Annotated in this window: 182 protein-coding genes, 1 tRNA gene and 7 pseudogenes; 102 read left to right on the top strand and 88 right to left on the bottom strand. The window is 64.9% G+C overall.

Annotated elements, in window-relative coordinates; genetic code table 11:
- Positions 1-86: 86 nt before the first annotated feature.
- Positions 87-1,778, bottom strand: a complete 1,692-nt coding sequence (locus AC5Y5O_RS20725) for a TniQ family protein (RefSeq protein WP_036473629.1) — start codon at positions 1,776-1,778, stop codon at positions 87-89.
- Between the two features lie 529 nt (positions 1,779-2,307).
- Here AC5Y5O_RS20725 and AC5Y5O_RS20720 point away from each other — a divergent pair.
- Both AC5Y5O_RS20720 and AC5Y5O_RS20715 read left to right on the top strand, forming a co-directional pair.
- The gene (locus AC5Y5O_RS20720; protein ID WP_036473630.1) at positions 2,308-2,568 is read left to right on the top strand and encodes a helix-turn-helix domain-containing protein; all 261 of its coding nucleotides are present in this window, start codon (positions 2,308-2,310) and stop codon (positions 2,566-2,568) included.
- A gap of 631 nt (positions 2,569-3,199) precedes the next feature.
- Entirely contained in the window at positions 3,200-3,424 is a 225-nt protein-coding gene (locus AC5Y5O_RS20715) for a hypothetical protein (protein WP_036473632.1), read from the top strand.
- An 89-nt stretch (positions 3,425-3,513) separates the two neighbouring features.
- Here AC5Y5O_RS20715 and AC5Y5O_RS20710 read toward each other — a convergent pair whose 3' ends face one another.
- A complete protein-coding gene (locus AC5Y5O_RS20710; RefSeq protein WP_232232248.1) occupies positions 3,514-3,897 on the bottom strand; it encodes a hypothetical protein in 384 nt (127 codons plus the stop codon).
- 306 nt (positions 3,898-4,203) lie between these two features.
- Entirely contained in the window at positions 4,204-4,365 is a 162-nt protein-coding gene (locus AC5Y5O_RS20705) for a hypothetical protein (protein WP_232232249.1), read from the bottom strand.
- A gap of 176 nt (positions 4,366-4,541) precedes the next feature.
- On the opposite strand from AC5Y5O_RS20705, the gene AC5Y5O_RS20700 reads away from it, so the two are divergent.
- The 3 genes from AC5Y5O_RS20700 (at position 4,542) to AC5Y5O_RS20690 (ending at position 6,754) form a co-directional block, all read left to right on the top strand.
- The gene (locus tag AC5Y5O_RS20700; RefSeq protein ID WP_036473634.1) at positions 4,542-5,939 is read left to right on the top strand and encodes an AAA family ATPase; all 1,398 of its coding nucleotides are present in this window, start codon (positions 4,542-4,544) and stop codon (positions 5,937-5,939) included.
- A gap of 89 nt (positions 5,940-6,028) precedes the next feature.
- Positions 6,029-6,274 (top strand): DUF2188 domain-containing protein, encoded by a 246-nt coding sequence (locus tag AC5Y5O_RS20695; protein ID WP_139813812.1) that lies wholly within the window; start codon positions 6,029-6,031, stop codon positions 6,272-6,274.
- 408 nt (positions 6,275-6,682) lie between these two features.
- Positions 6,683-6,754: transfer RNA gene (locus AC5Y5O_RS20690), tRNA-Lys, on the top strand.
- 265 nt (positions 6,755-7,019) lie between these two features.
- Here AC5Y5O_RS20690 and AC5Y5O_RS20685 read toward each other — a convergent pair.
- Positions 7,020-7,319, bottom strand: a complete 300-nt coding sequence (locus AC5Y5O_RS20685) for a hypothetical protein (RefSeq protein ID WP_176234839.1) — start codon at positions 7,317-7,319, stop codon at positions 7,020-7,022.
- Between the two features lie 6 nt (positions 7,320-7,325).
- Entirely contained in the window at positions 7,326-7,604 is a 279-nt protein-coding gene (locus AC5Y5O_RS20680; protein ID WP_500027121.1) for a hypothetical protein, read from the bottom strand.
- A 125-nt stretch (positions 7,605-7,729) separates the two neighbouring features.
- Between AC5Y5O_RS20680 and AC5Y5O_RS20675 the strand changes: the two genes are divergently transcribed.
- Positions 7,730-8,317 carry a helix-turn-helix domain-containing protein gene (locus AC5Y5O_RS20675; protein ID WP_036473638.1) on the top strand — a complete coding sequence of 196 codons (588 nt, stop codon included), beginning with the start codon at positions 7,730-7,732 and terminating at the stop codon, positions 8,315-8,317.
- A 357-nt stretch (positions 8,318-8,674) separates the two neighbouring features.
- On the opposite strand, the gene AC5Y5O_RS20670 is transcribed toward AC5Y5O_RS20675, so the two are convergent.
- Positions 8,675-8,938 carry a hypothetical protein gene (locus tag AC5Y5O_RS20670; protein ID WP_232232251.1) on the bottom strand — a complete coding sequence of 88 codons (264 nt, stop codon included), beginning with the start codon at positions 8,936-8,938 and terminating at the stop codon, positions 8,675-8,677.
- A complete protein-coding gene (locus tag AC5Y5O_RS20665) occupies positions 8,929-9,090 on the bottom strand; it encodes a hypothetical protein (protein ID WP_232232252.1) in 162 nt (53 codons plus the stop codon). The genes AC5Y5O_RS20670 and AC5Y5O_RS20665 overlap by 10 nt, the downstream gene beginning before the upstream one ends.
- Positions 9,091-9,358: 268 nt before the next feature.
- Between AC5Y5O_RS20665 and AC5Y5O_RS20660 the strand changes: the two are divergent.
- The 3 genes and pseudogenes from AC5Y5O_RS20660 to AC5Y5O_RS20650 all read left to right on the top strand — a co-directional run.
- Positions 9,359-10,253: pseudogene (locus AC5Y5O_RS20660) on the top strand (aldehyde dehydrogenase family protein); the annotation flags it as partial.
- A 21-nt stretch (positions 10,254-10,274) separates the two neighbouring features.
- Positions 10,275-10,523, top strand: a complete 249-nt coding sequence (locus tag AC5Y5O_RS20655; protein WP_407067540.1) for a 3-keto-5-aminohexanoate cleavage protein — start codon at positions 10,275-10,277, stop codon at positions 10,521-10,523.
- A gap of 338 nt (positions 10,524-10,861) precedes the next feature.
- Positions 10,862-11,533: a CAP domain-containing protein gene (locus tag AC5Y5O_RS20650; RefSeq protein WP_036474105.1), complete on the top strand. Its 672-nt coding sequence runs from the start codon at positions 10,862-10,864 to the stop codon at positions 11,531-11,533.
- Positions 11,534-11,613: 80 nt separating this feature from the next.
- On the opposite strand, the gene AC5Y5O_RS20645 is transcribed toward AC5Y5O_RS20650, so the two are convergent.
- From AC5Y5O_RS20645 to AC5Y5O_RS20635, 3 genes are all read right to left on the bottom strand, one after another.
- Positions 11,614-12,054, bottom strand: a complete 441-nt coding sequence (locus AC5Y5O_RS20645) for a lipoprotein LpqH (protein ID WP_036473641.1) — start codon at positions 12,052-12,054, stop codon at positions 11,614-11,616.
- A gap of 102 nt (positions 12,055-12,156) precedes the next feature.
- Positions 12,157-13,292, bottom strand: a protein-coding gene (locus AC5Y5O_RS20640) for an IS3 family transposase (RefSeq protein WP_096290763.1) whose coding sequence is annotated in 2 segments (ribosomal slippage) — positions 12,157-13,022 and positions 13,022-13,292 — 1,137 coding nt in all. Because the reading frame shifts where the segments join, the coding sequence is not laid out codon by codon here.
- Between the two features lie 224 nt (positions 13,293-13,516).
- Positions 13,517-14,143, bottom strand: coding sequence for a TetR/AcrR family transcriptional regulator (locus tag AC5Y5O_RS20635; RefSeq protein ID WP_036473643.1), 627 nt, complete (start codon positions 14,141-14,143; stop codon positions 13,517-13,519).
- Between the two features lie 1,398 nt (positions 14,144-15,541).
- On the opposite strand from AC5Y5O_RS20635, the gene AC5Y5O_RS20630 reads away from it, so the two are divergent.
- From AC5Y5O_RS20630 to AC5Y5O_RS20580, 11 genes are all read left to right on the top strand, one after another.
- Positions 15,542-16,342, top strand: a complete 801-nt coding sequence (locus AC5Y5O_RS20630; protein ID WP_051641700.1) for an MlaE family ABC transporter permease — start codon at positions 15,542-15,544, stop codon at positions 16,340-16,342.
- Positions 16,339-17,193 carry an ABC transporter permease gene (locus tag AC5Y5O_RS20625; RefSeq protein ID WP_036473646.1) on the top strand — a complete coding sequence of 285 codons (855 nt, stop codon included), beginning with the start codon at positions 16,339-16,341 and terminating at the stop codon, positions 17,191-17,193. Before AC5Y5O_RS20630 ends, AC5Y5O_RS20625 begins: the two co-directional genes overlap by 4 nt.
- A 5-nt stretch (positions 17,194-17,198) precedes the next feature.
- Positions 17,199-18,656 carry an MCE family protein gene (locus tag AC5Y5O_RS20620; protein WP_036473648.1) on the top strand — a complete coding sequence of 486 codons (1,458 nt, stop codon included), beginning with the start codon at positions 17,199-17,201 and terminating at the stop codon, positions 18,654-18,656.
- 52 nt (positions 18,657-18,708) lie between these two features.
- Positions 18,709-19,737, top strand: coding sequence for an MCE family protein (locus tag AC5Y5O_RS20615; protein WP_036473651.1), 1,029 nt, complete (start codon positions 18,709-18,711; stop codon positions 19,735-19,737).
- The gene (locus AC5Y5O_RS20610; protein ID WP_051641726.1) at positions 19,734-21,020 is read left to right on the top strand and encodes an MCE family protein; all 1,287 of its coding nucleotides are present in this window, start codon (positions 19,734-19,736) and stop codon (positions 21,018-21,020) included. The genes AC5Y5O_RS20615 and AC5Y5O_RS20610 overlap by 4 nt, the downstream gene beginning before the upstream one ends.
- Positions 21,017-22,363, top strand: coding sequence for a virulence factor Mce family protein (locus AC5Y5O_RS20605; RefSeq protein ID WP_139813813.1), 1,347 nt, complete (start codon positions 21,017-21,019; stop codon positions 22,361-22,363). Before AC5Y5O_RS20610 ends, AC5Y5O_RS20605 begins: the two co-directional genes overlap by 4 nt.
- A 14-nt stretch (positions 22,364-22,377) precedes the next feature.
- Positions 22,378-23,520: a virulence factor Mce family protein gene (locus AC5Y5O_RS20600; RefSeq protein ID WP_036473653.1), complete on the top strand. Its 1,143-nt coding sequence runs from the start codon at positions 22,378-22,380 to the stop codon at positions 23,518-23,520.
- A 1-nt stretch (position 23,521) separates the two neighbouring features.
- On the top strand, positions 23,522-24,994 hold the full coding sequence (locus AC5Y5O_RS20595) for an MCE family protein (RefSeq protein WP_036474118.1): 1,473 nt from the start codon (positions 23,522-23,524) through the stop codon (positions 24,992-24,994).
- A complete protein-coding gene (locus AC5Y5O_RS20590; protein ID WP_036474120.1) occupies positions 24,958-25,698 on the top strand; it encodes an Rv1363c family protein in 741 nt (246 codons plus the stop codon). Before AC5Y5O_RS20595 ends, AC5Y5O_RS20590 begins: the two co-directional genes overlap by 37 nt.
- Positions 25,699-25,760: 62 nt before the next feature.
- Entirely contained in the window at positions 25,761-26,468 is a 708-nt protein-coding gene (locus tag AC5Y5O_RS20585; protein WP_036473655.1) for an Rv1363c family protein, read from the top strand.
- A gap of 162 nt (positions 26,469-26,630) precedes the next feature.
- Positions 26,631-27,482, top strand: coding sequence for an acyl-CoA thioesterase (locus AC5Y5O_RS20580; RefSeq protein WP_036473658.1), 852 nt, complete (start codon positions 26,631-26,633; stop codon positions 27,480-27,482).
- A 32-nt stretch (positions 27,483-27,514) separates the two neighbouring features.
- Here AC5Y5O_RS20580 and AC5Y5O_RS20575 read toward each other — a convergent pair.
- The 3 genes and pseudogenes from AC5Y5O_RS20575 to AC5Y5O_RS20565 form a co-directional block, all read right to left on the bottom strand.
- A pseudogene (locus AC5Y5O_RS20575) lies at positions 27,515-28,404 on the bottom strand (CoA transferase).
- Positions 28,405-28,441: 37 nt separating this feature from the next.
- Positions 28,442-29,224, bottom strand: coding sequence for a FadR/GntR family transcriptional regulator (locus tag AC5Y5O_RS20570; protein ID WP_023862278.1), 783 nt, complete (start codon positions 29,222-29,224; stop codon positions 28,442-28,444).
- 75 nt (positions 29,225-29,299) lie between these two features.
- On the bottom strand, positions 29,300-30,295 hold the full coding sequence (locus tag AC5Y5O_RS20565; RefSeq protein WP_036473664.1) for an LLM class flavin-dependent oxidoreductase: 996 nt from the start codon (positions 30,293-30,295) through the stop codon (positions 29,300-29,302).
- Between the two features lie 179 nt (positions 30,296-30,474).
- Between AC5Y5O_RS20565 and AC5Y5O_RS20560 the strand changes: the two genes are divergently transcribed.
- Both AC5Y5O_RS20560 and AC5Y5O_RS20555 read left to right on the top strand, forming a co-directional pair.
- Positions 30,475-31,488, top strand: coding sequence for a Rieske 2Fe-2S domain-containing protein (locus tag AC5Y5O_RS20560; protein WP_036473666.1), 1,014 nt, complete (start codon positions 30,475-30,477; stop codon positions 31,486-31,488).
- The gene (locus AC5Y5O_RS20555; RefSeq protein WP_036473667.1) at positions 31,478-32,089 is read left to right on the top strand and encodes a TetR/AcrR family transcriptional regulator; all 612 of its coding nucleotides are present in this window, start codon (positions 31,478-31,480) and stop codon (positions 32,087-32,089) included. The genes AC5Y5O_RS20560 and AC5Y5O_RS20555 overlap by 11 nt, the downstream gene beginning before the upstream one ends.
- Here the strand turns inward: AC5Y5O_RS20555 and AC5Y5O_RS20550 are convergent.
- On the bottom strand, positions 32,073-32,690 hold the full coding sequence (locus AC5Y5O_RS20550) for an isochorismatase family protein (protein WP_036473669.1): 618 nt from the start codon (positions 32,688-32,690) through the stop codon (positions 32,073-32,075). The two genes, AC5Y5O_RS20555 and AC5Y5O_RS20550, sit on opposite strands and share 17 nt — an antisense overlap.
- 108 nt (positions 32,691-32,798) lie before the next feature.
- On the opposite strand from AC5Y5O_RS20550, the pseudogene fadD4 reads away from it, so the two are divergent.
- Positions 32,799-34,320 (top strand): annotated as a pseudogene (gene fadD4 / locus AC5Y5O_RS20545) (fatty-acid--CoA ligase FadD4).
- 4 nt (positions 34,321-34,324) lie between these two features.
- On the opposite strand, the gene AC5Y5O_RS20540 reads toward fadD4, so the two are convergent.
- Genes AC5Y5O_RS20540 through AC5Y5O_RS20530 form a run of 3 tightly spaced genes read right to left on the bottom strand, consistent with a single transcriptional unit; the run spans position 34,325 to position 37,138 of the window.
- Positions 34,325-35,437 carry a cytochrome P450 gene (locus AC5Y5O_RS20540; RefSeq protein WP_232232266.1) on the bottom strand — a complete coding sequence of 371 codons (1,113 nt, stop codon included), beginning with the start codon at positions 35,435-35,437 and terminating at the stop codon, positions 34,325-34,327.
- Between the two features lie 60 nt (positions 35,438-35,497).
- Positions 35,498-36,295, bottom strand: coding sequence for an SDR family oxidoreductase (locus tag AC5Y5O_RS20535; RefSeq protein WP_036473673.1), 798 nt, complete (start codon positions 36,293-36,295; stop codon positions 35,498-35,500).
- A gap of 12 nt (positions 36,296-36,307) precedes the next feature.
- Entirely contained in the window at positions 36,308-37,138 is an 831-nt protein-coding gene (locus AC5Y5O_RS20530) for a mycofactocin-coupled SDR family oxidoreductase (RefSeq protein WP_036473675.1), read from the bottom strand.
- A gap of 161 nt (positions 37,139-37,299) precedes the next feature.
- Between AC5Y5O_RS20530 and AC5Y5O_RS20525 the strand changes: the two genes are divergently transcribed.
- On the top strand, positions 37,300-38,127 hold the full coding sequence (locus tag AC5Y5O_RS20525) for an enoyl-CoA hydratase/isomerase family protein (protein ID WP_036473677.1): 828 nt from the start codon (positions 37,300-37,302) through the stop codon (positions 38,125-38,127).
- Between the two features lie 46 nt (positions 38,128-38,173).
- On the opposite strand, the gene AC5Y5O_RS20520 is transcribed toward AC5Y5O_RS20525, so the two are convergent.
- Genes AC5Y5O_RS20520 through AC5Y5O_RS20505 form a run of 4 tightly spaced genes read right to left on the bottom strand, consistent with a single transcriptional unit; the run spans position 38,174 to position 42,081 of the window.
- Complete coding sequence (locus AC5Y5O_RS20520; RefSeq protein ID WP_036473679.1) at positions 38,174-38,953, bottom strand: SDR family oxidoreductase; 780 nt, start codon at positions 38,951-38,953, stop codon at positions 38,174-38,176.
- 9 nt (positions 38,954-38,962) lie between these two features.
- The gene (locus AC5Y5O_RS20515) at positions 38,963-40,060 is read right to left on the bottom strand and encodes an acyl-CoA dehydrogenase family protein (RefSeq protein WP_036473681.1); all 1,098 of its coding nucleotides are present in this window, start codon (positions 40,058-40,060) and stop codon (positions 38,963-38,965) included.
- Positions 40,057-41,208, bottom strand: coding sequence for an acyl-CoA dehydrogenase family protein (locus AC5Y5O_RS20510; RefSeq protein WP_084163671.1), 1,152 nt, complete (start codon positions 41,206-41,208; stop codon positions 40,057-40,059). The genes AC5Y5O_RS20515 and AC5Y5O_RS20510 overlap by 4 nt, the downstream gene beginning before the upstream one ends.
- 9 nt (positions 41,209-41,217) lie before the next feature.
- Positions 41,218-42,081: an SDR family oxidoreductase gene (locus AC5Y5O_RS20505; RefSeq protein WP_096290766.1), complete on the bottom strand. Its 864-nt coding sequence runs from the start codon at positions 42,079-42,081 to the stop codon at positions 41,218-41,220.
- Between the two features lie 108 nt (positions 42,082-42,189).
- Here AC5Y5O_RS20505 and AC5Y5O_RS20500 point away from each other — a divergent pair, with 108 nt between their 5' ends.
- Genes AC5Y5O_RS20500 through AC5Y5O_RS20490 form a run of 3 tightly spaced genes read left to right on the top strand, consistent with a single transcriptional unit; the run spans position 42,190 to position 45,389 of the window.
- Positions 42,190-43,410 (top strand): Zn-ribbon domain-containing OB-fold protein, encoded by a 1,221-nt coding sequence (locus tag AC5Y5O_RS20500; protein ID WP_036473683.1) that lies wholly within the window; start codon positions 42,190-42,192, stop codon positions 43,408-43,410.
- Positions 43,407-44,567: a thiolase C-terminal domain-containing protein gene (locus AC5Y5O_RS20495; RefSeq protein WP_036473685.1), complete on the top strand. Its 1,161-nt coding sequence runs from the start codon at positions 43,407-43,409 to the stop codon at positions 44,565-44,567. Before AC5Y5O_RS20500 ends, AC5Y5O_RS20495 begins: the two co-directional genes overlap by 4 nt.
- Positions 44,568-44,579: 12 nt before the next feature.
- Complete coding sequence (locus AC5Y5O_RS20490; RefSeq protein WP_036473687.1) at positions 44,580-45,389, top strand: enoyl-CoA hydratase/isomerase family protein; 810 nt, start codon at positions 44,580-44,582, stop codon at positions 45,387-45,389.
- 25 nt (positions 45,390-45,414) lie between these two features.
- On the opposite strand, the gene AC5Y5O_RS20485 is transcribed toward AC5Y5O_RS20490, so the two are convergent.
- The 5 genes from AC5Y5O_RS20485 to AC5Y5O_RS20465 all read right to left on the bottom strand — a co-directional run bounded on the left by AC5Y5O_RS20485 (position 45,415) and on the right by AC5Y5O_RS20465 (position 50,446).
- Positions 45,415-46,239: a PaaI family thioesterase gene (locus AC5Y5O_RS20485; RefSeq protein WP_036473690.1), complete on the bottom strand. Its 825-nt coding sequence runs from the start codon at positions 46,237-46,239 to the stop codon at positions 45,415-45,417.
- Entirely contained in the window at positions 46,236-46,976 is a 741-nt protein-coding gene (locus AC5Y5O_RS20480) for a FadR/GntR family transcriptional regulator (protein ID WP_036473692.1), read from the bottom strand. The genes AC5Y5O_RS20485 and AC5Y5O_RS20480 overlap by 4 nt, the downstream gene beginning before the upstream one ends.
- Before the next feature lie 107 nt (positions 46,977-47,083).
- Positions 47,084-48,226 carry an acyl-CoA dehydrogenase family protein gene (locus tag AC5Y5O_RS20475; RefSeq protein ID WP_036473695.1) on the bottom strand — a complete coding sequence of 381 codons (1,143 nt, stop codon included), beginning with the start codon at positions 48,224-48,226 and terminating at the stop codon, positions 47,084-47,086.
- 10 nt (positions 48,227-48,236) lie between these two features.
- Complete coding sequence (locus tag AC5Y5O_RS20470; RefSeq protein WP_036473697.1) at positions 48,237-49,244, bottom strand: acyl-CoA dehydrogenase family protein; 1,008 nt, start codon at positions 49,242-49,244, stop codon at positions 48,237-48,239.
- Positions 49,241-50,446, bottom strand: a complete 1,206-nt coding sequence (locus AC5Y5O_RS20465; protein WP_036473699.1) for an acyl-CoA dehydrogenase family protein — start codon at positions 50,444-50,446, stop codon at positions 49,241-49,243. Before AC5Y5O_RS20465 ends, AC5Y5O_RS20470 begins: the two co-directional genes overlap by 4 nt.
- Positions 50,447-50,560: 114 nt before the next feature.
- On the opposite strand from AC5Y5O_RS20465, the gene AC5Y5O_RS20460 reads away from it, so the two are divergent.
- Genes AC5Y5O_RS20460 through AC5Y5O_RS20445 form a run of 4 tightly spaced genes read left to right on the top strand, consistent with a single transcriptional unit; the run spans position 50,561 to position 55,006 of the window.
- On the top strand, positions 50,561-52,054 hold the full coding sequence (locus tag AC5Y5O_RS20460) for an aldehyde dehydrogenase family protein (RefSeq protein ID WP_036473701.1): 1,494 nt from the start codon (positions 50,561-50,563) through the stop codon (positions 52,052-52,054).
- Complete coding sequence (locus AC5Y5O_RS20455) at positions 52,051-53,262, top strand: CaiB/BaiF CoA transferase family protein (protein WP_036473703.1); 1,212 nt, start codon at positions 52,051-52,053, stop codon at positions 53,260-53,262. The genes AC5Y5O_RS20460 and AC5Y5O_RS20455 overlap by 4 nt, the downstream gene beginning before the upstream one ends.
- Positions 53,262-54,206 (top strand): VOC family protein, encoded by a 945-nt coding sequence (locus tag AC5Y5O_RS20450; RefSeq protein ID WP_036473705.1) that lies wholly within the window; start codon positions 53,262-53,264, stop codon positions 54,204-54,206. The genes AC5Y5O_RS20455 and AC5Y5O_RS20450 overlap by 1 nt, the downstream gene beginning before the upstream one ends.
- Positions 54,207-54,229: 23 nt before the next feature.
- The gene (locus AC5Y5O_RS20445; protein ID WP_036474128.1) at positions 54,230-55,006 is read left to right on the top strand and encodes an SDR family NAD(P)-dependent oxidoreductase; all 777 of its coding nucleotides are present in this window, start codon (positions 54,230-54,232) and stop codon (positions 55,004-55,006) included.
- Here the strand turns inward: AC5Y5O_RS20445 and AC5Y5O_RS20440 are convergent, their stop codons facing one another.
- The 7 genes and pseudogenes from AC5Y5O_RS20440 to AC5Y5O_RS20410 form a co-directional block, all read right to left on the bottom strand.
- Entirely contained in the window at positions 55,007-55,918 is a 912-nt protein-coding gene (locus AC5Y5O_RS20440; protein ID WP_036473707.1) for an SDR family NAD(P)-dependent oxidoreductase, read from the bottom strand. It lies immediately after the preceding gene.
- 15 nt (positions 55,919-55,933) lie between these two features.
- Entirely contained in the window at positions 55,934-57,127 is a 1,194-nt protein-coding gene (locus AC5Y5O_RS20435) for an acetyl-CoA hydrolase/transferase C-terminal domain-containing protein (RefSeq protein ID WP_036473709.1), read from the bottom strand.
- Positions 57,124-58,260 carry an acyl-CoA dehydrogenase family protein gene (locus tag AC5Y5O_RS20430; protein ID WP_036474131.1) on the bottom strand — a complete coding sequence of 379 codons (1,137 nt, stop codon included), beginning with the start codon at positions 58,258-58,260 and terminating at the stop codon, positions 57,124-57,126. The genes AC5Y5O_RS20435 and AC5Y5O_RS20430 overlap by 4 nt, the downstream gene beginning before the upstream one ends.
- Positions 58,261-58,323: 63 nt before the next feature.
- A pseudogene (locus AC5Y5O_RS20425) lies at positions 58,324-59,442 on the bottom strand (acyl-CoA dehydrogenase family protein); the annotation flags it as partial.
- Positions 59,439-60,929: a class I adenylate-forming enzyme family protein gene (locus AC5Y5O_RS20420; RefSeq protein ID WP_036473711.1), complete on the bottom strand. Its 1,491-nt coding sequence runs from the start codon at positions 60,927-60,929 to the stop codon at positions 59,439-59,441. The gene AC5Y5O_RS20420 and the pseudogene AC5Y5O_RS20425, both read right to left, overlap by 4 nt.
- Before the next feature lie 25 nt (positions 60,930-60,954).
- A complete protein-coding gene (locus AC5Y5O_RS20415; RefSeq protein WP_036473713.1) occupies positions 60,955-62,175 on the bottom strand; it encodes a cytochrome P450 in 1,221 nt (406 codons plus the stop codon).
- Between the two features lie 26 nt (positions 62,176-62,201).
- Complete coding sequence (locus tag AC5Y5O_RS20410) at positions 62,202-63,356, bottom strand: thiolase family protein (protein WP_036473715.1); 1,155 nt, start codon at positions 63,354-63,356, stop codon at positions 62,202-62,204.
- Between the two features lie 173 nt (positions 63,357-63,529).
- Between AC5Y5O_RS20410 and AC5Y5O_RS20405 the strand changes: the two genes are divergently transcribed.
- On the top strand, positions 63,530-65,029 hold the full coding sequence (locus tag AC5Y5O_RS20405; RefSeq protein WP_036473717.1) for a class I adenylate-forming enzyme family protein: 1,500 nt from the start codon (positions 63,530-63,532) through the stop codon (positions 65,027-65,029).
- Positions 65,030-65,062: 33 nt separating this feature from the next.
- The gene (locus AC5Y5O_RS20400) at positions 65,063-65,365 is read left to right on the top strand and encodes a hypothetical protein (protein ID WP_036473719.1); all 303 of its coding nucleotides are present in this window, start codon (positions 65,063-65,065) and stop codon (positions 65,363-65,365) included.
- A gap of 66 nt (positions 65,366-65,431) precedes the next feature.
- Here the strand turns inward: AC5Y5O_RS20400 and AC5Y5O_RS20395 are convergent, their stop codons facing one another.
- Positions 65,432-66,373, bottom strand: a complete 942-nt coding sequence (locus tag AC5Y5O_RS20395) for a class I SAM-dependent methyltransferase (RefSeq protein ID WP_036473722.1) — start codon at positions 66,371-66,373, stop codon at positions 65,432-65,434.
- Between the two features lie 133 nt (positions 66,374-66,506).
- Entirely contained in the window at positions 66,507-67,736 is a 1,230-nt protein-coding gene (locus AC5Y5O_RS20390) for an amidohydrolase family protein (protein ID WP_036473724.1), read from the bottom strand.
- 147 nt (positions 67,737-67,883) lie between these two features.
- Between AC5Y5O_RS20390 and AC5Y5O_RS20385 the strand changes: the two genes are divergently transcribed.
- The 4 genes from AC5Y5O_RS20385 to AC5Y5O_RS20370 are packed head-to-tail and all read left to right on the top strand — an operon-like array spanning position 67,884 to position 69,467.
- Complete coding sequence (locus tag AC5Y5O_RS20385; protein WP_036473726.1) at positions 67,884-68,495, top strand: TetR/AcrR family transcriptional regulator; 612 nt, start codon at positions 67,884-67,886, stop codon at positions 68,493-68,495.
- Positions 68,492-68,932 (top strand): pyridoxamine 5'-phosphate oxidase family protein, encoded by a 441-nt coding sequence (locus tag AC5Y5O_RS20380; protein ID WP_036473728.1) that lies wholly within the window; start codon positions 68,492-68,494, stop codon positions 68,930-68,932. The genes AC5Y5O_RS20385 and AC5Y5O_RS20380 overlap by 4 nt, the downstream gene beginning before the upstream one ends.
- A gap of 25 nt (positions 68,933-68,957) precedes the next feature.
- Positions 68,958-69,284, top strand: a complete 327-nt coding sequence (locus AC5Y5O_RS20375; RefSeq protein ID WP_036473730.1) for a hypothetical protein — start codon at positions 68,958-68,960, stop codon at positions 69,282-69,284.
- A 36-nt stretch (positions 69,285-69,320) separates the two neighbouring features.
- Complete coding sequence (locus AC5Y5O_RS20370; RefSeq protein ID WP_165796519.1) at positions 69,321-69,467, top strand: hypothetical protein; 147 nt, start codon at positions 69,321-69,323, stop codon at positions 69,465-69,467.
- A gap of 5 nt (positions 69,468-69,472) precedes the next feature.
- Here AC5Y5O_RS20370 and AC5Y5O_RS20365 read toward each other — a convergent pair whose 3' ends face one another.
- The 3 genes from AC5Y5O_RS20365 to AC5Y5O_RS20355 are packed head-to-tail and all read right to left on the bottom strand — an operon-like array spanning position 69,473 to position 72,135.
- On the bottom strand, positions 69,473-70,501 hold the full coding sequence (locus AC5Y5O_RS20365; RefSeq protein WP_084163673.1) for a DUF2889 domain-containing protein: 1,029 nt from the start codon (positions 70,499-70,501) through the stop codon (positions 69,473-69,475).
- A 10-nt stretch (positions 70,502-70,511) separates the two neighbouring features.
- Positions 70,512-70,946, bottom strand: a complete 435-nt coding sequence (locus AC5Y5O_RS20360) for a Zn-ribbon domain-containing OB-fold protein (RefSeq protein WP_036473731.1) — start codon at positions 70,944-70,946, stop codon at positions 70,512-70,514.
- 1 nt (position 70,947) lies between these two features.
- The gene (locus AC5Y5O_RS20355) at positions 70,948-72,135 is read right to left on the bottom strand and encodes a thiolase family protein (RefSeq protein ID WP_036473734.1); all 1,188 of its coding nucleotides are present in this window, start codon (positions 72,133-72,135) and stop codon (positions 70,948-70,950) included.
- 109 nt (positions 72,136-72,244) lie between these two features.
- Here AC5Y5O_RS20355 and AC5Y5O_RS20350 point away from each other — a divergent pair, with 109 nt between their 5' ends.
- Genes AC5Y5O_RS20350 through AC5Y5O_RS20340 form a run of 3 tightly spaced genes read left to right on the top strand, consistent with a single transcriptional unit; the run spans position 72,245 to position 75,459 of the window.
- The gene (locus AC5Y5O_RS20350) at positions 72,245-72,703 is read left to right on the top strand and encodes a MaoC family dehydratase (protein ID WP_036473736.1); all 459 of its coding nucleotides are present in this window, start codon (positions 72,245-72,247) and stop codon (positions 72,701-72,703) included.
- Positions 72,700-73,893, top strand: a complete 1,194-nt coding sequence (locus AC5Y5O_RS20345) for a thiolase family protein (protein ID WP_036473738.1) — start codon at positions 72,700-72,702, stop codon at positions 73,891-73,893. Before AC5Y5O_RS20350 ends, AC5Y5O_RS20345 begins: the two co-directional genes overlap by 4 nt.
- 3 nt (positions 73,894-73,896) lie before the next feature.
- The gene (locus tag AC5Y5O_RS20340) at positions 73,897-75,459 is read left to right on the top strand and encodes a class I adenylate-forming enzyme family protein (protein WP_036473740.1); all 1,563 of its coding nucleotides are present in this window, start codon (positions 73,897-73,899) and stop codon (positions 75,457-75,459) included.
- A gap of 10 nt (positions 75,460-75,469) precedes the next feature.
- Here the strand turns inward: AC5Y5O_RS20340 and AC5Y5O_RS20335 are convergent, their stop codons facing one another.
- On the bottom strand, positions 75,470-76,768 hold the full coding sequence (locus tag AC5Y5O_RS20335; protein WP_051641701.1) for a TetR/AcrR family transcriptional regulator: 1,299 nt from the start codon (positions 76,766-76,768) through the stop codon (positions 75,470-75,472).
- Positions 76,769-76,797: 29 nt separating this feature from the next.
- Complete coding sequence (locus tag AC5Y5O_RS20330; protein WP_036473744.1) at positions 76,798-77,112, bottom strand: hypothetical protein; 315 nt, start codon at positions 77,110-77,112, stop codon at positions 76,798-76,800.
- Between the two features lie 121 nt (positions 77,113-77,233).
- On the opposite strand from AC5Y5O_RS20330, the gene AC5Y5O_RS20325 reads away from it, so the two are divergent.
- Positions 77,234-78,433, top strand: coding sequence for an amidohydrolase family protein (locus tag AC5Y5O_RS20325; RefSeq protein ID WP_036473746.1), 1,200 nt, complete (start codon positions 77,234-77,236; stop codon positions 78,431-78,433).
- Here the strand turns inward: AC5Y5O_RS20325 and AC5Y5O_RS20320 are convergent.
- Complete coding sequence (locus tag AC5Y5O_RS20320; protein ID WP_036473748.1) at positions 78,430-79,584, bottom strand: acyl-CoA dehydrogenase family protein; 1,155 nt, start codon at positions 79,582-79,584, stop codon at positions 78,430-78,432. The genes AC5Y5O_RS20325 and AC5Y5O_RS20320 overlap by 4 nt on opposite strands.
- A gap of 226 nt (positions 79,585-79,810) precedes the next feature.
- On the opposite strand from AC5Y5O_RS20320, the gene fdxE reads away from it, so the two are divergent.
- The 3 genes from fdxE (at position 79,811) to AC5Y5O_RS20305 (ending at position 83,580) form a co-directional block, all read left to right on the top strand.
- Positions 79,811-80,005, top strand: a complete 195-nt coding sequence (fdxE, locus tag AC5Y5O_RS20315; protein WP_036473750.1) for a ferredoxin FdxE — start codon at positions 79,811-79,813, stop codon at positions 80,003-80,005.
- A gap of 75 nt (positions 80,006-80,080) precedes the next feature.
- Positions 80,081-82,360 (top strand): acyl-CoA dehydrogenase family protein, encoded by a 2,280-nt coding sequence (locus AC5Y5O_RS20310; protein ID WP_036473752.1) that lies wholly within the window; start codon positions 80,081-80,083, stop codon positions 82,358-82,360.
- Between the two features lie 29 nt (positions 82,361-82,389).
- Positions 82,390-83,580, top strand: a complete 1,191-nt coding sequence (locus tag AC5Y5O_RS20305) for an acyl-CoA dehydrogenase family protein (RefSeq protein ID WP_036473754.1) — start codon at positions 82,390-82,392, stop codon at positions 83,578-83,580.
- Positions 83,581-83,583: 3 nt separating this feature from the next.
- Here AC5Y5O_RS20305 and AC5Y5O_RS20300 read toward each other — a convergent pair whose 3' ends face one another.
- Positions 83,584-84,591: an acyl-CoA dehydrogenase family protein gene (locus tag AC5Y5O_RS20300; protein WP_036473756.1), complete on the bottom strand. Its 1,008-nt coding sequence runs from the start codon at positions 84,589-84,591 to the stop codon at positions 83,584-83,586.
- A gap of 92 nt (positions 84,592-84,683) precedes the next feature.
- Between AC5Y5O_RS20300 and AC5Y5O_RS20295 the strand changes: the two genes are divergently transcribed.
- Genes AC5Y5O_RS20295 through AC5Y5O_RS20265 form a run of 7 tightly spaced genes read left to right on the top strand, consistent with a single transcriptional unit; the run spans position 84,684 to position 92,010 of the window.
- Positions 84,684-86,201, top strand: coding sequence for a class I adenylate-forming enzyme family protein (locus AC5Y5O_RS20295; protein ID WP_036473758.1), 1,518 nt, complete (start codon positions 84,684-84,686; stop codon positions 86,199-86,201).
- 40 nt (positions 86,202-86,241) lie between these two features.
- Positions 86,242-87,051, top strand: a complete 810-nt coding sequence (locus AC5Y5O_RS20290) for an enoyl-CoA hydratase-related protein (protein WP_036473760.1) — start codon at positions 86,242-86,244, stop codon at positions 87,049-87,051.
- 14 nt (positions 87,052-87,065) lie between these two features.
- The gene (locus AC5Y5O_RS20285) at positions 87,066-87,917 is read left to right on the top strand and encodes a mycofactocin-coupled SDR family oxidoreductase (RefSeq protein WP_036474138.1); all 852 of its coding nucleotides are present in this window, start codon (positions 87,066-87,068) and stop codon (positions 87,915-87,917) included.
- Positions 87,918-87,925: 8 nt separating this feature from the next.
- Positions 87,926-89,251: an FAS1-like dehydratase domain-containing protein gene (locus AC5Y5O_RS20280; protein WP_036473761.1), complete on the top strand. Its 1,326-nt coding sequence runs from the start codon at positions 87,926-87,928 to the stop codon at positions 89,249-89,251.
- Positions 89,252-89,260: 9 nt separating this feature from the next.
- Entirely contained in the window at positions 89,261-90,403 is a 1,143-nt protein-coding gene (locus AC5Y5O_RS20275) for an acyl-CoA dehydrogenase family protein (RefSeq protein WP_036473762.1), read from the top strand.
- A 10-nt stretch (positions 90,404-90,413) separates the two neighbouring features.
- Positions 90,414-91,166, top strand: coding sequence for an enoyl-CoA hydratase-related protein (locus tag AC5Y5O_RS20270; RefSeq protein ID WP_036473763.1), 753 nt, complete (start codon positions 90,414-90,416; stop codon positions 91,164-91,166).
- A gap of 46 nt (positions 91,167-91,212) precedes the next feature.
- The gene (locus AC5Y5O_RS20265) at positions 91,213-92,010 is read left to right on the top strand and encodes an alpha/beta fold hydrolase (RefSeq protein WP_084163691.1); all 798 of its coding nucleotides are present in this window, start codon (positions 91,213-91,215) and stop codon (positions 92,008-92,010) included.
- Between the two features lie 27 nt (positions 92,011-92,037).
- Here AC5Y5O_RS20265 and AC5Y5O_RS20260 read toward each other — a convergent pair whose 3' ends face one another.
- The 3 genes from AC5Y5O_RS20260 to AC5Y5O_RS20250 are packed head-to-tail and all read right to left on the bottom strand — an operon-like array spanning position 92,038 to position 95,142.
- On the bottom strand, positions 92,038-92,706 hold the full coding sequence (locus tag AC5Y5O_RS20260) for a TetR/AcrR family transcriptional regulator (protein ID WP_232232253.1): 669 nt from the start codon (positions 92,704-92,706) through the stop codon (positions 92,038-92,040).
- Between the two features lie 13 nt (positions 92,707-92,719).
- Positions 92,720-93,949, bottom strand: a complete 1,230-nt coding sequence (locus AC5Y5O_RS20255; protein WP_036473769.1) for a CaiB/BaiF CoA transferase family protein — start codon at positions 93,947-93,949, stop codon at positions 92,720-92,722.
- Positions 93,949-95,142: a cytochrome P450 gene (locus AC5Y5O_RS20250; RefSeq protein ID WP_036473771.1), complete on the bottom strand. Its 1,194-nt coding sequence runs from the start codon at positions 95,140-95,142 to the stop codon at positions 93,949-93,951. The genes AC5Y5O_RS20255 and AC5Y5O_RS20250 overlap by 1 nt, the downstream gene beginning before the upstream one ends.
- A 439-nt stretch (positions 95,143-95,581) precedes the next feature.
- Here AC5Y5O_RS20250 and AC5Y5O_RS20245 point away from each other — a divergent pair, with 439 nt between their 5' ends.
- Entirely contained in the window at positions 95,582-95,971 is a 390-nt protein-coding gene (locus AC5Y5O_RS20245) for a hypothetical protein (protein WP_133160897.1), read from the top strand.
- Positions 95,972-96,225: 254 nt separating this feature from the next.
- Here AC5Y5O_RS20245 and AC5Y5O_RS20240 read toward each other — a convergent pair whose 3' ends face one another.
- Complete coding sequence (locus tag AC5Y5O_RS20240) at positions 96,226-96,999, bottom strand: SDR family NAD(P)-dependent oxidoreductase (protein WP_330981754.1); 774 nt, start codon at positions 96,997-96,999, stop codon at positions 96,226-96,228.
- 174 nt (positions 97,000-97,173) lie between these two features.
- Between AC5Y5O_RS20240 and AC5Y5O_RS20235 the strand changes: the two genes are divergently transcribed.
- Both AC5Y5O_RS20235 and AC5Y5O_RS20230 read left to right on the top strand, forming a co-directional pair.
- A complete protein-coding gene (locus tag AC5Y5O_RS20235) occupies positions 97,174-97,641 on the top strand; it encodes a hypothetical protein (protein WP_036473775.1) in 468 nt (155 codons plus the stop codon).
- 96 nt (positions 97,642-97,737) lie between these two features.
- Positions 97,738-98,037 carry a hypothetical protein gene (locus AC5Y5O_RS20230; protein ID WP_036473777.1) on the top strand — a complete coding sequence of 100 codons (300 nt, stop codon included), beginning with the start codon at positions 97,738-97,740 and terminating at the stop codon, positions 98,035-98,037.
- A gap of 25 nt (positions 98,038-98,062) precedes the next feature.
- Here AC5Y5O_RS20230 and AC5Y5O_RS20225 read toward each other — a convergent pair whose 3' ends face one another.
- The 6 genes and pseudogenes from AC5Y5O_RS20225 to AC5Y5O_RS20200 form a co-directional block, all read right to left on the bottom strand.
- Entirely contained in the window at positions 98,063-98,965 is a 903-nt protein-coding gene (locus tag AC5Y5O_RS20225) for an alpha/beta fold hydrolase (RefSeq protein WP_232232267.1), read from the bottom strand.
- A 610-nt stretch (positions 98,966-99,575) separates the two neighbouring features.
- Complete coding sequence (locus AC5Y5O_RS20220) at positions 99,576-101,132, bottom strand: wax ester/triacylglycerol synthase family O-acyltransferase (RefSeq protein WP_232232268.1); 1,557 nt, start codon at positions 101,130-101,132, stop codon at positions 99,576-99,578.
- A 5-nt stretch (positions 101,133-101,137) separates the two neighbouring features.
- Positions 101,138-101,905: a hypothetical protein gene (locus AC5Y5O_RS20215; protein WP_232232254.1), complete on the bottom strand. Its 768-nt coding sequence runs from the start codon at positions 101,903-101,905 to the stop codon at positions 101,138-101,140.
- A gap of 46 nt (positions 101,906-101,951) precedes the next feature.
- Positions 101,952-102,371, bottom strand: a pseudogene (locus AC5Y5O_RS20210) (NAD-dependent epimerase/dehydratase family protein); the annotation flags it as partial.
- On the bottom strand, positions 102,372-103,940 hold the full coding sequence (locus AC5Y5O_RS20205) for an acetyl-CoA acetyltransferase (RefSeq protein ID WP_036473782.1): 1,569 nt from the start codon (positions 103,938-103,940) through the stop codon (positions 102,372-102,374).
- Positions 103,937-106,375, bottom strand: a complete 2,439-nt coding sequence (locus AC5Y5O_RS20200; RefSeq protein WP_036473784.1) for a CaiB/BaiF CoA transferase family protein — start codon at positions 106,373-106,375, stop codon at positions 103,937-103,939. The genes AC5Y5O_RS20205 and AC5Y5O_RS20200 overlap by 4 nt, the downstream gene beginning before the upstream one ends.
- A gap of 147 nt (positions 106,376-106,522) precedes the next feature.
- Between AC5Y5O_RS20200 and AC5Y5O_RS20195 the strand changes: the two genes are divergently transcribed.
- On the top strand, positions 106,523-107,752 hold the full coding sequence (locus AC5Y5O_RS20195; protein WP_036473786.1) for a CaiB/BaiF CoA transferase family protein: 1,230 nt from the start codon (positions 106,523-106,525) through the stop codon (positions 107,750-107,752).
- A 7-nt stretch (positions 107,753-107,759) separates the two neighbouring features.
- On the opposite strand, the gene AC5Y5O_RS20190 is transcribed toward AC5Y5O_RS20195, so the two are convergent.
- From AC5Y5O_RS20190 to AC5Y5O_RS20130, 13 genes are read right to left on the bottom strand one after another with little or no spacing between them, the layout of a single operon-like run.
- Positions 107,760-108,608, bottom strand: a complete 849-nt coding sequence (locus AC5Y5O_RS20190) for a thioesterase family protein (RefSeq protein ID WP_036473788.1) — start codon at positions 108,606-108,608, stop codon at positions 107,760-107,762.
- Between the two features lie 7 nt (positions 108,609-108,615).
- Positions 108,616-109,353, bottom strand: coding sequence for an alpha/beta fold hydrolase (locus AC5Y5O_RS20185; protein ID WP_036473789.1), 738 nt, complete (start codon positions 109,351-109,353; stop codon positions 108,616-108,618).
- A gap of 13 nt (positions 109,354-109,366) precedes the next feature.
- A complete protein-coding gene (locus tag AC5Y5O_RS20180) occupies positions 109,367-110,296 on the bottom strand; it encodes an LLM class F420-dependent oxidoreductase (RefSeq protein ID WP_084163676.1) in 930 nt (309 codons plus the stop codon).
- 11 nt (positions 110,297-110,307) lie between these two features.
- Positions 110,308-111,471 carry an acyl-CoA dehydrogenase family protein gene (locus AC5Y5O_RS20175; RefSeq protein WP_036473791.1) on the bottom strand — a complete coding sequence of 388 codons (1,164 nt, stop codon included), beginning with the start codon at positions 111,469-111,471 and terminating at the stop codon, positions 110,308-110,310.
- Positions 111,471-112,073 carry a flavin reductase family protein gene (locus AC5Y5O_RS20170; RefSeq protein ID WP_036473793.1) on the bottom strand — a complete coding sequence of 201 codons (603 nt, stop codon included), beginning with the start codon at positions 112,071-112,073 and terminating at the stop codon, positions 111,471-111,473. Before AC5Y5O_RS20170 ends, AC5Y5O_RS20175 begins: the two co-directional genes overlap by 1 nt.
- Before the next feature lie 22 nt (positions 112,074-112,095).
- Positions 112,096-113,586 (bottom strand): aldehyde dehydrogenase, encoded by a 1,491-nt coding sequence (locus AC5Y5O_RS20165; protein ID WP_036473795.1) that lies wholly within the window; start codon positions 113,584-113,586, stop codon positions 112,096-112,098.
- Positions 113,587-113,592: 6 nt separating this feature from the next.
- Positions 113,593-114,375, bottom strand: coding sequence for an enoyl-CoA hydratase/isomerase family protein (locus AC5Y5O_RS20160; protein WP_036473797.1), 783 nt, complete (start codon positions 114,373-114,375; stop codon positions 113,593-113,595).
- Entirely contained in the window at positions 114,372-115,979 is a 1,608-nt protein-coding gene (locus AC5Y5O_RS20155; protein ID WP_096290770.1) for a class I adenylate-forming enzyme family protein, read from the bottom strand. Before AC5Y5O_RS20155 ends, AC5Y5O_RS20160 begins: the two co-directional genes overlap by 4 nt.
- Positions 115,980-115,995: 16 nt before the next feature.
- The gene (locus AC5Y5O_RS20150; RefSeq protein WP_036473799.1) at positions 115,996-116,511 is read right to left on the bottom strand and encodes an aromatic-ring-hydroxylating dioxygenase subunit beta; all 516 of its coding nucleotides are present in this window, start codon (positions 116,509-116,511) and stop codon (positions 115,996-115,998) included.
- Positions 116,508-117,803, bottom strand: a complete 1,296-nt coding sequence (locus AC5Y5O_RS20145; protein WP_176234842.1) for an aromatic ring-hydroxylating oxygenase subunit alpha — start codon at positions 117,801-117,803, stop codon at positions 116,508-116,510. The genes AC5Y5O_RS20150 and AC5Y5O_RS20145 overlap by 4 nt, the downstream gene beginning before the upstream one ends.
- On the bottom strand, positions 117,800-118,240 hold the full coding sequence (locus AC5Y5O_RS20140; RefSeq protein WP_036473801.1) for a Zn-ribbon domain-containing OB-fold protein: 441 nt from the start codon (positions 118,238-118,240) through the stop codon (positions 117,800-117,802). The genes AC5Y5O_RS20145 and AC5Y5O_RS20140 overlap by 4 nt, the downstream gene beginning before the upstream one ends.
- A complete protein-coding gene (locus AC5Y5O_RS20135) occupies positions 118,237-119,355 on the bottom strand; it encodes a thiolase family protein (protein WP_036474152.1) in 1,119 nt (372 codons plus the stop codon). The genes AC5Y5O_RS20140 and AC5Y5O_RS20135 overlap by 4 nt, the downstream gene beginning before the upstream one ends.
- A gap of 32 nt (positions 119,356-119,387) precedes the next feature.
- Complete coding sequence (locus AC5Y5O_RS20130) at positions 119,388-119,633, bottom strand: hypothetical protein (RefSeq protein WP_036473804.1); 246 nt, start codon at positions 119,631-119,633, stop codon at positions 119,388-119,390.
- Between the two features lie 198 nt (positions 119,634-119,831).
- Here AC5Y5O_RS20130 and AC5Y5O_RS20125 point away from each other — a divergent pair, with 198 nt between their 5' ends.
- The 7 genes from AC5Y5O_RS20125 to AC5Y5O_RS20095 are packed head-to-tail and all read left to right on the top strand — an operon-like array spanning position 119,832 to position 127,266.
- Entirely contained in the window at positions 119,832-120,755 is a 924-nt protein-coding gene (locus AC5Y5O_RS20125) for an alpha/beta fold hydrolase (protein ID WP_036473806.1), read from the top strand.
- Positions 120,752-121,573 (top strand): 2-oxo-hept-4-ene-1,7-dioate hydratase, encoded by an 822-nt coding sequence (hpaH, locus tag AC5Y5O_RS20120; protein WP_036473808.1) that lies wholly within the window; start codon positions 120,752-120,754, stop codon positions 121,571-121,573. The genes AC5Y5O_RS20125 and hpaH overlap by 4 nt, the downstream gene beginning before the upstream one ends.
- The gene (locus tag AC5Y5O_RS20115; RefSeq protein ID WP_500027014.1) at positions 121,570-122,334 is read left to right on the top strand and encodes an aldolase/citrate lyase family protein; all 765 of its coding nucleotides are present in this window, start codon (positions 121,570-121,572) and stop codon (positions 122,332-122,334) included. The genes hpaH and AC5Y5O_RS20115 overlap by 4 nt, the downstream gene beginning before the upstream one ends.
- 45 nt (positions 122,335-122,379) lie before the next feature.
- A complete protein-coding gene (locus AC5Y5O_RS20110; protein WP_036473813.1) occupies positions 122,380-123,552 on the top strand; it encodes an acyl-CoA dehydrogenase family protein in 1,173 nt (390 codons plus the stop codon).
- Between the two features lie 19 nt (positions 123,553-123,571).
- Positions 123,572-124,603 carry an acyl-CoA dehydrogenase family protein gene (locus tag AC5Y5O_RS20105; RefSeq protein WP_036473815.1) on the top strand — a complete coding sequence of 344 codons (1,032 nt, stop codon included), beginning with the start codon at positions 123,572-123,574 and terminating at the stop codon, positions 124,601-124,603.
- Positions 124,600-125,751, top strand: a complete 1,152-nt coding sequence (locus AC5Y5O_RS20100) for an acetyl-CoA acetyltransferase (RefSeq protein WP_036473816.1) — start codon at positions 124,600-124,602, stop codon at positions 125,749-125,751. The genes AC5Y5O_RS20105 and AC5Y5O_RS20100 overlap by 4 nt, the downstream gene beginning before the upstream one ends.
- Positions 125,752-127,266: a class I adenylate-forming enzyme family protein gene (locus AC5Y5O_RS20095; protein ID WP_036473818.1), complete on the top strand. Its 1,515-nt coding sequence runs from the start codon at positions 125,752-125,754 to the stop codon at positions 127,264-127,266. It abuts the gene before it with no gap.
- On the opposite strand, the gene AC5Y5O_RS20090 is transcribed toward AC5Y5O_RS20095, so the two are convergent.
- On the bottom strand, positions 127,257-127,793 hold the full coding sequence (locus AC5Y5O_RS20090; protein ID WP_036474155.1) for a hotdog domain-containing protein: 537 nt from the start codon (positions 127,791-127,793) through the stop codon (positions 127,257-127,259). The two genes, AC5Y5O_RS20095 and AC5Y5O_RS20090, sit on opposite strands and share 10 nt — an antisense overlap.
- Positions 127,794-128,005: 212 nt before the next feature.
- On the opposite strand from AC5Y5O_RS20090, the gene AC5Y5O_RS20085 reads away from it, so the two are divergent.
- The gene (locus tag AC5Y5O_RS20085; protein WP_036473820.1) at positions 128,006-130,462 is read left to right on the top strand and encodes a CaiB/BaiF CoA-transferase family protein; all 2,457 of its coding nucleotides are present in this window, start codon (positions 128,006-128,008) and stop codon (positions 130,460-130,462) included.
- Positions 130,463-130,466: 4 nt separating this feature from the next.
- Here the strand turns inward: AC5Y5O_RS20085 and AC5Y5O_RS20080 are convergent, their stop codons facing one another.
- Positions 130,467-131,153: a TetR/AcrR family transcriptional regulator gene (locus AC5Y5O_RS20080; protein ID WP_036473822.1), complete on the bottom strand. Its 687-nt coding sequence runs from the start codon at positions 131,151-131,153 to the stop codon at positions 130,467-130,469.
- A 137-nt stretch (positions 131,154-131,290) separates the two neighbouring features.
- Between AC5Y5O_RS20080 and AC5Y5O_RS20075 the strand changes: the two genes are divergently transcribed.
- From AC5Y5O_RS20075 to AC5Y5O_RS20040, 8 genes are all read left to right on the top strand, one after another.
- On the top strand, positions 131,291-132,430 hold the full coding sequence (locus tag AC5Y5O_RS20075; RefSeq protein WP_036473823.1) for an amidohydrolase family protein: 1,140 nt from the start codon (positions 131,291-131,293) through the stop codon (positions 132,428-132,430).
- A gap of 4 nt (positions 132,431-132,434) precedes the next feature.
- Positions 132,435-133,634: a thiolase C-terminal domain-containing protein gene (locus AC5Y5O_RS20070; protein ID WP_036473825.1), complete on the top strand. Its 1,200-nt coding sequence runs from the start codon at positions 132,435-132,437 to the stop codon at positions 133,632-133,634.
- A complete protein-coding gene (locus AC5Y5O_RS20065) occupies positions 133,631-134,080 on the top strand; it encodes a Zn-ribbon domain-containing OB-fold protein (protein ID WP_036473827.1) in 450 nt (149 codons plus the stop codon). Before AC5Y5O_RS20070 ends, AC5Y5O_RS20065 begins: the two co-directional genes overlap by 4 nt.
- Before the next feature lie 4 nt (positions 134,081-134,084).
- Positions 134,085-134,294: a hypothetical protein gene (locus tag AC5Y5O_RS20060; protein ID WP_036473829.1), complete on the top strand. Its 210-nt coding sequence runs from the start codon at positions 134,085-134,087 to the stop codon at positions 134,292-134,294.
- Positions 134,295-134,314: 20 nt separating this feature from the next.
- Positions 134,315-135,130: a mycofactocin-coupled SDR family oxidoreductase gene (locus tag AC5Y5O_RS20055; RefSeq protein ID WP_036473831.1), complete on the top strand. Its 816-nt coding sequence runs from the start codon at positions 134,315-134,317 to the stop codon at positions 135,128-135,130.
- A gap of 208 nt (positions 135,131-135,338) precedes the next feature.
- The gene (locus tag AC5Y5O_RS20050) at positions 135,339-136,511 is read left to right on the top strand and encodes a cytochrome P450 (protein WP_051641732.1); all 1,173 of its coding nucleotides are present in this window, start codon (positions 135,339-135,341) and stop codon (positions 136,509-136,511) included.
- Between the two features lie 34 nt (positions 136,512-136,545).
- Positions 136,546-137,376: an NAD(P)-dependent oxidoreductase gene (locus AC5Y5O_RS20045; protein WP_036473833.1), complete on the top strand. Its 831-nt coding sequence runs from the start codon at positions 136,546-136,548 to the stop codon at positions 137,374-137,376.
- Positions 137,376-138,197 carry a mycofactocin-coupled SDR family oxidoreductase gene (locus AC5Y5O_RS20040; RefSeq protein WP_036473836.1) on the top strand — a complete coding sequence of 274 codons (822 nt, stop codon included), beginning with the start codon at positions 137,376-137,378 and terminating at the stop codon, positions 138,195-138,197. Before AC5Y5O_RS20045 ends, AC5Y5O_RS20040 begins: the two co-directional genes overlap by 1 nt.
- Before the next feature lie 32 nt (positions 138,198-138,229).
- Here AC5Y5O_RS20040 and AC5Y5O_RS20035 read toward each other — a convergent pair whose 3' ends face one another.
- A complete protein-coding gene (locus AC5Y5O_RS20035; RefSeq protein WP_036473838.1) occupies positions 138,230-139,315 on the bottom strand; it encodes a phosphotransferase family protein in 1,086 nt (361 codons plus the stop codon).
- A 50-nt stretch (positions 139,316-139,365) separates the two neighbouring features.
- On the opposite strand from AC5Y5O_RS20035, the gene AC5Y5O_RS20030 reads away from it, so the two are divergent.
- Positions 139,366-140,409, top strand: a complete 1,044-nt coding sequence (locus tag AC5Y5O_RS20030) for a TIGR03857 family LLM class F420-dependent oxidoreductase (RefSeq protein ID WP_036473840.1) — start codon at positions 139,366-139,368, stop codon at positions 140,407-140,409.
- Positions 140,410-140,444: 35 nt separating this feature from the next.
- Here AC5Y5O_RS20030 and AC5Y5O_RS20025 read toward each other — a convergent pair whose 3' ends face one another.
- From AC5Y5O_RS20025 to AC5Y5O_RS20005, 5 genes are read right to left on the bottom strand one after another with little or no spacing between them, the layout of a single operon-like run.
- Positions 140,445-141,026: a nuclear transport factor 2 family protein gene (locus tag AC5Y5O_RS20025; RefSeq protein WP_036473842.1), complete on the bottom strand. Its 582-nt coding sequence runs from the start codon at positions 141,024-141,026 to the stop codon at positions 140,445-140,447.
- A gap of 5 nt (positions 141,027-141,031) precedes the next feature.
- On the bottom strand, positions 141,032-141,955 hold the full coding sequence (locus AC5Y5O_RS20020) for an SDR family NAD(P)-dependent oxidoreductase (RefSeq protein ID WP_036473844.1): 924 nt from the start codon (positions 141,953-141,955) through the stop codon (positions 141,032-141,034).
- Positions 141,952-142,398: a Zn-ribbon domain-containing OB-fold protein gene (locus AC5Y5O_RS20015; protein ID WP_036473846.1), complete on the bottom strand. Its 447-nt coding sequence runs from the start codon at positions 142,396-142,398 to the stop codon at positions 141,952-141,954. The genes AC5Y5O_RS20020 and AC5Y5O_RS20015 overlap by 4 nt, the downstream gene beginning before the upstream one ends.
- Entirely contained in the window at positions 142,392-143,195 is an 804-nt protein-coding gene (locus AC5Y5O_RS20010; RefSeq protein WP_036473848.1) for an enoyl-CoA hydratase/isomerase family protein, read from the bottom strand. Before AC5Y5O_RS20010 ends, AC5Y5O_RS20015 begins: the two co-directional genes overlap by 7 nt.
- Positions 143,192-144,466, bottom strand: coding sequence for a cytochrome P450 (locus AC5Y5O_RS20005; protein ID WP_036473849.1), 1,275 nt, complete (start codon positions 144,464-144,466; stop codon positions 143,192-143,194). Before AC5Y5O_RS20005 ends, AC5Y5O_RS20010 begins: the two co-directional genes overlap by 4 nt.
- 143 nt (positions 144,467-144,609) lie before the next feature.
- Here AC5Y5O_RS20005 and AC5Y5O_RS20000 point away from each other — a divergent pair, with 143 nt between their 5' ends.
- On the top strand, positions 144,610-145,692 hold the full coding sequence (locus tag AC5Y5O_RS20000) for a Gfo/Idh/MocA family protein (protein WP_036473851.1): 1,083 nt from the start codon (positions 144,610-144,612) through the stop codon (positions 145,690-145,692).
- Positions 145,693-145,728: 36 nt separating this feature from the next.
- Positions 145,729-146,232, top strand: a complete 504-nt coding sequence (locus AC5Y5O_RS19995) for a cupin domain-containing protein (protein ID WP_036473853.1) — start codon at positions 145,729-145,731, stop codon at positions 146,230-146,232.
- A 30-nt stretch (positions 146,233-146,262) separates the two neighbouring features.
- Here the strand turns inward: AC5Y5O_RS19995 and AC5Y5O_RS19990 are convergent, their stop codons facing one another.
- The 3 genes from AC5Y5O_RS19990 to AC5Y5O_RS19980 are packed head-to-tail and all read right to left on the bottom strand — an operon-like array spanning position 146,263 to position 149,716.
- Positions 146,263-147,099: an SDR family oxidoreductase gene (locus AC5Y5O_RS19990; protein ID WP_330981755.1), complete on the bottom strand. Its 837-nt coding sequence runs from the start codon at positions 147,097-147,099 to the stop codon at positions 146,263-146,265.
- Positions 147,089-148,240 carry a Zn-dependent alcohol dehydrogenase gene (locus tag AC5Y5O_RS19985; protein ID WP_036473856.1) on the bottom strand — a complete coding sequence of 384 codons (1,152 nt, stop codon included), beginning with the start codon at positions 148,238-148,240 and terminating at the stop codon, positions 147,089-147,091. Before AC5Y5O_RS19985 ends, AC5Y5O_RS19990 begins: the two co-directional genes overlap by 11 nt.
- 33 nt (positions 148,241-148,273) lie before the next feature.
- On the bottom strand, positions 148,274-149,716 hold the full coding sequence (locus tag AC5Y5O_RS19980) for an aldehyde dehydrogenase (protein ID WP_036473857.1): 1,443 nt from the start codon (positions 149,714-149,716) through the stop codon (positions 148,274-148,276).
- Positions 149,717-149,821: 105 nt separating this feature from the next.
- Here AC5Y5O_RS19980 and AC5Y5O_RS19975 point away from each other — a divergent pair, with 105 nt between their 5' ends.
- The 3 genes from AC5Y5O_RS19975 to AC5Y5O_RS19965 are packed head-to-tail and all read left to right on the top strand — an operon-like array spanning position 149,822 to position 152,068.
- On the top strand, positions 149,822-150,259 hold the full coding sequence (locus AC5Y5O_RS19975; protein ID WP_176234843.1) for an FAS1-like dehydratase domain-containing protein: 438 nt from the start codon (positions 149,822-149,824) through the stop codon (positions 150,257-150,259).
- Positions 150,256-150,714, top strand: a complete 459-nt coding sequence (locus AC5Y5O_RS19970; RefSeq protein ID WP_036473858.1) for a MaoC/PaaZ C-terminal domain-containing protein — start codon at positions 150,256-150,258, stop codon at positions 150,712-150,714. The genes AC5Y5O_RS19975 and AC5Y5O_RS19970 overlap by 4 nt, the downstream gene beginning before the upstream one ends.
- Positions 150,715-150,727: 13 nt before the next feature.
- A complete protein-coding gene (locus AC5Y5O_RS19965) occupies positions 150,728-152,068 on the top strand; it encodes a TetR/AcrR family transcriptional regulator (protein ID WP_036473859.1) in 1,341 nt (446 codons plus the stop codon).
- Between the two features lie 14 nt (positions 152,069-152,082).
- On the opposite strand, the gene AC5Y5O_RS19960 is transcribed toward AC5Y5O_RS19965, so the two are convergent.
- From AC5Y5O_RS19960 to AC5Y5O_RS19945, 4 genes are all read right to left on the bottom strand, one after another.
- A complete protein-coding gene (locus AC5Y5O_RS19960) occupies positions 152,083-153,273 on the bottom strand; it encodes a CaiB/BaiF CoA transferase family protein (RefSeq protein WP_500026988.1) in 1,191 nt (396 codons plus the stop codon).
- A gap of 107 nt (positions 153,274-153,380) precedes the next feature.
- Entirely contained in the window at positions 153,381-154,265 is an 885-nt protein-coding gene (locus tag AC5Y5O_RS19955; RefSeq protein ID WP_084163677.1) for a 3-carboxyethylcatechol 2,3-dioxygenase, read from the bottom strand.
- Positions 154,266-154,321: 56 nt separating this feature from the next.
- Entirely contained in the window at positions 154,322-154,474 is a 153-nt protein-coding gene (locus tag AC5Y5O_RS19950) for a DUF7156 family protein (protein WP_420029214.1), read from the bottom strand.
- 31 nt (positions 154,475-154,505) lie between these two features.
- Positions 154,506-155,420 carry a spirocyclase AveC family protein gene (locus tag AC5Y5O_RS19945; RefSeq protein ID WP_156959197.1) on the bottom strand — a complete coding sequence of 305 codons (915 nt, stop codon included), beginning with the start codon at positions 155,418-155,420 and terminating at the stop codon, positions 154,506-154,508.
- Positions 155,421-155,895: 475 nt separating this feature from the next.
- On the opposite strand from AC5Y5O_RS19945, the pseudogene AC5Y5O_RS19940 reads away from it, so the two are divergent.
- Positions 155,896-156,567: pseudogene (locus AC5Y5O_RS19940) on the top strand (spirocyclase AveC family protein); the annotation flags it as partial.
- 166 nt (positions 156,568-156,733) lie between these two features.
- Here AC5Y5O_RS19940 and AC5Y5O_RS19935 read toward each other — a convergent pair.
- Positions 156,734-157,324 carry a TetR family transcriptional regulator gene (locus AC5Y5O_RS19935; protein ID WP_036473862.1) on the bottom strand — a complete coding sequence of 197 codons (591 nt, stop codon included), beginning with the start codon at positions 157,322-157,324 and terminating at the stop codon, positions 156,734-156,736.
- Between the two features lie 166 nt (positions 157,325-157,490).
- Between AC5Y5O_RS19935 and AC5Y5O_RS19930 the strand changes: the two genes are divergently transcribed.
- On the top strand, positions 157,491-158,681 hold the full coding sequence (locus AC5Y5O_RS19930) for a cytochrome P450 (protein WP_036473864.1): 1,191 nt from the start codon (positions 157,491-157,493) through the stop codon (positions 158,679-158,681).
- A gap of 23 nt (positions 158,682-158,704) precedes the next feature.
- Here the strand turns inward: AC5Y5O_RS19930 and AC5Y5O_RS19925 are convergent, their stop codons facing one another.
- Complete coding sequence (locus AC5Y5O_RS19925; protein ID WP_036473866.1) at positions 158,705-159,625, bottom strand: TIGR03619 family F420-dependent LLM class oxidoreductase; 921 nt, start codon at positions 159,623-159,625, stop codon at positions 158,705-158,707.
- Between the two features lie 220 nt (positions 159,626-159,845).
- Here AC5Y5O_RS19925 and AC5Y5O_RS19920 point away from each other — a divergent pair, with 220 nt between their 5' ends.
- The 8 genes from AC5Y5O_RS19920 to AC5Y5O_RS19885 are packed head-to-tail and all read left to right on the top strand — an operon-like array spanning position 159,846 to position 168,268.
- The gene (locus tag AC5Y5O_RS19920; RefSeq protein WP_036473868.1) at positions 159,846-161,468 is read left to right on the top strand and encodes a PEP-utilizing enzyme; all 1,623 of its coding nucleotides are present in this window, start codon (positions 159,846-159,848) and stop codon (positions 161,466-161,468) included.
- Positions 161,465-162,481 carry a DUF7064 domain-containing protein gene (locus AC5Y5O_RS19915; protein ID WP_036473869.1) on the top strand — a complete coding sequence of 339 codons (1,017 nt, stop codon included), beginning with the start codon at positions 161,465-161,467 and terminating at the stop codon, positions 162,479-162,481. The genes AC5Y5O_RS19920 and AC5Y5O_RS19915 overlap by 4 nt, the downstream gene beginning before the upstream one ends.
- Before the next feature lie 59 nt (positions 162,482-162,540).
- Positions 162,541-162,906 carry a DUF4286 family protein gene (locus tag AC5Y5O_RS19910; protein ID WP_036474172.1) on the top strand — a complete coding sequence of 122 codons (366 nt, stop codon included), beginning with the start codon at positions 162,541-162,543 and terminating at the stop codon, positions 162,904-162,906.
- Positions 162,906-163,514 (top strand): nitroreductase family protein, encoded by a 609-nt coding sequence (locus tag AC5Y5O_RS19905; protein ID WP_036473871.1) that lies wholly within the window; start codon positions 162,906-162,908, stop codon positions 163,512-163,514. The genes AC5Y5O_RS19910 and AC5Y5O_RS19905 overlap by 1 nt, the downstream gene beginning before the upstream one ends.
- Positions 163,515-163,533: 19 nt before the next feature.
- Positions 163,534-165,684 carry an acyl-CoA dehydrogenase family protein gene (locus AC5Y5O_RS19900; RefSeq protein ID WP_036473873.1) on the top strand — a complete coding sequence of 717 codons (2,151 nt, stop codon included), beginning with the start codon at positions 163,534-163,536 and terminating at the stop codon, positions 165,682-165,684.
- A 14-nt stretch (positions 165,685-165,698) separates the two neighbouring features.
- The gene (locus AC5Y5O_RS19895) at positions 165,699-166,835 is read left to right on the top strand and encodes a thiolase C-terminal domain-containing protein (protein ID WP_036473876.1); all 1,137 of its coding nucleotides are present in this window, start codon (positions 165,699-165,701) and stop codon (positions 166,833-166,835) included.
- Positions 166,832-167,242, top strand: coding sequence for a Zn-ribbon domain-containing OB-fold protein (locus AC5Y5O_RS19890; RefSeq protein ID WP_036473878.1), 411 nt, complete (start codon positions 166,832-166,834; stop codon positions 167,240-167,242). The genes AC5Y5O_RS19895 and AC5Y5O_RS19890 overlap by 4 nt, the downstream gene beginning before the upstream one ends.
- A gap of 9 nt (positions 167,243-167,251) precedes the next feature.
- Positions 167,252-168,268, top strand: coding sequence for a PEP/pyruvate-binding domain-containing protein (locus AC5Y5O_RS19885; RefSeq protein WP_051641705.1), 1,017 nt, complete (start codon positions 167,252-167,254; stop codon positions 168,266-168,268).
- A 38-nt stretch (positions 168,269-168,306) separates the two neighbouring features.
- Here AC5Y5O_RS19885 and AC5Y5O_RS19880 read toward each other — a convergent pair whose 3' ends face one another.
- The 4 genes from AC5Y5O_RS19880 to AC5Y5O_RS19865 form a co-directional block, all read right to left on the bottom strand.
- Entirely contained in the window at positions 168,307-169,425 is a 1,119-nt protein-coding gene (locus tag AC5Y5O_RS19880) for a phosphotransferase (protein WP_036473881.1), read from the bottom strand.
- A gap of 66 nt (positions 169,426-169,491) precedes the next feature.
- Positions 169,492-169,935, bottom strand: a complete 444-nt coding sequence (locus AC5Y5O_RS19875; RefSeq protein ID WP_036473883.1) for a Zn-ribbon domain-containing OB-fold protein — start codon at positions 169,933-169,935, stop codon at positions 169,492-169,494.
- Positions 169,932-171,074: an acyl-CoA dehydrogenase family protein gene (locus AC5Y5O_RS19870; RefSeq protein WP_036473885.1), complete on the bottom strand. Its 1,143-nt coding sequence runs from the start codon at positions 171,072-171,074 to the stop codon at positions 169,932-169,934. Before AC5Y5O_RS19870 ends, AC5Y5O_RS19875 begins: the two co-directional genes overlap by 4 nt.
- Positions 171,071-171,892 carry an SDR family NAD(P)-dependent oxidoreductase gene (locus AC5Y5O_RS19865; protein ID WP_036473887.1) on the bottom strand — a complete coding sequence of 274 codons (822 nt, stop codon included), beginning with the start codon at positions 171,890-171,892 and terminating at the stop codon, positions 171,071-171,073. Before AC5Y5O_RS19865 ends, AC5Y5O_RS19870 begins: the two co-directional genes overlap by 4 nt.
- 87 nt (positions 171,893-171,979) lie before the next feature.
- Here AC5Y5O_RS19865 and AC5Y5O_RS19860 point away from each other — a divergent pair, with 87 nt between their 5' ends.
- From AC5Y5O_RS19860 to AC5Y5O_RS19845, 4 genes are all read left to right on the top strand, one after another.
- Positions 171,980-173,419 (top strand): class I adenylate-forming enzyme family protein, encoded by a 1,440-nt coding sequence (locus tag AC5Y5O_RS19860; RefSeq protein ID WP_084953681.1) that lies wholly within the window; start codon positions 171,980-171,982, stop codon positions 173,417-173,419.
- A 212-nt stretch (positions 173,420-173,631) separates the two neighbouring features.
- The gene (locus AC5Y5O_RS19855) at positions 173,632-173,997 is read left to right on the top strand and encodes a DUF732 domain-containing protein (RefSeq protein ID WP_036473889.1); all 366 of its coding nucleotides are present in this window, start codon (positions 173,632-173,634) and stop codon (positions 173,995-173,997) included.
- A 572-nt stretch (positions 173,998-174,569) separates the two neighbouring features.
- Positions 174,570-175,334 carry an enoyl-CoA hydratase/isomerase family protein gene (locus tag AC5Y5O_RS19850; protein WP_036473891.1) on the top strand — a complete coding sequence of 255 codons (765 nt, stop codon included), beginning with the start codon at positions 174,570-174,572 and terminating at the stop codon, positions 175,332-175,334.
- Positions 175,335-175,383: 49 nt separating this feature from the next.
- Positions 175,384-176,259, top strand: coding sequence for a PaaX family transcriptional regulator (locus AC5Y5O_RS19845; protein WP_217809329.1), 876 nt, complete (start codon positions 175,384-175,386; stop codon positions 176,257-176,259).
- Between the two features lie 97 nt (positions 176,260-176,356).
- On the opposite strand, the gene AC5Y5O_RS19840 is transcribed toward AC5Y5O_RS19845, so the two are convergent.
- Positions 176,357-178,183 carry a feruloyl-CoA synthase gene (locus tag AC5Y5O_RS19840; RefSeq protein WP_084163679.1) on the bottom strand — a complete coding sequence of 609 codons (1,827 nt, stop codon included), beginning with the start codon at positions 178,181-178,183 and terminating at the stop codon, positions 176,357-176,359.
- A gap of 66 nt (positions 178,184-178,249) precedes the next feature.
- On the opposite strand from AC5Y5O_RS19840, the gene AC5Y5O_RS19835 reads away from it, so the two are divergent.
- The 11 genes and pseudogenes from AC5Y5O_RS19835 to AC5Y5O_RS19785 all read left to right on the top strand — a co-directional run bounded on the left by AC5Y5O_RS19835 (position 178,250) and on the right by AC5Y5O_RS19785 (position 191,729).
- The gene (locus tag AC5Y5O_RS19835) at positions 178,250-179,416 is read left to right on the top strand and encodes a thiolase family protein (protein ID WP_036473892.1); all 1,167 of its coding nucleotides are present in this window, start codon (positions 178,250-178,252) and stop codon (positions 179,414-179,416) included.
- 467 nt (positions 179,417-179,883) lie between these two features.
- Complete coding sequence (boxC, locus tag AC5Y5O_RS19830; protein WP_084163680.1) at positions 179,884-181,614, top strand: 2,3-epoxybenzoyl-CoA dihydrolase; 1,731 nt, start codon at positions 179,884-179,886, stop codon at positions 181,612-181,614.
- Between the two features lie 5 nt (positions 181,615-181,619).
- The gene (boxB, locus tag AC5Y5O_RS19825) at positions 181,620-183,041 is read left to right on the top strand and encodes a benzoyl-CoA 2,3-epoxidase subunit BoxB (RefSeq protein WP_036473893.1); all 1,422 of its coding nucleotides are present in this window, start codon (positions 181,620-181,622) and stop codon (positions 183,039-183,041) included.
- Between the two features lie 88 nt (positions 183,042-183,129).
- Positions 183,130-184,158 (top strand): NAD(P)/FAD-dependent oxidoreductase, encoded by a 1,029-nt coding sequence (locus AC5Y5O_RS19820; protein ID WP_036473896.1) that lies wholly within the window; start codon positions 183,130-183,132, stop codon positions 184,156-184,158.
- Positions 184,159-184,177: 19 nt separating this feature from the next.
- Entirely contained in the window at positions 184,178-184,519 is a 342-nt protein-coding gene (gene fdxA, locus AC5Y5O_RS19815; protein ID WP_036473902.1) for a ferredoxin, read from the top strand.
- 4 nt (positions 184,520-184,523) lie between these two features.
- Complete coding sequence (locus tag AC5Y5O_RS19810) at positions 184,524-185,366, top strand: amidohydrolase family protein (RefSeq protein WP_036473905.1); 843 nt, start codon at positions 184,524-184,526, stop codon at positions 185,364-185,366.
- A 34-nt stretch (positions 185,367-185,400) separates the two neighbouring features.
- Entirely contained in the window at positions 185,401-186,240 is an 840-nt protein-coding gene (locus tag AC5Y5O_RS19805; RefSeq protein ID WP_036473907.1) for a 3-hydroxyacyl-CoA dehydrogenase family protein, read from the top strand.
- Between the two features lie 82 nt (positions 186,241-186,322).
- Positions 186,323-187,855 (top strand): annotated as a pseudogene (gene paaZ / locus AC5Y5O_RS19800) (phenylacetic acid degradation bifunctional protein PaaZ); the annotation flags it as partial.
- Between the two features lie 117 nt (positions 187,856-187,972).
- On the top strand, positions 187,973-189,007 hold the full coding sequence (locus AC5Y5O_RS19795) for an aldo/keto reductase (protein ID WP_051641709.1): 1,035 nt from the start codon (positions 187,973-187,975) through the stop codon (positions 189,005-189,007).
- A 33-nt stretch (positions 189,008-189,040) separates the two neighbouring features.
- Complete coding sequence (locus AC5Y5O_RS19790; RefSeq protein WP_036473909.1) at positions 189,041-189,814, top strand: enoyl-CoA hydratase-related protein; 774 nt, start codon at positions 189,041-189,043, stop codon at positions 189,812-189,814.
- Between the two features lie 316 nt (positions 189,815-190,130).
- The gene (locus AC5Y5O_RS19785) at positions 190,131-191,729 is read left to right on the top strand and encodes a benzoate-CoA ligase family protein (protein WP_051641710.1); all 1,599 of its coding nucleotides are present in this window, start codon (positions 190,131-190,133) and stop codon (positions 191,727-191,729) included.
- A 487-nt stretch (positions 191,730-192,216) separates the two neighbouring features.
- Here AC5Y5O_RS19785 and AC5Y5O_RS19780 read toward each other — a convergent pair.
- Positions 192,217-192,786, bottom strand: a 570-nt coding sequence (locus tag AC5Y5O_RS19780; RefSeq protein ID WP_500026950.1) for a DUF732 domain-containing protein, incomplete at its 5' end; no start/stop codon positions are given.

Below are 192,786 nucleotides of genomic sequence, written 5' to 3'. Positions count from 1 at the left end.
CTGTCACGGCCATCGAACAGACGGGCAGCAGCCGCCCACTGAGGCCCGAAGGCGAAGACGCTTACGCCACAGCGAGATTAACCCCGTCATCCGACAAGCTGATCCAGTGCCGACTGGTCGAGCACAAGGGAGCGCAGTGCCGCACGCGCCGGCTCCGGAAGGCGATCGCGGAACACGCGGTAGGTCGCCTTAATCTCCCGGGCAGGCGGCGCTGGCCAGGCAGGGCTGACATCGAGTAAGCCTTGAGCCACCTCGCACCACATCCAGGTGATCGCGTAGGGCGACGAAGTGGGCCGCCGATGCGGTGTCATCGTCGTCCGCCAAGTTTCGAACCAACCGCCGGGATCTCGGGTCAATGCGCGGACCCGAGCCTCATGGTCGCGGAAATTGCGGCTGCACGAGAGCATGCCCATCGCGGTGTTGACGGCGTCGGCGAATACTTTTGGAGAGACCCGCAATCGGGCGCTGGATGCGCGGGCGGCGCGGACACCGACCACCGGGGCCAGACCGATGCTCACTGCGGCATCCGACCAATTGGCCACGTCGGCCACGAGTCTGACCATGCACAGTGACACATACAATCTGCCCGTCCATTCGTATCCACCGAGCATCTCGTCAAAACATGCGTGGTAGATGTCGGGGTCGATCAGCTGTGGAATGGCCGAGTCTTGAAGCAATTCACTGCGACGAACATTCTGAAGACGCCGCCCGACGTGGTGGCGTTGCCCAGCTGCGGTACTGATGAGCCGCTCCATCGTCGGTGTGCGTGTCGTGCGATTCACTAACCACGCGCACGGGCCGTTTTTCGCCTCGGCAATCAGACCCAGCCAGGGGCACAGTCGGGTAGCGGCGTCTTCAACGTGTATCTGCTGAAGGATGTCGGCAGCATCGGTGAGAACGTGCCCTCGGACCACCGCACTCTGGGGTGGGCTGATCCCCCAGCGTGGCCCGCGAAGGTTTGTTGTGCGATCACGGGCTTCGGCGTGGAGGACCTCGGCCCAGTTCCTTACCAGTGGCCCGTCTGGCCGCGACAGCAGGTGAAGCAACAAGGTTGCGAGATGCCGGATTTCAGCTAAGAAGAGTCGAGGGTCAACGCGCCTGCCTAGCATCGGCACGGTCTCGCCGGCCAGCGCTTCCGCCAAGATCGTTGCGGTGCTGAGCACTTGTGGTGGAGCTGACTCTGGAACGTGTCTAAGCAGCGATTGCCTGCATGGATTGCGTAGGCCGACAGGGTTCGCGCATAACTGTTGCGGACCGGCCAGGGGACGCAACGGCGAATAGCGGTGAGTGCGAAATCGATGACCGCAACCAATGCAGTGTGTCGTCAGGAAGACCCCGTGGCGAGGACACGTCGCGGCAAGAGGCAGTCGCCATTCCAACGCCCAGATGCCGTCCTCGGCCAGGCACAGGGGGCACAACTGCGAGCCGAACTGGGGAAACCAGCCCTGTGTCACCACGTGTCGGAAGGTGTGCCGACGAAGGGGATCCAGCCCGTCGAGATACAGCGGCAACCCGTCGTCGAACCGCAGGAGCGTGGCATCGGCAACGGAAGCCCCATCGACGCCAGTCAAACGGGCGATCCTGCTGATGATCAAAGGATCCGGTTTGATCATCATGAAAGCCGCACCGGGGGAGCCGGAATGCTCAGCCGCGGTAAGAAGCCGCAGCACCTGAGGTGGCGATAATCCGTTGGCGATGGCGAGCCGTTCCAGGAAGCTGTCAAGAGATTCTCGCTCGTCCAATGCTGGTCGACTCGGCAGCAGGCCTCGTGTAGCCACAGCAGGCCCCGCCTATGGTTCCAGCCATGCGGCACCGCGTCGGCACGAAGACCCACGACGGCACAGTTCAGCGCCCTCACCGACGACTGGTGCGGTCAAAACGACAGCTGGAGGTCGGCATCGAGGAGTACCAGCCACCAACGCAATGTACTACTAGTAGGGCATTAGGGGTGGATCGAGTGTGTAGTCAATCTACGAGGACGGCCGCTGGCGCACCGGGTCGATCACAAGCGCAAGGCCACGTCAACCGCAAGTTGTTCGCCACCGCTAGCCGCCCAGATAGGGGTCGAGGGCCTCCAGGGGCGCAATGGCAACCCGGCTCGGCAGCCGCCCCCGCGGCCCGTAAGGGTCTGTCATCGCTAAGTGCTGCCGGCCGCGATCGCATCGCACACCTGCCGTTGCGGAACAACTTCGCCGTGTTCAACGGGACGGTGCTGCGAGGGCGGGAAACAGCTGATCGCCACAAAACGCACAGAAAGCACTACTAGTAGGGCTGACATCTAGGGTTTGAGCGTGAGTACTGGATTGCGTGCCGACGCGCCCCAGTCAAAACGACCCCAAGCGCGTCGTCGCATGGGAGCGCCGACGTCGGATGGTCGGGACACGGATCCAAAGCTTGCGTATTGAACGCGGCTTAACTCAGGAACAACTGGCGCAGCTATCGGGGGTATCCCGCAACGTGTTGATGGATGTCGAGCACGGCCGCCGGGGAATACTGCATGAGCGGCTCTTCGACATCGCCACGGCATTGGGCGTACCAGCCGTCGATCTTCTCGAAGGCATTCGCTGAGAATCGGTCCGGAATACGACCCGCCAGGCTCGGCGAATGGCAATTCAACGTGAACCGTCGGCCACGGACCAATACCACTCCTTCTAAGTCGGTCAGGATGCCGTGTAGCTCAGCCCCGCTCACCCCGCCCTTTGCCGCCTGGTCGCATCGCTTCCCCGCTCCGATGTGCAACCCTGGCCGCGGATGCGGGGTAGGTGCGTGATTCCGCGAAACGGTGTCTCGGCCAAATGCGCTTAGCGAGCGGTGTGGTTCTTGGGCCGGCCAGAACGACGCCTTCTCTTTGGCCAACGACGTCACTTCCGTCCGGCCGGGTTAAGCGCGAAATCGTCCTTCCAATGGCTATAGTGCAGCTACGCTTACTAGCCCTACTAGTAGGGTTTTACGACGACGTGTGGAGGATCTTCCTGTTGCGGAGTGGGGCTCGACTCGGGGAAGACACAGAAGGCGACGGTATGGGGTCGGCGGCGGACAGTAGATTGTGAAAACAGCGAATCGCCGACGCAAAGCCGCGCGGCGCAGAGCGCGCCAGCTCGGGCGGAATGGGGCGGGTTGCCAGGCTCACCCAAGGACTTGCGACGATCGCCGGGCCGTCGATGCAAACCTTGACAAACTGTTGATTGACCGTGGCTGGATGCTGGTCGAACGTGGTTGGGCAGGCGACGTCTATGACTGGCCGGCTTCTGCGGCGAATCGTGGCCACGAGGTGACCTATCTGATTGCTGCAGCGGACGACAACCTGGACAGCGGCGCGCCGTACCGGGTGGCACTAATCGATGGAGAGTTAAGGGCTTACGACCATAAAGACCGCCTCGCCGCGGATCTCGAAGATATTGAGGCGCGGCGGTTCGGCTACTGATCCCGCGAATCTGCCAAATGTGACCTCATCGCGGCGGTTTCGGCGCAGCGACACGTAGTCGCTTGCGACCCTGTCCGGCGGCCGCGCAGTCACCGGTTGGAAAGGCGCTTTCCACAGGCGGGACACCACTTGATCTCGGCGCCGAACAGTGCCTCGATCGATGACAGATCGTCTTTGTGCAGCGTGCATTGCTTGCGGGCGAGGTGGATTCGGATGGTGTCGACGATGAACTGTGCCCGCTCAACAAGTGTGGTGCCATAGGCGTCGTCATCGATGGTGCCGTGGGCGATGATGTCTCCCTCGTCTAGCTCTTTTTGCCCGTATTGGGGTGTGCCGTCGCTGTTGGTGCCGGCGAGCGTGCGGGCGAAGCGGCCGCTGGGCCGAAGGTCGAGCTCGATGCGCCATTCGCCGTGGCGCTCGCGGAAGTAGAAGCTGTGCCCGTCGACTTCTCCATCCCACTGCTCAGGGACCAAGCCGACTGGCTACCCACGGTGACACCCTGTTGGACCGCCAGCCAGGCCTGCAGGTCGGCTTCAGCGGCTTGCTCGTCGGCCCGGATCTCTTGTCCCTCCGGCGATTCCCAAAACGCTTTGATGTCGTTGAGCCATTCGTGCCAGGAGCGGCGGCGATCCTCGCGGGTGCGGGCACAGGTGCAGGCGAATCCGTAGTCGTGCAGGTCAGATTCGGGTAGCCGCGCGCGTGACACCCGCACCGGCAGCGCTCGCCGCTATCGACGTAGCGCCAGACGGTGAGCGCATCGAGGGCCACGTTGGCGAGCACTACGGGTTGAGGGCACCGTGCAGGTCGAACACCGTCGTCAGGTGATCGCGGTAACGGCGGCGCGCCTCGGTGCGGGCACGCTCGAGCGCCTCCCGGTACTCGTCGGCGCCGGGAACGTTGGAGAAGTCGGTGACATAGAGCTCCGCGGGTTCCTCATCCACGCCCTCGAGGATGGCATGAGCGCACCGTGGTGTCGCCTCAATTCTCTTGGTCAGTGCAGCGGACCGACCATCGCGGCAAGCTGACTCAGCGCTTGCTGAAAAACAATGTTGACTACAGACCCGGCAGGGTGCGATTCTGTTCGGCTGCTCTTTTCCCGATGATGACAAATGAGGCAATGAACCGAACAGAGGACGAACTGAGCGACCTGACCGCCGACCCGGCCTACCGCGCGGGGGCTCATCGGCGACCCCTTACCGATGTCAACACGTGGCTGGAGAGCGTCGACGGTGGTGTGCGGCCCGCGCTGCGTGCCCTGGGCGAGCTGCTGGTCGGCGTCGCCGAGCACCATGGCGCCGAGAAACCGGAGAACGCCGACCAGTTCACCGCCCGATGCCTGGGAGTGGCGGGCTGCGGGCAACTGGTCGATGAGGAACGCAGCCTTAACCCGTTGTCGTGGTTCACCTTCGCGCTGGCGCTGGCCGAGTGGATCGATAAGTATGCGCAGGCTTGCGAGGTCGGCCCCGGTGAGTACGCCGACCCGCCGAAGTGGACGCAGACCCGGATCGGAGGTCAGGATTACCGCCACCCGCTATGTTTGCGGGTGTATTTTCCCGCCGGGACGCTGCTCGACGACGTCGGGTGTGTGATCGCCCTGCAGGGACGGCAAAGCATGCTGCGGTCGGTCGGTGTGAGCGCCTACGTGGCGCCGGGCCACCAGGACCGCGCCCGCGTGCTGCTGGACCGGCTCGCTGAACGCGCCAACGATCTCAACCCCTACCGAGGCCACGCGGTGCGCGCCACCCACACCGCCGGACTGACCTTGACCGTCATCGACTTGCCCTCGACCGCAACCCGAGAGAACGTCATTGTCGCCGACCAGGTCTGGACTGAGATTGATCTCGGCGTCCGCGCGGTGCGCGACCGCCACGACCTGCTCAACGCCCACAGGCTGGGTGCGCGCCGTGGTGTGCTGCTGTGCGGCCCGCCAGGCGCCGGGAAGTCGGCCGTGAGCGCCGTCGTGGCCCAAGAGGTCGTCGGGCAATTCACTGTCATCTACGTCGACGCCAAAGCTGGTACCCAGCTGCTCAGCGCCGTCGTGGAGGAAGCCCAGCGCCTCGGCGGCCCGGTGCTGCTCGTGCTCGAAGACATTGACCTGTGGTGCAAAGACCGCAGTACCGGCGGTGCCGGGTTGTCGGAATTGTTGCAGGCCATGGACATCCAGCCCGACGCCCGCATCCTGGCGCTGGCGTCCACCAACGACGCAGCCACCTTGGACCAGGCGGCCATCCGCACCGGGCGGTTCGACTCCATCGTCGAAGTCGGCTACCCCAACTCCACCGATGCTGCCCGGATTCTGGCGGCCCTGATCCGCGATCTACCTGGCGGCCACGCGGTCGACTGTGCGGGCGTGGTGGCGGCGCTTCCCGAGCGCACCAGCGGCAGCGACATCCGCGAGATCGTGCGCCGTGCCGTGCTCGCGGGCCGCGACGGACGCGTCAGCACCGCAACGCTTTTGGCGGAGGTAGGCAACGGACGCTACCGTGCCGCGATACCGGAAGGGATGTACCTCTAGGGAAGCGAAGACCACATGTTCGCCGGATTTATTGACCCGCAGAAGCCACTGCGGCGGGTCGCGGTACCCGACACCCGAGCGAATCTGCGATGGCACTGCGGCCAGCGAGAACATGTATGCCACTGTTAACGGCGCCCAGGCGGGAGGAGCACGACGCCGCGCGACGTCTTGCCGAACGCAGCGGGGGCGGCGAGGTGCGAGACCACCGCAAAGACAATAACCAGATTCGGAATGCGGATACCGTCGGAAAAACACCCGTACCCCCCGAAGGGCTGAGTCTGGCGCCGGGGCAGCACGCCGGGCGGCCAACCCGCGAGCTGCTGCCTCAGATCTAAAGAATCGGGGTCGATCAAATTCTGATTCGAAATCTCCTGCCGCCGTTGGTGTCACATGTCGTCCTTGGTGATCGCGCGCGTTATTCAAGCAGTTAGGAAAGAACCCTCAAGTCCGCGAATGGGACGAAGTGATTGCCACTCTGGGGACCGCCCGAAGGTGTCTTTCGGCCGCGCCGCTCACCGGCTGACATCAGCGATGGCGCTGGGCGGCTACTTCGCGCCTCATAAACCAGTTAGCCGCCAACCGTCCCGCGCTGCAGCGTGGTATCAGCCGCTGCCCTTACCCGACATAGGCCCGCGGCAGAACCAAATCGGGTAAAATATCGAAGGTGGACTCACCGAACAAGAGTCGGAAGGAGCCTGAGATGCGCCAGCGAAAATCGCGCTGCCGCATGCGTACTACTTCAGGCGTCCGTAGCTCAGTCGGCAGAGCAGCTTCCTTTTAAGTAGCGGGTCGGGGTTCGATTCCCTCCGGGCGCACCGGCCGGTAACCAGACCGGCGACGCGAGAGGGCTCCTGCCAATAGTGTTCAGCATGGGGCATGCCATTGAAGAGCTGTGGGCGATCTGTCATCGATCGAAGCGCTGCTCGGCGCCGAGATCAGCTGCTGTATGGCCTGTGGCACCCGCCAATCCACGGCGATGACCGAGGGAGCGCCGATGTGCGTTTCCCCTCAGGTTTCGTACCCTGTGGGCGGTGCGTCATCTTGAGGTTGTTCAACTGATTTGGACTGTACTGATGATTATTAACGACTGTGATCATCGACGTGGGCAAAAAGCGAACCCACGGTGGTCGCTTCGCGGAGACACGTCGAGGACGCACACAGACCGTTGGTTCGTAGGCGCAGGGCGATGATGTCGCCCTCGTCTAGCTCCTTTTCCCCGTATTGGGGTGTGCCGTCGCTGTTGGTGCCGGCGAGTGTGCGGGCGAAGTGGCCGCTGGGGCGAAGGTCAAGTTCGATGCGCCATTCGCCGTGGCGCTCGCGGAAGTAGAAGCTGTGCCCGTCTACTTCGCCGTCCCACTGTTCAGGGACCAAGCCGGCCATGGCTACTTACGATGGCACCCTGTTGGACCGCCAGCCAGGATTGCATAGGTCAGCTTCCGCGGCTTGCTCCTCGGCCCTGATTCGTTGGTCCTCCGGCGATTCCCAAAACGCTTTGATGTCGTTGTGCCATTCGTGCCAGGTGCGGCGGCGGTCCTCGCGGGTGCGGGCACAGGGGCAGGCGAATCCGTGGTCGTGCAGGTCGGTTTCGGGTAGCCGCGGGTGACATGCGCACCGGCAGCGCTCGCCGCTGTCGACGTAGCGCCAGACGGTGAGCAGCCTGGACATGTAAATCCCAACGCGGGATTACGTACGAGGCTGTGACGGCTCAGGTAGGACCCGGACATGCATCGTCCGATCGCATCAACGTACATCCACGCATATCCCCGCATCGCCGCGCTACCCTGTGCAGGATGGATGGGTCGACGGGTCGCGTGCTTGGTGCGCTGTTGGCTAAACATCAGATTGATCTGACCGTCGACGAGGTCCTGGACGAGCTGGACTCCGCGTTTGCGGCCATCCCCTGGGCAACCACCCTGTCGGCGACAGAAGTGGATTTCCTGCGCATGCGCGTCGAACCCCAGGCAGCATCCGTGATCGACGCCTGGTCGGCCGATGACGAACGTCGGACCCGCGCCCGCATTGCGGTGCGCCAACTCAGCAGCGCGCTCTCAGGATCGGTCAGCATCAAGGAAGCCGCCGCGATGCTCGGCGTCGACCGCTCCCGGGTGGCGCGGCGCATCACTGGAAATGCGTTATGGGCCTTCGATCTTCAAGGAAGCCGACGCATCCCGCGCTGGCAGTTCCTAGGTGACGAACTGCTGCCAGGCTTGGACGCGATCGTGCGCGCGATACCACGGGGCATCACCCCCGTGGTTCTGGATATATTCATGCACACCCCGCAGCCCGACTTCGACGACCGCACCGCGATCGAGCACCTAGCCGGCGGCGGCGACCCGGCATTAGTTGCCGGATTCATCGCCGACCTCGGGCGCTGGTGAACCTACGGCCCACTGAAGGCGCCACGAATGGCCCCCCGAACACCTCAGCAGGGAACCCACCAAATTGCCGACTACACCGGCGCGCTATGGCGGGTCCACCGCACCGAAGGTGAGCGCCTCAGCCGTGGAACAAGCTGCGCACCTATTTAGGGGCCGCGGCCGCCCGCGCGGTGGCACCGACACCCGGGTCCTGCTAGTCGGGAAGTAGCGAATGACGAGGTCCGGTCGGCGACGTAGTTGGTCATTATCGGAGCTTCTCCGACGCGGGATAATCCCCGAACCATGCGAAGTGAAGGCTCGGACTGCCGCGCTGAACGGCTGTGACGAGTCGAGGTTTTGACCGCATCCGGTCCATCGCTAATCACAGTTCGTTGCATTAGCCATCGGCGCCCCAGGGCACGATTGTGGTGGACAGGCTTCGTCAAGGCGACGTGCGGCGCTGCGCTCCGGGGAAGAGTCGAGTAGCCGACAAGCTCCGATTACGCTGATGTCTGGGGTGTCGAACATCTTGCCGAGGTCGAGTTGACCGCACTGCACCGCGCCGAAGAATCCGCCACCGGTAACCAATGCTTCGCCGTTGATGTAGCTCGATCGGGGGCTGTTAAGGAAGATCAGAGCCACGCCTGTTCCTCGGCGGTTGAGCGCCGACGGATCGGCCTGACGAAGGCGTCAATGATGTTCTGCCCGGCGAATTCCACGAAATAGGGCAGCGCCGCGGTGTCGGTGGGGCCGGGGTTGATGCAGTTGAGCGGGATGCCATCGGTGATCAGCATGGCGGCCCGGGACGCAACCCAGGGCCTTGATCGACTTCTTGGAAAATAGGTATGCACCGACCGCTCCCATCTCGTCATTGGCCAGGCACCACCGCTTGCCCTCATCGAACCCGTCGGTGGACACCAGTTCCATCAGCTGCTTCAGCTCCTTTTGCCACCCAATGGCGGCATTGGACGCGACCACCGCGATCGCACCGCCGGCATGAATCTTGGCAGGACCAGGTCGTCGCCGTGGGTGAGGATCTGATTTGCTTGGGCTACACCGAGCCCCAGCGAACGGGACCCGTCCATCGCCGTGAGGCTGGCCGAGCTCGGTCCGGAGCGGGACTGCCCAAGGGCGTCTTCCAGGTGCTACACGGCGATAAGGAGGCCGTCGACGCCATCGTGAACCACTCGAGCATTAAGGTAGTCGGGTTCGTCGGCAGCTCCGACATCGCCCAGACATCTACTCGACCGCCGCCGCCAAGGGTAAGCGTGCACAGTGCTTCGGCGGAGCCGAGAATCACATGATCGTGATGCCCGACGCCGACCTCAACCAGGCCGTCGACGCACTGATCGGTGCCGGGTACGGCAGCGCGGGTGAGCGGTGCATGGCCATTAGCGTCGCCGTCCCGGTCGGCGAACAGGCCGCGGATCGGTTGCGCGCCAGGCTAGTCGAACGGATCAACAATCTGCGCGTCGGCCATAGCCTCGACCCAAAGGCCGATTACGGGCCACTGATCACGTCGGCGGCGTTAGCGCGGGTGAAGGACTACATCGGTCAAGGCATTGCGGCAGGCGCCGAAGCCGTGGTCGATGGACGCGAACGCGTCAGCGATGACCTGACTTTCGATGATGTCAGCCTGGAAGGCGGCTTCTTCATCGGCCCCACCCTGTTCGACCACGTCACCCCGGACATGTCGATCTACACCGACGAGATCTTCGGGCCGGTGTTGTGCATCGTGCGCGCGCACGACTACGAGGAGGCCCTGCGGCTGCCGTCCGAGCACGAATACGGCAAAGGCGTCGCGGTTTTCACCCGCGACGGCGACGCGGCCCGCGACTTCGTCTCCCGCGTGCAGGTCGGCATGGTCGGTGTCAACACGAAGACCGAGACCATCACCCAGCGATGGCCGTCGGTCATCAAAGACGGCGACGAGTTCAGCATCCCCACCATGAAATAGCCTTGACAGGCAACCACTTTCATACCATTCCAGCAGATTTCACACTCCAACGCAGGAGCAGCAGCGAGCGAACCGGTCATCATCGAGGGTGCGATCAACGGTGCGACGTCGAACACCGTGCATCCGAACGTGCCGGTGACAGGAGACGAGATCGTTGCCGACGCACTGTCCTGCTTCGGGGTTGGGGCTGCGATCGTTTCTGCATACCCACTACGACGGCCCAGGCGATCTGGCCGGATCGGCTCAACGCGTCGTTTTCACATGGAGTGACCGCCACGGTAGTAGGTAACTGCGGGCTGGGGTTCGCGCCGTGCCGCCCGGGCCGATCATGACGCGCTCGTCGACGTAATGGCTACATCGTTGAGCCCGCCTCGCCAATCGGGATCGCGACAGGCCTGAACAGCCGCCTAAATATATATTCATTTAAGTAATAAAACCTCTAGACGACTTCGCGGCGCCGTGGGTAGCCTACATCCATGTCAGACTCATTTCGGCCTTGCATTGACTAGGTTCCAGTCGATCCAACCGGCCAGGCCAGCCCTGTGGCAGAGCGTCCGCCGCCCGGCACCGCCGACCACCGTTTGGTGGCTAACAAGGAGAAGTTGGATATGCAGCATTGGCCGCAGCGTCTGCCCGCCTTCGTGGCTGTGGCCGGCGCTCTATTGAGCATTCCCGTCGCGCATGCGGATAATGACAACAACACGCTCATACCGAACAACAAGCGACTCAATGACGGTGTCGTCGCCAACGTCTTCACCGTGCAGCATCAAGCTGGCTGCATTAACGACGTGAGAATCAGCCCCCAACTGCAAGCCGCTGCGCAGCGGCACGCCGAGGATCTGCTGAACAACCGCGCCCTCGATGGTGATATCGGTTCGGACGGGTCTAGCCCGCAAGACCGCGCCAATGCGGCTGGTTTCCATGGCCCGGTGGCAGAGACGGTGGCGATCAACCGGTCAATCGCGATCAGCGGCAATGACTTGATCAACCGGTGGTATCACAACCCCGACTATTTCAAGATCATGTCCAGCTGTGCGAACAGCCAGATGGGGGTGTGGTCGTTGAACAGTCCGGATCGGACCGTTGTGGTTGCGCTATACGGACAGCCACAAGGCGATCCCTCGGGGCGGGGAGCAACACCACTAAATACCGACGGACAGAATATTCCGCTGGATCCCAGTCCCGACTATGACGCCAGCGACGAACTCGAGTTCGGTCTCAACTGGTTCCCGTGGATCCTCAGGGGGGTGTACCCGCCGCCGGGCAATCCTCCGGAGTAGAGCGGGATTCGTCCATCGTTAGCGAACCCGCATCAAAGGCCGCGCAGTCAACGTAGTTCGGCCAAAGATAGCTGGTCGCGTTAACAGGCGACTTTGATGGTGAAAGCGTCGGTTGACCTCAAGCTGGGGTTATCGGTGTTAAAGCCCTCGGCCCGTCCGCGGATCGTGTAGGTGTATCCGTGCAGGGTTACCTCGGCGGCGCCCTGGAGGTGTTCGGCGTAGCTGCCGGTGAACCCATCCAGATTGTTGATGTTGATCGTTTTGGCGGTCAAAAGACCCTCGTTGGACACGAACATGCTGGTGCCTGCCGCAGTGTCACCGGTAGTAGCCGTAGTTAGCGATCCCATCGGTACGCACTTCACCGCGTGGCTCTCTGGAAGCACATGGCCGTTGATCGTTACCTGCGCGGTTCCCGGGAGCAATGTACCGGGCGCAGGTTCGGCCGCGCGAGACGGTGAGCATGCCCCCACACTGGCTGCCACCAAAACGATCGCGGACGCATTGCGGAACCGCTTCTTCACGAGCTCACCTTCATTTCATCTCGCTGTCTTCCCGACTCCGCATTAAGAGCAGCTCGACCCTCGGCGGCAGCTTTGAGAGGGCCCCGGTTGGTGGTCCAGTCGCTATGCGGCTTGGGGTTGATGGGTCGTGGTCCACTGTAGGGCGTATTCGCTCGGGGTGAGTTCGCCGTGGGTGTGGGGTCGGTTGGTGTTGTAGTCGATCCTCCAGCCTTCGATGATGACTTGGGCTTCCAATAGGGAGTCGAAGCGCCAGGCGTTGAGCAGTTCGTCACGCAGGCGGGCGTTGAACGATTCGACCCAGGCGTTCTGCCGCGGTGAGCCGGGATCGATGAAAAGCGATCCAGCACTGTTGAATCGGCACCAGTCGCTCACAGCGTGGGCGACGAACTCGGGCCCGTTGTCGAAACGGACATACGCCGGTACCCCGCGGGCACCTGCGAGCCGGTCAAGCACAGCGACGACATCATCGGTGTTGATGCTGCGGTCGACCTCGATGGCCAGGGCTTCGCGGGTGAACTCGTCGATGATGTTGAGCAGCTTGAGAGTGCGCCCGTCAGCGGTGGTATCGAATTGGAAGTCCATCGCCCAGATCACGTTCGGGCGGATCGGTGACATCGCGCCCACCGCGACGCCGATACCGGTCAACCGCTTCTTGCGGCGCCGCTGCGGGACTCGCAGGCCTTCTTCGCGCCACAGTCGGCGGACGCGCTTGTCGTTGGCATGCCAGCCAGCACGGCGGGCCATCTTCGCTGCTCGGCGCCAACCCCACCGCGGCCGGTCGGTGGAGAACCGGCGCAGCCACCCCCGCAACTCGACCTCTTCGGTCGTCATCGGCGGCGACGTCAGCCGCATCGTGGAGCGGTGAATGCCCACCACCGTGCAGGCGCGGCGCTCAGACACCCCGAACCGCTCGCGCAGCATTACTGCTGCGCGGCGTTTGCGGTTCGGCGTCAGAAGTTTCCCGACCCGATCTCCTTGAGCATGTCGATGTCCAGGGCCTGATTGGCGACCATCTTCTTGAGGCGAGCGTTCTCGGCCTCGAGCTCCTTGAGCCGCTTAGCGTCGTTGGCCTTCATACCGCCGTACTGGGCCAACCAGCGATGCCAAGTCGACTCCGCGACTTCCAGATGCCGGCACACCTCAGCCAGTTCCTGGCCCGCGGCCAACAGCTTGTTGCCCTCGGCGAGCTTGCGGATGATCTGATCCGGCGTATGCCGCCGGCGCTTGTTCGATGCCATGTCGTCGGTGATTCTTCCTACCCGAATCCTCGGGCAACAGAGTCCCACAAACAACTGGATCACTTCAGAGGGCTCACCTCAGCTTACTCAGCACGGCGAGCGGCCAGCTAGGTAAAGCAACCGTATCCGACTTTGGTGTGGTCATGGTCGCCGGGTTCGTCGTCTTAACGAGGACAACAATGTTGAAGGGTTAGCCGCATTCCGTGACTTGATATCACCGAGGGCTATCGCCGAGGGGTGAGCGAGGCGACGAGCAAGTTTCGCAGCACGCCCTCGTCACCACCGTCGTCGGGCTCGGCGGGTTCAGCGATGAGGCTGAAGTTGACGCGGACGATCCAGCGGGCGAGGGTGCCGGCCGGAACATCTCGGCGGATATCGCCAGCAGCGGCAGCAGCCTCGAGGCGCCGCACCAGCGCGTCGGCGAGTTTGGCTCGCCACAACTCGGAGCCTTCGGCGGCGTGATAGGCAGCACCGACGGCTTGGTGGTCGTCAACTAGTGATCGCATTACCGGTGAGTCACGGGCGATGTCGATTCCCCGCATGCATGCGGCGACGAGCTGAACCAGAAAGGGCTCGTCAGTCTGCCAACATTGTTCGACGGCGTGCAGGGTAACAGTGAGCACTCGCATGAAGGAGGCGGCCAGCAGAGCATCCTTGCTCGGGAAGTAGTAGTACACGGTCGACCGGTGCACGCCTGCGCGCCGGGCGATGTCGCCCATCCGGGTACGGACAGGCCCCTTATCCGAGTAGCAGGAGTCGGCCGCGGTCAGCAACCGTTCGCGCGCCTCATCGTCTGCCGGGGAGTCGGCTCCGGCCGGCCTCGCGCGACGGCCTCTGGAGTGGGCTCTCACACCAGCACACTACGGCCTCGGTGGTGTGCCGGTGACCCATGCGAACGGCCCGGCCAGGACTGGTGACGGATTAGCTGCGCCGCGAGAGGTCGGCGGTGACTCGCGGCGGCGCCGCCGCCGGTTCCTGGCAGGCGACGCTCACCGGCCTCGAGCGCCTGCCCGGGAATCCGGCGATGAGGGCAAGGCCGCATCAGCTGAGCGAGGCTATACCCGGTCAGTTAACCGGGTAGCAACTGTAGGCACCGCACCTGACTCACCGCGGCTCAGCAGTGCAGAGTCCGCTCGAGATTCTCCAGCAATGGCCTCTAAAATGCGTTAACGATACAAACCGATATATAGATAACTATTTAGCTTTACCCATCACTTCGGTCTGCCGCTTTTGTGCGCTGGCTCACCGTCCTCCGCGCGACAGAGTATTCCTCAGGCCTGAGGCCGCTTAGTCGTAATCAGCGATTAATTCTCACGGCTGCGGGGGGCGGTGTCGATCGATGGTGGTATGCCCCGCATGACCAGGTTTGGCGCACTAGGAGGAGTAAAGCTCGCGCTGTCGCTAGAAAGTCGTAGCCCACCGTTGTGCGTAAGCGCAGGTCAGGGCCCTGCCGATGGATCGGCGCACCCCGCGGGCGTCTCAGCGATAACGACGCTGGAGACGGGCCGGTGTGCACTCAATCCGGCTCAGCGGCGGGCTGTCACGGTGGAGATGCAAGGGATGCATCGCCGCTTCTCTGGCCTGATTTACGTCACGACCGCTATATTATTTCAACTATTTCGAGCTACGCGATAAGACCAGCGAGCGACGCATCTAGGCTCATTGCAAGAGCCCGTACTTAGCGTCCCGCTCATAAACCTGTGAGGGTGTTAATCACAAATATATTCGGGGATATCATAGTTCCACCTATGAAGCAGAATTTGTAATTAATACCGTAATTAGCCAGCCAATAGCAAACTTTCTGACGTCGGACTGGTCGCGATGCGCGTGCGCCTGGCACATCGGCCGCCCGGCCGGTTGGACGCGTACGATCAGCCATCTCGCACGATCACTACGGCATCTAGTAGGTACTATGCCGCTTGGCGAGGTGTGGCAACCCAGCCGGCGGCGGCGCTGCGAGCGCGGGTATTGCGACATCTCGGCAAAAATTGTCGGAAGTTGCAGCAAACCGCCACCGATGCACGGACGCCGCTAAGCGGGTTTGTCCGAAATGAATGTTTGTCGATGTTGCTTTGCCTTAATGTAATGGTGTAGCGTCCCGCTGTGCTCTGGGCCACACCGCTCGAAAGGCAAGCAGCACGTCATACCGCTGCGGGGAGGATTCATCGTCTAATGTCGGCTCTGACTGGTTACAAACGAGTGTGCTAGTGGTGGCGGCGGACACAGAACCTATTACTGCCTCTGTCGGCGTGCCGGCGCCAGCTGAGGCGTCCCCGGGCGCTCCTGCCTGGAAGGCCTCTGCTGGCAAGCCGTTGCGCGAGATCGGCAGCTTCTTCGCGTTGTCGCTCGAGATCTTGGCGCAGGTGGTCCGTCCACCCTTCGCCTGGCGTGAGTTCATCCATCAGGCGTGGTTCGTGGCCCGGGTGTCGAGCGCCCCCGCCGTCTTCTTGGCGATCCCGTTCAACACCCTCGCCGTGTTCATCATCAACGTCCTGCTCGTCGAAATCGGCGCTGCCGACGCCTCGGGAACTGGCTCTGCGCTGGCCGCCGTGGTCTACCTCGGTCCGATAACGGCGGTGTTGGTAGTCGCCGGTACCGGCGCTACCGCAATGTGTGCCGACCTAGGCGCTCGCACCATCCGCGAAGAAGTCGACGCCATGCGCGTGATGGGGATCAACCCGGTGCAACGGCTTCTGGTGCCCAGGGTGCTGGCGTTGGGGCTCAACGGGTTGGTATTGAACGCCATCATCACCATCGTGGGCTTGGTAACCGAATATTTGTTCTCGGTCTACTTTCAGCACATCAACCCGGGCTCTTACATGGCGAGTCTTACCCTGCTCGTTGGCCTGACCGACGTGGTCATCGCCTTCGCCAAGGCGCTGCTGTTCGGCCTAGTTGCCGGTTTCATTGCTTGCTACAAGGGCGTTAGCGTGGGCGGCGGTCCGCAAGGCGTCGGCAACGCGGTGAACGAAACCGTGGTGTACACCTTTATGGCGTTGTTCGTGATCAATGTGGTGCTGACCGCTGTTACAACGAAGGCGACGACGTGACCGCCATCCCAGCGGCACATCGGCTGCCGCGGCTGGCGAAGGGCGTGCGCGGTTTTGCTGACGGATGGAACCGGCTCGGAAGCCAGACCGCGTTCTACGTCAAAGCCCTCGGCTTGGTCTGGGAGGCTATGGCCCGCTACAAGGTGGAGACGCTGCGCCTGATCGCCAACATGAGTTTGGGCGTGGGCGCTCTGGCCATCATCGGCGGCACCGTGGTAATCGTCACCACCTTGACGATGTCAACTGGGGGACTCGTCGGCATCCAGCTATACCGATCGTTATCCGATGTCGGGGTGCAGGCATTGAGCGGTTTCGCGTCCGCCTACATCAACACCCGTATCAGCTCGCCGCTGATCGCCGATATCGGCTTGGCTGCCACAATTGGCGCCGGTGCCACCGCACAGCTGGGCGCCATGCGGATCAACGAGGAGATCGACGCGCTCGAGGTGATGGGCATCCGCACGATCGCCTACCTGGCCTCGACTCGGGTGTTGGCGGGCGTAGTTGTCGTCGTTCCGCTGTGGTGTATGGCGGCGCTGTCGGGATTTCTGGCCACGCGCATGCTAGTGATCTTAATCTACGGACAGCCTCCGGGCGTATATGACCACTATTTCCACACTTATCTGCAACCAACAGACCTCATTTGGTCGTTGATGCAAGTGATCGCCTCTGCGGTAACGATCATGCTGGTGCACACCTATTACGGTTTCAACGCCTCGGGCGGCCCGGCGGGCGTCGGTGAGGCGGTCGGTCGTGCTGTGCGCACGTCACTGATCGTGGCGGTGGCGGTGACGTTGGCGGTGGCGCTGGCCGCCTACGGTGTTTCCGGCAACTTCCACCTGTCCGGGTAGCGGCGATGAAGAGCAAACGGCGCGAGGCGGGCCTGCACCCGGCGATCTGGACATTTGTCCTCTTGGCGTCGATCGCCGCGCTGATCGCGCTGACGGTCGGCGCCTTCAACAGGGACTTCAGGCCCTACGCTCGGGTGACGCTGGCGTCTGACCGGGCGGGACTGGTGATGGAGCCCGGCGCCAAAGTGAAGATGCGTGGGGTCCAGGTCGGCCGGGTCGCGTCAATCCAGCCGGGCGATCCAGTGAAGTTGCAATTGGAGCTCTACCCGGAGCAACTCAAATACATTCCGGCCAACGTCACCGCCGAAATCACCGCCCCCACGGCGTTCGGCGCCAAGGACGTCGAACTGCTAGCGCCGGCCCAGCCGAGCGCGCGACGGCTGGCGGCCGGGGCAGTGGTGAAATCCGGAAATGTGAGTGTCGAGGTAAACACTGTGTTCCAGAACCTCGTTGCTGTGCTGAACCAGGTGGACGTCCCGAAATTGAACGCGGTGCTCACCGCGTTCGCCGACGGATTTCGCGGTAAGGGTGAAGCGATCGGCGAGGCCACCACCGATCTCAACCAGGTCCTGATGGCGATCAATCCGCGCAGTGAGACGATCCGTGCCGACTACCGCGCCCTCAAAGGCTTCAGTGACACTTACGGCGCGGCAGCAAGCAACATCGTGACGGTGCTGGGTGCCGTCAGCACCACCAGCACCACCATCACCGACAACGCAAAACAACTCGACTCATTGCTGCTCGACGTCAGCGGGCTCTCCCGCGCCGGGACCAATCTGATCGGGCCCAACAAAGACAACTTCGTGCATGGCATCAATCTGCTGGAGTCCACCACGCGCCTACTGATGAAGTACAACCCGGAGCTGACCTGCACGCTGGTCGGCGGGAAAAACGCCCTCGATTTCGGCGCACTGAATTCTTCCGGCGGCAGCAATGGATACTCGGAGATCCTGGATGTCGCGCTGCTGCTGGGCAAGGACGCATACCGCTATCCGGACAATCTGCCGGTCACCGACATCAAGGGCGGCCCCGGCGGCGAGCCGGGATGCGGCTCGCTGCCCGATGTTGCCAAGAACTGGCCGCAGCGCTACCTCGTCACGGATTCTGGGTGGGGCACCGGAGTAGATGTGCGACCCAACCCCGGTATCGGCTTCCCGGGTTACGTCGACTACTTCCCCGTCACCAGGGGAACCCCACAACCGCCCAGCATCCGCCATCCGGCGGGTCCGGCGCCTGGTCCCATCCCGTACCCGGGAGCACCCCCCTACGGTGCGCAGCTATACGCCCCGGACGGAACACCGCTGTATCCCGGTCTGCCGCCGGCGCCGCCGCCGGGCAGGCCGCGAGAACCCGGCCCTCCGCCGGCGGGTTCCGAACCGTTCGTGCCGCCAGTGCCGGCCGGCGTGCAAGCAACTTGCGGAGTACTCAATCAGCAATGCGTACCGCCGCCGCCAGCCCCCTGAGCCTTGACGGCCGAAGGCGAGAGGCAAGAGAAGCCATTAGAGGAAGGCAGATATGCGAGAGAATTTGGTAGGCGTCACGTGGCGCCTCGCCATCTACTTGGTCGTGTGCCTGGTCGGCGCGTTTGCGCTGGTCGCCGTCTTCGGCCAATTGCGCTTTCAGTCGGAACAGAGCTATCGGGCCGTTTTCGCGAACGTGTCCGGGCTAGAAGGTGGGAATTTCGTCCGCGTCGCCGGCGTCGAGGTCGGCAAGGTCAAAAACATCACCATCCAGCCCGATTCGACCGTGGTCGTGGAGTTCTCCGCCGCTAACTCGGTAATCCTCACCGAGGGCGCCAGGGCCGCCATCCGCTTCGCGGACCTCATCGGGGGCAGATACGTGGCACTTGAGGAGGGCGCCGGGGGAGTAAACAGACTTCATCCGGGAGGAACCATTCCACTGAGCCGCACCGAGCCGGCGCTGGACCTCGACGCGCTGATCGGTGGTTTCCGGCCGCTGTTCCGCGCGCTCGACCCTGACCAAGTGAACAAGCTGACCGGCCAACTGATCGCGGCCTTTCAGGGTCAGGGCGGCACGATTGGTTCATTTCTCACCCAGGCTGCGGCCCTCACAAACACGCTGGCCGACCGGGATCAACTGATCGGTCAAGTCGTCACCAACTTGAACTCCCTGCTCGGTTCGCTCAGCGGGCAGAGCAAGCAGTTCGCCAAGGCGGTCGACTCACTATCTGAACTGGTCGCAGGCCTCGAGGCCCGCAAGCAGGACATCAGCAACGGGGTGGCATACGCCAACGCGGCTGCAGGGTCGATCGCCGATCTGTTGTCGCAGGCCCGCCCGCCGCTGAAAAAGGTTGTGGCTGAGACGAATCGGACCGCCGAAACCGTGCTCGCCGATCGCGATTTCTTCGACAACTATCTCAACGCCTGGCCCGATGCATTCAAAATCCTCAATCGACAGGGCCTAACTGGTGACTGGTTCAGCTTCTATCTGTGCGATGTCGTGCTGAAGGTCAACGGCAAAGGGGGCCAACCGGTGTATATCAAGGTCGTCGGCCAGTCCACCGGGAGGTGCACGCCGCGATGAAATCCTTTTCCGAACGTAACCCGCTCCGCATTGGCGCCATCGGACTCGGCATCACCTTTGCTCTCATGCTGATATCGCTGAACTACGACAAGCTGCCGTTCTTCAACACAGGCAAGACCTACTCGGCGTATTTCGCCGAGGCCGGCGGCCTGGCGCCCGGCAACGCTGTTCAGGTGTCGGGTTTCCGGGTAGGTCAAGTCTCGAGCGTCGAGCTGGACGGACCGCGGGTGCTGGTTAAGTTCCATGTCGCCGGCGACGTGCGGCTCGGTGATCGCACCGAGGCAGCAATTAAATTGAAGACCTTACTCGGCAGCAAGGTCCTCGAGGTCACTCCACGCGGAGACGGAAAACTGACCGGTCCCATACCGCTCGACCGGACCAGGCCGGCCTATCAATTGCCTGACGCGCTGGGCGATCTCACGACAACCATCAGCGGGTTGAATACCGACCAACTATCCAACTCGCTGGCCGTGCTGTCCGACACCTTCGCCGATACCCCACCCGACCTGAAGGCGGCGGTGCAGGGGCTGGCGAGGTTCTCCCAGACACTGGACCAACGCGACGCCCAGCTGCGAAACCTGTTGAGTAACGCCAACAAAGCGACGAAGGTGCTCGCCGAACGCAGCGACGAAGTCGTCAACCTGGTCGCCAACACCAACGCCCTTTTGGCGCAACTGAAAAGCCAGAGCAGCGCACTGGACCAGATCTCCAGCAATCTCTCCGCGGTGGCCCGCCAGGTAAAGGGTTTCATCGCCGAGAACCGCGACACCCTCAAGCCGGCGCTGGACAGGCTCAACCAGGTATTAGGAATCGTCGACAACCGCAAAGAACGCGTGCAGAAGGCGCTCACGGGGCTGAACAGCTTTTCGTTGAGGCTTGGCGAAACGGTGTCGGCCGCCCCGTTCTACAAGGCTTACGTCGCTAACCTGTTGCCCGGGCAGTTCGTCCAACCGTTCATCGACGCGGCCTTCTCCGACCTGGGCCTGGATCCGAACGTGCTGCTGCCCACGCAGCGCGCCGACCCGGAGGTCGGCCAGCCGGGAACACCGCCGCTGCCGGTACCCTTCCCGCGGACCGGCCAGGGCGGGGAACCGCGCATGACCATCCCGGACGCCATCACGGGTAACCCCAGTGACCATCCGTGTGGTCTGCCCGGTGCGGCATTGCCCGGTCCCGGCTGCTACCCGTACCGGGAGCCACCACCGGCACCACCACCCGGCGGCCCGCCGCCAGGACCGCCCGCGCCTCCGAATCCGCAGCCGGTTCAGGGCGGTGGACAGTGAATTCACGCAACGCCAAGATCGGCTTGGCCTTCGCGCTGGTCCTGTTGCTGATCGGCGGCATCGTGACGGCGGTAAGGTCGGTCAGCGGTATTGGCCGCACCACTGTCACCGGCTACTTCGCGGATAGCACCGGGCTCTACAACGGGGATGACGTCGTTATTCTCGGCGTCCGCGTCGGCAAGATCGAGAAGATCGAACCACAGCCCAGCCGTGTCAAGATCACCTTCTGGTACCACGGCAAATACAAGGTGCCCGCCGACGCCAAGGCCGTGATCTTGTCACCGTCCCTGGTGACACCTCGATCCATCCAGTTGACACCCGCCTATACGGGTGGTCCGGTGATGGCCACCGGCGCGGTAATCCCGCAGGTTCGCACCGCTGTTCCGGTGGAATACGACGACTTGCGCCAGCAACTCGAGAAGCTGACGCAGACGCTGCAGCCCGCCGAACCGGGCGGCACCAGCACTTTGGGGGCATTTATCAACACCGCCGCCGACAACTTGCGTGGCCAAGGCCCAGATATCCGTGACACCCTCATCAAGCTGTCACAGGCGATATCGGCGATCGGCGACCACAGCAACGACCTGTTCTCCACCGTGAAGAACTTGTCGATCCTGGTCTCCGCGCTGCATGACAGCAGCGACCTGCTGCGTCACCTGAACCAGAATCTGGCCGCGGTGACCAACCTGTTCACCAACGACCCAAATGAGGTCGGAAATGCGGTTCGCGATCTCAACGAGGTGGCCGATGACGTCCGAAACTTTGTGGCCGATAACCGGGAGACCCTGGGTGACACCTCCGACAAGCTGGCGTCGGTGTCACAGGCGCTCAACGCGAGCCTCGACGACGTCAAACAAGTTCTGCATGTCGCGCCGACAGCCTTTCAAAACTTCCTTAACATCTATCAGCCCGCCCAGGGCGCGTTGACCGGTTCGCTGGCGGTGAACCAATTCGCCAACCCGATCCAATTCCTCTGCAGTGCGGTAGAGGCGGCCTCGCGGCGCGGTGGCAAAGAGTCAGCGAAACTCTGTGTGCAGTACCTGGCGCCGATCATCAAGAACCGTCAATACAACTTCCCGCCGCTGGCCGAGAACCTTTTCGTCGGAACCACCGCGCGCCCCAACGAAATAACTTATAGCGAGGACTGGCTGCGGCCCGATTATGTTCCCCCGCGGTCAGCAGAGCCCACCGGCCCCGCCAACCCCGCGCCGGCAAACACCCCACCGGGGTCCCCACCCTCGCCACCATCGCCGGCGGCACCGCCGGCGCCCGCCCAACCAGTAGCCACCAACCCGGCCGATGGCCTGCGCGGGATGATGGTGCCGTCCGGAGGTGGACAGTGATCCGATCAGGGCGCTTGTCGCGAGCAGCCGTAGGGCTGGCGGCGGCACTTGTGGTGGCGGCACTCTCCGGCTGCGGGTTCCGCGGGGCGAACTCGTTTCCGTTGCCGGGAACTCAGGGCGGTGGGCCGGGTTCGTACACCGTCCAAGCGCAGATGCCCGACGTGCAGAATCTGGAACGGAATTCCCGAGTCCGGGTCAACGATGTCACCGTCGGCAAGGTGACGAACATCGAGCTTCAGAACTGGCATGCACTGGTCACCATGACGATCAACGGTGATGTCAACCTGCCCGCCAACGCGACCGCCACGGTCGGGCAGACCAGCCTGCTGGGTTCGGTGCACGTCGAATTGGCGCCACCCGCTGGGGTCCCGCCTCAAGGCAAGCTCAAAAACGGGTCAATGATTCCGATGTCGTCAGCGGGCACCTATCCATCAACCGAAAGGACATTGGCCGCGGTTTCGTTGGTGCTCAACGGCGGCGGCCTAGGGCAGATCCAGGACATCACCAAGTCTTTAAGCACTGCTTTCACCGGCCGCGAGGCGGACCTGAGGAGCCTGCTCGGGCAACTCGATAAGTTCGTCGGGTACCTCAACGACCAAAAAGACGACATCATCGCCGCAACGGAAAGCTTGAACAACCTAACTGGTCAATTCGCCGACCAGAAGCCGGTGATCGACAAAGCGTTGAAGACCATACCGGGCGCATTGACCGTGCTGAAAGACGAGCGGACCGCCCTCGCCGATGCGCTCGGTGACGTCAGCAGATTCGGCGCACTTGCCGCTGACTCAGTCAACAAGACCAAGGAAAACCTGGTCAAGGAGCTGAGGGATCTCGGCCCGGTGCTGCAGTCACTGGCCGATGCCGGGCCGGCGCTGACCCGTGCGCTGGACTTCTACGGGACCTTCCCGTTCCCCACGAGCACACTCAGCAAATGGATGCGCGGCGACTATGCCAACCTGACAGCCGTCATCGACCTGACGCTGAGCCGGCTGGACGCGTCCTTTTTCACCGGTACCCGGTTCGAGTGCAATCTGACCGAGCTGGAACTGCAGTGGGGCCGCACCATCGGCCAGATGCCCAGCCCCTGTACTGGTGGCGGCCCATACAATCCCGGGAACCCACTGGTTGTTCCCTACCACTTCGACCAGGGGCGCTGACATCGTGCTCACTAGGCGAATCAAAATCCAGCTGATCGTTTTCGCGGTGGTCAGCCTGACCGCGGGCACCATCATGTTTTTCAACTACATGCAGATCCCGACGACGTTCTTTGGGGTCGACCGCTACACCGTGACGGTGCAGCTGCCCGAGGCTGGCGGCCTATATCCGGGCGGCAACGTCACCTACCGAGGCGTCGAAGTGGGCCGGGTGCGCGACGTGCGCCTAACCAGTAGCGGCGCCGAGGCGGAGCTCCAGTTGGACTCGGATGTCCACATCCCAGCCGACCTCAGCGCCCAGGTGCACAGCGTGTCCGCAGTCGGCGAGCAATATGTCGAACTGCTGCCACGCACCGGGAACGGCCCGTCGCTGAAAAACGGCGACGTGATCCCTGTGGACCGCACGTATGTTCCGCCGAACCTCAACTCGCTGCTGCAGGCGACCAATCGCGGGCTGAGCGTGATCCCGCGCGACAACCTCAAAACGGTGGTCGACGAATCCTATGCGGCGGTGGGCGGGCTCGGCCCCGAGCTTTCCCGGCTGGTGAATGGCACCTCGAAGCTCGCGATCGACAGCCGCAAGAACCTCGACGCACTCGTGACCTTGATTGACGGGTCAAAGCCACTGCTGGACAGCCAAATTCAGTCATCGGACGCCGTGCACGCCTGGGCCGCCCACCTGGCGACCATCACGTCGCAGCTTCGAGACAACGACTCCGCGGTCAGGGGCGTGCTTCACAAGGGCGGCCCAGCGGCCGCCGAGGCCCGGCAGCTGTTCGACCGGTTGAACCCCACGTTGCCGATCGTGCTGGCCAATCTGGTGAGTATCGGGCAGGTGGGGGTCACCTATCGGGACGACCTGGAAGCTGTCCTGGTGGAGCTGCCGCAGGGGGCGGCCGACGTCCAAGCGACCGGGGTTCCCAATAGGAACACCAAACAGCCTTACCTGGGTGGCTACCTCAGCTTCAATCTGAATCTCAACTGGCCGCCGCCGTGCACCACCGGGTTCCTGCCGCCCCAGCAGCAGCGGGCCGCCAGCTACGAGGACTACCCGGATCCGCCCAAAGGCGACCTATATTGCCGGGTACCGCAGGACTCGCTGCTCGACGTGCGCGGTGCGCGCAATCTGCCGTGCGAGACGCGTCCAGGCAAGCGCGCCCCGACCGTGAAGCTGTGCGAAAGCGACGAGACGTACGTTCCCCTGAACGACGGCTTCATTTGGAAGGGCGATCCCAACGCGACGTACACCGGTCAAGCTGTCCCCCAGCTTCGGCCGGGAGACGAGCCGCCCGGGCAGGCCCCGCCACCGTCGCCGCCCGGTCCGGCGCCACCGCCGATCGCGGCCGTCCAATACGACCCAGCCACCGGCATGTACGTTGGGCCAGACGGGCACATGTACAGCCAGACTGATCTGGCCCATGGGGCTACCAAGGAGAAAACATGGCAGAGCATGCTGATACCTCCCAAGAGGAACTGAGCGAAACGGGCCAGGCAGGGACAACCCCCGCATCCGTCCACACCGACGAGGGTTCATCGGATGTGCCTGACCGGGCCACCTCGAACGAGACGAGCGCCGAGTCGGCGCCTCCCTCGGTGGAGGCGGCGGAGGGTCTGACCGACGAGGCCGACGACTACGACGCCGCGGTTGATGACGGAGTCGCCGACGCCCCGGAAGACGCTGCACCGGAAAAGGAGCGGGCGTCGCCGTTAAGGCTGGCCGCCATATGGGGGTTGGTCACAGTTGCTTCTTTGGGGGGTTTGGCCGGTTGGTTCGGGTTTCGGCTGTATCAGTCGCACCAGGCCCAAGAACAACGTGCGCTATTGGTTCAGGTTGCAAGACAAGGGGCGCTGAACCTGACCACAATCGATTGGCAGCACGCCGACGGCGACATAAAGCGCATCCTGGACTCGGCGACAGGCACTTTCTACGACGATTTTTCCAATCGATCGAAACCCTTCATCGAGGTCGTCAAGAAAGCGCAATCGAAGTCGGTAGGAACAATCACCGAGTCGGGTTTGGAGTCGCAATCGGGCAGCGAAGCGCAAGTGCTGGTTGCCGTGTCCGTTAGAACATCGAACCTCGGTGCCGCCGATCAGGATCCGCGGCATTGGCGAATGCGAATCACCGTGCAAAAAGTTGGAAGCGATGCGAAAGTCTCCAACGTCTCATTCGTGCCATGAGGAATTTGCAGGTCGGCAAGCATCGAGTGCTAAGCCTACGAGCCAGAAGGGGAACCACCGCTGTGCCGGTCGAAATTGATTCCGCCACCGAGCAAGACGAAGCGATTGCCGCCGGCGAGACCACCGACCAGGCCGCAAGCGTAACAAGCGAACCTCAGGGGCTCGATGAGACCCACGACTCGGGCGAAACAGAAGACCTTCCTCAGTCAGGGGAAGCGTCGGTCAAGGATGAGGATACTGAAGCCGAAGACGCGAAAGACGTTGAGCTCCCAGTACGTAAGCGCAGAGTTAAATGGTCCCGAGTATTGGTATTCGGGGTGCTGCCCGTGTTGGCATTGCTGATCGCAGCGGCGGCCGGCTTCTTAAAGTGGCAGGATGCATGGGTCCGTAACTCTGGGGCCGCTGGCATCGAGTCCGTTGCAGCGGCAAAGGAATCCACCGTTGCGCTACTGTCCTACCAGCCCGACAGCGTCGAAAAGGACCTGGGGGCCGCCCGCGACCGGCTGACCGGAAAGTTCAAAGACTCCTACACACAATTGGTCCAGGACGTGGTGATACCGGGTGCCAAGAAAGACCACATCTCGGCGATTGCCACCGTTCCCGCCGCCGCCTCAGTGTCGGCGACACCAAACCACGCGGTCGCTCTGGTGTATGTAGACCAGACTGTGGCCGTCGGCAACGACGCGCCCACGGACACCTCATCGACCGTCCGGGTGACGATGGACAAGATCGGAAACCGGTGGCTGATTTCGTCATTCGACCCAGTTTGAGGCCGGTATGGGCCCAGGCAGATGTCTCCTGCGGGTCTGACTGGGTCATCCACCGTGACATGGTCGACGGATGACACTGCATAACAGTGGGTTTGAGCTGCGGCGGATCGATAAGTGCGGTGCCTCCGGAGCGGCGGGCGGCGGCGTGCTTAGCATGCCTACATGATCTCGACGCTCGAAGACGTGCTTCGTCTGCTGGACCTGCAACAGATCGATGACACAGCGTTCGTGGGCACTCAACCCGACACTCCCAACCACCACATCATCGGAAGCCAGGTCGCCGCACAGGCGTTGATGGCGGCCAGCCGGACGACACTCGGGCGACCGGCGCACAGTATGCACATGTACTTTCTGCGGCGAGGTGACGCAAGGCAGCCGATCCAGTTTGATGTGACCCCGCTACGTGACGGCGGCACCATCTCCTCACGTCGAGTGACCGCGAGCCAGTCGGGAGTCGTCCTCTTCGAGGCGCTCGCCTCGTTCACAATCATGGCCGACGACGTCGACTGGCAACAACGAATGCCGGACGTGGCGGGGCCGGACGCGGTCCATGGACTCGACGATCTATTGACGCCCTACGCCGAGGAATTCGGTGACTGGTGGCCGCAGCAAAGTCCCTTCACCATGCGGTACCTCGACGCACCGCCGCGGGTCGCCCTTGACCTCACCCACCCGCCGCCGCCGCGGCTTCGGATCTGGCTTCGTGCGAACGGCGAGGTCACCGACGATCCGTTGGTCAACAGTTGCGTGGCGGCCTATCTCAGCGCGCTCACACTGCTCGAGTGCGTGATGACGACGATGCGCACCACACCGATGGGGCCTCGACTCTCGGCGCTAGTCGACCACACCATCTGGTTTCACCGTGCTGCCGACTTTACTGACTGGCTGCTCTTCGACCAGTTCTCGCCGAGCATTGTGGGCCGCCGCGGTTTGGCGACCGGGACCCTGTACAACCGGTCGGGTGAGTTGGTGTGCAGCGCAACCCAGGAGGGTTACTTCGCTGAGCAGCGATAGTGACCGAATCAACGGCGTTGACAGCGCTGCGATTACGTGATCGCGCCGGCAATCTTGAGTTCAATAAGGCGGTCGTCGTCAATGCCCAGTTCGCGCAGTACTGCGTCGGTGTGCTCCGCGAATTGCGGCGCTCTGGTCAGGCTGGCTGGATCGTCGTCGAACTGCACCGGGCTGGCGACCAGCTTCTGCGAATGACCTTCGGCATCGACGATTTCGGCGATGCGACCGTTGGCGGTCAGTGCTTCGTCATTGGCGATTTCCCAGGCGTCCTGCACCGGGGGCCCACTGCCCTCTGCCCCTGCGTAGCAAGGCTTGGCATTCAGCGAAACTCAAGTTGCCGATCGGCGTCCGCAACGATTTGTTGAGCGGTTTCGCTGTGTTCGGTCATCGCCTCGAGCGTTGTGAACCGGGGATCTTCAGCGACATCGTGCAGATCCATCAGCCGGCAGAACTCCGGCCAGTACCGCGTCGGCTGCAACATTCACAAGGCCCCGGCATCCCGGTCGGGCCTTTTCAGTCCGAAGCCGCTGCCGACGAGATAGATGATGGCGGGGTTGATTCGGCGGACGTCGTCGACGTCGATCGACAGCTTCTTCCGCGTCGACGGCAGGTAGTTCGTCAGGAATACGTCGCTTCGCCGAATCAGTTCGTCGAGCAGGGGACGCGCCTCCGAATTGTCGAGGGCCAGCCCAACACTGCGCTTTCCGCGGTTGGGCGCCTCCATGATCGGTGCGAACGACGATCCGGGTACGGTTGCCGCGGCGCCCAACACTTTGACCAAGCCGCGCTGCGCGTCGCCGGTGACAGGATGCTCGATCTTCACCCCATCGGCGCCCTAGTCGGTGAGCACCGCGCCTGCCGAGGGAACAAAGGTGAACTGGGCGACCTCCAGCACGCGAACTCCGGTGAGCGGTTTACGCATCAGATGTCCTTCAAGTGAGGGTGGGCACGGGGCCCACTCAATGCATGATGTCTCGGACCTTCGTCTTCTCGTAGCCCTTGAGCAGCTCAGCGCTGGCGTTCTCCATGTGTCGCCGCCAATGCGCCTCGGCCTCGGCGCCGTCCCGGGCGGCCACCAAGTCGGCGAGTCGGGTGTAGGACCGCATCAGCTTGGTGTACTGAGCCTTGGGCACGACGTTCTCAACGCTGAGAAATGCGGCGGTCATATGCCTTTCGAAGATTTCGTGCAGCATGCCGACGATCACGGTCAGTGTCGCGTTGCCCGACAATTCGACCAGGCGGCGGTGCAATGCGGTGGACGCCGCGCCCAGCTTGCCCGTCTCCCACGCAGCGGGAACCTTCTCGATGAGTTCGCGTAACTCGCGGTGGGCCGCAGCGGTGCCGTCCTCTGCGAGCAGCCGGGCCGCATACGGTTCAATGCCCATCCGTGCCGTCATCACGTCGGCGAGCGTCGTTCCCGCCATCTCGAGCAGGAAGCCCGCCGGCCGCGCGACGATTTCGGGGCCCGGGACGCGAACCCGGGCGCCGGTGCGTGAGCCGCGCCGCACCTCCACGAGGCGGTCGGACTCCAAGACTCGCACCGCTTCTCGCAGTGACGGCCGGCTGACCTGAAAGTGATCCATGAGTTCGGCCTCGTAGGGGAGGAAGTCGCCGTCTTTGAGCTGTCCCTCGACGATCATCCGCCGCAACGTGTCCGCCACGATCTCGGCCGTCTTCGGCGACCGCACCGCGCCGTTATGTTGTGACGTGGTCATCGGCGCGAGCGGTTCCCGCTTGGCCATCGCGACCTCCTGAACTCGACATGTAGTACTCAGTACACCATGCAAGGCGCGCATCCGGTGCATTCGTGGCCGGCGTCAATGCAGTTGCGAAAGAACGCGCGTCGCGGCCGCACCATAGCCGGCACGTCGTTGGCGTCCGACCAGAAAGCTTGGCGGTGATGCGAATGCTAAGTCGGGCAGTCGTTTGCGAGTCGCCAGCATTTCGCGTGCCTGCGTGTCGTCGCCGCAGATCGCGATCGACCACAGCATATCGTCGGGGACGTGGTCGGCCATCGTCTCCGGATGGCCGCTGCGGAAGGCCGATCGGATCCGGGCGACCTCGTCCGTCCAGCCGTGCAGTTCGACGAGTGAGTCGTAGGTCTTCACGGTGACGTAGAAGGCGATCTGCAGCCGCGCGTCCCGGATGGCCCGGGCCGGGTCGTCGTTGTCGATCGCGGTGATCAGCCAGCCCCAGCGGCGTAGCTCGGCCGCGTCACGCCCACTTGATTCGGCGCCGCGGGCCAGTTCGGGCTCGACGAGTTCGGTCCACCAGCGATCGGTGAACAGGCCGTGCCCCAGCACACCGTCGGCGCTGCGACCTACTGTCTGCAACATGATCTTGTTGAAGGCGCCGATCAAAATGGGCACGTCCAACCGGCCGAGCACGGGTGCCCGGATGTCGGCGTCGATCGTGTAGAACCGGCCCTCGTATCGAACGCGTTCGCCGTTCTCGGCGTTCAGGAACGCCCTGATCGCCTCGATCAATTCGGCCATCCTAGGTGCGGGGTGGGTGGCGTCGACACCGAACCAGTCTTTGTTCATTCGCGAGGTGCCCGATCCAAGTCCCAAGAAGATCCTGCCCGGCGCGAGTGTCCAGAGCTGCCGCACGGCCGCGGCATGCACGAAGGGGGACCGGGCGAATGCATATGCGATTCCCGGGCCAATGTAGGCCTGCGAAGTGCCGAGGGCCATCTCGGTCGCTGTGATGTACGCGTTGAGGTCGGCGAACTCACCGGCACAAAACGCCTGCGCGCCGGCGGTCTCCGCTTGTGTTGCCAGCGCAGGCCCCGGCCAAGGCAGACCCCAGTCCATGCATCCTCACATCCATCCACAGCACATCATTAACCTAGTAAGACTAGTAATTGTACGTCCTGATTGGTCGCCGCGGGAAAATTCGCCGACCGGCACGCTCGTTTAGACAAAAGTGTCAAAAATGAGTAGCCTCGAAATAAATCTGTTCAGGTGTCCCGCGTGGAAAGGGCGTTCGGACAATGCAAACCCTGCCGAGCATGCTGCCCACCGGTTGGTTCCAGGTGGCCTGGAGCGCCGACATCGCCGTCGCCGAGGTCGTCCCACTGCACTACTTCGGCCGAGACCTGGTCGCCTTCCGGCAGCTGGACGGGGTGGTGAAGGTGCTTGACGCGCACTGCCAACATCTTGGCGCGAGCCTGGCCCACGGGGGGTGCGTCGTCGAAGAAGGCATCCAGTGCCCGTTTCACGGCTGGGTGTGGAACGGCGCCGGACGCAATGTCCACATCCCGTACCAGGATCGGCCGAATAAGGCCCGACGAGTACGTTCCTACCCGGTCGCGGAGCTCAACGACTCGATCTTGATCTGGCATGACAGCGCAGGCCGGGAGCCGCTATGGGTTGCGCCGGACGCTTTCGCGGTGCTCGGAGACCATGTCCGCTCGCGGCGGTTCCACCCCTTTGGCGCCGATTGCCGGACGCGGCATGAGCGGGTAAAGGTGCATCCCCAGGTGATCGCCGAGAACGCCGTCGATCCCCACCACTTCCAATTCGTCCATCGCACCCCGATCAGTCCCGTGGTACTGCGTGAAAGCACCGATAGCTCGACCTGGTCGGCCAAGGTCGGCTTTGGCCGGAGGTGGAGCGACGGCCTGGACCGCACCGGCGACACGATGAACACGATCGAAATCTATTGGTCAGGAATCGGGCTCAGCTACAACGGCGAACACGTCCGCGACGGAATCCGAGTCATCTCCATCTGCGCGACACCGGTGGACGACACCAGATCCGACATCTTCGCCGGCTACTGGATCAGCGAGGAACCGTCAGAAGGCCCGGATGATTTTGAGGCGCGTCTGGCCGCAGCGAAACTCGCCCTGCCCGACGACATCCGGATCTGGGAGCACCAGAAGTACCTCGAACCGCCGGGTCTGGCGACCTCGGAGGCCGCAGGCTTTCGCGCGCTGCGTCGGTGGGCGAGCGGGTTTTATCCCGAACCGGAGGCCGCCGCCGAGCCGGTCGCGCATGGTGTCTGAGGGCTCGCCCCCGCGGGTAACACGCAAGTCCGACCGCACCCGAGAGTCAATCCTGGACGCTGCGCGGACCGCGTTTGCGCGCAAGGGTTTTTCGGGCGTCACCATCAAGGACATCACTGACCTCGCGCCGGTCACCCGGGCGAACTTCTACTACTACTTCTCCGACAAGACCGAGCTTTTCATCGAGCTCGGCACCGACACCTACCGCGAAGCGCTGGCGGTTGTCGAGGCTTTCATGGAGCAGGAAAGCCCGCCCAGCCGAAAGGACGTCGAGGCCTGGGTTGCCGGCTACTTCGACTACCTCGACCGCAACGGTGCGTTCGTCATCCGCTCCACCGAGGACATGCCTCCCGATCGCAAATTCCGCGCCGCGGTCGCCCGCTCGCACCGCCGAACCGCCGCCGCGCTCGGTGAGGGCATCGCAAAGATGGCGCCGACACCGCCCGACCTTGACCCCGTGGCTACCGGGCTGGTGATTATGGCGATGCTCGAACGGTCATGGCTGATGGTTCGCCACAACGAGGTCCCGTCGACGACGCGCCAAGCGGTGCTCATGGCGGCCACCGAGATGCTGTGGCGAACGGTCAACGGTCAGACCTGACCGATGTCCATTCGTCGATGAGCTTATCGATTGTGGTCAGCCGACCGAGCACGGCAATAGTGTTGTCCAGCACCTGTTCTGCATAGTCCTTGGGGGTGCCGCCGACGGCGTCGCGCGGGACGACGAGTTCGAAACCCGCCTGCGTAACATGCCCGGCAGTGTGGGTGATCGCCAGGTTCAGCGAAACGCCGGCAAGGACGATGGTGCCCACGCCGAAGCCTTTGAGCACGGGCAGTAGTTCGGAATCGAGCGTTGGGAAAAGGCCGTGGTGGCGCGGTAACACCAGATCGGTGGGTGCCAGTAGCTCGGGAAGCACTGTAGTGGAGGCGGTTCCGGGTGCCCAGTGAGCGGTTGCGGGGCCCAGGGCCCGCCAGATGCGCGCTGTTCCGGTCGGCCGGCCGCCGAGGTTGCCCTCATAGGTCGCGTGCACAACCCGCGCGCCGAACTGGCGGGCGGAATCGAGAAGTCGGCGCACACTGGAGACGAGTTCAGAGCTGTCGGCGGCCAAAGCGGGCAAGACGGACTCGGGGCCCAGCACACCGTTCTGGCATTCCACACAGACAACGGCCGTGGTCTCGGGGTCCCATGGTGTCGGAGCCATCCCTGCACCCTAGTGCATTTTTTGACACCTATGACGAAAAATTCGGTAGATCCCTTACAAAGTATCGAGTTTCGCCTTCTTTACCACGGAAGACTCTAAGGTGAAATCGTGGAGATCCGCGATCACATCTCACCGGGTAAACCTGCCCTGGTACTCGCTCGGACCGGCACGGTGATCGACTTTGCCGAGCTGGAGAAGCGTGCCAATCGTCTGGCTCACTTCTGGTATGCAGCCGGACTTCGCGAGGGCGACACGGTTGCGGCATTACTCGAGAACAATGAACACGTCCATGCCGTGATGTGGGCGGCGCGCCGAAGCGGTCTGTACTACACGTTGATCAACACTCACCTGACGGCCGCCGAGGCCGCCTACATCGTCGACAACAGTTCAGCAAAGGCGCTGATCGGGTCACGCGCGACTCGCGACGTCTGCGAAGGCCTTGCCGAGCATTCCCCCAGGGGGTTACCTGAGCTGCTGCTGATCGCCGACGACGATCTGGACGGATGGTACCGCTACCCGGAATGTGTTGCCGACCAACCCGAGACGCCGATCCCCTACGAAAGCGAAGGCGATCTGCTGCAGTACTCGTCGGGAACCACTGGCAGACCCAAGGGGATCCGCCGTGAGCTTCCGCATCTACCACCAAGCGAAGCACCCAACATCCTGATGCCGTTGATGAATGCCGTCCGAATCACCAGCGAGTCGGTGTATCTGAGCCCGGCGCCGCTTTATCACACCGCGCCGTCGTTCTGGTCGATGGTGGTGCCGGGAGGGCACCACCATCGTGATGGAGAAGTTCGACCCGGAACATGCGCTCGAGTGCATCCAGCGCTACGGCATCACTCATGGCCAATTCGTCCCGGCGATGTTCGTGCGGATGCTCAAACTGCCTGAAGCGGTGCGCATGTCCTACGACGTTTCCAACCTGCTGCGGGTGGTGCCTGCGGCCGCGCCATGCCCGGTGGACATCAAGAAACAGATGATCGCGTGGTGGGGGCCGATCATCGACGAGTACTACGCCGCTTCGGAGGCGGTGGGAGCCTCGTTCATCCGCGCCGAGGACTGGCTGACCCACCCCGGCTCGGTCGGCCGACCCTTAGTTGGGGTCCCACACATCCTCGACGAGAGCGGCCATGAGCTACCGCCTGGTGTGCCCGGCGAGATCTATTACGAGGGAGGGCATTCGTTCCAGTACCTCAAAGACGATGCGAAGACGGCGGCGGCCCACGACGCGCACGGCTGGGTGACCGTCGGTGACATCGGCTATCTCGACGTGGACGGCTACCTCTATCTCACTGATCGCCGTCATCACATGATCATTTCGGGTGGGGTGAACATCTACCCGCAAGAAGCCGAAGACCTGCTGATCACCCATCCCAAGGTGCTCGACGCGGCAGTCTTCGGTATTCCGGATGACGAGATGGGTCAGGCTGTCAAAGGCGTGGTGCAGACGGTAGATCCGGCTGATGCCAACGACGGCTTCGCGGCAGAGTTATTGGAGTGGCTGCGAAACCGGTTGGCGCATTACAAGTGTCCGCGGTCTCTCTCGTTCGAGGCGCAGCTGCCCCGGACCGATGCCGGTAAGTTGTACAAGCAGCAGCTCGTCGGCAAGTATTCGGCGAAGGGATAGGCGATCAGCCCAGTTTCAGAGGCACGCGCTCAAGTGAAAAGGTGCTCGCGGGGAACACAATCTGCGGTTCCTCACCGACTTTCACCGAAAACTCGGGAATGCGCCGGAGCCATTCGGCCACGATCAATTTCAGCTCGAGGCGGGCCAGGTGCGACCCCAGGCAGCGGTGTGGCCCGCCACCGAAGCCCCAGTGCCGGTGCACCTTTCCATCCATCACCACGTCGTTGGTCGAGATCTCGTCGCTGTCGTCGCGATTGATGGCAGCGACACACAACCGCACCATGGTGTCGGCGGGCAGCGTGACGTCCCCGATGGTGACCTCGGTGGTGGTCACGCGGGGCAGCATCGGCGCCGGCGGCTCCAGCCGGACGATCTCCTCGACGAACACATCGATCTGGTCGGGATCGTCGCGGAGGGTGGTCCTCAGCTCCGGGTTGCGGGCGAGCTCCAGCAGTGCGGAACTCATCGCCGCGGTGACGGTGTCCAGCCCGGCCAGGACGAAAAGGAAGCTCAGGCCCATGATTTCGGCGTCGTCGAGTGGCTCCTCGCCATTGAGCAACTGAGACAAGATGTCCGGCCCGGGGTCGGCCCGCCGCGCGTTGATCGCCTCGGTGAGGTACTCGACCAATTCGAGTGCCGGCGTCAGGTCGGCATCCTCCAGTGACGGCGCTTCCGAGATCGCGATGACCGCGGTTTTCCATGCGACGAGCTTGTCGCGATCCTCCAGCGGCAGCCCGAACAAGGTCAGGAATACCTGTGAGGGGTACGGGATCGCCACGTCGGCCACGACTTCGCACTCGCCTTGTGCGGCTACCCGCTCGATGATCTCGATCGCCTGCTGCTGAAGCGAGGGCAGCATCTCTTTCAAGGTGTGCGGACTGAAGAAGGGCTGCAGGATCTTACGGAACCGGGTGTGCTCTGGCGGGTCGAACGAGATGGGCACCAACGGCAGCGGGCTGCCGAGCACGTCAAAAGCCTTCTTCGAGGAGAACAATTCAGGATCGCGCAGCGCGGCCAGCACGTCCTCGCGGTGGGTCAGATAGAAGATTCCGTCGACGGACACCACCCGCCCTGCGTCGCGAAGGACCTTCCACCCCGCCCCGCGGTCTGCCGCCATCGGCAGGCTGGCGAAGGAAAGTTCGGGTGCGCCAAGGGTTTCCACGTATGCTCCCAAAGGTTAGAACGCCGACCGGTGCAAGCCACCGTCGACTTCGATCCAACTACCGGTGAGGTAGCCGGCAGGTTCTGAGCACAGGTAGGCGATGAGCGAGGCGATCTCGCTCGGTTTGCCCATTCGCGCTGCCGGCACCCGAGCTTCGCGCAGCATGAACTCGCGTCGCTCCTGATCGGTGCTCGCGCCGAGGTGCTGCTCCAGGTAGGCCAGTGCGTTCTCAGTCTCAATCCAGCCGGGCGCGACGGTGTTGACCGTGATGCCGTACTGGGCGTACTCGTCGGAGACCGTCTTGAGCAGGCCGATCGTCGACGGCCGACTGGTGTTGGCCACTGCGTGGTGGATGTTGCCCGCCGGCTCCTTGGCGGTCGCCGACCCGATGTGCACGAATCGGCCCCAGCCCGCGGCCCGCATCGCCGGCAGAACCGCTCGCAAGAGCAGGATCTGGCTCATCGTGTGCATTTCGAAGGACTCGCGATAGACATTCACATCGGTGATGTCGGCGAAATCGCCGGGCCGCTGGTATTTAGCTTGGCCGACAACGATTAGCGGCGCCCCGTGCTGGGCCGCAATCTCGCGGACGGCGTCGGTCAGCTGCCCGTCGTCGGCCACGTCGGCAGTGACACCGATGGCAGTGCCCCCTTCGGTGCGGATTGCCTCGACCGCGGCGTCGACATCGGTCTTAGTCCGCGCCAGTATCGCAACCCGCGCACCTTCCGCGGCAAGCAGTTTGGCGACCTCGAAGCCGATTCCCTTGCTGCCGCCTACGACCAGCGCCGATCGGCCGTCGATACGGTAATGCATCCGGTGCGCCGACTAGCCTCGCCGCACGTCCATGCCGGCGTCCACCTTGAGCATGCTTCCGGTGAACGAACGGCCCGCGTCGCTGAGCAAGAAGAGGATCGTGTTGCTGACGTCGCGTGGCTCGATCAGCGGCAAGCCCGGCAGCGCGGTCTGGACCGCATTGACCATGCGAGGGTTGTCCTCAATCACCTTGAACAGAGCCGGGTTGTCAGTGATCATCGGGGTCGCGCAGTTGGTCGGCGCCACGGCATTGACGCGAATGCGGTCGGGGGCAAGCATGGCCGCATACGCGCGGACCAGGCCGACGACGGCGACCTTCGACATCAAGTAGGCATCGCTGCCGCCGCGGCCGTCGGTGAGGTCCAGCAGGGCGATCATCGAACTCGTCGCGATCAGATTGCCACCCTCACCGCGTTCCTTCATGTGGGGGATCGCCACCTGGAAAGCGTTCCACACCCCGATGAGCATGATGTCGAGCCCTAACCTCAGCGCCTCCGACGCGTCGCGCTCATCGGCGTTGGTCAGGACGACCCCGGCATTGGCGAGCACCGTGTCGACGTGGCCGAACTCGGTGACGCCCGCGTCGAATGCCTCCTGTAGCGCAGCCTTGTCGCGGACGTCGGCCTTGCGGGTCAGCATCTTCCTACCGGTCTTCTCCACCAGGCGGGCCGTCTCCTCGAGATCATCTTCGGTGCCAAGTGCATAGGGCACGATGTCGAGGTTCTCGCAGATGTCGACGCCGACGATGTCGGCACCTTGCTCGGCACACATCACCGCGTGCGAACGGCCTTGCCCGCGAGCGGCTCCGGTGATGAAGACAACCCTGCCGTCCAGTGAACCCATATCTGTAAGCCTCCAGTAGCTCGCGCTATCGGCCGCGCCCTGTGGTGGCGAGAGCGCGACGCAGTGACGTGCGCCACGTTACGCCGCGGAATTGGAATCATACAACTATTTGGCTAATTTGGTGGGCGACGGAACACTCCGAGCCTTGGAAGGGATATCACATGTCCGACAGCCCCAATGGCGGTCCACGCCCACCCGACGGTGACTGGTTGGGGAGCCCCTACCTGAGGTTCGAACGTGAAGGTGCGTTTGCTATCTGCACCCTGGACCGCCCCGAGGCGCGGAATGCGATGACGCCCGCAATGTACTTCGGGATCCGCTACGCGGTGAGTCGGGTCAATGCCGACCCCGACCTCGCGGGCCTGCTCATCACGGGCACCGGCGACGTCTTCGCGCCGGGAGGTGACCTGGGTCAGAAAGCAGCAGACAACTGGATGGACTTCGCGTCCACCCTGGGAACCGACGTCACCCCGTTCGACACGCTGCGGCAGTCGGCCAAGCCGGTCGTGTCCGCGGTCAACGGCATCTGTCAGGGTGGTGGCCTGCAGATCGCGATGTGCAGTGACCTCGCCGTGGTAAGTGATCGGGCCGTCTTCCGGGTGCCCGAATTGTTCCGTGGCATCGCCGACACGTACTACAGCCAGGTACTGGCCCGGCTCATCGGACCGGTCCGGACCAAGGACCTGATGTTCACCGGACGGACGCTGAACGCGCAGGAGGCGCTCGACTGGGGCATGGTGAGCAGGGTGGTCCCGCACGACGACCTGATGAGCGTCGCCAAGGAGTTGCTCGCGCAGTGTTGCCGGACCGCTCCGGGAGCGCGCGGGTTGGTCAAGGCGAGCCTGGACAACTACCTCGGGCTCTACGACCGGATCGGCATGACGACCAGTCTTTTCGGTCCCGAGGCAGCCGAAGGTTTCCGGGCGTTCAAGCAGAAGAACTCGCCGGACTGGGTGCACCCGAAACTTCGGGTGGAGGGCCGGTTGTAGCGCGTCGCTACAGCTGGCGCGAGGCCGGCCCGTCCGCCCATTCCGGTTACTTCGGAGTGAAGCGTTGCGCGCCGTCGAGGCGCATCACCTCGCCGTTGACGTAGCCGTTTGTCAGCAGGAACGTCGCCGCGTCGGCGAACTCGTCGGGGGAGCCGAGTCGTTTCGGGAACGGTACGTTGGCGGCGAACTTGGCGATCGCCTCTTCGCCGACCGACTCCATGATCGGCGTCTTCATCGTTCCAGGTGCAATGGTGTTGACTCGGATACCCGCCGAACTCAGGTCACGGGCGGCAGCGATGGTCAGCCCGATGACACCGGCTTTTGCGGCGGCATAGGCAGTCTGCCCGATCTGCCCTTCGTAGCCCGCAATCGAGGCGGTGAGCACCAGCGCGCCCCGCTCGCCGCCATCGCGGGGTTCTGCGGTGGCCACGGCTGCGGCCACGAGTCGGGCCATGTTGTAGGTGCCATTGAGATAGAGATCGATCGTCTTGGTGAAGCCGCCGAAGTCCGCGGGGCTGCCGTCGCGCTGGACGATCCGTTGCGCCACACCGAAACCGCCGTGCGCGACGACCGCGTAGCGCAGCTGGCCGAGCTGGTTGGCCTGCTCGATCGCGCCGAGAACGCTGTCCTCACTCGTCACGTCGGTGCTCACGAACAGCGCCCCACTGCCCAGCTCGTCGGCCAGCGCCTTACCCTTGTCGGCAGCGAGATCGGCGATCACCACGCCGAGTCCGTCGGCATGGAGCCGACGGACCGTCGCCTCGCCCAGGCCGCCCGCACCGCCGCTGACAATCGCCGACGCGCCTTCGAATTTCGCTACAGTCACCAATTCTCCTTAATTACCGTTGTTTTCCAGTTGAGCCGGATCGCCCGTCACCAAACTCCACGGATCGTCCGTCGCCAAGACCAGCCGACCGAGTCGCCGCGCGTAGTTCGCGGTCGTGCCGTAATCCCCGGTCCAGCTCTGAGCGCGCAGGGTGAACAGCCACAGCGGGTGCTCGCTGGTGACACCAATCGCACCGTGCAGCTGATGGGCGACGCTGGTGACCGGGTCGACGGCGCGGCCGACCGCGACCTTCGCGACGGTGACGGCGTAGTCGGTGTGGGGGGAAGCGAAGCCGTGCTCGGCAGCGGCGGCGACAGCCAACTCCGCAGCAGCACGGGCTCTTTCGATTTCCCCGGCCATCCCGGCCAGTGACTGTTGCACGGACTGGAAGGCGCTGAGCGGACGACCGAACTGGACGCGCTGGCGGGTGTGCTGCACCGACAGCGCTGCGGCCGCGTCCAGCACCCCGATGGTCTGCACACAGCGTGACCATGCGCCGCGCCGAGCCAGCTCGGCGCCGAGCGCCGGGTCCACGTCATGCAACTGGTCGGCCGGCACGTCGAACACGAGCGAATCGCGGGGTTCGCCCGCTAGGTTGTGACCTTCCCGCAGTTGGCCGGGGATCACGTCGATGACACCGATCCGCAGGCCGGCGGGTGTGGTGACGGCCAGCAGGGCGGCGGCGCACGCTCGCGCCCACGGCACCGCGTCCGCGGTGCCGGTGATCCGGTCGCCGTCGACTTCGCCATCGGCGACCGCAACGGTCAGCGGGCCGCTGGGTAGCTCGATTCCGACCTGCTGGCCGAGCCAGCCGGCAAGCGCGTCGGTTTCTGCCAACGGCACCGCACCAGCGTGGCGGGCCAGGCCGTAGAGCGCAATGGCCAGCTCGTGCGGGCCGGCTCCCATGTCCGGCGTGCTGGTCAGCCTGGCCAGCCCGGTTTCCTCGAGGTTGCGCCAGAGCTCGGTGTCGAACTGGTCGGGGATGCCGCGATGGCCCAGACCGGCGTCGTAGGAGCGCCGCCCAAGGTCGTCGACCAGCTGACGCAGCTGCGTGTCGTCGTCCTTAGACCCTGTCACGGCGAAAACCCCGCCAGCGAGCGCGCTCATCGCAGCCCCATTCCGCGGGCGATCACGCCGCGCAACACCTCGTTGGTACCGCCGCGCAGGGTGAACATGGGCTTGTGCAGCCACGCGGTGCTCAGCATCGTCTCCAGCTCGGAATTCGGTGGCACTGCCTCGAGCAGATCGGCGATCAATCCCACGGATTCGGCTTCGAAGCGGGTGCCGAGGTCCTTCACCAGCGCGGCCTGATTCGCCGCATCGCCGCCGTCGGTGAGCGTGCGGGCCACCGACAACGAGAGCTGCCGCAGCGAGATCAACCGCGCCATCAGGTCGCCGATGTCGGCCGCGGTGCGGTCATCGGGCACCGGCCCACGACCGAGTGCGCGAATGGCGGCGAACAGTAGAGGGCCGGTGGAGAGGATCCGCTCGGGCCCGCTGCGTTCGAACGACAGCTCGGAGGTGACCTGGTGCCAGCCGTTGCCGACCTCGCCGAGCACATCGGCATCGGCTACGAAGACCTGATCGAACAGCACCTCGTTGAAGTGATGTGCGCCCGACATCAAGATGATGGGTTCGATTCGGACGCCCTCGGCATCGCACGGCACCAGGAACTGGCTGAAACCGGCGTGGCGATGTTCGGGATCCGGCGGGCTGGTGCGGGCCAGCACGACGACCTGGTGCGCATGGTGGGCGCCGCTGGTCCACACCTTGCTGCCAGAGAGTAACCAGCCGCCGTCGGCGCGGATGGCTTTGGTTTGCACGGCGGCAAGGTCGGACCCGGCACCGTGCTCGCTCATGCCGATCGACGAATAGAGCTTGCCGGCAACAATTTTGGGCAACAACCGTTCGCGCTGCTCCTCATTGCCGTAGGTCAACAGACCCGGTGCGACCTGGCGATCGGCGGTCCAGTGCGCCGCCACGGGCGCACCCGCCGCGATCAGCTCCTCGGTCACCACATAGCGGTGCAAATACCCGAGACCGTGGCCGCCGTATTGCTTCGGGATGGTCAGGCCGACGAATCCGGCGGCGCCCAGCCGCGCTGAGAACTCCTGGTCCCACCCGGCCAGCCACGAGTCGACGCCGGGCTGCCACCCGAATTCAGCGCGGTCGGACTCCAAGAAGTCGCGCACGGCATGCCGCAGCTTGACCAACTCGGGCACACGGGCGCTCAACGCGTCGAACGAATTCACCACAGCCGCTTCCTAAACCGTAGGGGCCGGGGCCGACAGCAGGTAGAAGTTGGGCTTCAGGTCATCCTCGCTCGCGGCCAGTAGGTACTCCGAGAGGTCGGCGCGGCCCTCTTCGCGAAGGATGTCCTCGTCGGTGTAGAAGTGGCCGCTGCACGCCGCGGCGGGACGGGTGACCAGCGCGTGCACCGCCTCGGCCATGATCTGCGGGCTGCGGGCCTGCGCCCGCACCGCCTCCTCTCCCAACGCGACCATCATCCCCGTACTGGCGATCGTGGTGGCCGGCCACACCGAATTCACCGCGATCGGCACCGAGGCGAACTCTGCGGCCCACCCCAAGGTCAGCAGGCTCTGGGCGTACTTGCCCACCGTGTGCCCGACATGGGCGCCAACCCACCTGGGGTCCAGGTTCAGCGGGGGAGCGACGTTGACCACGTGCGCGTTGTCGGACCGGCGCAAGTGCGGAAGTGCGGCCTGCACAATCGCGAACGGCCCTTCGACATTGACCTCCAGCAGCCGGCGCAGGCTCTTGGGCGGTAGCTGCGCGGTCGGCCGCAGATCCAGGGCTCCGGCATTGTTGATGACGACGTCGATGCCGCCGAACGCGTCAGCTACCGCGTTGACGGCTGACGCGACCGCAACCGGGTCGCGCACATCGCAGGTCAGCGGGAGCGCCCGGCCGCCCGCGCGGTGCACGGCGTCCGCGGTCTCGCCAAGGGTGCCCGCGATCTTGGGATTCGGCGTGTCAGTCTTGGCCAGCAAAGCCACGGCGGCACCGTCTTCGGCGATCCGCTCGGCGATGGCGGCGCCGATGCCGCGGCTGGCACCTGTTACCAGCACGACGCGACCCTTCAGACTGCGAGGATGGTGATTGCCCACGTTTGGTTGACCTTCCGTCCGTCGCTAGGCCGTGCCGTCGAATGGTATAACTATATAGCTAGTTAGTTGCGCGATGTAACGGGCGCTCATCCACAAAAGCGGGGATCTATGACTCGGGTCTTTTCGGTCGGCACCTATTCGCCACCCTGGACTGTGCGCGACCGCCGGGTCAAGGGACCCGACGAGGACGCGCTGACCATGGCCGTCGCCGCCGGTCGCGCCGCCGATCCCGGCGCCACGGCGCAACGCGTGGTGCTGGTGTCACGTGACTTTCCGCTGCTGGAAGGCGGCAACGGCGCGGTGCTATTGGCCGCGTTGTCCCTACCGGCCGACACCCCCGTCGCCGAGGTCCTCGGCGGTGCGCCCGCGGTGCTGGACCAAATCAGCGGCGCCGGCGACAGCACCCTGGTGATCGCCGCCGACGACAACGACCTCGCGGCGGGGGCCGGCGCTGTCCTCACGGGCGACGGCGGCACCACGCTGACCCCGGCGGCGCGCCAGACGCGAAGTCTGCCGCTGACGGCCCGAGGGGAGGACGGCGCGCGCCATGCCTACGTCGACCCCCGGCTGCAACGCGAGGTGGGGGTGCGTGCCACCCTGACCCGACTGGGCCTGACCGGAACCCCGGCGCTCGCCGCCGTGGCAGGCGTGCCGCTGGCGCAAATCGCGAGCGACTTCGACACATCGCGGGCAGTTGCCGAGCCCACCGTCTCCGCCGCGGCGATCATCCGACTGCTGGCCGACGCGATCGAGGCCGGCACCTCGGGCCTGTTGCTCGCCGTCGAGCAGTCCAGCATCAGCGCGGCCGACCTCGCGGTAGCGGGCACCAACACCCGGATCGCCCGCGATGAGTTCCCGGCGCGGGAGCTACCCAAGACGCGGGTTGCCGACGGCATCGGCATCCCAATCTCGATGCCCGCGTACGCGCGGGCCTTCGAGCCGAAAATTCGCTGGGAGGCAGCGGTTTTCGACGAGAGCCCAGGAATCGATGCCGCGCCGCAGTTCCCACCCCGGTTGCGAGTCGACAATGCCGGACGGTTGGCGGCCGAATATCGGCTCGAGTCGCTGCCGCGCACCGGCACCGTCTACACCCACACCACGGTGCGGATTCCGGTACCCGACCTGCCCAGCCCGTACTCCCTGGCCGTCGTTCAGCTCGACGACAGCCCGGTGCGGGTGCTGCTGAAAGTCACCGGCGTGCCCGCGGGCGAGGCGACGATCGGTCAGCCGGGCTCCGTAGTGTTGCGCAGGATCGCCATTCGCGCGGGTATTCCCGATTACGGTTACGCATTCTGGCCCGGACGGACGCTGCAAGGAGCGGTTGCATGAGAAATGTCGCCATCGTCGGCGCGGGGATGACGCCCTTCGCCGAACACTTCGAGCTCGGCGTCAAGGATCTCATTCCGATGGCCTACGCCGAGGCGGTTGCCAAGGTTGACAAGGGTGTTCAGAAGTCGGAGATCCAGGCCGCGTGGTTCGGCGAGCTAGCGACCACCGACGGGTTCCCGTCCGGCATTTTGGCCGACACCTTGGACTTGACGGACATTCCAGTGACGCGCGTCGAAAATGCCTGTGCCACCGGTAATGATGCGATTCGCAACGGAACGTTGGCCATCGCCTCCGGCCTCTACGATGTGGTCCTAGTGGTCGGGGCCGACAAGGTTCGCGAAACCTCCTCGAACACCACGTTCTGGGACTGGGCCGCGATGACCCGCGACAACGCATGGGACTACCCGCTGGGGCTGGTTGCGCCGGCCAACTTCGCGCTGCACGTGATGCGATATCTGCACGAGTCGCCGGCGACCAAAGAGCACATGGCGATGGTGGCGGTGAAGAACCACTTCCACGCCGTCAAGAACCCGAAAGCTCAACTGCGCTACGAGATCACCGTCGAGCAGGCGCTGGCCGCGCCGATCGTGGTCGAACCCTTCGGGCTCTACGACTGCACCCCGCAGAGCGACGGCGCCGCCGCAGTGATCTTGGCCGCCGAGGACGTCGTCGACCACTACACCGACCGTCCCGTCTGGGTTCGCGGCGTCGGGCTGGGTATGGACCGGGTGATGCACCAGCACAAGACGGACATGACCACGTTTCCGCCGACGGTGCGTGCCGCCAAGGCCGCGATGGCGATGGCCGGTGTGACGCCGCGCGACATCGACGTCGCCGAGGTCCACGACTGCTTCACCGGCGTCGAGCTCATCAGCTACGAAGATCTGGGGTTCGCCAACCGCTTCGAGGCCTACAAGCTGGTGGAAGGCCGCGAACACTATGTGGGCGGATCGATTCCGATCAACCCAAGCGGCGGGCTGAAGGCCAAGGGGCATCCGCCGGGAGCTACCGGCGTGGCGCAGTGCTACGAACTGTTCAACCAGCTTCGCGGAGAAGCCGAGAATCAAGTCGACGGCGCACGAATCGCGTTAGCGCACAACATCGGCGGGCCGACCGCGGTCTCCGCGGTCACCGTCCTTTCCAACCAGAAGAACTGATAGGACCATCAGATGACCACTTCCGAGATCGCCACCCTACCCGGTTACGAAGAGTTTGCGCCGTGGCTGCTGGTGGAGAAGACCGGCAACGTGCACGTGATCAGCATCAACCGGCCGGAGGCGTTCAACGCCGTCAACGAGGAGGTGCACCACGCATTCGCGACGATCTGGCGGGTATTGGCCGCCGACGACGACGTGCGCGCGGTGGTGACAACCGGTGTCGGAAAAGCATTTTCGGCGGGCGGCGACATGGTGATGTTCGGGCGCCTCATCGAGGACCCGGTGGCACGTCAGTTTCAGATCACCGAGGCCCGCACGGTGTTTCTCGAGGTGATCAATTTCCCCAAGCCGCTGGTGTCGGCCGTCAACGGCCCGGCTGTGGGGCTTGGCTGCTCGATCGCTTTGTTGAGCGACTTCCTGGTGATGGGGGAGAACAGCTACCTGGCCGACCCGCATGTCGCGGTCGGCTTGGTTGCCGGCGACGGCGGTGCCGCGATGCTGCCGCTGCTGATCGGCCTGATGAAAGCCAAAGAGTATGTGCTGCTGGGGGATCGGATCACCCCGGCCATCGCGGACAAGCTGAACCTCGTCACCAAGGTGGCCACCGACGACACCGTGCTCGACGAGGCGCTCGCGATCGGCGAGCGACTCGCCGGTCTGCCGCCCCAGGCGCTGCGCGCCAGCAAGGTCGCGATGAACATGCACCTGTCGCGGGCCGCGCTCGGCGTGCTGGAGTACGCGCTGGCCGAGGAATACACGTCGTTCACAACTCCGGAGTTCCAGGAGCGGGTGGCCGCGTTTCGGGCGCGCTCGAAGAAGTAGCTTCCAGGGGCCGGCGCGGGAGCGGTCAGCGGTAGGCGGTCACTCGCGCGGTGATCGCCACCTTGCCGTCGTCGCCGATGGCCTGCGCATCGCTCACACCGGTGTTGCGGCCTATCCGCATCGCCGTGCCCTCATAGCGGGATTCGGCGCCGGCGAAAAACGGGCGAAGAAAGTTCACTCGCAGCGAGCCGGTCTGCAGCAGACCGTCGGCGGGGTCCCGGTTTAGCGCCGCCGATGCCGCGAGCTCCAGGCCGGCGGCGGCGACGCCCCCGTGCACGATGTCGATGTCGTTGTTCAGGTTGCGGTCCACACGCTGCGCCAGCACCGTCGCCGGACCATCCTGCGCAACGTGCACCGCCATCAAGTCGGCGAAAGTGGTCTCGCCCGACCGGCGCAGCGTCTCCGGCCGTTGCTGGGGGACGACGTCGCCGGCGTGGATGAAGAACGATCGCACGATGCCGGTGCCGATAACCGTGCCGCGATAGGTCAGTGTGCAGATTCCCAGCGACGTGGCACCCAGTGGACCCGGCGAGTGCGCGCTGGCCAGCACTGTGCCGTCGAGGTCACCGACATCGGGGCTGAGGTCCATCGACAGCTCGCTTGACACCGTCCACTGGCCTGGCCGTCTGCGGTAATGGTTGACGATCCCGGCGGCGGCGTCGACGAGGATCGCCAAGGGGCCCACAGTGGGAGCGCCGGTGTACGGATTGCGGAATCGGTGCATCGGCATCGACAGCACGGCGATGGCCTTGGCCGGGTGTGATTCGACGTATTCGATACCGAACCGGACCTGTATCGAGTCCGGTGTCTCGAGATCGTGCTGGTTTACCTGTTCGTCGACGCCGGTCATTCGAGAAGGTCTACGACAGTGGACAATTCGGCCCCGGTCAGGACGAACTCCTCTGCCTTTTGCAGATGGCGCTTCCAGAGCTCGCCGGCCTTCTCGGCGTCGCCGTCCTTGATCATGTCCAGCACCATCCGGTGAGTCTTGGCCGAGCGGCGGACCGCCTGCTCGGCTCGCGTCCCCTTGGTGGGCTGCAGCGACCGGTTGGCCTTCTCGATGATGTGATGCAGCATGTCGCTGACGATTTGCAGGGTGCTGTTGCCCGACAACCGCGCGATCGCGGCGTGGAAGTCGGTGAGCTGATCAACGGCTTCGCTGCCGGGATTCAGCTGCGATTCGCGTTCGACGATCTGCTCGAGTTCGGCGATCACCTTGGGATTGCGGTCCTTGGCCAACTGCTCGACCATCGGAACCTCGAGCGTCACTCGTGCGTCGTAGACGTCCTTCACCGTGACGCCTTCGTATTCGAGGATCAAGCCGGCGTAGCGGGCGAGCGTTTCGCGCCGGGGGCGCGTGACGCGGGCCCCACCGCGTACCCCACGCTGAACCTGAATCAGCGACTCCGATTCGAGCACGCGGAACGCTTCTCGCAGCGTTGGCCGGGACACGCCGAAACGCTCCATCAGCTCCGATTCCGGCGGCAACATGGTGCCTTCGGTGATCTCGCCGCGGATGAACATCCGCCGCAGCACCGTGGCCACCCGATCGGCCATCTTCGGTTCTCGAAGACTGGTGACCTCCATTGCAACCTCCGCCGCTGCGAATATGCGAATTAACTAACCATTTAGCAGGTTAGCCGAAATAGCCGGTTGAGCCGCCAATTCGCGACCGTCAGTTAGCAACGTCACCCTTAATACCCCATCGCCCGTCCCATGAGGTCCTTCATGATCTCGGTGGTGCCCGCGTAGAGCCGCTGCACCCGCGAGTCCCGCCAGAGCCTGGCCACTTCATACTCGTTGATATAGCCGTAGCCGCCGTGCAGCTGCAGGCATCGGTCGATGATCTCCCACTGAACTTCGGAGGTCCACCATTTCAAGCCTGCGGCATCTTGATCGGTCAGCGTGCCGTCGTTGACCGAGAGCACGCATTGATCGAGATACGTTTGTGCGGCGTCGAGTTTGGTCTGCATTTCGGCGAGGAAGTGCCTATTGACCTGAAACTTGCCGATCGGTTGCCCGAACGCGGTGCGCTCCGATGCGTAGGCCTTGGTCAGGTCGAGCGCACGGCGGGCGGCCGGCAACGCGTAGCAGGCCACGCCGACCCGCTCGCTCGGCAGGTTGGAGACCAGATGATAGAAGCCGCGGTTGAGCTCTCCCACAAGGTTCTCCTTGGGCACCTTGACATCCTCGAAGAACAATTCGGCAGTGTCGGCGGAGTACTGGCCGATTTTGTCGAGCTTGCGGCCACGGGTGAAACCCTCCATCCCGTCCTCGATCATCAGCAGGCTGATGCCCTTGTGCCGGGCGGAAGGATCGGTCTTCACAGCCGTCAGCACCAGCTTGGACAGCAGCCCGTTGCTGATGAACGTCTTCTGGCCGTTGACCACCCAGTGGTCGCCCTCGTCGCGGGCGGTGGTCTTGATGCCGGCCAGGTCGGATCCGGCCGCGGGCTCGGACATCGCGATGGAACCGATGTACTCGCCCGCGACGAACTTGGGCAGCCAGCGTTCCTTCTGCTCCTCGGTGGTCAGATCGTTGAGATACGGCACCAGGATGTCGTTCTGCACGCCCAGGCCGATGCCGACCGAGCCGGTCAGGAACATTTCCTCGGAGATGATCTGGTTGAACCGGAAGTCCTTGACTCCGAGCCCGCCGTACTTCTCGTCGAACTCCCAACCGATCAATCCGTGTTCGCCCGCTTCCAGCCAGGCCTCGCGGCTCACCTTGCCGTCGCGTTCCCACTTCTCGACGTTCGGCACGCATTCGCGTTCGAAAAAGCTCCTTGCGGTGGCGCGGAACTCGTCGTGAATCTCGTCGAAAATGTTGCGGCGCATACGCTTCCTTCTACTCGGCCCACGTGACGACGGCCGGCAGGGCGCGGCCGGGTGCCCAGTCCTCGCCGGAGTCCTCGAAGAGTCGCTCGGCGAGCAGCCCTTCGAGCTGATCGTGCGACCCACAGAGCGCGTCGACCTGGAATCCGCGAGTGACATAGCGGTGCAGGTCGTGCTCGGCGGTCAGTCCGATTGCCCCGCACACCTGCAGTGCCACGTCGCTGGCGGCGCGGTGTGCCCGGCCCGCGGCGGCCTTGGCGGCCAGGGCCAACAGCTCGCCGCCGTCTCGCCACGATTCGCCCAGCAACGCCCGCGCGCCCTCGAGCACCGCCGAGGCATCGGCCAGTGCATGACGCGGCGATTGAAATGACCCGATCGGTGAGCCGAACTGGACGCGCACGCTGACGTGCTCGACCGCGATGCGCAGCGCCTGCGCGGCCAGTTCGACCAGTTCGGTGGCCAGACCACGATGGGCCGCGGCGACGGCGTTCTTCCATTCGGTGGAGGCCTCGACCAGCGGGACGTCAAGTGATCCGCTCACCCGCGTCCAGTGCGTCGACACATCAAAGGTGTCCAGCCGCTGGCCGTCGAGCCGCGTTGCGTCGACCACGCCCGCCGACACCGCGCCCGTCGACCCGGACACCGGCACCACGATTCGACCCTCCAACGGCCCCAGGACGATGCCCGAGACCCGGTCAGTATCGGAAGCCACCACACCACCGGTGGACAGGTCGGGCAGCAGCACGTGATCCGCGGGACCGTCGAGCACTGCGGCCAGTTCGGCCAACATGATGCGGTCCAAGCAGTCCGTCAGGGCCAGCGATCTGCCTTGCGCGCGGAACAACAGGGCGGCCGCCTCGACGGGGTACTCGGCCTCGATCTCCGACCAGCCCAACTCGGCCAGCCGCCCACCGATTGCCAGGTGCTCACCGGCGTTCTTGCCCGCCAGCTCCTCGAAGAGGCGAAACACCGCCTCTTCGACCATCTGCCACGACTCGTCGGCCGCCGGCGCATTCCTCATCGTTTCTCCTTGGGCAGCCCGAGCAGGTGGTCGGCGATGATGCCACGCTGCACTTCGGCGGTGCCACCCATCACTGTGGCGGCGCGCGAGTACCACCACTCGGCCCGCGCGGTGTCCAGTTCCGCGCCGCCGCGGCCCGTACCGCCAATCAGGTGCGCCCGCTCGATTTCCAGGATGAGGTCGTTGACCTCCTTCTCGGCGCGGCCGAACAGCAGCTTGTCGATGCTGCTATCGGCGCCGACCGCCTCGCCCGCGGCCAATCGGCGCACGGTGGTGGCAGTGCGCGCCTGGGCGGCCGACACGTCGACGTACACCCTGGCAAAGCGCCGGCGCTGCGCGTCGGTAGCGCCGGCGGTCACCATGTGCTCACGCAATCGACCCAATTCGGTGAGCACCTTGTTCAGCACCGCGTAGCCGTACATGCCGCGTTCGTACTGCATGAGGTGCATCGCCACGGCCCAGCCGCCGTCGACGTCGCCAACGACGCGCTCACCCTCGACTCGGACGTCGTCGAAGAACACCTCGGCGAGTTCGCGGCGCCCGCTGGCCAGCGCGATGGGGCGAATGGTGACGCCCGGTGCGTCGGCGTCGACCATGATCATCGTCAGCCCGCGGTGCCGGCTCTCGGGGGTTCCGGTGCGGACCAACGCCAACAGGCGCGTGGCGGTGGGCCCTTGGCTGGTCCAGATCTTCTGGCCGTTGACGACGAATCCTCCGGCCCCGTCGTCGACCGCGCGGGTGCGCAGGCTGGCCAGGTCGCTGCCCGACTCGGGTTCGGAGAAACTCTGGCCCCACCACTCGGCGCCGCTGAGGTATCCCGGCAGGTACGCCGCGGCAAGGTCGGGGGCGAACTTCAACAGTGCGGGGCCGAGGGTCTCCAGCGTCCAGTGCTGGGCCGGAATGGGCAGCATCGCGTGGCCGAGTTCCTCGAAGTACACCGCACGGTGAATCTCGTTGCCGCCCAATCCGCCTGCGGCCTCCGGCCAGCCGTACCGGTTCCAGCCGTCGGCGTGCAGCCTGGCCATCACCTGTGCGTCGTGCGCAAGCCCATCCTCGGCACTGGTGAACGCGGCCGCGCGCCAGCCCTCGGCCGCCTCCACATCACGCAGGTAGCGCCGGAAGTCCTCGCGGTACGTTGCGACGCTGGACAGGTATTCGGGGTGGCGACCGCTATGTAGGGCACTATCGACAGGGGCGGACAACTGTTGCCCTTTCGTTGGTTCTCGCGTCTCGCCAGCCGGAGCTGAATCCGCTAAACAGTTATCTATAACAAGGTACACTAGCCCACGCCGACAATTCTGCGAGAGGGAGCGCCAATGACGGCTTCACCGGTCGCCGCAACAACTGTCCATTTCAATCCCGAGGCCAGGCTTTTCATCGACGGCCGGCTGCGGGATTCGTCGACCGGCAAGACCGTCGACAACATCAATCCGGCTAACGAGGAAGTGCTGGGGCTCGCCACCGACGCCAGCGCCGAAGACATGGAAGAGGCCATCGCCGCTGCCCGGCGCGCCTTCGACACCACCGACTGGTCGACCAACCACGAGTTCCGTCAACGCTGCCTGATGCAGTTGCACGACGCGCTACAGGAGGAAGCCGAAGATATCCGCGCCGAGCTGATCGCGGAGGTCGGCGCGACGGTGGGGATGACCCACATTGCGCAGCTGGGATGGCCGCTGGCCGACGCCATCCGGTGGCCGGCGCAGTACATCTCGGAGTTCACCTGGGAGCGGATGCTCGACCAGGACGCCAAGATGGGTGTGCCGTACAACCGCGTCGTGGTCAAGGAGCCGATGGGCGTCGTTGGCGCCATCACGCCGTGGAACTTTCCGTTCGAGATCATCAGCAACAAGGTGGGCCAGATCCTGGCCACCGGGAACACGATGGTGCTCAAGCCGGCCATCGAGACACCCTGGACTGCCCTGCGGTGGGGTCGGATCATCGCCGAGAAGACCGACATCCCGGCCGGCGTGGTCAACATCGTTCCGGCGTCGGACAACGACATCGCCCAGGTGCTGGCCACCGACCCGCGGATCGACATGGTCTCCTTCACCGGATCGACGGCGGTCGGCAAACTCATCCAGCGGCTCTCGGCCGACACCATGAAACGCAACATGCTCGAGCTCGGCGGCAAATCGGCGTACCTCGTGCTCGACGACGCCGACATGGCCACGGCGCTGCCCGGCTGTATCGGCGCCCTGATGCACTCGGGGCAGGGGTGCGCGCTGGCCACCCGGATGCTGGTGCCGCGCTCGCATTACGACCAGGCCGTCGAGGTCGCCTCCGCGACATTCGGCTCACTGGCCGTCGGTGACCCCGCGGACCCGAATACCTTCTGCGGACCGCTGATCTCGGCCAAGCAACAGGCCCGGGTGCTGAACTACATCGAGATTGCCAAGCGTGACGGAGGCCGCGTCACCACCGGCGGCGGGGTCCCCGACGGCCTGGACCGCGGATACTTCGTGGCACCGACCGTCGTTGCCGACGTCGCCCCGGACCACACGATCTTCCAGGAGGAAGTGTTCGGGCCGGTGCTGTCCATCACGCCGTACGACGGTGGTGACGACGGAGCCGTCGAGCTGGCTAACAACTCCAGCTACGGCCTGGCCGGCGGCATCATGGGCTCCAACGAGCGCGCCATGGCCGTCGCCCGCCGCATCCGCACCGGCTCGCTGATGATCAACAGCGGCATGTACTACGGCGCCGACGCCCCCTTCGGGGGCTACAAGATGAGCGGTATCGGCAGGCAGAACGGCATCGAGGGCTTCGAACAGCATCTGCAGACCAAGACGATCGGATACCCCCTATGAGCGACATCCTCAGCGGAATACGCGTCGTTGAGCTGGCGGCGTGGACGTTCGTTCCGGCCGCCGGCGCCGTGCTCGCCGACTGGGGCGCCGACGTCATCAAGATCGAACACCCCGAGACCGGCGACCCGCAGCGCGGCCTGATCAGCTCCGGGGTCGTCACCGGTGCAGGGGGAGTGAACCACTTCATCGAGCAGCCCAACCGCGGCAAGCGCAGCATTGGGCTGGACACCTCCACCCCGGAGGGGCTCGAGCTGCTGATGAAGCTGCTTGAAACCGCCGACGTCTTCGTCACGAATCTGCTGCCGGATTCGCGTCAGCGGATGGGGATCGACGTCGACCAGGTGCGGGCGCGCAACCCCAAGATCATCTATGCCCGCGGCCACGGCTACGGCACCCGTGGGGACCTCGCCTCGCAGGGCGGCTTCGACCTGGCGGCCTACTGGGCGCGCGGCGGCATCGGCGATGCCTATTCGGCCGGTGACGGCTCCTACCCGCCCATTCAGCGGCCGGCGTTCGGCGACTCCTACGGCGGGCTGGCGATCGCGGGCGGAATCGCCGCGGCCCTGGTGAAGCGCGAGCGCACGGGCGAGCCGTCGGTCGTCGACGTGTCGCTGCTCAACGCCGCGATCTGGCAGTTGGGTCCTGACATCGTCGGATCAGGTGTCACCGGTCAGGACATCCCGAAGTTCAACCTGGACGAGATGCCCAACCCGGTGGCCAGCATCTACAAGACCCGCGACAACCGGTTCATCGCCTTCGTGCTGCTGCAAGCCGACCGATTCTGGGCGGACTTCTGCACCCGGCTGGGCCGCACCGACCTGATCGAAGATGAGAGGTTCGCCACCGCGGCCGTGCGGTTCGGCAACCGGCAGGAGTGCATTCGCGAGTTGCGCAGCGCCTTTGAGTCCCAAGACCTTTCACACTGGGAGAAGGCATTCGCCGGTTTCGACGGGGTGTGGGACGTCATGCACACCGCGCACGAGGTGCACAGCGATCCACAGGTGATCGCCAATGGATATTTGCCCAAAGTCACCGATGCGAACGACAACAAGTTCGCGCTGGCGGCCAGTCCCGTGCAATTCGATGAGACACCCCTGGACCTCACATGTGCGCCGGGCCACGGTGAGCACACCGACGCGCTACTCGCCGAACTCGGGTTCAGCGAGGACGAAATCATCGAGTTCAAAATCAATTCGGTTGTGCTGTAGTGGGTTCCGAGGAACTTGCGCGGCGCTTCCTGCACGTCAACCTCAATTGTTCCTCGCTGGACGCCACCGAGGGCCTCTATGTCGGGCGGCTGGGGCTCTCGGCGCGAATGCGCACCGATCCCAAAGTTCCGACCGACGGCAGCATCCTCGGCATCGACGGCGACCAAACCTTCTGTGAGACCTCGTTTCTCTACGACTCACGAGGCGCCCGCGCCGGCTGTGCTTTGGAGGCCATCGAGTTTCACAGCCCGGCGCTAAAACCCGACCCGAACAGCGACCCGACCCGTCCCGGCATCCGGTCGACGCTGCTGACCGTGGCCGATCTTGATGCAACCGTCACAGCGTTGCGCGCGGCCGGCATCACCGTGAGCGAGCCGGTCGACGGCCTGATTTCGGGCGCCAAGTCGGTTCTCGCACTCGACCCCGACGGCGCGGTCATCGAGCTCGCCCAAGCCCCAAGCGACAAGCCGGGGGCGGTGTTCGCCGGAATCCGCGTCGCCGCCATCGACGCGGTGGCCACCGGAGAATTCCTCACCGCGATCGGTTTTATTCAGGTCCAAACGCCGGCGCACGTCGAGGTCGCCGGCGATCAACTCGCGCCGGGCGGGTCACCCACTCCCGTCAAGTGCGCGGTGTCTCGCTATGCACTCGCCGAGGACGCGCATCAGTTCACCCTGACCGTTGTGGAACATCCCGACACCCGTAACGCGGATCCGGTGCCGTGGGGCGGAAATCGCCAGGGGTTGTACCGGTGCGCGCTGCGGGTGGAAAACACCGAAGCCGCAATGTCTTTGGTTCCGGATTCCGTTGAGGTGATGGGTGATCCGGTGTGGTGTCCGTTGCCGGGGACGAAGATCGACGGGCTCTACATCTCGTTCCTGCGCTCACCCGACGGAGTGGTATTCGAATTCGTCGAGCGGCCGCTGAGCTTCTTTACACGATGAGTGGGTGACCGATGGATCTGCAGATGACGGGGAAGGGCTACGTCGTCGTCGGCGGCACAGCCGGCATGGGCCTGGCCGCAGCGCGCGCGCTGGCCCGCGAGGGCGCGGCCGTCGTGCTGGTCGGGCGCGACGCCGACCGCGGCAAGAACGCCGCCCAAGAAGTCGCCGCCGCGGGTGCGGAGTCGGCACACGGACTGTCGTTCGATGTCAGCCAGCCCGGAGCGGCGGCAGCCGCCGTCGACGAAGCGGCCCGGATACTCGGCAGGCTCGACGGCATCGCCATCACGATGGGGACCGCCGGGATGATGCCCATCGACGCCGACGACGACGCCTGGGACACCGCGTTTCACGACGTTCTACTGGCGACCACCCGCAGTGTGCAGGCCGCGCTGCCGCACCTCGCCGTCAACGGGGGCGCGATCGTGACCACGGCCGCGTACTCGGCACGCTCGCCTCACGAGCCGCGGCTGCCGTATGCGAGCCTCAAGGCGGCCGTTGCGACGTTCACCCGCGGCATCGCACGTACGCACGGGAAATCGGGTATCCGCGCGAACAGCGTCGCCCCCGGTGCAGTGGAAACCGATGCGCTGCATGCCATTCGCGGATACGTTGCCGAAAGCAAAGGCTATCCCTACGACGAGGCCCTCGAGCGGGCGCTGGTGGAGGACTTCGGGTTCGACGCCGCGCTCGGTCGCCCCGGCCAGCCGGACGAGATCGGCGCGCTGATCGCCTTCTTGCTCTCGGATATCTGCGCTTTCGTCACGGGACAGACTATCTACGCCGATGGCGGGGCGCCGTAATCAGGCCGTCGGGAGCGGGCCGGCCAGTCCGCGGGGTGAGGTCCCGTAGAGCCAGCTGACGGCCTGCCCGATCTCCGAAAAGACTAGACCTGCACCGTCTTTGGCGTGGTAGGCGGCCGGCGCTTCGGTGAAGCCCTCGATGCGGGTCAGCTTGTCGCCGTTGATGCGCAGGATCTGCCCGGTCAGCCAGGACGACTGCGCGGACTGCAGCCAGGCCACCACGGCGGAGCTGCGGGCGGGATCCAGCGCGGGGTCGTCGGCGCGGCCACCGAACACCTCGGCCGTCATCCGCGACCTCGCCAGCGGGGAAATCGCGTTGACCGCAACACCGTAACGCTGCGCCTCCATCGCGGTAACGACCGTCAGGTTGGCGATCGCGGCCTTGGCCGCGCCATAGGCACTCTGCCCGACATTGCCCCACAACCCCGCGCCGGAAACCGTGTTGACGATGTGGGCATCGATCGGGTTGCCTGCTTTAAACTGCGCACGCCAGTACTCGCAGGCATGTCGGGTGACCGCGAAGGTGCCTTTCAGATGTACCGCGATGACGGCGTCCCAATCGGCCTCGCTGGAGGCGGCGACCATGGAATCACGCAGGATGCCGGCATTGTTCACTACGCCGGTGAGGGTACCGAAGGTGTCGACGGCGGTGGAGATCATGTGGGCGACGTCATCCCACGCCGACACCGAACCCGTATGTGCGACGGCCTTGCCGCCGGCCGCCTCGATTTCGGCGACAACGTCGGCCGCGGGGCCTTCCCCGTTGCCGCTTGAGCCATCCCTGCCGACGCCTGGATCGTTCACAACGACGGCTGCGCCCTGCTTGGCCAACTCGAGGCAGTGGGCTCGGCCGATTCCCCGGCCGCCGCCCGTCACCAAAACGACCTTGCCGGTCAGCGGACCTTCAGGCATTGCTCGTTATCCCCTTCACTTCGAGAACAATTCGGTGATGAGTTGCCGGCGTTGCGACCAGTCTGCTGCGCGCAGGTCGACGTATCCGGACTCGGTGACGATCACGTCCACGTCGTGGGCGGGCGTGGAGGCGGGACGGCTGAGCTGCTCGACGAGCGGTGAGCGCCCGTTGTTCCTCGTAGGAACGGCAATGATCGACAGTCCGCCGCTGCTCATTCGGGCGGCCGCGCAATAGTCGGGATGCCCACCGATGCCACCGAACACCTTGTCGCCCAAGCCCTCGACGTTGATCTGCCCGTACGGGTCGATCTCGATGGCGGTGTTCACTGCGACCAGCGGTGACCCGCGGGACAGCCGGGTGAGGTCGTGGGTGTAGTCGAGCCCGCGCAGGATCCGGCGCCCGTCGGCCCAGTCGTAGAGCGCGTCGCTGCCCAGGAGATACGTCGCCGACGGTGTACCCACCAGCAGGCCGCGGTTGTCGAGGTCGACGACGGCGTCGGTGAGTAACCCGGTGTCGATGTGCAACGGCACCTGTGTCCGGCGCAGCAGCGCGGTGCCGAGCTGGCCTGGGCCGTACTGGATCCGGGCATCTTCGGGGAGCAACTGCAGTACCGCGTCGGCGAGCGCGTCGTGCATCGGCTCGGGGTCGCGGTGCGGTACTCGCAGCGGTCCGGCCGCGACCGTGCCGAGCACCTCGACGCTCGACGGATCGAGTGCAGGCCCGGCATCCGCTGCCGGGGCCGCGAAGTCGACCATCGCCAACGTCGTGGTGCCACGGTCAACCAGCGCCCGCTGCCAGGACACTTCGGTGCCGAACTGCAACGAACCATCGCGACGTACCAGCCGGGTCAGCAGCACATCGGGTTGCAGGACGTCGGTCAGCAGCGCGGGTATCGCGGCCAGCCGCGTCGGTGTGAATCGCCCCTTCGAGCTGCGCAATAGGTCGCGCACGCCCCAACCGGGCATCAACGCAACGACTTCGGCGAACGCGTCCGCGTCGAGGCCGTCGATCGGGGCGGGCAGCCAGCCCAGTATCAGGCGCACCGAGCCCACCTCGCCAGCGGCGGCGCTCAGCGCCGCCCCGACCGACCCGCCGTCGTCGAGGCAGCGCAGCGCGCCCACCCCGTCGCCGAGGGCCACTGTCATTCCGGGGCGCAGCGCGGCGCGCAGCGCTGCGGCGAACTCAGTTGTGGTTAAAGCTGTTGTCATCGAGGCTCTTTGGGAAGCCCGAGCACCCGCTCACCGAGGATGTTGCGCTGAATCTCGCTGGTGCCGCCCAGGATCGTCTGCGCCCGCCCGACCAGCATGTGATGCACCAGCCCGTCGTCCGCGGGGTCGGTGCACGCGTCGGTGCCCAGCACTTCGGTGGCCATGTCCCCGAGGTCCTGGTCGGTTTCCGAGGTCATCAACTTCAGCACCGAGAAGGCCGGCGACGTGAGGTCGCCGGAGTCGATGGCGCGCTGCCAGGTGTAGCGCAGCAGCCACATTCGGGCCCACAGCCGGGTCATCGACCTGGACACCACGGGGTCGAGCAAGTCGCGGTCGCGGGCGGCGTCGACCATGCGTTCGTGTAGGCGGAACATGGAGACCGCTTGCGAACCCAATGTCAGGCGCTCACGCCCCAGCGTCACCATCGCCACGGTCCAGCCCTGACCGACGTCACCGATCAGGGCGTCGTCGTCGAGCTCGGCGCCGTCGAAGAAGACTTCGTTGAACTTGCTCTCGCCGTCCATCTGGGTCAGCGGGCGGACCGTGACACCCGAGGTATCCATGGGTACGACGAACATCGACAAGTCACGGTGCTTTTCTGGACCCGTGCGGGCGAGCAGCAGCCCGAATCGGGCCGAGGCGGCCGCCGAACTCCACACCTTCTGGCCATCGATCCGCCAACCGGTCGTGGTGCGTTCGGCCCGGGTGCGAACGCCGGCGAGGTCTGATCCGGCGCCCGGTTCGGAGAACAACTGACACCAGACGTCGTCGCCCAACCGGATCGGCTCCAGGTAGCGGTCTTTCTGTTCCTGGCTGCCGAACTTGATCAGCACCGGACCGACCAGGTCGGCGCCGGTGATGTTGAGCTGGCGGGGCACGTCGGCGCGTGCGCACTCCTCGGCGAACACCGCCTGGTACGCCACCGTCGCTGCGGCACCGCCGAACTCGCGCGGCCAGTGCAGGCACGCGTAGCCGTGGTCGGCCAGGTAGCGGTGCCAGATTCGGCCGGGCCCGACATCATCCGCGGTGGGCGTGGGCCCGTAGTTCCGCAAACCGGCCGGCCTCGGTGCGCTGTGCAGAAACGAGCGGATCTCCGCGCGTAAGGCGTCGACGTCGTTGGGTTCTTTCGTCACTTGTGGCGAAGCCGGCAGCTGAGTCGACGGCTCCAGCGTCGATAACCTGTCCCAGTGCTGGGCCGGGGTGCCGAGTATCACCTCGTCCGTGCGGGCGCGCCGGAAGTACAGGTGTGCGGAATCCTCCCAGGTAAAGCCGATGCCGCCGTGAATCTGGACGTTTGCCTTGGTCGCGTTGCGCAGCGCCTCTGAGCAGACCGCCTTGGCCATGCTCGCCCGCCAGCCCGCTTCGGCGGCGGCAGCGGAGTCCGGATCGTCGAGAGCCTCCAGGGCCGCCTGTGATGCCGAGCGCGCCCACTCGAGATCGACGAGCATGTCGGCGCACTTGTGCTTGATGGCCTGAAAGCTGCCGATCTGCCGTCCGAACTGCTCACGCGTGCGGGCATAGTCGGTGGCGATCTCGAGCACCCGCTCGCAGGCGCCGATCTGTTCGGCCGACAGCACCGCCAGCGCGATGTCGACGTTGCGCTCGACGACGTCGCCCAGGGGTGCGTCGCCGGATAGCCGCAGTGCCGGCGCCGAGCTGAGCGTGATGGTGGCCATCGGCCTGGTGTGGTCAAGCACGCGTTCGGCCTTCGCGACGACGCTGTCGATAGTCGGGTCGAGCAGGAACACCGCCGGCTCGCCATCTTCGTCGATGGCGACCACGACGAGGTCGTCTGCAACGGAACCGCCCAGCACGTGGCGCACCGTGCCGTCGAGGTTCCAATCATCCCCGGCGCGCGTAGCGCTCAGCGTCACCGCGGACGGTCGCCACAACCCGCCGTCGCCGGTAAGGGCGGCGGCAGCGGTGCGGCGACCTTCGATGAGCCCGGTGAGTCGCTTATCGGCATCCGGGTCGCGCTCGGTCAAGTCGAGCAGCAGGCCGGTGGCCAGCACCGTGGAGCTGACGAATGGCACCGGGGCCAGCGCGCGACCGAGTTCGTGGGCGACCACGCCCAGCGCGGACGCGCCGTAACCGGCGCCGCCCAGGTGTTCAGGCAGCGCGATGGCGGCTATCCCCACCTGGTTGCACAGCACGTCCCACAGCACCGTGTCGAAGCCGGAACGTCCGGCTACGCCGCCCCGGTCGACCTCGCCGTATGCAACCGCGCGCACTCGTTCCTCGGATGCCAGTCGCTCACAGGCGGAACGCACCGACTGCGCGAGTTCCTGACGTTCGTCAGCGGACAACGTCGTCATCGGGTTCCTCCTGCGATCTGCCGGGCCAGCTCGGACTTGGCGACCTTGCCGAGCCCCGTCAGCGGGAACTCGTCGACGAGGACGAGCCGCTCGGGCCACTTCTGCTTCATCAGCCCGCGTTCGTCGAGGAACGTGCAGAGTTCGTCGAGGGTGACGTCGCGATGGCGTGGCGAACGACGCACGACCGCGCACACCAGCTCACCGCGCAGTTCGTCGGGCTGGCCGAGGACGGCGATTTCGTCGACCAGGGGGTGGGCCAGCAGTTCGTTCTCGATCTCGTCGGGGGCGACGTTCTCGCCCTTGCGAATGATCAAATCCTTGGTGCGACCGGTGACCACGATGCGGCCGTCCGGGCGAAGGTGGCCCCGGTCGCCGCTGCGGAACCACCCGTCCGCGGTGATCGCGTCGGCCCACTGGTCGTGCTGCAGATATCCCGGTGTCAGGTTGTCGCCGCGCAGCTCGATCTCGCCGTTCGCTGCGATCCGCACCTGCGATCCGGGGATGGGCCGACCCGCGCTGTTGGCCAGTTGTTCGTCGGTGTCGGTGGCCTCGCTGACGCAGATCATCGGCGCCTCGGTCATTCCGTAGGCATGCACGACCGGAACGCGTAGGTGTTCACGCACCTGTCTGTGCACCTCGGGCGGACACGCGGCACCCCCGCCGATCAGCATCCGCAGCGACGGCATCAACAATTCCGTTGTGGGCGCAGCCATTTGGGCGGCCAGCAGCATCTGGTAGAAGGCGGTGCTCGCTCCGGTCACCGTCACCTGGCGTTCCGCGAGCACCCGGGGCAGGTCGGCTGCGGAAACCTTGGGGATGAGCACCACCGGAAAGTCGCCGAACAAAGCGGTGGCGAGGTAGACCATGCCGCCGATGTGGGCGATGGGGAACGCGATGGTGCCGACTTCCCGCGGATGACTGCCCACACCGAGATGAGCGACATAACCGCGGGCCGCGCTGAGCAACGTGCCGTCGGTGTGGCGCACGGCTTTCGGGCGCCCGGTGGTACCCGACGTGAAGTACACCCAGCGCGGCTCCGCTGCGCCGTGGGGCGCTTCATACGCGGCGCTCGCGGCCGGCGACGTCTGGAGCCGGCGGACAAGGTCGGCAGGGACCGTGATTGTCGGTAGCCCGGGCGCCGCATTGGCGGCCGTCGACTCGTCGACCAGCAGGATGTCCGCGCGCGCGACGTCGACCGCCGCGCACACCTCGCGGCACCGGTATAGGTGCAATACCGGGGCCTGCGTAACGGGCATGCGGGCAAGGGCCAGCATCACCACCGCGGCGTTGACGTGTGAGGGCAGCTGCCAGGCGACCGTCATGCCGGGGCGCACACCGGCATCTGCCAACCATCCCGCGGCGGCCGACGCGAGCCCGGCTACCTGCGAGATGGTGAGTGTCTCGCCTTCGACGTCGCGCAGCAGCGGACGATCCGGTCGGCTGGCGGCGCACTCATCCAGCAGCCCGGCGATGGTGCCAGCCGTCACCGTGTTCTCCCGTCCCGGCCGGCCGTCAACCCACCCGCGGTCCGGGCGTGAAACGGACCGGCAGTTCGCGCACGGCGTACACCTCGCCCGCGTCCTCGAACAGTTTCGGATTACCGGCCAACTCGAAGTCGGGTAGCCGCTTGAGTACCTGGGTGATCATCACGTCGAACATCAGCTTGGCATAGTGCGAACCCAGGCAGCGGTGCATGCCCACACCGAAAGCCATGTGCTTCTTGGCATTTGGGCGATCGAGGTCGAGCTCGTCAGGGTTCTCGAACATTGCGGGGTCTCGGTTGGCCGCAGCCCACATCAGGATCGCCCGGTCGCCCTGGCATAGCCGTTGGCCGTGAAAGTCGGCGTCGCGCGAGACAGTGCGCGCCAAACCGAGCGTCGGCGTGTACAGGCGCAGCAGCTCATCGGTGGACTTCTTCACCAGGCTCGGATCGGCGGTGAACTTGGCCCGCAGCTCGGCGTCCTTGCACAGCCGCAACAGCACATTGCCGGTGAAGCCACTGGTGGTGTCCATGCCACCGAGCATCATCAGCACCGTGTACATGGTGACCTGACCGTCGTCCAGCGGTTCGCCGTTCAGCGTTCCGCGCAGGATGTCACTGAACAGGTCATCGCCGAGCCCTTCGGCGCGCCGCTGCTCCATGTGCTTGACGATCTCGCCGAACATCTCCATCCCCGCGATTCCGGCCTTCTCCGGGTCGTGAGCACGGTCGTGCACGGTGGTGTGCACCCAGCCGACCCAGTCCATGAACCGCGACTCGTCAAAGTTCAACAGCCGCAGGATCAACCGCGCCGGCAGCGGCGTCGTCAGCTCACCGACCAGGTCGCACTCACCGCGCTCGATGAAGGCATCGATCGCCTCATTGGTCATCTCGATGGCGGACTCACGGAATCGCTCCGCCGAACCCGGGGAGAATCGCTTGAGGGTGACCTCGCGCAACTCCTGCGTCTCGGGAGGATCCGACTCGATCGGCAGGATCGGCAATGGCAGCTCACTGGCCGGCACCCCCACCGACGGATAGGAGTTGAACAGGTCGTCGTCGCGGGCCGCTTCGAAGACCGATGCGTAGTCGACCAACGCCCAGAAGCCTTCGTAGTGATCGGAATATGCTACCGGACAGCCCGATTCGCGCATCTCACGGAACCGGCCATACGGGTCCTCGCGGAACTCGGGTGAGTGGTGGTCGAGGTCGACCTCGGCCCGCGGGCGCGACTCCGCCTGGGTGTCGGTCATCGGCAGTACTCCCTTCGGGATGGCGGCTACTTGGACAAGATGGCGACGGCTGCGGTTCCGGGGGCCCCATACAACTGGGCCAGCCCGACCTGCGGATCGTTCGGCACCTGACGGTCGCCCGCGGTACCGCGCAACTGCTGGACGAGCTCGTAGACCTGGCGAAGGCCGGACGCGCCGACCGGTTCGCCGTTCGCCAGCAGGCCACCGTCGGTGTTGATAGACAGCCGGCCACCGATCTTGGTGGCGCCGTCAGCGAGCAGCGCCTCCTGTTCGCCGTCCTTGCACAACCCCGTCTCGGCCATGTGGATGATCTCGGAACCCGAGTCGGTGTCCTGCAATTGCGCGACGTCGACGTCCTCAGGGCCTATCCCGGCCAACTCGTAGGCGGCGCGGGCGGCCTCCGCGGTGGTGCCGGGCACGATCGGCAGCTCGATCGAGGTACGCAGCAGTTCGTAGGCGCCTTCGCGGCGGCTGCGCAGCGCGGTCGAGCGCAGGTAGATCGGGGTATCGGTGTACTGCTTGGCTTTATCGGCCCGGCACACCACGACGGCGGCAGCGCCTTCGTTCGGGTTGCAGTACATGTATTGACGCAGCGGTGCGTTCACGACCGGAGAGCTCAGGATCGCGTCGACGCTCATCGGCTTGCGGCGCCATGCGTGCGGCGCCAGCGCTCCGTTGTCGAAGTTCTTGGCGGCAACGCGGGCCAGGGTCTCCTCGGTGATGCCGTGATCGTGCATGTAGCGCATGATCTTGGTGCCGAAGTAATGCGTGGTCAGGAACATGCCCTGATCGCCGTACCACTGCGGCAACCCCGATATCGACGGGTCGGCGCCGAAGGCGCCGCGCGGGTGCTTGTCCAGCCCGACGCCGACCGCAATGTCGGCTTCGCCGAGTTGGACGTCTCGCGCGGCCAGGGTCAACAGCGAGTTACCGGTCGCGCAGCCGCTCAACGTGGCCCGCGCCGGCAGGCCGGTCATCCCGGCCAACCCCGTCACCGCCTCGGGATTGGCCACCTCGAGGCTGCCCGCATACAGGCTGCCCACGTCGGACCACGCCACCCCGGCATCGCGCAGTGCCCTGCTGATCGCCACGGCGCCCATCTCCAGCGCCGACCGGTCCTCGTACCGCCCGAACGGGTGAAGTCCAACGCCGATGATGGCGATGTCGGGCGTGCTGCTCATCGTGTTCCTTCCAGCAGGCGTCACTGTCGAACCAGCCGTCGACGGGAGCGCGCGTTGACTCAGATACCACTAAGCCTATAACTATATATCTGATTAGTCGGTGCGGGTCTACAATCGGATCGCTGCGCACTGACGGCGTTAGGGCATCAACTCGCAGATGAGGGCTGAGGGCGTTGAGTATTTCTTTGTTGCTGGAGATGGCGGCGTCGGGTGATCCCGACCGGGTTGCCGTGGTGGACGGCGACATTCGGCTGACCACCGCCGACCTCAGCGAGCTCGCCGACGGCGGTGCAGGCGTTATCGTCGCATCCGGGGCATCCCATGTCGCTTACGTCGGCACCGGCGGAGTACTTCTCCCGCTGTTGTTATTCTCTTCGGCGCGCGCGAACACGGCGTTCACGCCACTGAATTATCGGCTGAGTCCAGAGGGGCTGCGCGAACTCATCGATCGGCTGCCCTCACCGTTGGTCGTGGTTGACGCCGAGTACCGCGAGATCGTGGCCGGTTTCGGCCAGCAGATGATGACGTCCGACGAGTTCATCGAGGCCGCGCGATCCACCGAGCCCGTCTCGGTCTTCGCCGACCCCGACGACGTGGCGGTCGTGTTGTTCACCTCGGGTACCACGTCGCGGCCCAAAGCCGTTGAGCTGACTCACAACAACCTGACCAGTTATGTCACCGGCACTGTCGAATTCGGTTCCGCCGATCCCGCCGATGCTGGGCTGGTGTGCGTCCCGCCATATCACATCGCGGGGGTCGGGGCCGCATTGTCAAACCTGTATGCCGGACGGGCAATCGTGTACCTGCGCCGGTTCGATCCGCACGAATGGGTTCGACTGGTCCGCGACGAGCGGGTGACCACCGCAACGGTGGTGCCGACCATGCTGTCCCGCATTGTGGCGGTCCTCGAGGAGCGGTCTGCCGAGCTTCCGACGCTGCGCAACTTCGCGTACGGCGGATCGAAGGTGGCGCGACCCCTGGTCCGAAGGGCGCTCGACCTGCTACCGCAGGTCGGCTTCGTCAACGCCTACGGGCTGACCGAGACCAGTTCGACCATTGCGGTGCTCACACCCGACGACCATCGCCTGGCCCACGAGGCGCGAGACGACGCCATCGCCCGTCGACTGACTTCGGTCGGTCGACCGGTCCCCGGCATCGAGGTGCAGATTCGCGCGGAGGACGGCACCGTGCTAGCGCCGGGCGAGACGGGTGAGCTGTTCGTTCGCGGCCCCCAGGTGTCGGGCCGTTACACCGAGATCGGTTCGGTGCTCGATGCGCAGGGCTGGTTCCCGACCAGGGACGTCGCGATGCTGGATGAGGATGGCTACCTGTTCATCGGAGGGCGGTCCGACGACACCATCATCCGGGGCGGCGAGAATATCGCCCCGTCGGAGGTCGAGGACGTGCTCATCGAGCACCCCGACGTCCGCGAGGTCGTCGTCGTCGGGCTGGATGACGCCGAGTGGGGGCAGGCAATCGTAGCGGTGATCGTGCCCGAGGCGGGTGCCGCGCCGGCACCCGAGCAGTTGCGCGAGTTCGCCCGCACCAAGCTGCGCGGGTCCCGCACGCCGGACCGCATCGTGTTCCGGGATGAGCTGCCGACCACGCCGACCGGCAAGGTGCTGCGCCGGGAGATCCTCGAAGGCCTCAAACCGGCGGCAGCCGAGCACTGAATCCGTCTCCCAGACAACGACAAGGAGTCCGACATGATCAAGAACGGCACGCGCCTGCAGAGCCAGGTGTGTGATACCCAGGTGATCGTCGTCAAAGCCGCTGAGAGCCTCGACGATCTGCGTTGCGGGGGCCGGCCGATGCTGCCACTGGACGCCGAGCGGCCCGCCGACGCCACGCTCGACCCGGCCTTCGCCGACGGCACCACGATGGGCAAGCGCTACGTCGACGACGGCGACGCCGAGGTGCTGGTCACCAAGGCGGGCGCCGGTTCACTCAGCATCGGGGGAAAGCCGTTGGCGCTCAAGGAAGCCAAGCCGCTGCCGGCCAGTGACTGACAGCGAGTGGGGAGTGGCCGCCGTCTCGAGGCCGGGCCGTTTAGCATATCGGGCGGGTCGGTGGGGTCAGCGCAGCCGGCCTTCGACGAACACGCTTTCCGGGACGGCGGCATCGAGGCCCGCCAGGACGGCTCGGTTGCTTGCGGCCATCAGATCCTCTGCGCTAGTCGCAGCGGTGACAGTCCAGCCGTGCGCTTGCAGCCAGTCGACGACCTCGGTTCGCTCTTCTTCATAGAGCAGGTTGCCAGACTCGGTGATGTCTTTGCCGCCCAGCTTGATTGCGGCCTGTCGGTAGCGTTCCATTTGCTCCTCGCGACGCGCGAAACTCTCTGGGCTGAAGAACTCGTTGGTGAACGCTTCGACCGCGACACGGCTCCCGGGAGCGCTGAGCGACTGGATTCGATCGAACAACAGGTCCTGGGCATCGGCTGTTAGATAAGGCAACAGCCCTTCCGCCGACCACGCCGTCGGGGCCGACGCGTCAAACCCGGCCTGCACCAGTGCCTTCGGCCAATCCAGACGGAGGTCGATGCCGACGCTGACATGAGAAGCGATCGAGTCGACCGCATGCGATTTCAAGGTGCCGGTCTTGAATTCCAGCACCTTCGGCTGATCGATCTCGTAGACCACACATCCTGCGGGCCAGGCGAGTCGCCAGGCGCGTGAGTCCAGACCGGCCGCCAGGATCACGATCTGCCGGATGCCTTCGCCGGCCGCCGCCAGAAAGTAGTCGTCGAAGAACTTCGTCCGGCACGCCGTATAGCCCAGCATCGCCTGCATCCGGTCCTCGAATTGTGGATCGGCACCGACCAATTCGGCCGGTAACTCATCGTCCAGATAAACCCGCCAGATGCCGTCGCCGGCAGCTTCGAGGAACAGTTTTGCGTAGGGATCGCTGATCAGCGGATCGGCGCTGTTGGTCTCCGCGGCCCGCCCGCCGGCAACCCCCAAGGCGGTGGCGCCGACGCTCTCGTTGATGTCCCACGTGTCATTGTCGGTTCTGGCCATCACGGTCCCTTTCGTGGCTCTCGGCGAAACGAGCTATTCCGAGCCTACCCGAAAAGTTAGGCGTGCTTACTAAATGGCTGTTAGCGCTGCGTGTGGCCTCCTGCGCTGTTGGCTGCTGCGGACTGTCGGTGACTCAGGCGTTCGCCATTTGCGGGGGCTTGACGGCGTCTGGGTCGGGGTTGGCGATCGGCAGCCCCATGAAGCGACGGGCGTTGTCACCCATGAAGTCATAGGTGCGACGCTCGTCCATACCCTCGGCGTACTGCCAATAGCGCTTTGGCTCCGCCAAGCCCTCGGGATGCGGCCAATCCGAGCCGAACATCACCTTGTCCCATCCGACGGTCTGTACGACGTCGGCCACGGAACCCTCCCAGAACGGGCTGACCCAGATGTTGCGTCGGAACACGTCGTGCGGATGCTCGGGGAAGTTCTGCGGCATCTTGCCGTATGTCGACTGCAGGTCGTCGAACAGCGGCTTGATCCATGCGCTGCCGTTCTCGACGCTGGCGATCCGCAACTTCGGGAATCGGGTCAACGTGCCGTGGCAGATCAGGCTGGTCAACATGTCGGCGATCTCTCGGTGGCCCAGCGCGGTCCACTTGAACGCCGACATCTCGAACGCGCTGCTGGTCGACGGCGGCTCCCACTTGTCGATGTACTCCTGCAGCGGAGGTTGGCTGGCGTGCAACACAATCGGTAGGCCTGCGTCCTCGACGTCGCGCCAGAACGGATCGAACTCGGGCAGCGCGGGGGACCGCCAGCCCTTATATCCATTGACTGGTGCCGGCTTGATGAGCGCGACCTTGGCGCCGTTGTCCAGGATGTACTCGAGCTCGCGTCGCGCTGCGTCGACCAGGCCGAGGTTGAGCACCGGCGTCGAGTACACCCGGTTGGCGTGGTTGAACCCCCAATGCTCCAGCATCCATTGGTTCAGCGCATGGATGATCGCCACGGTCAGGTCGGGATCCTCAGCCGATGAGTGCTCGACGAGGTTGGCCAGCGTCGGGTAGTTCAGGCACGCGTCGACGCCCTGGCGGTCGAGCTCGGCGATCCGGTCCTCGGGGTTGCGCGCGCCCGGCGGGGTGTCGATGCCACGACCGGACATCTCTCGCATCGACAGGCCCTCGGGGTTTTGGCCCGAGTAGAACTTCTCGTGCGCGCCGGGGGCTGCGACCCGTTCGAACGTCGGGTTCGGCATGTAGTCGGTGATCTTGTTCAGGATCGCGATGCGGGTGTGCCTGCCGATCTGGACGAACTGCACCTTGGACTGGAACTCCTTCGGCAGATATTTCGTCAGCGCGTCGGGGGTCTCATACATGTGCTGATCGGCATCGAAGATCGGTGCGTCGGTGAACTGCGTCATCGTGGTGCCTCTCGCTACTCGACTATGGGCTTGGCTATGAGCTTCGCCGAACTTGACACTTGTGTCAAGTTCGGATGATTCCGTGCCATGATTTGTCGAATAGGTGTATTGATTGCAGTTGACGACACTGTCATATAAGGTCGCCGCATGACGGTGACCTCGGCTTCGGCCACCGAACGGGAATCGGACCCCACCCGCGGTGAGCGCACCCGCGCGGCGATCCTGAACGCCAGTCGCCGTCTGTTTCTGGAACGCGGCTACGCGGGCACGCCGATCAATGCGATCACTGAGGCGTGTGGCATCTCTCGGGCCGGCTTCTACACCTACTTCAAAGACAAGCGCGAGATCTTCAACGTCCTCGGCAAAAACGCCTACCGCGAAGCCCTGGCCGTCATCGCGGAATGGGCCGAGGCCGACGCAGCGTTCGGCCCAGCCGACATCCGGGCCTGGGTCGGTCATTACTTCGACTACATGGATCACCACGGCGCATTCGTACTCGCTTCGGCGCAGTCGGCGCCCGACGACGACGATTTCCGAAACTCCCGCAACCGCATGGTGACTCGGGCGTCATGGAAACTTGGCCAGGCGATTGCCGGAAACGGCACACACTCGCCAGACGTCGTCGGCGTCGCGGTGATGGGGCTGCTAGACCGCGCCTGGCACACGGTGCACCGGCAGACCGTGGCCGTCGACCGCGACGAGATGATCGCGGTGGTCGCGGAGATGATCGTCGCGATGGCAGCGCCTCTCGCGTCGTGACTCCGCTGTCGCTCGACGCGCCGGACGTCATCGAGCTCATCCGTGCCCACCACCGCGTGTTTCTCTTCTGCCGCGACGGCGCCGGACGTCCGATCGGCTACGCCATGCGATCGGTCGCCTATCGCTCCGCCACCCGCTGTCTCTACTTCGCCACCTACGCCAAGAGCGCCAAGGTCCAACACCTGCGCTCGGCTCCCGAGGTCGCCTGCTTAGTCGGCGACGACGAGGGTTGGGTCTCTGTTTGTGGTCATGCGTCCGTCTACCAACCGTCCGCAGCCGAGGTCGACGAGCTCATCGGCGAAAGCTCACCGGATCAACGCGTGCCGGAGGCGGTCGTGACGAACGTCCGCGACCGCCTCCTCAGCGGCAAGCGGTGCTTCATCGTCCTGACGCTCAACCAGATCCGCGCCGCCGATCTCCCCGATCGACGTGCCTAATCCGTGCAGCTCCGGTCCGATTGAGATGGCCGAGGACGAACTAGCCGAGTTCTTGGCGCAAGGGCCGTCCGGCGCGATCTGTGTCGTCGACACCGACGGCCAGTTGCTGGCCCTACCGGCGCGGGTGGTCGACTTCGATTCCGCCACAATCGCCGTCGTCGTTGATGGTGTGAAGGGTGACGCCGCACAACGCGCTGAAATCCAGGCGTGTGTGGTGGCTGACACCTTCACCGCCTATCGGGACATTCGCGGTGTGATCTCGCAGGGAACAGTGATCTGGCCACCCGCAACGAATCACGTGACCACGCTGACGGTTAGCCGCACACGGACGTTCTCGTTCGCCAACGCTTAGAGGATTGAACGCCGGGATTCTGGCTATTCAGTAGCCATGTCAGGATTCGATACCAGCCAACCGATTACCGACGAGGCGTCCCTCGAGGACATCGACGAGACTGACGGCGCGACCAAGCCGAAGTCCGCCACACCTCCCGCTCAACCCGACGAGCTGGGCGACGCGACGCCCGGCCCGCGCTGACGCGCTCAGGCTTCCGTCACGAGGTGTATCAACGCCTCGGCGTCGGCGATGCTACGCAGCAGGTCGTTGAGATGGGTGCATGTGCTGGTGCCCTGTAATTCGCGGCGCACACGAAAGTGAAGTTCCTGCAACGTCATTCCGGTGATTCGCGCAGCACTGGCGACGGCTCCCGGGCATTCCTGCCACGGCAGCACTCGCGGTGTGGCCCGCGAATCGACGATGACGCCGGTCTGGGCGTCCACGACGGCGTCCAGGGTGTACTCATGGATGATCGTCTCCACCCCGTCGCTTCGCACGTAGGTGTCGCGGAACATCGCATCGATGCCGACTCGCCCGGTGCGTTCTTCGTAGACGTCGATGCGCCGCCTGCGGCGCATGGCGTGGCGCGGCAGCGCCCCCACTTCGTGCCAGGCCCAGGGGTCCCCAGGATCTGGGCCGTGGTCGAGGTCGGGAGCCTTTGGGCCGGTGACGATCACGGGATCGCCCGCCTCGAACGAAGTCATTAGCAGACCCCCGGTCGCGAAGCGGGCACACTGGTCTGCGACCGGCAGGTAGTATCCGGACTTCGCGACATCGCCGAGCAGGTTGGACGCCGACAGCGCGTGGCCGGAGATCAGCGTGGCGACGGGAACGTCATCGAGCAGGGTGTAGCGCAGGTCGCGGGCGTGCCGCAGCTCGGGAGCCACCACGTCGGCCGCGGCGCGGAACCCGCTCATCGCGGGTGCGCCCGCCAGTCGAGACATCGCGACGACGGCTGGCGTCACCTCGACGTGACGCACGACGCGGGCGACCAGCTCGATGGTGGCCGAGAGTGTCGCGGAGGCGAGTTCGGTCACCGTTTCGTCGCCGGCTGTCCACAGATCGCGCGCCCGCCCACTCAGATACACCGGGTCCAGCGAGCCCTCGTCGCGGGTCATGTCGATCGACGTGGTCTGGCGCGCGGATCGCGGCCGGCGCGGCGGATTGCCGGTCGTGGGGTCGTGCACGCCGTGCAGGGGATGAAGCCCGAATTGCGGAGAGCCCAGGTCCGTCACTGGATGGACTCTAACTCTCCTCGGCCGGTCGGAACGCGAACGTCACCAGCGACTGACCGTCGGCGGTCTCCAGGGTCGTGGTGGTCGAGACCAGGCGCTGACCGATCCGCAGTTCGTCGGCGGTCGCGTCGACGATCAGCGTCTCCACCAGAACGCCCTCGGCCAGCTCGACGAAGCCCACCACATACGGCTGGAACACCTTCAAATCCCGATTGCCCTTGTAGGGCAGCGGTGGCGGGAACTCCTGCGTCGTATAGGTGTACAACGTTCCGGCGGTGGACAATTCGATCGACTCGATGTCCTGCTGAATTTCAGGGTCACCGTCGAACAGCTCGGGCCGCTCTGCAGGGAACTTCACCGCACCCGACGAACGCCTGCGCGACGCGAACAGCACCGCACGGCCGCCGTCGACCCGGAACAGTCCCTCAGTGATCAGTGCGGTCATCTCAGGCCACCTCAATGACCATCGCGGCACCCATACCACCGCCGGCGCACATCGAGAGCACGCCGATACCCCCACCGCGCCTGCGCAATTCGTAGATCGCCGAGGTGACCATGCGGGCGCCGGTTGCGGCGATCGGGTGGCCCAGGCTGATGCCCGAGCCGTAGACGTTGACGATCTCCTCGTCGAGACCGAGTTCGCGCGCACACGCCACCGCCTGAGCGGCGAACGCCTCGTTGATTTCGAATAGTGCGACATCCTCGAGCTTGCGGCCCGCCAACTCGAGCGCCTTCGGGATAGCTTTGATCGGCCCGCTGCCGGTCCGCGTCGGGTCCAGTCCGACCTGCGTCCAGGAAAGCACGCTTGCCAGCACCTCCCGCTGGGTGTCCGGGCTGGCCAGCGCGACCGCTGCCGCTGCGTCGTTGATCCCGGAGGAGTTTCCTGCCGTCACGGTGAAGCCTTCGATCTCAGGATGCAGCACCTTCAGCCCGGCAAGCGACTCCATCGAACTCCCGCGCCGTGGATGCTCGTCCTCGGCGAAGGTAATCACGCTGCCGCCGGCCTGGGGCACCTGGAGCGGGATGATCTCGTCGGTGAACGCCCCAGCGTCGATGGCCTTGATCGCACGCTGGTGGCTGCGCAGCGCCCACTTGTCCTGGTCCTCGCGGGTGATCCCGTACTGAAGGTTGCAGTTGTGCGCGACGGTGATGGACATGTCCATAGCGGGCGCTTCCGCAGTCGGCGGATGCGACTCGGGGAACCACTGCGCATAGTCCTCGGGCGACTTGCCTGTGGTGAAGAGCTTGCGCTTCTGCATGATTGGGCCGGTCGACAGCGACTCCATACCGCCGGCCAGGATGGCGCGGCTCATCCCGGACGCGATCTGCCCGGCGCCCACGGCGATGGCCGAAAGACTCGATGCGCACTGGCGGTTCACGGCGAGCCCGGGAATGTCGAGCATGCCGAGGGCCACCGCGATGTAGCGGGCACTGTCGCCGCCGCCCTGCATGCTCTCGGCCAGCACCAGGTCGTCGAAGTCCGCCGCGTCCAGTCCGGAGCGTTCGACGACGGCCTGCACGACGGGTTTGGCGAGCTCGATCGCGGGCATGTTGGCCAGCGTGCCCTTGCGCGCCGTTCCGATCGGTGTGCGGGCAGCGGCCACGATCGCTGCGCGGGACGTGGTGGTGGCCATGTGTCTCCCAAGTCGTCAGAGTTGACGGGCTGCTTGCCCGACGAGCGAGGCCAGTCTATACCGTTAAATAGATATCGGTATATCGGCGCAGGCGACGTTGGGAGCAGCGATGAAGTTGATCAGGTCCGTGGACGATGCACTCGCGACGATCGGTGAGGAACTGGGCGTCAGCCGGTGGGTGGAAATCGACCAGAGCCGGATCGACGCCTTCGCCGACGTCACGATGGATCATCAGTGGATCCACGTCGACGTCGAGAAGGCCAAGGCCGAAAGTCCTTACGGCGCAACGATCGCGCACGGCTTTCTCACGCTCTCGCTCATCCCCGGTGTGAGCAAGGACAACTACCGCGTCGAGAACGCCAAGATGGGTATCAACTACGGCCTGAACAAGGTGCGATTCCTGTCCGCGGTCACCGCCGGTAGCCGCATCCGAGTCCGGTCCGAGCTCGCCGACGCCACCAAGGTCGCCGACGACACCGTGAACCTGACCGTGCGACACACCGTCGAGATCGACGGAGTCGACAAACCGGCCGCCGTGGCCGAACTGATCGCTAGGTTCGTCTGGTGACCAGTGGCCCGTTCGACGGCAAAGCCGTCCTGACCGGAGCGGGTAAGTCGCAGGTCGGCCGCAGGCTGGGCCGGACGGGATTGGACCTCACCCTCGAGGCGGTGCTGCGGGCGATCGCCGACGCCGGGCTGAGCGTCGACGACGTAGACGGGATCGCCAGCTACCCGGGACCGGGTGTGCCGGACGCGGGATTCTCCGGTGCCACCGTCCAGGAGGTCCGCAACGCACTCGGACTGCGCTCCCGCTGGTACGTCTCGGCGATGGAGACAGCGGGGCAGATCGGGCCGGCAATCGAGGCCTGTATGGCGGTCACGCTCGGGCTGGCCAACCATGTCGTGGTGTATCGGTCGGTGTGGGAGTCCACCGCCGCGCAGCAGGCCGGCGGCGGCCGCGCCTCGGTGCTGTTCGGCGGCGGGGAATTGCCCCCGCACCTTGAGTGGATGGCGCCCTTTGGCGCACTGTCGGCGGCGAACTGGCTGGCGATGCCCGCTCAGCGCTATATGCACGACTTCGGTCTGACCCGCGAGCACCTCGGCCGCATCGCGATCAACGCCCGCACCAACGCCGGACTCAATCCCGATGCGATCTATCGCGAGCCGATGACGATGGACGACTACCTTGAAGCGCGGATGATCTCCGAGCCGCTGTGCCTCTACGACTGCGATGTGCCCTGCGACGGCGCCACCGCCGTGATCGTGTCGCGCCGTGACGCCGCCAATGGCCTGCCGCGACACCCGCTGACGGTGGAGTCCGTCGGGTCCGGGATGTTCGAGCGGGCGACCTGGGATCAGCGCTGCGACATCACCACGATGGCCGCGCACGATTCGGCGGCCACGCTGTGGGAGCACACCACCCTGACCCCCGCCGATGTCGACATGGCCCAGCTCTACGACGGCTTCTCCTTCCTGACCGTGATGTGGCTGGAAGCGATGGGCTTCTGCGAGCACGGCAAGGTCGGCGAGTTCGTCGGCGACGGTTCGGCTATCGCACTGGACGGTTCGCTGCCGATCAACACCAGTGGCGGGCAACTCTCCGGCGGTCGCCTGCACGGAATGGGCTTCCTGTGTGAGGCGTGTGTCCAGCTGTGGGGCGAGGGCGGCGACCGGCAGGCGCCCCGCACCCCCGAGGTGGTGGCCGTCGGTGTGGGCGGCGGGCCGGTGGCCGGATCGATGCTGCTGAGTAGCCGGTAACTCATGTCGAGGGCCGAAGTCGACGACATGACGCTCGGTGACATCGTGACCGACAACGCGGTCCGCTTCCCCGACGTCGTCGCCTACCGGTACGGCCAGCGCTCCGTGACCCACGCACAATTACGGGACCGGGCAGTCCGATTGGTGTCGGCCATGGCCGCGAACAGGGTAAAGCGCCAGGACCGCATCGCGGTGTTGAGCCGCAACAGCATCGAGTTCGGCGAACTGAACGCGGCCGCCCAACTTGGCGGAATCATCATGGCCACCATCAACTTTCGGCTTTCGCCACCCGAGATGGATGATGCGCTGCGGCGCGTCGCCCCGTCGATCGTGTTCTGCGCCGCCGAGTTCGTGCCGGTGATCGGCGATCTCATCGCGGGTGTGCCGTCGCCACCGATGTTGGTGGTCATCGGCGGACAGGCTCCGCCGGGGATCACGGGTTACGAACGATTTGTGGAGGAAGGCCGCAGTGGAGAGCCCGACTTCGTAGCCCGGCCGGACGACACCGCGTATCTGCTGTTCACCAGCGGCACGACCGGCGCATCCAAGTGCTGCATCCTCGGGCAGCGAGAGATGCGCCGGGTCGCATTCACCATGAACAACGAGATGCGTTGCGGCAGCGCCGATCGCGGGCTAATCAACATGCCAATGTTCCACTTCGGTGCGCTCGGGATTATCGGTGGACTGCATGCTCGCGGCGGAACCGTGGTGCTGCAGCAACAGTTCGACGCGGCCGATGCGGTGAGGCTGATCGCCGACGAGCGGATCACGGTGCTGCATCTGGCGCCGGTCATGCTCAGGGCGCTCCTTGATGAGGTGAGTGATCGCTTGGCGGTGGAATCGGTTCGCACGGTGGTCTATTCGGCTGCGCCGATGACCGCGGCCATTCTGCGGCGGGCACTCGCCGTGCTGCCGGACGCGGGCTTCCTCAACCTTTACGGACAGACGGAAGCCATTGTCTCTGGACTGCCCCGCGAACTGCACATCCTCGACGACCCCAACGCTGCCGAGCGGCTGAGCTCGGTTGGCTTCCCATTTCCCGACACCCGGGTACGTGTGGTCGATGCGGACGGTGGCGTCCTGCCCGTGGGGCAGGCAGGTGAGATCGTCGTGCGGTCCGACTCGATGTTCCGCGGCTACTGGCAGGACGAGGCGGCAACGCAGGCGACGCTGCGGGACGGGTGGTGTCGCACCGGCGACATGGGTCGACTGGACGGGCGCGGTCTGCTCTATCTGATGGACCGCAAGAAGGACGTGATCATCAGCGGCGGCGAGAACATTTATTCGCCCGAGGTCGAGGATGCGGTCAGTGCGGTTGTCGGAGTAGTCGCCTGCGCTGTCGTCGGGGTGCCCGACGACAAGTGGGGCGAGGCGGTCTGCGCGGTCGTGGTGCCGCGCAGCGGTGCGTCGCCGACGCTGGAAATGGTGCAAGAGGGGGTCCGGCAACGACTGGCGCGCTACAAGGTGCCTCGTCGACTGGTGCTGGTCGCCGAACTGCCTGTACTGGCCAGCGGCAAGGTGGACAAGAAGCGACTGCGCGCCGAGCTGAAGGCCGCCGCCGGCTGAGCTCCTATGCTCACGCTTCGCGCAAGAGCGAACGGCGCAACAGCTTGACCATCAACTCAGCGGCCTGCTCGTCGCTGTCCGGTCCGCTAGCCCCCGTCGGCTCGGACATCCGGCCCAGGACCGCCGCGAAGACCGCGCCTGCGACGTCGGCGTCGATCCCGGGCGGCAGGTCGACGGTGGACAACAACGCGGCAACCGCCTGGAAAATCGCGCCAATACCGTGGTCCACATCGGCGTTGGAGAGCTGTTCTGCGACCGTGCCGTCGAACCACGCCCGGATCACGCCGCGGTAGGTGCGATGGAATTGGACGTAGCCAAGCATCCATTCGGTCAGAGAATCCGCGGCCATGGCAGGCAGGGCGGCGGCGTGCTTCTCGATCTCGGCGACCGCTCGGCGGGTCAGCTCGGCCAGGATCTTGTCCTTGGTGCTGAAGTACCGGTACAAGGTCGCGCGGCTGACGTCGGCGGCGGCCGCGATCTCCGCCATGCCGATGGCGTAGTAGCCGCGTTCGGCGAACAACGTCGAACTGACCGACAGCACATCCTGCGGAATCGGCGATGCCGACGCCTCGACAGCCGCAGGTGTCGCCGCCGCATAGCCGAGGGCGCGGGGCGTGGTTCGTGCGCATCCGTCTCTTGCCGGTGCTAGCACCTGCAACATGTCGGCTGGGGTCTCGGGGAACAGCATCAGCTGCAATGCACCGGTCAACGACCACGTCACGGTCGCGCGAGCGGGCAAAGGGAACATGTTTCGGTACCTGTAGAGGTGAACCATGTGGGGGATCCGCCCGAGTGCTGCGGCCGCGTCGTCGGCTTCCAGATCCCGCAGGGGTGTCCGCCGCAGCCGATCGGTGACGGTCTGATGAAACTGGGCGGCGGCCGAACTGGCGTCGACGACGGCCAACCCGGTGGCCGTGCCGATGCCCGGAAACTCGGCGAACACCGCAGCGTGGGCGTCGTAGATATCCGCCCATTCGACGAGCCAGCGGTGCAGCGCGTTAATCCCGTCGGCCGTCGGGCCGAGTCCACCGAGGTGTTCGCCGTGTGCCAGCACATCACGCCCGGCCAGCGCGCTCAGTTCACCGAAGATCTCCTCCTTGCCGGCGAAGTATTGATAAACGGTGGCGCGGGAGGCGCGGGCCGCCTTGGCGATGGCGTCAAGCGAGGTGGCATGAAATCCATTGGCCAGGAAGACCTTCGCGGCGCACCCGAGTATCCGGTCGCGGGTGTGCAGACCACGGCGCCCCACGCCGGCATTGGTGGCGGGGGCGTAGCCGGGGCGCCGTAGCTTGTCGGGAGTGCGGGCCATGGGAGAAGTATTCCGCGCCGGCGCGGTCGTCATGGTGCCGACGGCGCTCCGGGCAGGTTGCGCTTGGCTTTGCCGGGATAGCCGAAGAACTTCTCGAAGTTGGCGTCGTTGATGGGTTGCGCGCTGTTGCGAGCAGCAGCAGACCGCAGCGCATCCAGGCGGGCCTGAGCCTTCTCGAGTGCTTCGACCGGGCCGGATTGTTGTAGGTCCTGGACGTTTCGCGCCGCCGCGGCGATCTCGATGCGCAGCCGTTCGCCCGCTTCGCCGAAGGTCAACAGGTCGTGGTCGTCTTCATCGACCTTGTCCCGGCCTGCGTCTTCGGCGGGTCGGTCCGTGGTTTCCATGTCGGCCCTCTCAACTGCTGGACGAATGTGGCGTGTGTCATATAGTCTGTGAGACGAACCGTCAGAAAACAAGACGATATGTCAGAAAAATATGGCCGATCGTCAGATGCGAAGGAGCATCATGCCGCTTCAGGATGACCACCAGATCGTGTCCGTTGATGACCACTTGGTCGAGCACCCACGCGTGTGGCAGGACCGGTTGCCGCAGAAATACCTCGAACAGGGCCCGCGCATCGTCGAGGACAACGGCATGCATCTGTGGCACTACGACGGGCAGGTCTTCCCGACCATCGGCCTGAACGCTGTGGCCGGTAAACCGCCCGAGGAGTGGGGCATGGACCCCGTCCGCTACGAGGACATGATTCCGGGCTGCTATGACCCGGTCGCCCGGGTCGCCGACATGGATCTCGACGGTGTGCAGTCAGCGTTGTGCTTCCCGTCGTTCCCCGGATTCGGCGGCGGCACGTTCCAGCGCGCGGACGACAAAGAGCTAGCCCTGCTGTGCGTCAAGGCGTGGAACGACTTCTACATCGACGAGTGGTGTGCGACCGCACCTGATCGCTACATCCCGCTGGCGATTCTGCCGACCTGGGACATCGATGCCTGCATCGCGGAGGCCGAGCGGGTGGCTGCCAAGGGCGCCAGGACCATTTCGTTCCCCGATAGTCCTGTGCCCCTTGGTCTCCCGTCGTTCCACTCAGACCACTGGGACGGACTGTGGCGGGTCTGCTCCGAGGCCAAGATGCCGGTCTCGCTGCACTTCGGCTCCGGCTCCTACGTGCCGGGCTTCTCGTTCTCGTCGGTCAAGCCGATCGCGGGTCAGATCACCGTGCCGGACGCCCCCTTTGCCGTGGCGACGGCGCTGTTCTCGACCAACCTGATGTGGAGCACCGTCGATCTGCTGTTCTCTGGCAAGCTCCAACAATTCCCCGAGCTGCAGATCTCGCTGGCCGAAGGCGGCATCGGTTGGGTGCCCTACATCCTGGAGCGCACCGACTATGTGTGGGAGCGGCACCGCTACTACCAGAAGATCGACTTCGACACCCGTCCGTCGGAGTTGTTCCGCAAGCACTTCTGGGGCTGCTTCATCGACGACGAGCACGGCCTGAAGAACCGGCACAGCATCGGCATCGACCGCATCATGCTCGAGATCGACTTCCCGCACAGCGACTCCAACTGGCCGAACTCGCGCAAGCGGGCCGCCGAGGTGCTCGCGGAGGTGCCCGACGACGAGTGCAAGCTGATCGTCGAGGAGAACGCCCGCCGGATGCTCAACTTCCCGCGGGTGAAAGCGGACGATCGGCAACTCGCCGGCGTCTAAAGTTTGCCTCGCGAGACCAGCTGTGCGGCAATGACATTGCGCTGGATCTCATTGGTGCCTTCGCCGACGATCATCAAAGGTGCGTCGCGGAAGTAGCGCTCGACGTCGTATTCGGTGGAATAGCCGTAGCCACCGTGGATTCGGACGGCGTTGAGCGCGATTTCCATGGCAGCCTCCGACGCGAAGAGCTTGGCCATCCCGGCCTCCATGTCGCAGCGTTCGCCGCTGTCGTAGCGTTCGGCGGCGTAGCGGGTGAGTTGGCGGGCGGCGGTCAGTTTGGTGGCCATGTCAGCCAGGTAGTTTCCGACTGATTGGTGCTTCCAGATCGGTTGGCCAAAGCTCTCCCGCTCCTGTGCGTATTTCAGCGCGTCCTCGAGTGCTGCGCTTGCCACCCCCAGTGCCCGCGAGGCCACCTGAATACGGCCCGTTTCAAGGCCTTTCATCATCTGGGCGAATCCTTTGCCCGGCTCGTCGCCGAGGACTGCCGAAGTCGGTACCCGGCAGTCGTCGAACGACAATTCGCAACTCTCCACGCCCTTGTAGCCCAGCTTGGGCAGGTCGCGTGAGACGGTCAGACCCTGACCGTGTTCGACCAGGACTATCGAGATGCCCCTATGGCGTGGCTCGGCTTGTGGATCGGTCTTGCACAACAGTGCGATGAGGCCGGACCTACGCGCGTTACTGATCCAGGTCTTCGCGCCGTTGATCACCAGCTCGTTGCCCTCGGCTCGTGCGGTGGTCGTCATCGCCTGCAGGTCGGAGCCGCCACCGGGTTCGGTGAGCGCCATCGTGGCACGCATCTCCCCGCTCGCCATGCGTGGCAAGTACTTCTGTTTCTGCTGCTCGGTGCCGTACAACGAGATCAGCGTCGCGACCACGGTGTGTCCGCCCATCGCGCCGGCCAGGCTCATCCAGCCGCGGGCCAGTTCCTCGGTCACTTGCACATAGCAGGGCATCGACACCGGCGAACCGCCGTATTCCTCTGGCACCGCAAGCCCAAAAATCCCGATGCGTTTCATCTGCTCGATCCACGCTTCCGGGTACTCATTCGCGTGCTCGACTGCGCGGACCGTGGGCCTGACGTCGCGGTCGATAAAGGTTCGTACCGTTTCGACCAGCATGGTCTCTTCCTCAGTGAGCGAAGATGTCATCGCAGTGTCCCTTTGCTGGATACGACCGTCAGAATAGGGGGAACGCGCCGTGATGGATAGTCCTCAATCCGCACGAACCGAGCATATATGCCCGCCCTTATAGATTGACACTACTGTTAGAAGCGGCATCGGGCGTCCGGTCGTTCGAAAATAGTTAAAGCTTTAGTCTTATGCTGACAGCTGGACGAACCGTCCGGCTGAGAACGGTCGAGCAAAGGGAGGTCCTATGAAAGTCCGCCTCGAACAGTCGAAGTGCGTGGGTCATGCCCAGTGCTACGCCGTCGACCCGGAGTTGTTCCCGATCGACGACTCCGGCTACTCCATCCTCCGGGAGCGCGAGGTGCGGCCGGAAGACGAGCAGGCCACAAAGGACGGGGTTGCCGCATGCCCCGAACTCGCACTCATCCTTGAAGACGGCTGATCGGCGTGCTTGCCAATCGGCCACGCTAACCGGCACACTCAGACATAGTTAACCAAGTTCACTTTGTGGAGTGTCATGCATACAGCTGATTGGCGTAGCCGGCTCGAATTGCTTCTCGCCGACTTCCGTCGTCGCCGGGCGGACGCCGCGCGGTCAGGTACCAAGCCTGACCGCATCGAGGTGGCCCGGGCCTGGCACGCCGAACTCGTCGATCACGGGCTGGCCGCCCCGGGGTGGCCGCGCGAGGTCGGTGGGCTGGACCTGCCGCTGGCCGATCAGCTGGATTACTACCGGATGACCACGGAAGCGGGTGCACCGCCGCATCCGTGTCCGCTGTCATTCATCCTGGCCCCGACGCTGATCGCGCACGGCACGCAGCAGCAAAAGGATCGATTCCTGACGCCGTTGCTTCGCGCGGATGAGTTCTGGTGCCAAGGGTTTTCCGAGCCCGGAGCCGGCAGTGACCTGTCGTCACTGTCCACCCGGGCGGTCCGCGACGGCGATGTGTATCGGGTGACGGGCCAGAAGGTCTGGACCACGATGGCCGACCGCGCCGACTGGATGTTCGCCCTGGTGCGGACGGGTTCGGGGGACAAGCCCTCCGACGGCATCACCTATCTGCTGATCCCGATGAACAGCCCGGGGATTACGGTGCGTCCGCTGCGCGACATCAGCGGCGCCGCGCACTTCGCCGAGGTCTTCTTCGACGACGTGGCGGTGCCGGTCGAGAACGTCGTCGGCGAGGAGGGTGCCGGCTGGTCGATCATGCGAACGTCGCTGGGCCACGAGCGGGCGACTGCGTTTCTGGCCGACGAGTTCAAGTACCGCCGCACGGTCGACCGGGTGATCGATCTCGTTGTCTCCCAAGGGCTCGACACCAACCCAATGGTTCGCCAGGACGTCGCGCGGCTGGAATCTGGGGTTCGCACCATCGCCGCCAACAGCGCCCGCGCATTGGCCGCGGTGCTGCGCGGCGAGGATCCGGGCGGTGTGGCTTCGGTGAACCGGTTGGTGAAATCGGAGTTCGAGCAGCATATGCACGCGCTCGCCCTGCGCGCAGCGGGTCCTTATGCAGCGCTGGGCAGCCGGGCATCCGACGCCGTCGATAACGGGCGCTGGACGTTCGGCTACCTGATGAGCCGGGCGACCACGATCGGCGCGGGTACCGCCGAGATTCAGCGCAATACCATCGCCGAGGGTGTCCTCGGGCTGCCGTCGCACCGAGGCGAGGGCAGCCGCGCAGCCGCCATTGCGCCTGGCGCACCACTGGCCACGCCCGAGGAGGATGAACGCGAGCTTCGCGAGGTGTTGGCGGCCGCACTGCAGGCCACGGTGGACGAAGCGGCATTGCTCGACCGCAAGCGTCCCATCGATACAGCAGAGCCCGAAGTGTGGTCGGCGCTCACCGAATTCGGTCTACCAGGTCTCTCAGTCGAGGAATCCCTTGGCGGAGCGGGCGCCCGACCACGTCTGCTGTACGCCGCCATCGAGGAGGCCGCGAGGGCGTTGGCACCTGCGCCGCTCGTTCCGACGGTCATCGCACTCGGCGTCGCGTTCCAGTGTGGCGCAAAGGCTTTGGTGCAGCGAATCACCGCCGGCGCGGCGGCGGCATTCGCCGTGCCCGTCGACGACAGTGGCTGGGTGACCAGCGGTCCCGTTTTACCCGAGTGGGATGGGTCGGGTCTTTCCGGTGTGATCCCGATCGTGGCAGGGGCGCCGAACGTCGAGGTTCTGGTGGTGCTGGCTCGCGTCGCCGACGGCGTCGGTGAGCTTCTCGTGGCGGTCGACGCCACGGCAGAAGGCGTCGACGTGACGGCTCAGCAACCGCTCGATATGACCGCGACCATCGGCTCGGTGACCTTCACCGCGGCCGCGGGTGAGGTGGTCGCCGACGGAAACGACGTGGCTCGAGTGCTGAGCACGGCTCGCCGTCAGGCGGTGTTAGCCGTGGCGGCGGATTCCATTGGTGTTGCTTCGCGCGCGCTAGCGATGGCCGTTCAGTGGGCAGGCGAACGGCAACAGTTCGGCCGCGCCATCGGCAGCTTTCAGGCGGTGTCGCACCGATGCGCGGACATGTTGGTCGCCCTCGAAGGCGCCCGCAGCCAAGTGCTCGCGGCCGCCGAAGTTGACCTCGAGAAGTCGGGGTACATCGCGGATTTGGCCGCCGCGGCCGCGCTCGACGCCGGGGTGATGGCCACCGAGGGTGCGTTGCAGATCCACGGCGGCATCGGGTTCACCTGGGAGCATCCCAGTCATCTGCTGCTACGCCGCGCCAAGGCTAACGCCGTGTTGGTCGGCCGTGCCGACGCGCTGCGAGACCACGCCGCCGGCGAACTGCTGGCGCTGAGCCGCTAATACGTCACATCGAACAGGAAGACGGCAACGTGGAATACGGAATGGGTGCCGAAATGGAGGCCTTCCGCGCCGAAGTACGGGCGTTCATTGCCGAGCATGCACCGCCCATCCCACCACGAGCGGGCGTGCGGAGCGCCGAGAATAAAGCTGAACTCAAGGCACTTCAAGAATGGACGGCGCGCCTGTTCGAAGCCGGTTACGTCGGCGCGGACTGGCCGGTCGAGTTCGGTGGTCGCGACGATCGCTCCGCTGAACACGCCATCGTGGTGAGCGAGGAATTGGCCCGGGCCGCGGTGCCGGGCGTGCCGAGCGGCAACGCGCTGGCATCGCATGCGCTGATCCACTACGGCACCGATGAGCAGCGGCGCAGGCACTTGCCCGAGATTCGCGCGGGTCGACAGCTGTGGTGTCAGTTGTTCAGCGAACCGGGCGCGGGAAGCGACCTGGCGTCGTTGCGCACCCGGGCGGTGCTCGACGGTGATACCTACACCGTCAACGGGCAGAAGGTGTGGACCACCGACGGGCACTGGGCCGATTACGGATATCTGTTGGCGCGCACCGATTCCGACGCCCCCAAGCACAAAGGCATCAGTGCGTTCATCCTCGACATGTCGAGCCCCGGCGTCACGGTTCGGCCATTGCGCGAGTTGACCGGCACTTCTGACTTCAACGAAGTCTTCTTCGATTCCGTCGAGGTACCTGCCGAGGCGATGATCGGAGAACCAGGACAGGGCTGGGCCATCGCGAACGCCACGTTGGGGCACGAACGCACCAGCGTCGGCGCCGCGGTCGTCAAATTGAGGTTGGCGATCGACAGACTTGTCACACTCGCCTCGCAGGTCAACCTCGACGGTCGTCCAGCGATCGATAGCGATCGGGTACGTGATCGCATCGGCGAGTTCAGCGCTGAGGTGGAGGCGCTGTCGGCGCTGACGTACGCCAACCTCACGCGGTGGCTGCGTGGCACCGAACGCATGCACGACGGCGCGATGGCCAAGTTGATGTTCAGCGAGCTGAATCTCGAGATGGCCAGCTTCGCAGTCGAACTCGGCGGTGAGGCAGGCATGTTGGTGGAGGGCGACCCGGGCGCGCTCGACGGCGGCCGTTGGCAGGACGAGTGGCTGTACGCCCGGGCTTACACGATCGCAGGCGGCAGTTCGGAGATCATGCGCAACCTGATCGCCGAGCGGGGCTTGGCACTGCCGCGGGATCGGCGCTGAATGTCAGGCGCCGAGCAGTGCCGCGCGGTGTTCTGCGACGCTCCCGTTGAAGGCCTCGTCGACCTTGATCCGGCGCAGGAAGAGATGCAGATCGTGTTCCCAGGTGAATCCGATGCCGCCGTGCACTTGCAGCGCCGTTCCGGCCACCTTCGCGGCAGCGGACTTGGTGTATGCCGCCGCCGCGGACGCGGCCCGGGACCGCGCAGCGACGGGTGCGGTGTCCAGCGCGAGAGCCCCGGCCCACAAGGTGGCCCGGCCGGCCTCCACCGCGACGGCCATGTCGGCGCAGTGATGCTTGACGGCCTGGAACGAGCCGATCGGCGCGCCGAACTGTTCCCGCTGGCCGGCGTAAGACACCGTCATATCGAGCAGCCGGGCTGCCGCGCCCAACGCGTCGAACGCCCGGTGCACCGCGAGAGCGTCGCGCAGCAAGGCCAGCGTGCCGGGTGGCAGCGGCTTCCATTCCGCGATCGTCGCGTCGAGGTCCAGCCGCGCCCACGAACGGCTCAGGTCGAGGGTCGACATCACCGACAACGTCGGGGCACTGAGGACCGTCACGTATTCGCCATCGCCCACCTGCCCTGCCACCGCGATGGAGTCCATGTCGGCGGCCATCGGCACCGGACGGGTGACGCCTGTCAGCCGCAGCGCATCGCCATCGAGAGCGGCGTCAGGACCGAGCGCCACTCCTGTCAGCTCGCAGTCTTCGGTGGGGCAGTCGACGCAGTCGAGCAGCCACGCCGCAATGTTCAGATCCGCGACCGGCAGCGAGCTCCCCGCGTATCCATGCTGCTCCGTCACGACGGCGAGATCTACATGCGTGCCGCCTATTTCGTGAGTGAGCAGCTCCAGAAGACCCGATTCTGCCGCGTGCGCGACGACCGCGGAATCTACCGTGACCGCAGCCGAGTCCAGCGTTTCGCGGACCCTGGCGATGGGGTCGTGCTTGGTAAGCCAGGCGCGCTCCGCCGCGGCGAGTTGGTCCTGTTCGTCGGTCAAGCCGAAGTCCATCGATGGCCCTTCTACTAAGTTGACCTAGTAAACCATGTCCTCTAGGTTCAGATGACGGGCTTTCGCCGCGAGGGCCGATTTGGAAAGTGACGATGACGAGCATCGACAACGCGCTGGGACGGCTTTGGGACGCCAACGACCACGACCGCATGCTGGAGTGCGACGGACGCTGGACGTCGTGGGGTTCCGTTAGGTCGCTCACCGAGCGGATCGACCAGGAACTGACTGCCGCGGGATGTCAAGCCGGCGGGCGGGTAGCCGTCGTGCTCTCCAATCGGATGGAGTCCGTCGCGGCGCTCATCGCGATCTTCCGCGGGAGACGCACGCTGGTGACCATCAGTCCGCTGCAGCCGCCGGACCGGCTGAGTGACGATCTTGCGGCGTCCGGCGTCGCGTATGTCCTTGCGCCGGCCGCATTATGGTCCGAAGACGTCTTCAGCCGTGCCGTCACCGATCTGGGGGCGACCGGTTGGCGTCTCGACGACGGCGAACTGGCTCTCCAGGTAAAGGGCACGACGCAGGCCGTCAGCGGCGACGCGGCGATCGCAATCGAGATGCTGACCTCGGGCACGACGGGCGCTCCCAAGCGCATCCCCCTGACCCGTGCGCAACTGGAGGCCTCGATCGCGTCGGCGCTGCAGCACAACGACCGCGCCGATGCCAAGCCCAAACCTCCGCTGTCGGGCACCGTGGGCCTGGTGACGTTGCCCATCGTGCACATCGGCGGGCTGTGGTCGTTGTTGCAGTCGCTGGTCGCGGCACGCCCGATCGCGATGCTCGATCGATTCACGGTGCCGGGCTGGCACGCCGTGGTGAAGCAGTATCGGCCCGCGGTGGCAGGACTGCCCCCGGCGGCCATGCGATCGGTGCTCGACTCCGACATCCCCCGCCAAGATTTGGCGAGCATCCGCGCCATCAATGCGGGGACAGCCGCCGTCGACCCGGCATTGGTTGATGCGTTTTTCGAGCGGTACGGCATCCCGATCCTCGTCGTCTACGGCGCGACGGAGTTCTCCGGCGCGGTGGCCGGGTGGACCGTCAAGGACTTCCACGCGCGATGGGCCGACAAAAAAGGCAGCGTCGGGCGTGCCTTTCCCGGCGTGCGGTTGCGAGTCGTAGACGAGGACGGCGCCGTCCTTGGCGCCAACGAGGGCGGCAGGCTGCAGGTCGCCACGCCGCAGGCCGGTCAAGCCGGTGACTGGGTCACCACCAGTGACCTGGCGCATCTCGACGAAGACGGTTTCCTCTACATCGACGGTCGCGCGGACGACGTGATCGTGCGGGGCGGTTTCAAGGTGTCACCCGAGACCGTGGTCCGGGCGCTGCGTGCGCACCCGGCCGTCGCAGATGCCGCCATCGCGCCCGTGCCCGATCAGCGGTTGGGCCAGATTCCGGTTGCCGCAGTCGAATTGCGTCCCGGGGCGGCCATCGAAGGCGAGGAGCTGCGCGAGCACTGCCGGGCGACGCTGACGCCCTATGAGGTGCCCGCTCGCGTCTTCGTAGTCGACGAGTTGCCGCGCGGAGCGGCGCTCAAGGTCGACCGGCGCAGGCTGCTCACGATGTTCGACGAGCTCGGCGCGAGCACTGTCCAACCAGCCGGTGCAGGCTAAAACGCCTATCAGGCAACCATCGACTTGGAGAGGAACCGTAGTGACCGAAACTGCGACCGACGTGGCGAGCTTGGCGGCCAGCGTGGAGCTGCGCGGCAACGTCTCGTTGATCACCATCAATCGGCCTGACGCGCGCAACGCCGTTAACGGGGCGGTGAGCACGGCCGTGGGTGACGCGCTCGAGGAGGCGCAGCGCGATCCCGAGGTGCGGGCGGTCGTCATCACCGGTGCCGGCGAGAAGTCATTCTGTGCCGGAGCCGATCTCAAGGCCGTCTCGCGCGGCGAGAATCTCTACCACGCGGAGCACCCTGAATGGGGCTTCGCCGGCTACGTGCATCACTTCATCGACAAACCCACAATCGCCGCAGTGAACGGCACCGCGCTCGGCGGCGGCTCAGAGCTCGCCCTGGCCAGCGATCTGGTGATCGCCTGCCAGAGCGCAACTTTCGGGCTGCCCGAGGTGAAACGCGGCCTGATCGCAGGGGCGGGCGGCGTGTTCCGGATCGTCGAACAGCTGCCACGCAAGGTCGCGTTGGAGCTGGTGTTGACAGGTGAGCCCATGTCCGCGGCCGACGCGCTGCGGTGGGGCCTGATCAATGAGGTCGTGCCGGACGGTACCGTCGTGGAAGCCGCCCTGGCACTCGCCGCGCGGATCACCTGCAACGCGCCGTTGTCGGTACAAGCCAGCAAACGAGTCGCCTACGGTGCAGACAACGGGATCATCGGCGCGGAGGAACCCAAGTGGGAGCGCACGACTCGCGAATTCACCGAGTTGTTGAAATCCGAAGACGCCAAGGAGGGCCCACGGGCCTTCGCTGAAAAGCGTCTCCCTGAATGGAAGGCACGTTGAGCATGGCGGAGAGCGTGGGACGCGTAGCAGGAAAAGTCGTTCTGATCACCGGGGGCGCCCGCAGCCAGGGCCGCAGCCACGCCGTCAAGCTGGCAGAGGAGGGCGCGGACGTCATCCTCTTTGACATCTGTCACGACATCGACACCAACGAGTACCCGCTGGCGACATCGCGCGATCTCGAGGAAGCCGGTCTGGAGGTGGAGAAGACCGGTCGCAAGGCGTACACCGCCGAAGTCGACGTCCGCGACCGGGCGGCCGTGAGCCGCGAACTAGCCAACGCGGTGGCCGAATTCGGCAAACTCGACGTAGTCATCGCCAACGCGGGCATCTGTCCGCTGGGTGCTCATCTGCCGGTTCAGGCCTTCGCCGATGCCTTCGACGTGGACTTCGTCGGCGTCGTCAACACGGTCCACGCCGCGCTCCCGTATCTGAAGTCGGGAGCGTCGATCATCACCACCGGATCGGTCGCCGGCCTCATCGCGGCCGCACAGCCCCCCGGGGCGGGCGGCCCGCAGGGCCCCGGCGGCGCAGGCTACAGCTACGCCAAGCAGCTGGTGGATTCCTACACTCTGCAGCTCGCCGCGCAACTGGCGCCCCAATCCATCCGCGCCAACGTCGTTCATCCCACAAACGTGAACACGTCGATGCTCAACAGTGCGCCGATGTACCGGCAGTTCCGGCCGGACCTCGAGGCGCCGAGCCGCGACGACGCCCTGCTGGCGTTCCCCGCCATGCAGGCGATGCCCACCCCGTACGTCGAAGCCTCGGACATCTCGAACGCGGTGTGCTTCCTGGCCTCTGACGAGTCCCGTTATGTGACGGGCCTGCAGTTCAAGGTCGACGCCGGCGCCATGCTGAAGTTCTAGGAGGACCGATGACCACCACCCAAAAGCCCGGTGCTGACGCGGGGGCGAGCGAAGCGACCGGGGATGATCTGGCCGCCGAAGAGGGCCGCATCACCGACGAGGACATCGAACGCGCCAAAGGGCAGATCGGAATTCCCGTTCACCAGCGCGACGAAGCGTGGCACAAGCTGCCGTCAGCCGATGCCATCACGCACTTCGCGTTCGGCTGCGGTGACGACAACCCGCTGTTCTACGATCCGGCCTACGGACCGACCACGCGCTGGCACGGACAGATCGCATCGCCGACCTTCCCGATAGCGACGGGCCTGGACCAAACCCCGAAATTCACCGACCCGGAGCGAAAGAAGCTGTTTCGCGGTCTGTTTCGCGGGACCGGGAAGTACTACTCGGGGGTGAAGTGGACGTGGTACCGCCCGATCTACGCGGGTCGGCCGGTGCTCGCGGAGAACTACACGCTCGACGTTCAGGTGAAGGACAGCGAATTCTCCGGTGGGCGTTCGGTCAAGGAGACTTACCGCTACCTCTACGTCGACATCGATGGCAACCCGATCGCGACCCGCGACGAGTCCTACATCAACGCCGAGCGTCACGGTTCGAAGAAGTCCGGCAAGCTCAAAGACATACAGCGCAAGCACTGGACTCCCGAGGAATTCGCCCAAGTCGAGGAAGAGTACGAGGCAGAACGACGGCGAGGCGCCGATCCGCAATGGTGGGAGGACATCTCGGTCGGCGACGAACTTCCCGGAATCATCAAGGGGCCGTTGACCGTCGTCGACATCATCTCGATGCACATGGGGTGGGGCTGGGGCGGTTACGGCGTGGGGCCATTGAAGTTTGCCCACCAACTGCGCAAGCGGATGCCCGCCTTCTACCAGCCCGATGAATATGGCGTCCCCGATGTCGTGCAACGACTGCACTGGGATGCCGCACGCGCTCAGGCCCTGGGTATTCCGGCGCCCTACGACTACGGACAGATGCGCGCAGCATGGGTGAGCCATTTGATCACCAACTGGATCGGCGACGACGGTTGGCTGGCCGAAATGGACCTGCAGCTGCGTGGCTTCAACTACCACGGCGACGTGCACCGGTGCACCGGCACGGTCACCGCGAAGGGTGACGGGCCCGATGACTTAGTGTCATTGGACGTCTTCGCCACCAGCCAGCGGAACGAAACCACCACACGGGGCACCGCCAAGGTGTTGCTGCCGTCGAAGACTTCCGGTGCGGTGGTGCTGCCGATCCCGGACGCCGACCTGCGAAGGCGGGGCGCGCAGGTCGTGTCGCGAGTGTTCGGCAAAGTCGGTGAAGAGATGCGACGACTGTATGGAGAGTGAGACCACCACATGAAAAGACTCGTTCTGGAGCCCGAGCACGAGGCGTTCCGCGAGACGGTCCGGCAGTTCATCGAACGTGAGCTGGTGCCCAACGCCGAGAAGTGGGAGAGTGACCGCATCGTCGACCGCTCGGCGTTCGTCGCCGCCGGCAAGTACGGCCTGATCGGTTTCAACATGCCCGAGCAATACGGCGGCGGGGGAGTCGACGACTTCCGGTTCAACGCCGTGATCGACGAGGAGATCGCCCGCTACGGGGGGCCGTCGCCGTCGCTGAGCTTGCAGAACGACGTTGTCGGCCCGTACTTCTCGTCACTGGCCAACGACGAACAGAAGGAGCGCTGGCTGCCGGGCATCATCAGCGGCGAATTGATTGTCGCTGTCGCGATGACCGAGCCTGGCGCTGGCAGCGACCTGGCCGGTATCCGCACCTCGGCCGTCCGCGATGGCGACGACTGGATCATCAACGGCGCCAAAACATTCATCTCCTCGGGTATCAACGCCGACCTGGTGGTGGTGGTGTGTCGTACCGACCCGGACGCCGGCCACAAGGGCTTCACGCTGCTGGTGGTCGAGGCGGGCATGGAGGGTTTCAGCCGCGGACGCAAGCTCGAGAAGATGGGATTGCACTACCAGGACACCGCCGAGCTGGCCTTCGAAAACGTGCGGGTGCCGTCGGCGAACCTGCTGGGCAAGGAGGGACGCGGCTTTTATCATCTGATGCACAACCTCCCGTCGGAGCGGCTGTCCATCGCCATCTCAGCGATCGCCGGTGCGCGCGAGACCTGGCGGCAGACATTGCAGTACGCCAAGGACCGCAAAGCCTTCGGCCAGCCGATCGGCAGTTTCCAGCACAACCGGTTCCTGTTGGCCGAGATGGACACCGAGCTCGAAATCGGCGAGCAGTACATCGACCGGTGCCTGCAGGCTGTGGTCGACGGTGAACTGACGGCGGTCGAGGCGTCGAAAGCCAAGTGGTGGTGCACCGAGACCGCGAAGAAGGTCATCGACGGCTGCGTGCAGTTGCACGGCGGATACGGCTATATGACGGAATACCGGGTTGCGCGTGACTACCTGGACAACCGCATCATGACGATCTTCGGCGGCACCACCGAGATCATGAAAGACATCATCGGCCGCGATCTCGGCTTGTGAACCCGTTGTCGTGAATGGCATCTCCGAGCGCGACGGCACTGTGCTGCGGATCCGGCTGGACCGGCCGGAGAAGCTCAACGCCGTCGACACACCGATGCTCGATGAGTTGTCGGCGCACATCCGCGGCGCCGGGTCGGATGACTCAGTTCGCGCGGTGCTGCTCACCGGCGCCGGCCGAGCGTTCTGTTCCGGTGGCGACCTCACCGGTGGTGATACCGCAGGCGCCGCCGAAGCCGCGAACCGGGTCGTGCGGGCGATCGTCGGGCTGCCCAAGCCCGTGGTTGCCGGCGTCAACGGCGCTGCAGTGGGCTTCGGATGCCCACTCGCGCTGGCCTGTGATCTGGTGGTGGCCGTACCCTCGGCATACTTTCAGTTGGCCTTCACCCGGGTCGGGTTGATGCCGGACGGCGGTGCGTCCGCGCTGCTGCCAGGGTTGATCGGGCGAGCACGCACGGCGCGCATGGCGATGACGGCTGAGAAAGTTTCCGCGGCAACGGCATTCGACTGGGGAATGATCTCCTATTTGACTGGCGAAGACGACTACCAGTCTGTGCTGGCCGACGTTCTGCGGTCGGTCTCCGGCGGTCCGACGTTGGCGTTTGGCTGGACCAAGCGCGCGTTGGCCGCAGCGACGCTCGGCGCACTCGAGCCGGTGCAAGCGATCGAAGCCGAGGGGCAGTTGGCGTTAATCGAATCTGCCGACTTCAAAGAAGGTGCGCGCGCCTTTCGGGAACGACGGCACCCCGAGTTTGGCGGACATTGATGCAAGGAGAACCGACGTGACGACCAAGAAGGTACGAGTCGACGGCTTGGACATCGAATACACCGACGGCGGAACGGGTCCGACGATCCTGTTCGTGCACGGCGTCTTTGTTACCGGCGCAGTGTGGAACGACGTCGTGGCTGAACTGGGGGACGGCTTCCGCTGCATCACCCCCACTTGGCCGCTGGGAGCCCACCGCACGGCCACCGACGGTGCCGACCTCGGCGCTGAGGCGGCCGCCCGTCGCATCGTCCACTTCATGGAAGTCCTCGATCTGACCGACGTCACTGTGGTGGCCAACGACACCGGCGGCGGCCTGGTGCTGGCGTCGCTAGGTGATCCAACGCTGGACACATCCCGGATCGCCCGCTTGGTGCTCACCAATTGCGACAGCTACGAACACTTTCCGCCTGGCTCGTTCGCGCAGATCGTCAAGCTGTGCCGTTTCAGCACCGCGCTGGGTGGTGCCGTTGTACGCATGCTGGCCAGCGGACCAGGGCAGGCATTCTTCCTCAAGGCGGTGTGCAAGCACCCCCCCGCTCCTGAGCGGCAGCGGGAGATCTTCGGAGCCTTTGGCACCAGTGCGGCGGCCCGCCGCGACGCCGTCACGGTGACCGCCTCATTGGACCCGGTTCTCACACTGCGCGCCGCGCCGGCGATCGAAGCTTTCGACCGACCCGTCACCTTGGCGTGGGGCACCGAGGATCAGCTGTTTCCCCTGGGTCACGCTCGACGACTACGCGACGCGTTCCCGCATGCCACGTTGATCGAGGTCCCCGACTGCTCAGCCTTTGTCATGATTGATGCGCCCCGGCAACTTGCAGCAGCGATCCGCAACGGATGACCGCCTGCAATGAACGTGCCGCCACGCTCACTCGGAGCGACGCAAGAGGTCGGCGAAATCGGTCAGTGCCTCAATCGCCGTCGTCACCGCGCCCCGGACCTCCATGGTCCGCGAAATGTGTGCACCGCCAAAGCCTTTCGGCGCGGCCAGCCCAGGGACGATGAAATGGCGAAAGCGACGCCGAACCTCGTCGACGGACCTATCGATCTCCTCGGCGGCGAGGTACGTCTGCTCCACCAGAAAGTCGACCATTTCGTCGGTGTCGATGTCGGTGCGTATCTGGCCGCTACGTTGGCCGTCGTCCAGCACCGGACCCATCACATCCATGGCAACCTGGTGCACCCGAGGGTCGTGCACGCTGGCTGCACCCCGGGCGATCAGAGCGGAAATCGACGGATCTGACGGTAATTCCTGAGCCGTATACACAAGAGCGGCTTCCAGTTTGGCGAAGACACCGGTCTTCGGAGCCATCAGCGCCTCTACCGCCGCTACGTGTCGGCGCGCTCGCAGCAGCGCGACCTGCACCAGCATCTCCGAGACGCTGCCGAGTTGGCGGAATGCGGTGGCTCGGGAGACGCCCGCATTCTTGGCGACCACGTCCATCTGCACGGCATTGATGCCGCAGGCGGTGATCTCTGCGTCCGCGGCGCGGATCAACCGATCCTTGACGCTGCCCTTGTCGTCGAGGGTCGTCACCAAAGGGGCGGCCTTAGGTGATGGCACCGGCGATCTTCAATTCGATGAGGCGCTCGTCGTCCACCCCGAGTTCGCGGAGGACGTCGTCGGTGTGTTCGGCGAACTGGGGGGCGCGTTGCAGTTCGGCAGGGTCGTCGTCGAACCGCACCGGATTTGTCACCAAGTGTTGCGGATTTCCCTCGACGTCAACGATGTGGGCGATCCGACCGTTGGCGGTCAGTCCTTCGTCGTGGGCCAATTCCCAGGCGTCCTGGACCGGTGCCCACTGTCCGGTGCCCCGGCTCAGTACCTCCTTGCACTCGGCGAAAGTCAGCTTTGCGATGGCGTCGTGGACGATGCCGTAGGCGAGATCAGCGTGCTCGGCCATCGCCTGCAGTGATTCGAACCGCGGGTCCTCGATGTATTGGTCCAGGCCCATCAGCCGGCAGAACTCCGGCCAGTACCGGGTGGGCTGCAGCATCGACAGCTGGACGAACCTCCCGTCTGAGGTGCGGTAGGCGCCGGTCAGAGGATTGCCCGGAGCTTGGGTGCGGCGCTCGATCTTCGGTAGCGGTCCGCCCATCAACATCGCCATGTTGACGCTGAACTGGGTAGCCCAAGCGCCGACCGCGAGCAGGGAGACGTCGAGCACCGAGGCCTCACCGGTGACGTGCCGGCCGTACAGTGCCGCTGCCACACCCCCGGCGATGGTGATGCCGCCGATGTTGTCGCCGTAGGCGCCTGCGGGCATGAACGCCGACTGATCGGCATCTGGTGGATTGAGTCCGTCGGCGCTGCCGCCGCGGGCCCAGAACGCTGTCGCGTCATAGGCGCCCGCGTCGCGGTCGGGTCCGTTCATGCCGAATCCGCTGCCCGCCACGTAGATGATGTCGGGGTTGACCTTTCGGACGTCGGCGACGTCGATGTGCAGCTTCGTCCGTGCTGAAGGAAGGTAGTTGGTGAGGAAGACGTCACTGCGGCGGATCAACTCGTCGAACTCTGGGCGCACGTCGGCGTTGTCCAGTGCCATTCCGACGCTGCGTTTTCCGCGATTGGGCGCTTCCATGATCGGCGCGAAAGTCGATCCTGGTTTGGTGGCCGCCGCGCCGAGCACCTTGACCAACCCCCGTTGTGCATCGCCGGTCACGGGATGCTCGATCTTGATAACCTCGGCACCCCAGTCGGCGAGTACGGCTCCGGCGGAGGGGACGTAGGTGAACTGCGCGACCTCAAGCACGCGAACTCCGTCGAGCGGCTTGCGCATCAGATGTCCCAGACCAGCGGAAGGCTCTCCAGTCCCAGCTGGCTGCCGCTTTCGAGCATCTGTGCGTCCGGAGCCACCCGGTAGTTAGGGATCCGCTTGTGCCATTCCTCCAGGGCAATTCTGAGTTCCTGACGGGCCAGGTGTGAGCCGAGGCATCGGTGCGGGCCAGCGCCGAACCCGATGTGGTTGTTCGGTTTACGGGTGATGTCCACCGACGTCGCGTCGGTGAAGGCGGCATCGTCGCGGGTCGCCGCGGCCAGCGGGATGTTCACCATGTCACCGGCCTTCATCGGGCAGCCCTGAATGTCGATGTCCCGCATAACCTTGCGGGCGGGGATCACGATCGCGTAGGCACGGACGAACTCCTCGACCGCGCTGGGGATGACGGCCGGCTCGTTCACGATCCTGTGCCGGTCGTCGTCGTTGCGGGCCAGATGAAGAAACATCCAGCCAAGAGTGACCGAGACGGTGTCCAAGCCCGCCATGAACATCAGCAGGCAGAAGGACAACAGATCCTGGTCGGTGACCGGCTCGCCGTCGATCTCGTAGGTCAGGGCCTTGCTGACGATGTCGTCGCGCGGTTCTTCGCGACGCTCGGCGATGACCGTTGTGAACCGGCCCATCACCGACATCATCGCGGTCATTTGCGTGCGCAGCTTCTCCTCGTCGCTACCGCCGGCGTGCAAGATGTCGTGTTCCCATGCAAGGAACTCGTCGAGTTCCTCGACAGGCAGTCCCATCATTTCCAGAAAGATCGTGGTGGGGAAGCGGGCGGCGAAGTCGGCCATGAAGTCGCAGGAGCCGCGACTGACGAGGCCGTCGATGAGGTCGATCGCGCGCTGGCGCACCGTGGACTCGAGCTTCTCGACTGCGCCAGGGGAGAACAGCGGACCTAGCTGGCGCCGCCACTGCCTGTGCTCCTCCCCGTCCAGCATCTCCGGTATCCACTTGATCGGTGGATTCGGATCCAGCGCGGTAACCACGCTGTTGGAGAAGGCCTCCGGGTTCTGCATGATCTGCAGGATTCCCTCGTAGTTGCAGACCGTCCAGAAGCCAGGCCCAAATTCGTTTCGGTACCAAGGAAACTGAGCGCGCAGCTCATCGTATTTAGCGAACCACGTTCCCTCGGGCTCAGTGGTGGTGTAGTCGAAGGTGACGACCGGCACCGTCGCCGCCTGCTCGCTCGTTGTCACGTTTCCTCCGAGGTCCTGCGATTATCGTCGATTGATGGCGCATTCCTGCGACTGGACGAGTCGAGAGTATCAGGCGCAGTGGTGCTGGGCGAGACCCAGGTCACAGCTGGCTCGACGTTGGGTCGGCCATCGGATCGGCACAGTCCAGAACGTCGCTGAGCCCGGTGCTGGATGTGTTTTCGTTGCGGTCGTGTCCCACAGGGCCAATTCGGCCGCCAATCATCCTCGGTCAGTCCTGTTTTGGCCTCGCTGGAGTGGCGAGCTCGCCGCCCAGTGAGGGCCGACGCCAACGGTTACATGGTCTACTTAGTAAGTCACGTTGCTACAAAACGACAGCAGTGCCGCTGGCGACGTGCGATGCCACGAGCGGTCGAGCTGCGACGGTCGCAATTGATCGGATGGCGACAGGGCGAGCCCGTCACCGGGTGGAGGAATCACAATGGGTTGGCCGATGAAAGACGTGCCGGAGGATGACTCGATCGATCCGGATGCGCCCTTCGCGAACCAGCCGAGTGAACGACCTGCTCGCGGGCCGGAAATGATGGACCGTCGCTACCGGTGCGACGCGGCGGCCTTCTCGGTCGGTTCTCGCGATGGCACTATCGGCCGGGTCGATTCCGTCCGCAGCAGCTGGGAAAAGTTGAAGAGACGGCAACCCCGCGAGTTGGCAATCCTCATCGACAGGGCCGCCGCTGTGCGGCTGTGGCTCGACAGAAACGGGTCGGAGCCGCGTGTCATCCTCGAAGATCTCGAAACGGGCGATTACGTGTCGCTGAACGCCGTCGAGTTGTCCGACCTGATCATTGACCGCCAAGAGCACGAGGAGTAGCGCACCCATTCGAACCGGCTCGGCGATCGAGCGTAATGAGGCCGAGCCAGTCGCGGACGCTGCATTCCCAAATGCGCAGTAGCGTAAGCGCATTGACGTACATGTCGTGCGTGCCGGTGGCGCGAGCCCAGTCGGCGCTGTGGTCCGGTCAACAGCTCGCGTTCGTCAGTCCAGATCCAACACCACCCGACAGCCAGCCAGAAAAGTCATCGTCGCCTCCTACCTGCGGACGGCTGGCGCCGACCTCGGTACCATCAATGCGCCGTCCACCCGCCGTCCACGGTCAGCACCTGCCCGGTCATGTATGTCGAGGCCCGCGACGCCAGATACAGGAGGGCTCCGTCGAGCTCGTCGGGTTCACCCATTCGTCCCATCGGGCACCCCGTGCGCAGATAGCGCCGGCTTGCTTCGTCCTCCATCATCGGAGCCGAGCTTTCGCTGGGGAAGAAGCCCGGCGCCAGAGCGTTGACCCGTATTCCATGTCGTGCCCATTGGCATGCGAGGTCACGGGTGAGGCTGACCAGGGCTCCCTTCGAGGAGCTGTACGAGGCGTCCGGGATCGGCCAGGCGGCGACGAGACCGAGGATCGAGGAGACGTTGATGATCGAGCCACTTCCCGTGGCGATCATCGGCACGGCGGCCAGCCTGGCGAGATGAAAGGCGCCGACCAGATTGACCTCCAAGGTGCGCCGGAAGGCATCGATAGGTTCCTCAACCGCTGGTTGGGGGGAGCCGAAGCCGGCATTGTTCACAACGATGTCGAGCCGGCCGTAGCGCTGCATCGTCTGCGGGACGATCTCCTCGACTGCGGAGTCGTCGGCTAGATCGGCGGTGACCGGGAGCACGCGATCGAGTTCGGCCGCGAGCGCGGCGAGTCGATCCGAGCGCCGGGCCACGGCGACGACCGAGGCACCCGCGGCGTGCAGCACACGGACGAACCGGTCGCCGAGCCCGCTGGACGCTCCGGTCACGACGGCAACCTGGCCGCTCAGATCGAAGAGCTCGCCGGGAGTCTGCAGAGACGTCACGCGGACCTCCATGTCGGGCATTGCCACCACTGCGACGCGTCCGGCAGCCGGACTCGGTGCCAGACGGGATTGATCTCGACGGATCGCACTTATCAAACCTAGTTGACCATATACTCAGCCACGTGGATGGCCTGTCGGGGAAAGAGGCGTTGGTTGTCTGGCGGGGGTCAGCGCATGACTGACTGGCGCGGCGCTCCGCTGGCGCGTACCTGGATCATCGCAGCGGCAGAGCTCGTCGGCGGACTCGTGCTGGCCCGCATCTTGGTCTGGACCGACCGCCCTGCGGGGCACCGCCATGAGCAGGGCATGGCACCGACGCACGGTATGGCGCCGATGTCAGACGTGCCGAAACCGTCTGCGCCACATCTGCATTGGACGTGGCCGGTGTTCACTGTCGGTGTGCTGGCCGTAGCCGCGTTCATCTGGTGGGTGTTGCGCCGACAAATCATCGTCACCGTGGTGGGCGCCGCCGCCGCCATTATTTGCATGGCGTCTCACCCAGTTCGTGTGCTCGCTGCGCAGTCGCATTTGGTCGGCATGATTGTTCTCGAGGTGCAGTTGGTTGCGGTCCCGCTCTGGATACTCACGGTCCTGCCGTCCGCCGCAGATACGGGGCGCACCGGTTGCCGCCGTGCTGGTTAGATCTTGTTGAGCGGGGGATCGGCGCTGGCTTACGCGGCACTGCTCATCGCGATCCACCTTCCGGGAGGACATCACCACGGAGGGGCAAGGAATGTCGTGCCGTTGTGGCTCGCCATTGGCGCATCGATGATCGGCATAGCGTATTGGTTTGTCGTGCTTCGGACAGCCGCAGTCCTTCCGTTGAAGATTCGTCGCATCTCGTTACTCGCAGCGCAAGAAATCGCCGCGCTCGTCGGGCTGCTGTCCGTATTCGGTGCGTGGGGCGGCCCGGGCGCCGCTGGCCCGCTGAAGATTTCGGTCGCCTGGGATCAAGCGCTCGGCGGGCTCGTCATGCTGGTGACGTGTGCAGCGGTGGCCATTCCGATCTCCCAGGCTCTGCACACCGAATCTCGATAGGTCAGAAGACAGTCTTCGTCGGGGCTTAACTCGCTGCAAAGTCCGCTACCTCCTGGGGATCCCAGATTCGATACCGGTGGTACATGCGGCGCCGTTGCGGATACGCCTTGCCAAGGACGCTGATCTGGGGGATTAGGCCGTGAACCAGCGCGTCGGGGCGAGACATACCTTCGCTGTCAGGTCCGACACCCCGCCTCGGCGGTGACGTTGCCGATCGTAGGTCCTCGCCGAGCCGGTTCTCGGCGATCAGCCGGCTGAGGATCTCAGTGAAGGTCCACGGGGTGTTGAGCACCCATGAGTGATAGGCCTTGGGCAGCGTCACCAACAACGCTCCACTAAGACGTGCCGCATCGACTGCGGACGCGAGAGGGACGATCTTGTCCTGCTCGCCGTGGAAGATGACGACCCGAGCCTTGGCCCTACATAGCGCTTTCAGCGCGTTCGCGCTGTCGTCAGCCCGGGCAACTGCTCTCGCCGCGGAGGCGAATGTCGCCGGATGGGCGGCCGTGTTGAAGAACAGTTTGCTCAGCGTGCGCATGTAGCGGACCTGATCGCGACGGCGTAACCCCACCCGGTCGACGATTGTGTCGCCGACCGCCGCGGCGAGCGCAGCGCCGGTTCGCATCGGTGATGCGATGCGCACCCGTGACGCGTCGAAGGCCGCGCCGATCGCGGGATCGATGAGGACTACCGCGAGCGCGCGTTCCGGATGTCTCGCGGCCAGTTCTGCGGCGGTGCGACCACCCATGCTGTGACCGACGAGAACGGCCCGCTCGATACCGAGACCTTCCAGAATCCGTTCCGTGACTGCGATTCGGTGGGCGAACGTGTGCTCGCCAATTCTGGGTGCGAACGTCTCCCCGTGCCCTGGCGCATCGATGGCGACTACCAGAAATCCCAGCTGGGGAAGCCGGCTGAGCAGCTTCATGTACACGCGCCGGTTCATCCCGATCCCGTGGAAGAAGACCAAGGGGACACCGTGGCCACCGACCGAAACTCCGACGCGCCGACCGTCACCGAGTTCAATGAGGTGATGTGCGAACCTGATACGGGAGCCCGGAGGCACCTGTGTCCGATTTGTGGCCGCCATCACCATTCGGGCACCTCAACTTGGTATATCACTCTCACTGTCGGTGCAGCCAGCGCTGTACTAGTCTCGGTCGAAGCCCGCCGATGCGGTCGGCTCATCTTCGTGTTATCTGGGATCCCGCGCAAGGCAACCCTTCTCGGTGGCTGTCGAAGCGAAGGCGCGACTCGCCTCAGAACCGTGGCGCGACAGGACGAAAAGGAGACGCCGGTGGTCAATGCGCTTCGCGACGCGCTGATTCGTCGACTCGTCACCAACGCCGCGACAATCGCAGGCGGGTTTCCCCGGGGTTTGGTGCTCATGCCGTGGCGGCAGTTACTGGACGGCCCAGATTTCGCCGGCTGCGGACCCCTAGAGTCGGCCAGTAACGCTACTTCAGCTCTTGATGGCACTTGGCGTGCTGCCAATACAGAGGCTCCTTTGTGGATGTGGTGGACGGACTCGCCGAGCACTAACTCTTGACCTTGTTGCGTTGTGCGACAGCAGCCTTCGTCTCGCGGCGGGCGGCGAGACCAGTGCGTTGGTCCGAACCTTGCGCTGGAGCGTTCAGCAGCTCCGACAGATGCCGATGCACGCCCTTGACGATTGTTTCCGGGTCCGGAATGAGGTCGGCCAGCGCGGTGAACCCGAAATCAAGGCTGTCGCCGTAGCTGAGGCAGTGGATGAATAGACCGATGCCTGCTCCCACCATGGTCCGTCCGTACATGTGAGTGATTTCGGCCCCTGCGATATAGAGCTTGTCCCTCGGCCCGGGAATGTTGGATACCACGAAGTTCGCGATGGGCGGGACGGCTTCGACGGCCGGAGAATTCACCAGCTGACCCAATGCCAGCCATGCGCCGGTTGGCAGTGCGTCGATCAGCTTCATCACCTGGCTGACGGTGCCGGTGGGTTTGCGGTTGGTGCGCGTCACTGTGGCCCCGGAGCTGGCGCGTGCCGGCTTACGTTTGGCTGTCAAAGCGGACACCGTGCGGATGCGTTCTACTGGGTCGGCGATGTCAGGTACCGGCACCATCATGAACGCGAAGTGGTTGCCGCTGGCGGATTCGGCGGCTTCATCGCGAACGTTCACCGGCCCAGCGATGCGCAACGGCTCGCCGGGCAACTCGTCGCGGTCCCGAAGATAGTCTGCAACGGCGGCGCTCGTGATCGACAGCACGACGTCGTTGAGCGTCACCCCGAACCGATCCTTGGCCCGCTTCACCTCCGACATCGACAGGGACGCGACGGCAAGCGAACGTTTGGGGCTAGACGTCAACCGGTTCAGCAAGTTTCGGGATGCGGCGGGGGAAGGGCCGGTGGGCGACTTCTTCTCCGGAGGCGATGCTTCGTCCACGTCGGGCTTGGCAGTGGTTCGGCCCGCCGAGGAGGCGCGGGACAGCAAACCCTTCAACAGCGGGATGGCGATGGGAACCGAGCGCTGAGCAAGCTTGACGGGTATGAGCATCTGATCCGGAACGGAACGGAGCAGCATCTCCACTTGAGACGGCACCCGCTCCCCGTTGACTCTGTAGGCTGCCAGGTCAGGGTCCATCGGCAGGGGTGCCCTATCGAATAGCTCACTCAGCATCTCGGTGCCACCGACGCCGTCGATCGCGGCGTGATGCAGTCGGAGCAGGATTGCTGCTGACCCGTCGGCAAGTCCGTCGACGTAGTACATCTGCCAGAGCGGACGGGTTCGGTCCAGTGGTTCATCGGCGAGGGATACGGCCAACTCGCACAACGCCGACAGATCGTACGGGGCGGGGGCGCCGAGGTGTTTGAGGTGGCGGTCGATGGTGAAATTCGGATCGACGATCCAGTGTTCGTGGCCGGCGCCGAAGGGTGCGGACACCGCACGACGGGCGAACACCGGGATCTTGGGCAGTCGCGCCGCCATCTCGGCGCGAAACCTGGCGAAATCGTGCCCGTCGGGTGCGGTAGACGGGTCCAGCATCAGGATGCCGAACATGTCCATCGGCAACCTCGCTGTCTCGACATTGATGAACATCCGGTCGAGCCCATTCATCTGCTTCACGGTGAAATCCCTTCCTTTGCAGCCGCGCTGGCCTGGGTTGCCCGTGCCACCAGATGCGCGGGCAGGCGCGCTTGGTCACCGATGCGGGCCAGTAGCGTGCTGTGTTCCGCCATATCCAGAATCAGCTGCCGGCGAGCAGCCGCTGTGGGCCCTTCTTCCGTCCTGCCCTCCAAAACGAGCTGCTCGATATCGCGGACGACGCGGTCTACTTCGTCTGCGTAGGTGCGCCGCAACAGGATTGCGCGCAGTGGACCTACATGTTCGGTTGAACCGGGAGATACCCGCCAGGGCAACGTGACAGTCCTTTTGCCCAAGGAGACCACGCCGTGGGCGGCGCGAGCCATGTCCTCGAGGGCGGCCCTGCTCGACCACGCGCAGGTGAACCCCCACTCGTCGTGGAGTCGGGTGGTGTCGACGATCGGCATGTACAGCAGGCCACCGATCTCGCCGGGCGCCAGCTCGCTGACTCCGAGCTTCCAGGCCGCGCTGATTGCCGTTCGAAGGGCCCGCTCAGGGACCCGGATGAGCGGCCGGTCGATGATGTGTGCGATCTCGCGCATGGTGAGAGTGCCTGTGCCGGTGATGTTGACCGCACCGGTATGGGTGTGCGACACCGCCTCTGCGGTGAAACGCGCAACGTCGTCGGTGTGCACGAACTGTTGGTGACGGTCTGGGTCGGGAACCGGCAATGCCGGACTGGAGAAAAACCGGAAGATGGTGTTGTCGACGTCGCGTCCGGCGATGATGCCCGCACGCACTATCACCGCGTCTACCCCGCTGCGGTCGATCAGGTCCTCGGCCCGCTTTTTTGTGCGCTGCGTAGAAGTGCTCGCGAGGCGGTCGCCGCTCGTCGGTCTCGGTCAGCGTCGGTGGATGACCGGGCACGGCTCCGTACGCGAGCACTGACGATGAGAACACCAGCCGTTGACAGCCCGTTGCGGCCATCGCGTCCAACACATTCTGGGTCCCGCCGAGATTGATCTCCTCGGTAGCGGCCTCGGTCCTGAGTGGAGCGACGACCCACGCCAAATGCGCGACTGCGTCACATCCAGACACCGCGTCGGTCACCGCACGGGCGTCACGGACGTCGCCGGCCGTGAAGGCGACACCGTCAACAAGAGTCTGCGGCCGGTTGCGAGCCATGGCGGTGACGTCATGGCCTGCGGTGACCAGGCGCCGACACACGGCACGGCCGAACGGTCCCGTCGCCCCGGTCACCAGAACTTTCATCTAACGCACCCTCCGAATTCCGGCAGTGCTCAGCGCCGCCTTGTTGCCGGTCGGGTCCGGCCGCACCACGATCGGGGCGCCGATCGGTTCGCCGTCGATGAGCAGGTCGAGAAGGTCCTGGTCGCCCTCACCGGGGTTGGCCAGGAAGCGGCGGTCGTCCGCATCGACGCGGCCGACGACGATGCCGGCGGGACCCGATTTGGTGTAGCGAACCGTGTATGTCTCGATGCGAGCGTCTCCCTCCGGGGCCTGTGCCACCTCGGCGACGGGCCGAGCTTGCAGCTCTGACTGGAGGGCGGCACTTCGGTCGGCTCGCCAAGTACGAGGAGTCGTCGAGTAGATGCCGACCGAATACTTCGACAAGGTCCCGCCATTGGCGCCGACCAGCCCGTGCGAGCCCGGGCGTTCGCGCATCGCACGGACCGTCTCGGCGATGGCGTGCATCGAATAGTTATTGCCTGCGCCGCCGAAGTAGGGCAGCCCACCAGTCAGAGTCAATCCCCGAGGATCATCAGCCGAAAGACCGAGTCCCTCAAGCACATTGGACACGGCGATCGGGAAGCAGCTGTACAGGTCAAACGTAGCTATCCCGTCCACGTCGATGTCGGCGACACGCAGTGCTTCCAGCGTTGCCGCCACGGCCGATGGTGCCCGACTCAAATCAGGTCGCTCCAGCAGAACTCGTTCGCGTAGGTCTGCGTGTCCATGCAGGAACACCCAACGATCCTCAGGCACACCGAGTTCGGTGGCGGCGCTCACCGTCATTACGAGCACTGCGGCACTCTGGTTCACCTGGTCGCGGGCCACCATCAACCGCGGGTACGGGTCGGCGATCAAGCGGTTGGACGGGGTGATCGTGGCCACCTCGGTGACACTGCGTTCGACCGGCGACGCCGCGAACGGGTTTCTGGCGGCGACGGTGCTGAGCGGAGCGAACAGCTGAGCCATCTGTTGGCGGTACTGCTCGCGAGTCAACCCCAGCCGCGCCCGGCGGGCATTCTCCAGCAGTGCGTACTGCGACGCCGCGTCGACCAGCCCGTGGGCGACGAATTCCGCGCCGCTCATGCCTTCCAGTCCGTATCCGCGGTCGTTCAATTGTCCGTCGACGACTTCGGAGAAATCGGGCTTGTCGTCAGCGGACGCCAGATGACGGACAGTGGAGATGGCTTCAGACCCCAACAACAGAACGACGTTTCGCTCGCCGGCGGCGATGGCTGCCGACATTTCGTTGACGAGGTGCTGGGGGCTCTGGCCGCCCACCACCTCCAGGATGGCGTCGGCGGGACTCGCCCCGATGCGTCGCGCGACGGACCGCGGGTAGTTCGTGGCCTTCCCCAACGGCGCCGTCGCCCACGGGGTGGAGATTTCGAACTGGCGCACTCCGGCGATTGTGTCGATCCGGCGAGCAGCAGCGGTCGCGTCGGCACCGCAGTCGCGAAGTGCGGCACGCGCGGCCTCGCTGGCCAGCTCGACCGCCGACAATCCCCGGTAGTCGGGATCATCGATCCGCTCGCTGAATTGACCGACACCTACGATCACCGGTGTGTGGGGATCGATGGAATCGCTCATCCCGTTGTCCCTTCGGACAATTCGAGGACGCCCTCCCGAGCAAGCTGATCTATCTCGGTGTCACTGAGTTTCAGCACGGCATGGCACACCGATCGGGTGTCTTGTGCCATGGTTGGTGCCGGGTTCAATAGCGGTGGCGCGATCGAATCGAAGAGCGCGATGCCGGTCTCGACAGTGAGCGGCTCGTCCCAACCAGGCTGCCGCAGTTGGCCCAGCGCGTGTCGATGCGCAAGCTGCGGATCGTCGAGCAGGTCCTTGACGTGCACAGCCGCGCCGGCCGCGACGCCGACAGCCTGCAGTTGTGCGGCGGCATCCCGGGGATCGAGCGGCAACGCCCACTGCCCGACGGCTCGATCGAGCTCCTCGCGGTGAGCCAGCCTGCCGTCGGCTGAGCGCAGGTCGTCGCGACGGGCGAGATCGTCTCTACCGATGGCCGCGGCCAGATTGATCCAATCGGCATCGCCGTCGACCCCCACGACGCAGTAGGCGTCCTCACCGTCGCAGCGATATACCCCGGACGGCGCGTCGAACTCACCGACGTTGCCCCGGGCGGTCATCGTGCCTGGCTGCAGCGATTCGCGCAGATAGTCGGTGCACAACTGGACGAAAACCGTCTCCATCTGCGCCACGGTGATTTTCGTGCCCTTGCCGCTGCGTCGGCGGGCCACCAGGGCGGCGATGATGGCTGCCACAGCGACCCGTGCCGCGGCGTGATCGGGGTAGACGGTCATGTCGTCGCCGAACCCTTCGGGTGCATCCGGGTGCCGCCACAGGGTGGTCAGCCCAACTGCCGCCCGCACCAGCGGGCCGTAACCCATACGCTTGCTCCACGGTCCGCTGCTGCCGAACGCACTGCTTTCAACCACTACGATGGCGGGATTCAGCTCGCGCAGAGTGTCGTCGTCGAATCCCAGAGACTCCATCGTGCCGGGCTTGAAGTTCGTCAACAGCACATCCGACTTGGCGATCAGGCCCCGCATCAGTTCGGCACCACGCGGATCCCGCAGATTCAGGCCCAAGCTCAGCTTATTTCGGTTACCCACTGAGAAGGCATGGCTAACCCGTTCCGGGGTGTCGGCCTGACGCGCCCCATCCATGAACGCCCGGTTCTCGACCTTGATGACCTCGGCCCCCTGGTCGGCGAGCAAGCGTCCCGTTTCGGCGCCTACCACAATCACCCCGAGGTCCAGGACGCGAAGCCCTTCCAGCGGGCGCAGGCTGGCCGCAGGCGAAGGTGAACTCGCAGATCCAGCCGGCACACCGCCACCGACACCGCTGAGCACTTCGTCGGTGTGCTCACCCAAAGTGGGTGCCCGAAAACGGAATCCAGCGCGTTCGCCACCGAATTCCAGGTAACCGTTGGCCATCCGACCGACGAGCCCGGGTGCGACTTCGGCATCGACGAACGCCCTGCGGCTCGTGGCATGATCGCTGGTTGCGGCTTCGGCGGGCGTGTTCACACTTGCGATGGGGATACCGAGTTCGCTTGCCCGCGCGACGATGTGATCGCGAGTCTTGTCGGCGAACAGGTCGGCGATCACTTTGCGGAGTGTGTCCCAGGACGTGAACCGGGTGATGAGTTGCTCGAACGACGGGTCCGCGAACTCCTGGGGCTCTCCAAGCCAGATGAACATCGCCCGCCAATGCTTGGGCGCAAGCATGCACAGCCGTACGTGGCCGTCGGCGCACGCGAAGATCGGGTAGAGCATTCGCGCGTCCGGTCGCCCCGGTGGAAGCTCGGAGATCGGGCGGCCCATGGTGGCGGTGCCGGCCATCCCAAAGCCCGGGTCGAGCCCTTGCACGGCCATGTCGTGCAGGGCGCAGTCGACGTAGTCGCCGAGGCCGGACTCGAGCGCGCGATAATAGGCGATCAGCGCGGCGTACGCCGCCTGCACGGCGCCGGCCTCGGTGGCGAAATCGCCCGGCGGCAATAGGGGCTCGCGATCCGGAGCGCCGGATCGGGTCAAGGCGGACGACATCGCCATCTGCACTGCCTCAGTGCCTCGCCAGTCGCGGTAGGGGCCGGTCTGCCCGAAGGCGGTAATCGACACCACGACGAGTGCGCGGTTGCGCTCTCGCATGACACTGGGCCCCACGCCAAGGCCGTCCAGCGTTCCGGGAGGCAGGGATTCCACGACTATGTCGGCGCGATCCACGAGCGACAGCAGGGCGGCGCGACCCCGGTCGGTTCTCAAGTCGAGGACTACGCCCCGTTTGTTGGCATGTGCGGTGAGAAAAGGAAGTCCGAGACGGTCATGTTGCGGGTGTGCACGTCGTGACGCGAGTCCCTCAGGCGGCTCGACGAGCACCACGTCAGCGCCCAGCTCGGCCAGCAGCCGTGTCGACGAGGCGGCGACACCATCCGTCAGGTCGATGACCCGCGTCCCACTCAGGGGCAACTCGTGCCTCGGACCATCACCCGATGGTGTCGACATCGTCGTCCGTCCCCATGTCGTTGCGCCTCTTTCGGTCTGCGGTCGGAATTTGTCGAACATCTTGACCCGATAGTAGACCTCGACATTGCTTACCTAGTAACCTATGTTGGCACTAGGCGGCGCGGCCAGCAGGACAGAGGTGAACGGGTGCAGAAGCCGATGACCGGTGTGCGCGTCCTCGAGGTCGCGCAATTCACCTTTGTGCCTTCTGCGGGAGCGGTCCTTGCCGACTGGGGCGCCGACGTCATCAAGATCGAGAATCCGGTCACAGGAGACGCGCAACGGGGACTCGTCACCGTCGCCGGCCGCTCCGCCGCCACACCGGGAGTCTCGTTCTCACCCACGGTCGAGGCCCCCAACCGTGGCAAGCGCAGTGTCGGACTGTCTCTGGCGTTGAAACAGACACGGCCAGTGTTCGAAGAGCTCGTCCGGCGCAGCGACGTCTTTCTGACCAACCTGTTGCCGCAGGCGCGGGCGAAGCTACGGATCGACCTCGATGAGGTACGGCGTATCAATCCGGCGATCGTTTACGTGGCGGGCAGCGGATTCGGGAGCGAAGGGCCTGACCGTGAGACGCGCGCGCGCGACGCAACGGCGTTCTGGGCGCGGGCCGGCAACGCTGATGGGGTCACGCCGACGGGATCCGAGGTGCCGACGGGCATGCCGGCGGGTGCCTTCGGCGACAACATCGGCGGCATCACCATCGCCGGCGCCGTCGCCGCTGCCCTCTACGGCAGGCAGACGACCGGGCAGACGTCCGTCATCGACGTATCGCTGCTGGCGGTCGGGGCGTGGGCCAACCAGTCCAGCGTCAACCTCGCGATGCTCTACGGCTGCCCGCTGCCAAAGATCGACCAGCGGACCCAAACCCTGGGCAACCCGCTCACCGGCGCCTACCGATGCTCGGACGACCGCTTCATCCAGCTTTCGATGCTCCAGCCCAGTCGGTACTGGGCATCCGTCTGTCGACTCTTCGGACTCGACGCAGCCGCCGCGGACGAGCGATTCGCTTCGCTCGAGTCGTTGGCGACCCACGCCGATGACGCCGCCGCGCTGCTCGCAGACGCGATCGGATCGCGGACCTTCGACGAGTGCACGCGACTGCTGAGCCTTCTCAAGGGCCAGTGGTCTGCGGTGCAGGACGCCTGGGAGGTCGCCCACGACGAGTCGTTGATCGCCAACGGCCGCATCGCCGACCTTCGGGATGCCCAGGGCAATCAGCAACGGCTCGTGGCGAACCCGGTGAAGTTCGATGAGGCGGCGGCCCACCTGACCCGGGCGCCGATGTTCGCCGAGCACACCGATGAGGTGCTGCGGGAACTCGGCATGAACGATCACGACTTGATCGAACTGAAGATCGAGGGCGCCATCACCTGAGCGCTGGTCAGCCCAACACTATCGACGGTGGTGGCGTGAATCCCGGGTTCGCCAACGCCGTTGCCATACCGCTGCCGATGGGTCCTTTGTCGTCGAATAGCGTCGCCACGCCGGTGGCGACCCCTGCGTGGCTGTAGTGCGTCATCGACGCCAACCCGATGTAGACGCCTTGCGGCAAGCGACTGAGCGTGACGGTGTAGTCGGCGTTAATGAACTGCAAGCCTTCAGTGCCCCAGTGGGTTAACGAACTGGTGACGTCCCCGGCCATGACGGCGCGGGTGAAGGGCGACAGTGGCTCGTCGTCGACGAGCAGCTTGGTCTCCCGCAGCCAGACGAACTTCTGCCCATGGTGTCGCCATTCGGTGACTCCGACACCAGGACTGCCCGCGACCGGGTCCCGGCCGAACGAATGCAGCACCATGGGGACATCGTCGGCCAACGCGTCGGGTTCCGCCGGTACTGAGGGCATGCTGATCGGCGACGTCCACACCGTGTCCACGGCATGCTCGCTGCGGCGAAGGAACAACGCACTGGCGCGGGCCACCACAACGTCGTTCTGAGTCATGACCGCGTCGACCGCGCGAAGTCGCCGGCCCTCGCGCACCACCGACGAGTGCATCTGCAGGGGCTGCAGCGCCACCGGCCTCAGCAGATCCACCGTCAGCCGGGCGGGCTGCATGTCGGCGTCGTCGACTTCTTGCTCGACCGCTCGCGCCAGCAACCCGCCGATGTAGTTACCGCTGATTGACGGACCCCAGGGTCCTTGCGTCAATCGGGTTGGTACGTAAGCGTTTCCGTCGGTGACGAAGAAGCAGGTCGGCGCGGCGTGGGCCGGCTTCGCTGATGAGTCCTCCACTTGATCCCTACCCCCGTAACCGGCATCGCTCGATAAGTATCTGCGCCACACGTTCCGGATCGCTGAACATCAATTCGTGGCAGGCATCAACGGGGATGACGGTGTCCACCCCGCCCAGGGCGGCGATGCTTGCATGCTGCGATGCCACGGACAGGGCCCGGTCGCGGGTGGTCAGTATCCAGGTGCGTGGGACGTCGGCGGGTAGTCCGCTACGGTCCACCGGCTCACCGGGTATCCGCGCCGACTCGGCATGCAACTTCGACATCGCCAATCGGCGCTGCGCGGGGGTCATGCCGTTGCAGAACGCCCAGCGTGCCGCCGGCGTTGGAAGCTTCATGGGTCTGCCGATACGGGCGGCGCGCCGAGCGAAGAGCGCTAGCGGCCCACCGAGTGTGTCCGCGATGGCCGAGCCCTGAGGCGGAACGAATGCCGTTGCCAGAATCATCTCCCGGACTCTGGAGGAACCGAGCTTAGCGACGACGCCGGGGACCGTTACCCCCGCCATCGAGTGGCCCACGATCACGATGTCACCTAGCCGCGCTTCCTCGATGTCGGCGATGACGGAGTCCACCCACTCGGAGATCGTCACGGTCGCGAGGTCACCTGGCTTGTTGCCGTGCCCGGGCAGATCCACCGCGAGAGTGCGCAATCCCGGTTCTCGACGGTGTATTTCGGCGACGACGAGATCCCAACAGTCGCCGGCGTGCTCGCCGCCATGGACGAGCACCAGGTCGGGCAGAGTCATGGTCGGACCCTCATCAGTCGATCAACCGGGAGCTCAACGTGTCGATGTCGGCGCGGAAGTCGGTGTAGCTCCTGCTGGCCGGCTCGATGGTGATCCACGTGACGCCCGCCTCGGCGTAGGCATCCAGCCGGGGCCGCACCGCGGCACAAAACCCGGTGCAGTCACCGCTGGCCAGCAGGTCTGCTTCGAACGGGACGAAGGCAACGTCGGCAGCGTCGCGGCCGGACTCCGCGCGCTGCTTGTTCACTCTCGCGACCCACTCGCCAAGCGTCTCGATGTCTTCCAGGGGCCGGGAGCGGGTGATCGCAGCCATCTCGCCCGAAGCGGCCATCGGCATCCAGCCGTCGGCGACCTCGATGACCCGGCGCTGCGCGGCCGCGCCGTTTCCGCCGATCCAGATCGGCGGACCGCCCGTCGTCAGCGGCGGTGGCAGCGCGACATGTCCGCTGACCCCGAACTCCGGCCCGTCGTGGTCGACCCCCGCCCAGGTCGCCCTCCAGGCGGCGATTGCCTCGTCGAGCAGCGCGCCGCGCCGGTCGAAGTCGGCTCCCAACGCCTGGAATTCGGCCTTGAGATAGCCGGCTCCCGTGCCTAATGTGAACCGACCACCTGAGAGCAGATCGAAGCTCGCTGCGGCCTTTGCCGTCAGGTAGGGGTTGCGATAACCCGACACCAGGATGTAGGTCATCAATCGGATGCGGGTGGTGGCGGCCGCCGCGAAACTCAGCGACACGAACGGATCGAAAGCGTGGTGGCCGCCGCGAGCCAACCACTCCCGATCGGGATATGGGTGTTCGGACATCGAAAAGCCGTCGAAGCCTGCGTCTTCCACCAATTGTGCGACATCGCCGATGCCCACGCCCTCGCACCACCTGTTCCAGTGCTTGACGGCCCGCATCGGGAACATCAGGTTGTAGCGCACTTCGGCCCCTTTCAGCTCCATTGTCGCAGCGACTATTTCACCAGTGATCGCGCGATGACTTCGCGCTGCACTTCGGTGGCGCCTTCCCCGAGCCGCTTGACCCGAAGGTCGCGAAACCATCTTTCCAGCGGCAGTTCGGTGGAGATTCCCAGGGCGCCGTGAGTCTGGATGCAGCGGTCCAGAACTCGGTAGGCTGCCTCGGTGGCGAACATCTTGGCCGCCGAGGCGTCTACTCGAACGTCGCGGCCGAGGTCGGCGTTCCAGGCGGCCTGGTAGATCAGCAGCCGGGCGGCCCGCAGGTCTACCTCACTGTCCGCAAGCATCCACTTGACGCCCTGCTTATCAGCAAGTCTGCCGCCGAAGACATCCCGGTCCTTGGCCCATTGGCAGGTCATGTCCAATGCGCTCTGCGCGATGCCGATCGGGCCGGCCCCGTACACGATGCGGCCGTGTACCAGGAACTCGTTCGCCAGCGAAAGACCCTGACCCTCATCACCGATCAGTCGGTCCGCGGGTACCCGCGCATTATCGAAGTGCAACTCATACGGGGCAAACGATGCCATCACAGGGATGCGGCTGAACGTGACGCCCGGGGTGTCCTTCTCGAGAATGAATGCCGAGATACCCTGGCCCCCCTCACCGGTGCGGGCGTACACCACACCCCAATCGGCATCAGGGGCGTGCGAAATCCACATCTTCGAACCGTTGAGCACGTAGCCGTCGCCGTCACGCACCGCCTTGAGTTTGATCGCCCGCGCCGGATCCGACCCACCTGAAGCCTCGGTGATCGCGGTGTACGCCTTGGACATGGTGCCGTCGATGATGGGCCTGGCGTATCTGTCGAACTGCTCCGCAGACGCCTTGAACATGATGTTGGGCGGGTTGCCGCCGAACGCACCGAGGGCCGGAAAGAAGGCTCCCATACGGCATTTCGCGGCTTCTTCGGCGACCACGACTTGGCCGAGCACGCTGAGCCCGGCGCCGCCGTACTCGGCCGGCGTCTGCAGCGCCCACAGTCCGAGCTCCCTGGCTTTCGCCTGAAACTCCACCAGCTGTTCGCGAGGTAACCCGACCGCGTCGTGTTCCAGCTTCTCTTCGAGTGGATGCACCTGCGCAGCCATGAACCGCCGCACTGTGTCGCGCAGCATCACCAATTCTTCGGGCAGCTGCCACGCGCCAGAAGGCTCTTGGGCCATTAGACCCGTGCCGCAGCGGCAGCCCGCAGGTCCCGCGCGCTCTGCAGCTGCGGCTCGTGATTCGCCTCGTATCGCTCGATCCAGTCGGGTGGCAGTTTGCCCCACGCTTCACCGATCCGCAGCCGCTGCGCGGAGCTGAACACCTCCGCGGCCACGACGTCGCCGACGAAGATGGTGTTCTCATCATTGTCCAACGATCCGGTGATGCGGCACTCCACGTAGCTGTGGGCATCGAGCAGGATCGGCGCGCCAGTCACACCCGGCTTGGTGCGCAGCTTCGACATCTTGTCGCCATCGCGGCCCGAACTGCCGCCAAGTGTCATCAGGATTTCCATGGACTTGTCGATCTCGTCGGGACCGGCCGACAGCATATGCATCACGAAAATGCCCGAGTTGACCAGCATGTCGTGGGTCTTGTTGTATTTGGTCAGGCTGACCGTAGCGCGTGGCAGTTCGGGCACGATGCTAGCCGAGCCGGCCGACAGCGACATCAGGCCATTCAAGAATGGGGGGTCAACGCTGTCGTCAATCGTGGTTACTGCCACCGGAAATGGCCGTAGTCCGGCCAGTACCTTGTCGGCGGCCGCGAAGTCTAACGTCATGTCTTTCGCCCCTTTTGTCGTTTCAGCCGAGCGTGAACGGGTCGCGGGTCTCCCCGGACAGCTCGACCCACACCGCCTTTGTCTCGGTGAAGTCCTTGACGGCGTCGATGCCGTTCTCCCGCCCGATGCCGCTGTAGCCTATGCCGCCGAACGGAACGTGCGGCGCGACGACGCGGTACGCATTGATCCACACCGTGCCCGCGCGCAACTTGGCGGCCACCCGGTGCGCGCGGTGAACGTCCTTGCTCCACACCGCGGCGGCCAATCCGAACTCGGTGCTGTTGGCCGCGGCGACGGCCTCGTCCTCGTCGGCGAAGGTCATCACCGCCAGTACGGGTCCGAAGATCTCCTCAGCGACGGCACGCATCGAGGGGTTGACGCCGGTCAGCACGGTCGGCTTGACGAAGTAGCCGCCGAGGTCACCTGCCGGCTCGCCGCCGTAGGCGATCGTGGCTCCCTGTTCACGTGCGGAAGCGAAGTGCGACAGCACCTTCTCGTACTGCGGCTGGTTGGACACCGGGCCCATCTCGGTCGTCGGGTCCTTCGGGTCTCCCAGTTTGATGGTCGCCGCCCTGGCGACGATCTTGTCCACCAGAGCGTCGGCGACGCTGTGATCGACCAACAGGCGCGAGCCCGCCAGACACGTCTGGCCGGTGGCGGCGAAGACGCCGGCGATCACCCCGTTGGCCGCGGCGTCGAGGTCGGCATCGGCGAACACCACCTGCGCCGACTTGCCACCGAGTTCGAGTGAGAACCGGGTCATGTTCTCGATCGCGGCCTTACCGACCTCGATGCCGGTGGCCGTCGAGCCGGTGAACGCGATCTTGTCGACACCGGGGTGCGACGCCAGCGCAGCACCGGTCTCCGGACCCCAGCCGGTGACGACATTGATGACACCTGGCGGAAAGCCCGCCTCGGCGAACAGCTTTGCGAACGCGAGAGTCGACGTCGGGGTGTGGTTGCTGGGCTTGACGACGAACGTGCAGCCTGCGGCCAGGCCGGCGGCGAGTTTCCACGTCAACAGGAGCAGCGGTGAGTTCCAGGGCGTGATCGCGCCGACCACACCGACGGGCTCATGGCGCGTGTAGACGAGGTAGTTGGGTTTGTCGACCGGTATGACATCTCCTTGCAGCTTGTCCGCCAGCCCGCTGTAGTAGCGGTAGTAATCTGGCAAAGACCGCATCTGGCCGACCATCTCGCGAACCAGCTTGCCGCCGTCGCGCACCTCGAGTTCGGCGAGCTGCTCGGCCTCGCGCGCGATGATCTCACCGAGTCGCCCCAGCAGCTTGCCACGGGCGGTCGCGGTGAGCGCACCCCACGGTCCGTTCAGCGCGGCACGAGCGGCGGCCACGGCGCGATCCACATCGGCAGCCCCGCCGTCGGGCACCCGTGCCCAGGGCCTTCCAGTGAAGGGGTCAACGCTGTCGTAGGTCAATCCCGATGCGGCGGACGATGATTCGCCCCCGATCAGTAGATCGAACTGGACCAACGTCTCGGTCGCGGTGTCAGTCATGCGTCCTCATCGAGTTCGCGGCTTCTTCTTGTTGTTCAACGAGTCCGGGCTGGCTCCGGCATTGCCAAGGTCGGTGAAGAACTTGCCGTGTCGGGCGGCGACGCTGGGCGTCAAATCACGGGCCTCCCACATCGCGCGAACGGTGCCTTGAACACCATTTGGTCTGCGCCCGGCGATTTCGCCGGCGAGCTCGAATGCCCGGGTGCGTAGTTGGTCGTCGGGGACCACTTCAGTCACGAGCCCGATTCGCAGTGCGGTCTGCGCCGACATCCGCTCCTCGCTGCCGAGCAGCGCCCAGCGCATCACCTCGCCGTAGGGCACGCCGAGGGCCAGCATGCCCATCGGCTCCAGTGCCGAGACGATGCCCGCATTGGCATGTGGGTCAAAGAAGGTTGCCGTCTCGCTGCAGATCGAGAAGTCACACTCGTTGACGAAGTACATGGCACCGCCGGCCACGATGCCGTGCAGTGCCGCGATCACCGGCTTCCACACCTTGTGTGCCTTCGGCCCCAGTAGCTCCCCCGGATCCTCCTGGTTGAAGATCGGTTGGTGCTTCCACCAGGTGCCCTCGGTCACGTCGATGCCGGTGCAGAACGCGCGTTCCCCGTTTGCGCACAGCACCGCGACCCGGATGTCCTCGTCGTCGCGCACCCGTGCCCACACCGTGGCCAGCTCGGCGGCCATCTGTTCGGTGAAGCTGTTCAGCTTCGCAGGCCGGTTGAGTGCCACGGTGGCGACGTGGTCCGTCACCGAAAATTCGATGGTGGCCAGGTCGGTCTGCTCGATCACGGGCGCTCCTCGGTCGATGCGGTCGATACCGGCATCTTCGCATCCGCCTCGGCGACGTGGTTCACCTGGTTAGCGATCTCGCGTTTGAGGATCTTGCCTGCAGGGCCCAACGGGAACTCGCGCCGGAACACGAACCGGCGCGGCTGCTTGTAACCGGCCAGTTCCGCGCGACACAGCGCAGCCAGCTCGACGCTCAGAGTGTCCTCATCGTTGACGTGGGCCTTGGGAATCACGGCGGCCACCGGCGTCTCGCCCCACTCAGGGTCAGGCACCCCGACCACCGCCACCATGTCTACGTCGCGATGCTGAGCGAGCACCCGCTCGATCTCCGCCGGATAGACATTGAACCCGCCGGAGATGATGAGATCGGTTTTGCGACCGGTGATATGGAGGTAGCCTTCCTCGTCGAGGTAGCCCAAGTCACCGCTGCGCAACCCGTCGGGTCGGAACGTCTCGGCGGTCTGCTCGGGCCGGTTCCAGTAGCCAATCGCGTTGGCGGGGCTGACGATCACGATTTCGCCGACGTCGCCGGGTGGGGCATCGTTGCCGTCGACATCGACCACCCGGATCACGCACATCGGCGTTTCCCGCCCGCATGAGGTCGCAATCGAGGTTTTGCCGGCGACGATGTCGCGGTGATCCTCGGGCGTGAGAATCGTTGCTTGTCCGCCGCATTCGGTGAGTCCGTAGCGCTGCTGCAGGTCGCAACCGAGCAGGTCCATGGCCTTGCGTGCCAGGCCCGGCGGAACCGGCGCGGAACCGTAGGAGATGCGCCGCAGGCTCGACACGTCCCGCGGTGGTCCGTCTTCCAGGATCGCCAGCGTGCGGTGCAGCATCGTCGGGATGAACGTCGTGAACGTGATGGCGCTGCGTTCGATCTCGTCGATCACGGCCTGCGGGTCGAATCTCTGATGGATCACCATGGTCTGACCGAGGTAAAGCCATGACACCGTGCGGACCATGCCGCCCGCCGTGAAGAAAGGGGTGGTGGCAAGCATGACGTCCGAGCGGTTGGCCTCGGTCACCAGGTTTGTGTCCGCCGCCTGGTAGAGCAGGGCGCGGTGGGTGTGCATCACGCCCTTGGCTCGACCGGTCGTGCCGCTGGTGTACAGGATGAACGCGACGTCATCCGGCGTGACGTCGCGGTGCCCGTCGCCGGGCTGCGCCTGCGCCAGCGCCGTCTCGTAGTCGGTGACCAACTCGTTCGTGCCGAGCGTTGACCGCGCACCCACGCTCAATATCAGTGCCAGCTCCGTCAATTCGCCCAGGAACTTGTCCACGTGGTCGGCGTGGATGATGACAGCTCGTGCGCCGGAGTCGTCGCGGACGTGGGCGACTTCGTCGGGAGCCAGCCTGATATTCACCGGCACCGTGATCAACCCCGCTTTGGCCAGACCGAACGAGATCTCCGGCCATTCAAGGCAATTGCGGGCGATCACCATCACCCGATCGCCCGGTACCAACCCGCGGCCGATCAGGAAGGCGGCGAGCCGCCGGGCCCGCTCGTCGACCTGCGACCAGGTAAGCGCCCGGTCGGCGTCGACCAGCGCACGCTTGTCGGGGTAGCGGCGGCCGTTATTGGTTGCGATGTCACCGATGAGCATCAGATGAGAAGTCCGTTCAAATCAGGAAAGCGAGTGTCTCGACCGGGCCGCTTGCGTCGATCAGATGCACGATCTTGCGAATCAACCGCGGGCCTTCTGACGACAAGCGAATGGTGTGGGCTACCCGGCCGGCCCAGAAGCGTTGACGCAGACGGTATTCGAATAGCGCGAAGTTGGATTCCACCGTGACCGTGTTGGTGCCCGTTTCCACCACCTCACTGTTGGAGACCACACGCCGCATTACCGACGGCGGTGTCTGTGAGTGCCGGTTGCCGGTGTTGAGCTGCGCCACCCGGCTCTTGATCCGTCGCCGGTTGTCATTGATGTAGGCCAGCGTGTTCCGCGGGTCGTCGTCAGGGTGCATCGGGACGCGGTACTCGACCGTGTCGTCATCGTCGGCCCACAACGCTTCCCACTCCGAGTAGCGGCCCTCGTCGGCCAGCCGCGCCTCCAGATAAAGAAACGACAGGATCTCAGGGTCCGGCAGCGGACGCAGAACCGGACGCGTCTGGGCTTCAGAGTTGACGGTCATGCTCCGGTCCTCCCGCCGACGACCGAGGCCCAGTGCGAGTAGAAACCGCGCTGGGGAGTCTCGGCGCTTTTGTCGCGGTTGATGATTCCGCTTTCGTCGGTCACATCGCCGTCGACACCGCGGGCCAGCACCAGCCACTCGGGCAGCTCGGCGGCGAGCCCGGCCTGGTTGCGCATGCCGATCTCTCCGTCGTCCGCGATCAAGAAGCCGGCCGGACCCATCGCCCCCTCGGAACGGCGCAGCGTGCGCTCGTTCAACGCGTCCTGGCCGGGTATGAGGACCGCGGTGGTATAGGCGACGGTGCGGTCGGGGGCCTGCGGTTCGACGAACATTACGTTCATCTCGGCCAGGAACAGGTTGGGCCAGATCAGTGTGTGCGGCGGACCCACCACCAAAGCGTCGTGCGCTTGCTCGGGACCGTACGCACCTTCCAGTGCGTCGACGTAGCCGGCCAGCTTGGCCCGCGGGATCCGGCCGTACCAGACGAATTCCTCATCGAGTTTTCGGTATTCGTCGCTGTAGTCGATCTCGGAATGGCCATTGCCGAGATCGCGGACCAGCACGTCGACCTTGGTCGGGACGTGCGACACCTTGGCGGGCTTGATCGCGTCGTACACCGAGGCGTGCGTGAACAGTGCGTGGTAGCCGTCAACGTTGTTCTCCACCACCATCTTCCAGTTGGCGTGGTGCAGGTGCTTCATCCAATTGGCCCGCAGGTCGATCTCGCGGGTGGGGGACAGGTTCAGCAGGCGATCGATGGCGCGTGTTGCCTTACCAAGGTGCTCTTGTAGCGAGATGCCCTCGGGCGCCAGCGACGCGAAGACGAATCCGCCGTAGCTGTCCACCCGGGGCGCCTGGGCGAGACCCAGCTCGGCGCGCACTTTGTTGAACTCCTCGCCGTAACCCTCACGCATCGGAACACCCTGCAGCGCACCCGTATTGCCAAACGTCCAGCCGTGATACGGGCACCGGAACGAGTTGGCGTTGCCCTTCTCGGCGTTGCACAGCTTGTTGGCACGGTGGGTGCAGCGATTGAGCACCACCCGAACCACGCCGTCCCTGCCGCGCACCACGACAACCGGGTCATGGCCGATCATCCGGGTGAGGTAGTCACCCGGCTCGCTGACCTCGCTCTCATGCGCCACATAGACCCAGCCGGTCTTGAAGATGCTGTCCATTTCACGGCGGAAGATCTCGGCGGACGTGTACACCGTCCCGTGCACCCGGTCGCGGCGTATGACAGTGTCGACGTCGAATTCGTCTACAGCAGCGTTGGATTCGACTGTCGTCATTGATCCTCCAGAATGTCGATGGCCGGGATGGCGACGTCGCCCAGTCGGCGGAAGCCGATGCGCACCGCTGTGCCGATGGGCGGTGCGGTGTCCGCGGGTTGCACGGTGGTCATCACCATCCGGTGCCCGCTTGCCAGCTCGACGTCGACGATGGGGTACGGCGCCCCGCCGCGCACCAGGCCGGGCTCACAGCGATGCATAAGTGTCGCCGCGTGTACAGTGCCGTGTAGATCGACTGTGCGCCAATCATTTTCGGTGTTTCCGCAGCCGTCGCAGACTTCCTGATCGAGCTCGAGCGGCAGGGCGCAGGCCGCGCAGAACGGTAATGCGAGCTCATTGCGCGCGGCCGCTCGGTACAGCGGCGCCAGCACGTCGTCGTCGGCGGTGGGTGCCAGCGCGCTGTCCAGCAACCAGTCCTCGACCGCCGTGGCGGTCATGCGGCGCGCTCCAGCACCAAGGCGGCGTGGTGGTCCATCCGGCCGCCGATACCGCCGACCAGTGCGACCGTCGCCCCGGCAACCTGACGTTGCCCGCCGGCGCCACGCAGCTGAATCATCGCCTCCGCCAACGGCGTCATACCCTGCAGGTAGAAACCGGACAGCTGGCCACCACCGGTGTTGGTCGGCAGCGTGCCGCCCGGCCCGGTGTGGCCGTCGCGCACGAATGCACCCGCCGGAACGTCACCGGTGAGCCGGTATTCGTCGAGCAGCGCCAGCGTGACGATCGAGAACGGGTCGTACAGTTCGGCGACGTGCAGGTCTGATCGGGCCATGCCGGCTTGGTCGAGGGCGTCCTGTACCGCGCGGCCACCGCCCCCGAACCACGACTCGGCTCCCGCGCGGCGGCGCCGCACCGGGTGTTCGCGCCCGGCTCCGCGAACCCGCAGTCGGGTGACGCCGACCGAGGGCCGCCCGGTGAGCACGACGGCGACCGCCCCGTTCACCGGCCGGGCGCAGTCCAGCAGCCGAAGTGGTTCGGCGATCATCGGGGAAGAGTCATAGTCGGCGTCGTCGAGCGGCTCTCGGTTCACCGCATCGGGGTTGCCGCGCGCCCATGCCCTGGCCGTGGTGGCGACGGAGCGCAACGCTTTGGCAGGGGTGCCTGAGACGTGCAGCCAGCGCTGGGTCATCAGCGCATACGTCGGCACCGAGCCAAGCAGCCCGGAGGCGCGCTCCAGGCCGCGCACCCCGACGTTGCCGCCACTGTGTGCGTAGGTCGAGCCGGCACCGCGGCCGGCCACCAGGGGTGCGTCAGCGAAGACGCACAGTATGGTCGACGCCTCGCCCGCGACGATCGCGTGGCGCGCGCGCTGGATCATGGCGATCGTCGTGGCGCCCTTGATCTCGACGTGCTCCAGCAGGCGTAGGTCCGAGAAGCCAGCCGCGGCGGCGAAGCCGACGCCCAGCCGGTCCGGCCGGACGCCCTGCGACGAGCCGACCAGGATCCCGTCGATGTCGGCATGCCCGAGTCCGGCGTCGGCCAGCGCGGCGGCGCTCGCCTTGACGGCCAGTTCTAGGGGCGTCGCGCCGGGACGCAGCGACATAGGGGTCATGCCCAGGCCGACCAGGTCGGCGTCGGCGGCGCTCACGGCCGCTCCGTTGGCCGGCGTTCGCCGCGGTAGTTGCCTACCCTGATCCACTCCTCGCGGTCTTCGGCGGTGGCCAAGGTGAAGCTGGCCAACTCCAAGGGGCACAGGAAGACCTGCTCGCCGCCCTCCAGGTCCTCAACGAGCAGGCGGGGGCCGTTGCCGTTGACGTCCAGCGACAACCGCACGGCCGCGAACTCGTTGACCAGGTCGGCGAGGACGCGGCGTCCGGCCGGAGTATTCACCTGCCCAGTATTACCGCATACAAGTGTCAGAATCAATGGAGGAAGAAGGAATGACGGCTGGCGGATCACGTCCGGGTCGAGCGCTGTAGGCCGTTCTCCACATGGGAACATAGAGCTTGTGCGACGATGAGAAGAATGGATGCTGATGTCAGCGATAGATGACATGTATGTCAGATACGGAAGATTCGAGAAGGTGAGATGAGCCAAGCACAAGCTCCGGCCGCTGCGGTCGATGTGAGCCGAGTCGACACGCAGAACTACCGCAGCATCTGGATGTATCTCAAGGAGCTCGAGTTCCGGCAGGGGTTCGTCGATGTCCCGGTCAAGGGAGTCCCTGTCCGGACCCGTTACGCCGAGGCGGGCGGGCCGGACAAGCCGCACGCCATCCTGCTGCACGGCACCGGCGGGCATTGGGAGACGTTCGCGCCCAACCTCGCCGCACTGTCACAGCACTTCCACTGCGTGGCGATCGACATGGTCGGCAATGGGTTCTCCGGCAAGCCGGACTACGACTACGAGATCGCGATTTACGTCGAACACGTGCTGGGGGTGATGGACCACTTCGGCATGACGTCAGCCAACTTCATTGCAATGTCGCTGGGCGCGTTCGTCGCGTCCGCGATCTCCGTCGGCCACGCCGACCGAGTCGACAAGGTGATCCTGATGTCGCCGGCCGGGCGGGAAGCGTCGGCGGCGAACATGGCGCGCATTCGGGCGGAACGGACCAAGGCGGTCAACGAGCCGACGTGGGAATCCCTACACGCCGTGTTCGCCCACCTGATCGCCGACGAGGCTAATCGCCTGCCCGATCTCATCGGTTTGCGTCAGGCCGTGTATCGGCGCGAGGACACCCGGAACACCATCGACCGGCTGCTGATCCTGCAGGACGAGAAGGTGCGCCACCGCAACCTGATTCCCGACGACAAGTGGCGCGGCATCGAGGCGCCGGTGATGATCGTGGCGTCGGGCAAGGATCACGGCGTGTACCAGGACACCGCTCGTACGATCGCGAACCTGATTCCGAACTCAGAGGTTTTCGAGATGCCCTCGGTGCGGCATTGGCCGCATTTCGAGGATCCGGAGGCGTTCAACGCCGCGGCGATCGAGTTCCTCACCAGATGACCAGACCCGCCGAGGACGAGCTCGCCGACATTGCCCGGCGGCTGTACGAGGCCGAGCAGAACCGCACGCCGATCCGGCAGTTGTCGCTGGACTATCCCGACATGACCATCGAGGACGCCTACGCGGTGCAGCGGGCACTCGTCGCGCTGAAAGTCGCCGACGGGCGAGAAGTCAAGGGCCGCAAGATTGGTCTGACCTCGAAGGTGATGCAGCGGGCGGTGTCGATCGACGAACCGGATTACGGTGCGCTGTTCGACGACATGTTCATCGAGGATGGCGGCCGCGTCCCGCTGGGCCGGTACATCCGTCCGCGCGTCGAGGTCGAGTTGGCTTTCGTGCTGGGCGAGCGGCTATCCGGCCCGGGGGTCACGTTGTTCGACGTGCTGCGGGCCACCGAGTTCGTGACTCCTGCACTGGAGATCCTCGACGCCAGGGTGCAGATGTCGGACCCCGAAACCGGCCATCTGCGCACCATCGTCGACACCATCGCCGACAACGCCGCGGACGCCGGCCTGGTCCTGGGCGGCCGGGTATTCCGCCCCTTGGACGTCGATCTGCGCTGGGTGGCGGCCCTGCTGCTGCGCAACGGCACCATCGAGGAGTCCGGGGTGGCGGCCGCGGTGCTCAACCATCCCGGCAATGGTGTGGCCTGGCTAGCCAATCGGCTTGCCCCACATGGTGTTTCCCTTGAGCGCGGCGAGGTCATCCTGTCCGGATCGTTCACCAAGCCGGTGTTCGCCGAACCGGGGGACAGCTTTGTCGCCGACTATGGACCGCTGGGCACGGTCTCGGTGACGTTCGATTCGGGGGCATCGTGACCAACCGGTGGACGCAGCGCATCAGCGATGGCGACCCGCGGATCGGCATGTGGGTGGCCTCGGGCAGCGGGTATGTCACCGAGATCTGCGCGGGGTCCGGAATCGACTGGCTGCTGTTGGACCAGGAGCATGCGCCCAACGATCCGCGCACGACGCTCGAACAGTTGCAGGTGTTGGCGGGCTACCCGGACGTCGACGTGCTGGTGCGTCCGCCGTCTGCCGATCCCGTGTTCATCAAGCAACTGCTCGACATCGGCGCGCAGAACATCATCGTTCCGATGATCGATGGCCCCGGTGAGGCAGTCGCGGCGGTTTCCGCCACCCGGTACCCGCCCGAGGGGATTCGCGGGGTGGGCAGCGCGTTGGCGCGGGCGTCGCGTTGGAACCGCATTTCTGACTACCTTGTCACCGCAGATGCAACGGTGTCGTTGACCGTCCAAGTGGAAAGTGCGGCCGGTCTGACCCAGCTCGGCGAGATCGCCGACGTCGATGGTGTGGACGCCATCTTCATCGGTCCGGCCGACCTGGCGGCCTCAATGGGCAAACTTGGGCAGCCGGAGCATCCCGAGATCGTGAGCACCATAGAGGCTGCGTTAGCGACTATCGTGGACCACGGCAAGCGCGCCGGTGTGAATGCGTTCAGCGAGCCGTTGGCACGCCGCTACATGATGGCCGGCGCGAGCTTCGTGCTAGTAGGAGCGGACGTCGCATTGCTGGCTCGCGGTGCCGAACAACTGGCCGCGAGGTATCGAGGTCAATGACTGACGCATTGTTTCTGACTATCGTGTCACCTAGAATTCCGGACCATGGATCTCGACTTCACGCCTGACCAGCTCGAGTTCCGCGACCAGGTCCGCACGTGGCTCGACGAGAACAAGCCGACCGAACAAAGGCCGCGCGACGATGCGGGTATCCGGGAATACGACCTCGCGTGGCAGCGCACGCAATGGGAAGGCGGCTGGGCCGGCATCGCCTGGCCGACAGAATACGGCGGCAAGGGGCTGACGCTGCTTCAGCAGTTGATCTGGTACGAGGAGTATGCCGCGCGGGGGTTCCCTGGGATCGATGCATGCTTCGTCGGTAACTCGCACGCCGGGCCGACCCTGATCACCAGGGCAACCGATGAGCAGAAGTCGTTCCACTTGCCGAAAATCCTTGGCGGTGAGGTGATTTGGTGTCAGGGCTTCTCCGAGCCCGACGCCGGGTCGGATCTGGCGGCGTTGCGCACCAAGGCGGTGATCGACGGCGAGCACCTGGTGGTGTCGGGGCAGAAGCTGTGGACGAGCTTCGCCACCGTCGCCGACTACCAGGAACTGCTGGTGCGCACCGACAACACCGGCAGCAAGCACAAGGGCATCACCTGGGTGATTTGCGACATGAGCACTTCAGGGATCGACGTCCGCCCGATCGAGACCATCGAGGGCGGCTCGGAATTCTGCGAAGTGTTCTATGACGACGTGCGCATTCCGCTGAGCAACGTGGTCGGCGAGGTGGGCGAAGGTTGGTCGGTCGCGATGGCGACGCTGTCCTTTGAGCGTGGCACCGCGTTCACCGCCAACCAGGTGCGGCTGGCGAAGATCATCGAGGACCTCATCGACTACGCCCGCGACCACGTCGGGCCGGACGGCCGCAGGCCCGCCATCGCCGATGACGACATCGCGCGACGGCTGGCGAGGGCTCGCGCCTCGGTGGCGTCACTGCGGGCGCTCACCTACACCAACATTTGCGAGGCCTTGAAGACCGAGACACCCGGCCCGCGGGGTTCGATCGTCAAGTTGATGTACGCCGAATTGGCCAAGGAGATCGGCAGATTGGCGATGGACATCGTCGGTCCGGCCTCAGTCCGGTATTCGTCGCGCTGGGACGTCGACGGCTGGGTCGGTTACTACTACTACAGCTTCTCCCAAGCCATCGGGGGCGGAACGTCGGAGATCCAACGCAACATCGTCGGCGAGCGCGTGTTGGGGCTGCCCCGATGAATACCGTGAGGAGACGGCCATGAACCTGCTGCCCGGAGCTGAGCAGCTTGAAATCATCACGGCGGCAGGGGAATTCCTCGCTGAGAGGATGCCTGTCGAGCGGATCCGTGCTAATCGGCACGCGGAAGCGCCGATTCCCGGGTCGGTATGGCGAGAATGCGCCGAGTTGGGCCTTTTGACTCTCGGGCTCGACGAGGAGTTCGGCGGATCGGGCCGGCCGCTGGACGACGAAGCGCTGCTGTTCGTCGAACTCGGCAAGCGGCTCGCGCCCGGGCCGTTCCTGGCGGGCACGTTGGGTGCCCGGGTAGCCGCCCGATCTGGCGACGACGCGCTGGCCCAGCGGATCGGCTCCGGGGTGGCGGTGGTGGCCCTCGCGGTACTGCGTGGCGACGGCGACGTGCGGCCAGCGCGGCCCATTAAAGGGACCTTCGATTTGTTCGAGCCGGCGGGTGCCTCGCACGCCCTGCTGGTGGCCCGCAGCGGTGCCGCTCTGCTCGACATCGATTCCTTCGGGCCGCTGACATCCGTGGCCGCAGCCGACCCGGGTACTCGGATATCTTCGGCCACAGTCGAATCCGCCGAGCCGGTGTATTGGCTGCCGGTTGAGGACGAATGGATCTGGGGCCGCGCCATGGTGCTCGCGGCGGGCTATCTGGCCGGGCTGGCCGCGGGCGCGGCCGGTTTGGCGACCGAACACGCCAAGACGCGTGAGCAGTTCGGCAAACCGATCGGGGTCCACCAGGCGATCAAGCACGCCTGCGTCGATATGGAGATCGCGGCCGAGGCCACGCAGGCGCAGACGTTCTTCGCCGCAATCGCGGTGGCGAGTGGCCGCGCCGACGCCCTGCTGCAGGTGCTGTCGGCCGCAACGGTGGCCGGCTCGGCGGCCGTCGACAATGCCGCAGCAGGCATCCACGTGTTCGGTGGGATGGGTTACACGTTCGAGAACGACATGCACCTATACCTGAAGCGTGCGCACGTGTTTCGGCATCTGTTCGGCGAGCCCACCGACGTGCTGGCCGAGTTGCTGGCCCAGGACCGCGCCCAGTGAGCGGCACCGTTGCGATCGCCGGTGTCGCCCTGTCCGACGTCGGCCGAGTCGACGACAAGGGCCCCTACGAGCTGATCGCGCAGGCCAGCCGCCGCGCCTTGGCTGATGCCGGGCTGACGCCCGATGACGTCGATGGGTTGGCCTCTACCGGTCAGGGCACACTGCCCCCGGTCGATGTCGGCGAGTATCTGGGGCTGCGGCCCCGCTGGATCGACTCCACCGCGGTCGGGGGAGCGTCGTGGGAGGTGATGGCCGCCCACGCGGCCGACGCGATCGCCGCCGGGCATGCCGACGTGGTGTTGCTGACCTACGGCTCGACTGCCCGCTCTGATCTTCGAAAGGGGTTGCGGGGGGCCAACATCAATTGGGGCGCGCGCGGACCACTGCAGTGGGAGGCGCCCTACGGCCACACCCTAATCTCCAAGTACGCCATGGCCGCACGGCGGCACATGTTCACTTACGGCACCACGATCGAGCAGCTGGCCGAGGTCGCTGTGTCCGCGCGGTTCAACGCGGCCGACAATCCCGAGGCCTACTACCGCGATCCGATCACCGTCGACGATGTGCTCGGCGGACCAATGATCGCCGACCCTTTCACCAAGCTGCACTGCTGCATTCGCAGCGATGGCGGGGCGGCGGCCGTCCTCGTCAACGCGGAACGCGCAAAGGATCTGCGGAGTAAGCCGGTGTGGGTGCTCGGCTCGGGCGAGACCACCTCGCACATGCTCACCTCGCAGTGGGACGACCTCACCGTCGGCCCGGCGGCGGTCAGCGGACCGCTCGCCTTTGCGCGCGCCGGGGTCTCCCCGTCCGACGTCGACGTCGCCGAGATCTACGACGCGTTCACCTATATGTTGCTACTCACCCTCGAAGACCTGGGCTTCTGCCCGAAGGGGGAGGGCGGCGGCTTTGTCGAGAAGGGCTCGTTGCGTTTGGGCGGCGAACTTCCCACCAATACCGACGGTGGCGGCCTGTCGGCATGTCACCCGGGTCAGCGGGGGTTGTTCCTCTTAGTCGAGGCGGCGCGCCAGTTGCGCGGCGAATGCGGGCCGCGGCAGGTGCCGGACGCCCGGATCGCCTGTGTCAGCGGCACCGGCGGCTGGTTCTGTTCCAGCGGCACAATGATTCTCGGCGCCGAGGAGCCGTAGGTGGCCCGTGCACCGCTGAGCGCCGACGTCAGCGACACCCGGTCGATGCTGGAGTGCGCTGCTACCGTGCACGGTGACCGTGAGGCCTACGTTGAGCCGGGAGGGCGCATCACCTTCGCGGACTGGATCGGCCGGGCCCGTGGTGTCGCTTCGCAGTTCGCCGACCTCGGGGTCGGCAAGGGCGACGTAATCGTGCTGTGGCTGCCGTCGGGCATCGACTATGCGACGTGTTATGCCGCCGCGGCGATGCTCGGCGCCATCACCGCGGGTCTGAACCCCCGACTCGGTCGTCGAGAGATCGAATCTGTTCTGCAACAAGCTGATCCCGCGTTGATCGTCGCCGATGAACGGCTTGGAGCGCTACCCGATACCGGGCACCGGCTGTTGTCGCGGGATGCGCTGTGCAGCGACACGTCGTCATCGGCACCACCTGCCGTGGAGCTCAACCGTCGGGACCTGGTTGCGTTGATCTTCACCAGTGGCACGACTGGGATGCCGAAGGGCGCGGCATTCGATGCCGACCGACTGGCGGCGGGCGCGGCAGCATCAGGGGTGATGAGCGCGCCCTACGACCGGCGCCTCACATCGACACCGTTCTCCCACGCCGGCTACATGTTCAAGCTCTGGGATCAGTTGGTGTGGGGCAGCACGCTGGTGGTGCCGCCGACTCCGTGGTCGGCCCAGGGCATGTTCGACATCCTGCGCGACGAGCGGGTCACCGTGGCGGGTGCGGTTCCGACCCAGTGGGCCAAGCTGCTCGATGTCGATGGCGTGAGCCGGCAGGCGTTGTCGCACTTACGGATCGGGGTGGTCGCCACGGCGCCGGCGCCGCCCGAGTTGATACGTCGGGTCGCCGAGCGGATCGGGGTTCCGCTGGTGGTGCGGTATGCGATGACCGAGTGCCCGACTATTTGCGGCACCGAACCGAACGACGCCCCCGAGATTCAGTTCCGCACGGTCGGGCGGCCGGCCGCCGGAATGGAGGTCCGCGTCGGGCCCGACGGCGGTGTCGAGGTACGCGGTCCCTGCGTGATGCGCGGCTATTGGTGCAACCCGGAACTCACCGAAGAGGTGCTGCGCGACGGCTGGCTGCGCACCGGCGACATCGGCGCCCTCGGTGCCGACGGGAATCTCACCCTGGTTGGGCGCAGCGGCGACATGTACATCCGCGGCGGCTACAACGTGCATCCCGGTGAGGTGGAGCGTGTGCTCGCCGGTCACGCGGGTGTGAAAAATGCTGCCGTAGTGGGGTGCTCGGCCCCGGTTATCGGGGAGATCGGCGTCGCGTGCGTGGTGCCGGCTGACGCCGCTAGGCCCCCGGGGCTGGCCGAGTTGCGCACTTATGTGGCGGACGAGCTGGCCGATTACAAGGCGCCCGACGAATTGCTGATCGTCGACGAGTTACCGCTGACAGCGATGCTCAAGCCGGACCGGCTTGCCCTACGGGAGCTGATCAGATTGCACGACAAAGACATTCAACGTCGACGACCGACGGAACAAGAGAGTCATGGCTGATCCGGGCGCAACTCGATGAACAGGCCCTCGGCTTCCGCGCATAGTGTGTCCCCGTGGGTGAGCTCCGCGCGCAGCAGCCTCTTGCGTCCCTGTTCGCTGACGAACCAGGCGCGCACCACGAGTTCTTCGCCGACGGGTGTGATGGACCGGAAATCGGTGTGCAGATATGCGGTTCGCGCAGGCGCACGGCCGCCGCTACTGGCCAGCCGGCCGAGCACCTCATCGAATAACAGGGGGATGGCCCCGCCGTGGACGGCTCCGCCTCCACCGAGAAAGTAGCGGCCGAACGTGACGGTGCCCTCTACCTTCTCCGGGTCGCCCGCGATCGGAATAAAGCTGGGGGCCATGGTTTGTCCGCGGCCGGGCAGATCGAGTCGGCGAGCGAAGATCTGCCTGCGCTCGGGGACGGCGGCTGGGGCCAACCGGTCGGTCCAGTCCTTGAGGTCCTTCGTCAGCGCCACGGTTGTCGCCCTATCCGGGGCTGCGGCGGCCACGTCGTCGAGGAAATCGCGCAGCGCCGCGATCATGTCGCCGTATTCGGCGCCCCCGCCCGGGCTCCGTACCGTCGGCTCCTGCCAGGTACGCATCGGCGGGAACCCGCCCCGTGACTCCGCTTCATGGGTCTCCGTCATCTCGCAAGACTAATACATTGACATTAATATTGATCGCTGCGATGCTGACGTGACGTGTGCCACTTCACGTCTTCACGAGATCCGCCCGCAGGCGCTAGGGAGCGAACATGCCGAAAGTCGGTTCAGCGTCGGACGGTCCGCTGGCCGGCCTCGTGGTGGTCGACCTGTCGACGACGCTGCCCGGCGCGCAGGCAACGCAGTTCCTCGCCGACTGCGGCGCCGGGGTGATCATGGTCGAGCCCCCCGACGGCAGTCCGCTGCGCGAGCTCGCCGGCTGGCCGGCGCTGCTGCGCGGCAAGCGCAGCGTGACTTTGGACCTGCACGACGACGCAGACCTCGACCGGTTGCGGGCACTGTTGCGGCGCGCCGACGTGATGGTGAACACGCTGCGGCCGCACACCGCCGAGCGCCTCGGCCTCACTGCCGAGTCGCTCTCGCGCCGGTATCCGCGGTTGGTGGTCGCCAACGTCACCGGCTGGGGCTCGCCGGGGCCGTTCCGCAACTATAAGGGCTGGGAAGCGCTGGTCATGGCCAAGACCGGCGTCATGCACGAGAAGCGCGGACTCGCGCCGCGTCCGGGCCCGGCGTTCACCACGTTCACCTATGCCTCGTGGGGCGCCGCCCATGCCGCTGTTCAGGGTGTGCTGGCCGCGCTCCTCGAGCGGGAGAGCAGTGGGCGTGGCCAAACCGTCGAGACCAACTTGGTGAGCGGCATGGGTTCGATGGATCCCTACAACTGGTTCTACGAGATGGTGCTGCAACGGTATCCGGGCGCATTCGAACCGATGGACGCCGCATACGACGATCAGGGTCGGCCCCAGGCGTACCTCATTTACGCACTGCTGGTGTGTCCGACGAAGGACGGCCGCTGGCTGCAGTTCGCTCAGGTGTCGCCCAAGCTGATCGGCGCCTGGCTGACCGAACTCGACCTGCTCGGGGAGCTCGCCGACCCGAAGTGGCAGGGCTTTCCGATGCTGCCGACCCCCGAACTTCGCACCGAGTGGTGGGACATCATGATCGAACGGGTCGGCGCCCGCACGCTCGCCGAATGGCAGCAGGCCATGGCGGAAAACCTCGACCTGAGCGGGGAACTGTTCCGGAGTCCCGAGGACTCGCTGAACCACCCGCAGACCGCGCACGAAGGGCGCGCCACCACCGTCATCGACCCCGATCTCGGACCCGTACGACAGCCGTCGACCCTTATTCATGCAGACGGCAAGCCGCTGACCCGGCTTCGGCCGGCCCCGCGCATCGGCGAGCACAACGACTCAGTCACCTTCGATCAAGTAGGCGGCGCCGCCCCGCCCGCTCCGCAGGGAGACCACGACGAGCCGCCGCTGAAGGGTGTGACGGTCCTGGAGTTCGGCAGCATGTTCGCCGGACCGTACGGCGCGACCCTGCTGGCCGACCTGGGCGCCCGCGTGATCAAGGTCGAGCCGCTCGACGGCGACAACATCCGCAACCTGGTCGCGTTCCCCGAGGCGGGTGGCGCAAAAGTGCTGCAGGGCAAGGAAAGTGTCGCGATCGACTTCACCAAGCCCGAGGGCCTCGAGCTGGTGTACGAGCTGGCCAAGCGGTCCGACGTCGTCCTGCAATGCTTCCGGGGCAAAGCGGCAGAACGCTCGAAGATCGACGAGGCCTCGCTGCGGGCGGTCAACCCGGACCTGGCGTTCGTGACGACCTCCGGTTACGGAGTCGACGGGCCGTTCGCCCATCGCGCGGCCTACGCACCATCGGTCGGCGCGGCGTCCGGCCTGGCGCAGGTCGACAGCCACGACACGGGCGAGCCGCCCGCCGACCTGGATGACTTGCACCGCCGGGCGGTCAGACTCCACGCGGGCGGGGCCGTCCCAGCCGTGCAGTCCGACGGCATCGCGGCACACGGTGTCGGTTCGGCGCTGCTGGTCGCGTTGTACGCCAAGCGCCGTGGCAAGATGCTGACGAACGTGGTCACGACCATGCTCGCCACCGCGCAGCAGGCGATGATCGCGTACAACGCGAGCTATGCGTCCCGACCCGCCGAAACGCCCGCGGACGAACAGTTTTTCGGTATGAATGCTCTGTATCGGATGTACCCGGCGGCCGACGGTTATGTCTTTCTTGCCGCGCCGTTGCCGCGCGAATGGCCGGCATTGGCGAAAGCGATGTCGCCGTACGTCGACTTGCACGCCGACGAGCGCTTTGCCGATGCCGACTCCCGAACCCAGCATGATGACGAGTTAATCGCTGCACTAACAACGGTTTTCGTGACTAAGACCAAGCTGGAGTGGGAGCACGAATTGTCCGCTCAAGACGTTGGTTGTGTCGAGGTGGTGGAGGCCAACTCCGAATTGGTGCTGCAGACCGATCCGTATTACGAGGCAGGCTATGCAGTCGACGCGCACAGCCCGATCTTCGAGGAGCACCGTCGGCTCGCGCCGCTGTGCACCTTCTCGCGATCACGGACACGGGCTGATGCGGGATGCACTATCGGGCAGCACACCGATGCGGTATTGCGCGAAATCGGGTTGGACGAAGCGGCGATCGCCGCCCTGAGAGCCAGCGAGGTCGTCGGCGGTAGCTGAGCCTTCAGGTCTCGTCGCGCTCAGCGATCAGCGCGCGGGTCTCGTAAGACACCGGCGCGGTGAGCATTCCGACCCAGGTGTCCACGTAGTTGTGCAGCTGCGCTTCGCTGAGTCCATGGCCCGAACGGCCTGCCGCAGCAAGGACGTTGATCAGGCTGATGTAGAGCTGAAACGTCCGGCCGCGCCGGATCCGCTCGGGCAGATCCTGCAACGCGGCGTCGACCAGCTCTTCCAGCTTCTCCTGGGTCCACTCATCATCGAGGTGATCCGGCCAGTAGTCGCTGCGCGCCCGCGGATCCTCCATGAGCCGAGCCAGGAACGGCGCGAACATCTCGCCCGCGGCGATGCTGTTGGCCAGCGGTCGCACCAGGAGCCACACCACGGCGCGGGGGTCCGCCTCCTTGCCTTGCTCGCGCATCCGCGCGAGCATCTCTTGGCGGTCGATTCCGAGTGACGCCTGGCGGTAGGCGATCAGCGCGCGGATCAGTCCCTCGCGGGAGCCGAAGTGGTAGCGGATCACCGAGGTGTTGGACTGTCCGGCCGCCTGTTGGATTTCCCTGAGCGTGACCGCCTCGATGCCGCGCGTGGCGAACAGCCGCTCGGCGACCTCCATCAACATCACCCGGGTCGACTCACCCGATGCGTTGCGCCTCCGCTCGCCCGCGGGTGACTCCGTTCCCAGCTCCGGCATGGGCCTCCTCCAGTTCGCCTCAGTCTTACCGGCGTCGCCCCTCCATCCAAATAATAATGGCTAGTCATTAGAAATACTGGACTTGCGTCAGGGCAGCTGGCATCATTCGAGTGAGTGGCGGATCCAATGGAGGGCCGATGAGCGTGATCTGGACGAATTCGGGCGACTCCCACTTCATCGAGCCCGACGACCTGTGGAAGTCCCGGTTGCCGAAGGCGCTTGCCGACCTGACGCCGCGCGCCGAGAAGGATCCCGACGGCGAGTACGAGACCGTCTCGGTCGACGGGCAGATCTTCAGGCGCAAGCTGCCGTCGTCGGCGGTGGTGGCCTTTGCCGAGATGAGCTCGAGGCCGCAGGGCACTCGCGATGCGAAGGCCCGGCTCGGGGATCTCGACAACGAGGGCGTCTGGGGCGAAGTCATTTTTCCGTCCCTGGGCATGTGGGCGTCCACCTTCCGCACGCCGGCGCTGCTCAAGGCATGCATGCGGGCGAGCAACGAGTGGGCTATCGAGGAGATCTGCGCGGTGTCGCCGCGATATGTGGTGACCGCCCAGGTGTCGACGCTCGTGGTGGATGACGCTGTCGAGGAGTTGCAGTGGGCCGCGGACAACGGCTTTAAAGCGGTGTTCCTGCCGACCACGCCGCATCCCAGTGCACCGGACTGGCATCGCAAGGAATGGGAACCGTTCTGGGCGGCGGCCGAGGAGGCCGGCATGGTGATCGCGTTCCACATCGGCACCGATCCGGTCGAGGTGACGGCCAGCAACAGCGCGACCGGTGGCGCAGGCCAGGTGTACCGCGGCCCGGGTGGTGCCACCATGAACTACGCCGAGACCACGTTCTCGGGTCAGCGGGCGGCGATGAAGATGGTCGCATCCGGCGCTCTGGACCGTCACCCCAACCTGAAGGTGCTCATCTCCGAGGGAGGTGCGACGTGGGTACCGTTTCTGGGTGACCGGCTCCTGGAGGGATACCGCCAGCACCATCTCGCGGTGCGGCCCAAGCTCACGCGCAGCCCCAAGGAAATCCTGTTCAGCCAGGTCTACGCGTCATTCCAGCACGACGAAACGGCGGTCGCGGCCTATGAGCACATGGGCTACAAGAACGTGATGTTCGGCAGCGACTACCCGCACATGGAGGGCACCTTCGGGCACACCCAGGACACCCTGAAGGGGCTCTTCGACGGCGTGAGCGACGCGACCCGACTGCGCATCACCCAGGGCACGTTCTACGAACTCTTCCCCGACGTTCCGCCAATTCCCGTCGAAAACGTTTGAGCGCGTGCCCAATACAAAGGGTTTACGCGACGTCGCCATTGTGGGCGTCGGTGCCACGCCCTACTACAAGCGTGGCGGGTCGCTGCCTCAATCGATCACCGAACTGGCCGGCGAGGCGATCCTGGCGGCGTGTGCGGACGCCGGCCTACCCGTGACCGAGGTCGACGGCTTCGCCTACTACTCGGGCGCCAGCGCGGGCTACACCGAGAAGATGGACACCGCCGACTTCGTGGAAACGCTTGGGATTCCTGAGATTCGGTTCACCGCCGCGTTGACCTCCGGCGGGGGCGGGTCCGCGGGTGCCATCGGGCTGGCGCGGGCCGCGATCGTCGCCGGCGATGCCTCGGTTGTCGTGACGGTGATGGCGCTGCAGCAGGCGAAACAGCGCCTCGGGTCGGTGTTTTCGGCACTGGAGCCCGATCCGATCAATTCGTTCCTGCAGCCGTCGGGACTGTTCGGCCCGGGACATCTGATGTCGGTGATGGCTCGCCGGCACATGCATCTCTACGGCACCCGCCGCGAGGCGTTCGCCGAGATCGCGTTGTCCACGCGAGCCAACGCGGCGAATCGGCCGAAGGCGATGCACCCCGAACCGCTGACGTTGGACGACTATTTCAATGCGCGAATGATCGCAGAGCCCTTGTGCCTCTACGACTTCTGCCAAGAGACCGACGGTGCCGTCGCGGTGATCACCACCAGCATGGACCGGGCCAAAGATCTGCGGCAACCGCCGGTGCCGGTGGTTGCTGCAGCCCACGGTGGGGTCCGGGACTGGGGCAGGGCGTTCGCCTGGATGGGCATGCCCGACGAATACTTCGCCTCCTCGGGCAACGCGCCCATCGCCAAGCGGCTCTACGAGCAGGCCGGCGTCGGCGCCGCTGATATCGACGTCGCACTGCTCTACGACCATTTCAGCCCGATGGTGCTCATGCAGCTCGAGGACTATGGGTTCTGCGGCAAGGGGGACGGCGGCGAGTTCGTCGAAAGTGGAGCGATCCGGTACGACGGCGGCTCGATTCCGGTCAACACCCACGGCGGTCAGCTCTCCGAGGCCTACATCATCGGGATGACTCACATCATGGAAGGAGTCGAGCAGATGCGCGGGACCGCCATCAACCAGGTCGCCGACGCCGAACTCGCCCTGGTCACCGGTGGCCCCGCGAGCCTGCCCGTGAGCGGCCTGATCCTGGGACGCGCCGCGTGAGCACCGCCGCCGCCACCCTCGCCACTACGATCCCCGGCGAGCACGTCCGGATTGCGATGAACAAGGACACCGAGCCGTTCTGGATCGCCGCGAAACAACGGCGTCTGGTGGCGCCGCAGTGCGCCGACTGCCGGTCCTTCCGGCTGCCCCCCACCCCATTCTGCCCCAATTGCCAGTCGAGACAAGTAAATTGGATCGATCTCAGCGGCGATGCCGTCGTTTACAGCTTCGCCGTCGTGCACGGTTTCCCCGGCATGCCGGATCTGGTGCTGGTGCCGGCGGTCCTCGACCTGCCCGACGCACCCGGTGCGCGACTGGTCTCCAACGTCGTCGACATCGCACCCGCCGACGTCACGATAGGAATGCCTGTGCACGTTGACTTCTCACCGATCGCCGATGGCTGGCTACTGCCCGTCTTCCGGGTCCGCGCTCGGGGCGAGGAGTAACACCGTGTCCGACGACAGCGCTCTGCATGAGAAGCCCCTCGAGTTCCTCAGCAGCATCGCCAACACCGGCGGATCCTGTGACGGTCAGGCGATCCTGCCCCTGAATGGGCATTTCCGCTGTACGTGCTCGTGCGGCGCCTGGGACATCGAGGTCGACGACCCGCAGGAAGGCTTGCGGCAAGCAAGGATTCACACCGGCAGCATGACTGGCTAGATGTTGAGGAGCAGGGGACCATGGGTAATCTAAACGGCAAAGTCGCCTTCATCACCGGAGCAGCGCGAGGCCAGGGCCGCGCGCACGCGGTGCGGCTCGCGGCGGACGGCGCGGACATCATCGCGCTCGACATCTGCCGCGACATCGACTCGATCGACTATCCCAATGCCAGTCCCGAGGATCTCGACGAGACCGCCAAGCTCGTCGAAAAGGAGGGCAGACGTATCGTCGCCCGCCAGGCCGACGTCCGCGACGCCGATGCCGTCGAGCAGGCGGTGGCCGACGGGCTCGCCGAGTTCGGCCGCCTCGACATCGTGATCGCCAACGCCGGCGTCATTCGGCTGGGCCCGGGCGGCGATCGGCGACAGACGTTCCGCGACATCATCGACGTCAACCTCATCGGCGTATGGAACACGGTGGAAGCGGCGATCCCAGCCCTCATCGACGGTGGACGCGGCGGTTCGATTGTGTTGACCAGTTCGAGCGCCGGCCTGAAGGCCCCGAATACCGATCGCGCAGGCGGGCAAGCGTACGGCGCGGCGAAGCGCGGTCTAGTCGCTCTGATGCAGACCTGGGCGAATAACTTGGCGCAGCATTCGATCCGCGTCAACACGATTCACCCGACTGGGGTTGCCACCGGAATGGTGATGAACGACGTGATGGCGGCGATGTTCGAGGCCAATGATCCGTCGCTGGCCACGATGCAGAACGCGCTGCCCATCCCGATCCTGATGCCCGAGGACATCGCCAACGCGGTGGCGTTCCTGGTGTCCGACGAGGCGAAGTTCATCACCGGTATCGCCTGGCCGCTCGACGCCGGCTTCGCGGTCCGCTGATAGCCCGCCAGGCTGCACGGACTATTGCGTCCGTCCCACAACATAGTTAACCTAGTTTGACGAGTTTTCTTTGACCTGTCGCGTCATTCGGTCCAGATTGACAGTCGACTGTCGTATTATGCGAGCCGCGAGTGCTTCGAGTTCGCGCCCGTTCGAAGCCGCACGGAAGGACATCATGATCCAGAATCAGCCCACGGCAACGTGTCCCATGAAGCAGATTGACATGAACGCTCCGGACTCGCCTGCGCTGGCTCACTTCCATTTGCTCGACGAGTGCCAGGACGAGGCCAGACCGGTCTTCCGCAACACCGAGGCCGGTATGGAGTACTGGGTATTCACCGACAACTCGGTGATCCTGGACGGGCTCCAGCACCCGGAGCTCTGGTCCAGCAGCGTGATCGTGCCGACGGATCCGGAGCCGCCGTACAAGTGGATCCCGATCATGCTCGACCCGCCCGACCACACTAAGTGGCGTCATGTGCTGGCGGAGTACTTCTCGCCTGGCCGCGTCAAGGGCCTGCGCGACGCGCAGCAGAAGTTGGCCGCGGGACTGATCGAAGAAGTGGCCGGCGAGGGTGGGTGCGATTTCGTGACGCGGATCTCGCGGGTGTTCCCGTCGACGGTCTTCCTGACCATCATGGGCATGCCCGTCGAGGATCTCGAGAAGTTCCTGGCCTGGGAGGACATGATCCTGCACCAGAGCGGGGCGGGAGAGGAAGTCAACGCGGCCCGGCTCGAAGGCATGACGCACGTGATGGGCTACTTCTCCGGCCTGATTGCGGAGCGGCGCGAGAATCGTGACCCAAGTGCGGACGACATCGTCAGCAAGGCCATTGACTGGACGCTCGACGGCGAACCCATCAACGACCTGGAACTGCTCAACTGTCTCCTGCTGCTGTTCATGGCCGGGCTCGACACGGTCTCCAACCAGCTGTCCTACGCGATGCTGCACCTGGCCACCCATCCGGCCGACCGCGCACGGATCGTTGCCGAACCCGAGCTCATTCCAAAGGCAGTGGAGGAACTTCTACGGGTTTATCCGATCGTGCAGACGGCACGAAAGGCAACCCAGGACATGGATTTTCACGGATGTCCGGTCAAGGCGGGCGACATGGCGTCGTTCTCCCTCGCGTTCGCGGGCCGGGATAAATCGGCCTATGACGATGCCCGCACGGTCAACTTCGACCGCGGCGTCACACGTCACCTATCTTTCGGCGGCGGCCCGCACCGCTGCCTCGGTTCGCACCTCGCGCGGCAGGAGCTGGCGGTGGTGCTGGAGGAGTGGCACAAGCGCATTCCGAACTACGAGGTCTCCGGGCAGCCTATCGAGCACGGTGGTCAGGTGTTCGGCGTCGATTCGCTCAAGCTGACCTGGAGCTGAGCTGATCGGGACCGTCCAAGTTTTAGCGAGCGCAGTGCCTAACACCGTCGGATTCCTTGGCGCCGGACAACTCGGCGAGCCCATGGTCGAGCGGTTGCTCGGCGCCCAACACGACGTCCTGGTCTACGCCCGGCGCGAGGAGGTCCGCCTGCGACTGGAGTCGAAGGGCGCGGCAATGGCCGATTCGGTGGCTGACCTGGCGCGCCGTAGCGACATCCTCATCGCATGCCTGTTCTCGGATGCACAGTTGCGCGAAACCGGGCTGGGCGCAGACGGTTTCATCGCCAACGCTAAGCCGGGTGCAGTGTTGGTGTCTCACACGACCGGCACCCTGTCCACCCTCGAGGCGTTGCGGGATAGTTGTCTTTCGCCGCCGGTCATCCTCGATGCGCCCGTCAGCGGCACCGCGGACGACATCAACGCAGGCAGCATGACCGTGCTGATCGGGGGACCGAGTGACGCCGTCGCCGCAGTAACGCCCGTCCTCAACGCCTATGCCGACCCGGTGGTGGCGACCGGTGCACTGGGCAGCGCGCTGGCGCTCAAGCTGATCAACAACCTGCTGTTCGCGGCCAACGCCCAACTCCTTGCCGCGGCGACGCAACTGGGAGACCGGTTGGGCGTCGCGCCGGACGTGTTGTTGTCCACGCTGCAGGTGTGCAGCGCCAGGAGTCACGCGGCGGAACAGGCGCACCGCGTCGGCGGGATGGACCGGTTCGCGGAGTTGGCCGGGGCGTTCTTGCGCAAGGACATCGCGGCGTGCCGCGAAGCTGCGGTCGAGGCAGGTGTGGAGCTGGGGCTGCTGGACACCGCAGTACGCGAGGGACCGCTGGCGTTGGACCACGCGAGCGCGGGGACACCCTGATGACGGGTCGACTCGCCGGGAAAGTCGCGTTCATCACCGGCGCCGCTAGGGGACAAGGCCGCGCACACGCAGTGCGAATGGCCGTCGAAGGTGCCGACATCATTGCCGTCGACCTCGCCGCCCCGCTACCCGAATCAGTGCGTTACCCATCGGCCACCCCCGACGACCTCGCCGAGACCGTGGAGATGGTGAAGGCCGCAGGTGGTCGAATAATGGCCACCGCAGCCGATATCCGCGATCTGGACGCGCTGCGTCGCGCCGTCGACGCGGGCGTCGAGGCCTACGGACGACTAGACGTCATCGTGGCCAACGCGGGAATCTGCATCCCGTCACCGTGGAACGAGATCACCCCGGAGTCGTTCCGCGACATCATGGACGTCAACGTGACCGGTACGTGGAACACCGTGATGGCCGGAGCGCAGCGGATTATCGACGGCGGCCGTGGCGGGTCGATCATACTGACCAGCTCTTATGCCGGGGTGAAGGTACAGCCGTACATGGTGCATTACACCGCGAGCAAGCATGCCGTAACGGGGATGGCGCGGGCCTTCGCCGCCGAACTGGGAAAACACGACATCAGGGTCAACAGCGTGCATCCCGGTCCGGTCAACACTCCGATGGGGGGTGGCGACATGATCGCCGCGCTGTTCGCCGCGATCGAGACCAACCCGACGCTGAACAACATGGGGACCCCGTTCCTGCCGCAATGGGCCTGCGAGCCGGAAGATGTTGCCGCCGCGGTGTGTTGGCTGGCCTCCGACGAGTCACGCTTCGTCACAGCCACCCGGTTGTCGGTCGACCAGGGCATGGCGCAGTTCTAATGCTGTCGCGTGATCCCCTCGTGCCGGCCCCGTCAGAGCTGGTCGAGATACCACTCGACCAGCGCGACTGACGTCTGCGGATAGCTACGAGCCGTGGCGGCATCGAGTCCGTCGCGCACCAAGAGCCGGGCGAGTCGGTTGTTGATCAGCGACAGGACGAAGGCGGCTAACAGTTGGTAGTAGACGATGTCGCCGGTCACGGTCCCGCCGAATTGCACATAGCGCCTGACGGTTTCGCCGTCGTCGGGTACACCGGGCAGGCGAGCGAAGCCCAGTGCTTCGCAGAGGAAACGTTCGAACATCAGCCACCAACCGAGGTCTATGTCCGGTGGACCAGTGCCTGCGGTCTCCCAGTCGAACAATGCGACCACCGACAAGTCCTCGCCGAAACACATGTTTCCGACGCGGGCGTCGCCCCACACCACCGTCTCGGCATCGGTGTGCGGCGCTGCGGCGAGAATCACCTTCAGGGCCTGTGCGAGCACATCCGCACCGACCACCAAATCGGCGCGACACCACTCGTACCAGCCGCTGAGTTTGTCGAGGTAGCGCTGCAATGCCGTACGGGTCTGGTCGGCGCCGCCTCGGAGGAAACGCAACGTCTCTGGGTCGTCGACGCGGTGCACGTCGACGAGTGCGCGTAGTCCGTTGCTGCACAACAACTCCCGATCGGCAGCGGAAAGGTCGACAGTCCAGCCGCGCTTGTGCCAACTCGGAACGTCCGACGGTGTGCGCCCCCGCACTCGGCGCATCACATAAAACGGCGACCCCAGGACCGCGGCGTCGCGTTCGATGCCAACGATGTGCGGAACTCGAATCCCCTGCGCGCCAAGTCGTTGCATCACTTCGGCCTGTCGCGGGGCGTCGGGTACGGTGAACAACTGGTGGTCTTCTGCCTGTGCGCGCAGTACCAGATCCTCGGAAAGGCGCACGCCGGCCCGGTCGGTCCAGGCGGCGGTGAAGAACACCGTTCGCCCGGAGTAACCGGCTGGCGGAGCGGTGAAATCGGAGACCACGAAGGCGGTCGCTTCCGTACCCGCCAGCCGAAGTGGCAACCAAGCCTGGAGTACCTCGCCCACCCGGTCGCCGACGTCGCCGCGCGTCGAGGTGTACGCCATCTGAAGAACCCCTTGCCCAAGTACTGAACACTACTGTCAGAATAGCGGTCATGGACAACAGTCGGTGGAGCAGTCCGGCGCTTGGAGCCTACGTGCTTCCCGGACGTGTCACCGATTCCGGCGCCGTGATCGGCCAGGCGCAGGCCGCCGAGCGTCTCGGCCTGCGCACGGTGTGGCTCAGCGAGCGGTGGGGCACCAAGGACCTCGGCGTGATCGCCGGCGCGATCAGCCAGGTCACGTCGGGAATCCGAATCGCTTCGGGCATAACGCATTTGCAATCGCGGCATCCCGCATTGCTGGCGTCGCTGGCGATGACGGTGCAGGCGCTCTCGGGCGGGAGGTTCGTCCTCGGTGTCGGCCGCTCGGTGGACGCCATGTGGAAGGCCGTCGGGTTGCCGACCTCTACGAACGCCTCGATCGTCGACCACGCCGACATCTTCCGTCGGCTGTGCCGCGGGGAGAAGGTGCGCTACGACGGACCCGCGGGCACCTACCCGTCCTTGCGGCTCAACGACTTACCCGATCAGCCGGTGCCACCTGTCGTCTTCGCGGCGATCGGGCCCAAGGGCCTGGAGCTCGCCGGCCGTCACTTCGACGGGGTGCTGCTGCATCCATTCCTGACCACTCCCGCCGTGCGCCGATCGGTTGAGCTCGTCCGCCGCGCCGAACGCGCGGCTGGGCGGCCGACGGGCAGCGTGCGGGTGTACGCCACCGTGGTAGTGGCCTGCGAACTCCCTGCCGACGAGGAACTCGCGCTCGTCGGCGCCCGCGCGGTGACCTACTACCAGATTCCGGGCTTCGGAGAGCGACTGGCGGCCGTCAACGGATGGGATCCAGAGCCGTTGAGCCGGTTGCGATCCCACCCCCTGCTCGACGGGATCAGAGGCTCGGCGGACTCCGTGCTCACCCGGGAGCAACTCGTCGAGGTCGCGTCGCTGTTGCCCGCGGCATGGACCGGCGAGGCGGCGGCGGTCGGATCGGCGTCCGCCTGCCACCAGGTATTTCACCGCTACCGAGCGGCAGGGGTCGACGAGCTGGTCTTGCACGGGAGTACACCCGAGCGGCTCGGCCCCCTCTTCACGCGGGCGGGCTGATTAGGCCCACCAGTCGCAACGACACTCACCGGGTGTCAGTGTGACCGGACCCCGAAGTCGATGTCCGCAACGCCGGAGAACGGCGTGAAGCCGGCCTTGTTTAGCCACGACGGGGCTGCGTGGTGTCCCGGTTCCGGACGCGCCCAGTCCACCCACGAACCCCAGTCCTCGCGACGGAGCTTCTGTTCGAGCGTCTGCGGGTGGGCGGCCTCGGCGGCCGCGTAGCGAGCAGCGAAGCCCTTCATCTCGGGCAGCAGCCAGACGTCTTCCTCAGAACGCCATTTGCCGCCGCCGGCGTATTCGATGAATTGATACGAGGGGAAGTCGATGGGCGCCCCGCCCGGCTCCGGGTTATCGGCGCGGTTGACCACCTTGTACGCGACGCGGGCGCCGTCGACGACGTACCAGACCAGCGGGCTGTAGACCTGCGGTGCGGCGCCCATCGTCCCCTCGAGGAACTTGGTGATTTCCGCCGGACCGGTAAACGTTCCGTAGAAGTGGTCGAAGTAGGTCGCGTCGTCGGTGAACAGGCCGGCCCAGGCCTGCCAGTCCTCGAGCACTGGGCCGGTCATGAAGTAGCGCCGAAATTCCCGCTCGACTTCCGCAATGTCTGCCATCGCGCTCAGCCGCCGAGTCGCAGGCCGGTATTGCGGGTGCCGAACACGTCGGTGGCCATGATCGCGCCGAGTTTCTCTGCGTCCCAGCGCTTCTGGCCGTTGGAGACCGATGCCGCCGGATGCCAGCCCTTGAGAAGTTGGAGATGTTCGCCCATCGCACGGATCACCTGACCGCTGACGTGACCGGCCTCCGGGCTGGCCAACCAGGCCACCACCGGCGAGCCCAGTGACGGATCCTTGGGGTCGAACTCGTCCTCGGCGCGCTCATCCGGCTCGATCGGGGCCTGCGCGCCCGGCATGGACGCTGACATCCGGGTGCGCCCACCCGGGCTGATGGCATTCACGGTCGCGCCGATCGACGCCAACTCCAGGCTCAGCGTCTGGGTCAGGCCGACGATCGCGGCCTTCGCGGCGCTGTAATTGGTCTGCCCGAAATGGCCGTGCAGACCGGCGCCGGAGGTGGTGTTGATGATGCGCCCGTAGACCTTTCCGCCGGATTCCTTGGATTCGGCGCGCCACTTGCGGGCGACCGCGCGGCTGGTGAGCCAGCTACCGCGAACGTGCACTCGCATCACGAGGTCGAAATCGTCGGCGGACATGTTCCAGATCGCCTTGTCCCGAACGATTCCCGCATTGTTGACGACGATGTCCAGCCGGCCCAGCTGCGAGTAGGCTCGCTCGACGGCGAGGTCGACCTGCTCCTCATCACCGACATCGCTGAAGTCGGAAACAGCTGTGCCGCCGCGACTTTCGATGATCGCCACCACTTCGTCGGCGACCTTGCCGGTGCCCTCGCCGGACAAGCTGGTGCCCAGGTCGTTGATGATCACGGTGGCGCCGTGCTTGGCCAGCTCGAGCGCGTGGCCGCGGCCGATGCCGTGCCCCGCCCCAGTCACCAGGGCGACTTTGCCGTCGAGCAGTCCGGTCATGGGCTCTCCTCGATTGGTGCGAATACCGTCAGGAATGGGCTTTCCGGATCGGCGTCGTCGACCGGGCGAAACACCGCGGTCACCGGCATCCCGACCCGAAGGTGGTCACCGTCGGCGCCTTCGATCATCGTCATCAGCCGCGGGCCCTCGGCCAGTTCGACGATCGCGGCCACATACGGCAGGCGCTCCTTGAACGGTGCCAAATCATTGACGTAGACGGTCGAATACGTATACAGCGTTCCGGTCCCGCTCGCCCTTGTCGGCCGCACGTCCTCACTCCAGCAAAAGGGGCAGAACGGGCGCGGATAGTGATGGACCTTGCCGCAGGCCGCGCATTCGGCGATCAGCAATTGACCCTGCCGGGCGGCCTCCCAGTAGGGAGCGCTGGCCGCGTCGATCGTTGGTATGTCATTCCCTTTTTGCAAGCGGGCCACCGTTACCACCCGGTGAATTCGGTCGGTCGTTTCTCCACGAACGCCTGAACACCCTCGGTGGAGTCGTGCGAATACGACTGGATCTCCTGCGCCATTGCCTCGGCGACGAAAGCACCGGACCGATCGGTGTCGGGGGAGTCGTTGAGCAGCCGTTTGGTGAACGCGATCGCGGACGTCGGGGCTCCGGCGAGCCGGCTGGCGAAGTCGCTGACCGTGGCCTCGAAGTCGGTGGCGCTGACCACCCGGTTCACCAAACCCAGCGTGAATGCTTCTGCTGCCGAGAGCTTTTCGCCGAAGAATGCCATCTCCTTGGCCTTCTGCATGCCGATGCGGCGCGGCAGTAAATAGCAGCCGCCACCGTCGACGACCAGCCCTCGTTTGACGAAAGACTCTGCGAAGTAAGCGTTTTCGGTGGCGATCACCAAGTCGGAGGCGTATACCAGGTGGGCTCCCAGACCCGTCGCCGCACCGTGCACCGCGGCGATCACCGGTTTATTGCAGTCCAGCACGCTGGCGACCAGCCTCTGGGCGCCGTTCATGATGCGCCTCGTTGGCTCCAGCACCCGCTTCTCGCTCGTTGCACGCCGTTCGGCCAGCGATCCCACGTCGGCGCCGGAGCAAAAGTGCTTGCCGTTCGCGCGCAGCACCACCACGCGGACCTTCTCGTCGGCGTCCCCGGCGCCCAATAGCGCGATCAGCGCATCACGGTCGTCGGGTCGTACCGCGTTGGCGGCTTCGGGCCGGTTCAAGGTGATCGTCATGACGCCGTCTGCGATGTCGGATAGCACCGCCGCTTGTGTGCTCATGGTGTGTAGCTGGCCTCGAGGTGTTTGATGCCGTTGACGAAGTTCGATCTCAGCATGACCGGTTCGCCCGCCGCGGTGATGTCCGGGTAGCGCGCGTAGAGCATCTCGAACGCCACGTTCAGCTCCAGGCGGGCCAGGTGTGCGCCCAGGCAGAAGTGCGGTCCCGGGCCACCGAAAGCGATGTGATTGTTGGGTTTGCGACCGATGTCGAAGCGCTCCGGCTGGTCGAACACCGCGGGATCGCGGTTGGCGGCGGGATACCAGACCACCACCTTGTCGCCGGCGTTGAAGGTGTGAGTAACCGCGCCCTGCGAGTCGGTCAGCGTCACGCCATCGCGGGTTACCGTGCGGCGCATGTGAATCACCGGGCTGGCGTACCGCAGAATTTCCTCGACCGCGGTGGGCGCCATGTCGCCGTAGTTCGCCAGTAGCCGGTCACGCTGCTCGGGGTGGGCGCTGAGAATGAGCAGCCCATGGGTCAGCGCATTGCGCGTGGTCTCGTTGCCGGCGCCGATCAGCAAGATGAAGAACTTCGCCAACTCCTGGGGGGTCAGATTCTCCTCGTCCGAGGTGACCAGCTTGCTGATCACATCGTCGCGGGGATGCGCAATGCGGTCCTCGGCGATCTGCTTGAGCAGCTCGATGAGCTGCTCGCTGGTGTCGGTGACGGCTGCTTCGATGCCGGCGACGGTCTGGTCGGGTACGTACTCGGGATCGGAGGCGCCCAGCACGACGTTCGTTGCCTGCACGATGAATTGTTCATGTTCGCGCGGGACGCCCAGCATGTTGTCGATGATGCGCAGCGGCAGAAGGGTGGCGAACGAGGAGACGAAGTCGCACCTACCCGAACGCGGCATCTCGTCGAGAATTTCGGCGGTGGTTTCGTGGGCCAGGCCGCGCAAATCGGAGAGCATGCGGGGAGTGAAGCCGCGCGAGACGATCTTGCGCAGCCTCATGTGTTCGGGATCGTCCATGTCGATGATCGAGCCGCGGTATTCGCGCATCTCGGCGGTCTGGTCGAAGATCTGCGTGCCCTGGCCGGAGCTGAACTCGCCGGGCCGGCGGCTGATGTCGACGACGTCGCGGTGGGAGCCAACCGCCCAGAATCCACGGGGCCGCGGTGAGTCGGGTCGGTTGGTGCGGACGAACACCGGGCCGCCGGCCTCGCGAAGGCGCCGGTAGAGCTCGCTGCGGTCAGCTGGACGCTCCTGCCACCACCGCAAATCGATCAGCGGCGCGAACTGCTGCTCGTCGGTCTCGATTGCGCTCACAGCACCCGATTCTGGCACCCATGTCACTTATAGGCAATGCCGGGGTGCTCGATCAAACGGGGCAATGACACGATATTTGTTCGCAGCAGGCGCGAGTTATCTAACATTGGTGTCACTGCAGTCGGAGGAGCGGAGGAGAGCACATGACCTTACGGGTCGGCATCATCGGCGTCGGTTGGGGCGCGCATGTGCAGGTGCCCGGTTTCCGGGCGGCGAAGGGTTTCGATCCCGTCGCGCTCTGTGCCCGTACACCTGATCGCCTGGAACGGGTGGCGACCAAATTGGGCATCGAACAGACCTCCACCGATTGGCGGTCGTTCGTGACCCGCGACGACCTGGACGTCATCTCGGTCGCGACGCCCACTGCGCTGCACCATGAGATGACGATCGCCGCGCTGGCGGCGGGCAAGCCCGTGCTGTGTGAGAAGCCACTGGCGGGTGACCTGCAGGCTGCCCGCGACATGGTGCGCGCTGCGGCGGATGCCGAGCTGCCCACTGCCTGTTGCTTCGAGAACCGTTGGAACCCCGACTGGTTAGCCGTCGCGGACCGGGTGCGCTCGGGCTTCCTCGGTTCGCAGTACTTTGCGCGGGTCAGTCGCAGCGCGTCCTACTGGCATCCGAGTCATCCGCTGCAGGCCCATTGGATGTACGACCGCGAGCAGGGCGGCGGCTATCTGGCCGGCATGCTCGTGCACGATCTGGACTTCTTGTGCAGCCTGCTCGGCCGCCCGGTATCGGTGTGCGCCGAAGTCCGCACCAGCGACCCGGTCCGCGAACTGCCCGACGGGGGGACTCTGGCGGTCACCGCCGACGATACTGCGGCGCTGCTGATGCGTATGGAGTCCGGGGTCACCGTCGTGTTGAGCCTCACGGTCATGGGCGCCCACGCCGACTACTACCGCCTGGAGTTGTTCGGTTCCGATGGCACCATCATCGGCGACGGCGAGTTGCGTTCTGCGGCGTACAGTCTCGGCACCGCCACCGATCCCGGACTGAGCCCTCTGACGGTTGATGAACGCGAGCCCGCGTACCCCGAGCGGTTGCCCGGCGGGTTGGCGGGCCACGCGAGCAGGGCGATGGCGCTGATGCTGCAGGACTGGCTGCCCGCGTTCGACGGGGGCCCCAGCGGCGCGGCCACCTTCGAGGACGGGTTGCTGTCGCTTGCGGTGATCGATGCTGCGCATCGCTCAGCTGAAGGCGGTGGTTGGGAGCCCGTGCAGGCTTGAGACGCGGGTCGAGCAATCAAGGAAGGGAGCTGCCCGATGAAAGGTGGACCGTCGATCAAGCATCTCGACGATGTACCGGCCGAGGAAATGCTGCGTTACGAGTTCGCTGATGGTCGCACGGCGTCGATCTGGGAGAAGTGGATCGAGCTTTCTCCCCGTTACTTCGCGTTCTGGAACAAGTGGGACCCGGGTGCCATCTCCTCGCAGCACGGTCACACCGGCGATCACAGCAACTTCATTCTGGCCGGCGAGATCCGTTGCGGTGACGTAGTCGCCCGCGCCGGTACGCACATCATGCTCGAGTGGGGGGACGTGTTCGGACCTTGGGAGGCCGGGCCTGAAGGATGCGAACTGTACGGGTTCATCGCCGGTGAGGGACAACCGTTCAGCGGCGATACCACCGCCTACGAAGCGTTGCTAAAGGCGCGTGGCGCCCGATCGGTACCCTTACCGATGCCAAAACGCTTGCCGCCGTGGATACTTGCCAAACTAGGTCTGCCATTCACCTCATCGACCACCAACTGGACGGCGTCGACCTGAGCCGCTCGGGTGTCGTGCTCGTCGTCGGAGCTAGTTGAGGGACGAGCCGGCGTCGACCGTGACGTGTCGGCCGGTTATCGCTCGCGATTCGTCCGCTGCCAAGAACGCCACCGCAGCGGATGCGTCAGTGTCAGCCCAAGTCGCCGCTGGCCATAACATCGTCGAAAGCGACGCACCAGCCTGATTGCCTCTGCAATCCACGTCGAGCATGACGGGCCGATGCAGCCGCCCGGCACGCCGCACTTCGCCGGCATCCTCCGCTCCGCTGACGGTGTTTACCCGGATACCTTGTGGCGCTAGTTGTTTGGCCAGCGTCTTCACGTACTGCAAGACCATCGACTGAGCGAGCTCATATGCTGCCCCACCGAGTCCCTGCGGTCGATCGAGAAATGGTCCTTGCGGGGAGAATGTGGGACCGGAAGCGATGAGGGACGATCCTTCGACCAACCGGGGCATCGCGGCGCTGAAAGTGTTGACCACGCCGATGAAGTCGACGTCGAATGTGTCTATGAAGGCCGCGATTGGGGCGTCCGGCTGAGTCGGGGCAATGGCGGCGCTGGCCACGACGATATCGAGTGCGCCGAGTTGCCGCACCGCGGTGTCGACGGCGATCTCCATTTCGGTTCGATCGCAGACATCGCACCGATACACCAGTGTTTTTCGGTCGAGCTTCTCGATCATCGTAGCGGTGCGGTCGAGGTCTTCGCCCGTCGCGAGTGGGTAGTCGCACGATGGGATGTTGTCGCACAGATCCACCAACACGACGTCTGCGCCTTCCCAGGCCAAACGCAGCGCGTGGCTTCGACCGCGACCCCTGGCTGCGCCGGTCACGAGCGCCACCTTGCCCGCGAGACGTCTACTGGTCACGACCTTCTCCGGCGAGAAGTCCCTCGGCGGGCGGATAGATCAGTACGCCCCGGATATTGGCGCCGGCGTGCATGTCGGCGTAGCCGTCGTTGACCTTCTCCAGCGGGTAGGTGCGAGTCACCATGGATTCGAGGTCGACCTGGCCGGCGCTGTACAACTCAAGGATTTTCGGGATGTCGGCACGCGGATTGCCCGAGCCATAGAGGGTTCCGATGATCTGCTTTTCGGTCAGGGTGAGGTCCATCAGGTTGGCCCGGATCTCGCGCTCCAGCATCGGGTGGATGTTGGTGACCACCAGCCGGCCCCGCTTGGCCGTCATGGCCAGCGCCCTGCCGACCAGTTGGCCGTCACCGACTCCCATGGCGCAAATGAACTTGTCCACGCCACGGTTCCAAGTAGCCTCGGCGACAACATCTTTGGCTTCGTCCCAGTCCGCTGCGGTATGCGTGGCCCCCATCTTCACCGCTTCGGCCCGCTTGTACTCCGACGGATCGATGACCGTGATCGTGCGGGCGCCCGCGAGCCGGGCACCCTGTACCGCCGCGGCGCCGATGCCTCCGACGCCGGCGATGGCGACCGTGTCGCCCGGCCGGACCTCGGCGGCGTACACCGACGATCCCCAACCGGTGATGAAGCCGCAGCCGAGAAGGCAGGCCAGGTCGAGGCGATAGTGGTCTGGGACCTTCACGCAACTTGCCTCGTGCACCACGGTGTGGTGCGCGAAAGAACCGACGCCGCAGGCCAGCGCCAGGTCTTCGCCACCGAGATGGTGGCGGGCGGTTCCGTCGTGAATCTGCATGCCCGAGTAGATCTTTGCGCCGAGGTCGCACAGGCTCTGATGCCCTGTCGAGCATGAGGGACACCGGCCGCACGACGGAATGAAGCTGAACACGACGTGGTCACCCGGCGATAGCCACGACACGTGTTCGCCGACGGACTTGACCACGCCCGCACCTTCGTGGCCGCCGATGCAGGGCAGCCGGATCGGCATGTCGCCGGTGACGAGGTGGTCGTCGGAGTGGCACATGCCCGAAGCGTGTAGTTCGATCAGTACCTCGGTCGCCTTCGGCGCATCGAGTTCGATGGTCTCGATGGACCATGGCGTGTTGCGTTCGAATAGGACCGCTGCCTGGGTGTGCACTGCTGTGCTCGATTCTCTCTGGCCTTCCGGCCCCTATCGGATGATGGCTTGATGTTCGACAAACCCGGCGATGCCCTCGGGGCCGCCTTCGCGGCCGATGCCGGACTGCTTGAATCCACCGAACGGGCTGGCGAAATCGAGCACCGCGGTCGAGTTGACGGCCACCGAACCGACGAGCAGTTGGGCCGCCACCGCGGCCGCCCTTTCCTCGTCGGCGGACCACACCGCCCCGACCAGGCCGTAGCGGGAGTCGTTGGCGATGGCCACCGCCTCGGCGGCATCGGCATCGGCGTCGGCGGTGTCGTCGTAGGCGATAACGACCGCGACCGGGCCGAAGACCTCCTCACGGGCGATCTCCATGTCGTTGGTGGCCTCGACCAGCGCGGGGGAGACGTACCAGCCTGGGCGGTCGGGCCGTTCGCCGCCGACCAGCACGGTGGCGCCGTCGTGCCGCGCGCGATGCAGGAACCCCTCGACCCTGCTACGCGCGGCCTCGTTGATCAGTGGACCGATGTCGGTGGCCCGGTCGGCGGGATCTCCGACGACCAACCCGGCGACCGCGGCGGTGAGTGCGGTCACGAACTCGTCATATCGGCTGCGCGGCAACAAGATACGGGTCAGCGCGGCACACAGCTGACCGTTGTTGCCCATCACGCCGGTGACCAAGCCGGGTACCGTCGTCTCGAGCGGCGCGTCGGGTAGCACGATGGCGGCGGACTTCCCGCCCAGCTCGGTGCTGCAGCGGCGGATGCGGGAGCCGCACGAAGCCGCGATCCGCGCGCCGACGGCCGTCGATCCCGTGAAGCTGATCTTGTCGACGCCTGGATGATCGGTCAGCAGCTCGCCGGTTTCGGCACCGCCGTTGACGACGTTGACCACGCCGTCGGGCAGGCCGGCTTCCTCGATCGCCTCCATCAGCACGCCGAATTCGAGTGGAGCGTCAGGCGATGGCTTGAGCACTGCCGTGCACCCCGCGGCTAACGCCGGACCGAGCTTCAACGCGGCGATGAACAGCGGCGTGTTCCAGGGCACGATGGCGCCGACCACGCCGACGGGTAGTTGACGTACTTCGACCGTGCCGCCCGTCATGGAAGGCCGCCGCGACGAGAAGGGATAGTCCGGCGTGATCGCCGCGTAGGCGCGCAGTACACCGACCGCGGTGATGACCTGACCGAACGTGCTCCAGGATCGCGGCGAGCCGATCTCCGCGGTGGTCAGGTCAGCCAGTTCGCTTTTGCGGGCGTTCAGCGCCTCGGCGAGTCGGCCCAGCGCCGCGCCGCGATCGGCGGCGGGCACCCGCCCCCAGGCCGGCAGGGCACTGCGGGCGGCCGCGACCGCGGAATCCACTTCCGCCCGGCCGGCGAGACCCACGGTGCCCAGCAGCTCGCCGGTGCTCGGCGACATCACATCCAGCGTCCCGGCGTGCGCTTCCGACACCCATTTGCCCGCGACATAGCTCGCCGCCAACTCGACCATGGCCACCGATTCTGGCAGCTATGTCATCTTTGGACAAGCGGTTCATTGGCTGTGAAGCGATGATTTGGTTCCAGTTCTGTATTTTTTCTGACACTATTGGTCACTATGAACGCTTCGCCTGACAGTCTCGCTGACGACGGCGCCGGACGGACATGGGAGCTGATCGTGGAACGCGGCAAGATCGCCGAGTTCGCCGAAGCCATGATGTGTGACGATCCGGCCTATCGCGGTCCGGACGCCATCATCCCGCCGACGTTCCTGACCACCGGCGGACGCTGGGCGCCGGCCGGTGCCAGGGTGGACGTGGGGTTCGAGCGCAAGCGCTTGCTGCACGGGGAGCAGGAATACACGTTCCACGCCGCTCCGCCCGCCGCCGGCGACGTGCTGATCGCGCAGGAGCGGATCGTCGACCGCTACTCGAAACCCGGCAAGCGTGGGGGCACAATGCGTTTCGCCACTGTGGTCACCGAATACCGCAACGAGCAGGGAGCACTCGTCGCCGAGGCCAAAGCGACCTTCATCGAGACGGCGGCTAAGCAATGACGGTGACCACCACTGCTGTGAGTGTCGGTGCACGTGCGCCGGTCCGTGACTTTGGGCCGCTGACCCGGCAGATGTTTGTCCGCTATGCGGGCGCGTCCGGCGATCTCAACCCCATGCATTACGACGATCAGCTCGCACAGTCCGCAGGCTATCCCTCGGTGTTCGCGCAGGGCATGTTCTCTGCGGCACTGCTGGCCGGGTTCGCCACCGACTGGCTGGGCGCTCGCTGCGTGCGCCGTTTCGGTGTCCGCTTCCGCGAGCAGGTCTGGCCCGGCGACGTGCTGACCTGTTCCGGCACGGTGACCGCGGTGTCGGCAGAAGCCGACGCCGACCGGGTGAGCGTGGAGCTGACGGCCGCACGACAGACGGGCGGGATCGCAATTGCGGGCTCCGCTGAGTTCCTCGTCCCGAGAAACACCGCTGGGCGCGACGCGGGCAGCACAGATCGGCCATAGGCTTAAGCCCGCCATGTCCGAAGCCTCGATCGTCCGCAGGGCCAGTTACGGCCCGTCCAGCCCCGCCGTGGGTGCTCGCGGTGCCAGCACCCGAGGCCGGATCGCCGAGGTCTCGCTGGAGCTGTTCGGTCGGCTGGGGTACTTCGACACGTCGGTCGACGCGATCGCCAAGGCAGCGGGGGTGTCCCGGGCCACCTTGTACCAGTACTACAAGGGCAAGGACGAGATTTTTCTGGAGCTGCTCAATGAATGCGGCGGCGCGTTGTTCCGGGTGGCGCGCCGCATCGGCGCGCTCGGGCCGGACGAGGTGGGTTTCGACAATCTGAACTGGTGGCTGGGCGAATGGAGCTGGGTGTTCGACAAGTACTCCACCATGTTCGTGCAGTGGACGGCGATCGCCTCGTCGGACACCAAGGTGCGCCCCGAAATCACCCGCTTCGTGCGCAGCTACAACCATCGCATCGCCGAGCGGCTCGCCGCCTCCGGCCTGACGGGGCTGGACCCGGAGGTCGCGGCCATGACGATGACCGCGCTGGTGCACCGCCTCAATCTGTTCGTGCACACCGACCGGGCTTACGGTCGCAGCGCCAAGGACGCGGTTGACACGCTGTCGGTATTCCTGCAGCTGATGCTGTTCCCCGATACGCCGCGGTCGGTGTTGACGTCTTTAGGTCTGCATGCCAGCGCAGACCCGGCGGCGGACGTGGACGCGCTCGAAGTGCCCCCGGCGCCAGACGTTTCGGGGCTGCCGGTCAGCGAGCGCACCGCCAGCCTCAGTAAGCGTGCCGTCATCACGGTGAATGCTCTGGCCGATGCCGGCGCCGCTCAATTCCGCGCGCGCGGCTACCGCAGCACCAGTGTCGACGACATCGTCGAGTCGGCCAGCGTGGCGCGAGGTACGTTCTACAAGTATTTCAAAGACAAGCAAGATCTGCTCGCTGCCGTGGCCGCCGAAATCTACAGCGCCGGAATGGCGTTCGCCGACCGGATCGCCGAGGTGGATCCTGTGGGCAAAACGTCTACGCTGCGGCACTGGCTGGGCACCTACGTCGAGTTCTACGACAAGTATTCGGGCTGCATCGAGGCGTGGGCCGAGGGCGCCACCGACGATCCGACGATCGTCAGCATCGGCGAGAACGGACAAGTGCAGATGGACATCGGGGTGGCTAGGATGCTTATCCGCGGATCGGATCGGTACCCGTTCGATCCGGTGGTCTCGGCGCTGATCTTGCGGGCGCTGGTCACGCGCCTGCCGCAGGCGGCCCTCGATCTGCCCGAGCCGATCAACGACGACGAACTCATCGATGTGTTGATCACCTGCATCCGCCGCGGGTTCTTCGGACGCAAGGAGTAAAACGGGCTCCCCGCCTATGCCGTCGTAACACCTTGGGCGACAAGACCATCGATCGCCTTCATCGAATATCCCAACTCGCACAATATTTTTCGGCTGTGCTCACCCAGCGCGGGCACGTCACCGATCAACGGATCGACGCCGGCCAGCGCAGCGGGCGGTGGCAGCGCGGCCGCCGGACCGCCCGGTGTCTGAATCTCCTGCCACCGGTCCCGGCCGACGAGCACCGGATGCAGCCACAATTGGTCCACATCATTCATCCGGGCATGTGCCACGCCGGCCGTCTGCAGGCGCTTCTCGAGCTCTTCAGAGCTCAGCCGCGCGGCCGCTGCAGCGATGATCGCCTCCAACTCGTCGCGGTTCGCCACCCTATCGGGATTCGTGGTGAACCGCGGGTCGGCGACGAGATCCGTTCTGCCCAAGACGGTCTCGCAAAGTCGCTGCCATTCGGCTGGATTCTGCACGGCGAGTAGGATGGTTTGGCCGTCGCCCGCGGTGAATGGGCCGTACGGCGCGATCGTCGGATGCCGCGCACCCGTGCGTGGCGGCGCCGTTCCGCCGTACCGGCCGTAGTAGAGCGGCTGCGACACCCACTCGACCAACGCATCGAACAACGACACCGATACCGGGTGTATCGCACCGGTCGTGGCGCGCGTGTAGAGCGCGGTGAGGATCGCGGAGAAGGTGAACATGCCGGCAGCGATATCGGCGATAGATACACCGGTGCGCGCCACTTCGTCCGGCGAGCCGGTCACCGATAAAAGTCCAGCCTCGGCCTGTACAAGAAGGTCATATGCTTTGCGGTCGCTCCATGGGCCGTCCTGACCGTAGCCGCTGATCGTGGCCGTAATGGTTTGCGGGTGCGTGCGGGAAACCGATTCGGCATCTAATCCCAGCCGGGCTGCTGCGCCCGGTGCCAGATTTTGCACCAGCACGTCGGCGCCCTCCAGCAGACGGTCAACGATGCGTCTGCCTTCGGGTTGCTTGACGTCTACGGTCAACGACTCTTTGCGGCGATTGAGCCAGACGAAGTAGCTTGACTCGCCGTGCACCGCGCGGTCGTAGCCACGGGCGAAGTCGCCGCCCTGCGGTCGCTCGACCTTGATCACCCGCGCGCCGAGATCAGCGAGTTGGCGGGTCGCATATGGCGCCGCGACTGCCTGCTCGAGGCTCACCACAGTGATGCCTGCCAACGGGGCAGTCGTCATGCGGTGCCTCCGAGGATGATATGACGAAGATGTCAGAAGAACGATATTAGTTTGTTGTCTTCAATTCGAATAGCATATGACGTAACGAAATCTACATGTACGCAGTGTCAGATGACGGCTGGACTGGTCAGGTGGGAGGCCGCGACGGCCATTCCGGTGATCCATTCCGGCACCGGCTCGTAGACCAGCGGCGTGACCGGCCGGCCGCCACCTGCCGCGCCGGCGGCAAGCCAGGTCCGGACCTCGTTGGCGCCCGCACCGGCACGGGAGTGGGCGGTGTCCACGAGTTGAACCAACGCAGCGACATCCCACTTCGACATGGCATCCAACACTTCGCCGTCCCAATCGGGACGTATCTTCGTACGCGCGTCCGCCATACCCTCGGCGATCATGCGCGCCCGGTCTTCGTCGCTGAGGTCGTAGGTGTCGACCTCTAGACTCGGCGGTGAATGTGATAACCCTCCGGTGCCGATCACCAGCACCCGCTCGGCGATCCCGTCTAGGAACCGGCCGACTTCCGCACCGAATTCAGCGACCCGACGACCGTTCGGCAGCGGAGCCGTGGCACAGTTCACCGGCACCGGGATCACCGGCTTGATCGCCAACTCCCCGAGTAAGTCCCGAACAGGTTGCGCGAACGCGTGATCCAGCCCGATGTCGCGACATGCGGCGACATCGAACCCGGCCGACAGCAGGTGTTCACACAGCTCGCGTGCCAACTTGGACGGGACATCCAGGTCGCCGGCCGGGTGGCCGCCCTCGGCCAGAATCGACGCGGACAGCGCAACCCCGAAGGCGGGCACCACATGGCGAAATGCCCGACGATGGTCGCCGCCGAACACAATGACGACGTCGGGATCGAACTTCTGCGCTTGCTCGGCCGCTGATGTCAGTGCCGAGCGGAACCGGCGACCGAAGGCGTGTTCGACATCGCGTTCCTTGCCCGGGCTGTGGCTCGCGCAGACCACCAACCGCTCCGACGTCACGCTCATCACCTCTTCGCTTGAAGTGACACCAATGTTAGATGAGTCGCGGTCCGGCCATTGCATCACACCGTGATGACGATGCCTTGCGTCAGCGCCACGACGGCGCCGAGGATCACGATGAACGCGACGCATGCCGCAACAAGACGGACGGTCTCTCGGCGCAGCGCTGCATCGGTCTGCGGAGGCAGGAAGAATTCGGGGGCCAGATCTTTCATGCGGTCGCTTGCCACCGCGACTCCTTTCGTATCACGGAACGAAGGGGCTGTCGGCGCCGGTCATGGTGCGCAACACCACCAGCGGAATGATCAGGAAGACGAAGAAGGTGACCTGGAAGACGATGAACCAAGCGCCGAGCCGCATGAGTTCGAAGCGCCACCGGGGAATCACTACGTCGTAGTTGAGGTAACCGTCGAATTCTTGCCGTTTGGTCAAGACCGCTTGCCGGGCAGCCAAGGCCGTTCCGCCCCGACTTTCGGTGCGGCCGGTCGGATGCGACCCGGTCCGCGGGACGGTGAAACGATCCAAGCGGCAGAATCGCTCGAAATGATTGAGGCCGCGAATCGGCGGTTTGCCGGCCCAGTAGGCGATTAGGTTGGGCCACACACACATGATGCCGATGGTCCAGAGCAGCGTGATGCGACCCCCGTTGCCCCACTGGAGAACGGGTCCGATGCCGGGATCGTATGTCCACCAACCCATTGCCGTAGCGGTGCCCTCGACCACGAAGTCCCAGACGTAGTTAACCGGAATCGCAAGCACCAGCATGGATTTGAGCATGCTCCAGCCGAACCGCGTGGATACCCATTGACTCAGCCACAGCACCAGGATCGCGTGCACTCCCCAATACACCGCGTACGCGAATGGCATGAACAACGGATCGTTGGGCGTCTTGATCGGCAGCCACTCGAGCAGATGGTGTTGCGCGAAAGCCGGACTGTAGAACAGCATCTGGCCCCAGTCACCAATCGTCTCCATCCAGTACACCGCGAGGCTGTTGAACAGGAACAGAAACCCCCACGTCAGGCGCCGCCGCCGGATGACATCGGCGATCGCCAGAACGATGAATATGCTGCCGGCGATCGGTATCACCCAGTTGAAGAACCAGACACCGGATGGATGGAGGGTCGCCGGTGGCGCCAGCTGTGACGTGGCGACAAGCATCGTTGCCTCTCAGCGAGCAAGGGAGGGATCGGGCTCCATCAAAACCGATCTTTCTACGTATATAACCTAGTTGACTACATCGCTTTTGTCAGCGGAGTTTGTGACCAGGTGTGCCGACGCGGCCATTGGCGGGTTGCGGGGCTGTAGATGAACGCTGCGCGGATGAACGGACTGTACGGCCAGTCGCATACGTTTTCGATCCCGGACATTGACACTATGGCAGTGAACTGTCATCTTTGGTTAGTCGTGCCAAAGGAGTTGCGCAGTGACGGATCTGAAGTCGCCTCGAAAGGCAGAGTCGTCGGCCACCGAGCCCGCGCGGATCAAGACCATTCGGCCGGTGCTGTTCTGGTCGAGCGTCGGTGCGGTTTTCGTCGTCATCGCCGCCTACGTCTACATCTCTTGGATAGCGTCAGGCAATGCGACACCGGTGAATCCGGGGCCGGATCCGATCCCCGGAGCCACTCGTTTGGCGATGACCGCCTTCCAGATCGCCTGTCCGATACTGGCATTGATCGCGATCGTCTACGTAGTCCGCAAGAGCATCCGCGAGCGTCAACTTTGCGTCGAAGCCGCCGTCGTGATCGGCTCGGCGATCGCCTGGTGGCACGACCCGCTGATCAACTGGTTTCAGCCGGCATTGTTCTACAACGCGGGGCTGCTCAACTTCGGCAACTGGACGCAGAACATCCCCGGCTGGCTCAGCCCCGACGGTCGACTGATGGCCGAACCTGTGCTGATGATCGGAATGATCTACGTCTGGATGCCGCTGGCCATGGGCTCGCTCGCCCGCTGGGGCATGGGTCGCGCCCGGAACAGGTGGCCGGCATTGGGACCCGTCCGCACCTTCTGTGCCGGTTGGCTCACGGTGTACGTGATCGAGTTCCCGCTCGAGATCTTCGCCGTGCGCCACGGTCTGCTCGGCTATCCGGCGTCGATTCCCAGCGTCACATTGTGGGCGGGTCAGACCGTGCAGATTCCGCTGTACGGCCCTATCCTGTGGTCGCTGGTGCTGAGTTCCAGTGGCGCACTGATGTTTTTCCGCAACCATGACGGCAGAACCCGGGTCGAGGCGGGCGTGGAGACGTTGGAGTGGGCCGGACCAGGGATCAGAGGGCTGCTCAGGGTGCTGGCGGTGACCGGCTTTTTGCATGTGGTGGCGATCGGTCTGTACGACGTGCCGGTGAACCTCGCCGGCTTCTACGCCGGTCCGACCCAAACCTATCCAAGCTATCTGCGTACCCAGTACTGCGGACCGGGAACGCCCCGGCACTGCCCCGATGGCACCCGCATGGCAGATCGTTAATTCACGGCTATTTGAGGACCGCGGGCAGCGCGGCGAATTCCTGGCGTATCAAATCATCAAGCGAGCGACCCGGTGTTGACAGCCACTGGTTGAGGGCGCGCTCGACCAGCAGCATGCCGACTGCCGCCAAGAGCCGGCATTCGCTGTCGGGTGCCGGCAATCGGCGTCGTTCGGCGATCACCTTGGCGACAGTCTCGGCGTTGGCCTCATGGTTTTTACGCTCGCGGCCCAGCAGCACCAGCGACGATGCAACGGCGTCGTGGTATTGCGCGATCCTCTTGCGGATGCGCTTGAGGCCCGGCGCCAGCAGAGCGAACGAATTGGCCAATGCCTCGAAATCGGATGCCTTCTCCGGTTGAGCCAGGTAAACGCCGCTGACCGCGTCGATGAAGTCGTACTCACCGAAGAAGAGCACCGACTCTTTGGTGGGGAAGTAGCGGAAGAAGGTTCTCGGTGAGACGCCGACGCTCTCCGCGATCTGGTCCGTGGTGGTCTCGTCGTACCCGTTCGTGCTGAACAGGTTCAGGGCGGCGTTGAGCAGAGCATTGCGGACCCGGTCCGCGTGCGCGTCGCGCGGTGATCGGTCGCCCCGGGCCATTGCCCAACCTCCTCCTGCGTACGACTGTCCTGACAGTACAACGATCACGGGTGACGGCACATCGTTGACACCTGCCGTTACACCAACGATACTTCCAACGTATGACAGTTGACTGTCAAACGACCCAAGCGCCGGCCGGTGCGGGGTAGAGAGGATCTCCGTCTCGATGACCGAGCTCGGCACAACCGGAACGTTCAACATCAACGATCTGCCCTTCGCGGAAGACCGCACGCGTGCTTGGCGCGAGCTGCGGGAGGCCGGTGAGGCGGTGAGTTCTGGCGAGGAGATCGTGCTCACCAGCGCCGAGGCTGTCGAGTTCGCGGCGAAGAAGCCTGAAATCTTCTCTTCGGCAAGGGCTTTCGACCGGCTGGGAAGCCCGGTTCCGTTGGTACCGATCGCGATCGATCCACCAGATCACACCCGCTTCCGGCGCATGCTCGACCCGTTCTTCAGTCCGAAGAAGATGGCCGAGCGTGAACCCGAGTTACGCCGGCAGGCCGGCGAATTGATCGATGCAATTGTTGCCCGCGGCGAGTGCGACGTGGTTCCCGATCTTGCGACACCGTTTCCCTCGCAGGTTTTTTTGACCCTCTTCGGGCTGCCCATGGCCGACCGCGACCGGCTGGTGCAGTGGAAGGACGCGATTCTGCAGTTCACCGATCCGAGCAGCAGCGAGGCGACCCCCGAGGTGATGGCTCATGCGCTGGAATTATTCACCTATCTGACCGAGCACATCGCCGAGCGGCGCGCCGATGCGACCGGTAACGACATGCTCACCCAGCTGATCCAGGACACCGACGAAGGAGGAATGTCCGACAACGAAATCCTGGGTCTGTGCTTCATGTTCGTGCTGGCCGGCCTCGACACCGTCACCTCTGCCGTCGGGTTCTCCCTGGCCAGGCTGGCGGCCGACGACGAGATGCGCCGGCGTATCGCGCACGACGTCACACTCATCCCGGCGTTCGTCGAAGAGATTCTGCGTGTCGACGGCCCGGTACCGTTCGCGCCACGTGTCACCACGGAGGAGGTGGAAGTGGCAGGCAGGTTCGTGCCCAAAGACACCACGGTGATGCTCAGTTATGGCAGCGCCGACCGCGATCCGCGCCGATACGAGGATGCCGACGAGCTTCATCTCGACAGCAAGGCCGTGCATTTCGCTTTCGGGCGTGGACCGCACCGCTGTCTCGGTTCACACCTGGCGCGTCTCGAGCTCCGCCTCATCCTCGAGGAGTGGCACTCACGCATCCCCGAATACACTCTTGCGCTGGGCAAGCCGCCACAGATGCCGTGGCCGACCGGGACGATGTCCCTGCAGTCGGTACCGCTGTGCATCACGCCGTCGGCGCGGCGCCAGTAATCTGGCGGCTGCCGTGCGAAGGCTCAGCCGACCTTCGGGATTATTTCCTCCGCTACCCATTGCATGTGGTCGAGGTAGGCGTTAAGTCCTTCCAGCTCTGGCGGATTCACCCAGGTATCCGTGACGCCGCGCTCGGCCAGCATGTTGCAGTTGTCGATCACCTGCTGGGCATTTTGGCCAAATTGCGCGTTGGGATCGTCGATGATCGCGTGCTCTTCACCAATGGACAGCACCGCCAGGCTGTAGAACAGGGAGAACGGCCGATCATCGAACTCTGGTTGTGAGCGCAGGTAATCCATCTTTGCCGGCAGTTCGTCGGGCTTGGTCAGCCACGGTGCCCAGCCGTCACCGAATTTGGCCGCCCGGCGCAACACCGCGTCGGCGTCTCCGCCCATCCACACCGGGGGGTGGGGCTCGGAGATGGGCTTGGGTCCGAACGCGACGTCGTTGAACTTGACGAACTCACCCTCGAAGGTCGGCGAATCACTGTCCCACAACTCGAACATCGCGGCCAGACATTCGTCCGCGATGCGACCGCGCTTGTTGAAAGGAATGCCGATCGCGTCATATTCGTCCTTGAGCCAGCCGACGCCGACGGTGGCTTGGGCCCGACCGCCGCTGAGCCAGTCGAGCGTCGCGATCGCCTTGGCCATGACGACAGGGTTGTGCAACGGCAGGATCGTCACCATCGAGCCGATCGTGATCGTCGAAGTGGCGCCCGCAATAAAGGCCTGAGCGGTGGTCGCGTCGAAATAGTGGTTACCGGAAAACTCGAGATGGCTAGTCGAGGTGAGGAAATGCTCGGGCAGGAACACCATCGAGTAACCCAACTGCTCCGCACGTTGAGCGACTCGGGCGATGTCGGCGCCGGTGAGGTGGTGTTCCCACGGCTGCGTGATCGCCGCGACGTGCATGCAGTTCGGCAGATTGACGGCGAATCTCATGTTGCGCCCTCCGATTTCCTGGGCCGGTGGCGGACCGCCGACCGAATGATCCGACGGCTCGTCGAGCGTGACCCGCTCATTATGACAGTCAGCTGCCAATCGTCAAGATCCAAGTGGCCAGCGTTTGAAGATGCGGATTGTCTTACGCAGCGGCTCGTTCAGTGCGACAATCGACTGCAGTTTGGACAGTGAACTGTCAGTCGATACGACCAGGAGAACCATGTACACCGGCCCCGCGGTGCCATTGACCGATCCGATCCGAGGCAGCAGCGAGCCCGGCCGGCTCTGGACCCTGACGAACGTTGGCGAAGCCACGCCGGACATCCTCTCCCCGCTGTGCTGGTCACTCTGGGGGACCGGTGTCGAGTTCGCTTCCCGCGGCGGCCTGTACGACTTCGGAGTGCTGGGGCGCTCGGCGCTTCGGGTACCCGACGACCCGAATCGGTGGAGCACCGCCTGCTTCTTTGGCAGACAAGCGATGAACGTCGATCGCGCCCGCGAACTTGCCGGGTTGCTGCCCGGAATGACCGGTGACGACTTTGAGCGTGATTTGTTGGGCGCAGTGCGGCCCGATGCGGTTCCGACCCGGAGCGACCCCAGCCGGCTGCCGGCAGTCGTCGTCAAGGCGCCGTTGGTGCTGGCGCGAGCGCGGTCCGCTCCGCGCCGCCTACACCAGCGCCAGATGGACTGGTGGCGGGCAACCGTACTAACTGGACGAGGGCCTGATCCGCGCAATCTGCTCACTGATTCCTCCAACCGGTTCAGCGCGGCGATGCGGGTGCATGTTCGTACCCGTCTCATCCTCAATGTGTTTCGCGCACAGGTCGAATCGATTGCCGCCAAGGCGGGTCGTGATGATCTGGTGCCCGCGCTGTTGGCCGGGTATGGCGGCGTGATCGAGACCGAATTGGCCGATGACGTGTGGTCGTTGGGGCACGGCCGGATCACGTTAGACGAGTTTCTTTCTCGGCACGGTTTCCATGGTCCCAACGAGGGCAATGTGATCGGTCATTCGTGGCGGGAGGACCCAGAGGCGGTCCTGCGTGCGGCCGCCGCCCACAGCGGCAGGCCCGAGTCCGACCGCCCGGCGGTGCGTGCAGAACGTGCAGCCGCGACGCGCCGGAAAGCCGAGGCCGACTTGCTCTCAACGCTTCCCGCGGCGCGACGCCTGTTGGTGCGTCGCCTGCTGGCGTCGACGGGGGCTCAGGTGCGAGCCGTAGAACTGACCAAGGCCGCGTTCCTGACCGCCGTTGACGGATGCCGCGCGGCAGCCGGCGGGTTCGGTGCCGAGCTGGTCGACGCCGGGACGCTGGATCGGGTCGACGACGCCTGTTACCTGACCGTGGACGAACTGCTGGTTCCGCTGCCCGCGAACGTGCGCGAATTGGTGGAGTTTCGCCGAAGCCGGCGCGAGGAGTACCGGCGCCTTGAGGTGCCGTCGGTTTTCACCGGGATGCCCGAGGCCATCGAAAGCTCAAATGAGCCGGCTTCAGAGGATGCCGTTATTCGCGGAACGCCTGCAGGTCCAGGGGTCTTCGAAGGCACGGTAAGGGTGGTGGTTGATCCGGAATCGCAGGATACCCTCGACGACGGCGAGGTACTGGTTTGCAAGTTCGTCGACCCTGGCTGGACCGCGTTGGTCTCGCTGGCGGGTGCCCTGGTAACCGACATGGGCAGTCCCGCCAGTCACGGGGCGATCGTCGCGCGGGAGCTCGGTATCACGTGCGTGGTCGGAACGGGCAACGGCACCAGGGCATTACGCAGCGGCGATGTTGTGCGGGTGGACGGGACCACCGGCGAGATCGCATTGCTGGTCCGGTCCCGGTCCACGGTGCAGAAGTGAGCGTGCAGCCGGGCGCGCTCTCCTCGGGTCTGCCCGCGGCCAACGAGCAAGTCGTGACCAGTTGCCCGCCGGTACCGGGCTGGACCGAGAATCTGCTGTTCACGCACTACGACCCAGTGCGCGACGTCGGCATGTGGCTGCACCTGGGCACGGTCGCCGACATGTGGGAGATGTGGGAGGACCGTGTCCTCATCGCGCTGCCCGCGGATCGGGGAGTGTTGTCCATGTGGGCGTATCACCGCACTGTGCCCGAGCGCCGGCCCGCGGGAGCCAATCTGGCTTTCCGGTGTGAAGAGCCGTTCGCGAAATGGCACATCACTTTTGACGGATTCTGTGTGCGGTCTTCCTATGACGCGATGCGCTGCGCACCATTGCCCGACGGGCCCAAGACCCACGTTCGCCTGGATCTGGAGGTGCACGGCGTGACCCCGGTGTGGGACGCCGAGGCCAGTCCGCCGACCGACTCGGGCGCCGGAATGGCCGAACAGAGCTGGGCCAGAGAACATTACGAGCAGCTCACCCGTGTCGTCGGCGAGGTGACCGTAGGATCGGAGACGTTCCAGTTCGACGGTGGTGGCTGGCGCGATCATTCGCGTGGGCCACGCGGGGCCGACACTCTCACCGACTGGGGTGGCCACGTCATCGCCGGGGGAGTCATGCCCAGCGGCCGCGCATTCGGCTTCTGCAGGTATTGGGCCCGCGATGGGCGTGTCACGCTGCAGGGTGCTTACGCGGTCACCGACGGTTCACTGCGACACGTGAAATTGGAGGAGATTCCGCCGCCGGCGGTGTTGCAGCGCGACGGTGAGCAATTTGGCTGCAAGCTCGACGGTCAACCGATCGAGGCCACCATCTGCTCGTCGCTGTGGCTGTCGATGGCCGAGGGCCTGCCCTATGGGCTGGTTAATCCGGCGCAGGCCTACACCGTCAGCTGGGCCGAGGTGACATGGGGCGGGGAGACCGGCTACGCCTACCTCGAGAGATCGAGTCTCACCGGTCCGCCGCCTCGTTGACTATGACAGTCGACCGTCATAGTGTGACTTAATCCCGGCCGTTGCGAAAGGTATCCGACGTGGCTCCGAATCTCTTCATAGCGCTCACCAATCCGATCGACGGTCAAGATGAGGCCTTCAACAAGTGGTACGACGCTCAGCACTTGCCGGAGGTTCTCGACGTCCCGGGGGTCGTGGCCGCACAGCGTTACGACATCGTCGAACTGAAAGTCCCGGACGACCAAGAATTGCCCGCTCAGTTGCCGCCGCCGACCCACCGCTACATGGTGATCTACGAGCTGGACAACGAGCCCGAAGTCGTGATGGCGGAATTCCTGAAACGAGTCATGGCCGGAACGCTGTCCCTAGGGGAGTGGCTCGATCTGACCACCATCTCCCTGACCGGATGGGCGCCACGCGGCAAACGCGTTCTGGCGGATAGCTAGTGGGCGACTTACTTGCTGTCATCCACGCTCAACGCGCGTGTCGTCGTTTTGATCCGGACGGCAAGGTGCCCGATTCCGACGTCGAGCGGATGCTTGCCGCCGCGGTGCACGCACCGAGCGCGGAAAACACCCAGCCTTGGACGTTCATCGTAGTCCGCGACGACCGCAACCGCGCTCTCCTCGCGGGGTGGTGGACAGAAACATGGAACGCGGGCGGAGGTGACTTCGTCAAGCAGAGCGTCGAAGACAAGGCATTGGTTGCTGACCTCGAGTTCGGTTGCAGTAAAGGAGGTTTCGCTGCGGCGCCGGTGGTCATCGTGGTATGCGCTGACACGGACCGGGTGCCGGAGATCTATGCGCCGCCGTCGATTTACCCGGCTGTGCAGAATATGCTTCTGGCTGCCGCAGACCTTGGCTACGGTTCGTGTTTGACCACCGGCTTGACCACGTTTGGTGTCGATCAGGTGCGGGAGCTGTTGGAACTGCCGCAGAATCTGATCCCGATGGCCGCAGTCTATGTCGGTCTGCCCGCACGCAAGCTCTCACCGCCTCGCCGCCGCCCGGCCACATCGCTGACATGCCGCGAGCGGTTCGGTACACCGTGGTGACCAGATTGGAGAGCCGCTAATGCCCTTGGCGATCACCGAAGATCATCGCGCCCTCGCCGAAGTAGCGGCCGCAATGGTCGCCGGGCGTGCCGGCCCCGCGGGCGCCCGCCGGATCCTGCTCGACCGTGAGAAGAGCGACCGCTGGTGGTCCACCGACGGACTCTGGAAAGAGATGGTCTCCACCGGCTGGCTTGGCCTGCATATCGACGAACGATTCGACGGCCAGGGTTACGGTCTGCCTGAACTGACGATCGTGTTGGAGCAACTGGGCCGCGCTGCGGTGGCCGGACCCTTCCTGCCCACGGTCGCAGTGTCTGCGGTTATCGCTGAAGCCGGGACGGACGGGCAGCGGGAACGGTGGTTGCCGCGGCTGGTGTCTGGTGACGTGATCGCAGGGATCGGCACCGACGGCGGTGCTGTCGTTCGCGATTCGGCGGTCACTGCCGCTGCGGTACCGGCATTGGCCGAGTCAGGTGCAGACCTGTTTTTGCTTCCCGCCGGTGACGACCTCGTGCTGCTGGCGGCCGGTGAGGGCGTCAGCATTCGAACTATCGAATCGGTAGATCGGCTGCTGGCCCCGGTCGTGGTACTCGGCCTGAAGTCGGCACCGGTACTTGAAATCCTCCCGGGTGCGGCCGGGACGGCGACGCGGATCCTTCGACTGCTGGCCGCAGCCGAGGCAGTTGGCGGGTTGAGCGCGTGCACCGAGATGGCGACGGCTTACGCCGCCGGGCGCGAGCAGTTCGGCAGACCTATCGGCTCGTTTCAAGCAGTCAAACATCATTGCGCGAACATGCTTGTCGACACCGAACTCGCAGTCGCCGCGACCTGGGACGCGGCTCGTGCCGATGGTGCGGAGGCCGGGCTGGCCGCGACCATGGCGGCCGGACATGCGTTGACCGCTTATCAGCGGGTGGCCTTGCAGAACGTGCAGGTGCATGGCGGCATCGGGTACACCTGGGAGCACAACGCTCACCTCTACATCAGACGGGCTACGGTTCTACAAACCTTCGCCGGCGACCAGGATGCGTTGCGGGACAAAGTCATCGCGCTGCAACGCGACGGCGTTCGCCGACGCCAGTCGGTCGACCTGCCCGAGGGCGCCGAACAGTATCGCCAGGCCGCACTGGATTTCCGGGCAGAACTGGAGGCGGCCGACGCCGACGATCACCAAAGGCTTTGGGCGCGCAGCGGTTATCTTCAACCACATTGGCCCACTCCGTACGGCCGGGCCGCCGACAGCGTCGAGCAGCTCATCATCGAGGACACCCTGGACGGTTTGGACAAACCCAGTCTTGGCCTCGGTGAATGGGTGGTCCCAACGCTACTGCAACACGGTAGTCCTGAACAAGTCGAGCGACTGATCTGGCCGAGCCTGGAGGGTGACCTGCGGTGGTGCCAGCTGTTCAGCGAGCCTGGCGCCGGCTCGGACGCGGCGGCGGTTGCTACCAAGGCCAGGCGGGTCGACGGTGGCTGGGTGGTCAACGGTCAGAAGGTGTGGACCAGTGATGCGGTGAACTGCCAACGCGGCCTGGCCACCGTGCGCACCGACCCGAACGTGCGCAAGCACAAAGGCATTACGGCGATGATCATCGACCTCGCCGACCCGGCCGTGCGCATTCGCCCGCTCACCGAGATCACCGGTGAGACGCTGTTCAACGAAGTCTTCTTCGACGACGTTTTCGTGCCCGATCGTGATGTGGTCGGCGGTGTGAACGACGGGTGGAGCGTAGCGATGGCGGCCTTCGGCAACGAGCGCGTGTCGATCGGCGGCGGCTCGGTCACCATGACCGCCGGCGCTTTGCTCGATCTGCTGGCCCGCCATCGGCCCGGTGACACCGGCATCGCCCGCGAGGTCGGTGCGCTGCTGATCGAGTCCTACACCTTGGCCACGCTGAATCTGCGGCAGGCCGCCCGAGCCGTCTTCGACGCCGGGCCCGGAGTCGAAGGCAACATCGCCAAATTGTTCGGGGCCGAGCACGCTCAGCGGGTGGCAGAGTTGGCGCTGCGAATTGCCGACCGGGCCATCCTGGTCGGAGAGGAACCCAATGTCGTACACGACTATCTGTTCAGCCGGTGCCTGACGATCGCGGGCGGCACGTCGGAAATTGTGAGAAACCTGGTCGCCGAACGCATTCTGGGCCTGCCGCGCGACCCGGCGCCTAAGTAGATCGGAGAAGACAAATGGTTTGTGCCGTTGTCGGGATCGGCCGTACCGAGTACTCCCGCAACTCCGGCCGCACGACCCGCGGCATGGCCGTGGCTGCTTGCCGCGACGCCATCGCCGATGCCGGACTCACGGCGGCCGATGTCGACGGTATCTGCACGTTCATGGCCAACGACTCCGAACAGCCGATCTACGTCGGCTGGGCGCTGGGCATCGACGAATTAGCCTGGGCCAACGCAATGTATGGCGGCGGCAATCTCGTGGCTGACCAAATCGCCACTGCTGCCGCGGTCATCGAGGCTGGTATGTGCAAGGCCGTGTTGGTGTATCGGTCGCTTAACGGACGCTCCGGCTATCGGTTCGGTCACATCGAAGGACCCATGCGGGTCCAGCACCACGACCAGTTCGACACAGCCTCCGGTTTCATGGTGCCGCCGCAGTGGTTCGCGATGTGGGCACGTCGGCACCAGCACGAGTTCGGCTCAACCAGTGAAGATCTTGGTCAGATCGCGATCACTCAACGAAGGCACGCGGGCCCCAATGAGCATGCGCTGCGACGCGAACCGCTGACCATGGATGACTATCTCGCAGCCCGCTGGATCAACGAGCCGTTCCGCGTACTGGATTGCACTTCGGAGGTTGACGGTGCGGTGGCGGTGCTGATTGTCGGCGAGGACATCGCCCGCAATACCAAGCAGCCCCCGATGTGGCTGGTCGGATCGTCGAATTCGCAGGGCGGCGCCGGTTGGAGCGAGTGGGACGACCCAACCGAGATGTACTCCCGCACAGCGGGTCCCAGAATCTGGGAAAAGACAGGCCTGAGTCCATCGGACATGGACGTGGCCTGCATGTACGACTGCTTTACTTATACGGTGATGGCCACCATGGAGGGCTTCGGCTTCTGCGAGAAAGGCGAAGTCGGCAAGTTCTTCTCGACCGGGCGCGCCACTTACGGCGGTGACGTGGTGGTGAACCCGCATGGAGGGCTGCTGTCCGAGGGCTACATTCACGGCCTCAACCACCATTACGAGGCTGCACTGCAACTCCGCCACGCCGCTGGCGTGCGTCAGGTCGACGATGCCCAGCTCGCGCTGGTCACTGCCGGTGGAGGGCCCTTCGGTGGCGCCAACGTCTACAGCAGGGAGAAGCCATGACGAGTCCAGCGCTGGCGGCACCGATTCCGGTGCCTGACCCCGATTCGGCGCCCTACTGGGAGGGTCTGAAGAACGGTTCGTTGATGTTGTGCCGCTGCGACGACACTGGGAAATGGATCCATCCGCCGTTGGAACGCAGCCGGTACACCGGTGGCCCCGTGCACTTCGAGGAAGTCAGCGGGGACGGCACAATTTTCAGCTTCATCGTCGTGCGCCAGGCCCTCGTTCCCGGTCGGGTGCCCCCGTATGTCGTCGGGCTCGTCGAACTGGTGGAGCAGCCGGGCCTGCGGATCAACGCGGTCATCGACGCGGATCCAGCCGACGTGCGAATCGGGCAGCCGGTGCAGATGCGCATCGTCGACCTCGGTGACACCGGTTATCGCATACCGGAATTCGTGATCAAGTAGCCGACCGCGATGACAACTGATCAAAAGCCCACCGGCGCGGTTGACCGCCGGGGTTCGGCAGAAGGTGCGCACAGGCCGGAACACGCAGCGACGCAGGTTCTTCCGCTGCATCGGTGCACTTCGGAGCTGAGTCACGAGGTCGGTGGAAAGGCTACCGGCCTCGGGGCGCTGATCAAGCAAGGTCTGTCGGTTCCGCCAGGGTTTGTCGTCACTGTGAGCGCCTACCACGAGGCCGTTGCCGCCGCAGGAGTCGCGCCACGCATCGCGGAAGTACTGGCGACATCGGGCACCGACCGGGACCGGTCGGCGGCAATCATGACGCTGTTCGACCAAGTCACCCTGCCGGAGAGCCTCGCTGCCCAAGTTGTGGACGCTTACGCCCAGATGGGTGGCGGGCCGGTAGCGGTGCGGTCCAGCGCGATTGCCGAAGACACGGCCGAGGCGTCGTTTGCCGGTCAGCAAGATACCTATCTGTGGATCGAAGGTGCTCCCGCGCTGCTGGATGCCGTTGTTCGTTGTTGGGCAAGCCTTTTCACACCGCGGGCGATCGGGTATCGCCGGCGGTTGAACGTGGCTTCCGATGATGTGGCGATGGCGGTGGTTGTTCAGCAAATGGTGCCGGCAGTCGCAGCAGGCGTGACGATCACGTTGGAACCGGTGACGGGAGACCGTGGCCAGATCTACACCGCGTCAGCCTTAGGCCTGGGTCAAGGCGTGGTCAATGGCGACGTGGAAACCGATAGCGCCTGGGTCGACAAGGCCCGCTTGTGCTTGCGCAAGCGGGAGATTGCGCGCCAGACTCGCGCTCATCGGTACGAAAGCGGGGCGGTCAGAATTGTCGATCTCGCGCCCGGCGAGGGTGATGCACCCAGCATCGATGACGACACGCTGCTCCAGGTCGCCCGCCTCGCCCTACAAATCGAGCAAAACGCCGGGTACGCCGTGGATGTTGAGTGGGCCGTGGACGCCGACGGCGAGGTTCATCTGCTGCAGGCCAGACCGGAGACCGTCTGGAATAACCGATAGGCCGAACTTAAAGGGCGCGCCGACGATGGTGCTGTTTCTCAGCTCAGCAACTTGCCGGTGCCGAGATCCGCGTAGGCCTCGGCGAAGCGGCCGAGCACAGCGCGCACGACCTCGACGGAATACATCTGATCGGGCGTAATGGCCCACATGCAGAACCCCCACGCCGGGCTCTGCCGATAGGCGGTCCACATCTGTTCGCGGTCCGGCACCGACGAGACGCCGGCGTCGAGCAGGCGCCCGCGGTAGTTGTCGAGGAGTTCGCGCTCATGCTCGCGACGCGTTGCAGGCGGCAGCGCGCCGATCAAGGCGTAGCCGACGTCGTGGGACCACGAACCCCGTCGCACCAACTGCCAATCCAGGAGCCCCACGCGGCCGTCCGGTAGAACGTACGTGTTGCGTGGGTGCGGATCCCCGTGCAACAGCGTGATCGGTTCGTGAGCCACCCGGTCCTGCAGGGTCCAGAACGCCGCCTCCATGGCGTCCATGTCGGCGCCGGTTTTGTTGAGAAGCTCCCGCTTATAGGGAATGTCGACGAACGCGCGGATGATCGCGAAACCGTTGGTGCGCAGGAATTCTGCGAACCCGCCGGTGACGGGATGCTGTAGCCACGCCAGGTCGCCGTGTCCACCGAGCCTCGGATTCGCCCAGAACGGGGCGTGCACGCGGCTCAACGTCGCCAACAGCTCGTCGACCTGCTCGACAGGCAGACCGGCCACCGCGTCGGGCACCTGCGCTCCGCGCATCGTGATGTCCTCGCCGATCACCATGAACTGGGACGGGCCGTCGAGATGTTCAGCGAAGTAGGTCGTCATGGTCTCGACGTCGAGGTCGTCGCGAAGATTGCGATAGAACGTCGTCTCGTCGTCCAGTAGAACCGTCCCGCCGCCGCCCTCCGACAGCGACTCGTCGACCGCGGCGGGAAGATCGTGCACCGTACCAAGTTGTGTCTTGACGAAAAGCTTTGATGGCAAGTCGGTGTCGCCATCGGCGTAGTCCACGTCGAGGTGGATGTGTGAGGTGGTCCCTTGCCAGGTGCTCTGGACCCGGACATCGGTGACCGTCACCGCGGGCCGGTGGCGACGCAGCAGCGAGGTCAGAACGGCCGGCGTCAGGTCCTCGGGAGAGCGCAGCGTGATGGGCAAGGCCTGGCTGGTCATATCGCGTCCTAACCGACGGTTTGACAGTTGACTGTCACATTAGCAGCATCTGGCCCAGCGGATCGATCAATTCGTGACGGGGCGAAACAGCGGCAACCACACGCGACTGTCTTCCTCGCCCGAGAGCGCGGTCCAGTCTTCGAAGAAAACCTCGACGGCCATCCCAACGTGGATCTCGTCCGGGGAGACGTCGACCACGTTGGAAATAAGCCGGGTATCGGGCTCCTCGGCAAGCTCTACCATCGCCACGATGTAAGGCGGTTCGTAACCGGGAATCCAATTCTGGCGGTTGACTGTATACGCCGCCACGGTGGCTCGCCCCGAAACGGGTTCCTGCGCAACGTGAGTGCTTCTGCAGCGCCAGCAGGCCGGCCCGGGCGGGTGGAAGAAGTGGCCGCAATCGTGGCACCGGCTGATCAGCAGCTCGCCGTTACGGCCGCCCGTCCAGAACGGCCGCGACTCGGCGGTCGGACTAGGTGCCAGGCGCAACTGGGGGCGTTGATAGGTCATGATCCGGCCAACGATCTGCCGATGACCAGTCGCTGAATCTGGTTGGTGCCCTCGAAGATCTGGGTGATCTTGGCTTCGCGCATGTAGCGCTCGACACGATAGTCCCTCGTGTAGCCGTAACCGCCAAATACCTGGACGGCATCGGTGGTGACTTTCATGGCGGCGTCGGTGGCGATCAGCTTGGCCACGGAAGCGTTGCGCGAGTGGGGCAGTCCCGCGTCGCGTCGCCGCGCCGCGTCCAGGTACGTAGCACGCGCGGAGTCGACTGCGGCAGCCATGTCGGCCAACAGGAACGCCAGGCCTTGATGATCGATGATCTTGCGGCCGAACGTCGACCGTTGCTGGGCGTAGGAAACCGCCTCGTCGAGCGCGGCCTGCGCCAGCCCGACGGCTACCGCGGCGATGCCCAGGCGGCCCGAATCCAGTGCACTGAAGGCGATCTGGAGTCCTTGTCCTTCCGCGCCGATCCGACGTTGCTCGGAGACGAACGCATTGTCGTAGTGTGCCGTCGTGGTCGGGATGGCGTGCAGGCCCATCTTCTCCTCGGGTTTGCCGAACGTCAGGCCGTCGGTGCGCTTATCGACCAGAAAGCACGAAATACCCCGTCCGCCTTCGCCTGTGCGAGCGAATAGGTTGTAAAAATCAGCTATGCCGCCGTGGGTGATCCAGGCCTTGGCGCCATTGACTCGGTAACCGCCGTCGGTCGCGGTGGCCTTGCAGGTCAGGGCGGCGGCGTCGGAACCGGCCTGCGGCTCGGACAAGCTGTAGGCACCGATCTTGTCACCACCCAGCATGGTCGGCAGCCACTGCTGTTGTTGCTCGTCGGTGCCGAACGCGATCAACGGATGGCAGGACAGCACATGGACACTGACAGCCACAGCGACCGCGGCCCACCGGGCGGCCAGTTCCTCGAGAACCTGCAGGTATACCTCGTAGGGTTGTCCGCCGCCGCCCCACTCCTGCGGGTGCGGCAGCGTCAGCAGCCCGGTCTCACCCAGCGTCGCGAAGACACCGTCGGGATAGGTCTCGTTCTTCTCGTGCTCGTCGACGATCGGATCGAGCACCTTGTCGGCGACGTCGGCGGCCAGTCGGACAAGTTCGCGTGCTTCGGGTGTCGGCAGCAGGCGCTCGACGGTCATGGACTCACGTCCTGCCACTGGCAATCGGTCAATTCCGCCGAGATCTCCCATAGCCGTCGCGCGCTGTCCGCATCGCGCGCCTTGTCTTTGAGCTTGGTCGGCTTCGGTGTGCCCCACTGGTGCATCAGGCCGCGCGGCGCGATGTAGGTGCCGTTGGGCAAGGTGGTGGTGATCGCCTGAATGGTCGAGCGGGCCCCGTCGGCCGGGCTCTGCGCAATGCGCGGCGAGAGCACTCGTCCTGCCCACTGCAGTGCACCCGAACCGTTGCGGGTGATCCCGGTGTCGGTCATGCCGGGATCCGAGGCGTAGGCGATCTTGCCGCGGGCGACCAATTCCCGCACGAAGAGCAGGTTCGCCAGTTTGGATTCCCCGTAGGCCGACCACGGGTTGTAGCGGCGATGGTGGTAGTTGAGGTCGTCGAAGTGGATGCGAGCGGTGTTGTAGTTGGTGCTGGCCACTGCCACGACACGGTCGCGGATCCGGTCGCCGAGCAGACATGTCAGCGCAAAGTGGCCGAGGTGGTTGGTGCCCATATGAGCCTCGAAGCCGTCGGCCGTGCGGGTCAGCGGCAAACCCAAGACGCCGGCGTTGTTCACCAGTACGTCGACGTAGTCGACGGTGTCGGTGAACTTGCGCACGCTGGTGAGGTCGGCCAGATCCAGTTCCCGTACCTCGACATCGCCGGGCATCGACGCGGCGGCTTGGTACCCCTTTGCCGGGGTCCGGCACGCGATGATCACTTCGTGGCCCGCGGCGGCCATGGCGTGCGCGGTCGCCTTACCGACGCCACTGTTTCCGCCGGTGACGATGATTCGCACGTCGGCCGCGCCCTCCTTCGTGAAGATTCACGTAAACAGTAAACTATTTATCGTTTTGAGGAAACGGTCGGAAGAGGTGCTGCGAAAATGACGTGGCTCGAGCGGCTTTGCGCGGTCCACGAACGTAGCGATTGTCCCGCGGTCATCGGTGACGGGGGTTTCGTGACCGGCCGGGAATTGATCGGCAAGAGCGTCACCGCCGCGGATCTGCTCGTCGATCTCGACGTGCAGCCAGGTCAACCGGTCCCGGCTTTACTGACCACCAACGCCGACGCGCTGGCACTGCTATTCGGCGGTGCCGCCGTCGACAGACCGCTGGCTCCGCTCGGGCCGCGGCACACCTCCGCAGAACTGGCCGAGACGGTGCGTCGAAGCGGCTCGGCGGTCTTACTCGCCGAGGCCGCGTTCGCCGAGACGGCTCGCCACGTCGCCGACGCGGTCGGGATCCGCGCGGTGACGATACCTTGCTTGCCGGTGTCGAGGCGTCCGCTCCGTCCGCAACCCGGTCCCACAGCGATTTACTTGCACACCGCGGGAACCACCGGAGTTCCCAAGCGAGTTTCGCTGAGCGAGCGAGTGCTTGACGCGCGCGCCGCGCTGTTAGGTCGCTTGATCGGCATTGGCCCCGACGACCGCTTTGCCACCGGTGCGCCGCTACATCACATCGGTGGTCTGGGCAACATCCTGGTAGCGCTTAGGGCCGGGGCGGCAGTTATCTGTACCACGAGATTCTCCTTCGACTGGTGGCGCAACCTGAAGCAACTTCACGCCACCCACTGCCTGCTCGTGCCGAGCATGATCGAAATGTTGCTCAGCGAGGGACTTCTCGACGCGGTTCCGCTCGATACATTGATCTATGGCGCCTCGCCGATCAGCGTCGACACGTTGCGACGCGTTCTCGGCGTATTGCCCGACGTCGCGATCGTCAGCCTCTACGGCCAAACCGAGGGCAGCCCGATCACCAGCCTGAGCCCTGACGATCATCGCCTAGCTGCCGCCAAAGATCCCGACGTTCTATCCACCGTAGGTCGGCCGGTGAGCGGCCTTCGTCTGCACATCGACGAGCCGGACCGGGCCGGCATCGGCGAAGTATTCGCCTCCGCGACGCACCTTTCCGTCCAGGCCGCCGACGGGTGGTTGCACACCGGCGATCTGGGTGTGGTGGATGCCGACGGTTATCTCCGGCTTTGCGGTCGTCGGCATGACATGGTGGTTCGCGGTGGGGAGAACATCTATCCCCTGGAGATTGAGAATGTGCTCAGCACTCACCGCGCGGTTGCCGCGGTCGGCGTGGTGGGCGTGCCGGAGGCCCGGCTAGGGGAAACCCTGGCCGCGTTTGTCGTGCCGGCCGATTCGGCTCATCCGCCGCGGCCCGAGGAACTAGGTTCGTTCGCCCGCGTCACGCTGGCAGGATTCAAGATCCCGAGTTACTGGTACACGGTCGCCGAACTGCCACTCAACAGCGCAGGCAAGCTCGATCGTGCCACCCTTCGCGCAACACACCTGAAGCGTCAGGGCACCGGATGAACGTGAGTTTGGTGCGCAGGCACCCAGGCGTGCAGTTCTTCGGCGAACTCATCGCTCGCGTCCTCCGGCGTACACGTCATCCCGGCGACGGTGAAACCGCTAGATCGTATCCGTTATATAGTTTAACGTCTCCGTGTATGCCGATAGCCGCGCGAAGCCTGGTCGGATCAGCACGTCGACAGAGGACCACTTTTCGTCGATCGCTCGTCGCCGTGATTGTCGCCGCAACTGCCGTCAGCGGGGTCCCGCTGGCACTGGCACCGCCGGCGCGTGCGGTACCGGCGCCCGAGGTCGAGTATGTCTACGACGTGGTGGTGCGGCGGCATTACGGCTTTCCGAACAATGACGCGCTTGCCTACGGCCACGGGATCTGTGACAAGGTCGGCGGGGGCGAAGCGTACGGGCAGATTATGGGTGACGTGAAGAGGGACGTGACCCCCAACGATGAGTTCGCGGCCAATTACCTGGTTTCGTATGCGGTCAGCTTGCTTTGTCCTGCGCTGATATGGCAGCTGCGGAATTCAGCCGCTGGCTACCAACCGCCGGGCGGAGCAGCCGCGCCCGGTACGTATTACTGACGCAGGCCTCTGGCATACCAGCGCCCGGGGTGCCGGTAAAGCGCCGGATTTCAAATCCCTTGAGCCGCCGCCGCCGTGACCATCATCAGCGAGTTTGGGGTTGCGCCATAGCGTCCCAGGGGGCGGACTTTATTCATGGATATCGGAGGATATCCACGATCAGAGTGGCGGTGTCGCACTGGAGGTTGCTTATGATCGTGCTGCAGCAGAATGACTTTGAACCTCGACACCAGCACGTCAGTGCGGTGCACTAACCGGACTCGACCAAGCCTAATATCAGGTAGTTCTTGGAACAGACTCGAAACGCATTGGCTTGAAGGGAAGAGTTTCCTGAATTTCGTTACGGCAAAGTTGTCTGCTGCTCGAAGAGACGCGAATTTCGTCGTAGGCGTGTGTTGGGAACCAAGTCCTTGATGATGGCGTTGCCGTACTTGACCGTGTCAACCTCCCAAGAGATGCTCAAGACCTACGCCGGCGGAGGCGTCTCCGAAAGTAGAAACGCTATACACATTCATGTCGTACAATCACAATAGTGTCAACAGTCATGCGGGCGCTGTGGCGATAGGAGCGACGTGACGAATGAGAAGACGGTGCTCGTTGATCGGCGAGCTGACCGCACGTGGGCGCGGTTGCACCGTCCGGCGCAACGCAATGCCATTGACGCTGAAATGGTTGACCAGCTGCACGACCTCTGTGCTGAACTGGAACGCGAGCCCAAGATGCTGGTACTGACCGGAGGCAGCGAGGGAGTGTTCGCTGGTGGCGCAGACATTGGCCAGCTGCTTGAGCGCCGCAGCGACGACGCGCTAAAGGGTATTAACCTCAAGCTCTTTGAGCGTGTCCGTTGCCTCCCCATGCCCACGGTAGCCGCAATCGATGGTTGGGCGTTGGGCGGTGGTGCTGAGCTGGCCTACGCCTGTGACATCCGGCTGGCCAGCACGCGCGCGAAATTCGGACAGCCCGAACCTCGACTGGGCATTCTTGCCGGGGCGGGCGCTACGTTTCGGCTGGTCAGGCTGCTCGGAGAGAGCGTGGCAAAACAGATTCTGCTTGCTGGGCACACGCTCGATGCCCACGACGCTCTACGACACGGGCTGGTCTTGGCTGTGACCGAACCGGAGGACTTGTTCTCAACCGCCGACGGGGTGGTCGATCGCATGCTGATGAGTTCGGCAAAGGCGCTGAGGCTGTCCAAGCTCGCGGTCGACGCGCCCGCCGCGGCCCACCCTCACGTCGATCTGTTGGCGCAGGCGGTGCTGTTCGAGGACGCCGAAAAGTTCGCGCGCATGGGAGCATTCGTCGACGGCAAGGGCGGAACGGAGCTGCGGGCCACGTGATCAGTGAGACACTCACAGCATTGAGAACGGCGACTAATGGAGGTTGCAGGTGGCGATAGCGCCGGATGACGGCGGAGAGGCGCCGGGAGCCACCCCCGCGGTCAGCAGGCGCCGTGAGGTGGGGGAGGGCAGCGCGCGTTCGTTGCTGACGACGATCCTCGGTGAATTCGTCTTGCCGTTCGGCCAGCGGGTGTGGACGGCAACCCTGGTGCGTTCTCTTGCACTGGTGGGAGTCGAGGAGGGCTCGGCGCGGCAGGCGTTGTCGCGGATCGCCGCTGAAGGGTGGCTGACTTCCGATCGGGTGGGTAGGCGCGTGCGGTGGTCATTGACCGATGCGGGGCGGGGACTGTTAGAGGAGGGAGCACACCGGATCTATTCGTTTGGTTCTCGGGAATTGTCGTGGGACGGCCGATGGCTCGTTGTGTTGATTTCGATCCCGGAGTCGATGCGCGCGTTACGGCACAAGGTGCGAACCCAATTGAGTTGGGCGGGTTTCGGTTCCCCTATGCCTGGGGTGTGGATTTCGCCGCGCACCGCGGCCGCGGCCGAGGCCAAGGAAATCCTTGGTGGGCTAGACCTGTCGGATAAGGCGCTGTCATTTGTGGCCGAGTACGGTGCGCTGGGGAACCAAAACGACATGGTGTCGGCGGCGTGGGACCTCGGTGAGGTCGAGCGCCACTACGAGGCATTTATCGAGGAATTCTCTGGCTTGTCGCCGCGGTCTGCCGACGACATCTTGGTTGCGCAGATCCGCCTGGTTCATGAGTGGCGCCGGTTCCCGTTTCTGGATCCCCAATTGCCGCGACTGCTACTTCCTGCCCACTGGAGCGGTACCGCGGCGACATCGTTGTTTGAGGCCAAGCACGCCGAATGGCGGGAACCGGCCCGGCGGAGATGGAGTCAGTTCGCTGCAGACGGGGATTGACCGATCGATCGAGGGCCGTTGCCCCGCCGTACAGGGAGCGGCAGGTCATGTCCAGGCCCGATGGTGTCGAGTTCGAGGCGAGAGAATCCCGCGGCGATCAGGTAGCCGAGGTAGCTGCGCGGCATACGGTGCGAGCAGAGGCAGAACCGGCGGTGAGCTCCTCAACCAACGCGGCGCGGTGCTCGCGAACCCGGCGCTGATTGATGTAGGCCTTGTCAGTGATTTCACCGGCATCGAGATCCGGTGGCGAGGTGAGGATCAGCACTCGTTCGACCTGCTGGGCGGAACCGCCGGCCTCGGACGCCAGCCGATCGAGTGCAGCGGTGATCTGGGCACGTAGCTGGTCTTCCGGCGCGCCCTTTGCATCGACGCGCTCGGCGTGGTCGGCGTGCAGCCAGGCCAGGGCACACACAAAGTCAGCACCCTCACCACATATCACGGCGTCGGCTAGCAGTCCGGCACAAGCCGACAGCAGCTTGGGACGCACCACCCCAACGGTGACGAAGGTGCCGGTGGACAGCTTGAAATTTTCTGCGAGCCGTCCCCCGAAGATGAAACCCTGATTAGGGTCGAGCGGGTCGACGAGTGATACCGCGTCGCCGGTGCGCAAAAAGCCTTCGTCGTCGAAGCAGCATTGCCGCAGGTCGGGACGGCGGTAGTAGCCGGGTGTGACGTTCGGGCCGCGCACCAGCAGTTCATATTTGGTCTCGGTGGGCACCAGCTTTATCTCCACACCGGGCAGGGGCACGCCGATGGAGTCGCTGCGGGTGACCTCGAAGTGGGTCGTGGTCGCCGCGGGCGCCGTCTCGGTCATACCCCACGAGGTGGTAATCCGCATGGTGGAACCCTGTTGGACGGCGAGCGTCTCGAGGCGATCCCATAACTGCTGCGGCAGCGCGGCTGCAGCGGAGAATGCCACCCGCAACCTAGCGAAGAACCGCTGCGCTGCCGCTGGGTCGTTTTCCAGCATCGGCAGAAGCGCGGCGTAGCCGGCCGGGACGTTGAAGTAAACGCTGGGAGCCACATCGCGCAGGTTGTCGATGGTGTGGTCGATCAGCCCAGGGGCTGGCCGGCCGGCATCGATCCACAGCGTTCCTCCGTTGACCAGCACCATGTTCACGTTGTGGTTGCCGCCGAAGGTGTGGCTCCATGGCAGCCAGTCCAGCAGTGTCGGCGCCTCGGCGGCCAGGAACGGCCACACTTGACGCATCTGCTGCTGGTTGGCTGCAAGCATGCCGTGGGTGTTAATCACCCCTTTGGGCATCCCGGTGGACCCCGAGGTGAAGACAATTTTTGCGATGGTGTCCTCGTTGAGCGCCGCTAGGCGGTCGACTATCGCGGGGCTCGGCTGGGTTTCGATGTCGGCGATGGGGGTCGGGCCCGCCTCGCTGGTGCTCGCACTGATCAGCAGCCGGCCAGAGCCGATGGCCTGCAGCGCGCGGGCATAGCGGGCATCTTCGGCAAAGACCACCGCTGGGTCGCACACCTCGACGATGTGGCGCAACTTGGCGTGATCGGTACTTTGCAACGAGTAGGCGACACTCGCCGGTATGACGGGGCTGCCGATGGTGTAGCCGGCCAGCGTCATCAGCAGGTGCGCCACGCTGTTGTGCGACACGATCAGCAACGGCAGCCCGGCGACTCCCCGATTCAGCAGACCCTGCGCGATCGCGTCCACGCGCGTGCGGGCCTGCCCCCACGTGCATTCTGACCACGTCCCCTGGGCCTTCTCGGCGACCAGAATCCGGTCGGGATGCCTCTCGCTGCCGGCGTGGAATGCGTGCACGATGCTGGCGGGATAGCTGCGCAGCGGCTCGTGTGAGGCAATGACCACACTTCCGTCAGGTCGATGATCGGCCGTGACGGCCGGGCGTGCGAACACCTGATCAGGCATCTCCCCGACCCTCGTTGCTGTGTGCGACATCCCAATACTCTACAATGGCGTTGCGTTTGTTAAGATAGTTGTCGATCATTAAGGACGGGTTTCGGTATGGGCGCAGCGATCCCGCTTGGCGCGGCATGGACATCCCCTTTCGCGAAGTGGGGCGGCGCCTTGGCCGAGGTGAGCAGCCTGCAGTTGGCCGCCGCCGTCACCACCGCCGCTCTGGACACGCGCGGCCTCGACCGGGATGAGCTGGATTCACTGGTGCTGGGGTGGACCATTCCGCAGCCCGACATCTTCTACGGAGCCCCGGGCCTGGCCGCCGCGATCGGGGCTTCTGGCATCGCTGGCCCGATGGTCAGCCAAGCATGTGCCACCTCTGTGCTGGCCCTGCGCACCGCGGCGCGAGAAGTCGAATCAGGTGGCGCGGCTACGACATTGGTAGTTTTGACCGATCGCACGAGCAACGGGCCCCTGCTGGTCTATCCCCAACCGGGGGCCAGCGGGGGTGCTCCGGCTACTGAGCACTGGGTGCTGGACTCGTTTGCCCGAGACCCGCACACGGGAGAGTCAATGCTGGCCACAGCCGACGCTGTGGCGCGCGAAGAAGGTATCGAACGCGCCGCACTAGACGATCTCGCGGCCTTGCGGTACGCCCAATATGCTGACCGTCCAATGGATCTTGATCACATTGTCCCCGCGGTGATCGAGCGTCGTCGATCGACGATCAAACTGACCGAGGACGAAGGTGTGCAGCATTCGACACGGGAGTCGCTAGGCCAATTGCGCCCGGCCGCCCCGGAAGGCTCGCACAGCTTCGGCAGTCAAACCCATCCCGCTGACGGCGCTGCCGGGGCAATCGTCACCAGCCCCGCGCGGGCTCGTGAGCTGTCCCGCAATCAGGGAATCGTCGAATTGCTCGGGTTCGGCGAGGCCAGGGTTGAAGCTGCGCGGATGCCCAAAGCGCCTGTGCCGGCCGCCAATCGGGCACTTGCAGCGGCTGGTGTGACCATTTCCGACGTCGACCTCGTGGCTACCCATAATCCGTTCGCGGTCAACGACGTCTATTTCGCCACCCAGACCGGCTTCCCGCTCGACCGGATGAACGTTTTCGGCTGCAGTCTGGTGTTCGGTCATCCGCAAGCGCCCACTGGGATGCGGTCGATCGTCGAGTTGATCTCCGCCCTGCAGCGGCGCGGCGGCGGAATAGGGTTATTCACAGGATGCGCCGCCGGCGACGTCGGTTCGGCAGTAGTGATCAAGGTCAGCGACTGAGAACGTCGCGTGGTGACGCTGCTGGCTGACGTGCTCGACACCGCGAATCCAGACCATCATCGCCGATGGCCTCCTACCTAGGTCAACGAGGTCGTCGACAGAGTATCCAGCAACTCGCGCGCGACCGCTGCGCCAACCGACCTGTTGCGTCGCGTGTGGGTGACATCGAGATCCGCGGCGATCACGTGCCCACCCGAGCTATTCCAGCCGCTTCCCAATCCGAATGGGTCGCCAACAACCCTCGATAATCGTGCCGCATTGTCACAGCTCAACAACTGCCTCCGCAGCTCGCGCAGTCACCGAATGGCGCTGACGCGCAGCGTTTTAAGGCAGGTCAGCACATATCTCGACGTTGACAAGCTATCATCCGCCAGACGAGCATTCTGTACAGAATAATTGCGTATCGTGACAAAGATGTAGTAGTTTGGTCGTCAGCCGGACGCTGCGCCGATTTCGAGGAGGAACCTATGGCTTTTCTTGCCACCGACATCGAGCAGAGAGCCGATGTCGTAGGACACGGCGGCCCACCGACACCGGAGGTCTCGTTTGACACCCATCCCGCTCGGTACCGGCATTGGAAGCTTCGCCTCGACGGTGAGCTGGCGTGGCTGGTACTCGATGTCGCTGAGGATGGCGGACTCGTCCCCGGCTATGAGCTGAAACTGAACTCCTATGACCTCGGCGTCGACATCGAGCTCTATGACGCGACCCAGCGGCTGCGCTTCGAGCACCCCGAGGTCAAGGCGGTCGTGGTGACCAGCGGCAAGGAGAAGGTGTTCTGTGCGGGCGCCAACATTCGTATGCTGGCCGCCTCGCCACATGCGTGGAAGGTGAACTTCTGCAAGTTCACCAACGAGACTCGCAACGGCATGGAGGACGCCTCAGCCTATTCGGGCCAGACTTATCTGGCGGCGGTCAATGGCTCATGTGCGGGCGGCGGCTACGAGTTGGCGTTGGCCTGCGAGCACATCCTGCTCCTGGATGACAACTCGTCGGCAGTGTCCCTGCCCGAGGTGCCGCTGCTGGGCGTGCTGCCGGGCACCGGCGGGTTAACCCGGGTGGTCGACAAGCGTGGGGTCCGCAAGGACCGCGCCGACGTCTTCGCAACTCGCTCCGACGGAGTGCGGGGTAAGACTGCGCTGCAGTGGGGATTGGTCGATGAACTGGCCCCGCCACGCCATTTCGAGCAGGCCACGCGCGAGCGCGCCGAACAGTTCGCTACCCGCTCGAAACGTCCCTCGCACGCACGAGGCATCGCGCTCACACCGCTGAAGCGCACCACCGGGGCCACCAGTCTCGTCTATGACTACGTCACGGCCGAATTCGACCGGGCCAATGCTGCGGTGACCATCACCGTGCACGGCCCCCGCGCCGCGGCACCGGCGGACATGGACTCGGCCGTCGAGCAGGATAGCGACTTTTGGCCGCTGGCAGTTACTCGCGAACTCGACGACCTGATCCTTCGCCTGCGTACCAACGAGACTGCGTTGGGCACCTGGATTGTGCGCACAGCCGGGGACCCCGACCTGGTCGACGCCTATGAGCAGCTGCTGGTGACGATCGCCGATAATCACTGGCTGGCCAACGAAATCCTGTTGTACTACAAGCGGGTCCTCAAGCGCCTGGATGTCACCAGCCGCAGCCTGATCGCCGAGATCCTGCCCGGAAGTTGCTTTTCGGGGATGCTAACCGAATTGGCGCTCGCCTGTGATCGGCAGTACATCCTCGACGGACCTCCCCTGGACGACGAGGACAGCGGCGAGCGGGCAAGCCTACGGCTGACCGCGGCCAACTTCGGCGGGTTCCCCATGGGCAACGGCCTTTCGCGACTCGAGTCGCGGTTCTACGGGCACAACGATCATTTGACCAGACTGCGGGACAACGAGATCGGTACTCAGCTCACACCGGCACAGGCCAACGAGTTGGGGCTGGTGACTGATGCCCCCGACGATATCGACTGGGAAGACGAGATCCGCCTCGTTATCGAGGGCCGTGCCGCACTCTCACCCGACGCCTGCACCGGCATGGAGGCCAACCACCGCTTCGTCGGGCCCGAGACCACAGAGACCAAAATCTTTGGCCGACTCTCTGCCTGGCAGAACTGGATCTTCATCCGCCCCAACGCCTCCGGTGCCGAGGGCGCACTGCGCCGATACGGCACGGGTAAATCGGCAACCTTCGATAGGAAGCGGGTCTGAGCACCATGACCACATCAATCAACTACGGGGACAAAATCCCCAACAACGTCGATCTGTCCTCGGATCGTCGGCTGCAACGCGCGCTGGAGGGCTGGCAGCCGAAATTCCTGAACTGGTGGGGCGAGATGGGGCCTGCCCTAGAGACCCATGGTGTGTACTTGCGCACCGCGGTCGCCGTCGGCCGCGAAGGATGGGCGCACTTCGATCACGTCAACGTTCCCGACTACCGGTGGGGCATCTTTTTGGCCGAACCCAAACCTGACCGGCGTATCGCGTTCGGTGAGAATAAGGGGCAACCGGTGTGGCAGCAGGTTCCCGGTGAGCATCGCGCCGACTTGCAGCGACTCATCGTGGTGCAAGGTGACACCGAACCCGCCTCGGTCGAGCAGCAGCGGCTGCTCGGCCTGACCGCTCCGTCGCTCTACGACCTGCGAAACCTGTTCCAGGTCAACGTCGAAGAAGGCCGCCACCTGTGGGCGATGGTGTATCTGCTGCACGCCTACTTCGGCAAAGAGGGCCGCGCGGAGGCCGAGGCCTTGCTGTACCGCAATTCCGGCAGCCCCGATTCGCCGCGCATTCTTGGCGCATTCAACGAGAAGACCGCCGACTGGCTGGCGTTTTACATGTTCACCTACTTCACCGACCGGGACGGGAAGTATCAGCTGGGCACGCTGAAAGAAAGCGCGTTTGATCCGCTGTCACGTACCTGCGAGTTCATGCTTAAAGAAGAAGCCCACCACATGTTCGTCGGCACCACCGGAGTCGACCGCGTGGTGACTCGCAGCGCGGAGCTGGTCCAGGACCACGACACCCTCGATATCGCGCCACACGGCGGTATCCCGCTAGAGATCCTGCAGAAATACATCAATTTCCACTACAGCGTGTCGCTGGACCTGTTCGGCAGCGAAACGTCCACCAACGCCGCGAACTATTTCACGGCCGGCCTGAAGGGACGCTGGCAAGAAGAGCGTCGCAGCGACGACCACCAGCTGGTCAACGACAGCGCCTTATTGGACATCCCTAACGCCGATGGCACGTGGAGCAAAGACGAGCTCTCAGCGCTGCTGGCGCTGAACCTCGACTTGCGCGGAGAGTACATCAGCGACTGCCAAAGCGGAATCAAACGGTGGAACAAAATCCTGTCCGACAAGGGCATCGATATGCAGTTCACACTTCCGCATGTCGGATTCAACCGAGCCGTCGGCGTCTACGCAGACCACCACATCAGCCCGACAGGGACCATCCTGGACGCGGCCGCCTGGAAGCAGGCTGAAAATAAGTGGCTGCCCACCGACGAGGATTTGACCTTCGTGCGATCGCTGATGCAGCCCGTCTACGAGCCGGGCAAGATCGCCAGCTGGGTCGCCCCACCCGTGCAAGGAATCAACGGCCAACCGTTCGCGTACGACTACGTGCACTTGGCCTGAACCACAGCAGGCCACCGGTCAGCGACTCGCCCGTCCACAGGCCAGCACGCGCACACCGTCTCAGCACCCATTGAGCAGGAGAGCAGACATGCCCACCGCAGAAGCGCTCCCGGCAGCCGATGTCGATACCCTGATCATCGGCGCCGGACCCGCCGGCTTGTTCGCCGCCTATTACGCGGGCTTTCGCGGCATGTCCGTGTCGGTGATGGACTCGCTGCCCGAGCCCGGCGGCCAGATCAGTGCGATGTATCCCGAAAAGCACATCCGCGACATCGCCGGCTTCCCGGCCATTCGTGGACGCGAACTCGTCGACCGGCTCCTCGAACAGGCAGCACCCTATGAACCGGCCTATCTGCTCGGCCAGTCAGCACACCAGCTGCAGCGCCACGAAAATAATTCTGCCCCAGCGGTATTCACCGTCACCAGTTCAGCGGGCGTCACCGTGCATGCCCGATCGATCATCGTCACCGGCGGCATCGGGAAGTTCACCCCACGTCCGCTGCCGGCCGCGCAGGCCTACACCGGCGAGGGCCTGGCCTACTTCGTGCGCCGCCTCGACGACTACGCCGACAGCGATGTGGTGATCGCCGGCGGCGGCGATAGCGCATTCGACTGGGCCCATGCGCTGGGCCCGATCGCCCGCTCGGTGACACTCGTGCACCGGCGCGACACCTTCCGCGCACACCCGGCGACAGTGGCGGCAGTCACCGCATCCGGGGTCGAGGTTTTCACCAACGCACAGATCCGAAAGATCCGCGGCAACAACGTGGTCCACGGTGTCGAGGTCGCCACCGATGACGGCACCGTCCATGAACTGAGCTGCCAGCGCATCGTTGCCGCCCTAGGCTTCACGGCCAACCTCGGCCCACTGCTGGAGTGGGGAATCGACATCCGCAACCGGCGACACATCGTCGTTGACTCCACGATGCAGACCACCGTGGCAGGCATCTTCGCCGCCGGAGACATCAACGACTACGACGGCAAGGTGCGCCTGATCGCCGTCGGTTTCGGCGAGGCCGCCACCGCGGTCAACAACGCCGCGCACTACATCGATCCCAAACAGCCAGTGTTTCCAGGACATTCGACCGACACGGCGCCGACGGCAATACCCGCCTGAAATAGGAAGGACACCACCGATGCCCTACGTTATCGGCAAGTCGTGCATCGACGTGATGGATCGTTCCTGCATCGAGGAATGCCCCGTCGACTGCATCTACGAAGGCGAGCGCAAGCTCTACATTAACCCGCTCGAATGCATTGATTGCGGAAACTGCGAACCCGTATGTCCCGTGCAAGCCATCAGCCAGGATCGACGCGTGCCCGAAGATCAGCAGCAATTCATCGGTGACGCACTGAGGTTCTTTATCGACCCCCTGCCGGGCCGAGACGAAAACCTCGGTGCCCCAGGCGGATCAGTGACCACCGGACCGATCGGCGTCGACACCGAATTCGTGCAGGGCTATGCCAAGCCCGCCTGAGCCGATGACACTTATCGACGCGCACATGCACATTCCGCGGCTGTCGACAGTCAAGCCGGCGTGGGCGGACTGGGCAAATCGATTCGGCACACCGGGCTGGCGCGATATGTTCGACGGCGACGGCGATCCCATCCCGATGCGTATCGATGCCTTGCTCGACTCCGAGGGCGTCGACCGGGCGCTGTTGTTTTGTGAATACAGCCCGCGTGCGACCGGAATCCAAACCATCGACGACAATTTGGCCATCCGCGATCACAATCCGGATCGATTCCGGTTGGTCGCCAACGTCAACCCGCACCTTCATCATCCCATCGGGGAAGAACTCGAGCGCCAGCTCAACCTCGGGGCAGTGGCGCTCAAACTGCATCCGGTTCACGGTGCGTTCTTCCCAGCCGATCCCGAGGTGCGACCCGTCTATCACATCTGCGCCGAACGAGGCATACCGGTGATCGTGCACTCTGGGGTATCCAGCTTCCCCGGGGCGCGTTCAAGTTGTGGCGATCCGCAGCTGCTACTCGACGTCATCGAGGACTTCCCAGAAATCAACTTTGTCTTCGCGCACGGTGGGCGCGGCTGGTGGTACGAAACCGCGGCGTTCCTGGCATTGGCCAAATCGAATGTGTGGCTGGATCTTTCAGGACTTCCGCCACGCAAGTTGCCCGACTACTACGCCCACTTCGACCTGGTTCGGCTGGCTGGCAAATGGATCTTCGGCACCGACTGGCCAGGCGTCCCCGGCATCAGAAAAAACGCCGCCGCACTGGCTCAGATCGGGCTGCCCGATGCCGTGCTGCAAGGCGTCTACGGTGGCAACGCCGCGAAAGTTTTCGCCGGTCTGGACATCTAACCAAACTCGCGGAACAAGAAAGGCGCAATCACTCATGGTCCAGACAATCGGCGTCATCGGCGCCGGAACGATGGGTATCGGCATCGCATACGTGTTCGCGGCTAGCGGCAGCCACGTCACTATTGTGGAGCCCGATCCCGAGCGGGCACAGGGAGCCCGTACCGCACTCATCGACCAAGCTGCAGCCGCACACGCGCGCGGAAAACTCAACCTCGCCGCCCGGGAAGCCTTAGGTGAACGCCTACGCTTTGTTCTCACGATCGCCGAGCTTCCCGACGCACTGGATCTCGCGGTCGAGGCCGTCCCCGAACGCGTCGATCTTAAACGACTCGTCCTCGCCGAGGCCGAAAAACACCGACCAGCGCTGCTGGCCACCAACACCAGCGGCATCACCATCGGCGAGTTAGCTGGCGCCCTAAACCACCCCCAATACTTCCTCGGACTGCACTTCTTCAATCCCGTCTGGTCGATGCCACTCGTCGAGATCGTGCGCGGCCGCCACACCCACGACACGACCGTGACCGCCGCCGAGAAGGCCGTGACACAGATCGGCAAAGAGCGCATCGTCGTGGCCGACACGCCCGGCTTCGCCACCAGTCGCCTAGGCGTCGCGATCGGGCTCGAAGCCATGCGCATGTTCGAAGACGGCGTCGCGAGCGCCGAAGACATCGACCGCGCAATGGAACTGGGCTACCGGCATCCGATGGGGCCAATAAAGCTCACCGACCTGGTCGGCCTCGATGTGCGGCTCGACATCGCCACCAATCTGGCCGACGCCTATGGCCCACGGTTCGATCCGCCCCAGATTCTGCGCGACAAAGTCGCCGCCGGCGAGCTCGGTCGCAAAACCGGCCGCGGGTTCTACAACTGGTGAGCGCGCACCGACGTGGCGCGCAACGCAGACAACGCCGTATCGACTGATAGCCCCGCAAATCCCCGCGAAGACAAGGAGTCCCATGAGCACGCCGCTGCAAAGCTTCCTCCTCGGTCGCTGGCACACCCCCGGTGACGACGGCCGCCCCCTATACGACCCCACCACCGGCGCCGAGATCGCCCGCATCGCCACCGAGCCGCTGGGCGGTGGGGACACTCTCGACTACGCGCGCACCGTCGGCGCGCCCGCGCTGAGCAAGCTCGACTTCACCACCCGGGCGGCGATCCTCAAAGACCTCGGCAAGTACCTCAGCAAGCACGCCGAAGAGTTCTATGCCCTGTCAACCAGAACCGGTGCAACGAAACGTGATTCGGCGGTCGACATCGATGGCGGCATCGCAGTACTCTTCGTCTACGCCAGCAAGTCCAACCGGGAGCTGCCCCCTGCCGGTCCACTGCTCGACGGCGACACCGAATGGATAGGCAAGTCTAAAACATTTGGAGTACAACATATTTACACCCCGCTCCCGGGGGCGGCGGTGCAGATCAACGCCTTCAACTTCCCGGTGTGGGGCATGCTGGAAAAGTTCGCTCCCGCATTCATAGCCGGGGTTCCCAGTGTCGTCAAGCCTGCCTCCCAAACCGCGTATCTCACCGAGCTCGTCGTGCGACGCATCGTCGAATCCAACCTGCTCCCCGAGGGGGCGCTGCAACTCGTCTGCGCGCCCCCGGGTGATCTGATTGACCATCTGAGCGGACAGGACCTGCTTTCAGTCACGGGCTCAGCCGCCACCGCCGCCACGCTGCGCGCCCATCCGGCGGTGGTGCGCAACGCCGTGCGTTTCAACGCCGAAGCCGACTCACTGAACTGCTCCATCCTGGGCCACGACGCGGTACCCGCCGCACCCGAGTTCGACCTCTACATCGAGCAACTCGTCACAGAAATGACGGTGAAAGCCGGCCAAAAATGCACCGCCATCCGCCGTGCGCTGGTCCCGCACCGTCTGCTTGAGCCCGTCACCGAGGCGCTGCGCGAACGCCTAGCAACCGTCCGTGTCGGCAACCCCGCCCGCGACGATGTCGACATGGGCCCAGTGGTCAGCCAGGCGCAGCGCGACGACGTTCGGCGCGCAGTCAGCACCCTGGCTGACGAATGTGAACTCGTCCACGGCCTTCCCGGCATCGTCGATGTAGTCGATGCCGACGCCGAGCGCGGCGCGTTTGTCTCGCCGCTGCTGCTGCGCTGCACCGACCCGGATGCGCGCGCACCCCACGAGGTCGAGGCCTTTGGTCCCGTCACCACCCTCATCCCGTATGGCACGACTGCGCACGCGATCGAACTGGCCGCCCGCGGTGCGGGCAGCCTAGCCGGATCACTGGTCAGCCACGACCTCAACTTCGTCCGCGACGTCGCGCTTGGCGTAGCACCATGGCACGGTCGGCTGCTGGTGCTCAACCGCGACGACGCCGCCGAATCCACCGGCCACGGGTCGCCGCTGCCGCACACCGTGCACGGCGGTCCGGGCCGCGCCGGCGGCGGCGAGGAGCTGGGCGGCATCCGCGCCGTGCTGCATCATATGCAGCGCACCGCGATTCAGGGGCCGCCAGCATTGCTGGACCGTCTAACCCCCGACCCAGCGCCATGACGCGAAGCGGTTACTCGGTTGTGATTTGGATGTTTGGCCGGCAACTGGCAACGATTTCGATCTCCCGAGGAGGGAAACTCCACTGCAATGACATCGAGCGCAGGCGAAAACCTCACGCAGACAACGGCATCAATTCAACTCGGCGACGGGCTGGAAGTCTCGTCCATCGGTGTCGGCACGATGGGTCTGTCTCCCGGAGTCTATGGCGACGCCACCGCTGACGACGCGTTACGGCTAATCCGGTCGGCGATCGATCGTGGGGCGACCTTCATCGACACCGCGGACGCCTACGGTCGCGGCGAGGGGGAGCGGCTAGTCGGGCGTGCGGTAGCTGGTCAACGAGAGCGAGTCACGCTGGCAACCAAGTTTGGCTATGTGGCTCCCCAGCAGGGGCGGCCGGTTGACGTCGGCTACCGGATGAAGCTGTTTGTCGACGCCAGTCCGCGGCATGTGGCGGCGGCGATCGATGCCAGCCTGCGCCGACTTGCAGTCGATCACGTCGACCTTTGTTACCGGCACTTTCCCGACCCCGCAGTGCCCGTTGAGGAGACAGTGGGCGCAATGGCTCAACAAGTGACCGCCGGCAAAGTGCGCCACCTCGGATTGAGCAACGTCACCGCAGAGCAGCTGCGTCGCGCACACACCGTGCACCCCATCGCCGCGGTGCACTGCGAATACTCGCTGTGGAACCGCAGCCCAGAACGCGACCTCGTCCAGGCCTGCCGCGACACCAGGACCGGCACCGTCGCATGGGGCCCCCTCGGATCTAGGTTCCTCACCGACACAGGGTTTCTCGACGGCCAGATCACCGTGGTACCGACGACCGATTTTCGCTCCCGCAACGACCGCTTCAATGCAGACAACCTTGGCCGCAACGCGCAGCGATTCGCTGCGCTCGCCGAACTAGCGCAGTCGGTGGGCTGCTCGAGCGCTCAGCTCGCTTTGGCATGGCTGATCCAGCGCGGCTGGGTGCCCATCCCCGGCACTCGTAATCTCGATCACCTGACCGAGAACCTGGTCGCGGCTCGCATCGCTGTCCCCGAACGCATCACGACGATCATCGACGAACGCTTCGGGCCCAATTCGGCAGTTGGGGCACCGTTTCATGAACCGTCGCCATAGGACCCCAACCACCCCGACGCCAGGAGGCAAAGTATGAACTCACCCGTGCACTATCAACTCGACGGCGCCATCGCGACCATCACGTTGGACCGGGCCGCCGACCGCAATGCCGTCGACCTCGCGGTGTGCGATGCCATGTATGCCGCACTAGAGCAATTTGAAGCCGAACCGCGGGCGCGGGTCGCCATCTTGACCGGCACCGGCCCCGTCTTCTGTGCCGGCGCTGACCTGAAGGCATTCACCACTGGTGATGGCCCGAAGATCGCCGCACACCGAGGCGGATTCGGCGGCTTTGTCCGCTATCGCCGCTCCAAGCCGGTAATCGCGGCGATCAATGGACACGCGCTGGCGGGCGGTCTGGAGTTAGTCCTAGCCTGTGAGCTGGCAGTGGCATCGAACCGCGCCCTGTTCGGCCTCCCCGAGGTGACAGTGGGACTCATGGCTGGAGGCGGCGGAGCGATCCGGCTGCCAACCGAGCTACCGCCCAAGATCGCGTTCCGAATGCTGTTGACCGGCAAGCCGATCAACGCCACAGATGCACTTCAGTACGGTCTGATCAATCAAATGGTCGATCCCGACGAGGTGCTGCCGTCAGCACTAGAACTGGCCAACGAGATCGCCGCCGCCGCGCCGCTGGCCGTGGCCGCATCACTACGGGTTGCACGCATCGCGCTCGCATTGCGCGACGAAGCCAATGCCTGGTCCATCAGCGACGACAAGATGGAAGCCATCTTTGACACCGAGGATGCCCGGGAGGGCATGCGTGCATTCGTGGACAAACGCCCACCGCAGTGGGGATCGGGGTAAGGCAGGCCATGTTGGTGTCTCGCAATACATCCGGATGCCATCGCGCCAACCGGACGTTTAACCCAAACCATTGTACTACAAAACCCTGGCGACCTACAATTAGATGTAGCAAATTGTCGGGTGCCAGTGAGACAGGAAGGGCTTGTGACAGCCGTAGGGGTTTTCGGTGCGCGGCCCGGGCATCCAAGCCCAGAGCGGCCAGGCAAGGTCGGTTGACTCAGATGTCCGTACGGCGGGTAGAGGGGTCGCAGAGACACATTGACCCACATCCAGAACTCACCGTGATCACCCGCACTGACCATCTGAGGGTTTCTTGATGGACTCCACGTCACCGGTGCCATCACCACACGAGGCGTTCAACGCGGCCGCTTACCTCGTGGATCGACACCTGCCAGAGGGCCGCGGTTCCTCTACGGCGGTGGTTACGTCGAGGCGCACCCTCACCTATGACGATCTTGCCGAAGCGGTTCATCGGGTGGCGGGCGGTTTACGACGGCTGGGTGTGCGCCCCGAAGAGCGGGTCATGCTGTGTATGGCAGACGGTATCGAACTACTCACGGGCATCCTGGGAACCATGTATCTGGGTGCCGTACCGGCACCGGTGTCGACGATGTTGACCGGCGCTGAGCTCGGCAAGCTACTCGCAGACTCGCGCGCAAAGGTACTCTGCGCCTCTACGGAATTCGCTCCAGCGGCGTCAGCGGCTGTCGGGTCCGCGCCTGAAGTCACTGATGTGGTGTTCGATGGAGTGACACCCAATAATCCGCTGGGCGTTGCTGTGCACCTGTGGGATGCGCTGGCGAACGCGGAGCCGATTCCGACGCCATACCAGACGTGGGAAGACTCGCCGGCGTTGTGGTTGTATACCTCGGGTACGACGGGAACGCCGAAGGCCGCGATGCATCGCCACCGTAGCGTCAGGTTGGTGGCCGAAAACTATGGAGTTGAAATCCTCGGTATTCAGCCTGAGGACCGCTGCCTGTCGGTGGCAAAACTGTTCTTCGCGTACGGAATCGGCAATACGTGCTTTTTTCCGCTGTCCGTCGGGGCAACAACGATTCTCGAGCGAGAGCGACCAACCCCGGCCACCATCGCCGAACGTATCCGCACCACGCAGCCGACGTTGTTCTTTGCTGTGCCGACCTTCTACGCGTCTATGCTGGCCACCACGCTTCCCGCCAACACATTCTCCAGTGTGCGCCTGGGCATTTCGGCGGGTGAAGCGCTACCCGCAGAACTTTATGAGCGCATCCGTCACCGATTTGGCGTTGAAGTTTTGGACGGGATCGGATCGACGGAGGCGCTGCACATCTTCTTGTCGAACCGACCGGGCGAGGTTGTCCCGGGCTCATCGGGTGTACCTGTGCCCGGTTACGAAGTCCAGCTGCGCGACGACGATGGTGTTGTGATTGCAGCACCCGAGCAGCCGGGCACTCTATACATTCGGGGATCCTCTATCGCCTCGGGATATTGGTGTCGCGCCGAGACGACGCGTCAAGTGTTCCAAGGAGATTGGCTTCGAACCGGCGACGCTTATGTTCAAAACCGTGACGGCTCTTACAGCTGTTTAGGGCGCAGTGGCGACATGCTCAAGGCTGGCGGGATCTGGGTGTCGCCCGCCGAGGTCGAGGAGCGGCTGCTGGCGCATCCCAGTGTCGCCGAAGCGGCGGTTGTTGCTGCGCCGGACGCGGCGGGGTTGGAAAAGCCGGTAGCCTGCGTAGTCGCACGAGATGGCCACCATGTGGATACCGACGAGCTCATTGCTTGGTGCCGCGAAGAGCTCGCGGCTTTCAAACGTCCACGGGCAGTGGTGGTGGTGCACGAATTCCCTAGGACTCCGACCGGCAAGATTCGCCGCAACCTCCTGCGCGAACACGTCGCTGATGTCCTACGACACGGCGCAGTATCGGCGTAGCGGACCGAGCGATACAACTTCTTAGCAACTGTCGTCGCCGTGACAGCGCCGCGGGGATGCAGGCAACGGCCGCACCGATATCTCACCACGTCCGTTGAGGTACTGGTGAATCCTGGGGCCCAACGCGGCCCGCGGATTCCGGACTGTCGCCGCTGCTTTCAATGCTTGGCCCAACCCGTTGACTGGTCGCATTGATCAACCGATCGGGCTCACGCCGAGGGCACCGCCGAACCTAGAACGAGATCACCCGCTACGCTCATACCAGGGGCTACGCCAGCTCACTACCGGGGTGTAACACAGTGTGACTTGTCGCACCTGCGTCCACGACATGTTTCTACCAGGCCGTTTCGTCATCCAAGCTAAAACGCATGCTCGGCGGCTCGTAACGCGGGTATCTGACTGAGGAAGTGCGGCGCGCAGGGTCGCGTAGTGGTCCCAAGGCGATATGTGTTGCACGGCACATCAGGTGCGATTCCTGATGACTCTGTTACTGCGGCGGTGGCTGATAGCCCCCAGCGGAGTTGCGCAACTGCCAAATTTGGGACGGGCACAAGAGGTTGACCGCATAGGAGATTAGATAATTGGCCGCGAACTCGTCGTTGGGTGTGACGGCACTTTTCACAGCAGTCATCACTTGCGCATAGTTGTCGCCTCGACTGACCCTGTCGCAGATCTCGTGGCCGTAGCCAATCGCGTCACCGTTGGGAAAGTTGTAGTGTCGGCGCACCGCAACGTTGTACATATACTCGACTTCAGGCACCGGGGCGGCGCCGCTACGCGGTGCGGTGATGAGCAGCGTCCCCGCGCTCATCCCGGCAGCAACAACGATGGTGAGTGCCGCTGACCTCCGGCGCATCATGGCTGATGACTGATGTCCCGTGGCGGCTCGTCTGCACGACGTGGCACCGGCTCGCTTGCTTGTAGGCTCCCAGAACGCCAACAGTCGTGCGTGCCAACGGATGTAGACAAGGGATGAGCCCGCCTTGGCTTTCTGGTATTTGAGCATAAGGCCCCCTGTGACGTGGCGTCGGCACATCTCAACCGATTCCGATCCGCT

The organism is Mycobacterium sp. NGS40, assembly GCF_059812735.1.
The sequence above is the reverse complement of the archived record's forward strand: the minus strand, read 5'-3'. Positions and strand labels throughout refer to the sequence as shown.

Excerpts from the sequence above, each read along its gene's own strand:
- AC5Y5O_RS20715 (WP_036473632.1), top strand. The coding sequence starts at position 3,200 with ATGCTGGTCGAACGTGGTTGGGCAGGCGACGTCTATGACTGGCCGGCT.
- AC5Y5O_RS20700 (WP_036473634.1), top strand. The coding sequence starts at position 4,542 with ATGAACCGAACAGAGGACGAACTGAGCGACCTGACCGCCGACCCGGCC.
- AC5Y5O_RS20695 (WP_139813812.1), top strand. The coding sequence starts at position 6,029 with ATGGCACTGCGGCCAGCGAGAACATGTATGCCACTGTTAACGGCGCCC.
- AC5Y5O_RS20685 (WP_176234839.1), bottom strand. The coding sequence starts at position 7,319 with ATGGCCGGCTTGGTCCCTGAACAGTGGGACGGCGAAGTAGACGGGCAC.
- AC5Y5O_RS20680 (WP_500027121.1), bottom strand. The coding sequence starts at position 7,604 with ATGTCCAGGCTGCTCACCGTCTGGCGCTACGTCGACAGCGGCGAGCGC.
- AC5Y5O_RS20675 (WP_036473638.1), top strand. The coding sequence starts at position 7,730 with ATGGATGGGTCGACGGGTCGCGTGCTTGGTGCGCTGTTGGCTAAACAT.
- AC5Y5O_RS20665 (WP_232232252.1), bottom strand. The coding sequence starts at position 9,090 with ATGCTGATCACCGATGGCATCCCGCTCAACTGCATCAACCCCGGCCCC.
- AC5Y5O_RS20650 (WP_036474105.1), top strand. The coding sequence starts at position 10,862 with ATGCAGCATTGGCCGCAGCGTCTGCCCGCCTTCGTGGCTGTGGCCGGC.
- AC5Y5O_RS20620 (WP_036473648.1), top strand. The coding sequence starts at position 17,199 with ATGAAGAGCAAACGGCGCGAGGCGGGCCTGCACCCGGCGATCTGGACA.
- AC5Y5O_RS20615 (WP_036473651.1), top strand. The coding sequence starts at position 18,709 with ATGCGAGAGAATTTGGTAGGCGTCACGTGGCGCCTCGCCATCTACTTG.
- AC5Y5O_RS20610 (WP_051641726.1), top strand. The coding sequence starts at position 19,734 with ATGAAATCCTTTTCCGAACGTAACCCGCTCCGCATTGGCGCCATCGGA.
- AC5Y5O_RS20590 (WP_036474120.1), top strand. The coding sequence starts at position 24,958 with ATGGCAGAGCATGCTGATACCTCCCAAGAGGAACTGAGCGAAACGGGC.
- AC5Y5O_RS20580 (WP_036473658.1), top strand. The coding sequence starts at position 26,631 with ATGATCTCGACGCTCGAAGACGTGCTTCGTCTGCTGGACCTGCAACAG.
- AC5Y5O_RS20570 (WP_023862278.1), bottom strand. The coding sequence starts at position 29,224 with ATGGCCAAGCGGGAACCGCTCGCGCCGATGACCACGTCACAACATAAC.
- AC5Y5O_RS20565 (WP_036473664.1), bottom strand. The coding sequence starts at position 30,295 with ATGGACTGGGGTCTGCCTTGGCCGGGGCCTGCGCTGGCAACACAAGCG.
- AC5Y5O_RS20560 (WP_036473666.1), top strand. The coding sequence starts at position 30,475 with ATGCAAACCCTGCCGAGCATGCTGCCCACCGGTTGGTTCCAGGTGGCC.
- AC5Y5O_RS20555 (WP_036473667.1), top strand. The coding sequence starts at position 31,478 with ATGGTGTCTGAGGGCTCGCCCCCGCGGGTAACACGCAAGTCCGACCGC.
- AC5Y5O_RS20550 (WP_036473669.1), bottom strand. The coding sequence starts at position 32,690 with ATGGCTCCGACACCATGGGACCCCGAGACCACGGCCGTTGTCTGTGTG.
- AC5Y5O_RS20540 (WP_232232266.1), bottom strand. The coding sequence starts at position 35,437 with ATGGCGGCAGACCGCGGGGCGGGGTGGAAGGTCCTTCGCGACGCAGGG.
- AC5Y5O_RS20535 (WP_036473673.1), bottom strand. The coding sequence starts at position 36,295 with ATGCATTACCGTATCGACGGCCGATCGGCGCTGGTCGTAGGCGGCAGC.
- AC5Y5O_RS20530 (WP_036473675.1), bottom strand. The coding sequence starts at position 37,138 with ATGGGTTCACTGGACGGCAGGGTTGTCTTCATCACCGGAGCCGCTCGC.
- AC5Y5O_RS20525 (WP_036473677.1), top strand. The coding sequence starts at position 37,300 with ATGTCCGACAGCCCCAATGGCGGTCCACGCCCACCCGACGGTGACTGG.
- AC5Y5O_RS20515 (WP_036473681.1), bottom strand. The coding sequence starts at position 40,060 with ATGAGCGCGCTCGCTGGCGGGGTTTTCGCCGTGACAGGGTCTAAGGAC.
- AC5Y5O_RS20500 (WP_036473683.1), top strand. The coding sequence starts at position 42,190 with ATGACTCGGGTCTTTTCGGTCGGCACCTATTCGCCACCCTGGACTGTG.
- AC5Y5O_RS20495 (WP_036473685.1), top strand. The coding sequence starts at position 43,407 with ATGAGAAATGTCGCCATCGTCGGCGCGGGGATGACGCCCTTCGCCGAA.
- AC5Y5O_RS20490 (WP_036473687.1), top strand. The coding sequence starts at position 44,580 with ATGACCACTTCCGAGATCGCCACCCTACCCGGTTACGAAGAGTTTGCG.
- AC5Y5O_RS20485 (WP_036473690.1), bottom strand. The coding sequence starts at position 46,239 with ATGACCGGCGTCGACGAACAGGTAAACCAGCACGATCTCGAGACACCG.
- AC5Y5O_RS20480 (WP_036473692.1), bottom strand. The coding sequence starts at position 46,976 with ATGGAGGTCACCAGTCTTCGAGAACCGAAGATGGCCGATCGGGTGGCC.
- AC5Y5O_RS20475 (WP_036473695.1), bottom strand. The coding sequence starts at position 48,226 with ATGCGCCGCAACATTTTCGACGAGATTCACGACGAGTTCCGCGCCACC.
- AC5Y5O_RS20470 (WP_036473697.1), bottom strand. The coding sequence starts at position 49,244 with ATGAGGAATGCGCCGGCGGCCGACGAGTCGTGGCAGATGGTCGAAGAG.
- AC5Y5O_RS20460 (WP_036473701.1), top strand. The coding sequence starts at position 50,561 with ATGACGGCTTCACCGGTCGCCGCAACAACTGTCCATTTCAATCCCGAG.
- AC5Y5O_RS20455 (WP_036473703.1), top strand. The coding sequence starts at position 52,051 with ATGAGCGACATCCTCAGCGGAATACGCGTCGTTGAGCTGGCGGCGTGG.
- AC5Y5O_RS20445 (WP_036474128.1), top strand. The coding sequence starts at position 54,230 with ATGACGGGGAAGGGCTACGTCGTCGTCGGCGGCACAGCCGGCATGGGC.
- AC5Y5O_RS20440 (WP_036473707.1), bottom strand. The coding sequence starts at position 55,918 with ATGCCTGAAGGTCCGCTGACCGGCAAGGTCGTTTTGGTGACGGGCGGC.
- AC5Y5O_RS20435 (WP_036473709.1), bottom strand. The coding sequence starts at position 57,127 with ATGACAACAGCTTTAACCACAACTGAGTTCGCCGCAGCGCTGCGCGCC.
- AC5Y5O_RS20415 (WP_036473713.1), bottom strand. The coding sequence starts at position 62,175 with ATGACCGACACCCAGGCGGAGTCGCGCCCGCGGGCCGAGGTCGACCTC.
- AC5Y5O_RS20410 (WP_036473715.1), bottom strand. The coding sequence starts at position 63,356 with ATGAGCAGCACGCCCGACATCGCCATCATCGGCGTTGGACTTCACCCG.
- AC5Y5O_RS20400 (WP_036473719.1), top strand. The coding sequence starts at position 65,063 with ATGATCAAGAACGGCACGCGCCTGCAGAGCCAGGTGTGTGATACCCAG.
- AC5Y5O_RS20395 (WP_036473722.1), bottom strand. The coding sequence starts at position 66,373 with ATGGCCAGAACCGACAATGACACGTGGGACATCAACGAGAGCGTCGGC.
- AC5Y5O_RS20390 (WP_036473724.1), bottom strand. The coding sequence starts at position 67,736 with ATGACGCAGTTCACCGACGCACCGATCTTCGATGCCGATCAGCACATG.
- AC5Y5O_RS20385 (WP_036473726.1), top strand. The coding sequence starts at position 67,884 with ATGACGGTGACCTCGGCTTCGGCCACCGAACGGGAATCGGACCCCACC.
- AC5Y5O_RS20375 (WP_036473730.1), top strand. The coding sequence starts at position 68,958 with ATGGCCGAGGACGAACTAGCCGAGTTCTTGGCGCAAGGGCCGTCCGGC.
- AC5Y5O_RS20370 (WP_165796519.1), top strand. The coding sequence starts at position 69,321 with ATGTCAGGATTCGATACCAGCCAACCGATTACCGACGAGGCGTCCCTC.
- AC5Y5O_RS20360 (WP_036473731.1), bottom strand. The coding sequence starts at position 70,946 with ATGACCGCACTGATCACTGAGGGACTGTTCCGGGTCGACGGCGGCCGT.
- AC5Y5O_RS20355 (WP_036473734.1), bottom strand. The coding sequence starts at position 72,135 with ATGGCCACCACCACGTCCCGCGCAGCGATCGTGGCCGCTGCCCGCACA.
- AC5Y5O_RS20350 (WP_036473736.1), top strand. The coding sequence starts at position 72,245 with ATGAAGTTGATCAGGTCCGTGGACGATGCACTCGCGACGATCGGTGAG.
- AC5Y5O_RS20340 (WP_036473740.1), top strand. The coding sequence starts at position 73,897 with ATGTCGAGGGCCGAAGTCGACGACATGACGCTCGGTGACATCGTGACC.
- AC5Y5O_RS20335 (WP_051641701.1), bottom strand. The coding sequence starts at position 76,768 with ATGGCCCGCACTCCCGACAAGCTACGGCGCCCCGGCTACGCCCCCGCC.
- AC5Y5O_RS20330 (WP_036473744.1), bottom strand. The coding sequence starts at position 77,112 with ATGGAAACCACGGACCGACCCGCCGAAGACGCAGGCCGGGACAAGGTC.
- AC5Y5O_RS20325 (WP_036473746.1), top strand. The coding sequence starts at position 77,234 with ATGCCGCTTCAGGATGACCACCAGATCGTGTCCGTTGATGACCACTTG.
- AC5Y5O_RS20320 (WP_036473748.1), bottom strand. The coding sequence starts at position 79,584 with ATGACATCTTCGCTCACTGAGGAAGAGACCATGCTGGTCGAAACGGTA.
- fdxE (WP_036473750.1), top strand. The coding sequence starts at position 79,811 with ATGAAAGTCCGCCTCGAACAGTCGAAGTGCGTGGGTCATGCCCAGTGC.
- AC5Y5O_RS20310 (WP_036473752.1), top strand. The coding sequence starts at position 80,081 with ATGCATACAGCTGATTGGCGTAGCCGGCTCGAATTGCTTCTCGCCGAC.
- AC5Y5O_RS20300 (WP_036473756.1), bottom strand. The coding sequence starts at position 84,591 with ATGGACTTCGGCTTGACCGACGAACAGGACCAACTCGCCGCGGCGGAG.
- AC5Y5O_RS20295 (WP_036473758.1), top strand. The coding sequence starts at position 84,684 with ATGACGAGCATCGACAACGCGCTGGGACGGCTTTGGGACGCCAACGAC.
- AC5Y5O_RS20280 (WP_036473761.1), top strand. The coding sequence starts at position 87,926 with ATGACCACCACCCAAAAGCCCGGTGCTGACGCGGGGGCGAGCGAAGCG.
- AC5Y5O_RS20275 (WP_036473762.1), top strand. The coding sequence starts at position 89,261 with ATGAAAAGACTCGTTCTGGAGCCCGAGCACGAGGCGTTCCGCGAGACG.
- AC5Y5O_RS20255 (WP_036473769.1), bottom strand. The coding sequence starts at position 93,949 with ATGCGCAAGCCGCTCGACGGAGTTCGCGTGCTTGAGGTCGCGCAGTTC.
- AC5Y5O_RS20245 (WP_133160897.1), top strand. The coding sequence starts at position 95,582 with ATGGGTTGGCCGATGAAAGACGTGCCGGAGGATGACTCGATCGATCCG.
- AC5Y5O_RS20235 (WP_036473775.1), top strand. The coding sequence starts at position 97,174 with ATGACTGACTGGCGCGGCGCTCCGCTGGCGCGTACCTGGATCATCGCA.
- AC5Y5O_RS20225 (WP_232232267.1), bottom strand. The coding sequence starts at position 98,965 with ATGAAGCTGCTCAGCCGGCTTCCCCAGCTGGGATTTCTGGTAGTCGCC.
- AC5Y5O_RS20220 (WP_232232268.1), bottom strand. The coding sequence starts at position 101,132 with ATGAATGGGCTCGACCGGATGTTCATCAATGTCGAGACAGCGAGGTTG.
- AC5Y5O_RS20205 (WP_036473782.1), bottom strand. The coding sequence starts at position 103,940 with ATGAGCGATTCCATCGATCCCCACACACCGGTGATCGTAGGTGTCGGT.
- AC5Y5O_RS20200 (WP_036473784.1), bottom strand. The coding sequence starts at position 106,375 with ATGTCGACACCATCGGGTGATGGTCCGAGGCACGAGTTGCCCCTGAGT.
- AC5Y5O_RS20185 (WP_036473789.1), bottom strand. The coding sequence starts at position 109,353 with ATGACTCTGCCCGACCTGGTGCTCGTCCATGGCGGCGAGCACGCCGGC.
- AC5Y5O_RS20180 (WP_084163676.1), bottom strand. The coding sequence starts at position 110,296 with ATGGAGCTGAAAGGGGCCGAAGTGCGCTACAACCTGATGTTCCCGATG.
- AC5Y5O_RS20175 (WP_036473791.1), bottom strand. The coding sequence starts at position 111,471 with ATGGCCCAAGAGCCTTCTGGCGCGTGGCAGCTGCCCGAAGAATTGGTG.
- AC5Y5O_RS20170 (WP_036473793.1), bottom strand. The coding sequence starts at position 112,073 with ATGACGTTAGACTTCGCGGCCGCCGACAAGGTACTGGCCGGACTACGG.
- AC5Y5O_RS20165 (WP_036473795.1), bottom strand. The coding sequence starts at position 113,586 with ATGACTGACACCGCGACCGAGACGTTGGTCCAGTTCGATCTACTGATC.
- AC5Y5O_RS20155 (WP_096290770.1), bottom strand. The coding sequence starts at position 115,979 with ATGCTCATCGGTGACATCGCAACCAATAACGGCCGCCGCTACCCCGAC.
- AC5Y5O_RS20150 (WP_036473799.1), bottom strand. The coding sequence starts at position 116,511 with ATGACCGTCAACTCTGAAGCCCAGACGCGTCCGGTTCTGCGTCCGCTG.
- AC5Y5O_RS20145 (WP_176234842.1), bottom strand. The coding sequence starts at position 117,803 with ATGACGACAGTCGAATCCAACGCTGCTGTAGACGAATTCGACGTCGAC.
- AC5Y5O_RS20140 (WP_036473801.1), bottom strand. The coding sequence starts at position 118,240 with ATGACCGCCACGGCGGTCGAGGACTGGTTGCTGGACAGCGCGCTGGCA.
- AC5Y5O_RS20135 (WP_036474152.1), bottom strand. The coding sequence starts at position 119,355 with ATGACCCCTATGTCGCTGCGTCCCGGCGCGACGCCCCTAGAACTGGCC.
- AC5Y5O_RS20125 (WP_036473806.1), top strand. The coding sequence starts at position 119,832 with ATGAGCCAAGCACAAGCTCCGGCCGCTGCGGTCGATGTGAGCCGAGTC.
- hpaH (WP_036473808.1), top strand. The coding sequence starts at position 120,752 with ATGACCAGACCCGCCGAGGACGAGCTCGCCGACATTGCCCGGCGGCTG.
- AC5Y5O_RS20110 (WP_036473813.1), top strand. The coding sequence starts at position 122,380 with ATGGATCTCGACTTCACGCCTGACCAGCTCGAGTTCCGCGACCAGGTC.
- AC5Y5O_RS20105 (WP_036473815.1), top strand. The coding sequence starts at position 123,572 with ATGAACCTGCTGCCCGGAGCTGAGCAGCTTGAAATCATCACGGCGGCA.
- AC5Y5O_RS20090 (WP_036474155.1), bottom strand. The coding sequence starts at position 127,793 with ATGATCGCGGCGCTGCGCGATTTCCTCGACGACGTGGCCGCCGCAGCC.
- AC5Y5O_RS20085 (WP_036473820.1), top strand. The coding sequence starts at position 128,006 with ATGCCGAAAGTCGGTTCAGCGTCGGACGGTCCGCTGGCCGGCCTCGTG.
- AC5Y5O_RS20080 (WP_036473822.1), bottom strand. The coding sequence starts at position 131,153 with ATGCCGGAGCTGGGAACGGAGTCACCCGCGGGCGAGCGGAGGCGCAAC.
- AC5Y5O_RS20075 (WP_036473823.1), top strand. The coding sequence starts at position 131,291 with ATGAGCGTGATCTGGACGAATTCGGGCGACTCCCACTTCATCGAGCCC.
- AC5Y5O_RS20055 (WP_036473831.1), top strand. The coding sequence starts at position 134,315 with ATGGGTAATCTAAACGGCAAAGTCGCCTTCATCACCGGAGCAGCGCGA.
- AC5Y5O_RS20050 (WP_051641732.1), top strand. The coding sequence starts at position 135,339 with ATGAAGCAGATTGACATGAACGCTCCGGACTCGCCTGCGCTGGCTCAC.
- AC5Y5O_RS20040 (WP_036473836.1), top strand. The coding sequence starts at position 137,376 with ATGACGGGTCGACTCGCCGGGAAAGTCGCGTTCATCACCGGCGCCGCT.
- AC5Y5O_RS20035 (WP_036473838.1), bottom strand. The coding sequence starts at position 139,315 with ATGGCGTACACCTCGACGCGCGGCGACGTCGGCGACCGGGTGGGCGAG.
- AC5Y5O_RS20030 (WP_036473840.1), top strand. The coding sequence starts at position 139,366 with ATGGACAACAGTCGGTGGAGCAGTCCGGCGCTTGGAGCCTACGTGCTT.
- AC5Y5O_RS20025 (WP_036473842.1), bottom strand. The coding sequence starts at position 141,026 with ATGGCAGACATTGCGGAAGTCGAGCGGGAATTTCGGCGCTACTTCATG.
- AC5Y5O_RS20020 (WP_036473844.1), bottom strand. The coding sequence starts at position 141,955 with ATGACCGGACTGCTCGACGGCAAAGTCGCCCTGGTGACTGGGGCGGGG.
- AC5Y5O_RS20010 (WP_036473848.1), bottom strand. The coding sequence starts at position 143,195 with ATGAGCACACAAGCGGCGGTGCTATCCGACATCGCAGACGGCGTCATG.
- AC5Y5O_RS20000 (WP_036473851.1), top strand. The coding sequence starts at position 144,610 with ATGACCTTACGGGTCGGCATCATCGGCGTCGGTTGGGGCGCGCATGTG.
- AC5Y5O_RS19995 (WP_036473853.1), top strand. The coding sequence starts at position 145,729 with ATGAAAGGTGGACCGTCGATCAAGCATCTCGACGATGTACCGGCCGAG.
- AC5Y5O_RS19980 (WP_036473857.1), bottom strand. The coding sequence starts at position 149,716 with ATGGTCGAGTTGGCGGCGAGCTATGTCGCGGGCAAATGGGTGTCGGAA.
- AC5Y5O_RS19975 (WP_176234843.1), top strand. The coding sequence starts at position 149,822 with ATGAACGCTTCGCCTGACAGTCTCGCTGACGACGGCGCCGGACGGACA.
- AC5Y5O_RS19970 (WP_036473858.1), top strand. The coding sequence starts at position 150,256 with ATGACGGTGACCACCACTGCTGTGAGTGTCGGTGCACGTGCGCCGGTC.
- AC5Y5O_RS19965 (WP_036473859.1), top strand. The coding sequence starts at position 150,728 with ATGTCCGAAGCCTCGATCGTCCGCAGGGCCAGTTACGGCCCGTCCAGC.
- AC5Y5O_RS19960 (WP_500026988.1), bottom strand. The coding sequence starts at position 153,273 with ATGACGACTGCCCCGTTGGCAGGCATCACTGTGGTGAGCCTCGAGCAG.
- AC5Y5O_RS19955 (WP_084163677.1), bottom strand. The coding sequence starts at position 154,265 with ATGAGCGTGACGTCGGAGCGGTTGGTGGTCTGCGCGAGCCACAGCCCG.
- AC5Y5O_RS19950 (WP_420029214.1), bottom strand. The coding sequence starts at position 154,474 with ATGAAAGATCTGGCCCCCGAATTCTTCCTGCCTCCGCAGACCGATGCA.
- AC5Y5O_RS19945 (WP_156959197.1), bottom strand. The coding sequence starts at position 155,420 with ATGCTTGTCGCCACGTCACAGCTGGCGCCACCGGCGACCCTCCATCCA.
- AC5Y5O_RS19935 (WP_036473862.1), bottom strand. The coding sequence starts at position 157,324 with ATGGCCCGGGGCGACCGATCACCGCGCGACGCGCACGCGGACCGGGTC.
- AC5Y5O_RS19930 (WP_036473864.1), top strand. The coding sequence starts at position 157,491 with ATGACCGAGCTCGGCACAACCGGAACGTTCAACATCAACGATCTGCCC.
- AC5Y5O_RS19925 (WP_036473866.1), bottom strand. The coding sequence starts at position 159,625 with ATGAGATTCGCCGTCAATCTGCCGAACTGCATGCACGTCGCGGCGATC.
- AC5Y5O_RS19920 (WP_036473868.1), top strand. The coding sequence starts at position 159,846 with ATGTACACCGGCCCCGCGGTGCCATTGACCGATCCGATCCGAGGCAGC.
- AC5Y5O_RS19900 (WP_036473873.1), top strand. The coding sequence starts at position 163,534 with ATGCCCTTGGCGATCACCGAAGATCATCGCGCCCTCGCCGAAGTAGCG.
- AC5Y5O_RS19895 (WP_036473876.1), top strand. The coding sequence starts at position 165,699 with ATGGTTTGTGCCGTTGTCGGGATCGGCCGTACCGAGTACTCCCGCAAC.
- AC5Y5O_RS19890 (WP_036473878.1), top strand. The coding sequence starts at position 166,832 with ATGACGAGTCCAGCGCTGGCGGCACCGATTCCGGTGCCTGACCCCGAT.
- AC5Y5O_RS19885 (WP_051641705.1), top strand. The coding sequence starts at position 167,252 with ATGACAACTGATCAAAAGCCCACCGGCGCGGTTGACCGCCGGGGTTCG.
- AC5Y5O_RS19880 (WP_036473881.1), bottom strand. The coding sequence starts at position 169,425 with ATGACCAGCCAGGCCTTGCCCATCACGCTGCGCTCTCCCGAGGACCTG.
- AC5Y5O_RS19875 (WP_036473883.1), bottom strand. The coding sequence starts at position 169,935 with ATGACCTATCAACGCCCCCAGTTGCGCCTGGCACCTAGTCCGACCGCC.
- AC5Y5O_RS19870 (WP_036473885.1), bottom strand. The coding sequence starts at position 171,074 with ATGACCGTCGAGCGCCTGCTGCCGACACCCGAAGCACGCGAACTTGTC.
- AC5Y5O_RS19860 (WP_084953681.1), top strand. The coding sequence starts at position 171,980 with ATGACGTGGCTCGAGCGGCTTTGCGCGGTCCACGAACGTAGCGATTGT.
- AC5Y5O_RS19840 (WP_084163679.1), bottom strand. The coding sequence starts at position 178,183 with ATGTCGCACACAGCAACGAGGGTCGGGGAGATGCCTGATCAGGTGTTC.
- AC5Y5O_RS19835 (WP_036473892.1), top strand. The coding sequence starts at position 178,250 with ATGGGCGCAGCGATCCCGCTTGGCGCGGCATGGACATCCCCTTTCGCG.
- boxC (WP_084163680.1), top strand. The coding sequence starts at position 179,884 with ATGGCTTTTCTTGCCACCGACATCGAGCAGAGAGCCGATGTCGTAGGA.
- boxB (WP_036473893.1), top strand. The coding sequence starts at position 181,620 with ATGACCACATCAATCAACTACGGGGACAAAATCCCCAACAACGTCGAT.
- AC5Y5O_RS19820 (WP_036473896.1), top strand. The coding sequence starts at position 183,130 with ATGCCCACCGCAGAAGCGCTCCCGGCAGCCGATGTCGATACCCTGATC.
- fdxA (WP_036473902.1), top strand. The coding sequence starts at position 184,178 with ATGCCCTACGTTATCGGCAAGTCGTGCATCGACGTGATGGATCGTTCC.
- AC5Y5O_RS19810 (WP_036473905.1), top strand. The coding sequence starts at position 184,524 with ATGACACTTATCGACGCGCACATGCACATTCCGCGGCTGTCGACAGTC.
- AC5Y5O_RS19805 (WP_036473907.1), top strand. The coding sequence starts at position 185,401 with ATGGTCCAGACAATCGGCGTCATCGGCGCCGGAACGATGGGTATCGGC.
- AC5Y5O_RS19795 (WP_051641709.1), top strand. The coding sequence starts at position 187,973 with ATGACATCGAGCGCAGGCGAAAACCTCACGCAGACAACGGCATCAATT.
- AC5Y5O_RS19790 (WP_036473909.1), top strand. The coding sequence starts at position 189,041 with ATGAACTCACCCGTGCACTATCAACTCGACGGCGCCATCGCGACCATC.
- AC5Y5O_RS19785 (WP_051641710.1), top strand. The coding sequence starts at position 190,131 with ATGGACTCCACGTCACCGGTGCCATCACCACACGAGGCGTTCAACGCG.